The organism is Pseudomonas sp. B21-056, assembly GCF_026016325.1.
In the GTDB taxonomy this organism is placed as follows: domain Bacteria; phylum Pseudomonadota; class Gammaproteobacteria; order Pseudomonadales; family Pseudomonadaceae; genus Aquipseudomonas.
This window is the reverse complement of the sequence record NZ_CP087203.1, coordinates 3,443,278-3,673,963: the sequence shown is the minus strand read 5'-3', so window position 1 is coordinate 3,673,963 and position 230,686 is coordinate 3,443,278. Positions and strand designations below refer to the sequence as shown.

Annotated in this window: 197 protein-coding genes and 1 pseudogene (2 of these 198 running past the window's edge); 101 read left to right on the top strand and 97 right to left on the bottom strand. The window is 61.7% G+C overall.

From position 1 onward, the window contains the following. The 3 genes from LOY67_RS15485 to LOY67_RS15475 form a co-directional block, all read right to left on the bottom strand. On the bottom strand, nt 1–231 hold the 5' portion of the coding sequence (locus tag LOY67_RS15485; RefSeq protein ID WP_265063320.1) for a cupin domain-containing protein. The gene continues 174 nt to the left of window position 1, outside the view; 231 of the gene's 405 nt are visible here — the first part of the coding sequence; its start codon is at nt 229–231; the stop codon falls past the left edge of the window. A 308-nt stretch (nt 232–539) separates the two neighbouring features. Further along, nucleotides 540–833 carry an antibiotic biosynthesis monooxygenase family protein gene (locus LOY67_RS15480; protein ID WP_265063319.1) on the bottom strand — a complete coding sequence of 98 codons (294 nt, stop codon included), beginning with the start codon at nt 831–833 and terminating at the stop codon, nt 540–542. A 121-nt stretch (nt 834–954) separates the two neighbouring features. Then, entirely contained in the window at nt 955–2,388 is a 1,434-nt protein-coding gene (locus LOY67_RS15475) for a PLP-dependent aminotransferase family protein (RefSeq protein ID WP_265063318.1), read from the bottom strand. Nucleotides 2,389–2,592: 204 nt separating this feature from the next. Here LOY67_RS15475 and LOY67_RS15470 point away from each other — a divergent pair, with 204 nt between their 5' ends. After that, nucleotides 2,593–3,033 carry a carboxymuconolactone decarboxylase family protein gene (locus tag LOY67_RS15470; RefSeq protein ID WP_265063317.1) on the top strand — a complete coding sequence of 147 codons (441 nt, stop codon included), beginning with the start codon at nt 2,593–2,595 and terminating at the stop codon, nt 3,031–3,033. Between the two features lie 147 nt (nt 3,034–3,180). On the opposite strand, the gene LOY67_RS15465 is transcribed toward LOY67_RS15470, so the two are convergent. Beyond that, the gene (locus LOY67_RS15465; RefSeq protein ID WP_265063316.1) at nt 3,181–3,972 is read right to left on the bottom strand and encodes a transporter substrate-binding domain-containing protein; all 792 of its coding nucleotides are present in this window, start codon (nt 3,970–3,972) and stop codon (nt 3,181–3,183) included. A 75-nt stretch (nt 3,973–4,047) separates the two neighbouring features. Then, nucleotides 4,048–4,698: a TetR family transcriptional regulator gene (locus LOY67_RS15460; protein ID WP_265063315.1), complete on the bottom strand. Its 651-nt coding sequence runs from the start codon at nt 4,696–4,698 to the stop codon at nt 4,048–4,050. Nucleotides 4,699–4,828: 130 nt separating this feature from the next. Here LOY67_RS15460 and LOY67_RS15455 point away from each other — a divergent pair, with 130 nt between their 5' ends. After that, nucleotides 4,829–6,055 (top strand): arabinose transporter, encoded by a 1,227-nt coding sequence (locus LOY67_RS15455; RefSeq protein WP_265063314.1) that lies wholly within the window; start codon nt 4,829–4,831, stop codon nt 6,053–6,055. A 60-nt stretch (nt 6,056–6,115) separates the two neighbouring features. Further along, a complete protein-coding gene (locus tag LOY67_RS15450) occupies nt 6,116–6,982 on the top strand; it encodes an SDR family oxidoreductase (protein WP_265063313.1) in 867 nt (288 codons plus the stop codon). A 9-nt stretch (nt 6,983–6,991) separates the two neighbouring features. On the opposite strand, the gene LOY67_RS15445 is transcribed toward LOY67_RS15450, so the two are convergent. Both LOY67_RS15445 and LOY67_RS15440 read right to left on the bottom strand, forming a co-directional pair. Further along, nucleotides 6,992–7,624, bottom strand: coding sequence for a response regulator (locus LOY67_RS15445; protein WP_265063312.1), 633 nt, complete (start codon nt 7,622–7,624; stop codon nt 6,992–6,994). A 31-nt stretch (nt 7,625–7,655) separates the two neighbouring features. Continuing rightward, entirely contained in the window at nt 7,656–9,017 is a 1,362-nt protein-coding gene (locus tag LOY67_RS15440) for a cache domain-containing protein (protein WP_265063311.1), read from the bottom strand. A gap of 300 nt (nt 9,018–9,317) precedes the next feature. Here LOY67_RS15440 and LOY67_RS15435 point away from each other — a divergent pair, with 300 nt between their 5' ends. Both LOY67_RS15435 and LOY67_RS15430 read left to right on the top strand, forming a co-directional pair. Further along, nucleotides 9,318–11,378, top strand: coding sequence for a carbon starvation CstA family protein (locus LOY67_RS15435; protein ID WP_265063310.1), 2,061 nt, complete (start codon nt 9,318–9,320; stop codon nt 11,376–11,378). Between the two features lie 16 nt (nt 11,379–11,394). Then, complete coding sequence (locus LOY67_RS15430) at nt 11,395–11,592, top strand: YbdD/YjiX family protein (protein WP_003201656.1); 198 nt, start codon at nt 11,395–11,397, stop codon at nt 11,590–11,592. A 263-nt stretch (nt 11,593–11,855) separates the two neighbouring features. Here LOY67_RS15430 and LOY67_RS15425 read toward each other — a convergent pair whose 3' ends face one another. Further along, complete coding sequence (locus LOY67_RS15425; RefSeq protein ID WP_265063309.1) at nt 11,856–13,652, bottom strand: methyl-accepting chemotaxis protein; 1,797 nt, start codon at nt 13,650–13,652, stop codon at nt 11,856–11,858. 304 nt (nt 13,653–13,956) lie between these two features. Between LOY67_RS15425 and LOY67_RS15420 the strand changes: the two genes are divergently transcribed. Further along, nucleotides 13,957–16,080: a TonB-dependent siderophore receptor gene (locus LOY67_RS15420; RefSeq protein WP_265063308.1), complete on the top strand. Its 2,124-nt coding sequence runs from the start codon at nt 13,957–13,959 to the stop codon at nt 16,078–16,080. A 188-nt stretch (nt 16,081–16,268) separates the two neighbouring features. On the opposite strand, the gene LOY67_RS15415 is transcribed toward LOY67_RS15420, so the two are convergent. Next, a complete protein-coding gene (locus LOY67_RS15415) occupies nt 16,269–17,312 on the bottom strand; it encodes an LLM class flavin-dependent oxidoreductase (RefSeq protein WP_265063307.1) in 1,044 nt (347 codons plus the stop codon). Nucleotides 17,313–17,491: 179 nt separating this feature from the next. After that, nucleotides 17,492–17,977, bottom strand: a complete 486-nt coding sequence (locus tag LOY67_RS15410; protein ID WP_265063306.1) for a flavin reductase family protein — start codon at nt 17,975–17,977, stop codon at nt 17,492–17,494. Between the two features lie 319 nt (nt 17,978–18,296). Between LOY67_RS15410 and LOY67_RS15405 the strand changes: the two genes are divergently transcribed. Beyond that, nucleotides 18,297–19,703, top strand: a complete 1,407-nt coding sequence (locus LOY67_RS15405) for a purine-cytosine permease family protein (protein WP_265063305.1) — start codon at nt 18,297–18,299, stop codon at nt 19,701–19,703. Between the two features lie 697 nt (nt 19,704–20,400). Here LOY67_RS15405 and LOY67_RS15400 read toward each other — a convergent pair. The 5 genes from LOY67_RS15400 to ribBA all read right to left on the bottom strand — a co-directional run bounded on the left by LOY67_RS15400 (nt 20,401) and on the right by ribBA (nt 25,818). After that, nucleotides 20,401–21,552, bottom strand: a complete 1,152-nt coding sequence (locus LOY67_RS15400) for an ABC transporter ATP-binding protein (RefSeq protein WP_265063304.1) — start codon at nt 21,550–21,552, stop codon at nt 20,401–20,403. Between the two features lie 17 nt (nt 21,553–21,569). Next, complete coding sequence (locus tag LOY67_RS15395) at nt 21,570–22,379, bottom strand: ABC transporter permease (RefSeq protein WP_041022978.1); 810 nt, start codon at nt 22,377–22,379, stop codon at nt 21,570–21,572. Nucleotides 22,380–22,385: 6 nt separating this feature from the next. Then, complete coding sequence (locus LOY67_RS15390) at nt 22,386–23,324, bottom strand: ABC transporter permease (protein ID WP_413776132.1); 939 nt, start codon at nt 23,322–23,324, stop codon at nt 22,386–22,388. Continuing rightward, nucleotides 23,309–24,334 carry an ABC transporter substrate-binding protein gene (locus tag LOY67_RS15385; RefSeq protein ID WP_265063302.1) on the bottom strand — a complete coding sequence of 342 codons (1,026 nt, stop codon included), beginning with the start codon at nt 24,332–24,334 and terminating at the stop codon, nt 23,309–23,311. The genes LOY67_RS15390 and LOY67_RS15385 overlap by 16 nt, the downstream gene beginning before the upstream one ends. Nucleotides 24,335–24,708: 374 nt before the next feature. Further along, nucleotides 24,709–25,818: a bifunctional 3,4-dihydroxy-2-butanone-4-phosphate synthase/GTP cyclohydrolase II gene (gene ribBA / locus LOY67_RS15380; RefSeq protein WP_265063301.1), complete on the bottom strand. Its 1,110-nt coding sequence runs from the start codon at nt 25,816–25,818 to the stop codon at nt 24,709–24,711. Between the two features lie 83 nt (nt 25,819–25,901). On the opposite strand from ribBA, the gene LOY67_RS15375 reads away from it, so the two are divergent. Next, nucleotides 25,902–26,198 (top strand): DUF1330 domain-containing protein, encoded by a 297-nt coding sequence (locus tag LOY67_RS15375; protein WP_265063300.1) that lies wholly within the window; start codon nt 25,902–25,904, stop codon nt 26,196–26,198. 127 nt (nt 26,199–26,325) lie between these two features. Here the strand turns inward: LOY67_RS15375 and LOY67_RS15370 are convergent, their stop codons facing one another. From LOY67_RS15370 to LOY67_RS15335, 8 genes are all read right to left on the bottom strand, one after another. Continuing rightward, nucleotides 26,326–26,889 (bottom strand): NUDIX hydrolase, encoded by a 564-nt coding sequence (locus tag LOY67_RS15370; protein WP_265063299.1) that lies wholly within the window; start codon nt 26,887–26,889, stop codon nt 26,326–26,328. 1 nt (nt 26,890) lies between these two features. After that, nucleotides 26,891–27,643: a GntR family transcriptional regulator gene (locus tag LOY67_RS15365; RefSeq protein ID WP_265063298.1), complete on the bottom strand. Its 753-nt coding sequence runs from the start codon at nt 27,641–27,643 to the stop codon at nt 26,891–26,893. Nucleotides 27,644–27,724: 81 nt separating this feature from the next. Next, a complete protein-coding gene (locus LOY67_RS15360; RefSeq protein ID WP_265063297.1) occupies nt 27,725–28,114 on the bottom strand; it encodes a carboxymuconolactone decarboxylase family protein in 390 nt (129 codons plus the stop codon). A gap of 21 nt (nt 28,115–28,135) precedes the next feature. Further along, nucleotides 28,136–29,587, bottom strand: a complete 1,452-nt coding sequence (locus LOY67_RS15355) for an NAD-dependent succinate-semialdehyde dehydrogenase (protein WP_265063296.1) — start codon at nt 29,585–29,587, stop codon at nt 28,136–28,138. A gap of 197 nt (nt 29,588–29,784) precedes the next feature. Then, the gene (locus LOY67_RS15350; protein ID WP_041022987.1) at nt 29,785–30,270 is read right to left on the bottom strand and encodes a flavin reductase family protein; all 486 of its coding nucleotides are present in this window, start codon (nt 30,268–30,270) and stop codon (nt 29,785–29,787) included. 12 nt (nt 30,271–30,282) lie between these two features. Continuing rightward, nucleotides 30,283–31,764 carry an aldehyde dehydrogenase gene (locus LOY67_RS15345; RefSeq protein ID WP_265063295.1) on the bottom strand — a complete coding sequence of 494 codons (1,482 nt, stop codon included), beginning with the start codon at nt 31,762–31,764 and terminating at the stop codon, nt 30,283–30,285. Then, complete coding sequence (locus tag LOY67_RS15340; RefSeq protein WP_265063294.1) at nt 31,761–32,594, bottom strand: alpha/beta fold hydrolase; 834 nt, start codon at nt 32,592–32,594, stop codon at nt 31,761–31,763. Before LOY67_RS15340 ends, LOY67_RS15345 begins: the two co-directional genes overlap by 4 nt. 45 nt (nt 32,595–32,639) lie before the next feature. Beyond that, nucleotides 32,640–33,230, bottom strand: coding sequence for an amino acid synthesis family protein (locus tag LOY67_RS15335; RefSeq protein ID WP_041022990.1), 591 nt, complete (start codon nt 33,228–33,230; stop codon nt 32,640–32,642). A gap of 601 nt (nt 33,231–33,831) precedes the next feature. On the opposite strand from LOY67_RS15335, the gene LOY67_RS15330 reads away from it, so the two are divergent. Genes LOY67_RS15330 through LOY67_RS15320 form a run of 3 tightly spaced genes read left to right on the top strand, consistent with a single transcriptional unit; the run spans nt 33,832 to nt 36,989 of the window. Next, nucleotides 33,832–35,241 carry a circularly permuted type 2 ATP-grasp protein gene (locus LOY67_RS15330; RefSeq protein WP_265063293.1) on the top strand — a complete coding sequence of 470 codons (1,410 nt, stop codon included), beginning with the start codon at nt 33,832–33,834 and terminating at the stop codon, nt 35,239–35,241. Between the two features lie 3 nt (nt 35,242–35,244). Beyond that, complete coding sequence (locus LOY67_RS15325; RefSeq protein WP_265063292.1) at nt 35,245–36,195, top strand: alpha-E domain-containing protein; 951 nt, start codon at nt 35,245–35,247, stop codon at nt 36,193–36,195. Next, a complete protein-coding gene (locus LOY67_RS15320; protein ID WP_265063291.1) occupies nt 36,192–36,989 on the top strand; it encodes a transglutaminase family protein in 798 nt (265 codons plus the stop codon). The genes LOY67_RS15325 and LOY67_RS15320 overlap by 4 nt, the downstream gene beginning before the upstream one ends. A 137-nt stretch (nt 36,990–37,126) precedes the next feature. On the opposite strand, the gene LOY67_RS15315 is transcribed toward LOY67_RS15320, so the two are convergent. Beyond that, nucleotides 37,127–38,467, bottom strand: coding sequence for a diaminobutyrate--2-oxoglutarate transaminase family protein (locus tag LOY67_RS15315; RefSeq protein WP_265063290.1), 1,341 nt, complete (start codon nt 38,465–38,467; stop codon nt 37,127–37,129). A gap of 316 nt (nt 38,468–38,783) precedes the next feature. On the opposite strand from LOY67_RS15315, the gene LOY67_RS15310 reads away from it, so the two are divergent. The 3 genes from LOY67_RS15310 to LOY67_RS15300 are packed head-to-tail and all read left to right on the top strand — an operon-like array spanning nt 38,784 to nt 44,394. After that, nucleotides 38,784–40,214, top strand: coding sequence for an efflux transporter outer membrane subunit (locus tag LOY67_RS15310; protein WP_265063289.1), 1,431 nt, complete (start codon nt 38,784–38,786; stop codon nt 40,212–40,214). A gap of 8 nt (nt 40,215–40,222) precedes the next feature. Continuing rightward, entirely contained in the window at nt 40,223–41,317 is a 1,095-nt protein-coding gene (locus LOY67_RS15305; protein WP_413776218.1) for an efflux RND transporter periplasmic adaptor subunit, read from the top strand. After that, nucleotides 41,314–44,394 carry an efflux RND transporter permease subunit gene (locus LOY67_RS15300; protein WP_265063288.1) on the top strand — a complete coding sequence of 1,027 codons (3,081 nt, stop codon included), beginning with the start codon at nt 41,314–41,316 and terminating at the stop codon, nt 44,392–44,394. The genes LOY67_RS15305 and LOY67_RS15300 overlap by 4 nt, the downstream gene beginning before the upstream one ends. Before the next feature lie 56 nt (nt 44,395–44,450). On the opposite strand, the gene LOY67_RS15295 is transcribed toward LOY67_RS15300, so the two are convergent. Continuing rightward, nucleotides 44,451–45,317: a helix-turn-helix domain-containing protein gene (locus tag LOY67_RS15295; protein WP_265063287.1), complete on the bottom strand. Its 867-nt coding sequence runs from the start codon at nt 45,315–45,317 to the stop codon at nt 44,451–44,453. Between the two features lie 32 nt (nt 45,318–45,349). Next, complete coding sequence (locus LOY67_RS15290) at nt 45,350–46,123, bottom strand: acyl-homoserine-lactone synthase (protein ID WP_265063286.1); 774 nt, start codon at nt 46,121–46,123, stop codon at nt 45,350–45,352. Between the two features lie 588 nt (nt 46,124–46,711). On the opposite strand from LOY67_RS15290, the gene LOY67_RS15285 reads away from it, so the two are divergent. Beyond that, entirely contained in the window at nt 46,712–47,311 is a 600-nt protein-coding gene (locus LOY67_RS15285; RefSeq protein WP_265063285.1) for a LysE family translocator, read from the top strand. A gap of 95 nt (nt 47,312–47,406) precedes the next feature. Here LOY67_RS15285 and LOY67_RS15280 read toward each other — a convergent pair whose 3' ends face one another. Both LOY67_RS15280 and LOY67_RS15275 read right to left on the bottom strand, forming a co-directional pair. Continuing rightward, nucleotides 47,407–48,135, bottom strand: a complete 729-nt coding sequence (locus tag LOY67_RS15280; RefSeq protein WP_265063284.1) for a helix-turn-helix transcriptional regulator — start codon at nt 48,133–48,135, stop codon at nt 47,407–47,409. Nucleotides 48,136–48,486: 351 nt separating this feature from the next. After that, nucleotides 48,487–51,135: an excinuclease ABC subunit UvrA gene (locus LOY67_RS15275; protein WP_265063283.1), complete on the bottom strand. Its 2,649-nt coding sequence runs from the start codon at nt 51,133–51,135 to the stop codon at nt 48,487–48,489. Between the two features lie 168 nt (nt 51,136–51,303). Between LOY67_RS15275 and LOY67_RS15270 the strand changes: the two genes are divergently transcribed. After that, a complete protein-coding gene (locus LOY67_RS15270) occupies nt 51,304–52,782 on the top strand; it encodes a hypothetical protein (protein ID WP_320109989.1) in 1,479 nt (492 codons plus the stop codon). 67 nt (nt 52,783–52,849) lie between these two features. Here LOY67_RS15270 and LOY67_RS15265 read toward each other — a convergent pair whose 3' ends face one another. The 5 genes from LOY67_RS15265 to feaR all read right to left on the bottom strand — a co-directional run bounded on the left by LOY67_RS15265 (nt 52,850) and on the right by feaR (nt 60,800). Beyond that, nucleotides 52,850–54,589, bottom strand: coding sequence for a dipeptidase (locus LOY67_RS15265; RefSeq protein WP_265063281.1), 1,740 nt, complete (start codon nt 54,587–54,589; stop codon nt 52,850–52,852). Between the two features lie 338 nt (nt 54,590–54,927). Next, nucleotides 54,928–56,928, bottom strand: a complete 2,001-nt coding sequence (locus tag LOY67_RS15260; RefSeq protein WP_265063280.1) for a peptidase U32 family protein — start codon at nt 56,926–56,928, stop codon at nt 54,928–54,930. 118 nt (nt 56,929–57,046) lie between these two features. Continuing rightward, nucleotides 57,047–58,615 carry a sensor domain-containing diguanylate cyclase gene (locus LOY67_RS15255; RefSeq protein WP_265063279.1) on the bottom strand — a complete coding sequence of 523 codons (1,569 nt, stop codon included), beginning with the start codon at nt 58,613–58,615 and terminating at the stop codon, nt 57,047–57,049. Nucleotides 58,616–58,881: 266 nt separating this feature from the next. After that, nucleotides 58,882–59,697 carry a molybdenum cofactor biosynthesis F family protein gene (locus tag LOY67_RS15250; RefSeq protein ID WP_265063278.1) on the bottom strand — a complete coding sequence of 272 codons (816 nt, stop codon included), beginning with the start codon at nt 59,695–59,697 and terminating at the stop codon, nt 58,882–58,884. 131 nt (nt 59,698–59,828) lie between these two features. Then, a complete protein-coding gene (feaR, locus tag LOY67_RS15245) occupies nt 59,829–60,800 on the bottom strand; it encodes a transcriptional regulator FeaR (RefSeq protein ID WP_265063277.1) in 972 nt (323 codons plus the stop codon). A gap of 226 nt (nt 60,801–61,026) precedes the next feature. On the opposite strand from feaR, the gene LOY67_RS15240 reads away from it, so the two are divergent. The 3 genes from LOY67_RS15240 to LOY67_RS15230 all read left to right on the top strand — a co-directional run bounded on the left by LOY67_RS15240 (nt 61,027) and on the right by LOY67_RS15230 (nt 65,202). After that, nucleotides 61,027–62,463, top strand: coding sequence for an APC family permease (locus LOY67_RS15240; protein ID WP_265063276.1), 1,437 nt, complete (start codon nt 61,027–61,029; stop codon nt 62,461–62,463). Nucleotides 62,464–62,510: 47 nt separating this feature from the next. Next, nucleotides 62,511–63,812, top strand: a complete 1,302-nt coding sequence (locus tag LOY67_RS15235) for an NAD(P)/FAD-dependent oxidoreductase (RefSeq protein WP_265063275.1) — start codon at nt 62,511–62,513, stop codon at nt 63,810–63,812. 73 nt (nt 63,813–63,885) lie between these two features. Then, the gene (locus LOY67_RS15230; protein ID WP_265063274.1) at nt 63,886–65,202 is read left to right on the top strand and encodes a hypothetical protein; all 1,317 of its coding nucleotides are present in this window, start codon (nt 63,886–63,888) and stop codon (nt 65,200–65,202) included. 91 nt (nt 65,203–65,293) lie between these two features. Here the strand turns inward: LOY67_RS15230 and LOY67_RS15225 are convergent, their stop codons facing one another. The 4 genes from LOY67_RS15225 to LOY67_RS15210 all read right to left on the bottom strand — a co-directional run bounded on the left by LOY67_RS15225 (nt 65,294) and on the right by LOY67_RS15210 (nt 68,120). Continuing rightward, nucleotides 65,294–65,587: a TetR/AcrR family transcriptional regulator gene (locus LOY67_RS15225; RefSeq protein ID WP_413776131.1), complete on the bottom strand. Its 294-nt coding sequence runs from the start codon at nt 65,585–65,587 to the stop codon at nt 65,294–65,296. 168 nt (nt 65,588–65,755) lie between these two features. Continuing rightward, nucleotides 65,756–66,292, bottom strand: a complete 537-nt coding sequence (locus LOY67_RS15220) for a cupin domain-containing protein (RefSeq protein ID WP_265063273.1) — start codon at nt 66,290–66,292, stop codon at nt 65,756–65,758. A gap of 67 nt (nt 66,293–66,359) precedes the next feature. Continuing rightward, entirely contained in the window at nt 66,360–67,475 is a 1,116-nt protein-coding gene (locus LOY67_RS15215; RefSeq protein WP_265063272.1) for an alcohol dehydrogenase catalytic domain-containing protein, read from the bottom strand. Between the two features lie 63 nt (nt 67,476–67,538). Next, complete coding sequence (locus LOY67_RS15210; protein WP_265063271.1) at nt 67,539–68,120, bottom strand: amino acid synthesis family protein; 582 nt, start codon at nt 68,118–68,120, stop codon at nt 67,539–67,541. Between the two features lie 125 nt (nt 68,121–68,245). Between LOY67_RS15210 and LOY67_RS15205 the strand changes: the two genes are divergently transcribed. The 3 genes from LOY67_RS15205 (at nt 68,246) to LOY67_RS15195 (ending at nt 71,452) form a co-directional block, all read left to right on the top strand. Continuing rightward, entirely contained in the window at nt 68,246–69,097 is an 852-nt protein-coding gene (locus LOY67_RS15205; RefSeq protein WP_265063270.1) for a fumarylacetoacetate hydrolase family protein, read from the top strand. Nucleotides 69,098–69,137: 40 nt separating this feature from the next. After that, nucleotides 69,138–69,698, top strand: coding sequence for a VOC family protein (locus LOY67_RS15200; protein WP_265063269.1), 561 nt, complete (start codon nt 69,138–69,140; stop codon nt 69,696–69,698). Nucleotides 69,699–69,811: 113 nt separating this feature from the next. Further along, on the top strand, nt 69,812–71,452 hold the full coding sequence (locus tag LOY67_RS15195; protein ID WP_265063268.1) for a bifunctional 3-(3-hydroxy-phenyl)propionate/3-hydroxycinnamic acid hydroxylase: 1,641 nt from the start codon (nt 69,812–69,814) through the stop codon (nt 71,450–71,452). Nucleotides 71,453–71,529: 77 nt separating this feature from the next. Here the strand turns inward: LOY67_RS15195 and LOY67_RS15190 are convergent, their stop codons facing one another. Further along, nucleotides 71,530–72,216 carry a GntR family transcriptional regulator gene (locus LOY67_RS15190; protein WP_265063267.1) on the bottom strand — a complete coding sequence of 229 codons (687 nt, stop codon included), beginning with the start codon at nt 72,214–72,216 and terminating at the stop codon, nt 71,530–71,532. Between the two features lie 435 nt (nt 72,217–72,651). On the opposite strand from LOY67_RS15190, the gene LOY67_RS15185 reads away from it, so the two are divergent. The 5 genes from LOY67_RS15185 to LOY67_RS15165 all read left to right on the top strand — a co-directional run bounded on the left by LOY67_RS15185 (nt 72,652) and on the right by LOY67_RS15165 (nt 79,814). Further along, the gene (locus LOY67_RS15185) at nt 72,652–74,304 is read left to right on the top strand and encodes a DUF1302 domain-containing protein (RefSeq protein WP_265063266.1); all 1,653 of its coding nucleotides are present in this window, start codon (nt 72,652–72,654) and stop codon (nt 74,302–74,304) included. A 24-nt stretch (nt 74,305–74,328) separates the two neighbouring features. Next, a complete protein-coding gene (locus LOY67_RS15180; RefSeq protein ID WP_265063265.1) occupies nt 74,329–75,681 on the top strand; it encodes a DUF1329 domain-containing protein in 1,353 nt (450 codons plus the stop codon). 87 nt (nt 75,682–75,768) lie between these two features. Beyond that, nucleotides 75,769–76,863, top strand: a complete 1,095-nt coding sequence (locus LOY67_RS15175; protein WP_265063264.1) for a WD40/YVTN/BNR-like repeat-containing protein — start codon at nt 75,769–75,771, stop codon at nt 76,861–76,863. Then, nucleotides 76,860–79,262, top strand: coding sequence for an efflux RND transporter permease subunit (locus LOY67_RS15170; RefSeq protein ID WP_265063263.1), 2,403 nt, complete (start codon nt 76,860–76,862; stop codon nt 79,260–79,262). Before LOY67_RS15175 ends, LOY67_RS15170 begins: the two co-directional genes overlap by 4 nt. Next, the gene (locus tag LOY67_RS15165; protein ID WP_265063262.1) at nt 79,263–79,814 is read left to right on the top strand and encodes an NADPH-dependent FMN reductase; all 552 of its coding nucleotides are present in this window, start codon (nt 79,263–79,265) and stop codon (nt 79,812–79,814) included. It begins immediately after the preceding gene. Between the two features lie 15 nt (nt 79,815–79,829). Here LOY67_RS15165 and LOY67_RS15160 read toward each other — a convergent pair whose 3' ends face one another. Then, entirely contained in the window at nt 79,830–80,732 is a 903-nt protein-coding gene (locus tag LOY67_RS15160; RefSeq protein WP_265063261.1) for a sugar phosphate isomerase/epimerase family protein, read from the bottom strand. Between the two features lie 135 nt (nt 80,733–80,867). Between LOY67_RS15160 and LOY67_RS15155 the strand changes: the two genes are divergently transcribed. Together LOY67_RS15155 and LOY67_RS15150 are read left to right on the top strand one after the other, a co-directional pair. Beyond that, nucleotides 80,868–81,923, top strand: a complete 1,056-nt coding sequence (locus tag LOY67_RS15155) for a LacI family DNA-binding transcriptional regulator (RefSeq protein WP_265063260.1) — start codon at nt 80,868–80,870, stop codon at nt 81,921–81,923. Beyond that, nucleotides 81,916–82,953, top strand: coding sequence for a hypothetical protein (locus LOY67_RS15150; RefSeq protein WP_265063259.1), 1,038 nt, complete (start codon nt 81,916–81,918; stop codon nt 82,951–82,953). Before LOY67_RS15155 ends, LOY67_RS15150 begins: the two co-directional genes overlap by 8 nt. Nucleotides 82,954–83,043: 90 nt before the next feature. Here LOY67_RS15150 and LOY67_RS15145 read toward each other — a convergent pair whose 3' ends face one another. Continuing rightward, the gene (locus LOY67_RS15145) at nt 83,044–84,246 is read right to left on the bottom strand and encodes an NAD(P)/FAD-dependent oxidoreductase (RefSeq protein WP_265063258.1); all 1,203 of its coding nucleotides are present in this window, start codon (nt 84,244–84,246) and stop codon (nt 83,044–83,046) included. Nucleotides 84,247–84,734: 488 nt separating this feature from the next. On the opposite strand from LOY67_RS15145, the gene LOY67_RS15140 reads away from it, so the two are divergent. Beyond that, a protein-coding gene (locus tag LOY67_RS15140; protein WP_265063257.1) for an IS3 family transposase occupies nt 84,735–85,882 on the top strand; the annotation gives its coding sequence in 2 pieces (ribosomal slippage) (nt 84,735–84,990 and nt 84,990–85,882; 1,149 coding nt in all). Nucleotides 85,883–85,942: 60 nt separating this feature from the next. Here LOY67_RS15140 and LOY67_RS15135 read toward each other — a convergent pair. Together LOY67_RS15135 and LOY67_RS15130 are read right to left on the bottom strand one after the other, a co-directional pair. After that, nucleotides 85,943–86,320, bottom strand: coding sequence for a response regulator transcription factor (locus tag LOY67_RS15135; protein WP_265063256.1), 378 nt, complete (start codon nt 86,318–86,320; stop codon nt 85,943–85,945). 100 nt (nt 86,321–86,420) lie between these two features. Continuing rightward, nucleotides 86,421–87,071 carry a response regulator transcription factor gene (locus tag LOY67_RS15130; protein WP_265063255.1) on the bottom strand — a complete coding sequence of 217 codons (651 nt, stop codon included), beginning with the start codon at nt 87,069–87,071 and terminating at the stop codon, nt 86,421–86,423. Nucleotides 87,072–87,318: 247 nt separating this feature from the next. On the opposite strand from LOY67_RS15130, the gene LOY67_RS15125 reads away from it, so the two are divergent. Then, nucleotides 87,319–88,257, top strand: coding sequence for a LysR family transcriptional regulator (locus LOY67_RS15125; RefSeq protein ID WP_320109988.1), 939 nt, complete (start codon nt 87,319–87,321; stop codon nt 88,255–88,257). Here LOY67_RS15125 and LOY67_RS15120 read toward each other — a convergent pair. Next, nucleotides 88,233–89,177: a hypothetical protein gene (locus LOY67_RS15120; RefSeq protein ID WP_265063254.1), complete on the bottom strand. Its 945-nt coding sequence runs from the start codon at nt 89,175–89,177 to the stop codon at nt 88,233–88,235. The two genes, LOY67_RS15125 and LOY67_RS15120, sit on opposite strands and share 25 nt — an antisense overlap. Before the next feature lie 248 nt (nt 89,178–89,425). On the opposite strand from LOY67_RS15120, the gene LOY67_RS15115 reads away from it, so the two are divergent. From LOY67_RS15115 to LOY67_RS15095, 5 genes are all read left to right on the top strand, one after another. Further along, the gene (locus tag LOY67_RS15115) at nt 89,426–90,382 is read left to right on the top strand and encodes a helix-turn-helix domain-containing protein (RefSeq protein WP_265063253.1); all 957 of its coding nucleotides are present in this window, start codon (nt 89,426–89,428) and stop codon (nt 90,380–90,382) included. Nucleotides 90,383–90,453: 71 nt separating this feature from the next. Next, nucleotides 90,454–91,386 carry a transporter gene (locus LOY67_RS15110; RefSeq protein ID WP_265063252.1) on the top strand — a complete coding sequence of 311 codons (933 nt, stop codon included), beginning with the start codon at nt 90,454–90,456 and terminating at the stop codon, nt 91,384–91,386. Nucleotides 91,387–91,397: 11 nt separating this feature from the next. Beyond that, the gene (locus LOY67_RS15105) at nt 91,398–92,672 is read left to right on the top strand and encodes an MFS transporter (protein WP_265063251.1); all 1,275 of its coding nucleotides are present in this window, start codon (nt 91,398–91,400) and stop codon (nt 92,670–92,672) included. A 12-nt stretch (nt 92,673–92,684) separates the two neighbouring features. Next, entirely contained in the window at nt 92,685–94,139 is a 1,455-nt protein-coding gene (locus tag LOY67_RS15100; RefSeq protein ID WP_265063250.1) for an amidase, read from the top strand. A gap of 314 nt (nt 94,140–94,453) precedes the next feature. Next, nucleotides 94,454–95,500, top strand: coding sequence for a class I SAM-dependent methyltransferase (locus tag LOY67_RS15095; protein ID WP_265063249.1), 1,047 nt, complete (start codon nt 94,454–94,456; stop codon nt 95,498–95,500). A 48-nt stretch (nt 95,501–95,548) separates the two neighbouring features. On the opposite strand, the gene LOY67_RS15090 is transcribed toward LOY67_RS15095, so the two are convergent. Further along, on the bottom strand, nt 95,549–96,367 hold the full coding sequence (locus tag LOY67_RS15090; protein WP_265063248.1) for a helix-turn-helix domain-containing protein: 819 nt from the start codon (nt 96,365–96,367) through the stop codon (nt 95,549–95,551). 109 nt (nt 96,368–96,476) lie between these two features. Here LOY67_RS15090 and LOY67_RS15085 point away from each other — a divergent pair, with 109 nt between their 5' ends. The 3 genes from LOY67_RS15085 to LOY67_RS15075 all read left to right on the top strand — a co-directional run bounded on the left by LOY67_RS15085 (nt 96,477) and on the right by LOY67_RS15075 (nt 98,403). Then, the gene (locus LOY67_RS15085; RefSeq protein ID WP_265063247.1) at nt 96,477–96,791 is read left to right on the top strand and encodes a DUF2834 domain-containing protein; all 315 of its coding nucleotides are present in this window, start codon (nt 96,477–96,479) and stop codon (nt 96,789–96,791) included. Next, nucleotides 96,788–97,228, top strand: coding sequence for an MAPEG family protein (locus LOY67_RS15080; RefSeq protein WP_265063246.1), 441 nt, complete (start codon nt 96,788–96,790; stop codon nt 97,226–97,228). Before LOY67_RS15085 ends, LOY67_RS15080 begins: the two co-directional genes overlap by 4 nt. Nucleotides 97,229–97,302: 74 nt before the next feature. Further along, nucleotides 97,303–98,403 (top strand): alpha/beta hydrolase family protein, encoded by a 1,101-nt coding sequence (locus tag LOY67_RS15075; RefSeq protein WP_265063245.1) that lies wholly within the window; start codon nt 97,303–97,305, stop codon nt 98,401–98,403. Nucleotides 98,404–98,536: 133 nt separating this feature from the next. Here LOY67_RS15075 and LOY67_RS15070 read toward each other — a convergent pair whose 3' ends face one another. The 3 genes from LOY67_RS15070 to LOY67_RS15060 all read right to left on the bottom strand — a co-directional run bounded on the left by LOY67_RS15070 (nt 98,537) and on the right by LOY67_RS15060 (nt 103,531). Further along, nucleotides 98,537–101,110: an EAL domain-containing protein gene (locus LOY67_RS15070; protein WP_265063244.1), complete on the bottom strand. Its 2,574-nt coding sequence runs from the start codon at nt 101,108–101,110 to the stop codon at nt 98,537–98,539. 347 nt (nt 101,111–101,457) lie between these two features. Continuing rightward, nucleotides 101,458–102,780 (bottom strand): ATP-binding protein, encoded by a 1,323-nt coding sequence (locus LOY67_RS15065; RefSeq protein WP_265063243.1) that lies wholly within the window; start codon nt 102,778–102,780, stop codon nt 101,458–101,460. Nucleotides 102,781–102,790: 10 nt separating this feature from the next. Further along, entirely contained in the window at nt 102,791–103,531 is a 741-nt protein-coding gene (locus LOY67_RS15060) for a response regulator (RefSeq protein ID WP_024777760.1), read from the bottom strand. Nucleotides 103,532–103,761: 230 nt separating this feature from the next. Here LOY67_RS15060 and LOY67_RS15055 point away from each other — a divergent pair, with 230 nt between their 5' ends. The 3 genes from LOY67_RS15055 (at nt 103,762) to LOY67_RS15045 (ending at nt 105,884) form a co-directional block, all read left to right on the top strand. After that, the gene (locus tag LOY67_RS15055; RefSeq protein WP_265063242.1) at nt 103,762–104,025 is read left to right on the top strand and encodes a DUF2790 domain-containing protein; all 264 of its coding nucleotides are present in this window, start codon (nt 103,762–103,764) and stop codon (nt 104,023–104,025) included. A gap of 210 nt (nt 104,026–104,235) precedes the next feature. Further along, entirely contained in the window at nt 104,236–105,447 is a 1,212-nt protein-coding gene (locus LOY67_RS15050) for a cytochrome c biogenesis protein DipZ (protein ID WP_265063241.1), read from the top strand. Between the two features lie 119 nt (nt 105,448–105,566). Continuing rightward, the gene (locus LOY67_RS15045) at nt 105,567–105,884 is read left to right on the top strand and encodes a hypothetical protein (protein ID WP_265063240.1); all 318 of its coding nucleotides are present in this window, start codon (nt 105,567–105,569) and stop codon (nt 105,882–105,884) included. A 15-nt stretch (nt 105,885–105,899) separates the two neighbouring features. Here the strand turns inward: LOY67_RS15045 and LOY67_RS15040 are convergent, their stop codons facing one another. From LOY67_RS15040 to LOY67_RS14965, 16 genes are all read right to left on the bottom strand, one after another. Further along, nucleotides 105,900–106,457: a DinB family protein gene (locus LOY67_RS15040; protein WP_265063239.1), complete on the bottom strand. Its 558-nt coding sequence runs from the start codon at nt 106,455–106,457 to the stop codon at nt 105,900–105,902. Between the two features lie 173 nt (nt 106,458–106,630). Beyond that, on the bottom strand, nt 106,631–107,548 hold the full coding sequence (locus tag LOY67_RS15035) for a dihydrodipicolinate synthase family protein (RefSeq protein ID WP_265063238.1): 918 nt from the start codon (nt 107,546–107,548) through the stop codon (nt 106,631–106,633). Nucleotides 107,549–107,755: 207 nt separating this feature from the next. Further along, a complete protein-coding gene (locus tag LOY67_RS15030) occupies nt 107,756–108,784 on the bottom strand; it encodes a trans-3-hydroxy-L-proline dehydratase (protein ID WP_265063237.1) in 1,029 nt (342 codons plus the stop codon). 118 nt (nt 108,785–108,902) lie between these two features. Continuing rightward, nucleotides 108,903–109,625: an amino acid ABC transporter ATP-binding protein gene (locus LOY67_RS15025; protein ID WP_041024841.1), complete on the bottom strand. Its 723-nt coding sequence runs from the start codon at nt 109,623–109,625 to the stop codon at nt 108,903–108,905. Next, entirely contained in the window at nt 109,618–110,268 is a 651-nt protein-coding gene (locus LOY67_RS15020; protein WP_265063236.1) for an amino acid ABC transporter permease, read from the bottom strand. The genes LOY67_RS15025 and LOY67_RS15020 overlap by 8 nt, the downstream gene beginning before the upstream one ends. Before the next feature lie 9 nt (nt 110,269–110,277). Continuing rightward, nucleotides 110,278–110,943, bottom strand: a complete 666-nt coding sequence (locus LOY67_RS15015) for an amino acid ABC transporter permease (RefSeq protein ID WP_265063235.1) — start codon at nt 110,941–110,943, stop codon at nt 110,278–110,280. Further along, a complete protein-coding gene (locus tag LOY67_RS15010) occupies nt 110,936–112,714 on the bottom strand; it encodes an aconitase family protein (RefSeq protein WP_265063234.1) in 1,779 nt (592 codons plus the stop codon). Before LOY67_RS15010 ends, LOY67_RS15015 begins: the two co-directional genes overlap by 8 nt. A gap of 10 nt (nt 112,715–112,724) precedes the next feature. After that, nucleotides 112,725–113,543 (bottom strand): transporter substrate-binding domain-containing protein, encoded by an 819-nt coding sequence (locus LOY67_RS15005; RefSeq protein WP_265063233.1) that lies wholly within the window; start codon nt 113,541–113,543, stop codon nt 112,725–112,727. 230 nt (nt 113,544–113,773) lie between these two features. Next, nucleotides 113,774–114,523: an AraC family transcriptional regulator gene (locus tag LOY67_RS15000; protein WP_265063232.1), complete on the bottom strand. Its 750-nt coding sequence runs from the start codon at nt 114,521–114,523 to the stop codon at nt 113,774–113,776. Between the two features lie 175 nt (nt 114,524–114,698). Further along, a complete protein-coding gene (locus LOY67_RS14995) occupies nt 114,699–115,955 on the bottom strand; it encodes an FAD/NAD(P)-binding oxidoreductase (protein ID WP_265063231.1) in 1,257 nt (418 codons plus the stop codon). Continuing rightward, a complete protein-coding gene (locus tag LOY67_RS14990) occupies nt 115,952–116,188 on the bottom strand; it encodes a (2Fe-2S)-binding protein (RefSeq protein WP_265063230.1) in 237 nt (78 codons plus the stop codon). The genes LOY67_RS14995 and LOY67_RS14990 overlap by 4 nt, the downstream gene beginning before the upstream one ends. A gap of 175 nt (nt 116,189–116,363) precedes the next feature. Continuing rightward, nucleotides 116,364–117,482 (bottom strand): FAD-dependent oxidoreductase, encoded by a 1,119-nt coding sequence (locus tag LOY67_RS14985; protein WP_320109987.1) that lies wholly within the window; start codon nt 117,480–117,482, stop codon nt 116,364–116,366. Beyond that, a complete protein-coding gene (locus tag LOY67_RS14980; RefSeq protein WP_265063229.1) occupies nt 117,479–118,411 on the bottom strand; it encodes a 4-hydroxyproline epimerase in 933 nt (310 codons plus the stop codon). The genes LOY67_RS14985 and LOY67_RS14980 overlap by 4 nt, the downstream gene beginning before the upstream one ends. A 114-nt stretch (nt 118,412–118,525) precedes the next feature. After that, nucleotides 118,526–119,437, bottom strand: a complete 912-nt coding sequence (locus tag LOY67_RS14975; protein ID WP_265063228.1) for a hypothetical protein — start codon at nt 119,435–119,437, stop codon at nt 118,526–118,528. Nucleotides 119,438–119,577: 140 nt separating this feature from the next. Further along, nucleotides 119,578–120,249, bottom strand: a complete 672-nt coding sequence (locus tag LOY67_RS14970; protein ID WP_265063227.1) for a GntR family transcriptional regulator — start codon at nt 120,247–120,249, stop codon at nt 119,578–119,580. Between the two features lie 222 nt (nt 120,250–120,471). Continuing rightward, a complete protein-coding gene (locus LOY67_RS14965; RefSeq protein WP_265063226.1) occupies nt 120,472–121,638 on the bottom strand; it encodes an MFS transporter in 1,167 nt (388 codons plus the stop codon). Nucleotides 121,639–121,773: 135 nt separating this feature from the next. Between LOY67_RS14965 and LOY67_RS14960 the strand changes: the two genes are divergently transcribed. The 6 genes from LOY67_RS14960 (at nt 121,774) to LOY67_RS14935 (ending at nt 129,147) form a co-directional block, all read left to right on the top strand. After that, complete coding sequence (locus LOY67_RS14960; RefSeq protein ID WP_265063225.1) at nt 121,774–123,186, top strand: PLP-dependent aminotransferase family protein; 1,413 nt, start codon at nt 121,774–121,776, stop codon at nt 123,184–123,186. Nucleotides 123,187–123,514: 328 nt separating this feature from the next. Beyond that, complete coding sequence (locus LOY67_RS14955) at nt 123,515–123,793, top strand: hypothetical protein (RefSeq protein WP_144929348.1); 279 nt, start codon at nt 123,515–123,517, stop codon at nt 123,791–123,793. A gap of 518 nt (nt 123,794–124,311) precedes the next feature. Further along, nucleotides 124,312–125,085 (top strand): toll/interleukin-1 receptor domain-containing protein, encoded by a 774-nt coding sequence (locus tag LOY67_RS14950; protein WP_265063224.1) that lies wholly within the window; start codon nt 124,312–124,314, stop codon nt 125,083–125,085. 80 nt (nt 125,086–125,165) lie between these two features. Further along, complete coding sequence (locus LOY67_RS14945; RefSeq protein WP_265063223.1) at nt 125,166–126,005, top strand: abortive infection family protein; 840 nt, start codon at nt 125,166–125,168, stop codon at nt 126,003–126,005. A gap of 533 nt (nt 126,006–126,538) precedes the next feature. Then, nucleotides 126,539–126,721, top strand: a complete 183-nt coding sequence (locus tag LOY67_RS14940) for a hypothetical protein (RefSeq protein WP_265063222.1) — start codon at nt 126,539–126,541, stop codon at nt 126,719–126,721. A gap of 278 nt (nt 126,722–126,999) precedes the next feature. Beyond that, nucleotides 127,000–129,147 carry a TonB-dependent siderophore receptor gene (locus tag LOY67_RS14935; protein WP_265063221.1) on the top strand — a complete coding sequence of 716 codons (2,148 nt, stop codon included), beginning with the start codon at nt 127,000–127,002 and terminating at the stop codon, nt 129,145–129,147. Nucleotides 129,148–129,269: 122 nt separating this feature from the next. On the opposite strand, the gene LOY67_RS14930 is transcribed toward LOY67_RS14935, so the two are convergent. Beyond that, entirely contained in the window at nt 129,270–130,004 is a 735-nt protein-coding gene (locus tag LOY67_RS14930) for an SDR family NAD(P)-dependent oxidoreductase (protein WP_265063220.1), read from the bottom strand. Between the two features lie 503 nt (nt 130,005–130,507). Between LOY67_RS14930 and LOY67_RS28560 the strand changes: the two are divergent. After that, a pseudogene (locus tag LOY67_RS28560) lies at nt 130,508–131,629 on the top strand (HAMP domain-containing protein); the annotation flags it as partial. Further along, entirely contained in the window at nt 131,621–132,484 is an 864-nt protein-coding gene (locus LOY67_RS28555) for a methyl-accepting chemotaxis protein (protein WP_413776217.1), read from the top strand. The pseudogene LOY67_RS28560 and the gene LOY67_RS28555, both read left to right, overlap by 9 nt. A gap of 68 nt (nt 132,485–132,552) precedes the next feature. On the opposite strand, the gene LOY67_RS14920 is transcribed toward LOY67_RS28555, so the two are convergent. After that, complete coding sequence (locus tag LOY67_RS14920) at nt 132,553–132,759, bottom strand: tautomerase family protein (protein WP_003202537.1); 207 nt, start codon at nt 132,757–132,759, stop codon at nt 132,553–132,555. 129 nt (nt 132,760–132,888) lie between these two features. Between LOY67_RS14920 and LOY67_RS14915 the strand changes: the two genes are divergently transcribed. Further along, on the top strand, nt 132,889–133,812 hold the full coding sequence (locus LOY67_RS14915) for a LysR family transcriptional regulator (protein WP_265063218.1): 924 nt from the start codon (nt 132,889–132,891) through the stop codon (nt 133,810–133,812). A gap of 126 nt (nt 133,813–133,938) precedes the next feature. Here the strand turns inward: LOY67_RS14915 and LOY67_RS14910 are convergent, their stop codons facing one another. Next, a complete protein-coding gene (locus tag LOY67_RS14910; RefSeq protein WP_265063217.1) occupies nt 133,939–134,373 on the bottom strand; it encodes a nuclear transport factor 2 family protein in 435 nt (144 codons plus the stop codon). Between the two features lie 322 nt (nt 134,374–134,695). Beyond that, entirely contained in the window at nt 134,696–135,592 is an 897-nt protein-coding gene (locus LOY67_RS14905; protein ID WP_265063216.1) for a LysR substrate-binding domain-containing protein, read from the bottom strand. 128 nt (nt 135,593–135,720) lie between these two features. Here LOY67_RS14905 and LOY67_RS14900 point away from each other — a divergent pair, with 128 nt between their 5' ends. From LOY67_RS14900 to mqo, 4 genes are all read left to right on the top strand, one after another. Beyond that, complete coding sequence (locus LOY67_RS14900; protein WP_265067772.1) at nt 135,721–137,097, top strand: MFS transporter; 1,377 nt, start codon at nt 135,721–135,723, stop codon at nt 137,095–137,097. Then, on the top strand, nt 137,094–138,368 hold the full coding sequence (locus LOY67_RS14895) for a glucarate dehydratase family protein (RefSeq protein WP_265063215.1): 1,275 nt from the start codon (nt 137,094–137,096) through the stop codon (nt 138,366–138,368). The genes LOY67_RS14900 and LOY67_RS14895 overlap by 4 nt, the downstream gene beginning before the upstream one ends. Before the next feature lie 263 nt (nt 138,369–138,631). Continuing rightward, entirely contained in the window at nt 138,632–139,837 is a 1,206-nt protein-coding gene (locus tag LOY67_RS14890) for a DUF1624 domain-containing protein (protein WP_413776130.1), read from the top strand. Nucleotides 139,838–140,222: 385 nt separating this feature from the next. Beyond that, on the top strand, nt 140,223–141,866 hold the full coding sequence (gene mqo / locus LOY67_RS14885) for a malate dehydrogenase (quinone) (protein WP_265063214.1): 1,644 nt from the start codon (nt 140,223–140,225) through the stop codon (nt 141,864–141,866). Between the two features lie 252 nt (nt 141,867–142,118). On the opposite strand, the gene LOY67_RS14880 is transcribed toward mqo, so the two are convergent. Beyond that, nucleotides 142,119–142,970: a CAP domain-containing protein gene (locus tag LOY67_RS14880; protein ID WP_265063213.1), complete on the bottom strand. Its 852-nt coding sequence runs from the start codon at nt 142,968–142,970 to the stop codon at nt 142,119–142,121. 235 nt (nt 142,971–143,205) lie between these two features. Here LOY67_RS14880 and LOY67_RS14875 point away from each other — a divergent pair, with 235 nt between their 5' ends. Beyond that, nucleotides 143,206–143,370 carry a hypothetical protein gene (locus LOY67_RS14875; protein ID WP_265063212.1) on the top strand — a complete coding sequence of 55 codons (165 nt, stop codon included), beginning with the start codon at nt 143,206–143,208 and terminating at the stop codon, nt 143,368–143,370. A gap of 152 nt (nt 143,371–143,522) precedes the next feature. Here the strand turns inward: LOY67_RS14875 and mhpT are convergent, their stop codons facing one another. Next, entirely contained in the window at nt 143,523–144,734 is a 1,212-nt protein-coding gene (gene mhpT, locus LOY67_RS14870) for a 3-(3-hydroxy-phenyl)propionate transporter MhpT (RefSeq protein ID WP_265063211.1), read from the bottom strand. A gap of 308 nt (nt 144,735–145,042) precedes the next feature. Here mhpT and LOY67_RS14865 point away from each other — a divergent pair, with 308 nt between their 5' ends. Beyond that, a complete protein-coding gene (locus tag LOY67_RS14865; protein ID WP_265063210.1) occupies nt 145,043–146,347 on the top strand; it encodes an OprD family porin in 1,305 nt (434 codons plus the stop codon). A gap of 64 nt (nt 146,348–146,411) precedes the next feature. On the opposite strand, the gene LOY67_RS14860 is transcribed toward LOY67_RS14865, so the two are convergent. Then, on the bottom strand, nt 146,412–146,894 hold the full coding sequence (locus LOY67_RS14860; RefSeq protein ID WP_265063209.1) for a MarR family winged helix-turn-helix transcriptional regulator: 483 nt from the start codon (nt 146,892–146,894) through the stop codon (nt 146,412–146,414). 214 nt (nt 146,895–147,108) lie between these two features. Between LOY67_RS14860 and LOY67_RS14855 the strand changes: the two genes are divergently transcribed. The 3 genes from LOY67_RS14855 to LOY67_RS14845 all read left to right on the top strand — a co-directional run bounded on the left by LOY67_RS14855 (nt 147,109) and on the right by LOY67_RS14845 (nt 151,520). Next, complete coding sequence (locus tag LOY67_RS14855) at nt 147,109–147,939, top strand: p-hydroxycinnamoyl CoA hydratase/lyase (RefSeq protein ID WP_265063208.1); 831 nt, start codon at nt 147,109–147,111, stop codon at nt 147,937–147,939. A 108-nt stretch (nt 147,940–148,047) separates the two neighbouring features. Further along, on the top strand, nt 148,048–149,496 hold the full coding sequence (locus LOY67_RS14850; protein WP_265063207.1) for an aldehyde dehydrogenase: 1,449 nt from the start codon (nt 148,048–148,050) through the stop codon (nt 149,494–149,496). A gap of 146 nt (nt 149,497–149,642) precedes the next feature. After that, nucleotides 149,643–151,520 carry a feruloyl-CoA synthase gene (locus tag LOY67_RS14845; RefSeq protein WP_265063206.1) on the top strand — a complete coding sequence of 626 codons (1,878 nt, stop codon included), beginning with the start codon at nt 149,643–149,645 and terminating at the stop codon, nt 151,518–151,520. Nucleotides 151,521–151,676: 156 nt separating this feature from the next. Here the strand turns inward: LOY67_RS14845 and LOY67_RS14840 are convergent, their stop codons facing one another. Next, nucleotides 151,677–152,645, bottom strand: a complete 969-nt coding sequence (locus tag LOY67_RS14840; protein WP_265063205.1) for an IS110 family transposase — start codon at nt 152,643–152,645, stop codon at nt 151,677–151,679. Between the two features lie 473 nt (nt 152,646–153,118). Between LOY67_RS14840 and LOY67_RS14835 the strand changes: the two genes are divergently transcribed. Beyond that, a complete protein-coding gene (locus LOY67_RS14835) occupies nt 153,119–153,832 on the top strand; it encodes a GntR family transcriptional regulator (protein WP_265063204.1) in 714 nt (237 codons plus the stop codon). A 133-nt stretch (nt 153,833–153,965) separates the two neighbouring features. Here the strand turns inward: LOY67_RS14835 and LOY67_RS14830 are convergent, their stop codons facing one another. Next, nucleotides 153,966–154,916, bottom strand: coding sequence for a PDR/VanB family oxidoreductase (locus tag LOY67_RS14830; protein WP_265063203.1), 951 nt, complete (start codon nt 154,914–154,916; stop codon nt 153,966–153,968). Then, nucleotides 154,913–155,998, bottom strand: coding sequence for an aromatic ring-hydroxylating oxygenase subunit alpha (locus LOY67_RS14825; RefSeq protein WP_265063202.1), 1,086 nt, complete (start codon nt 155,996–155,998; stop codon nt 154,913–154,915). The genes LOY67_RS14830 and LOY67_RS14825 overlap by 4 nt, the downstream gene beginning before the upstream one ends. Before the next feature lie 215 nt (nt 155,999–156,213). On the opposite strand from LOY67_RS14825, the gene LOY67_RS14820 reads away from it, so the two are divergent. The 4 genes from LOY67_RS14820 to LOY67_RS14805 all read left to right on the top strand — a co-directional run bounded on the left by LOY67_RS14820 (nt 156,214) and on the right by LOY67_RS14805 (nt 163,632). Next, nucleotides 156,214–156,639, top strand: a complete 426-nt coding sequence (locus LOY67_RS14820; protein WP_265063201.1) for a GlcG/HbpS family heme-binding protein — start codon at nt 156,214–156,216, stop codon at nt 156,637–156,639. A 213-nt stretch (nt 156,640–156,852) separates the two neighbouring features. Further along, the gene (locus tag LOY67_RS14815; RefSeq protein ID WP_265063200.1) at nt 156,853–157,689 is read left to right on the top strand and encodes an AraC family transcriptional regulator; all 837 of its coding nucleotides are present in this window, start codon (nt 156,853–156,855) and stop codon (nt 157,687–157,689) included. A 53-nt stretch (nt 157,690–157,742) separates the two neighbouring features. Then, nucleotides 157,743–158,345 carry a LysE family translocator gene (locus LOY67_RS14810; RefSeq protein WP_265063199.1) on the top strand — a complete coding sequence of 201 codons (603 nt, stop codon included), beginning with the start codon at nt 157,743–157,745 and terminating at the stop codon, nt 158,343–158,345. 139 nt (nt 158,346–158,484) lie between these two features. Beyond that, nucleotides 158,485–163,632 carry a dermonecrotic toxin domain-containing protein gene (locus tag LOY67_RS14805; protein WP_265063198.1) on the top strand — a complete coding sequence of 1,716 codons (5,148 nt, stop codon included), beginning with the start codon at nt 158,485–158,487 and terminating at the stop codon, nt 163,630–163,632. On the opposite strand, the gene LOY67_RS14800 is transcribed toward LOY67_RS14805, so the two are convergent. Beyond that, nucleotides 163,577–164,557, bottom strand: coding sequence for a class I SAM-dependent methyltransferase (locus LOY67_RS14800; RefSeq protein WP_265063197.1), 981 nt, complete (start codon nt 164,555–164,557; stop codon nt 163,577–163,579). The two genes, LOY67_RS14805 and LOY67_RS14800, sit on opposite strands and share 56 nt — an antisense overlap. Nucleotides 164,558–164,764: 207 nt before the next feature. Further along, the gene (locus LOY67_RS14795) at nt 164,765–165,556 is read right to left on the bottom strand and encodes a murein L,D-transpeptidase catalytic domain family protein (protein ID WP_265063196.1); all 792 of its coding nucleotides are present in this window, start codon (nt 165,554–165,556) and stop codon (nt 164,765–164,767) included. A 66-nt stretch (nt 165,557–165,622) separates the two neighbouring features. Here LOY67_RS14795 and LOY67_RS14790 point away from each other — a divergent pair, with 66 nt between their 5' ends. The 4 genes from LOY67_RS14790 (at nt 165,623) to LOY67_RS14775 (ending at nt 171,348) form a co-directional block, all read left to right on the top strand. Beyond that, complete coding sequence (locus LOY67_RS14790; RefSeq protein WP_265063195.1) at nt 165,623–167,194, top strand: L,D-transpeptidase family protein; 1,572 nt, start codon at nt 165,623–165,625, stop codon at nt 167,192–167,194. 549 nt (nt 167,195–167,743) lie between these two features. Next, nucleotides 167,744–170,305 carry a nitrite reductase large subunit NirB gene (nirB, locus tag LOY67_RS14785; protein ID WP_265063194.1) on the top strand — a complete coding sequence of 854 codons (2,562 nt, stop codon included), beginning with the start codon at nt 167,744–167,746 and terminating at the stop codon, nt 170,303–170,305. After that, nucleotides 170,305–170,682, top strand: coding sequence for a nitrite reductase small subunit NirD (nirD, locus tag LOY67_RS14780; protein WP_265063193.1), 378 nt, complete (start codon nt 170,305–170,307; stop codon nt 170,680–170,682). The genes nirB and nirD overlap by 1 nt, the downstream gene beginning before the upstream one ends. A gap of 225 nt (nt 170,683–170,907) precedes the next feature. Next, nucleotides 170,908–171,348, top strand: coding sequence for a CBS domain-containing protein (locus LOY67_RS14775; protein WP_265063192.1), 441 nt, complete (start codon nt 170,908–170,910; stop codon nt 171,346–171,348). Nucleotides 171,349–171,525: 177 nt separating this feature from the next. Here the strand turns inward: LOY67_RS14775 and LOY67_RS14770 are convergent, their stop codons facing one another. From LOY67_RS14770 to LOY67_RS14755, 4 genes are read right to left on the bottom strand one after another with little or no spacing between them, the layout of a single operon-like run. Further along, nucleotides 171,526–171,987 (bottom strand): response regulator, encoded by a 462-nt coding sequence (locus LOY67_RS14770; RefSeq protein WP_265063191.1) that lies wholly within the window; start codon nt 171,985–171,987, stop codon nt 171,526–171,528. After that, on the bottom strand, nt 171,984–174,296 hold the full coding sequence (locus LOY67_RS14765) for an ATP-binding protein (protein ID WP_265063190.1): 2,313 nt from the start codon (nt 174,294–174,296) through the stop codon (nt 171,984–171,986). Before LOY67_RS14765 ends, LOY67_RS14770 begins: the two co-directional genes overlap by 4 nt. Further along, nucleotides 174,293–174,961 carry a response regulator gene (locus tag LOY67_RS14760; protein WP_265063189.1) on the bottom strand — a complete coding sequence of 223 codons (669 nt, stop codon included), beginning with the start codon at nt 174,959–174,961 and terminating at the stop codon, nt 174,293–174,295. The genes LOY67_RS14765 and LOY67_RS14760 overlap by 4 nt, the downstream gene beginning before the upstream one ends. Beyond that, complete coding sequence (locus LOY67_RS14755) at nt 174,958–176,142, bottom strand: sensor histidine kinase (protein ID WP_265063188.1); 1,185 nt, start codon at nt 176,140–176,142, stop codon at nt 174,958–174,960. The genes LOY67_RS14760 and LOY67_RS14755 overlap by 4 nt, the downstream gene beginning before the upstream one ends. Nucleotides 176,143–176,327: 185 nt before the next feature. On the opposite strand from LOY67_RS14755, the gene LOY67_RS14750 reads away from it, so the two are divergent. The 13 genes from LOY67_RS14750 to LOY67_RS14690 all read left to right on the top strand — a co-directional run bounded on the left by LOY67_RS14750 (nt 176,328) and on the right by LOY67_RS14690 (nt 193,355). Further along, the gene (locus LOY67_RS14750; RefSeq protein ID WP_265063187.1) at nt 176,328–176,849 is read left to right on the top strand and encodes an SgcJ/EcaC family oxidoreductase; all 522 of its coding nucleotides are present in this window, start codon (nt 176,328–176,330) and stop codon (nt 176,847–176,849) included. Nucleotides 176,850–177,193: 344 nt separating this feature from the next. Beyond that, entirely contained in the window at nt 177,194–177,703 is a 510-nt protein-coding gene (locus tag LOY67_RS14745) for a sigma-70 family RNA polymerase sigma factor (protein WP_265063186.1), read from the top strand. Further along, nucleotides 177,700–178,647, top strand: coding sequence for a FecR domain-containing protein (locus LOY67_RS14740; RefSeq protein ID WP_265063185.1), 948 nt, complete (start codon nt 177,700–177,702; stop codon nt 178,645–178,647). Before LOY67_RS14745 ends, LOY67_RS14740 begins: the two co-directional genes overlap by 4 nt. A gap of 67 nt (nt 178,648–178,714) precedes the next feature. Next, nucleotides 178,715–181,138 carry a TonB-dependent receptor gene (locus tag LOY67_RS14735; RefSeq protein WP_265063184.1) on the top strand — a complete coding sequence of 808 codons (2,424 nt, stop codon included), beginning with the start codon at nt 178,715–178,717 and terminating at the stop codon, nt 181,136–181,138. A 318-nt stretch (nt 181,139–181,456) separates the two neighbouring features. After that, a complete protein-coding gene (locus LOY67_RS14730; RefSeq protein ID WP_265063183.1) occupies nt 181,457–182,833 on the top strand; it encodes a diaminobutyrate--2-oxoglutarate transaminase in 1,377 nt (458 codons plus the stop codon). A gap of 171 nt (nt 182,834–183,004) precedes the next feature. After that, nucleotides 183,005–184,789, top strand: coding sequence for an IucA/IucC family protein (locus LOY67_RS14725; protein WP_265063182.1), 1,785 nt, complete (start codon nt 183,005–183,007; stop codon nt 184,787–184,789). Further along, complete coding sequence (locus LOY67_RS14720) at nt 184,782–185,993, top strand: type III PLP-dependent enzyme (protein WP_265063181.1); 1,212 nt, start codon at nt 184,782–184,784, stop codon at nt 185,991–185,993. Before LOY67_RS14725 ends, LOY67_RS14720 begins: the two co-directional genes overlap by 8 nt. Before the next feature lie 32 nt (nt 185,994–186,025). Next, nucleotides 186,026–187,396 (top strand): DHA2 family efflux MFS transporter permease subunit, encoded by a 1,371-nt coding sequence (locus LOY67_RS14715; RefSeq protein ID WP_265067770.1) that lies wholly within the window; start codon nt 186,026–186,028, stop codon nt 187,394–187,396. A gap of 16 nt (nt 187,397–187,412) precedes the next feature. Beyond that, complete coding sequence (locus LOY67_RS14710; protein ID WP_265063180.1) at nt 187,413–189,269, top strand: IucA/IucC family protein; 1,857 nt, start codon at nt 187,413–187,415, stop codon at nt 189,267–189,269. Beyond that, the gene (locus LOY67_RS14705; protein WP_265063179.1) at nt 189,263–190,045 is read left to right on the top strand and encodes an HpcH/HpaI aldolase family protein; all 783 of its coding nucleotides are present in this window, start codon (nt 189,263–189,265) and stop codon (nt 190,043–190,045) included. Before LOY67_RS14710 ends, LOY67_RS14705 begins: the two co-directional genes overlap by 7 nt. Further along, nucleotides 190,042–191,925 carry an IucA/IucC family protein gene (locus LOY67_RS14700; RefSeq protein WP_265063178.1) on the top strand — a complete coding sequence of 628 codons (1,884 nt, stop codon included), beginning with the start codon at nt 190,042–190,044 and terminating at the stop codon, nt 191,923–191,925. Before LOY67_RS14705 ends, LOY67_RS14700 begins: the two co-directional genes overlap by 4 nt. Nucleotides 191,926–191,929: 4 nt before the next feature. Then, a complete protein-coding gene (locus LOY67_RS14695; protein WP_265063177.1) occupies nt 191,930–192,751 on the top strand; it encodes an IucA/IucC family C-terminal-domain containing protein in 822 nt (273 codons plus the stop codon). Then, on the top strand, nt 192,744–193,355 hold the full coding sequence (locus tag LOY67_RS14690) for an RraA family protein (protein WP_265063176.1): 612 nt from the start codon (nt 192,744–192,746) through the stop codon (nt 193,353–193,355). Before LOY67_RS14695 ends, LOY67_RS14690 begins: the two co-directional genes overlap by 8 nt. Before the next feature lie 3 nt (nt 193,356–193,358). Here the strand turns inward: LOY67_RS14690 and LOY67_RS14685 are convergent, their stop codons facing one another. After that, nucleotides 193,359–193,760, bottom strand: a complete 402-nt coding sequence (locus LOY67_RS14685; protein ID WP_265063175.1) for a hypothetical protein — start codon at nt 193,758–193,760, stop codon at nt 193,359–193,361. Nucleotides 193,761–194,020: 260 nt separating this feature from the next. On the opposite strand from LOY67_RS14685, the gene LOY67_RS14680 reads away from it, so the two are divergent. Next, nucleotides 194,021–195,094 carry a M28 family peptidase gene (locus LOY67_RS14680; protein ID WP_265063174.1) on the top strand — a complete coding sequence of 358 codons (1,074 nt, stop codon included), beginning with the start codon at nt 194,021–194,023 and terminating at the stop codon, nt 195,092–195,094. A 410-nt stretch (nt 195,095–195,504) separates the two neighbouring features. Here LOY67_RS14680 and LOY67_RS14675 read toward each other — a convergent pair whose 3' ends face one another. After that, the gene (locus tag LOY67_RS14675; RefSeq protein ID WP_265063173.1) at nt 195,505–195,984 is read right to left on the bottom strand and encodes a nuclear transport factor 2 family protein; all 480 of its coding nucleotides are present in this window, start codon (nt 195,982–195,984) and stop codon (nt 195,505–195,507) included. Nucleotides 195,985–196,041: 57 nt separating this feature from the next. After that, on the bottom strand, nt 196,042–196,611 hold the full coding sequence (locus tag LOY67_RS14670) for a TetR/AcrR family transcriptional regulator (protein ID WP_265063172.1): 570 nt from the start codon (nt 196,609–196,611) through the stop codon (nt 196,042–196,044). Nucleotides 196,612–196,804: 193 nt separating this feature from the next. Here LOY67_RS14670 and pssA point away from each other — a divergent pair, with 193 nt between their 5' ends. The 11 genes from pssA to LOY67_RS14615 all read left to right on the top strand — a co-directional run bounded on the left by pssA (nt 196,805) and on the right by LOY67_RS14615 (nt 208,882). Continuing rightward, the gene (gene pssA, locus LOY67_RS14665; RefSeq protein ID WP_265063171.1) at nt 196,805–198,148 is read left to right on the top strand and encodes a CDP-diacylglycerol--serine O-phosphatidyltransferase; all 1,344 of its coding nucleotides are present in this window, start codon (nt 196,805–196,807) and stop codon (nt 198,146–198,148) included. Nucleotides 198,149–198,159: 11 nt separating this feature from the next. Next, nucleotides 198,160–199,176 (top strand): AraC family transcriptional regulator, encoded by a 1,017-nt coding sequence (locus LOY67_RS14660; protein WP_265063170.1) that lies wholly within the window; start codon nt 198,160–198,162, stop codon nt 199,174–199,176. A gap of 329 nt (nt 199,177–199,505) precedes the next feature. Then, nucleotides 199,506–200,477, top strand: a complete 972-nt coding sequence (locus LOY67_RS14655) for an NAD-dependent epimerase (RefSeq protein WP_265063169.1) — start codon at nt 199,506–199,508, stop codon at nt 200,475–200,477. Nucleotides 200,478–200,508: 31 nt separating this feature from the next. Continuing rightward, on the top strand, nt 200,509–201,252 hold the full coding sequence (locus tag LOY67_RS14650) for a glycosyltransferase family 2 protein (protein ID WP_265063168.1): 744 nt from the start codon (nt 200,509–200,511) through the stop codon (nt 201,250–201,252). 1 nt (nt 201,253) lies between these two features. Continuing rightward, nucleotides 201,254–201,547, top strand: coding sequence for a lipid-A-disaccharide synthase N-terminal domain-containing protein (locus LOY67_RS14645; protein ID WP_265063167.1), 294 nt, complete (start codon nt 201,254–201,256; stop codon nt 201,545–201,547). After that, the gene (locus LOY67_RS14640; RefSeq protein WP_265063166.1) at nt 201,510–203,072 is read left to right on the top strand and encodes an ArnT family glycosyltransferase; all 1,563 of its coding nucleotides are present in this window, start codon (nt 201,510–201,512) and stop codon (nt 203,070–203,072) included. Before LOY67_RS14645 ends, LOY67_RS14640 begins: the two co-directional genes overlap by 38 nt. A gap of 242 nt (nt 203,073–203,314) precedes the next feature. After that, nucleotides 203,315–204,979 carry an AMP-binding protein gene (locus LOY67_RS14635; RefSeq protein WP_265063165.1) on the top strand — a complete coding sequence of 555 codons (1,665 nt, stop codon included), beginning with the start codon at nt 203,315–203,317 and terminating at the stop codon, nt 204,977–204,979. Nucleotides 204,980–204,995: 16 nt separating this feature from the next. After that, a complete protein-coding gene (locus LOY67_RS14630) occupies nt 204,996–205,757 on the top strand; it encodes an SDR family NAD(P)-dependent oxidoreductase (protein ID WP_265063164.1) in 762 nt (253 codons plus the stop codon). A gap of 13 nt (nt 205,758–205,770) precedes the next feature. Continuing rightward, nucleotides 205,771–206,958 carry an acetyl-CoA C-acyltransferase gene (locus LOY67_RS14625; protein WP_265063163.1) on the top strand — a complete coding sequence of 396 codons (1,188 nt, stop codon included), beginning with the start codon at nt 205,771–205,773 and terminating at the stop codon, nt 206,956–206,958. Between the two features lie 9 nt (nt 206,959–206,967). Further along, entirely contained in the window at nt 206,968–208,095 is a 1,128-nt protein-coding gene (locus LOY67_RS14620) for an acyl-CoA dehydrogenase (RefSeq protein ID WP_265063162.1), read from the top strand. Nucleotides 208,096–208,108: 13 nt separating this feature from the next. Further along, nucleotides 208,109–208,882, top strand: coding sequence for an enoyl-CoA hydratase (locus LOY67_RS14615; RefSeq protein WP_024777310.1), 774 nt, complete (start codon nt 208,109–208,111; stop codon nt 208,880–208,882). A 326-nt stretch (nt 208,883–209,208) separates the two neighbouring features. Here LOY67_RS14615 and LOY67_RS14610 read toward each other — a convergent pair whose 3' ends face one another. The 9 genes from LOY67_RS14610 to LOY67_RS14570 form a co-directional block, all read right to left on the bottom strand. Then, nucleotides 209,209–210,492 carry an autotransporter outer membrane beta-barrel domain-containing protein gene (locus LOY67_RS14610; RefSeq protein WP_265063161.1) on the bottom strand — a complete coding sequence of 428 codons (1,284 nt, stop codon included), beginning with the start codon at nt 210,490–210,492 and terminating at the stop codon, nt 209,209–209,211. A 43-nt stretch (nt 210,493–210,535) separates the two neighbouring features. Continuing rightward, a complete protein-coding gene (locus tag LOY67_RS14605; RefSeq protein ID WP_265063160.1) occupies nt 210,536–211,282 on the bottom strand; it encodes a hypothetical protein in 747 nt (248 codons plus the stop codon). A gap of 58 nt (nt 211,283–211,340) precedes the next feature. Next, nucleotides 211,341–212,021 (bottom strand): C39 family peptidase, encoded by a 681-nt coding sequence (locus tag LOY67_RS14600; RefSeq protein WP_265063159.1) that lies wholly within the window; start codon nt 212,019–212,021, stop codon nt 211,341–211,343. A 66-nt stretch (nt 212,022–212,087) separates the two neighbouring features. After that, nucleotides 212,088–213,077, bottom strand: a complete 990-nt coding sequence (locus LOY67_RS14595; RefSeq protein WP_265063158.1) for a heme utilization protein — start codon at nt 213,075–213,077, stop codon at nt 212,088–212,090. A 63-nt stretch (nt 213,078–213,140) separates the two neighbouring features. Then, nucleotides 213,141–213,719: an adhesin gene (locus tag LOY67_RS14590; protein ID WP_265063157.1), complete on the bottom strand. Its 579-nt coding sequence runs from the start codon at nt 213,717–213,719 to the stop codon at nt 213,141–213,143. A 1-nt stretch (nt 213,720) separates the two neighbouring features. Beyond that, entirely contained in the window at nt 213,721–214,167 is a 447-nt protein-coding gene (locus LOY67_RS14585; RefSeq protein ID WP_265063156.1) for a hypothetical protein, read from the bottom strand. Between the two features lie 338 nt (nt 214,168–214,505). Continuing rightward, nucleotides 214,506–215,030: an AAA family ATPase gene (locus LOY67_RS14580; protein WP_265067769.1), complete on the bottom strand. Its 525-nt coding sequence runs from the start codon at nt 215,028–215,030 to the stop codon at nt 214,506–214,508. Then, nucleotides 215,027–215,590, bottom strand: a complete 564-nt coding sequence (gene pnuC, locus LOY67_RS14575) for a nicotinamide riboside transporter PnuC (protein ID WP_265063155.1) — start codon at nt 215,588–215,590, stop codon at nt 215,027–215,029. Before pnuC ends, LOY67_RS14580 begins: the two co-directional genes overlap by 4 nt. A gap of 350 nt (nt 215,591–215,940) precedes the next feature. After that, on the bottom strand, nt 215,941–217,575 hold the full coding sequence (locus LOY67_RS14570) for a methyl-accepting chemotaxis protein (RefSeq protein WP_265063154.1): 1,635 nt from the start codon (nt 217,573–217,575) through the stop codon (nt 215,941–215,943). 244 nt (nt 217,576–217,819) lie between these two features. Between LOY67_RS14570 and LOY67_RS14565 the strand changes: the two genes are divergently transcribed. Further along, complete coding sequence (locus tag LOY67_RS14565) at nt 217,820–218,650, top strand: undecaprenyl-diphosphate phosphatase (RefSeq protein ID WP_265063153.1); 831 nt, start codon at nt 217,820–217,822, stop codon at nt 218,648–218,650. After that, entirely contained in the window at nt 218,647–219,075 is a 429-nt protein-coding gene (locus LOY67_RS14560) for a DUF1294 domain-containing protein (RefSeq protein ID WP_265063152.1), read from the top strand. The genes LOY67_RS14565 and LOY67_RS14560 overlap by 4 nt, the downstream gene beginning before the upstream one ends. Nucleotides 219,076–219,078: 3 nt before the next feature. On the opposite strand, the gene LOY67_RS14555 is transcribed toward LOY67_RS14560, so the two are convergent. After that, nucleotides 219,079–219,432, bottom strand: a complete 354-nt coding sequence (locus LOY67_RS14555) for an MmcQ/YjbR family DNA-binding protein (RefSeq protein WP_265063151.1) — start codon at nt 219,430–219,432, stop codon at nt 219,079–219,081. Beyond that, nucleotides 219,429–220,337 carry a LysR substrate-binding domain-containing protein gene (locus tag LOY67_RS14550; protein WP_265063150.1) on the bottom strand — a complete coding sequence of 303 codons (909 nt, stop codon included), beginning with the start codon at nt 220,335–220,337 and terminating at the stop codon, nt 219,429–219,431. The genes LOY67_RS14555 and LOY67_RS14550 overlap by 4 nt, the downstream gene beginning before the upstream one ends. 127 nt (nt 220,338–220,464) lie before the next feature. On the opposite strand from LOY67_RS14550, the gene LOY67_RS14545 reads away from it, so the two are divergent. Together LOY67_RS14545 and LOY67_RS14540 are read left to right on the top strand one after the other, a co-directional pair. Further along, entirely contained in the window at nt 220,465–221,073 is a 609-nt protein-coding gene (locus LOY67_RS14545) for an FMN-dependent NADH-azoreductase (protein WP_265063149.1), read from the top strand. A 291-nt stretch (nt 221,074–221,364) separates the two neighbouring features. Beyond that, entirely contained in the window at nt 221,365–222,402 is a 1,038-nt protein-coding gene (locus tag LOY67_RS14540) for an alpha/beta hydrolase family protein (protein ID WP_265063148.1), read from the top strand. Here the strand turns inward: LOY67_RS14540 and LOY67_RS14535 are convergent. Both LOY67_RS14535 and LOY67_RS14530 read right to left on the bottom strand, forming a co-directional pair. Further along, the gene (locus LOY67_RS14535) at nt 222,396–223,589 is read right to left on the bottom strand and encodes an MFS transporter (protein WP_265063147.1); all 1,194 of its coding nucleotides are present in this window, start codon (nt 223,587–223,589) and stop codon (nt 222,396–222,398) included. The genes LOY67_RS14540 and LOY67_RS14535 overlap by 7 nt on opposite strands. Before the next feature lie 269 nt (nt 223,590–223,858). Next, nucleotides 223,859–225,445, bottom strand: coding sequence for an ABC-F family ATPase (locus LOY67_RS14530; RefSeq protein ID WP_265063146.1), 1,587 nt, complete (start codon nt 225,443–225,445; stop codon nt 223,859–223,861). A gap of 403 nt (nt 225,446–225,848) precedes the next feature. On the opposite strand from LOY67_RS14530, the gene lpxO reads away from it, so the two are divergent. Beyond that, nucleotides 225,849–226,748: a lipid A hydroxylase LpxO gene (gene lpxO / locus LOY67_RS14525; protein WP_265063145.1), complete on the top strand. Its 900-nt coding sequence runs from the start codon at nt 225,849–225,851 to the stop codon at nt 226,746–226,748. Nucleotides 226,749–226,765: 17 nt separating this feature from the next. Here the strand turns inward: lpxO and ligD are convergent, their stop codons facing one another. After that, nucleotides 226,766–228,730 (bottom strand): DNA ligase D, encoded by a 1,965-nt coding sequence (gene ligD, locus LOY67_RS14520; RefSeq protein ID WP_265063144.1) that lies wholly within the window; start codon nt 228,728–228,730, stop codon nt 226,766–226,768. 33 nt (nt 228,731–228,763) lie between these two features. Then, on the bottom strand, nt 228,764–229,654 hold the full coding sequence (locus LOY67_RS14515) for a Ku protein (protein ID WP_265063143.1): 891 nt from the start codon (nt 229,652–229,654) through the stop codon (nt 228,764–228,766). Nucleotides 229,655–229,902: 248 nt separating this feature from the next. On the opposite strand from LOY67_RS14515, the gene LOY67_RS14510 reads away from it, so the two are divergent. Together LOY67_RS14510 and LOY67_RS14505 are read left to right on the top strand one after the other, a co-directional pair. Beyond that, nucleotides 229,903–230,244 (top strand): hypothetical protein, encoded by a 342-nt coding sequence (locus LOY67_RS14510; protein ID WP_265063142.1) that lies wholly within the window; start codon nt 229,903–229,905, stop codon nt 230,242–230,244. A 33-nt stretch (nt 230,245–230,277) separates the two neighbouring features. Continuing rightward, nucleotides 230,278–230,686 carry the start of a PQQ-dependent sugar dehydrogenase gene (locus LOY67_RS14505; RefSeq protein ID WP_265063141.1) on the top strand. 740 nt of this gene lie beyond the right edge of the window, so only the first 409 of its 1,149 coding nucleotides appear in the window; the start codon lies at nt 230,278–230,280; its stop codon lies off the right edge, out of view.

Here is a 230,686-nt window from a genome sequence, read left to right as displayed (position 1 = left end):
GGTAATGGCGCCCTCGAGCACATAGGCCATGGCCGTGCCTTCGTGTTTGTGGGCGATGGACGACTGGCCTGGGGCGTAGTCGACGGTCAGCATCATGGCTTTTTTGCCCGGCAGGTTTTTCAGCATTTTCTCCTGCAACACCTGGACCTTCTCCGAAGGTGCGGCTTCGTGGGCGTAGACCTGGGCGAGGGGCAGCAGGCTGAGGGCGGCGATCAGGCAGAGGGTTTTCATGGCAATGGCCTTCGTGGGTTTTGAGTGGATCCGCGCGGTTGCGGCGATGGATCCACCCTATGCCCGATGGCGGGGTAAGCAAATGTCCAATCTTTCGGAAGGGGGGTAGACCAATTGGCCTACCAGAAATTGCAACTGACTGGACCGTAACCCTGTGGCGAGGGGATTTATCCCCGTTCGAGTGCGCAGCACTCGCCAAATTGGCGCCGTCACGAAGATCTTGGGGGCCACTGCGCAGCCCAGCGGGGCGGTGCGACGTTTCGCTAAATCCCCTCGCCACAGGGGGGGCGGCTCAGGAGTGCGGCAGTTCAGACAACCGGGAAACTATTGAAATCCACGCTTCGCGCCAGGCGGCTGTCGATCAGGCCGATAAAGCCCTGCACTTCGGGGCAGTTGAAGTGGGCTTGCATGGCCGCTTCCGATTGCCAGCGGGCGCTGACGGTCCAGCGGTCGCCGTCCACCGGGCAGCGGTCGACCCAGTAGGCGTCGCAACCGGGCTGCGTGCGCAGGGTTTCGACGATGTGCTGCAACTGTCGGCCCAGTGCTTCCGAGCGACCGGCGGCGGCTTGCACCTGTACGGTATTGATCACTTGGCGAGACATTGTTCAGGCTCCTGAATCAAGTCGGACGGAGGTGTTCACAATCAACGATACCCGTGCAGGATAGGCCTGCATGGGTCAGGCTCAAACAGCCAATGGGCGGATAAGCAGGCAGTCCAATCGGTCAGGCGACCTGCTGCAGGATGTCCCGCAGGCGATCCAGGGCGATGTCGATGTCGAGGATTTCGATGGCGCCGAAACCGAAAAACAGGCCCGGCCGCGGCGGTACTTCGTTGAAGAAACCATTGAGGCTGTACAGCCCGACCTCGACTTTTTTCGCCAGTTCGATCACCAGCGGCAGATCGATCGGTACTTTGCACAATACCGCCAGGTGAAAGCCGGCGGTGGTGGGCACGGCCTCGAACCAGGGCGACAGATCCCCGGCCATGCGCGCCAGGATCCGCTCGCGTCGTCCGGCGTACAGGGCGTGGCAGCGACGAATGTGCTTGAGCAGGCAGCCTTCGGCGATGAACTTGGCCAGTGCCCATTGGGGCAGGGTGGAGGTGTGCTGGTCGGTGAGGCGTTTGGCCAGGATCACCGCTTCGAGAATCGCCGGCGGGAGGATGGCGTAGCCGAGCCGCAACTCCGGCAGCAGGGTCTTGGAGAAGGTCCCGACGTACGCCACGACTCCACGCTCGTCCATGCTCTGCAACGAGTCGGCGGGCCGGCCTTCGTAGCGGAATTCGCTGTCGTAGTCGTCTTCAATGATGATCGCGCCGAGCTCATAGGCCCGCGCCAGCAGGGCCTCGCGACGGGCCTGGCTCAGCGGCATGCCCAAGGGGAACTGGTGGGAGGGGGTGACATAGATCAGTCGCGTGCCGTCCGGAATCAGGTCCACCCGCATGCCCTGGTCATCCACCGGCACTCCGGCCACCGTGGCGCCGTGGGAGCCGAACAGCAGTCGCGCCGGCGGATACCCCGGATCTTCCATCGCCACCAGGCTGCCGGGCCGGGTCAACACCCGTGAGATCAGGTCCAGGGCCTGTTGCGCACCGTTGCACACCACCACGTCGTCGTCCTGGCAATTGACCCCTCGGGAAAACGCAATGTGCCGGGCTATGGCATTGCGCAGCGCCGGCAGGCCACCGGGCTGGCTGTAGAAACCCTTGGCATTGGCGATCTGGCGCAAGGCGTGGGCGGTGCAACGACGCCAGTCGTCCAGGGGGAAATGGCCTTTTCCGGTGGCGCCGCCGATGAAGTCGTAGCGCAATGCGCTTTCGTGCGTCGGATGACGCAGCAGGTCCGGCATGTTGCGCCAGGCCTCGACGACATCGGCCCCGGCCAACTCCCGGTGGCTTTGTTTGCGCACGACTCTGGCCGGCCGCGCATTGACGTAGGTGCCCTTGCCGATGATGCCGGTGAGGAAGTTCTCGTAGGTCAATTGGGCGTAGGTGTCGGAAACGGTCTTGCGCGAAACGCCCAGCTGTTCGGCGAGCAGGCGGCTGGGTGGCAGTTGCGTACCGGCCGCCAGGCGACCGCTTTCGATGGCGCTGCGCAACTGTTGATACAACTGACTTGTCAGGTCCTTGCGGCCGTTGATGACGACATGAAGTTCCATACCCGCGGGCTCCTGGACAATCGCCTGGCGGCAGCGTCAAAGCGGCAAGATTACCTGCATTGTGCAACCGGATAGAAGTTGCGTGGAGAAAATCCCGCAGATTGGTCAGGCACGGGGTGGTCCTGGTTTTTTTCGAGCAATTGGACCTGTCGCCGATGGCCCCCAGGTTCTACCGTGACGGTATCACTCGCCACGGAGCTCGTCATGAGCCAGCGTCTGGATTACTACAATGCGTCCCCCGGGGCGATGAAAGCGATGTTTGGCCTGGAGGCGTTGACCAGCCGCCTGAGTATCGAGCCGGCGCTGTTGCACCTGATCAAGATCCGGGCCTCGCAACTCAACGGATGTGCCTTTTGCACCGACATGCATTCGGTGGATGCACGACGCCTGGGCGAGACCGAACGGCGTCTGTACGCAGTAGCCGTATGGCGCGACAGCGGTTTTTTTACCGCCCGCGAGCGGGCTGCCCTGGCCTGGACCGAAGCGGTGACGCTGTTGGCCCAGAGCCAGGTGCCGGACGATGTCTATACCCTGGCCCGTTCCTGCTTCAGCGAGGAGGAGTTGGTGGACCTGACGTTGGCGATCAGCACCATCAACAGTTGGAACCGGCTGGCGGTGAGTTTTCGCCAGAGCCCTAGTGATTGAGTCAGCCAGTAGTGCGGTGTCTGGTCGGCCGCTTCGCGAGCAGGCTCGCTCCCACAGGGTTTGGCGGCGTGCTCGGGGTGTGTGAGCGAGCACGATTCTGGGTGGGAGCGAGCCTGCTCGCGATGGCGGTGGGCGACTCGCGCTGAGTCACTGCGCCTCGGGAACCGCCAGCCACTGGCCGATGACTTTCTGGTAGCTGCCGTTCGCCTTGCTCAGGTGCAGCCACTGATCGACATACATCTTCCAGGTGGTGTCGTCCCGTGGCAGCAGGTAGGCCTTCTCGCCATATTGCAGGTACCGGGTCGGGTTGACGGCGCACAGGCCGGGCTTGAGTTTCTGCTGGTAGAGCGCCTCCGACGCATCGGTGATCATCACGTCGGCTTTCTTGTCCAGCAGTTCCTGGAAGATGGTCACGTTGTCGTGGAAACTGAGCTGGCCCTTGGGCACGAAGGCGCGCACAAAGGCTTCGTTGGTACCGCCGGCCGGTTCCACCAGGCGCACCGAAGGCTGGTTGATCTGCTCCAGGGTCTGGTAGCGCGACTGGTCTTCGCAACGGACCAGTGGAATCTTGCCATCCACGTCCAGGGTATTGCTGAAGTAGGCTTTCTTCTGGCGCTCGAGAGTCACCGAGATACCGCCCATGCCGATGTCGCATTTGTCGGCGATCATGTCCGGCATCAGGGTTTTCCAGGTGGTCTGTACCCATTGCACCTTGACGCCCAGGCTCGCGGCCAGGGAGCGCGCCATGTCCGTGTCGATGCCTTCGTATTCGCCGGTTTCAGTTTTGTAGGTGTAGGGCTTGTAGTCGCCGGTGGTGCAGACCTTCAGTTCGCCACGTTGCAGGACCTGGTCCAGATGCGAAGGCGCAGGCTCAGCCTGGACGCCCCAGGACAGTGCCAGCAGGCCGCAGAAGGTCATTGTGCTTGTTATGTTTTTCATCGGGCACGCGTCTCGCAAGGGAAGGGGACAGGACGGGGCAGTGTAGTAAAAGCCTTCGCGGGCTGTCACTGGCACTCATTGCGCAATCGCGAGGGGCCGTTGCCGGAGGCTCTCGATGTAGGCGCAGAACATGTCGGCCATGGCGCGGGCATAGTCTTCAATTTCCCCAGTCGAGCGTGGTGCCGCCGAAAATTGCTTACCCACCATACTGAGCGTCGTGATGATCAGGTCGCCCGCCAGGCTCCGGGCCTGTGACGAGGCGGCAGGCAGTACTTGCAGCATGAATGCGTCTATCGACTGCTGCACCGACATCCGTGCCTCCCTCGCCTCGGGGGCATCGCGGTAGAGCGGGGCGGCGTCGTTGAGGGCGACACGCATCTGCGCCTCGTCGCATTCGGACTGGATGAACGCCCTGACAAGGGTATGCAGCCGCTCGAAGGGTGGCTTCAGCTGGTCTTCAAGAATCTCGCGCAGCATGTCGCTGGTTTGCCGCCACTCATCACTTTGCAGCCGGAACAGGATAGCCGCCTTGTTCGGGAAGTACTGATACACCGACCCGACGCTGACACCGGCCCGTTCGGCCACCCTGGCCATGGTGAAGCGCGAGGCGCCCTGGGTCGCCAAAACCTGAACAGCAGCTTCCAGAACTGCCGCGACGAGCTCGGTGGAGCGCGCCTGCTTGGGCTGTTTGCGCGAGGAAATCTGTGGGCTTGGGCGTTCGGACATGAAGGCATGAACCTCTGGAGGGGAATGCGAATAGAAAACGCGACGGATTATTCGTATCTTGAATGCGACGAATTAATCACATTTTAGTCAGCTTCCTGGTTGCGTCGCATCCTTTTCTGCGGAGATGTCCATGACTCAAAAAAACATTCATCACGGTGCTGCGCCAGTACCCCCGGCTGCGCTTGATGGCAGCGTGGTCCTCAGGTTACTGCCGCTGACACTCACCGTGTTCATCGGTTTCCTGACGATAGGCCTGCAGCTACCGGTCTTGCCTTTGCATCTGCATGACACGCTGGGTATGGGCACGCTGGTCATTGGCCTGGTGGTCGGGGCGCAGTTCGCCGCGGCGTTGCTGTCACGGGCCTGGGCCGGCAACTTCGCGGACATGCGTGGCGGCAAGCGCGCGGTCATGGTCGGGCTGCTGATGGCGGCGGTTTCCGGGCTGGTTTACCTGGCTTCCCTGGCGTTCGTCGCTGAACCCATTCTGTCGACCTGGCTATTGCTGGCCGGCCGCGTCCTGCTGGCGCTGGGCGAGAGCCTGATCGTCACCGGCGCGTTGGGGTGGGGTATGGGGCTGGTTGGCGCCCGGCATGCCGGCAAGGTCATGGCCTGGAACGGGATTGCCATGTATGGCGCCTATGCGCTGGGCGCCCCGGTCGGTGTGGCACTGAACAGCGGTTGGGGCTTCACCGGCATCGCTGTCGCCGCGATGTTCATCCCGTTGCTGGCGCTGGCGATCGTCAGCGGTGTCCGGCCTGTTGCCCCCACGGCGACGCGGCGTACACCGTTCTACAAGGTGCTGGGAACCGTATGGGTTCCTGGCCTGGGATTGGCCTTGTGCAGTGTCGGCTTCGGCGTCCTCACTGCGTTCATCGCCTTGCTGTTCGCGGCACGGGATTGGGGCGATGCTTCCTTGGCCTTCTCGGCTTTCGGCCTGGCGTTCATCGGTGCTCGCATTCTCTTCGGCCATCTTCCAGACAAGCTTGGCGGAGCGCGTGTCGCCTTGGCCTGTGTGCTGATCGAGGCCGTCGGGCTGTTGTTGATCTGGGGTGCCGACAGTGCCGCCATCGCCTACCTGGGCGCGGCATTCACCGGTTTTGGTTATTCGCTTGCGTTCCCGGGCTTCGGCGTAGAGGCCGTGCGACGTGCCCCGGCGCAGAATCGTGGGCTGGCCATGGGCGCCTATGTCGCGTTTCTGGATATCTCCCTGGGTATCACCAGCCCGTTGGCCGGTGCGTTGGCCAGCGGCTGGGGCATCGGTGCGGTTTACCTGGGCGGGGCGGTGGCTGTCGCACTGTCCTTTCTCGTCGCGTTGAGGTTGCTGATGCAGGACGCGCAAGGAAAGCAGGTTGTTTGAGTTCAATCAGGACTTGCTTCGTATTGTCCTGAAAACCCGTTCTGATAAAGGAGTTTGAACATGCACGTATTCGTTACCGGGGCCACGGGTTGGGTCGGTTCCGCGGTGGTCCAGGAGCTGATCGAGGCCGGCCATCAGGTCACGGGGTTGGCCCGTTCCGATGACAAGGCCGCCGTGCTGGCCGCCACCGGCGCCAAGGTGGTACGCGCCACGCTGGAAGACCTCGACATCTTGCACAGGACGGCCTGTGCGGCGGATGCGGTGATTCATACCGCGTTCAATCATGACTTCTCGCGGTTTGCCGAGAATGCCGAGCAGGACCGTCGCGTCATCGAAACACTGGGTGGCGCGCTGGAAGGCTCGGACCGCCCGTTGCTGGTGACGGCCGGCCTGCTCGGGTTGACCCGGGGCGCGAGTGAGCTTGAGGTCGCCAGCCCAGCCTCGCCGCGCAAATCCGAAGTGGCGGCGCGGGCGCTGATCGAGCGCGGCGTGCGGGCCGCGACGGTGCGGCTTGCGCCTTCGGTGCACGGGCTCGGCGATCATGGGTTCATTCCGATCCTGATCCGCCTGGCCCGGGAGAAGGGTGTATCGGCCTATCCCCGTGAAGGCAATCATTGCTGGGCTGGCGTCCATCGGCTGGATGCTGCCCGGGTCTATCGGCTTGCGCTGGAGCAGGGTGTGACTCAGGCCGTCTACCACGCGGTCGCCGATGAAAGTGTGTCGTTCCAGGCCATCGCCAAGGCCATCGGTCGCGGCCTGGGTTTGCCGGTCGGGTTCCGGGAGCGCGAGCATTTTGGCTGGTTCGCTCATATGGCCAGTGCGGACATGGCGGCCTCCAGCGCGTACACCCGTGCCTTGCTGGGCTGGACACCGAACGGCCCGAGTCTGCTGGATGATCTTGAGCAACCGGGTTACTACGTGGGTTGAACAGGATGTCTAGCGCGAAATGATCCCGTGGTCGATCGCGTACTTCGCCAGGGCCGCGGGTTTGTCGATGTTGAGCTTGCGGCGGATGCTCAGGCGGTGGGTCTCGACGGTGCGCACGCTGATGTCCAGCTCGCGGGCCATCTCCTTGTTGTTCAGCCCCTGGACCATTTTGAGCAGTACCTGGCGCTCACGGGGTGTCAGTTCGTCATCGGTGCCGGGGTCGGTGGCGAGCCGCTGGGCGATCTCGGCGCTGTAGAAAGTGCCGCCGCTGATGATGGCTTCGATGGCGGCGATGATTTCCCGCGAGGGCGCGTTCTTGAGCACGTAGCCGCTGGCACCGGAGCGCACCGACTCGCTCACGTATTCATGATTGTCGTACATGCTCAGGACCAGGATCTTGAGGCTGGGGTACTGCTTGCCCAGCAGCCGGGTCAACTCGAGGCCGTTCATGTCCTTGAGGCCGATGTCCATCAGCAACAGGTCCGGCTGGCAGCGCCCGACCATCTCGATTGCCTGCGCGCCGTTCTCGGCCTCGCCCACCACGTCCAGTTGGGGCATGACGGACAGCAAGGCCCGGATGCCATCGCGGACCAGGGAGTGATCGTCAACCAGTGCGATGCGGATCGCAGGGGGCAGGTTCATCGGCAGGTGCTCTTGGTGTAGGGAGTGCGCATCAGCTTTCTGTCGTCGACAGGTCCATGGGTAACAGGACGTCCAGTTCGCTGCGCCCCGGCGTCGACGTCAGTTCCAGGCGCCCGCCGAAATGCTCGACCCGTTCGCGGATGTTACGCAGGCCGATGCCGGCATGGCCACGTTCGACCTGCGGGACGTTGAAGCCCATCCCGTCGTCCACCACCGTCAGGCGCAAGGATTGAGCAGAGCCGAACAAGGTGATGGCGACGCGTTTCGCCCCGGCGTGGCGTTCGATATTGGTCAGGGCTTCCTGGGCAATGCGGAACAGTGAGACCGGGGCGCCGTTCTCCAGCCGGCAATCGAATTCGTTGGTCCTGTAGGACACATCGAGCCCGCTGCGCTGTTCGAATTCGGCCGCGAGCTGGCCGATGGCGGCGGGCAGGCCCAGGGTGTCGAGCAGGGAAGAGCGCAGGTCGTGGGAGATGCTGCGGATTTCACCGATGGCTTCACCCAGTCGATCCGTCGCGTTCTTCAGGATGCCCAGGCCGTTTTCCTGGCCGTTTTCGAGCACATGACTGGCCAGCTCGAACTGGAATTTTATCGATACCAGCAACTGGCTGATGCCGTCGTGCAGTTCGCGGGACACTCGCGAGCGTTCTTCCTCCTGCAAGCTGACGATGCGCTGGTTCAGCCGCTGCAGTTTCTTGTCGGCCAGGCGATGTTCGCTCACGTTGAGGGTCATGCCGCCGGCGAAGACCAGCAGGACCGCCACCAGCGCGATGGCGGCAATGGCCTGCATGGTGGTGTGGATGCCATGGGCCACTTCATCGCGGGCCTGCTGCGTGGCGCGCTCGACATCTTCCAGGTAGATCCCGGTGCCGAGCATCCAGCCCCATCGATCCAGCATCACCACGTAGGCCAGTTTTTCGGTCACCTGGCCGGAGGACGGTTTGTTCCAGGCGTAGCGCTGGAAGCCTTCGCCGGTCTCGGCACTCTTGATCAAGGCCTGGATGACGGGCAGGCCGTGGGGGTCCTTCATGTCCCAGAGGTATTTGCCCACCAGTTCCGACTGGCGCGCGTGCATCAGGCTGCGGCCCTGGCGGTCATAGACGAAGAAATAGCCGTTGATGCCGAAGCTGAGCTTGCGCAGCTCTTCGAGCACCTGTTGTTGCGCGCGTTCGTCGCCAAGGCCGCCGTTGTACAGCGGAGCGATCAGGCTCTGCGCCATTTCGACGTAGTTTTTCAGCTCGGCGCGCTTGCTGGCCAGGATGCTGTCTTCGATCAGTTGCGCCTGTTGATCGCCCAACTGGCGGTTGAGCGAGATCACCAGCGCACAGATGACGGCGATCGCCAGGACCAGGGGCAGGATCCCGAGGGCGACGATTTTGTGTTTGAGCAGCATCGGTACTCCTGTCAGGGCCTGACGGGGGGAGGTGGATGGTCGGCATCATATGCCAAACATAAAACCTGTGGGAGCGAGCCTGCTCGCGATGACGGTGTGTCAGTCGACATTGTTGTTGACTGAGCCAATGCCATCGCGAGCAGGCTCGCTCCCACAGGGGGTAGTACGCAGTGTGCATCTACGTAGTACTACGGATTTATTTATTGACGACGTACAGGGATATTGGACCCGCTCCGAATAGCCGGGGCACACTATAAAAACAATCGCCGCAGTCCACTGGACCTCGGCAGGAGACACGCAATGACAACCCGTCTGGTTAAACACCTCGCCTGGTTTGCCGTGGCTGTTCTGGGAGCCTGTGCGTTGAGTGTCGTGGCCTTGCGCCGCGGCGAACCCATCAACGCCCTCTGGATCGTCGTCGCAGCCGTGGCCATCTACCTGGTCGCCTACCGCTACTACAGCCTCTTCATCGCCAACAACGTGATGCAACTCGATGCGCGCCGGGCCACCCCCGCCGTGCTCAACAACGATGGCCTGGACTTCGTCCCGACCAATAAACACATCCTCTTCGGTCACCACTTTGCCGCCATTGCCGGCGCGGGGCCGCTGGTCGGGCCGGTGCTGGCGGCGCAGATGGGCTACCTGCCCGGCACGCTCTGGCTGATCGCCGGCGTGGTGCTGGCCGGGGCCGTGCAGGACTTCATGATCCTGTTCCTGTCCACCCGCCGCAACGGCCGTTCCCTGGGCGACATGGTCCGTGAGGAAATGGGCCGCATTCCCGGCACCATCGCGCTGTTCGGCTGCTTCCTGATCATGATCATCATCCTCGCGGTGCTGGCGCTGATCGTGGTCAAGGCCCTGGCCGAGAGCCCGTGGGGGATCTTCACGGTGATGGCGACCATCCCGATCGCGATGTTCATGGGCATCTACATGCGCTACATCCGCCCGGGCCGCATCGGTGAAATCTCGCTGATCGGTGTGCTGTTGCTGCTCGGTTCGATCTGGCTGGGCGGGCAGATCGCCGCCGACCCGGTCTGGGCCAAGGCCTTCAGCTTCACCGGGATCCAGATCACCTGGATGCTGATCGGCTACGGCTTCGTCGCGGCGGTGCTGCCGGTGTGGCTGATCCTCGCCCCGCGGGACTACCTGTCGACGTTCCTCAAGATCGGCACCATCGTGGCCCTGGCGATCGGCATCCTGATCACCATGCCCGAGCTGAAAATGCCGGCGCTGACCCAGTTCACCAACGGCATGGGCCCGGTGTGGAAGGGCGGGCTGTTCCCGTTCCTGTTCATCACCATCGCCTGCGGCGCGGTCTCGGGTTTCCACGCGCTGATCTCCTCGGGCACCACGCCCAAGCTGCTGGATAACGAAACCAACGCCCGCTACATCGGCTACGGCGGCATGCTGATGGAGTCCTTCGTGGCGATCATGGCGATGGTCGCCGCTTCGGTGATCGAGCCGGGCGTGTACTTCGCCATGAACAGCCCGGCGGCGGTGGTCGGCGGTGACGTCGTGGCCGTGGCCCAGACCATCAGCGGCTGGGGCTTTGCCATCACCCCCGATGCGCTGCAGGCGGTCGCCCGGGACATCGGCGAAACCACCGTCCTGGCCCGTGCCGGCGGTGCACCGACCCTGGCGGTCGGTATCGCGCAGATCCTGCACTCGGTGCTGCCGGGTGAGAACACCATGGCGTTCTGGTACCACTTCGCGATCCTGTTCGAAGCGCTGTTCATCCTCACGGCGGTAGACGCCGGCACCCGTGCCGGGCGCTTCATGCTGCAGGACCTGCTGGGCTCGTTCGTGCCATCGCTCAAGCGCACCGAATCCTGGACCGCGAACCTGATCGCCACCGCCGGTTGCGTGGCGCTGTGGGGCTACCTGCTGTACCAGGGCGTGATCGATCCGCTGGGCGGCATCAACACCTTGTGGCCGCTGTTCGGCATCTCCAACCAGATGCTGGCCGGTATCGCCCTGATGCTCGCCACCGTGGTGCTGATCAAGATGAAGCGCCAGCGCTACATCTGGGTCACGCTGCTGCCGGCGGCCTGGCTGCTGATCTGCACCACCACGGCGGGCCTGATCAAGCTGTTCGACGCCAACCCGGCGATCGGCTTCCTGGCCCTGGCGCGCAAATACAACGAGGCCCTGGCGGCCGGCCAGGTCCTGGCCCCGGCCAAGAGCATCGAGCAGATGCAGCACGTGGTGTTCAACGCCTACACCAATGCGACGCTGACGGCGCTGTTCCTGTTTGTGGTGCTGAGCATCCTGTTCTACGCGCTCAAGGTCGGCGTCGCCGCCTGGGGCACGAAAGAGCGCACGGATAAAGAAGCGCCATTCCAGGCCCTGCCGGACGCCTGAAACGAGGATTGCAACGATGTTCAATGACTTGAGTCGCCTCGGTAAATACCTCGGTCAGGCCGCCCGCCTGATGGTCGGCATGCCCGACTACGACAACTACGTCGAGCACATGCAAACCAAACACCCGGACAAACCGCTGATGGACTACGAGGCGTTCTTCCGCGAACGCCAGGAGGCCCGTTACGGTGGCAAGGGTGGGCCGAAGTGCTGTTGAAGGCCTTGTAATACCCCCTGTGGGAGCGAGCTTGCTCGCGAATGCGGTGGCTCAGTCGATGAAGATGTCGACAGACCCACCGCTATCGCGAGCAGGCTCGCTCCCACATTGGTTTTTAGGTGGTCTCAAGATTCAGGTACGCCACAGCCCCCCTGTGGGAGCGAGCCTGCTCGCGATGACGGTTTGTCAGACAACATGATGCTGACTGACCCATTGCTATCGCGAGCAAGCTCGCTCCCACAATGCTACTTGCTGGCTCACTCTCACTCCGCCAACAACACCGCCGCATCGAACCCCACCCGCAAGTTGCCCCAATGACGGCCGTCGAAGAAGAACGGCACGTCGATCTCGGTCATGATTTCCCCGGTATCGCGCAGGTAGGTCTGGAGCAGGAAGCGCTGGACGTTGCCGGCTGCGCGCAGGCCGATCGGGTCGTTGAAGATCCGTTTGTTGCGGCACACCGGCAGGTCGACGGCGCGATCCCCCGTCGGTGGTTTCGAGACCCAGCTGTTGTTCACCGGGCAGTAGCCCTTGGAGTCGACGATGAACGAAACCTTGCCACCCGGCGTGCTGCGGGTGAGGGCGTCGCAGGCTTCCTGGCAGACCTGGGCAAAGCGTTCGGTGTAGCCGGTCATGTACTGCTTGGGATCGGTGCCGGGGACCAACTGGTAATTCTGCTCGAACAGGTTGAGGCCTTCGCGGTGCAGCGCTTCCAGGCGTACCTGGAGGGTGTCGCGGCACTGGCTGGCGCGGGTGATGGCGGCGTCCAGCTTGCCGTGGCCGAGCACGAACCGGCCCAACAGTGCCTGCACTTTTTCAGCGACACCGGACAGGTCACGGGTGGCCGTCGCCGAATGCTGCATGCGCTGGTCGATGGACTGGCTGTCGGCGTGGATCCGGGTGACCCGTTCGTTGATGCCGGTGTTGGCATCGGCGAACTGCTGGATGTGCCCGGCAATGTCGGCCAGTTTGCCGTGGGTGGATTCGAAGTCGACGATCATGCTCTCGAAGTGGCCGGAGGCGCGCTCCACGACTTTCTGGGTTTCCCGGGCGCTGTGGCTGATCTGGGTGGTCTGTTCATGGGTGGAACCGACTTCTTCGAGCATGGCGTCGATGTTGCGCGAGATGTCGTCGGTGGCCCGGCTGACGTTCTGTGCCAGGGTCCGCACCTCGTCGGCTACCACGGCGAAACCCCGCCCGCTCTCGCCGGCACGGGCGGCTTCGATGGCGGCGTTGAGGGCCAGCAGGTTGGTCTGGGCAGAGATCTGCTGGATCAACCCGACGATGGACTTGATGCTTGAGGAACGCTGGTTCAACGCACTCACCAGGGTGGCGAACTCGCTGAGGCTGCCGGAGATCTCGCCGATGTTGCCGGTTACTTCCAGCAATTCGGCATAGGAGTCGCGGGCCATGCTCAGGTTCTGCGCGGTGGTGCTGGAGATGCCCTGGGTCTGGCGCGAGACTTCTTCGATGCGGTCCACGGCGGAGTTGCTCTGCTCCATCACTTCCCTGGCGAAGCGTGCCTGGTGGGTGGCGCTGTCGCTGGAGTCGCTGATGTTCTTCAGCGAGCGCGCCGATTCGACGGCGATGTGCACGGTGAGCGCCTGGACGTTGCTGATGATTTCCCGCTGCTTGGCCAGGAACCGGTTGCAGGTGCCGGCCAGCACGCGGATTTCGTCGTGGGTCACCAACGGCAGGTCCCTGGAGAGATCGCCTTCGCCGTTGGCGATTTCTTCCAGTGCCCGGGTCATGGCCGTGACGGGGCGTACGATGAGGTGGCGAAAGTACCAGACCATGAAGCTGATCATGCACAGCGTCAGGAGGGCACCGAAGAGCAGGGCCTGGGTCAGGCTGTCGAGCCGACCCTCGATCTGCCCCAGCAGGGCGCTATCCAACTGTGCGTTGCGCAATTGCAACACTATGTCGGCGCGGGCGCTGAGGGCCACCCAGTACAGCAGCCCGCTGACGGCGACCAGCAGGAAAAGGCTCGAGAGTTTTTTTGTGAGCGTATCGAAAAACTGCGTTTCGATGGACTCGTACAAAGCCTTCAACGTCTGCATGCCATAGCTCCTGGGCAAAAAAATCTCTCAATGGAATACATTCGACCGAGAGAACCAAAGCTTTAGCGATTTAGGGCGTTTTGATATTACTTCGCTCGTTTGGTGTACAGAGGACTTGTGGGAGCGAGCCTGCTCGCGATGAGGGCCTCACCTCCAGACAGTCTGTGACTGATACACCGCTATCGCGAGCAGGCTCGCTCCCACAGGGGCTAGCCGTGGCAATAAGGTCCTGGAAAAGATTTACTGGGAATCATTCTCAAAGTATATTCGCTCGCATTAACGTCCCCTGTGTGAGTGCTGCGTCTTGAATCGTTCCACCCCTCCCGCTAATCGCAACGTCTTCATCAAGTGTGTATTGCCGACGTTGTCTTGCTGTTTCATCGCAAGCCCCCTGTGGGCCCAGGACGTACTCGAACTGCCCACCACGGACATCCAGGGCAGCCGCATCACTCAGGACGAAGGCTATATGGCGTCGCAAGCCAGCACGGCGAGCAAAAGCGATGTACCGATCAAGGAAGAGGCGCAATCGATCAATGTTGTGACCCAGCAGACGCTGGACGACTATCAGGTACGCTCGCTGGGCGATGCGATGAAGTTCGTCAGCGGCGTCAGCCAGGGCAATACCCTGGGCGGTTCGCGGGACTCGCTGATCAAGCGCGGCTTCGGCACCAACGACGACGGCTCGATCCTGCGCGACGGCGTGCGCTCGAACCTGGGGCACAACTTCAGCGCCACCACCGAGCGGGTCGAAGTGCTCAAGGGCCCGGCCTCGATGCTGTACGGCGCGCTGGAGCCTGGCGGCCTGATCAACGTCATCAGCAAAAAGCCTGAATACACCCAAAGCACTACGTTGAGCGGCTCGGCCTACAGCGAAGGCGGCGGCACGATGGCTGTGGACACCACCGGACCGCTGGGGGATACCGGGCTGGCGTATCGGTTGATTGCCGAGCGCAAGCACGAAGATTACTGGCGTAACTATGGGGTCAATGAAAGCACACTGGTTGCCCCATCCCTGGCTTGGACAGGTGAACGCGCGTCCTTGAACCTGAGCTACGAATACAACGAATATTCCAACCCGTTCGACCGTGGCACGGTGTTCACCAACGGGCATCCGGCCGACATCGATTATGACAAGCGCCTCGACGAGCCCTGGGCCAAGAGCGTAGGGATTCGCGAGACGGCGACGGCGCGTTTCGAGTATGAGTTGAGTGAGGCGTGGAAGACTCGCGTGACTTATGGCTGGAACAATGATCGGTACAGTCTTTCGATTGCGCAGCCGAGCCTGTCAAATGCCGGTAAGTTTCAGCGTGCCGCCAATGGTGCGCATTACGACGATGAAACGCGTTACGCCAGTTGGGATTTCATTGGTAAGCAGGAGCTATTCGGTCATCGCCATGATCTGCTGATCGGTGTCGATAATCAGGTGTCCGATCAATACCGTGGCAAGACCTACCGTGGCACTGCACAAGAAGGGTTCGATATCACCGCGCCGGTTTATGGTGGTCTGGCAGAGCCAAGCAAAATAAATGCTGCTCAAAGCAACCTGAGTAACAAACTGACCTCCAGTTCTGTTTACCTGAAGGACAACTGGCACCTGGATGATCGCTGGATTCTGGTGTTTGGCGGACGCTACCAGCATTACGACCAGTTCAGTGAAACGGGCATGATCAAGCGGGTGCCTGTTCGCGACGATAACGGCGATGCCTTTGTTCCGTTTTTGGGGCTGGTCTACAAAGCCGATGAAACCTTGTCGCTGTACGGAAATTACAGCCGTTCGTTCAAACCCAACGATACCGTCGATGACAACCTCAGCACTTTCAAGCCGGAGGAAGGGCGTAGTTACGAAGTCGGTGCCAAATATGATCCCTTGCCTGGGCTGAATATCAATCTCGCCTTGTTCGATATCGAAAAAAAGAATGTGGTGACCAACACCATAGTCGGTGGGAAAACCATTGCAGAAGCCGCCGGCAAAGTCGGCTCCCAAGGCCTGGAGCTCGACGTCACCGGACGTCTGGCCGAGCGCTGGGACCTGATCGGCACCTACGCCTACACCCATACAGAAATACTCGATGATCCCAAGAACGAAGGCCATCGCCTGTCGGACGCGCCCAAGCACACCGCCAGCCTGTACCTGTCCCACCACCTGAACGTACCCGCCGAATTCGGCGCCTGGCATGCTGGTGGTGGCGCTCGTTACGTCGGCGAGCGTGCCGCCAACAACGCCAACGACTTCTGGCTCAGCAGCTACACCGTCGCCGATGCCTTCTTGCGTTGGGAGTTGCCGGTGCTGGGGTACAAGACATCGCTGCAACTGAATGTGGACAACCTGTTCGACAAGCAGTACTACCCATCCTCTACGGGCAGCCAGTTGCAGGTCAACGTCGGCGAGCCGCGCACCGCACGCCTGAGCGCCAGCGTGACGTTCTGATCCTTGAAAACAAAAATGCCCGGACCTTCAAGCCCGGGCATTTTTTTGCTTCGTCTTTTTGCTTCAGGGCGCCATCGCGAGCAGGCTCGCTCCCACATTTGCTTGCAGGTGTGTACTCATTCTGTGTTCACCCTGATCCCCTGTGGGAGCGAGCCTGCTCGCGATAGCGGTCTGACTGGACGGCGCGATCAGCGAAACGCCGGCACCACGTGCTTGATGAACAGCTCCAGGGATTTCTTCTTCTCCGCGTGGGGCAGGCTGTTGTCGCACCAGAAGCTGAACTCGTCGACGCCCAGTTCCTGGTAGTACTTGATGCGCGGAATGATTTCTTCCGGGGTGCCGATCATGGCGGTCTTGTGCAGGCTCTCCAGTTCGAACTCTGGGCGACCGGCGAATTTTTCTTCCGGGCTTGGCGCCAGGAAGCCGTTGACTGGGGTTTCCTTGTTGCCGAACCAGGCATCGAAGGTGCGGTAGAACTTCGCGATTGCCTTGGCCCCGACTTTCCAGCCTTCGGGATTGTCGGTCGAGTGTACGTGGGTGTGGCGCAGCACCATCAACTGAGGACGTGGTACGCCAGGGTTGTTGTCCAGCGCGTTCTGGAACTTGTTCTTCAGGTCGAGGACTTCTTCGTCGCCCTTCATCAACGGCGTCACCATGACGTTACAGCCGTTGGCGACTGCAAAGTTGTGCGAGTCCGGGTCGCGAGCGGCGATCCACATCGGTGGGTTCGGCTTCTGGATCGGCTTGGGCACGCTGGTGGACGTCGGGAACTTCCAGATGTCGCCGTCATGGGCGTAGTCGCCTTGCCACAGCGCACGTATCGCCGGAACCATTTCCCGCAGGGCCTGGCCCCCGGAAGCCGCTGGCATGCCGCCGGCCATGCGGTCGAATTCGACCTGGTAAGCGCCACGGGCCAGGCCGACTTCCATGCGACCGTTGCTGATCACGTCCAGCAATGCGCATTCACCGGCCGCCCGCAGCGGGTGCCAGAACGGCGCGATGATGGTGCCGGCGCCCAAGTGGATGGTGGTGGTCTTGGCCGCCAGGTAGGCCAGCAGCGGCATCGGGCTTGGCGAGATGGTGTATTCCATGGCGTGGTGTTCACCGATCCAGACGGTGCTGAAACCACCGGCCTCGGCCATCAGGGTCAGCTCGGTCAAGTCTTCGAACAGCTGGCGGTGGCTGACGCTTTCGTCCCAACGTTCCATGTGTACGAACAGGGAAAATTTCATGACGCTTACCTCGGATCTTTTGTTGGCGGCCTGTCGATTGCGGGCCTGTTGCCTGGGACGAGCGCAGGGCTCCCGGGTGTTCTCGCCAGGCTGGGCGCGTCGTGGTTGCGGCGGCCTGGCTGATTGATTATTGGTATACCATAATACGGAATGTCTGCAAAATATTTCTGCCCGGGCCATCAAGCCGGAACGGGCAGGGCACCCATCTTGCCGTGGCAATACACCATCGGCCCGGCGCTCTGCTGGGGCACGATCAGGTTCTTTACCGCACCGACCATGATCGCGTGGTCACCGCCTTCATATTCGCGCCACAGTTCGCATTCGATCACCGCCGTGGCGTTGGCAAGGATCGGATTGCCCAGTTCGCTCATGGTCCATTCGATGCCTTGCGCCTTGTCTTTACCCTTGCGTGCGAACGCATAGGCTTCGCTCTGCTGGCCACCGGAAAGCACGTGAATGGCGAAGCGCTTGTTCTTGATCAGTACCGGATAGGAGTCGGAGCTGTAGTTGGGGCAGAACAACACCAGGGGCGGTTCCATGGACAGCGAGCTGAACGCGCTGGCAGTCAGGCCGACGATCTGGCCGTCGTCATCCAGCGTAGTGATCACGGTGACGCCGGACGGGAATGAACCCAGGACTTGTTTGTAGATGGCGGCGTCGATCATTGAACTGTCCTCGTGGTGTTGCACGGTTTTATAGGTTTGTAGGTCTGATGGTATACCGTAATACAATCATTGCAAGGGCTTTTTCGACGTTCCGATAAAACGTACAGGGGAGCGTTTGGGCCAATAAATACGGGGTTATCCCGGGAACCGCAGGCGGTTGATCGGGGCGAAATCGCAGATCAGATGGGCGTTCAGAAAGCGGTTCAGCCTTGTGAAAATGTTGGAATACCATAATATGGTGTTCATCTGAGTGGCGCCGTAGAGCGTCCCGGTTTGGCTTTGTACAAAGATAAGAACAGACAAACTCGAGTTCATGCACATGTCCCAGATGTCCCGGCAAGACCCGTTGATCGAGAATCACACCGTCGATTACGTCCCCCTCGCAGAGCGCCATGGCAAGGCCCGCGATCTGTTCACTTTATGGTTCAGCACCAACATTGCGCCGCTGCCCATCGTCACCGGCGCCATGGTGATCCAGGTGTTTCACCTCGATCTGTTCTGGGGGCTGCTGGCGATTGCCCTGGGGCATCTGGTCGGTGGATTGGTGATCGCCCTGGCGTCGGCCCAGGGACCCCGCATGGGGATCCCGCAAATGGTCCAGAGTCGTGGTCAGTTCGGGCGTTATGGCGCGCTGCTGATCGTGTTCTTCGCGGCGCTGATCTATGTCGGCTTCTTCATTTCCAACATCGTGCTGGCGGGTAAATCCATTGTCGGCATTGCACCATCGGTTCCGGCACCGGCCAGCATCCTGATCGGCGCCCTCAGCGCCACGGCCATCGGTGTGATCGGCTATCGCTTCATCCATACCCTCAACCGCATTGGTACCTGGGTGATGGGCAGCGCCTTGCTCGCCGGCTTCCTCTATATCTTTGCCCATGACCTGCCGGCGGACTTCTTCACCCGGGGCGGTTTCAATCTGTCCGGCTGGCTGGCCACGGTATCGCTGGGGATCATCTGGCAGATCAGCTTCTCGCCTTATGTCTCGGATTACTCGCGTTACCTGCCGGCGGATATCGGCATTGCCCGTCCATTCCTGGCCACTTACCTGGGTGCGACCCTGGGCACCATCCTGTCGTTTACCTTCGGTGCGGTAGCGGTGCTGGCGACCCCTGAAGGCACCGAGGCGATGGCTGCGGTGAAGCAGTCCACCGGCTGGCTGGGGCCGATCCTGATGGTGCTGTTCCTGCTCAATATCATCAGCCACAACGCCTTGAATCTGTATGGCGCGGTACTGTCGATCATCACCTCGATCCAGACCTTCGCCAGCCAGTGGACGCCGAGCATCAAGGTTCGGGTGGTGTTGTCGAGCGTGGTGCTGGCGGGCTGCTGTGTCGTGGCGCTGGGCGCTTCGGCGGACTTCATCGCGCAATTCATTGGCTTGATCCTGGCGTTGCTGCTGGTGTTGGTGCCGTGGGCGTCGATCAACCTGATCGATTTCTATGTAATCAAGCGTGGCCGGTACGACATTGCCTCGATCTTCCAGGCCGATGGTGGCGTTTACGGGCGTTTCAACCTGCATGCGATCGTGGCGTATTTCATCGGGATCATCGTGCAACTGCCGTTTGCCAATACTTCGCTGTATGTCGGGCCTTATGCCAACCTGATCGAAGGTGCGGACCTGTCGTGGCTGGTGGGATTGGTGGTGACTTGCCCGTTGTATTATTGCCTGGCGACCCGTGGGCAGGCTCAGCGGAGCATGGCGGCGCGGTTGGGTTATACCGACTGATTGAAGCACTGTTGATCGAATGCCCGGCTATTTGCCGGGCATTTTTGTTTGGGGCGCAGTCCTCTGAACCAGCGCTGGACCCTGTGGGAGCGAGCCTGCTCGCGAAGGCAGTGGCACATTCGGCATTGATGCAAGCTGATCCGCCGCCATCGCGAGCAGGCTCCACACAAGGGATTGTGGTGTGAATACAAATATCTGGAACACCTGAAGCTACTGTGGGAGCGAGCTTGCTCGCGAAGGCAGTGGCACATTCAGCATTGATGCAAGCTGATCCGCCGCCATCGCGAGCAGGCTCGCTCCCACAGGGGATTGTGGTGTGAATACAAATATCTGGAACACCTGAAGATACTGTGAGAGCGAGCCTGCTCGCGAAGGCAGTGGCACATTCAGCATTGATGCAAGCTGATCCGGCGCCATCGCGAGCAGGCTCGCTCCCACAGGGGATTGTGGTGTGAACAAAAATACCAGGAACACTCGGAGCTACTGTGGGAGCGAGCCTGCTCGCGATGGCGGCGGTAGATTCAGCACAGATGCAAGCTGACCCGGCGCCCTCGCGAGCAAGCTCGGCTCCCGCATAGCCGGGTTGGAAGCTATCCCACCCGATCACCAAACAAAAAAAGGCCGCCGCAACCCGACGTTGCGGCGACCTTGAGGGTGACATCTTTGAGACGGCCCACCGAAGTGGGCCAGTAGGGGATCAGTGTGCCCCGGCAGCCTTGTTCAAATCGCTTTCGGCCCATTCGGTGTACACGCAGGCATCCGCCGTGGCCCAGCGCACGCGCACCGGGTCGCCGGCCTTGAGCGGCATGCCGGCGGCGGAGAGGGCCTTGACGGTCATGGCGGTGCCGCCGGAGGTCACCACGCTGCAGGTCTGGCTTTCGCCGAGGAACAGTACTTCGACGACCTTGGCCGAGACTTCATTCCAGCCTGCCGCCAGGGGCTCTTGAGCGGCCTGTTCGGTGCTCAGGGCCAGGGCCTTTTCCGGGCGGACCATCAGCAGCACGTCCTGGTCGGTTTTCAGGCCGGCGGTCAGGCGGATCGACAGCGACTGGCCTTCGAATGTCGCCACTGCGTTGCCCTGGGCCTTGAGCTTGAGGAAGTTCGAGTTGCCGAGGAACGACGCGACAAAGGCATTCGGCGGGTTCTGGTAGAGGTCGTAGCCGGTGCCCAGGCCGACGATCTTGCCGTGGCTGAAAATCGCGATGCGCTGGGACAGGCGCATGGCTTCTTCCTGGTCGTGGGTCACGTAGACAATGGTGATGCCCAGGCGCCGATGCAACTGGCGCAGCTCATCCTGCAGGTCTTCACGGAGTTTCTTGTCTAGGGCGCCGAGGGGTTCGTCCATCAGCAGGATGCGTGGCTCGTAGACCAGCGCCCGGGCAATCGCCACGCGCTGTTGCTGGCCGCCGGAGAGTTGCGAAGGGCGGCGATGGGCGAACTGCTCCAGTTGCACCAGCTTGAGCATGGCATCGACCCGACGGTCACGCTCGGCCGGCGCCAGCTTGCGGATCGCCAGCGGGAAGGCAATGTTGTCGCGCACCGACAGATGCGGGAACAGAGAATAGCGCTGGAACACCATGCCGATGTCGCGCTTGTGCGGCGGGACGTTGACCAGGGATTTGCCGTCCACCAGGATCTCGCCGCTGCTGGGGGTTTCAAACCCGGCCAGCATCGACAACGTGGTGCTCTTGCCCGAGCCGCTGGAGCCGAGGAAGGTCAGGAACTCACCGTCCTGGATCTCCAGGGCGATATCGTCGACGGCGGCAAAGTCGCCGTAGTGTTTGTTCAGGCTGCGCAGGCTGACCAGGGTCTTGTTGTTCTGTTGTGCGGGGTCTTTGACGGCACTCATTGTGTTCTCCTAGGCGCTCAGGCGCTGATTTCATTGCGCCGGCGCAGGGCGGCGGCGATCACCATCACCAATACCGAGAGGCCGATCAGCAGCGTCGAAGCGACGGCGATCACAGGCGTCAGGTCCTGGCGCAGGGTGGTCCACATCTTTACAGGCAGGGTTTGCAGGGTCGGGCTGGCCATCATCACGCTCAGCACCACCTCGTCCCACGACACCAGGAACGCGAACAGGGCGCCGGCGATCATGCCCGGGCGGATGGCCGGGAAGGTGACCTTGAACACCGCTTGCAGGCGTGACGCGCCGCAGATCACGGCGGCGTCTTCGATGGACTGGTCGAACAGTTTCAACGAGTTGATGATCGAGATGATGGTGAACGGCAACGCGACAATGACGTGGCTGACCACGAATGCGAACATCGTGCCGGTGTAGCCAAGCTTGAGGAACAGCGCATACACCGCCACGGCGATGATCACCAGCGGCACGATCATCGGCAGGGTGAACAGGCCATAGAGCATTTCCCGTCCCGGAAACCGACCACGCACCAGGGCAAACGCGGTGGGCAGGCCCAGGGCCACGGCACAGATCGTGGTCAGTACCGCGACCTTGAGACTGGCCAGTGCGGCGCTCATCCAATCGGGGTTGGAAAAGAACTGGCCGTACCATTTGAACGTCCAGCCCGGTGGCGGGAAGACCAGCCACTGGGATGAGCCGAACGACAGCAGCACGATGAACACGATCGGCAGCAGCAGGAACAGCCCGATCAACCCGGTCGTGAAGTACAGACCGAAGCGCATGCGCCGGCTCATGGCATTGGGAGTCAGGAGCATGACGATTTACCTCGCGTTACTGGCGCCAACCGGGGATTCCGGCTGAAGCTTCAGGTAGAAGTAGAACAGCACCAGCGTGATGACGATCAGCAACGCGGCACCGGCGCTCGCCAGGCCCCAATTGAGGAACGACTGCACCTGCTGGATGATGAACTCGGGCAGCATCATGTTCTGCGCACCGCCGAGCAGCGCCGGGGTGACGTAGTAACCCAGGGACATCACGAACACCATCAGGCCACCGGAAAACAGCCCCGGCCGGCACAGCGGCAGGAATACCCGGAAGAAGTTGGTCCAGGGGCTGGCACCGCAGATGGAGCCGGCCTGCAGGATCATCGGGTCGATGGCCTGCATGGTCGCCTGCAACGGCAGGACGATGAATGGGATCATGATGTAGCTCATGCCGATCACCACGCCGGTGAGGTTGTGCACCATCTCCAGCGGCTGGTCGATGATCCCCAGGGCCATCAGTGCCTTGTTGATCACCCCGGAAGCCTGCAACAGCACGAGCCAGGAGTAGGTCCGGGCCAGCAGGCTGGTCCACATCGACAGCAACACGATGTTCAGGATCCAACGACCCCAGCCACGCGGCACCAGGGTGATGGCCCAGGCCAGGGGGAAGCCCAACAGCAGACTGAACAGCGTCACCAGGCCGGCCACCGAAAAGGTATTGAGCAGCACTCGGGTATAAGCCGAGTTGGCGAACAGTTGTTCGTAGTTACCCAACCCGGGAACCGGTTCCAACACGCCACGCAGCAACAGACCGATCAACGGCGCCAGGAAGAACAGGCCAAGGAACAGCAGGGCGGGGGCCAGGTTGCCGGCCCCGCGCCAGCGCTGGGACAGCGACGGGGTCGTCGCTGCCTTGGCGGTTGCCACACCGGCAGCGCCAGGGGCGCTCCCGGTGTGTTGGGTTGTCGTTGCCGACATTTTCATTTGACCAGCCATTCGTTCCACCGTGTCGCGATGTCCTGACCGTTCTTGGCCCAGTACGCGAAATCAAGCGTGATCTGATCCTTGGCGTAGGCGGTCGGCAGGTTGGGAGCGAGCACCGAATCCAGGCGCGCGACGCTATCGACGTTGACCGGCGCATAAGCGGTCAGGTTGGAGAAGTCGGCCTGGCCCTTGGCGCTGCTGGCGTTGGCCAGGAACTTCATGGCGGCGGCCTTGTTCTTCGAGCCCTTTGGCACGACCAGGATGTCGGCCATGACCAGGTTCTGTTTCCAGCTCACGCCCACTGGTGCGCCGTCCTGTTGCAGTGCGTAGATGCGACCGTTCCAGAACTGACCGAGGCTGGCTTCGCCGGACGCGAGCAGTTGCTGGGACTGGGCGCCGCCGCCCCACCAGACGATGTCTTTCTTGATGGTGTCGAGTTTCTTGAAGGCGCGATCCAGGTCCAGAGGGTAGAGCTTGTCCTGGGGAACGCCGTCGGCCAGCAGGGCCAGTTCAAGCACGCCTGGGCTCGGCCATTTGTACAGGGCGCGTTTGCCTGGGTAGGTCTTGGTGTCGAACAGCGCGGACCAGTCCTGGGGCTTGCCGGCACCGAGCTTGCCTTCGTTGTAGCCGAGCACGAACGAGAAGTAGAACGAGCCGACACCGTGGTCGGAAACGAAGCGTGGATCGATCTTGTCGCGCTTGATGACCGAGAAGTCCAGGGGTTCGAGCAGGCCTTCAGCGGCGGCGCGCAAGGCAAAGTCAGCCTCGACGTCAACCACGTCCCACTGCACGTTGCCGCTCTCGACCATGGCCTTGAGTTTGCCGTAGTCGGTCGGGCCATCCTGCACCACAGTGATGCCGCTGGCCTTGCTGAACGGGTCGGCCCAGGCCTGTTTCTGCGCATCCTGGGTAGTCCCACCCCAGCTGACGAAGTTGACGCTTTCGGCCGCCATCGTCGCCTGGCTGGCGACACCCAGCAAGCCAGCAAAAAGAACGGCTACTGCACTTTTCTTCAACACCATTTTCACGCCCTCATTGTTGTGTTTATTGAGCGGGCTTGTGTGTGCCCGCTTTATAGGGAGCTTAGGTCCTTCTGGCCTTACCGCGACCGCGCCAAGGGCTGAGTTTTTCTGTGCCATCCCTGCGGGGTGCACCTGGCTGAAGCGTTCGGTCTATGGAATATCATATTATGGTATTCCAAACTTTCTGCAAGCATTTTGCCGTACCGGCTATCCGTCTGGAGCAGATTTTTTTCCAGGATCTTTTTCAGGCGGCCACTCTCCCTGGGGGAGCGAGCCTGCTCGCGATGGCGGCCTGTCATTCGGCCTTGCAGTAACTGAGCCACCGCTATCGCGAGCAGGCTCGCTCCCACAGGGTGTTCCCGGCTAGCTGGGACTCAGCCGGTAAACGGAATGCTCTCCACCACTTCCAGGTCATACCCGGTCAAACCGGCGTATTTGAGCGGCGGCCCCAGGTGGCGCAACTTGCCGACGCCCAGGTCCTGGAGGATCTGCGCGCCGGTACCGACTTCTGAATAGATGCGCGATTGGGAGCGGCTGAACTGTCGGGGTGGCTGGGTGAGTTGCGGCACGCGTTCGAGCAGGGCCTGGGAGGATTCGTGGTTGGCCAGCACGACCACCACGCCGCAACCTTCTTCAGCGACCCGTTGCAGTGCCGCCCAGAGCGTCCAGTTGGACGGTCCGTTGTATTCGGCGCCCACCAGGTCCCGCAGCGGGTCGATGACGTGGACCCGCACCAGGGCCGGTTCTTCCCGGCGGATGTTGCCCATGACCATCGCCATGTGTACGCCGCCCTCGATGCGGTCTTCAAAGGTGAACAGCCGGAAGGTGCCGTGCACGGTGGGCAGTTCCCGTTCACCGATGCGTACCACGGTGTGTTCGGTGCTCAGGCGGTAGTGGATCAGGTCGGCAATGGTGCCGATCTTGATCCCGTGTTTGCGGGCGAACACTTCCAGGTCCGGGCGGCGGGCCATGGTGCCGTCGTCGTTCATCACTTCGACGATCACCGACGCGGGCGTGAAACCGGCCAGGCGCGCCAGGTCGCAGCCGGCTTCGGTATGCCCGGCACGGGTCAGGACGCCACCTTCGCGGGCGCGCAGCGGGAAGATATGCCCCGGCTGGACGATATCGCTGGGGCCGGCATCGGCGGCAACCGCGGCGGCCACGGTGCGCGCCCGGTCGGCGGCGGAGATGCCGGTGGTCACGCCGGTGGCGGCCTCGATGGACACGGTGAACGCGGTGCTGAACACGCTGCCATTGCTCGGCACCATCTGCTCGAGTCCCAGGCGCTGGCAGTGTTCGTCGGTCAAGGTCAGGCAGATCAGCCCGCGGGCTTCCCGGGCCATGAAGCTGATGGCCTGGGCGCTGCAACAATCGGCGGCCAGCAGCAGGTCGCCTTCGTTTTCCCGGTCTTCGTCGTCCACCAGCAACACCATCTTGCCCTGGCGGTAGTCTTCGATGATTTCTTGAATACTGTTAAAGGCCATGTAGGGCTCTCTTTGTCCGGATGGGATGCATGATGGAAACCGCTTGTGGTATACCATAATACAAATTAACCCGAGAGGTCACTATGAAGGCGTACTGGATTGCTCATGTGGATGTCACCGACTCCGACCAATATAGCCAATACACCCAACGGGCTCCGGCGGCGTTTGCCTTGTACGGTGGTCGGATGCTGGCGCGGGGGGGGCGTAGCGAGGCGATGGAGGGCAGGGCCACGCCGCAGCGCAGCGTGGTGATTGAATTTGATTCCTACGAGCAGGCGCTGGCCTGTTATCACTCGGAGCAGTATCAGGAGGCCAAGCGTCACCGCCAGGATGTGGCCCGGGCCGAGGTGATCATCGTCGAGGGGGTGCCGCCTCTGTAGGAGCTGTCGAGCGAAGCGAGGCTGCGATCTTTACCCTGGCAATTGCATCGCAAGCGAACGCCTAAAAGATCGCAGCCTCGCTTCGCTCGACAGCTCCTACACCGCACCTGCAGGCAGTGGGAAAGCGTCAGCGGATGAAATGGATCTTGCCGCTGTCGTCGTTGCCGATGTAGATGCCATACACCCCGGCCTGGCGTTCCTCGATGTAACGCTCGAGGATCTGCCGGATGGCCGGGTAGTAGATGCTGTCCCAGGGAATGTCTTCTGGCGCGAAGAACCGGCAGGCGAGGGTTTCCGGGCCGAACTGGCCGGTGATTTCCAGCGCGACGGCGCGGAAGATGATGTACACCTCGCTGATCTTCGGCACGCTGAAGATCGAGTAGGGCGAGACGATGTCGGCGCGTACGCCGGTTTCTTCCCAGACTTCCCGCAGCGCCGCCTGCTCGGTGGTCTCGTTGCCTTCCATGAAACCGGCCGGCAGGGTCCAGGTGCCGGGGCGTGGAGGAATGGCGCGCTGGCACAACAGGTATTTGCCGTCCTGCTCGATGATGCAGCCGGCAATGATCTTCGGGTTGACGTAGTGGATGTAGCCGCAGCCGCCACACATCAGCCGTTCATGGGTATCGCCCGCCGGCAGGCGTTGACTCAGGTCGCTGCCGCCACACTTTGGACAAAAGCTCGGGCTGAACATGTCAGTGTCCTATACGGGGTTCTTTCAAGGCGATGGGGGCGGTGATTTCAGGAATGTCGCCGGTCTCTTCCTGCTTACGCTTGAGGTACTCCAGCGCAACCTTGGCCGCGGCCCGTACGTGGTCCACCGAAGCCTGGTGGGCGGCCAGCGGATCGCCGCTTTTGATGGCCTCGACGATACGTTCCATTTCCTGGTTGCTGGCGCCGCGACGGTTTTCCTGGGACACCGAGGTGGCCCGCAGGTAGCTGATGCGCGCCTGCAACTGGCGCAACTGGGTGGCCGCCACATGGTTGCCGGAGCCTTCGAGCAGCACGTCGTAGAAACCCTGCACCGAATCCAGCACCTGTTGCAGCTCGCCGTCCTTGAGGGCCTCGCGGTTTTCCTTCAGGGCGTTTTCAAGGGCCTTGATGTCCCTGGCACTGGCGCGCAGGGTGAACAGTTGGACGATCAGCCCTTCGAGCACGCAACGCAGCTCATAGATGTCACCGGCATCGTCCAGGGTGATGATCGCTACCCGTGGGCCCTTGGCATCGGCGAATTCCACCAGGCCTTCGGACTCCAGGTGGCGCAAGGCTTCGCGTACCGACGTGCGGCTCACACCCAGGCGATCGCACAGATCGCGCTCGACCAGACGATCCCCCGGCAGGAGCTGGAAGTTCATGATGGCGCTTCGCAGTTTATCCAGCACGATCTCGCGCAGGGTAACGGGGTTGCGATTGACCTTGAAGCTGTCGTCGAGTGGCAGGCGTTTCATGGGCGTTGCTCTTTAGGTGGCTGTCCACACAAAAAGAGCACGTCGATCACCATCACGTGCTCTTTCCGGACACAGCCAAGGTTAACTGGAGGCCTCGGCATCGGCTTCAGCGAAGGCTTCACGGGCGAGCCGGAAACTGTCGACGGCCGCGGGTACACCGCAATAAATACCGACCTGAAGCAGGATTTCGCGTATTTGTTCACGACTCAGGCCATTGCGCAAGGCACCGCGCACATGCAGTTTGAGCTCGTGAGGCCGATTGAGGGCCGAAATCATGGCCAAGTTTATCATGCTGCGTTCCTTGAGCGACAAACCCTCGCGGCCCCAGACGTGACCCCAGCAGTATTCGGTGACCATTTCCTGCAACGGCCGGGTGAAGTCGTCGGCGTTTTCGATGGAGCGCTTCACATAGGCTTCGCCCAGCACCTGGGTGCGGATCTGCAAGCCTTTCGCGTATTTTTCGTTGCTCATTTTCCATGTCTCCCGTGGGGCTCAGAGCCCGCCCATCAGGGTGTATTTGAGTTCAAGGTAGTCCTCGATGCCGTATTTGGAGCCTTCGCGCCCCAGGCCCGAGGTCTTGACGCCGCCGAACGGGGCCACCTCGGTTGAGATCAGCCCTTCATTGATGCCGACCATGCCGTATTCCAGCGCCTCGCTCATGCGCCAGGCCCGGCCCAGGTCGCGGGTATAGCAATAGGCGGCGAGCCCGGAGTCGGTGTCGTTGGCCATCTCCACGGCCTGGGCCTCGCTGTCGAAGCGAAAGACCGCGGCCAGCGGCCCGAAGGTTTCTTCCCGGGCGACTTTCATCTGCGTCGTGACGCCGGCCAGCACCGTCGGCTGGAAGAACCCGTGACCCAAGGCATGGCGTTCGCCGCCGCAGAGCACCCGGGCACCGTGGGCGAGGGCGTCCTGGACGTGATCCTCGACCTTGGCGACGGCCCGTTCGTTGATCAGCGGACCCTGGCTGACGCCCGTCTCGAAACCGCTGCCGACTTTCAGTTGCGCTACGCGCTCGGACAGGCGTGCGACAAATGCATCATGAATGCCGTCCTGCACCAGGAAGCGATTGACGCAGACGCAGGTCTGCCCGGCATTGCGGAACTTGGCGATCAACGCACCTTCCACTGCGCGCTCCAGGTCAGCGTCGTCGAAGACGATGAAGGGGGCATTGCCGCCCAGTTCCAGCGAGACCTTCTTCAAGGTTGGCGCGCACTGGGCCATCAGCAGTTTGCCAATGGCCGTGGAGCCGGTGAACGACAGCTTGCGTACCAACGGACTGCTGGTCAGTTCGCCGCCGATGGCCACGGCGTCACCGGTAATCACGTTGAAGATCCCTGCTGGAATACCGGCCTGTTCCGCCAGGGCCGCCATGGCCAGGGCCGAGAACGGCGTTTCCGGCGCAGGCTTGACGATGCAGGGACAGCCGGCGGCCAGGGCAGGCCCGGCCTTGCGGGTGATCATCGCCGCCGGGAAGTTCCACGGGGTGATGGCTGCGACGACACCAATGGGCTCCTTGCTCACCACGATGCGGGCATCGCCCTTGTGGCTGGGGATGGTGTCGCCATAAATGCGTTTGGCTTCTTCGGCGAACCATTCGATGAAGCTGGCGGCGTAGAGGATCTCGCCCTTGGCTTCGGTCAGTGGCTTGCCTTGTTCGAGGGTGAGGATCTCTGCCAGTGCATCGGCGTTTTCAAGCATCAGCCCGTGCCAACGCTTGAGGATCTGGCTGCGCTCCTTGGCGAGCAGCCCGCGCCAGGCCGGCCAGGCTTTGTTGGCGGCGGCGATGGCCTGGCGGGCGTGTTCGGCGCCCAGGTTCGGCACCCGGCCGATCAACTCGCCATTGGCCGGGTTGAAGATTTCCTGGCAGGCGCCATCAGGTGCCTCCAGCCATTGGCCGTCGATGTAGGCTTGTTGGCGGAACAGTTGCGAGGCTGCTGGACTCATGCCGGCTCCTGAAATAAAGATAGAAAAGTCACTTCTGGCCCCCTGTGGCGAGGGGATTTATCCCCGCTGGGCCGCGGAGCAGCCCTAAGACCTGCCAGCTCGGTGTGTCAGGTTGAGCTTTTGGGGCCGCTTCGCGCCCCAGCGGGGATAAATCCCCTCGCCACAACGGTGTTCGGCTCAGGTTCTTCTTGCGCCGTTCAGCCCAGCGCGGGCAGGGCGCCCAGCTTGCCCTTGTGGTAGATCATCGGCGTAACCGGCTGCTCGGGCAGGATCAGGTGCTTCACCGCGCCGACGATGATCGCGTGATCGCCGCCGTCGTATTCGCGCCACAGTTCGCACTCGATGATCGCCGTGGCCTTGGCCAGGATCGGGTTGCCGAGGTCGCTCAGGTGCCAGTCGATGCCCTTGGCCTTGTCCTTGCCTTTACCGGCGAAGGCGTAGGCTTCGGCGGTCTGGTCGGCGGACAGCAGGTGAATCGCAAACTGCTTGCTGTCCCGCAGGATCGGATAGGTGTCGGAGGCGTAGTTGGGGCAGAACAACACCAGCGCCGGGTCGATCGACAGCGCGCTGAACGCACTGGCGGTGATGCCGACGATGTTCCCTTCAGGGTCCAGGGTGGTGACCACCGTGACGCCGGATGGGAACGAGCCCATGACTTCTTTGTAAATGCCGGGTTCGATCATGGCGGCAGTCTCCTAGCGCATCACGAAGGGGTCAGGCATCGGTGCCTGAGAGAGGTTGATCCACACCGTTTTCAGGTCGGTGTAGGCCAGCACCGAATCGATGCCGCTTTCACGTCCGTAGCCGCTGTTCTTGAAGCCACCGATAGGTGCCATGGCCGAGACGGCGCGGTAGGTGTTGACCCAGATGATGCCCGAACGCACGTCCCGGGCCAGGCGATGGGCGCGGCCGAGGTCGCGGGTCCAGATGCCGGCGGCGAGGCCGAACTGCGAGTCGTTGGCGATGGCCAGCGCTTCGGCTTCGTCCTTGAAGCGAATCACCGACGCCACAGGGCCGAAGACTTCTTCCTGCATGATCTTCATCGAATTGCGGTCGCATTCGAACAGGGTCGGCTCGTAGAACCAGCCGTCACCCAGGTTCTGCGGGCGCTTGCCACCGAGGCGCAGCCGCGCACCCTCGGCGATGGCATCGGCGACCAGGCCTTCGACCACGGCCAGTTGCTGGGCGGTGGCCATCGGGCCCATTTCGCTGCTGTCGTCTTGCGGGTTGCCGATGCGGATGCGCTTGGCGCGCTCTTCCAGGCGCGAGACGAATTCATCGTAGATCTCGTCCTGCACCAACAACCGTGAGCCGGACACGCAGCTCTGGCCCGACGCCGCATAGATCCCGGCAATCGCACCGTTGATGGCACTGTCGAGGTCGGCGTCGGCGAAAATGATGTTGGGCGACTTGCCCCCCAGCTCCAGGGACAACTTGGCGAAGTTCTCCGCGCTGCTGCGCACCACATGGCGAGCCGTGGCGGCGCCACCGGTGAAGGCGATCTTGCGTATCAGCGGATGACGGGTGAGGGCGGCGCCGGTACTCGGGCCATAACCGGTCACGACGTTGACCACGCCGGCTGGAAATCCGGCTTCCAGGGCCAGGCGAGCCAGCTCCAGGATGGTCGCCGAGGCGTGTTCGGACGGCTTGATCACGATGGTGTTGCCCGCCGCCAGTGCCGGGGCGAGCTTGATCGCGGTCAGGTACAGCGGGCTGTTCCAGGGAATGATCGCCGCCACCACGCCCATGGCTTCGTGCACGGTGTAGGCAAACATGTCCGGCTTGTCGAGGGGCAGGGTGCCGCCTTCGAGTTTGTCGGCCAGGCCCGCGGTGTAGTGGAAGAACTCCGGCAGATAGCCGACCTGGCCCCGGGTTTCGCGGATCAGCTTGCCGTTGTCGCGGCTTTCCAGCTGGGCCAGTTGTTCCTTGTTCTCGGCGATCAGGTCACCGAGACGGCGCAGCAACTTGCCCCGGGCGGTCGCGGTGAGGCCACGCCAGGCAGGGCTGTCGAACGCCGTTTGTGCCGCCTGGACGGCGCGTTCGACATCGGCTTCACCGGCATCGGGCAGTTCGGCCCAGGCCTGGGCCAGGGCCGGGTTCAGGCTTTCGAAGGTCTTGCCGGACAGGGCATCGACCCATTCACCGCCGATGCACATCTGGAAACGTGCGAGTGTCATGCAACGATCCCCTTTATTGGATTGGGTTGGGCGTACGCCTTGTCGAGAAATTCCAGCAGCAACTGGTTGACCAGGCGTGGCGATTCCACCGGCATCATATGCCGCTGCTCGGCGAGCACGGCAACGGCGGCACCGGGAATGCGCGCGGCCAGTTGTTCGGCCATTTCCGGGGTCGAGCCCGGGTCCAGCTCGCCGGTGGCGATCAGCGTGGGGGCCTGGATGCTGCCCAGGTCGTCGGCGCGGTACATGTCCTGGGTGGCGAACAGTTCATAGGTGGTCAGGTAGCCCTGGGGATCGTTCTTCGCCAGGGTCTGGCGCAGCGCGGCGATCTGTGCCGGGTTGGCGGCCTGGTATTCGCGGCTGAACCAGCGCGACAGTGCGGCTTCGGCGTTGGCATCCGGGCCATGCTCGGCGGCCTGGGCCGTCCGGGCGATGACCCCGGCGCGTTGCTCGGGGCTGCGGTTGAACACACTGTTGAGCACCACCAGGCTTTGCAGGCGCTGCGGGTAATGCAGGGCGAAGGCACGTGCCACCAAGCCGCCCATGGAAAAACCGATCACCGTGGCCTGAGGCAGTTGCAGGTGCTCGAGCAGTTCCAGCAACTGGTCGGCATAACCGAGCAGACCGGTGCCATTGGCGGGGCGTGGGCTGGCGCCATGGCCGAGCATGTCGTAGGCAATCACGCGGTACTTCGTGGCCAGGCCAACGACCTGGCCGCCCCACATTTCTTTGTTCAGGCCCACGCCGTGGATCAAGACCACGGGCTGGCCTTGGCCGGTCGCCAGGTAACTGGTGCCGGCCGGGGTGAGTTCAGCGGTGAGCCGAATCATGGAGCGCTCCTGCTTGCCTTTTCTTGTTGTGGGGGCCGGGCTGGATTACTGCGCCTTCTCGGCGGCCAGTTCTTCCAGATCGATGTAGCGGTTGCCGATGCGTGGATGCAGGCGACCGCCATCGGCGCAACCCAGCACCACGACGATTTCGTCGGCGCGCGGTGCGTCTTCGATCTGCATTTCCAGGGTGATGTAGTGCGAACGCAGGCCTTCGTCGTCCTTGTGCATCATCGGGATCTGGATCGAGGTGCCTGGGCCGCCGCGCTTGTTGGTGAAGCTCAGGTAGCTCTTGGCCTTGACCGCTTCGCGGTAGTGGTTACCGAAGCGCAGGGTATGGATCACGGCGGAAGCGTGCTCGATTTCGCCGTCGGCGCCGACGACTGCGGCCTTGCCGTAGGCTTCGATTTTTTCTGCGCCGCCGATGATGCCCACCAGGCGCTCGACCATCAATGCACCGAGATCGGAGCAGTTGGCACGGATTTCCGGCTTCAGGTCTTCAACGAAGCCACGACCCAGCCAAGGGTTCTTCATGACCACCGCCAGCCCGACCATGGTTACCGGCTTATCGGTGACCTTGCCACCTTCGATAAAGGTTTCTTCGACATAGCTGACGATCTTGCGAATTTCGAAACTCATGAGCTGCTCCGTAGACGGGGTGAAAGATGTCTGTGCGTATGATGGTATACCATAATACTGTGAGCGCAAGTCCCTCTGTTGAGTTTGTTCGCGGGGAGGCGACAGAAGGCCAGCTCCCAAGGGGCGTGCAAGACGTCGGGATGACGGCAGTGAGTATAAATTTCCCCATTTCAGGGCAGGTAATGGCTGTTACCCGTTTCGATGCACCGATTCGACTCGTTCCGCTACACGCTACAGCGCGCCGAACTAATCGTTTCAGCCTTTGAACAGCCTTTCAGTCGCCAGAATGAAAATAAATTTCGCTTTAGCGTACGTTCAGGCCGTTTTTTCCAGTTTGCGTGCGCATATTCCGTGGCTAGGCACAGCCTTTGCTATGGTTCCTGAGACAAAGTCATCGCACCGATGGCTTCGATAAAGCGGAGACATTCATTACGCAGATATAAACGGGGGCGCACGTCATCCAGACGCAAAGGCCACACCAGAGACGGATGTCTATCGAGGTGCTCAGAAAAAACAGGGCTCATTAACGCAAGGCAAGGCCGGACCATTGGAATGACGAAGTAATAAGAAATGCCGTGTAGAACGCGGCTGGGAGTTGGCTATGCCCCGAGCTTTTTTTGATGAAATGTACGACGCCAAGGGTGACTGCCGCCCGCATTACCAAGCCTTCGCACGCTGGCTGGCGGACACGCCGGTCGAACTGCTCGATCAGCGTCGACGCGAAGCCGACCTGCTGTTCCATCGAGCCGGGATCACCTTCACCCTGTACGGAGACGAGCAGGGCACCGAGCGGTTGATTCCCTTCGACATCATTCCCCGCAGCATCAAGGCCAGTGAGTGGCGGAAAGTCGAGCAGGGCTGCATCCAGCGGGTCCAGGCCCTGAACATGTTCCTGGCCGACATCTATCACGACCAGCACATCCTCAAGGAAGGCATCATTCCCGCCGAGCAGGTGCTGGCCAACGAGGGTTACCAGATTGCGATGCAGGGCCTGAACCTGCACCGGGGCATCTACGCCCACATTGCCGGCGTCGACCTGGTTCGCGACGGTGACGGCAGTTACTACGTGCTGGAAGACAACCTGCGTACGCCCAGCGGCGTGAGCTACATGCTCGAAGACCGCAAGATGATGATGCGCCTGTTCCCCGAGCTTTTCGCCGCCCAGCGCGTGGCCCCCATCGATCATTACCCGAACCTGCTGATCGACACCCTCAAGAGTTCGAGCCCGCTGGACAATCCCACCGCCGTGGTGCTGACCCCGGGTCGCTTCAACAGTGCCTATTTCGAGCATGCGTTCCTGGCTCGGGAAATGGGCGTGGAACTGGTGGAGGGTGCCGACCTGTTCGTGCGCGACGACCATGTCTACATGCGCACGACCGCCGGTCCCAAGCAGGTGGATGTGATCTACCGGCGTCTCGACGATGCCTACCTCGACCCATTGTCGTTCAACCCCGATTCGATGCTGGGCGTGCCGGGCCTGATCGCCGTCTACCGTGCCGGTAACGTGGTGCTGGCGAACGCGGTCGGCACCGGCGTCGCCGATGACAAGTCGATCTACCCTTATGTCGACGAGATGATCCGCTTCTACCTCACTGAAGAACCGATCCTGAAGAACGTGCCCACCTGGCAGTGCCGCAAGCCCGAGGAACTGTCCCATGTGCTGGCGAACCTGCCCGATCTGGTGGTCAAGGAAACCCAGGGCTCCGGCGGCTACGGCATGCTGGTGGGGCCGGCGGCCACCGCAGCGGAAATCGAAGACTTCCGTGCACGACTCAAGGCCCGTCCCGAAGCCTACATCGCCCAACCGACCCTGAGCCTGTCCACTTGCCCGACTTTTGTCGAAAGTGGCATCGCGCCGCGCCATATCGACCTGCGGCCGTTCGTGCTGTCGGGCAAGGAAACCCGCCTGGTGCCAGGTGGCCTGACCCGCGTGGCGCTTCGTGAAGGCTCGCTGGTGGTGAACTCGTCCCAGGGCGGCGGCACCAAGGACACTTGGGTAGTGGAGGATTAAGACATGCTTTCAAGAACCGCTTCGGACCTCTACTGGATGTCCCGCTACCTGGAGCGCGCCGAGAACCTGGCGCGCATGCTCGAAGTCAGTTACTCGCTGTCGCTGATGCCCCAGGCCGGGCGCAGCGACGGTCATGCCGAGCTGGCGATGTCGCTGCTGGCGGCCGGCACGCTGGACGACTACAACGCACGTTATGGCGAGCTGAACAGCGAACACATGCTGCATTTCTTCGCACTCGATGAAACCAACCCTGGCAGCATCTATAGCTGCCTGCGAGCAGCGCGGACCAATGCCCATGCGGTGCGCGGGCGGATCACCGCCGACATGTGGGAAAACATCAACGCCACTTGGCTGGAAATGCGCAACATCGCCAGCAATGGCCTGGGTCGCTACGGCATCAGCCATTTCTGCGAATGGGTCAAGGAGCGCTCGCACCTGTTCCGCGGCGCGACGTCGGGCACCATCATGCGCAACGATGCCTACAGTTTCATTCGCCTGGGAACCTTCATCGAGCGGGCGGACAACACCCTGCGTCTGCTGGATGCGCGCTACGAAATGTTCGGCGAGGAATCGGAAGAGGTCAGCGACAATTCGGCCCGCGGCTATTACCAGTGGAGCGCTTTGCTGCGGGCACTGTCGTCGTTCGAGGCCTTCAACGAGATCTACCGCAACGCGCCGAATGCCGAGCAAGTCTCGGAAATGTTGCTGCTGCGCGCCGATGTCCCGCGTTCGTTGCATGCCTGCATCGAGGAGCTGGACCAGATTCTCGCCGGCCTGCCAGGTCACAACGGCCGCCCGGCCCAGCGCCTGGCTGCGGAGTTGAATGCGCGCCTGCGTTATTCCGGGATCGACGAGATCCTGGCGTCGGGCCTGCACCTTTGGCTGACCGATCTCATCGACCAGATCCGTCACTTGGGCCAGACCGTTCACGAGTCCTATCTGGAGGTCGTATGAAACTGTCCATACGCCACGACACCACCTACCGTTACACCGACGATGTCTGCACCAGCATCCAGTTCCTGCGCCTGACCCCGAGGGACAGCCAGCGCCAGCGCGTCCTGCAATGGCATCTGGAATTACCCCGTCTGGTGCGCAGCCAGCTCGACCCCTATGGCAACATCCTGCATGTGATGACCATGGACGAGCCCCACGGCGCCTTGGTGCTGACCGCTTATGGCGAGGTGCAGATCCATCAGGCGGTGGAGATGGAACCGGACTCGCAGTCGCCGCTGCCGTTCCTGCGCAGCAGCCGCCTGACCCAGGCGGATGATGCGCTGAGCGCATTTGCCGTGGAGCAATGTGCGGGGCGACGCGATCGTGCAGCGCTGAGCGATCTGATGGAGGGACTCGCGACGCGCATGCCTTATAGCCCTGGCACGACCGCTGTCAGCAGCACGGCCGCCGAGGCGTTTGCCGGCGGTACGGGCGTCTGCCAGGACCATACCCACGCGTTCCTGGCCTGCGCGCGCAGCCTGGGCATTCCAGCGCGCTATGTCTCCGGCTATTTGTACACCGAAGATGAAACGCATCTGGCGAGCCATGCCTGGGCCGAAGCCTGGCTGGACAATGGCTGGTACAGCTTCGACGTGACCAACCGCCTGATCCGCCCCGACCGGCATCTGAAGCTGGCGGTCGGCCTGGACTACCTCGACGCCTGCCCGGTACGTGGCATGCGCCGGGGTGGTGGGGCAGAGCAGATGCAGGCGCGGGTGCAGGTGAACTCGATGGTGCAGGTGCAGCACCAATAGGCGAGAAATCGCTGAAGCTGAAGGCCTCATCGCGAGCAGGCTCGCTCCCACAATGGGACTGGTGTCGGGCACAAACCCGGCGTCCCCCCGAATCCCTTGTGGGAGTGAGCTTGCTCGCTCCCACAAGGTGTTGCTCCTCAGGCCGTTTCGCGTGCCACACGCGGGCGGGTTTCGGCGATTTTTCCAAGGGACTGTTCAAACCGGTCGAGGACCATGTCGACTTCGCTCTCGGTGATGGTCAGGGGCGGCAGGAACCTGAGTACCGCGCCGTGGCGCCCTCCGGTTTCCATCATCAGGCCATTGTCGAAGCAGTTGAGCTTGATGGCGTGTGCCAGGGCTCCGTCGGCCTGGCCGGCGCGTTGGGTGGCGGTCGGTTGGGTGATTTCCACGCCGATCATCAAGCCGCGACCACGGATGTCGCCGATGCAGGAAAACCGTTGCGCGATGTCCTGGAGGCCGTTCTTCAGCCGCTCGCCCATCCGCGCGGCATTGGCAACCAGGTTGTCTTTCCTGATCTGCCGCATGGTTGCAGCACCCGCCACCATCGCTATCTGATTGCCGCGGAACGTGCCCGCGTGCATGCCGCGGCCCCAGGTATCCAGATGCCTGGCATACACGATGACCGACAGGGGGTAGCCGCCGCCGATGGCTTTTGACAGCACCAGGATGTCGGGCACGATACCCGCGTGCTCAATGGCGAAGGTGTTGCCGGTACGACCCAGGCCGGTCTGGACTTCGTCGACGATCAGCAGGATGTCCTGCTCCAGGGTGATTTCCCGCAGAGCCCGCAGCCAGTTGGCCGAGGCCGGGATGCAGCCGCCTTCACCCTGCACGACCTCAACGATCACCGCCGCCGGTTTGGCTACGCCGCCTTCGGGGTCCGACAGTACGGTGCGGATGTAGTCGATGGACAACTGATCGGTATGTTCGCCATCGGTGCCGAACGGGCAGCGGAAGCGATAGGGGAACGGCAAGAAGTGTGTGCCCTGGGCAATGAGACCTTCGGCGCTCTTGGGCGACAGGTTGCCCATGGCGGACAAGGCCCCGGCAGTCATCCCGTGATAGCCGCCATGAAACGCCATCAGGGGCGAGCGCCGGGTGTAGTGGCGTGCCAGCTTGATGGCTGCTTCGACCGCATCCGAACCGCTGGGCCCGCAGAACAGAATCTTGCTGGTCTCGCGCATGCCTGCCGGCAGCATCGAGAACAGCTCCTGCACGAAGGCATGCTTGGCCGGTGTCGCCAGGTCGAGCGCCTGCTGCAGATGATCGCCGGCAAGAAAATCCATCACGGCGTCCCGGACTTGCGGCGGGTTGTGCCCCAAGGCCAGGGTGCCGGCATTCGACAGGCAATCGAGAAATTCCTGGCCGCTGGCGTCCTTGATCCGCATCCCCTTGCCGCTGACAAATAGCCGCTGGAAAGCCTGCGCATAGGTTCGCGCATTCGACTCGACATTTTCGAGGTAACTGAGTGCTTCCATGTTCGATCATCCGTTGGCTATGGAAAGGGAGGCGCAGGACCCTGTGGGAGCGAGCTTGCTCGCGATTGCGGTAGGGCAGCCGCATCGATGGTGCATGTACCGCCGCTATCGCGAGCAGGCTCGCTCCCACAGGGGGAGATATTCGCGGGTCCGGGGCATTTCAGCAGGCCTGCGCACTTCTCGCGAACTTTCTTGCCGGCACCTGTCCCCGTTTCCCACGCCAGACACAAAACCGCCCCCAGGGTTAAATAACCGAATCAAATCTGCCGCGTCCCTGAACGGTTCGTTCACTTTTGCCAGGCCTCCAAAAAAACCTATGCATGTCTTCAAGCCCCGGGAAAACCTACTGCTGGCGACACTGTGTGCGGTGGTCCTGAACGGCTGCGTATTAGGGCCGGATTATCGGACGCCGGTCGTCCCGGTCGCGACCCGGTGGCAAGCCCCCTTGCCCCATGGAGCGTCCGTGGCCGCCCTGGCTGACTGGTGGCAGCAGTTCGATGACCCGGCGTTGGCCGAGCTGCTGCGCCTGGCCGAAGCCGACAGCCCGTCGATGGACCAGGCGTGGGCCAATATCGCGCTGGCACGGGCGACCGCAGACAGCGATGCAGCCGATGCCATGCCCAGGGTCGATGGCCGGTTATCCAAAGGTCGTGGCGGCCAACAGACGGGACCCCAGCGCTTGGGTGGCTCGGGTTCTTCCGCCGCGCTGGACGCGGCGTGGGAGATCGACCTGTTCGGCAAGCTGCGGCGCAATAACGAAGCGGTCAGTTCACGTGTCGAGGCGCGGGTGGATGACTGGCATGACGCACGGGTTTCCCTGGCGGCACAGGTGGGCGACTACTACGTGCAATACCGCGGTTGCCAGAAACTGGTGCTGGCCTACAAGGACCAGGCCCAGTCGCAACAGGACACGGCGCGCATCACGCGGCAGTCGTTCGGTGCCGGCTTCACCTCGTCCGCCGACGCCGCCCTGGCCGATGCCAGTGCCGCCAGCAGCGCGGCAGCCCTGGTCCAGCAGCAGAGTGAATGCGCGGTGCTGCTCAAGAGTCTGGTGGCGCTGACCGGCGGCGATGAAGAGCGAGTGATCGGCGTGCTCGGCAAGACCCCGGCGCAATTGCCCGAACCTGCCGGGCTCAACGTGCAGCAGATCCCCGCCGACATGCTGCGCCAGCGCCCGGATGTCGCCTCCCGCGAACGGGAACTGGCGGCGGCGAATGCCGAGATCGGCGTAGCCCAGGCGGACCGGCTGCCGAGCCTGAGCCTGTCCGGCACCTTTTCGGTAGGCAACACGGTGGGGCAGCGCAACCGCTCCTGGTCGCTGGGCCCGGTGTTGACGGTGCCACTGCTTGACGGCGGCAAACGGCGCGCGGCGGTGGACGGTGCCAGGGCCTCTTACGACGCCGCCCTCGCGGTTTATCGCCAGACGCTGCGCACCAGTGTCATGGAAGTCGAACAGGCGCTGGTGCGCCTCGATGCGGCGCGGCGACGGGAGTCCGATGTCGAGCGTTCCACCGCCGGCTTTCGCGAGTCGTTCGAGGCCATCGACCGCAATTGGCAGGCTGGCAGCGTCAGTCTGCTGGATCGCGAAACCGCCCGCCGTCAGGCGCTGACGGCTGAAATCGAATTGATCACCTTGCAACAGGATCAGGTTCGCTACTGGATCGCCCTGTACAAGGCATTGGGCGGCGGATGGCAAGCCAGTCAACCGCTGGCTCGGCACCCGGCATCGAACGGAGAGGGCGTGTGAGAGCGACGTTGCGTAAAATCCTGCTGGCATTCGCCGTGCTCGGGGTCGTGGCAATCCTGATGACGCTGCGCCGTGGCGCTGAGCCGGTCGAGGCAGCGCCCAGTGTCAGTAGCTTGAGCGTGGAGGTGGTCCAGGCCCGGCTCCAGCTCTGGCCGCAACTGCTGTTCGCCAACGGCGCACTTGCACCCTGGCAGGAAGCGGTCATCAATGCCGAGACCAGTGGCCTGCGCATCGCCAGCCTCGAAGCCGACGTAGGCAGTCGGGTAAAGAAGGGGCAGTTGCTGGCGACGCTGGCCTCTGACACCGTGCTCGCCGAGGAAAGCAAACAGAAGGCGCTGGTCGCCCAGGCGGTGGCCAACCTGGAACAGGCCAGGTCCAACGACCGCCGTGCCCGTGTCGTCGGCCAGGGCGGTGCCTTGTCGGAGCAGCAGCGCGAAGACTATCGCATCAAGGTGGCGCTGGCCGAGGCCGACCTGGCCGGGGCTCGGGCGGAATTGCAAAGCACCCGCATCAGGTTGCGGCAGACGCGTATCGTGGCGGTGGACGATGGCATCGTCTCCGCGCGCACGGCGCTGCTCGGCAAAGTGCTGTCCGCCGGCGACGAGCTGTTTCGCCTGGTGCGCGACGGTCGCATCGAATGGCAGGCCGAACTGGACGCCCGCCAGTTGGCCCAGGTCCAGGCCGGTCAGGTTGCCCGATTGACGTTGCCTGGCGGCCAAAGCCTGGAAGGGCAGGTACGGTTGGTATCGCCCACATTGAGTACCAAGACCAGCCGGGCACTGGTGTACATCGCCCTGCCCACCGACAGCCCAGCCCAGGCCGGCATGTATGCCAGCGGCCAGATCGAACTGGCCCCCCGCGAAGCGCTTACGGTACCGGACACGGCGGTGATCCTGCGTGACGGGCGCTCCTATGTGTTCACCCTCAACGACGACCTGCATGTGGTCCAGCGACCAGTGGTGGTGGGCAGGCGCCTGCATCAGGCGGTAGAGATCCTGAGCGGCCTGGATGATCAGGCGGCCCGTATCGTGCGTGCCGGCGGCGCCTTCCTCAATGACGGCGCGAGCGTGACCCTCGTGCAGTCCCAGGTCGCCCAGCCATGAATATTTCAGCCTTGTCGATCCGCTACCCGGTCCCGGCGGTCATGTTGTTCATTCTGCTCACGCTCTTCGGCCTGTTGGGTTTTGGCAAGCTTGCCATCCAGGACTTCCCGGACATGGACTTGCCCGTGGTGGTGGTCAGCGCCTCGCTGGAGGGGGCGGCCCCCGAACAGCTGGAAACCGAGGTGGCGCGCAAGATCGAGGACAAGCTCACGTCCTTGCGCCTGCTCAAGCATGTGACCACGGTGATCACCGACGGCGCCGTCAGCATCAGCATCAGTTTCGACATCGACAAGGACGGCAACGAGGCGCTGAACGAAGTGCGCAATGCCGTCGACAGTGCCATGCCGCAGTTGCCGGCCAGCCTGGACACGCCCTCGGTGTCGCGGCTGACCACCAGCGCATCGCCGCTGCTGACCTACGTCATCGATTCCGACGCGTTGGACGAGGAAGCGTTGTCCTGGTTTGTCGATAATGAGTTGAGCAAACAGCTGTTGTCGGTGCTGGGCGTGGCTCTGATTTCGCGGATCGGCGGGGTTGATCGGGAAGTCCAGGTCAATCTCGATCCGGCCTTGATGGCCGGATTGGGTATCCGTGTCGCGGACGTCGCTGCGCAACTGCGGGCGATGCAGAAGGACAACTCCGGCGGCCAGGGCAACCTGGGCAGCGGCCAGCAGGCCGTGCGCACCCTGGGCGCCATCGACGATCCGGCTGCCCTCGGTGCCATCGATATTCCCAGCGGCGATGGGCGCCTGCTGGCGTTGAATCAACTGGCGGACATTCGCGACACCCACGCCGAGCGCAGCAGCCGGGCTTTTCGCGACGGCAAGCCGGTGATCGGTTTCCAGATCACCCGGTCTCTGGGGTTCTCCGACATCGGTGTGGCCAACGATGTGCGCCAGCGCATGACCGAGTTTGTGCAGCAGCATCCCAATGTGCACATCGACGAGGCCAGCGATACGGTCAAGGCCGTGCTCGCCAATTATCACGACTCGATGAACCTCTTGTACGAAGGTATGCTGCTGGCGGTGCTGGTGGTCTGGTGGTTTCTGCGGGACTGGCGCGCCACGTTGATCGTCGCCACGGCGTTGCCGTTGTCGATCATTCCCACCTTTGGCGTGATGTACCTGGCCGGGTTCACGCTCAACGCCGTCTCCCTGTTGGCCCTGGCCTTGGTCATCGGCGTGTTGGTGGACGATGCCATCGTCGAGATCGAGAACATTGCACGGCACTTGCGCATGGGCAAGACGCCGCTGCAGGCCGCCACCGAAGCCGCGGATGAAATCGGCCTGGCGGTGCTCGCCACGACGGCCACCCTGGTCGCGGTCTTCCTGCCCACGGCGTTCATGGGCGGGGTGGCTGGAAAACTGTTCCGCCAGTTTGGCGTGACCGCCTCGGTGGCGCTGCTGTTTTCATTATTGGTGGCGCGGGTACTGACCCCGATGCTGGCGGCCTATTTCCTCAAGGCAAAAAACGATACCGACCACGACGGCCCATTGATGACCCGCTATCTGGGCTGGATCCATGCCAGCCTGTCCCGGCGCAAAACCACGATGGTTCTGGCCAGCCTGTTTTTCATCGGTGCCCTGGCGCTGGTGCCGTTGTTGCCCACCAGTTTCCTGCCAGCCCAGGATGTTGGCCGCAGCCGGATCACCCTGGAGATGCCGCCCGGTACGACCCTGGAGCAAACCACCGCGATGGCGTTGCAGGCCAGCGAAAGGCTGAGTGCGATGCCGCAGGTCAGGCATGTGTTTATCTCCGTAGGGACGGCCAGCAGCTCGGGCGGGCCGGCCGACATAACCGGTGCCGGCGATGCCATCCTGACGGTCGATCTGGTGGATCGGGATCAGCGCGACCTCAAGCAGGTCCAAGTCGAAGCGCAGATGCGCGAGGCGCTGCGCACATTGCCCGGGGTACGTATCAATGTCGGGGGCGACGGCAGCGGTGAGAAACTCAATATCGTCCTGGCCAGCGACGACGGCGACCTGCTGGAGCGCACGGCCAGTGCCCTGGAACCGCAACTGCGTGAGTTGCACGGGATCGGTAATGTCACTTCCAGCAGCGCGCTGCAACGTCCGGAAATCCAGATGCGCCCGGACTTTGCCCGCGCGGCGGAGCTGGGCATCACCAGCCAGGAAATCGCCGATACCTTGCGCATGGCGACCTACGGCGAATACTCCTCGCAGTTGGGAAAAATCAATTTGTCCCAGCGCCAGGTGGATGTGCGGGTGCGCATGGATTCGCTGCTGCGCGATGATCTGCAGAGCATCAACCAGCTACGGGTCACGGGCCGCGACGGCCAGGTCGCGCTGTCCTCATTGGGGGACATCAGTATGGGCAGCGGGCCGGCGCAGATCAGCCGGCTCGATCGCTTGCGCAACATCACCCTGTCCATCGAACTCAACGGGCGCAATCTGGGTGAAGTCATGGCCGAGGCCAGCCAGTTACCGGCGATGCGCAATCTTCCACCTGAGGTAAAAAGGGTGGAGCAGGGCGAATTGCAACTGATGACTGAACTGTTCGGAAGCTTCAGCCTGGCCATGGCCATCGGGGTGTTCTGTATCTACTCGGTCCTGGTGCTGTTGTTTCACGATTTCCTGCAGCCGGCCACGATTCTTTCGGCGCTGCCACTCTCTCTGGGCGGTGCGCTGGTGGCCTTGTTGGTGTGCAATTTCAGCTTTTCCCTGCCTTCGGTCATCGGTTTGTTGATGTTGATGGGGATCGTGACCAAGAACTCCATTCTGTTGGTGGAGTACGCCATTATGGCTCGCCGCGATTATGGCCTGGGTCGATATGACGCGTTGGTAGACGCCTGCCACAAGCGTGCCCGTCCCATTCTGATGACCACCATCGCAATGGGCGCCGGCATGTTGCCAACTGCCCTGGGAATGGGTGAAGACCCCAGTTTCAGGCAACCGATGGCCGTGGTGGTCATGGGCGGCTTGCTGACTTCGACGCTGTTGAGCCTGTTGGTGGTGCCAGTGATTTTCACTTATGTCGACGATGTGCTGGAGTGGCTGAAGCGCTGCACGCGCCGGTCGACTGGAGAAATAATGGAGGGTGGGAATACGAGGGGGTAAATCATCCCCCAACACCCGCTCGATTGCGGTGACCGAGCAAAGGTTGGGGGGACGTTTTATACGGCTTGGCGAATAGCGGGAATACCGCTCCATTCGATGCCCGAGGGCGTGGCATCCATCGAGTGCATCCAGCGAATGAGCGAGCGGCGTCCGCCAATACCCATTTTTATCGCGGCACGTTTCAGATAACTTTCGACGGTGTTGACTTTAAGGTTGAGTTGCTCGGCAAGTTCAGGGGCCGTGCGTCCGGCCAGCAAACCTACACACACTTCGGTTTCACGGGAGGACAAGCTCAATCCGGACAAAGCCAGGCGATCGGCAAATCTCTGGCGTAATGCTTCCATCCCGCCGTTTTCCGGTCCCTCCAATTGGAGGCAAGCGTCTTGTCGATTGACCTCCGCTGGCACCAGGGCGGCAACATGTTCTTCGACCATGGGCAATAGAAGGCAGGAAAAATCTTTCAGCAGGGCGTGTTCCTGTGCGGTAAATCCTTTGGAAAAGGGTGAGCGGTATACGGAAAGGACATAGCGAATACCATTTTTACGAGTGGTCAGATGTAACTGACTGGTTGTGTCGTGGCAGAGGGGATTGTCCGATGGGGCCCGATTGAGCAGGCAGCGAGAAAAATTGGGGACCTTTTGCGGAGTCGAATCCTCGAAAAAAATGTCATCGGCCAGGAAAAAAGGCTTTGCGGTATGAGCATCCATGACTGCGTCGATGCAGGCGCTGTCCATGCCAACGCCGCCTATGCTGGATGTGCTGGGTTCAGAAACATGGCTCGAGCCTATCCTTTGCTCGGTAATATGCGTTGCATCGACCGGTAGTTCGGTGAGTATCAAGTCGTGCAACAAGCGGGGAAAGTTGCGGCTTCCAGTACTGGCAATCACTTTGCCAACATGCGGGAATAGTCGTTGTAGGTTCATCCTTTCTCCAATTTCATGCCAGAGTCTTGGTGTTATAGATGCAACTCAGTGTGCATTTGTTTTTTTGCTGGAATGTTTCGGCCGGTGGCGGTTCTGTCGATATCAAAGAGTTTATGGGATGTGTCTGACGAACGGTTGGCCGTAAGGAGTTGTTCGTAGGCGGTGATGGTCTGAATGGCGTTCTTTCTGAGCACTTCTTTATAAGCATCAGGCGTGCATGGCAGTGTGCCGTAAATGATGGTTTCTCCCTTTGAGCCCAGCGCTGTGTTGCGCCTGTCAATGGTCCAGCCGGAGCGTTTAAGAATTTTTTCCATCAGGGTGTCAACGACAATTTCATAGATGTCTATATTTTGCAGTTGTGCAAACTTTATCATTGACAGGAAAAGTGCCACCGTGCGAACGTCCATGTTGGCCAGGGTGAGTTCTCTTGCTGAAGATTTATCTGCCGAAAGTGCGAATCGGGTAGCTTCCCAACAGTAAGTTAAACCAGGCCTGATATTGTCGGTGGGGAGGATGAAGCTTAGAGCACCACTCATGAGCGTCGGTTTGCTGGACGGACGTAGTCGCACGCAACCGGTGACCCGTTCATTTTCGTGAGCATAAATATAGGTCGCGTCAGGATCGTCATATTCATCCCACTCGTAATCGGTGCCTTGATAACTTTCAATGTCCCACTTCTTTCTGTCGATGAACGCGGTTTTGCGAATGGCAAGTATCTGTTGCAGCGTTTGGGGCGGGATTTTCGAGTAAGATTCGATGCGGGTAGATACGCCGGAAAAATGATGAATACAGGATGAGTAGTTCATGAATGACGTTTCTTTGTTGTGGGTGGAGCTACTGTTAACTTTGCACTAAATCATTTCAACTGTCCTAAAGTACAGTGCGGGATGTTGTAGAGTGTATAGTCTAATTAGTTGCTGGCTCAGTGCGACGGATACTGTTCTGGAAGAGGATGGCGGGAGGGCGGTTTAGTACCGTCTAGAGTCCAAAAAAGTACCGGCTTGGAATAGCCGGTAGATGACGCTGACAAGCAAAAAGATGGCGTATCTGGGCGGTCAATGGGTGTGTATTTTTTGACGGCTGGCTTAAGCGCCGATAACGTACTGATAAACTGCGGGTCGAAAAATTGACACTCGGGAGCGAAGTAAGTAACCAAGCTGCAATAAAGGTATGGGAGCGTTTTTAAGTAGCAGGGTCGAGCCCATGCTGGAAGTTTAAACGGCTGTATGAGTAGTGAGCGAAGAGTTCGAGCCGACCAGCGCGACTTTAGTGTAACTGCTCTAAGTGTGAAAAATTGGTCTGATGTCATACAACTAAAAAGTTGATGTTGTGTAGGAAGACCTGTCCGAACCTGAAAAAATAGAGCCATCGTGGCTCCTGGCATGGATGACCTTATGTCTTATATCGCGCTTTCATTGATGACTGTCCTGTTGGTTCCGGGGCCGACCAATTCATTGCTGCTGCAAACCGGAATAAATAGAGGGCTGAATGCTCGCTCCATGAGGTTTGTCGTGGCGGAATGGCTGGCTTATGTCATTCAGATGACGATGTGGGGGGTGTCTATCGATCTTTTGATGACCGATCACTCCTGGGTGGTCATTGCGACCAAGATTTTTGCAGTGTGTTTTTTGTTTTATATTTCTTTGAAGCTGTGGTTCTCGGTAAAGGATCATCTGCCCGGCAGCTCAGTGGGTATCAATGTGCCTGACCTTTTTGTCGCGACATTGACCAATCCGAAAGGGTTGTTTTTCGTTTCCTTCGTTGCACCGACCGGAACGTTTTTGTCGTTGAACAACTACTTGTCATTCATGGCGCTGTTTACGGTCATTATATTTCCGGTCGGGTTGGTCTGGATCGCGGTCGGGGCATTCTGTGGGCGTAAACTCCACAGCATTGTTTCCGGCCGCTTCTTGAGTCGGGCCATTTCGTTGGTGATTGGTTTGTTCGCATGCGGCATGCTTTTCAATATCGCGTCGCAGGTGGTATTCGCCTGAATGTGCGCGCTTGCGCTAATGGCAAGTAGGGCGTCGGGTCTTGATAAGACCGTCGCCAGATGCCTGGGTTAGAGGGCGGGGTATAAGGAAGGGAATCAAACGAAGTTGAGCTGTACGGCTTTGATCATCGCTTGCTTGACATTGGTGCAATCCATTTTTTCGGTCATCTGCTTGGCGTGAAACTTTACCGTTCGTTCGGTGATGTTCATGATCAGGCCTATCTCCTTGTAGTTCTTCCCCAGCGCGAGCCAGCGCAGGAACTCACTCTCCCTGGGCGATAGTTTCAAATTGCTTTCAACGGCGGTTTCCATGGGTCGATATTGATTGGCGATGACGCTGAGGCTCTTGATGATGAACAGGTTCGCACGGATGATGGTGGGGAAGTCGGGATCATTCTCCTCGGAAGACAGGTGAAGGGAACCGAATGCTCGACCGGGCTCATGGATGGGAACGGTGTAGCCTTGTTTGATCCCGTAGGAGGCCGACTGGTCGAATATCTCGGCGTTGTTGTCGATTTCCTCCGGTATTTCATTCCAGAAAAAAGGCGTTGCGGTGATGGCCGTGTTCGCCATGACAGGATCTGCTTTGTAGAGTGAGTTCCTGCGGTAGGTGTCCACCCATTCGGAGGGGTAGTTGCTGTAGATGGCAATCCTGGAACTGTTGGACGGTGTGGGTTCCAGATGGACGTAGGCGAATTTTTCGATCCCCAGCTTGGAGAATATCCATCCGAGTACCTCGGTATATTCCTCTTCGCTTACGCCTGAGATGTTGTTCTCCACCTCTTGGATCAAATTGAACAGATGGCTTGAAATGGGCTTGAGCATAATGAACGAGCTCGAAAATTTGAATGTAAGACTTTGACGTAGCCAGGCTCTATACCTTTAGAGTCGTCAAATGGTGGTGGAAGTTTTTCAAGCCAACATCAACAACGACACACATGGCTCAGGGCTTTGCTCATCTCGGACCGCTTCAGAGGGTGATCATGCTGTTCCGGCACCCTGCGATGTTGCTGTTTCAAGCAGTGGATCGATGTCATTGTGCCTCCTGGCAAGTACTGCCTCATATCCAAGAACCGTGAGGCTGCAGTTAAACTACACGTACTGAAACGATTAACTGGAAAGCAGTATAGACAACCTTTCCGATACGGCCAGTGACATTGAAAAAAGCTTTAGCATTCAGGCGTGCAACACGCCTTTCAGGAACCCTGCGGTTCGACTCTGCACACACTCGGCCACCTGGCCGGGCGTCCCGCACACCACCACTTTCCCGCCCTGGGAACCCGCGCCCGGACCGATGTCGATGACCCAGTCGCTTTGCGCCACCACCCGCATGTCGTGCTCCACCACAACCACCGTGTGACCGTCATCCACCAGGCGATTCAACTGCACCAGCAGCCGATCCACATCCTGTGGATGCAAACCGTTGGTGGGTTCATCCAGCACATATAACGTAGCCCCTCGGGCCTTGCGTTGCAGTTCCGTTGCCAGCTTGATGCGCTGAGCCTCACCACCGGACAGCTCCGTGGCCGGTTGGCCCAGGCGCAGATAGCCTAATCCGATGTCCTGCAGGACCTGCAATGCCCGTCTTGGCGCCGCTTGCCCGGAAAACACCTCGAGCGCCTGGTTGACGGTCAGTTGCAACACTTGCGCGATGTTCAATCCCTGCCAGTTCACTGTCAGCGTCTGCGGGTTGTAGCGTGCGCCGTGGCAGGTCGGGCAGGGCGCATACACGCTGGGCATGAACAACAACTCGACACTGACGAAGCCTTCACCTTCGCAGGTTTCGCAGCGGCCTTTGGCGACGTTGAAAGAAAACCGCCCGGCATCGAATCCCAGTTCACGGGCCTGCTCTGTCGCGGCAAATAACTTGCGCACGTGGTCGAACAATCCGGTGTAGGTGGCGAGGTTGGAGCGCGGCGTGCGACCGATGGGTTTCTGGTCCACCCGGACCAGGCGCTTGACGGCGTCCAGCCCGGCGACGCGTCCGCCGCTGGCTTGTTCGGGTTCGTCTTCGAGGCTTGCCTCATCCGGTTCTGCGTCGTGGCTGGCCTGGCCCAGGTGAGCGCCCACTAGGTCCAACAGGGCCTGGCTGACCAGGCTGGATTTGCCGGAGCCGGAGATGCCGGTCACGGCAGTGAAGCAGCCGAGGGGAAAGGCCGTGCTCAGATTGTCGAGATTGTTGCGGGTGATACCTTCCAGGCGCAGCCAGTCGCCCGGCGTTCGAGGACTGCGTGCGGCAAGGGTCTGTTCGGCAAAGAGATAGGCGCGGGTTCGTGATTCCGGCACCTGGGCGAGACCGGCAGGTGGGCCACCGTAGAGAATCTGGCCACCCTGTTCACCTGCATCCGGGCCCACGTCGATGAGCCAGTCGGCGCGACGCATGGTGTCCAGGTCGTGTTCGACCACGAACACCGAATTGCCCGCGGCCTTGAGGCGTTGCAGCGCATCGAACAGGGCTTCGCTATCGGCAGGGTGCAGGCCGGCGGAAGGCTCGTCCAGTACGTAGATGACCCCGAACAATTGCGAGTTGAGCTGGGTCGCCAGGCGCAGGCGTTGCAGCTCGCCGGAGGACAGCGTCGGGGTGCTGCGCTCCAGGGCCAGGTAGCCCAGGCCGAGGTCGATCAGGGTAACGATCCGCTCCAGCAGTTCGGCAGCAATGCGCTGGGCGGCCAGGCGCTTTTCCAGGGACAGGTTGGGCGTATGGCGCGCGTCCGGCCCACCTGCGTGGGGGTTGTCGCCTCTGGCGGCCCGTTGTTCGCGAGCCTCTTTGGTCTGCCGGTGGGTGAGGACGTCGGCCGACTCTTCGGGCTGCTCCAGATAACCCGGGGCCGTGACGCCCTTGAGCACATCGGCCAGTTCCAGCAGGGACAGCTGCGACAGTTCGGCGATGTCCAGGCCGGCGAAGGTTACGGTCAGCGCCTCGCGCTTGAGGCGTTTACCCGCGCATTCGGGGCAGGCACTGGCGCGCATGTACTGCGCCACGCGTTTGCGCATCTGGGCGCTTTGCGAGTGCATGAACGTGTGCAGCAGGTAGCGCCGGGCACCACTGAAGGTGCCCTGGTAACTGGGTTCGAGTTTGCGTTTGAGAGCGCTGCGGGTCTGGGTCGGTGTGAGCCCGGCATACACGGGGACGGTGGGTGTTTCTTCGGTGAAGAGGATCCAGTCGCGCTGCTTTTTCGGCAGGTCGCGCCAGGGAATATCGACGTCATAGCCCAGGGTCACCAGGATGTCCCGCAGGTTCTGCCCCTGCCAGGCCATCGGCCAGGCCGCGACGGCACGCTCGCGGATGGTCAGCGAAGGGTCCGGCACCATGGAGTCCTCGGTCACTTCGTAGACCCGGCCCAGGCCATGGCATTGCGCACAGGCGCCCTGTGGCGTATTGGGCGAGAAGTCTTCGGCGTAGAGCATGGGCTGGTCGGCCGGGTAGCTGCCGGCCCGGGAGTAGAGCATGCGGATCAGGCTCGACAACGTGGTGACGCTGCCCACCGAAGATCGCGCACTGGGGGTACCGCGTTGCTGCTGCAACGCCACCGCCGGCGGCAGTCCTTCGATGCTGCCCACGTCCGGCACGCCCACCTGGTCGATCAGGCGCCGCGCATACGGCGCGACGGATTCGAAGTAGCGACGCTGGGCTTCGGCGTAGAGCGTGGAAAAGGCCAGCGACGACTTGCCGGACCCCGATACGCCGGTAAACACCACCAGGGCATCGCGCGGGATATCGACATCGATGTTCTTGAGGTTGTGCTCGCGGGCGCCACGCACCCGGACGAAACCGCTGCGTTCGGGTTGTGGGGGAGTGCTATCCAGGCTGGCGCGTGGGGGCATCGGGTGTTCCTTGTGGTTCAGTGCGCACCTGGCGGCCTCGGAATGCCACCTGAGTCACAGCAATGAAGAACATGCGACCGGGTTCCATCGTTTTGGTGCGATTAAAATTTACTACCGATGAAAGAAATGAGAAAAGCTTCTCAGTTTTCCCATGGATATGGACCTTTCATGCCTCGATCAAAGCTGTTCACTACCTTGTTTGTCGCAATTACTGTATGCGCAGGCCTTTGGTACATGTGGATGATTACCCGTGCCAAGCTGGAGTGGGGCGGCGCCAGCCCCGATCAGCAGCAGGTGGGGGCCGTGCAGGATACCCGGCAACGGGCTGCGACCCAGTATTGTACGGGGGTGGTGGCGACCCCGCAGGGCACCTGGCTGGTGGCACGCATGGAGGGGGAGGCCGGGCAGCTCGAAGCCGCTGCCGATAGCGTGGACCTGGATACGGTGGCGTATGGCAAGCGGGATGAAGATCTGGAGCCGGAAGGTTCCGGTACCTTTGCCGGCCTCCTATCCGGTGGTGGAAAGGAAACGTCTTTCATCTCCCGGCTGGACGCCCAGGGTCGATTCCAGCTCGTGGCCCATGTCAGCGCCGCGGCCTGCCTGGTTGCCAGCCCCGACGGGTCCAGTGTCTTCCTGCTCACCGGGCTCGACCGGCCTGAAGCCGCATCCCCCGATGGTGTCGGCCAGACGGTGGTGTTTCGCAGTGATGATCAAGGCAAGCGCTGGACCTGGCTGGCCAACGGTTGGTTTCCCGAAGCCGATCAGTTGGCCTGGAACCTCGAGCCCTATTTCCATGGCTCGGATGAGGTCTGGGCCTGGGGTAAGCCGAGCGGCGTTGACGAGGAGAGTGACGAAGACACCCCAGGGGCGATTTCCACCGGGGTTTACTACTCCGCCAACCGGGGTATGAACAGCACGCCGATCGTCGCGGCGGAGTCGCTGCTGGTGACCGCCGAGTATGTGCAGGTCAAGCGCCCCGACGTTACACAATGGCGCACCGGCGACGGTACCTATGGTGAGACGCGCACCCATGTCATCCAATTGGATGCGCAGCGGGCCTATATCTGGGTGTCCCAGCGTTTCTGGGGCAGCAACCCCGACGGCGAAGGCGACAATGTCGCTTTCAACGTCACGACCCGGGCCCAGTTGCAACGCAAGGCGGCGCTGTGGCAAGTGGTGGATGTGCAGCGTGACGACAGCCTGTTTATCGACGCGCTGGCGCACAACGACGCCGGGCGGGTGGTGGGTCTTATCGACCAGGGTGACCATGGGCAGGATGTTGTCGCCGAACTGGATACCAAGGCACTGAGCTGGCGTCCCTTGAGTGATCTTCCCAGCGTATTCGACCCGCTGGCATCGGATACCCGGCTGCGCGAGGGGAACTTCTATCTGGGGCAGAACAGCCTGTTGATCAACACCTCCAGCGAACACCGGCCACCGCGTTGGCTCTACTGGTGGTCCGACGCGAGCATTTCCGCGAATGGGGTGTTTTATTCCACGGATTGGGGGCACTCCTGGCAGCGTCTCGCCATCGACGGCTACCTGGGCATCCTCGGCTTCCAACCCAGCGAGGATCGGGTGATCTGGGCCAAAGGCAACGGGTATGACAATAACGATGGGGGTATCTATTCCTATGGTTTGCACTGAAACCTGAAGGAGTAACCAGAACTGTGGCGAGGCAGCAAGCTACCTTGCCACAGTGGATCGGGTGTACTCAGAGCTTCGGCATCTGCCCAATCCGCCCCATCATCTCGGTCACGATCTGCAGGTCCAGCATGAACTGCTCGACCGTCTTGAACTCGTTGTCGTTATGACCGGTGTACTTGACGTCGGGCATCGCCAGGCCGAATTGCACGCCGTTGGGCAGGTCGTGGACCGAAGTGGCGCCCGCGGAGGTGCCGTACTTGTGCTCCATGCCCAGGTTTTCGGTGGCCACGGCCTGCAGCGCCTTGACCCATTCACCTTCGGGGTTGCGGTACATCGGCTCGTCGATGGAATAGTCGAAAGCCACCGCTACGTGGGACTTCTTGCTCCAGGCCGCCAGCTTATCGGCAATGTCAGTCTTGAGCGCGTCGGTGGACTTGCCGACCGGCACCCGCAGGTTGACGGCGAGCTTGAAGGTCTTCTCATCCATGCCGACATAGGTCAGGGACGCGGTGAGCGGGCCCATGAAGGCATCGGAGAAGCCAATCCCCAATTGCTTGCCCAGGTAGTCCAGGCCCCAGTTGTCGGTGGCGTAGCGGGCAGCGTCGGTGATGTGGTTGTGCTTGAGTGCGACCTTGCCGTCGAGGCCGTTGATGAAGACCAGCATCCGCGCCACCGGGTTGACGCCTGACTCGGGCTCGGAAGAGTGAGCGGAAACGCCGGTAAAGGTCAGTTGGACGTCCTTGCCGACGACCTTGCTGGTGACTTCGAAGTTGCCGCCATTGTGCTTGGCATACTCGGTACCGGCCTTGAGCAGGCTGGCGGCCAGTTCGGCGGGTTTGTCAGTGACGAAGGTGGCAACCGATGTCGATGGAATCTGGTTGGTCGCCAGGCCGCCGGTCAGCGCCGTGATCTCGGCGCCCTTGCCCTGCGCGGGGCGACGGGCAAAGTTCGCCATGACCGTGCCGTAGCCTTTTTCGGCAATCACCACCGGATAGCCGCCATCCAGCGCCAGATTGTAGTTGGGCGTCGGGTTGTGCTCGAAGTAGTAGGGGATCGCGTCACCGGTGGTTTCCTCGGTGGTGTCCACCAGCAGCTTGAAATTCCGCGCCAGCGGCAGCTTCTCTTCCTTGATGATCTTCATGGCATAGAGCGCCACGACGATGCCGTTCTTGTCATCCTCGGTGCCCCGGCCGTACATGCGGTCGCCCACCAGGGTGACTTTGAACGGATCGAGCCGCGTGCCGTCCTTCAGCACCCAGTTTTCCGGCGTCACCGGCACCACATCGGCATGGGCGTGGATACCCACGACTTCGTCGCCACTGCCTTCCAGGGAAATCTCATAGACACGGTTGTCGATGTTGCGGAAGTTCAGGTTGAAGGCCTGGGCGAGGCTCTTGATCTTGTCGGCGATCTTGAGGAATTCGGGATTCTCGTGCTGGGCTACGCCGTCCTTGCGGAAGGTCGGGATCGCCACCAGTTCCTTCAGGGTTTTGGTGGCCGCGTTGCCGTACTTCACCCGTGCATAGATGCCCAGCAGGCGATGGATTTCATTCTGCTGTTCAGCCGATAAGGTCTTGTTGTCGAGAAAAGCACTGATGGCCGGGCCCAGGTCAGCGGTCTTGGCCAGGTCGCTCTTGGCCACGCTGCCGAGGAATTGCCTGAAGTCGGTGACCGACGTGTCAGCGAGGGTCTTGACCAGGGTCGCGCTCTGCTGCGCGGTGATATTGGCGAGTGCTGGCGCAGAGAACGTTGCGAAGCTGGACAGCAGCAGGGTGGTCACAGCCAGGTGCTTGAGCGAGAAGTCCATTACAGGGGGCATTCCTTTGCAGGGAGTTGGAGGAAGATGTTTCATTGGCGAAACAACTACGCAACCTAACATTGCAAGTGAACTGGCGGGGAGTCTATGCGGTGGATTTGTCGCACACTCAAGCAAAAACGGCGCAGAAATGAAAAACAAGGGTAGGCAGCCCATGTGGGAGCGAGCCTGCTCGCGATGACGTCGGCACATCCAACATCATCCCAAGCTGACCCACCGCTATCGCGAGCAGGCTCGCTCCCACAGGTCAGGTGGCGTATCCAAATGTCGCGTACATCCGAGAACCACTGTGGGAGCAAGCTCCCACACAAAGAGGGTGTAGCGGTGACTCAATGCGGTGCGCGGGGGATGGTCTTGAGCAGGTCTTCAGGGCTGATGTGACCGACCACTGACTGCGCCGTGCTGCCCGGCAACGGCAGGTCGAGGATGTGGCCCTTGATCTTGCCGACCACGTGCATTTCGCAGGGTTTGCAGTCGAACTTCAGCGTCAGCACTTCATCCCCATGGATGAGCTGCATCGGGGCGACCTTGGTGCGTACACCCGTCACGCCCTTGGCCTGCTTGGGGCAGAGGTTGAACGAGAAGCGCAGGCAGTGCTTGGTGATCATCACCGGCACTTCACCGGTTTCTTCGTGCGCCTCGAACGCTGCGTCGATCAGCTTGACGCCATGGCGATGATAGAAGTCCCGGGCCTTTTGGTTGTAGACGTTGGCCAGGAACGACAGGTGCGACTCCGGGTAGACCGGTGGCGGACTGGTCTCGGCCTTGCGGCCACCGCGAGGGTGAGCGGCTACGCGGGCGGCGGTCAGGGCTTCGATGGCTTCGCGGCGCAGCGCCTTGAGCTGCGAGTTGGGAATGAAGAACGCCTGGGGCGCATCTAGCTGGATGGCGGTGGCGTGGTATTCGGTGGTACCCAACTGACCGAGCAGGTCGTGCAATTGCTCCAGGGCCTGGTCCGGTTTGTTGGCCACGCCGAACGGTCCGTCCAGGCCGACGCTGGCGCTGATACCTTCTTCACTGGTGGCGGTCAGTTCCAGGCGCTCTTCGCGCAGGCGCGCGACCCAGGCCAGGCCGACACGGCGCTCGGATGAGGTCTTGAGCAGCGCTTGCTGCCAGTTATGGTCCAGGTTGCGGCTCAACGGATGGTTGGGGCGCAACTGGTACATGCCGGCCGGCATCTCATTGGGCTCGACCCGGTAGCGATAACGCTTCTGGCCGTCTTCTTCGAACTCGCCCTTGGGCTCGGCGATGTTGGCCCGGAAGCCCACCACTTCACGCTTGACCAGCACGTTGAGGCCATCGCCGTTGGACAGCGGGTCAAAGGTCACGACTTGCAGGTCGCGCTTGCCGACCTTTTCCACCACGCCCACCGGCACGCCGGTGAAGGTCGGTGAGTCGAAGGCGCCGATGTCGATCTTGCGCTCGCTGACGAAGTAGTCGGTGCTGCCCCGGTGGAAGGTCTTGTCCGGGTCGGGCACGAAGAAATGCGCGGTACGGCCGCTGGATGCACGGGCCAGGTCCGGACGGTCTTCGAGCACATCGTCCAGGCGCTGGCGGTAGTAGGCGGTGATGTTTTTCACATAGCCCATGTCCTTGTAGCGCCCTTCGATCTTGAACGAGCGCACACCGGCCTCCACCAGGGCGCGGATGTTGGCGCTCTGGTTGTTGTCTTTCATCGACAACAGGTGCTTTTCGTAGGCGACGACCCGACCCTGGTCGTCCTTGAGGGTGTAGGGCAGCCGACAGGCCTGGGAGCAGTCGCCGCGGTTGGCACTGCGACCGTTCTGGGCGTGGGAGATATTGCACTGGCCGGAGAACGCCACGCACAGCGCGCCGTGGATGAAGAATTCGATGGCAGCATCGGTTTCGTCGGCGATGGCGCGGATTTCCTGCAGGTTCAGCTCGCGGGCCAGCACCAGTTGCGAAAAACCGGCCTGATCGAGGAACCTGGCCCGGGCCAGGGTCCGGATATCGGTCTGGGTACTGGCGTGCAGCTCGATCGGCGGAATGTCCAGTTCCATCACCCCCAGGTCCTGGACGATCAACGCGTCGACACCCGCATCGTACAGCTGGTGGATCAACTGGCGGGCCGGCTCCAGCTCGTTGTCATGCAAAATGGTGTTGATCGTGGTGAACACCCGGGCGTGGTAACGATGGGCGAACTCCACCAGCCGGGCGATATCGGCCACCTCGTTGCAGGCGTTGTGACGCGCGCCGAAACTCGGGCCACCGATGTACACGGCGTCGGCGCCATGCAGGATGGCCTCGCGGGCGATGGTCACGTCGCGGGCAGGGCTGAGCAATTCCAGATGATGTTTGGGCAAGGACATGTGTTTTTTAGTCAGGCTGGTCACGGTCGAAGCGACCATTGTAGCCGCCAGGCGCCTCGCCGGCACCTGTGGACTTGGATTTGCACGTTCCGGACCGATGCGCGGCTGTCCGGGCAGATCAGCCCGACGTCGCGCTGGCGCTGCACCAGCGGTTTCGCCCGGTGTTCTTGGCCAGGTACAAAAAGGCGTCGGCGGCCTTGATCAGCATGGCGGGCGTCACGTCCATGGTGCCCGGCTGGCTGGTGGTGATGCCGGCGCTGGCCGTGACGATTCCCAACGGATGATCAGCGTGTTCGATGTCCAGCGCCCTGATGGCGTCGAGGATATCCTGCGCGATCTTGGTCGCACCCGTGCCGTCGGTATTGGGCAGCAGGACGGTGAACTCTTCGCCGCCGTACCTGACCGCCAGGTCCCCCGGCCGTTTGACCGCGTCCTGGATCGCACCGGCAATCCCACGCAGGCACTCATCCCCGGCGGCGTGGCCGTACTTGTCGTTGAAACGCTTGAAATAATCGACATCGAGCATGATCAGCGCCAGGGAAGAGCCCTGGCGCCTGGCCAAGCGCAGTTCATCGGCCAAGGCAAGGTCCAGCTTCCTGCGGTTGCCCAGCCCGGTCAGGCTGTCGGTCAGCGCCATGTCCCGCATGCTCTGGTGTGCATGACGGATCTGCTTTTCCATGGTCATCCGGTAGCGCAACTGGCTCAGCACGATGAGGCCGAAGCCGACGAGGGTGACGATCAGGAACACCAGCACGAAACCGGTCTTGAGCAGGTCACGCCGCCAGGGCGCGATGATGGACTCCCGGGACAGGCCGGCTTCGACCACCAACGGATAGGTGGTCAGGGCGCGGTAGCCATACAGGCGTTCGGTGTCGTCGATCACGGCCCGGGCTTCGGCGGTGCCCTGGTTCGAGGTCGGCAGGAAGTTCTTGAAGATCACGCTGTTGACCAGACTCTTGCCGATCACCGTCTCGACGAAGGGGCGCCGTACCAGAACGGTGCCGTTGCGCATGGCCAGGACCAGGGCGCCCTTGTCGTCGATCTTGAAATCACCGTAGTAGTCGACGAAATAACTGACCTTGATCGTTCCAAGCAGCACACCGGCGAACGAACCGTCGGGGTTGTTCAGGCGTCGGGAAATGGGAATGATCAGGTCGTTGGTGGAGCGGCTCCTGATGACCTCGCCGATGCGCACGTTTCGATCGGTGTGGGTGCGGTGATACTGGAAATAGTCACGGTCCGCGTTGTTGGCAGGTTCCGGAGTCGTTTCCTTGTCGGTGACCACCCATTGCCCATCGGGCCCGTAGATGAACAGCCCGTGCAGTTGCGGCATGATGGCGGATTGCTGCACCAGCAGTTTATGGATGCGCGCAATGTCGATGTTTTCGAGCCCGTCGCCTTCCACCCGCTCGCTGAGTGCCGCGGTGACCACGTCCACCTGGCGGATGGTGTCTTCGGCGTGCTGGGCCGTCGCCCGCGCCAGGTTCGTCACCGAATCGCGGGCGGCCGAAAACGCCGCACGGTAGTCACGCCATGTCCTCCAGCCTTCGACGGACAGAAAGGCTATCACCACCACCAGCATGAAACTGACGGTAAGCCTCAATGCCGCGCCTGGCCGCGCAGCCTGGGGGGAGAAGTCCTCGACGGGGATTTCGCTCCCTGGCTCCGGCCGTTTGCTTCCGAGCATCAACATTTCCTTTACGACTGTGTCTGCGCACCATGGATGCGCAGCCTATCTTATCCGAAATCAGCACGTTAGCTGACTTCGACGAGGCAGGTACAGCCTTCGATACATCCGACTGGGCAACAAGAGCAGTAAAGCCAGGGCGCGAAATGCCGAAGCGGGTATCGACGAAGGAAAATGTTGCAAGCAATCGTGCGGATTCAGAGCCTGTTGCCGGACGGCTACAGGTACGCCATTCAGCCAGGCGCCCCTGTAGCGTTGTCCGTCGATTACTGGAATGAGGCGGGGTATCGCGTTTCGTTCAGCAAGGTCGCTTTCGAGCCGAAGGTCAAGTGGATCAGTTTTGCCGGTTTCGGGTCCCAGCAAAAGAACCGGCCAATCGAGCGCATCCGGGCAAGGTCAACCACAACCACCGACTCTACGGGCATGACTGTTTCGGTCCAGAACAACACGTGGAGATCCTGCGCCACATCGAAGTAGGTGCAACGCTCGACATCCCCCATGCCTTTCTCTGCACCGTTCACACAGTGCCACGCCATGGTTTGCGCACCGAAATAGACGTGTTCGTACCAGTCATCGGCGCTGTAGCGGTACAGCACGCGCTTACCCACCAGGCTGGATGTCTGGAGAATGGGCGAACCGCCGGGCTTGCCATCGACTACGGCAGTCACGAAATCGGTACGCGTGCGTCTTTCATCCTTTTCATCGTAGAAGCCGGAAACCGCGGCCAGCACATCACCGGTCTCGAATTTCCAGACCAGCGTGGCTGACTCCTGATGCTCGGGCTTGAGGAATTCGACGAAGAAGATACCCGGACGTACTTCGACCGCTTCGTAGGTTTCCGTCTCAGAGGCGCCGGAGCCTTCGCCTTCAAGGATGGTCCAGGTCAACGTATGGTCATCGACGAAGTGATGCTCGATCAACCAGCCGTTGTCAAAGCGCAGATTGGCCTTTTGTCCGACGAGGGCAAGGGTGGCGGGGTATTTGTACTCATTGAAGCCCTCAGCCATTTCTTCCAGCGTCGGCCACTGGGCCCGGGGTACGAATGGCTGGTTCTTCAGTTCCTGTTCGATTTGATAGCTCACAACGCTTCCTCGATTCACGGACAGTGCCGATTGAAGGGTCATGCTAGAGGGCCGGTGCCTGGAAATCTTGGCGTGGGGTGCCATCGCTTGTGCAGGAGTGCCGGATTTCCCGCCATGCTCACTGGTGCCCGTCAGCCTTGCGCGACCGTTGCAGCGTTCTGGTAGCGATAGTCACGCGGGGACACTCCGAAGCGCGTCTTGAATGCCTTGGAGAAGTGGCTGACATCGTTGAATCCCCACGCATAGGCAATGGCGGTGATTTTCTCCTGCGGGGCTGCGCGAGCAATGGATTCGGCACAGCGTTGCAGCCGATGCTCGAGGATGTAGCGTCCGACGCTGGTGTCGTGCTGGGCAAACAGCCGGTGGAGGTTCCTGACCGAGGTGCCGATGGCCTTGGCCAGGCGTTCCGGCGAAAGCTCACTATCACGCAGGTATTGCTCGATCAGTACTTTTGCCTTGACGAGCTTTTGGGCCTGGACGCCGGGGTTTTCGCATTCGGGCGCGGTGCTGATACCGGGACGCAATAATGCCAGTAGGGCATCAAACAGGGCGAAGGCCTCTTCCGGTTGCAGCCGCGAGGAATCGAACAGGCGTTGTGTCAGCAGGCCAGCCATGCTGCCCAGGGTACTGGTGGCGCCCAAGGGCTGGTTGAACAACGGCTGCCGTTGGCCGAGGCGCTGCTGCAACGCATGTCGCGGGATGATCAGCGACATCTGGTCACTGAGGTCATCGAAGTAGAAGTCGCATGGCTGAGTGATATCCAGTAATACCAGGTCACCCGCGCCGAGCCTGGCCTGATTGTCGGCCTGGCACATTTTTGCCCTGCCGCCTACTTGCAGTACCAGATAGTAGAAGTCCTTGTCGTCGGCGCGAATGTCCTGACGGGCACGATGCAAATGCCGGCAATTGCTGATAATGCGCGAGCCGTCCAGGACGGGGTGACTGCCCGACAGGTTCTGCATGGCGCCGGTAAAACTCGTGGCGCCGGATCCAGTGGGTGGTTCTGCATGGAATGTGCCGCATTTTTCCGCGAGGTCGTGGTGCCAGGCTTCAAAGCCCTGGCGGCCCGTGTAAAACGGTTCTGTTTGCCCAGTGCTGTGCATCGCTACCTCACCTGCCGGCTGCTCGCCGGTCGTTTTTATTGTGGTATCGGCCGTTGGCAGCTTAAGCCGGCGTCATAAGCATTTAGTAATACGCCTGTTGAAAACGCAAGCATCGTCCCGCCCTTGGCATTGGCGGACATGTGCATGACATTCTCAACCATGTCCCTGTTCAGTGAAGGGGGCGTTAAATGGGCCATGCTTTTCTACTCGGCTGGAGCTTGTTCCCGTGGATACTCATAACAATACCGATGCCTCGGCATCCCACCTGCTAAAAACCTTGCGCTGGACAGATGCCTTCGCCTTGTCGATGGCCGTGTCAGGCTCGATTTTCGCCTCTTTCGGCTTCGCCCTCGGTGCCCTCGGACCGGTCGCGGCGTTGCTGCTCTGGGTCGGCTCCGCCGCCATCGGCGCCTGTCAGAACTGGATTTTCCTTGAAGTCAGCGCGATGTTCCCCGACAAACCCGGAGGCATCGCGATGATTGCCACCGAAGGCTGGCGCAAGCGCTGCGGGTGGGTCGGGCCGTTGGCGGCGTTCGGTTACTGGATGGGCTGGTCGGCCGTGCTGTCGATCATCGGCGTCAGCGCCGGGGCGCTGATACAGGCCCAGTGGTTTGCCGATCAGACCTGGAGCATTGATACCGGGCTATCGAGCATTGGCTTGCCACAGATGATCGGGGCGGTTCTGATCCTGATCTTCTGGCAGTTCAACCGCCGCGGGGTTCATCTGGCGGCGTCGGTTTCCAAATACATGGGGACATTGCTGCTGGTGCCGATCCTGGTCTTGGCGGTGGCTCCGCTGGTCGCCCATGACTGGAGCCTGGGACGATTCATCTCGGCCTGGCAGGTCCACAAACCCTTTGACTGGGAAACCCTGCGCACCACGTTGGTCTGGTTGTTCCTGATCAGTTGGAGCGCCTATGGCACCGAAATGTGCGCAGCCTTCGGCCCCGAGTACCGCAGTCAGCGGGACATGCGCCTGGCCCTGACCAGCTCGGGGCTTTACACCGTACTGGCCTTCGCGGCAGTGGCCTTGGGCCTTGGCGGTTTGGTGGACCCCCAGGCCGCCCTGGACAACCCCAGCGGTTTCTACATAGGCGCCTTTAATGCAGTACTCGGATCCGGCTGGAGCAGTTTCTTTGTCATCACTCTGCTGGTGGGCCTGTTCATGGCATTGAACGCAGCGCTGGCGGATGGCTCCCGGGCACTCTACGGCACAGCGCTGGAAGGCTTGACCATCAAGCAACTGGGAGTACTCAACAAGCATCAGGTGCCCGGGCGCTGCATGAGTGTGGCGGTGCTCCTGAACCTGGCGATGATCTTTTTCCTGTCCTCGCCCCTGGCCATCCTGGTGACGGCCAACATTGGCTACCTGGTCGCGATCTTTTTTGCACTCTCGGGGTTCCTCCTGCTGCGCAAGGACGCGCCGCAACACGCGCGTCCGGTACGCCTGGGGCGGTGCTGGACGCCCGTGGCCTGGTTGCTGAGCCTGTTTACCGCCGTTGTGGTCGTGGTAGGCGCGTTGTCAGCCGAACTGGCCGGGTACGGCGGTGTGAAGGAAGTGCTGATTGCCATCGCGGTACTCTTGGTTTCGCTGGTGCTCTACGCCTATCGGCGGCTGGTACAGGATCGTTCCTCCATGTCACCTCCGGTTTCCCAGCACTGAGCCCCGGCCAAGGGTTTTCAAACAATAAGAAAGCAAGAGGAACAACCATGCTGTCCGTTGAAACACCTACCACCTATTACACCGCCACTCGCAAGTACGATCTGAAATTTTCCGATCTGGAGCAGGACCTCGAAGCCGAAGTGGTCGTTATCGGTGGCGGCTTTTCCGGGATCAATACCGCGCTTGAGCTGGCCGAGCGTGGGGTGACGGACGTCGTGGTGCTGGAGTCCCGCTACCTGGGCTTTGGCGGTTCGGGGCGTAATGGCGGGCATGTCATGGCCGGCATCGGCCACGATCTGGAGAAAATCCGCAAGAGTGTCGGGGAGGAGGGGCTCCAGGCAATTTTCGAGATCAGCGACTTGGGGGCGTCCATCATCAAGCATCGTATCGAGCGTTATCAAATCGATGCGGACTTTCGCCATGGCTACGGCTACCTGGGTTTCAACCAGCGGCAAGGTAAGCTGCTGCAAGCCTGGGAAAAGGAATTCAAGCTGCTCAACCCGGACCATGAGATCGCGTACCTGGAAGGAGCCGAGGTCAGAAATATCGTCGGCTCCGATGTCTACAGCTGTGCCCTGAAGCATATGGGTAACGGGCATATCCATTCGTTGAACATGCTGCTCGGGGCGGCTCACGCGCTGGTGGGGCTGGGTGGGCGAATTTATGAAAACACCCCGGCGCTGGAGGTCACCTACGGCGAGACCATTACGATTCGCACCGCCAAAGGCTCGGTACGGGCGAAGAAGATCCTCTGGTCATGCGGTGCGTTTCTCGACCGCCTGGAGCCCGAGCTGCACAAGACGATGATCAGTACCTACGCCTTTCAGCTGGTGACCGAGCCGTTGCCCGTCGAGCTGATCGAGCAGATCAGCCCGATTCGTGGGGCCTTCAGTGATATCCGGCCGGTGATCGAGTACTACAGGGTCACCAACGAGAACCGCCTGTTGTTCGGTTCCGCCACGCGCTTGATCGAGCACATTCCGGGCGACCTCAAGGCCTGGAACCGCGCGCTGATGCTCAAGGTTTTTCCCTACCTTGCCCACGTCAAGATCGACCTAGCCTGGGGTGGCCCCATGGAGTGCAGTGCCAATCTCTTCCCGCAGATCGGCACTTTGCCAGGACGCGACAACGCTTATTTTGTCCAAGGCTATTCCGGCTTTGGCGTCACCCCCAGCCACGTGGTCAGTCACGTGATCGCCGATGGAATGACCCGTGGCTCGCGTCACTGGGATGTGATGAGTGCAATCCCCCGCGCGCGTATTCCCGGCAAGGAGCATTGGCGCAACCTGATCTGCACTCTTGGCAAGGCCAGTCATCAACTGGCGGGCTACCGCAACGGTCGCCGCTGATACCGCTTCATTCATGACCTGATCCGCTGCCTGACAGCGCCTTTTTTCTCCCTGATAAGCTGGAGTACGGCCGATGCTTGCCTGTAAAAAAACACTGGTTGCGTTTTCCCTCGGTTGCGTCTGCGTGCCTGCAATGGCCCAGCCGCTCTACAACGAAGACGGTACGCAAGTCGATGCACGTCTGTTGGCCCTGGCGGGTGCCTTCTATAGCCGCGAGAATTACTCACAATCAGGAACTCGTCGCGAAGGTTCCAGCCGCTGGCAGGAGGCGGCGTTGCAGTACGGTCTTGATGCACGCCATACCCTGGATGCCGGCTCGAAACTCTATGGGTCGCTGAACTGGGTCAGCAGCGCCACGTTCGGTGACGGTGACCCGGCCGGCTGGACCGCCGGGAGTGAGCGCACGACCAAAATCGAGGACGCCTATGCAGGCTGGCGCTCCGGTACGCTGTTCGATGCGCTGGGAGAGAACGGTGTGGATCTGTCGTTCGGTCGCCAGAACATCGTGATCGGTGACGGTTTCCTGGTCAGCGGCGACGCGCTGAACTTCGGCAAGGAGTTCGTGGGCGGCAAGGCCAACCGCGGCGGTGCGTACTACCTGAGCGCTCGCAAGGCCTTTGATCGTACTGCTGTACTGCGACTGGGTGGCCAAGAGGGATTGCGCAGTGACCTGATGTGGATCAAGTCCGATAACCCGGCACAATCGCGCCCGGAAATGGCGGTCGGCACGCTGGAGCATGTCAGCGAACTGGGCACTCTTGGCCTGACTTACCTGAAAGTCACTGACACCGACCAGACCCTGTCCGAACTATTGAATGCCAGGCGCAAGGGGATGCAGATTCACAGCGTGCGCGGCCAGGGGAACGCGGGTATCCCCGGGCTGTTCCTGGCCGGTGAGTACGCTTGGGAGCGCAAGGACGGGGCCCGGGAGAATGCCTGGTACCTTGAGGCCGGCTGGACCTTTGCCGACGTTGTCGGGACACCGTCGATCAACTACCGGTACAGCCGTTTTTCCGAGGGCTACGATCCTTTGTTCTATGGCAACGGACGGGCGCTTGGGACCTGGTTCCAGGGGGAGGTGGCGGCCAACTATGCCGGGCCGTTCAACAGCAACGCCGCCATTCAGCAGGTGGGGTTGAAGATATCCGCCGCTGAAGACATCAAGCTGGGAATGCTGCTTTATTCTTTCCGCACCCTGGACGACAGTCGTGTTCGGCTCGACGCCGACGAAGCGAACGTCTATGCCGAATGGGCGATCGACAAGCATTGGACTCTGATGCCATTGGCAGGTCTCTACAAGCCGAAGTACAGCGCAGCCGACGGTGGTGCACAGGTGGGCAACAGCCATACCAATCTCTATGGACAGGTATTGGTGGCCTGGTCGTTCTGAGGCATCGGTTTGTTGACGGGCAGGGCGGATCGAGTCGCAGATTGTGCAGCTATTGGACTGAAGCCATGGCAGCCAGATTCAAAACACTCGATCATTCGCGCCACCAGGTCAGCCCAGGCGTCATCGACGATGGGCTGCTCCGGTCGCCAGCCCGTCGAGGGGTCAGCTCGCGGACCAGCAGATGAAGTTCTTCGTAGAACTCGTCGATCAGGTCGAACAATAGCTGCTGCTTGCTGGGAAAGTAGTGATACAGCGAGGCCGGGGCGATACCAACGTGACGAGCCAGCTCGCGCATACCGACCTGGCCGAATCCCTTGCTGACGAAAAGCATCACGGCTTGCTCGCGGATTGCGTCGTACCCGCTGCGGTTCTCAGCGATAGACATGAAAGCCCCGACCGCTCTTTTTGCCCAGCAAACCGGCCGTGACGCTGGCCTGTTCCGGGGGCAGGGTGCCCTTGGCCACCTGTCGGTCCAGATTCTTGCGTCCCTGCACCGATAACTGCGATGTAATGCATGGTCATATTGGACCCTTGGAAATCCGCGAACGAGCGGTTAATCGCACTTCGCGCCGATCATCACAAACAGCGCACGGGCAATCCGGTCGCTTTTGTTACGCCAGGCATGCCGGGTTCCTTGCTGGATGACTACGTCGCCGGGCAGGATCCGTTTCTGTTCGCCATTGTCCAGTTCCAGCCAGAGTTCCCCCTCGAGGAGGATGCCGTAGTCGATGGTCGGGGTCGTGTGCATGCCCGGATGGTCGGGCTCGAAGCATTCGAACAGGCCGGGCAGGGCACCGCCCAGCTCTTCGAGCATCTGTGCGACATCGATGGGGTTCTGCATGACCGGGTCCGGCGGGAAGTCATAGATCGCCAGACTGGTTTCGCCCGGTCCAGGGACCAGCGGAGGGTATTCAAGGGTGGGATCTGTTTGCGTAGCCAACGATCCGATAGCCGTGCCGGTAGACCACAGATGCGCCATGGCATGGCCGGGAATCGACTCGAAGGCACGCGCGCGCGGTGCCGTTTCGTCGCTGATAAATACCGATTGGCCTGCACTGTCCAGCCCGGTGACAACTCTGCGAATCTTCATGACATTCCCTGAAATCGATGGGCGGGCATCACTGTGCCCGCCGTTGCGTGGACGGTTGCGATCAGCCTCAAGGGCAGATGACGTAGTTGCTGAAGCCACCGTTGCGATTTTCGATACCGGTAATCGCCTCGTTGACGGCTTCCAGGCTGAACGCGGTGTTCTCGAAGAAGGAAAGGTCCAGGGCGCCGGATTCCACCATGTCGGCCATGTCCTGCCCTTGTCCGGTGGTGAACCACGCGGAGCCGCTGATCTGGATGTCGTTGTCCATGATCCAGTGCAGATCGATGGGCACTTCGCCGGCAATCGCGCCGATGTTGATCAGGTGCCCACCGCGATGGATGGATTTGAGCGCTTGGGTCAGTGTCTCGTGTGGCGCCCCCGGGCCGAGGGCATCGATCACCACATCGACGCCTTCGCCCTGGGTGACTTCACTGACCCATTGCTGGGTGGGTGTCGTGCCCAGGGTATGGATTTCAATCCGGCCCGGGGCCGCGAGATCCTTCACGCGCTGGAACAGCTCCTGGTTCCTGGCGGTGCCGAGGATTTTCCGCACACCCATGGCCAGGGCAATGGCGACCGCTCCCAGGCCGAGTGTCCCGCTGATGCCGTTGATCAGGATGGTACTGCCCGGGCCGACATTGGCCTTGATCATCGCTTTGTAGGCGGTGCCCAGGTAGCCCAGTCGCGCGGCGGTCTCGAAGCTGAGGTTGTCGGGCAGTTTGACCAGGCTGTATTGCGGAGCCGGGATGTATTCGCACAGGCCGCCGTAGGGATAGTCTTCGAACATCCGCGGGCTTTTCGGGGTGAAACCGAAGTAACCATTGAAGGTGTAGGCGGAGCAGGCAATGGTGTTGCCCGCTCGGCAGGCCCGGCAGGAACCGCAGTGGCGTCCCGGATTGACATAGACCCGGTCACCGACCTTGAAGTCATACACCTGGGGACCGACTGCCTCGATGACTCCGGTAGGGTCCAGACCGAACGTGGCCGGTAATTTCGGCAGCGGATTGTGGGGGAACCACTTGACCCAGTTGGTCAGGATGTTATGCAGGTTCGGCACGATCCCGCAGGCCTTGATCTTGACCAGGACTTCGGTCGGACGAATCTGCGGGACGGGCAGGTGTTCGATGACCATGGGTTTGCCGCCTTCATACAGGCGTGCGGCGCGCATTGTGCTTGTCGTCATGATGTTCTCCGGCACTTGTCTTGTTTTTGTAGTGGAACGCAACCTCTTGTTGCTTCAGCCGCTCTAGCGCAAACCGTCCTCACCTTTTACATCCGCCGCCGCCAGGCCGCCCAGGCGTGCATGGATCCTGCCGCCGCTGGCCATGGCCAGGCCAAAGGCAATTTCGCCGCGACGAGGGCCATCCCACACGGTCATCTCGGCCACACCGAAATGGCTGCGCACATAAGCTGCCTGGATGTGCCCCAGCGGGATCATCACCCGGCAACCGGGGCCGCCGATGGTTTTACCCGCGGGAACGATGGCCTTCGGATTGCCCAGCGCTTCGCGCATGGCCCAGCCACCGGCCTCATGCCAGACCGCGCCATGCTCCAGCTCGCCGTCGTCGCCGACGATTGCGCCCTTGCCATACGCCTGCACGTTATCGACGCCTCCCAATGCATGGATCAGCCGTTCGGACAACTCGGCACCCAGGCCCCTCAATTGCTGCATGAACGGCAGCAGGTCCTCGACGTATCTGCCGGCATAGGGGTTGGCCACCACTGCAGTCGCGACTGCAATCCTCAGGGGTTGCGGGGAACGGGGACCACCCTCGTGGAAGACTTCTTCTATGTCCAGTTTGATCTTGCGAACCATCACCAGCGACATGCCTGACCTCCAGGAACCGTGAGCCTCAGTGGCTCGTTATTTTTTGAAGTGGTGTTTCGCATTATGCATTTAATGATGTATGGTGCAAGAACATTGTTTTTGTGCATAAAAACAGGAGGGGCAACATGAAGCTGATTTCGTACCGTAAAGAAGGAAAGGCTCACTTCGGCGTTCTGGTCGATGACGGCGTGGTCGAATTGACCCGCCGTTTCGAACAGGTGCCGGACCTCGCGTCTTTTCTGGCCGATCCGTCTTGTCTGGACCAGGCCCGGCAAGCGCTGGAAACCGCACAGGCTGACTACCCGTTTTCCAGCGTCCAGCTGGACGCGGTCATTCCCAACCCCGGCAAGGTCATCTGCGTTGGCATCAACTACGTCGCCCATGCCGAAGAAGCCGGCCGCAAGGTGGGTGAGTTCCCGGTGATTTTCCAGCGTTTCGCCGAGACCCTGCTTCCCCATGGCGAGGCGCTGGTCAGGCCCAGGGTGTCGGAGCAGTTCGACTTCGAAGCCGAACTGGCCGTGGTGATCGGCAAGGGTGGGGCGCATATCGATCCCGCCGATGCCATGGACCATGTCGCGGGTTACACCTGCTTCAACGACGCCAGCGTGCGCGACTGGCAGTTCCATACGCATCAGTACGGCATGGGCAAGACCTTCAGGAAAACCGGTGCGCTGGGTCCATGGCTGATTCCAGCGGCGCAGATTTCCGATTACCGTAGGCTGGTGGTGCGCGGTGTCCTCAACGGTGAACAACTGCAGGAAGGCAGCCTTTCAGAGCTGGCATTCGACATTCCGCATCTGATCGCCTACGTGTCGAAAGCCTTGCCATGGAACCCGGGGGACATTCTGGCAACGGGTACGCCAAGCGGTATCGGTTTCAAGCGAAAGCCACCGATTTTCCTCAAGCCCGGCGATGTATTCGAAGTGGTCATCACCGAGATCGGGACGCTATCGAACGGCGTGATTGACGAAGCCTGAGTGTTGCCCTCTACACAATCATAAAAACCGGAGGTTCCAGATGCCCGCATTACCGACTATCAACTTCACCCACACCGGCGTGTTTTGTGAAGACCTCGATCACATGGTCGATTTCTACTGCCGTACCCTGGGCTTCATCGTCAGCGACAAAGGCGTGGCGTCCACCGGGCACCGCCTGTTCTTCATGACGCAAAACCCTGAGGTGCATCATCAGGTGGTGCTGTTCGATGGCAAGCCCGTCGACCTGCCGTTCAACCCGATCAATCAGTTGTCGTTCCTGCTCAATTCGCTGGAGGATCTGCAAACCTACTACCGGTTCGCCAGGAACAGCGGCATCCAGGGGATTGGACAGGTCGACCATGGCAATGCCTGGTCCATCTATTTCAAGGACCCTGAAGGCAACCCGATCGAGATGTATGTCGACACGCCGTTCTATACCGCCCAGCCCTGCAAGGAGCCGCTCGATCTGGAGTTGCCCACCGAGGTCATCCTGGCCCAGACCGAGGCCATGTGCCTTCGTCGCCCGGGCTTCCAGACCCGTGAGCAATGGATGGCATCCATCCGGGCGAAAATCGAAGAGCAGCGGGTTCGCATCGCCTGATCAGGGCTGGGAACAGGACCGGCACCTGTTCCGTTCGCTGCAGATAAAGTCTGGTTGATGAACGCCTGCGTTGATCAACCGGCAATCGACAAGAACAAGAAGCGGAGTAGACGATGGACTACGATGTCATCATTGTTGGAATGGGGCCGGTGGGTGCGCTGTGCGCCAACCTGGCCGGCATGTGGGGGCTCCACGCCCTGGTGGTGGACAAGTCCGAGACGGTGTACGCCAACCCGCGGGCCATGGGGTTTGATCATGAGGTGATGCGTGTCCTGGGCAACATCGGCCTGGCGGATGACATCGCCGAATACGTCATGCCTTACCGTCCCTCGGAATACCGCACCACCGGTTCGCAGTTGATCAAGCGCATCGATGCCGCTCAACCGCCTTTTCCACTGGGTTGGGCGCCCAACTATGTCTTCTCGCAGCCTCCCGTAGAGCGGGCGCTCCGGGCCAGGATAGCCAGTTTCAAATCGGTCACCGTCGAGCTCGGCTCCGAAGTGCTGGCGGTGGACTCCAGCGAGTCCCATGCTGCGGTGCGCATCCGCGCCAAGGATGGCGTCGAGCGGAGCGTGACGGCGGCCCATGTACTGGCCTGCGACGGCGGGACCAGCCAGATCCGCAGCCGCCTGGGCTTGAAAATGGACGACCTGGCCTTCGACGAGCCGTGGCTGGTGGTCGATGTCATCCTCAATGAAGGCGCGGGCGAACACCTGCCTCAGACCAATGTGCAATTCTGCGAACTGGCCCGGCCGTGCACATTTGTGGTCGGTCCCGGTCGACATCGCCGCTGGGAGTTCATGATCAACCCGGATGAGCAGCCGTCGGAAATCTCCCAGCCGGACACCATCAGGAAACTGATCGCTCGCTGGTTGCCCGAGAGCGATTACCAACTCTGGCGAGCCTCGGCGTACCGCTTCCATGCCTTGATACTTGAACAGTGGCGGGCCGACCGGGTGTTCTTTCTCGGCGATGCGGCCCATATGACCCCGCCGTTCCTGGCGCAAGGCATGTGCCAGGGGATTCGTGACGCCTTGAACCTGGTCTGGAAACTGGCACTGGTCAAGGGCGGGCTGGCGGCCCCGGCGTTCCTGGACACCTACCAGACTGAACGTGTCCCCCATGTCCGCCAGACCACCCTGGCGGCCAAGGAATTTGGGGGTGTGATCTGTGAGCGTGACAAGGACCGGGCGGCGATACGGGATGCACGGTTGATCCAGCAGATGCAGGAGAACCCCGGCGGGATCATCCGTCAGTCGCTGATTCCGGGATTGACCGGAGGGTTTATCGGCCACGTCGCGCCGGCCGGCGAGTTGTTTGTGCAACCGATGGTTATCAACCATGCAGGCAAGCAGGCCTTGCTCGATGAGTTTACCGGTCAGTCGTTCCGCGTGGTCATTGCGCCGGGGTTCGATGCCAGCGCCTTGCTCCGCTGCCTGCGCAGCAGCCAGGCGCTCAAGGGGCTGCCGATTCATGTGGTGCGGCTGGTCGAACCAGGACAATCCGGGACGCGTACGGCCGATGATTACCAGGAAGTCGACGGCCTGTTGGCCCAATGGCTCGAGCGGCGCGGTTGCAATGTGGTGATCGTGCGACCGGACCACTACGTGTATGGCGGTGCGGTGACCGTGGCCTGGGCCATGGAACTGCTCGAAGGTATGGAACTGGCGCTTTGGGGCAGGCAGCCGGAACGGGCTTCAAAGCAACAGGGTGGCGACGAAACCATCAGGTTCGCCCAGGCGCTGAGCCAGTAAGAAAAAAGGCCCTTCGCTGCGCACTGTCCACGAAAGCAGTGCGCGGCGAAGGGCCTTTCCAGTAGCGCGTGACCGGTTTACTGAAGCGTGGCTTGCCGGCGCTCGATGGCCTCGACGATTCGTCCCAGGGTTTCCTGGATATGGTCGCGCAACAGGGTCACTGCTTTTTCACGATCGCGCCCCAACGCGGCTTCCATCAACTCCTGATGTTCATTGCCCTTGTGTCGCTGGGTGGTGCGCTGCTGGGCGGAAAAGCGTCGGTAGCGTTCGGCACGGTCGAACAACGAGTCGATCATCTTCAGCAGCAGCGGGGACGGGCAGGCTGCGAACAGCGCGAAGTGGAAAGCCTTGTGGCGTGCCGACCATTCGTCATCGAGCACCAGCACACCGCTGCCGAGTTTCTTCTCGATCAGGTTCAGGCGATGAAAAGCGCCCAGGACATCCGCTTCCCATTCATCGTCACCGTGCTGGATGGCATCACCCAGCGCCTCGCATTCCAGCAGGCAGCGCATGCGGGTGATGTCACGAAAGTCGCTGGCTGAAATAGGCGCGACCCTGAAACCTTTGTTATCGCTGGCTTCAACCACGCCATCCTGGGTCAGCCGATTGAGCGCTTCGCGAATCGGCGAGCTGCTGAGCCCGTAGGTCTTGGAAAGCTCAGCGACCTTGAGCTTCTCGCCTGGGGCCAGCTCACAGCAAACGATCGCTTTCTTCATCTTGGTCAACGCGACATCAATCAGCGGCGTGCCGGGGGAGAGGATCATGGTCGGAGTCATCCTGAAATTTGCACCAAACGGATTTTATGCGCAAAAACAAGTTTAGTGCAAAGGTTGCGTGTCGACCGATTTTTTCTCCTGGATCAATCAGGCAGCAAAGAACCCTGTGGGAGCGAGCCTGCTCGCGATAGCGGTGTGTCTGTTTGAGTAGATGTCAGGTGTGCCACCGCTTCGCGAGCAGGCTCGCTCCCACAGATGTTGTCCATGCCCTTTCCTTCATGCCCTGTGAAGCCGATGCAAATCCCGCGGCCGAATCCGCTTGACTTTGAATTTGTGCAGGATTAGTTTTTGTGCACAAAGTGTTTTTAAGTGTAGAAAAATATGTTTTGCGCATAATGATTGAGTGGAGTGGTACCTGCGTTATTCACGGCGAGCACCGTGGATGGATGACCTTTTACAAAAACAAGAAAACAGGAACATCTGATGAAAACAGCCAACCAGCGGTTCTGCCCGTTGCCGATGTCTGGCCTTGCCTGCGCCGTCGGCGCCACGGTAATGCTGAGCCTCTCAACGCAAGTCCATGCCTTCCAGATCGACACGGGTAATCCCGACCTTTCGGCGACCTGGGACAACACGATCAAATACAGTAACGCCTGGCGGGTGAACAAACTCGACCACAAGGTGGCCGCAGGGCCTGGAACCTCGAACAGCAACCCCAACCTGGACGATGGTGATCGCAATTTTGATCGCGGCCTCATCTCCAATCGCCTGGACATCCTGTCCGAGCTCGATATCAAGTACAAAGACGTCGGTGCACGCCTCAGCGCGGCGTCCTGGTACGACAGCGTCTACAACCAGCACAACGACAACGATTCGCCGGGTACCGCCAACTCCGTGAGTGTCGACCACGACGAGTTCACCAGCGACACCCGCCGGATTCACGGTCAGCGCACCGAAATCCTCGATGCCTTCGTCTATGGCGCCAGGGACATTGGCACCACCACGCTGTCCGGACGGCTCGGCCAGTTCACGCAGATCTACGGCGAAAGCCTGTTCTTCGGTGCCAACGGCATTGCCAACGCCCAGTCCACCGTCGACCTGGTCAAGCTGCAATCGGTACCCGGTTCGCAGTTCAAGGAAATCCTGATGCCCACCAAACAGGTGTCGGGCAACTGGCAGTTGAACGACACGGTGAGCGTTGGCGCCTACTACCAATTCGAATGGAACAAGACCCGTTTGCCCGCCGCAGGCAGCTATTTCAGCGGCGCGGATTTCGTTGGTGAAGGCGGGGAGCGCGTATTTTTCCCCACCGGCGAGTTGCATCATGGCAAGGATAAGGATGCCAGGGATTCCGGGCAGTTCGGTGCCCAGTTGAAGTTCGCCCTCGAAGACTGGGAGTTTGGTCTCTACGCCGCGAAGTATCACGAGAAGACCCCGGTGTTCTATTTCCGCCCGGCTGCGTTGGTACCCGGTGCGGACGATTCGTTCATCAACGTCTACCCCGAAGACATCAAGGTTTTCGGCGCGAGTTTCAGTACCCAGGTGGGTGAGAGCAACATCGCCGGTGAAACCTCGATCCGGCTCGATACGCCGTTGGCGGGCGTAGGCGGAACGATCATCACCGGGATGGATGCGGACAACGATTCCAACGCGGCGTACCCCATTGGCCGGTCGTGGCATGCCCAGGTGTCGATGATCAATGTCTATGGCGGCTCGGCGCTGTGGGACGGCGCGTCCCTGGTGGGCGAAGTGGCCTTCAACCGGCGGCTGAGTGTCACCAAAAATGCCGACCAGTTGGACCCCAACACCACTCGCGATGCGTTCGCCCTGCGTTTCACCTTTGAGCCGCAGTACTTCCAGGTCTTCCCTGGCATCGACGTGCAGACGCCGATCACTGTCGGCTACAACCCGTCCGGACGATCCTCCGTGACGCCCCAGGCGTTCGGCCCGGAACACGGCGGCGACCTGACGCTGGGCCTCAAGGCCGATTACAAGAAGCAGTGGTACGCCTCGCTGAGCTACACCAACTTTTTCGGTGAGGCCGGGCCGGTCATCAACTCCGCGAACTCATTCACCTATCAGCAAAACATGAAGGACCGGGACTTCGTGGCGTTCTCGATTCAGCGAACCTTTTAAGCAAAAAACAGGCGGGCCCTGATAATGACAAAAACAAAATTGCTGTTGCTGTCCACGCTGTCGATCTCCCTGTCCATCGGTACCGCATCGGCGGCGGTGAGCCCTGACGAGGCGGCGAAACTCAAGACCACCCTGACGCCCATGGGCGCCGAAAAAGCCGGGAATGCCGACGGCTCCATCCCGGCCTGGACCGGCGGTTTGACCAAGGACGTCGCCGGTGCCAAGTTCGGTGATGTACCGGCCGATCCGTTCCCAGGCGAAAAGCCGCTGTTGCAGATCACGGCAAAGAACGCTGCCCAATACGCGGACAAGCTGAGCGAGGGCACCAAGGCCCTGCTGGCCAAGTACCCCGATACCTTCCATCTCGATGTCTACCCGACCCACCGCAGCGCGGCGGCGCCGGACAGCGTCTATCAGAACACCTTCGCCAACGCCACTCGCTGCAAGACCACCAGCAATGGCTTGTCCGTCGAAGGTTGCTACGGCGGTATCCCGTTCCCGATACCGAAGACCGGCAACGAGGTGATCTGGAATTTCCTGCTGCGGGTCGAAGCCGAATCCATTCAGATGGGCTACTCCAACATCATTGGCAACAGCGACGGAACCCGGACGTTGGCCAGCCGAGGCGTGGAGAACTGGCAGTACCCGTATTACTACAAGGACGGTGCCGTGGATAAATGGTCGGGGGAGTATGCATTGTTGCGTTTCCTGACCAGCGAACCACCGTTCAAGGCCGGTGAGTCGCTGGTGACTCACGATGGCATCAACGCCGAGGAACCCCGGCAGGCCTGGCAGTACCTGGTGGGCCAGCGTCGCGTGCGCCGTGCGCCGACCGTCGGCTACGACACACCGGACTTCGTGGCGTCGGGGGCCAACTATTTCGATGAGGTACACGGTTTCATCGGTCACCCGGATCGTTACGACTGGAAACTGGTTGGCAAGAAAGAGCTGTACATCCCGTACAACGACAACAAGTTCCACGCCGAGAAACGCGACGACGTCTTCGTCGCCAACCACCTCAATCCGGACAAATTGCGCTGGGAACTGCACCGGGTCTGGGAGCTGGAAGCCACTGTTGCCCCGGGCAAGCGCCATGCGGTGCCCAAGCGTCGATTCTTCATTGACGAAGACAGCTGGACGATTGCCCTGGTGGATGGCTACGACGCCGAAGGCAAGTTGTGGCGGGTGTCCCAGGTGTTGCCGTTCGTGGTACCGACCATCCCCGCAGTGGTGGTCAAGCCGGTGGTCATCTACAACCTCCAGGCCAAGACCTACAGCGTGGTGCAGGGCCTGAACGGAGAAACCTACAGCGTTATTGCGCGCAAGCCGGAAAACTTCTTCACCGGCACGGCAGTGGCATCCGGATCGGTTCGCTGAGCCTCGCAGCAGCTTGCCAATACGTTTGTTTTTCTGGGAGCGGTGCCGGGTCGCCGCTTTCGTGAATGGCATCAACGAGGTCCAGATATGCGTACTTCATATACACGTCCCTTGACGGCATTCATTGCCGGTGCGTGGGTGGCGACGATGCTCTACGGCACGTCGGCCGTGGCGCAGACCAGTGGGTTGCCCGAGCAGCCGGCGATCCACAGTGCAATGGCCACGCAATCGGTCATGCTCAGCGTTGCCCGCGCAGGGCAGCGCCTGGTGGCGGTAGGCGAGCGCGGTTTCATTCTCGTCTCCGATGACAACGGTGGCCACTGGAAGCAGGTCGGTTCTCCGGTCAGCATGACACTGGTCAAGGTCCGCTTCATCGATGCCAATCTCGGTTGGGCGGTGGGGCATGCCGGCGCGGTCCTGCATAGCCGCGATGGCGGCCTGACGTGGGAGAAACAGCTCGACGGTGTCCAGGCAGCCCGGATAGAGCTGGACCAGACCTCCAGCGAAACCGGTGACGGCGCTGCGGAGCATCTGGAACAGGCCCGACAACTGGTGGAAGAGGGCCCGGACAAACCCTTTCTCGACGTACTGTTCCAGGACGCCCGTCATGGCTGGGTGGTGGGTGCTTATGGCCTGGCTTTTGTCACCCATGACGGCGGGGCCAGTTGGCAGTCGATCCGCTCCAGCCTCGACAACCCTTCCGGCCTGCATCTCTACAGCATTGAGCAGGCCGGGGCGGATGTCTTTATCGCCGGTGAGCAAGGGGTCCTGTTGCGCTCCAGCGATAAGGGCCAGACCTTCGAGCCGCTGACCTCACCCTATGAGGGCACCGTCTTCGGGCTGCAGGCCAGCGCGAAGCACTCGCTGCTGATGTTCGGCCTGCGGGGCAAGGCGTTTGAATCGACGGATCGCGGCGAGACCTGGCAGCGTCTCGACACCCTGGAGCCGGTGACACTGACCAGCGGCCTACGGCTGGAGGATGGTTCGGTTCTGTTGGCGGACGAATCGGGCAGGGTGCTGCGCTTTGCCGACGGCCATGACAAGGCGGTCACTGTGCCGATACCTCAACCGGGTTACTTCACCGGCATGGCGCAAGCAGCGAATGGTGAACTCATCATCAGCAGTTCGCGGGGCATGCTGTCGTCAGCTATCCAAGTGGAACCGTCGGAGCCACGACAATGAACAGCTTTACTCGCTCTGCCGAACATCAGCCCGATCTTGCATCGGCACCGTTCGACCCCGCTTCCGGCACCCTGGTCGAACGGATGTTGTTCAATCATCGCGGCATCGTCCTGGGCATCTGTGTGCTGCTCAGCCTGGTGTTCGGTTATCAGGCGCTGGGCCTGAAACTCAATGCTGCCTTCGAAAAAATGATCCCCACGGATCACCCCTATGTGCAGAACTACCTGAAGAATCGTGGCCAACTGGGGGAGGGTGGCAACACCCTGCGGATCGCGATCGAGGCCCGGCAAGGCGGTATTTTCGATGCCACCTACCTGGAGACGGTCAAGAAGATCAACGACGAGGTATTCCTGCTGCCGGGTGTCGATCGCTCCTATATGAAATCCCTGTGGACCCCGGCGACACGCTGGATCGGAGTGACCGAGGAAGGCTTCGACGGCGGGCCGGTGATTCCCGACGATTACGACGGCTCGGCCCGCAGCCTCGAGCAGGTGCGGCAGAACGTCGAAAGATCGGGTGAAGTCGGTCGGCTGGTGGCTGCCAATTTCAAGTCCAGCATCGTGCTGTTGCCGTTGCAGGAAAGTGCTTCGGAGGACGGCAAGCCTCTGGATTACAACGCACTGTCCAATCAGCTTGAACAGATCCGCGGCAAATACGAAACCGAGAACATCCGGATCCACATCACCGGTTTCGCCAAGGTCGTGGGCGACCTGATCGATGGCATGCGCCAGATGCAGCTGTTCTTCGCCGCGACGCTGGTGATCTGCGGGCTTGTGCTGTTCTGGTACACCCGCTGCGCACGCAGCACGGTGCTGGTGTTGTTGTGTTCGATCATTGCCGTGGTCTGGCTGCTGGGCTTGCTGCCCACCCTGGGGTTTGACCTGGACCCGTATTCGATCCTGGTCCCGTTCCTGGTGTTCGCCATTGGCTTGAGCCACGGCGCGCAGAAGATGAACGGCATCATGCAGGACATCGGACGCGGTGCGGACAAACGAGTTGCGGCACGTTTTACCTTCCGCCGGCTGTTCCTGACCGGGTTGATGGCGCTGGTCGCCGACGCGGTGGGGTTTGCGGTGCTGATGATCATCAAGATCCCGGTGATCCAGGACCTGGCCGTCACTGCAACCCTCGGTGTGCTGGCGCTGATCTTCACCAATCTGATTCTGTTGCCGATCCTGCTGTCGTACACCGGCGTCAGCAAGGTGGCGGCCCGGCGGGAAGCGGCCAATGAGCAGTTTTCCAGGCTGGAGGCCGGTCACGCCCGGCATCCGCTCTGGGCCTTCCTGGACCGTTTCACCGAGCGTAAATGGGCCGGTGGCGCGATCATCGTCGCGGTGCTGCTGGGGGCGGCGGGCTTTGCCATCAGCCTCCATGTCAAGATCGGCGACCTGAACCCCGGCGCGCCGGAGCTGCGTCCCGAGTCGCGCTACAACACCGACAACCGCTTCATGGTCAGCAACTTTTCCGCCAGCAGTGACAAGTATGTGGTGATGGTCAAAACGCCCCAGTACTACTGCGCCAACTACCAGACCCTGGTGTCGGTCGACGCATTGGAAGCGCAGCTCCAGCAATTGCCGGGGGTGGTGTCCACCACCTCCCTGGCAGCCCTCAGCAAGCAGGCTGCCGCCGGCATGAACGAAGGCAGCATGACCTGGTACGAGATACCGCGTAACCAGGGGCTGTTGAACGCGATCATCACCCGTGCGCCACGGGAACTGTTCAACCAGAACTGTGACCTGCTGACGGTGTATGTCTATCTCTCCGATCACAAGGCCGACACCCTGACCCGCGTGGTACAGGCCGTCGAGCAGTTCGCGGCGACCCATGACAGCGATCAGATCCAGTTCCTGAATGCGGCAGGTAATGCCGGGATCGAGGCCGCCACCAATATCGTCGTGAAGCGTTCGAACGTGCAGATGCTGTTCATGGTGTATGCGGCGGTCATTGCCCTTTGCTTCATCACGTTCAGGTCCTGGCGTGCCGTGGTGTGTACCGTGCTGCCGTTGATGCTGACGTCGGTGCTGTGTGAGGCCCTGATGGTCGGGCTCAACATCGGCGTCAAAGTCGCGACCCTGCCGGTGATTGCCTTGGGTGTGGGCATCGGCGTGGACTATGCGCTGTACATTCTGAGTGTGACACTCACACACCTGCGCAGCGGCGCCAGCCTGTCGAGCGCCTATTACCTGGCGCTGCTGTCGACCGGCAAGGTCGTGGTGATGACCGGGATCACCCTGGGCGTGGCCGTGACCACCTGGGTACTGTCGCCGATCAAATTCCAGGCCGACATGGGCATCCTGCTGGGCTTCATGTTCGTCTGGAACATGGTGGGGGCGCTGATCCTGGTACCCGCGCTGGCCCATTTCCTTCTCAAACCCAAACCGCAGACGGTGAGCCTCTAGATGACCTCGACGATCAATCTCCTCGGCCTGTCGGGCAGCCTGCGTCAGCAGTCGGCCCATACGGCGATCCTGAACACGGTGGCCGAACGGCTGGCCGGACCGGTTCGACTGACGCTTCATGGGCTGGAAAACATCCCGCCCTACAACGAGGACCACGACGGCGTGCACGCCCCAGCGGCGGTGGTCGGCCTGCGCGCGGCCGTGGCCCAGGCCGACGGAATCCTGATCGGTTCACCGGAATACAATCACGGGATGTCAGGCGTGCTGAAGAATGCTCTGGACTGGTTGTCGCGCCCGCACGGGAAGTCGGTCCTGACAGGGCGACCGGTATTGTGTTTCACCGCTTCGCCCGCGTTTACCGGCGGGGTACGGGCGCATCAGCAACTCAATGAAACGCTTTGGGCGATCCAGGCGGCGATGGTGACCTACCCGCAGATTGTCATCGGCGGGGTGGCCGCAAAGATAGCGCACGGGCGCCTGGTAGATACTGCCGCCTGCACGTTCCTGATGGACGGGGTCGGTGCGTTGATCGAGCAGGCGGGGCAGGCCTAGTGGCCTGTGTGGCCACTAGTAGAAGTACTTGTCGACGTAAGACTGGATTTCCTTGCGCATGAACCGACCGGATTCGTCCGCCCGTTCTTCCCAGCCGAACACGCAGGCGGTGACGATGCCGTCGAAGCCGGTCTTGGCCAGTTCACTGAAGAACAGGTCCCAGTCGATCTCGCCCTGATGCATGTCCATGTGCTGATGCACGGTGACTTTCGCCCCGGGCGGGTTGACGATGTAGCGCAGGCCCGACGAGGCCTTGTGGTTATAGGTGTCGGCAATGTGCACGTGGGCGATCATTGACCCTGCCTCGGCGATCATGGCTTTCATGTCGTCGCCGAAATAGAAGGTGTGCGGCGTGCAGTACAGAAACTTCACGTTGTCCGAGCCGATGGTCTTGAGCATGTCTAGGGCCGGGTGCAGGGTTTCGCACCAGTCCTCCGGGTGGGGTTCGACGTTCAGGGTGACCCCCTCGGCTTCGAGGATCGGCACCAGCTCTTCCATCGAACGCCACCAGGCCGCTTCGCTGGATTCATGGCTGTGCAGCCCGCCGCAGCAACTGACCTTGTGTCCGCGGTCGGGAGAAGGCCCGCGACCGAACTCCGAGTTCATCGTGGTGCAGCCCATCTCCACGGCGATGTGAATCGCCTCCTTCCAGTAGTTCACCGCCGCACGGCGCTCGTCTTCGTGAGGGCTGGCCCAGCGGTACATCGGCAGCAACGAGGCCAGTTGCAGATCGTGCTCGCGCAGGGCTTTCTTGAACTCGGCGATACGTTCCTTGTGGGCACGAGGACGCACCCACCAGGGCAGGAAGTCCTCGCGCGGTGACAGCTCCAGGTACTCGTAGCCGAGTTCGGCGGTCTTGCGGCATAGCTCGGGCAAACTCAGATGGCGGTGCATGTAGGGGTCGAGGGCGATTTTCATCTTTACTCCGGCGTTGTTGTTCTGGGGACAGGCCTTGCGTTCGAGCTGATGCTAGTGCGTAGCCGGGGAGGCGGCCATGGAAGGGTGGCTTAATCTGTCAAAACCTCTCATGATGCTGAAAGGAGGTGTCAAGACATGTCAGAACAGCCACGACGCAAATTGCGCCCGACCATGGCCGACGTCGCCCGTGAAGCCGGGGTCAGCCTGTCGACAGTGGACCGGGTGCTGAACCTGCGCGCCGATGTGCGGGCCGACACTGCCCAGCGCATTGCCGCGGCCGCCGCACGCTTGGGTTTCCACGCCAAGGGTGTTATCGAACAGCGGCTGCACACGGATCGTCCCACCTTGCGCCTGGGGTTCCTGTTGCAGAAAAGCGGTGTGCCTTTTTATCAAGGCCTGGCGCACGCGCTGTCGAATGCCGCCGCCACCTGCACGCGAGCGCGGATTCGTGTGGTCATTGGTTATCTGGATGACCTCGACCCGGTCACGGTGGCGCAGCGCATCCTGGCGTTGCGTGATCAGGTGGATGGCCTGGGGGTGGTGGCGGTGGACCATCCCAAGGTGCGAGATGCGGTTGCGCAGTTGCGCGAAGCCGATGTTGCGGTCGTGGCGCTGTTGTCCGCGTTATCCGGTACGACGGGTACAGGTTATGCGGGGCTCGACAATCGACTCGCGGGGCGCACGGCCGGCTGGTTCATCAGCCGTCTGGCCGATCGGCCCGGGACTGCGGCGGTGATGCTCAGCAGTCAACGTTTCCAATGCCAGGAGCTGCGTGAACTGAGCTTCCGTAGCTATCTGGCGGAGCATTCCAGCGAATGGGAGCTGCTCGCCTCGCGCCTGACCCTGGAAGACGATGAATTCGCTTACGGCAACACCCTCGATCTGCTCACGGCAGAACCTGATCTTGTCGGCCTGTACGTGGCGGGAGGCGGTATCGGCGGGATGTTGCGAGCCTTGCGTGACCTGAAGGATCGTCAACTTCGACTGCCGGTGGTGGTGTGCCATGAACTGACTCCGCTGACGCGCGACGCATTGAAGACCGGGCTGGTGCAGGCGGTGCTGTCTCATCCTGTCGTTACGCTGGCGGACCAGGCTGTCGATGCACTGGTCGAAGCGCTCACGGTATCTCCATCGGAGGCAGCGCTGAGCCGGGTGGTGTCGCTGCAGATTGACGTGCCGGAGAGTGTCTGAGCCAACGCTGCACATGGGCGAAGTGGAATTGCTCATGGAAAAGCGCCATCATTTCGCCTCTATTGGTATCAACGACAGGGATGACATGCAAATCGACAATCTGAAGCGCTTTCTCGATGCCGGGATGACGTTCTCCATAGGTGAGTCCACCACGCCCCACACCGCCAATGATTTCTGGCAGTGGGCTTTCTCCAATATGAATGTGCCCGTATTACGGGGCGTGCTGATCGAGTACCTGGTGGCAAAGAAGTTGATTGCCCACTGCGACGACATCGTCGGCGATACGGTACGGGCGCTGACCACCTATACCCCGCGCAAAGGCGACCTGACCCACAGCATTGAAAAACACTACAAGGTGCAGCCTCACGGCGATGTGTTCGATCTGCAGCTGACCTGGGGGGTGACCCTGGAAATCAAGAGCACGGCGTCACCGGACACCTGGCGACTGAACAAGACCTGTCGGTGGAACATCATCCACGACAAGAATCTCAAGGAGGCAGTATTTCCTGCCCAGTTCTACATTCTTGCGCAGATGGGGCCGGCGGTGAATTTCAGCGACAGTGCACTGGACCTGGGTGCCATTGTTTTCCATGTGCGTACCGGTGAGGAGCTGGATGCACTGGCCGCGGGGCAACAGTCAGTGGGATTCTCCAAATTCGTGGGCGCCGAAAACAAGCGCCGCAGTTGCAGCTATGACGAGTTGCCTGCCGTGCTGCTGGCGTTGCAGACGCAACGTCTGCTTCGTATCCGGAAGAAGCTGCGTCCGGACTGGAAGCTGGCCCCTCTGGAGCGCGGGGACAACAACTTCCTGCCGTTGGCTGTGGAGCAGGCTGGCCAGGTGGACGCGTGGTGGTATTGGCAGGTTGAGGTGGGCGGCAAATGGACCGCCGTGCCAATCGAGCCGATCCCGTCGCCCTGGTTGCCGGATGAGACGCCCGACTGGCGGGACTGGGAAGCGGCGGGTTTTGCTTTTGTTCCTGAGGTCGTGGCTTTGGTGGATGAGTCTGTCAGTCACCTCGGTGTTGGCTGACAAAAAACACCCGCCTAACCATCAATGGCGGGTGTCTGGGAAAGACCGGCTCAGAAAGGAGGGGATCTGGCCGGGACTAGAGAAGTGGAATCACGCCACCGGAATCGATGGGTCCGCCGATGCCAGGGCTGCTGCGCGGTCGGCGGCAGGCGGGTAGATCCAGATCGAGTTGATCTGGTTCTTGAGGCTCTTGGCTTCCTGGCCCACCAGTTTGAGCTGGCGATCCCAACCTTCGGTGTACACCGCGCCCCAGGCGCCCAGGTCCAGGCAGGTCACGTACTTGGGCTGGCTGTAGGGCATCGGTGTCACGCCCAGCAGGTCGGCGGCGACGTTGTTGCCGGCGTAGCGCCCCAGGGCGATGGCGTGCTGGCAGGACATCGCCGCATAGTTGCCCACGGTGTCGGTGGCGGCATAGGCCACGTCACCGGCGGCGAAGATGTGGTCCTGGCCCAATACCTTCAGATTGCCGTCGACGTGCAAGCGGCCCTGGCGATCGCGGGTGCCGGGTACGTGTTCGGTCAATGGGCTGGCGCGGAAACCCACGGTCCAGATCACGGTCTTCGACTCGATGCGCTGGCCGTCCGACAGAGTCAGGCCACCGGCGTCCACCGAATCGACCGAGGCGTTGAGGATCCATTCGATGCCCAGGTGAGCGGATGCTTCGATCAGGGAAGGGCGGATGCCTACGCCCAGGGAAGCACCGATCTCTGGTGCGCGGTCGACGACGATGACGCGGATATTGGCCTGTTCGCCCAGGGCGGCACGCAGGCGGGCGGGCATCTCGGTTGCGGTTTCGATCCCGGTAAAGCCACCGCCGGCCACCACTACGGTGTTGCGGGCTGGGCTGTCCGGCAGGTTGCCGAGGGACTTGATGTGAGCTTCGAGGCGGGTTGCCTGTTCGATTTCATCGACGTCGAAGGCATGTTCGACCACACCCTTGAAGTCAGCGCGCATCAATTGGCTGCCGGCGGCGAGCACCAAGCGATCATAGTTCAGCGTGCCATGGGCACCGGAGGCGTTGCGATAGCCCACTTGCTTGAGATCGGCATCGACGCTCTCGGCCGAGCCCTGCACGAAATTCACCCCGACCGCGTTGAACAGATCGTCCAGCGGGGCCTTCATCGTATGGACGTCCGGCTCGTAGAAACGCGGCCGGATCCGCAGTTCCGCCTGGGGCGCCAGGACAGTAATCTGCACATCGTTGCGATCATGCTGGTCTAACAGACGGGCCGCGCTCAAAGCGCTCCACAACCCGCCGAAACCTGCGCCAACTACCAGAATATGCTGTTTCATGATGTGCTCCCGAAGACAAAATCGATACGTTGAATTGTTCAGCTGTTTCAGCGTGACCGTGTCGCGAAGTACCCGAAAGTGCGTGGCTTCATGCATTCAGCTTCGGTTCGCTGTAGGAAATGGTATGCGTCGGCTCGGCGTCCGACACTTCTACATAAGGTCAGCGGGGACATGTCTGGGTATGAAGGATCTATACGAAGGTGTTAGAGCCACGGATGCACCGCATCCCTTGTGGGAGCGAGCCTGCTCGCGATGACGGCGGCACATCCAGCACCGATGCAAACTGACCCACCGAAATCGCGAGCAAGCTCGCTCCCACAGGGGGGTCACGCTTGACGCAGTGTTTGTGCACGACGCCGTACTTGTGGGAGCGAGCCTGCTCGCGATGACGGCGGCGCATCCAGCATCGATGCAAACTGACCCACTGAGCTGGTCTAATGGCCCCGGACACCTCAATGGGTGAAACTACACCCATTGAGGAATATTCCATGACTAAGAAATACAGAAAATTCGACGCCGAGTTCAAGCTGAAGGTCTGCAAGATGATTGTTGATCAAGGTCTGAGCGTGAACTCGGTTTGTACCGATTTAGGCCTGAGCGACACCGCCGTGCGCCGCTGGGTTCAGCAGTATCAAACCGAGCAGTCGGGCGGTACGGGGATTGGCAAACCATTGACCAGCGACCAGCAGCGTATTCGCCAGCTTGAACAGCAAGTCCGCGAACTGAAGACGGATAATGACATATTAAAAAAAGCTACGGCCTTCTTTGCCCGCGAGTTGAAGTGATCCACCAGTTGGTTCACCAAATTCAATGCAAGGCCTACCCGGTGGCGCGTATCTGCCGGGTGTTGCGGATCAGTCGTTCGGGGTTTTACGAAGCTCGTCAGAGGCGTTTGAAGCCAAAACCTGTGTGCTCGGTTGCCGCTCAGCTCAAGGCTGCCTTCGTGTCCAATGAACACTGTTATGGCAGTCGTCGTTTGGTGAAAGCGCTGCGTGACACTGGCGTCTCCGTTGGACGGAACAAGGTCCGCCGCCTGATGAAACAACAGGATTTGCGCCCGATCTGGAAGCGCAAGTTCGTTCATACCACTGACAGCAATCACAATTTTCCGGTGGCTGAGAACCTGCTCAATCGCCAGTTCAATCCCGAGCGCATCAACCAGTCGTGGGTCGCTGACATCACCTACATCCGTACCCGCAGCGGCTGGTTGTACCTGGCGGCCGTCATGGACCTGTACTCACGCAAAATCGTGGGCTGGGCCATGGCACCCCACATGCGGGCAGAGTTGGTATGCAGTGCGATGCAACTGGCCATCGCGCAGAGGCAACCTGAACCGGGCCTGATCGCACACTCGGATCGAGGCAGCCAGTATGCCGGTACGGATTACCAGGACTTGCTGACGCGACATGGAATGCGTTGCAGCATGAGTCGCAAGGGCAACTGCTGGGACAATGCGGTCATGGAGCGCTTCTTCTTGAATCTGAAGATGGAGCGTGTTTGGCGCAAGGATTACGCCAACCATGGCGAAGCGATCAAGGACATCACGGACTACATCGTGCGGTTCTACAACGGAAGGCGAATCCATTCATCCTTGGGCTATTTACCGCCCAATCAGTATGAGCGGCAAGCAGCCTGAAAAACACCGATTGAGGTGTCCGGAAAAAGTTGACCACCTCACTTTTCAGGATGGGTGGATTCAGTCAACCGGGCGATTGAGCACCGACTCGATGCTGGCGATCAGTTCCGCGCAGCGAAACGGCTTGGGGAAGAACGCCACCGGCTCTGCTGCGCCAGCCTTGACGCGGGGCATCGGGGCGCAATGGCCGGTGATGAAAATGACCGGGATGTGAATGCCTTGGGTGGCCAGTTCGTTATACATCTGGATGCCGCTCATGCCGGGCATCCTGATATCCGAGATCAGGCAGGCGGTCTGTTCGGGGCCGCTGGAGGCCAGGAAGTCCAACGCGTTGGCATAGGTTCGAACGGTATAGCCGCTGGAGCGTAAGAGACCATCCAATGCGACTCGAACGGACTCATCATCATCGACCACTGAAATAATTGCGGTATTGGACATTTAGGTACCGAAGGTGATGTCAGGTCGCCATAAAGGCCCCGTCTTCCCTGCAAGATACCTTGTCCTGTCACCCCGCCAAGTTATACCTGGGTATGAACCTTCAACCGGCGCGGTGCATCTCCAGCGCCTGGGCCATGCGCACCAGATCGGCGAACGAGCGCGCGCACATCTTGCGCATGGCCTGGCCTCGGTGAATCTTGACCGTGATTTCACTCAGGCCGATTTCCCCGGCGATCTGTTTGTTCATCAAGCCCGATACGGCCAGGGCCATCACCTGTTGTTCCCGGGCCGTCAAGGTGGCGTAGCAGTCCTGGAGCTCCTGACGGCTACGGTCGGACTCGCGGCGCAGCCGGTCGCGCTGGAGAGCGGTGGACACCGCATCGATCAGGTCCTGCTCCCGGAACGGTTTGCTCAGGAAGTCCACCGCCCCGGCTTTCATGGCCTTTACCGTCATGGCGATATCGCCATAGCCGGTCATGAACACGATCGGCAGGTTGATATTGGCCGTTGCCAGTTGCTCCTGGAAGTCCAGGCCGCTGGTACCCCGCAGTCGTACATCCAGCACCAGGCAACTGGGCTGGTCGGGACGAGGGTGTTGCATGAACTCCGCCACCGAGCCGAACAAGGCGACCTGTAGGCCAATGGAACGCAACAGGCTGCCGAGGGCTTCGCGCAGCGGTTGATCGTCGTCGACGATATAGACGAGCGGCTCGTCGTTGATGGCCTGGCAGGTGGAGTGGGTTGGCGTCATTGGGTTTCCGAAGCAAATCATGCAGATAGGACATAAACCCTGAAATTCTGCCACGGCCCTGAAGCGCTGCATACCGAAGTATCGGTGAGCTTGCCTAAAGGTTGAATGGATAGTCCCTAGGTACAACAGACAGCGGGCGGCTGCGGGCTTAACCTGCCGGCATACCGTCGCCGGTGCGTCTCGATGAAAGGGCCGGCGACGATTCTGTCCACTCTGACTCAATGGCCTGGCGCCTGGGACGGCTACTATGATGAACAGAAATGACCTGCGTCGTGCTGACATCAATCTGCTGGTTGTCTTCGAAACCCTGATGCATGAGCGAAATGTCAGTCGTGTCGGTGACAAGCTGTTTCTCGGTCAACCGACAATCAGCAGTGCACTGGCGCGCTTGCGACTGATGTTCGATGACCCCTTGTTCATCCGTTCGGGCCGCTTGATGGAGCCGACATCGCGGGCCCATGAGATATTTTCCAACCTGAGCCCGGCGCTGGATGGCATCGCCGCTGCCCTGAGCCGCTGCCAGGCGTTCGATCCGAGCACCAGTGAGGCGACCTTTCATATCGGACTGTCCGATGACGTTGAATACGCGTTGCTGCCGGACCTGTTGCGCCGCCTGCGGGTCGAGGCACCGGGCACGACTTTGGTGGTGCGCCGGGCTGATCAATGGCAAATGTCCCAGTTGCTGATCAGCGGGGAAATCACCCTCGGCATCAGCCATACCCTGGAGTTGCCGGCCAACGCCCGGCGCAAGGACTTGCGCCAGATTCGACCGATGCTGCTGCGGGCCGATTCGCAGCCCGGCGAACTGAGCCTGGACGAGTTCTGCTGTCGGCCCCACGCGGTGGTGTCGTCCATGGGCAATGTCATCGACGACTCGGATCGCGCCTTGAACCTGATCGGGCGCCAACGCCGGGTGGTGCTGACCGTGCCACAGTTCAGCGCCTTGCCCGTGTTGCTGGCCCACAGCGACATGATCGCCATCGTGCCGGACTATGTGGCCCAGGCAATGGCGATGGGCACTGGCCTGAGGGCCGAACCGGCACCGATCCGCCTGCCTGAGCACGCGTTGTCGATGGTCTGGGGCGGTGCTTCTCACAATGATCCGGGAGAGTGCTGGCTACGCTCCCGTTGCAGCGCGTTCGTGGTTGAGCACGCCGAGCATCAAGAGTCGAGGAAGGTCGCTTGAGCGTTGCGGGCTGGCTGATCCCCTTTCGGAGCGTATCCCTCGGGGTCGACGTGGGCTTGCGCCTTCGTCACCAGCCGCTGTACCCATCCGGCATCCTGCTCGTTGATCACGGCGTAGCGCTCCGGAGGGAAAAAGGTCCAGTGATGGGCGGCCTCGGCAAGGCGCTTGAGTTCATCGCCAGACAACCAGTACGACGTGTCGATCAAGGGAATCGGTGCGCCGTCGAAACGCCGGCCCAGTGGCAGGTTGGTGCCGGGGGCAAAGGCAATCGCCAGCTGCTCGCGTGGTTGAAGCAGCTTGCCCGGCGCAGGCGTTTGCCCAATCCGATCATAAGTGAAGTTGCCCGGGAACTGCTCCTTGAGCACCAGCCAGTGCCCCGCCTCGGTCTTGGCCAGGATCCACTGCGCTACACCGCTGTCTTGCACGTGCTCGATTTTATCGTTGACCCAGAGCATGAGGGTGTTGCAGTCCGGGTCATAGTCGTTGGACCACAGGCAGAAACCTGAGACCAGGGTATGGCGCTCAAGCTCGATCCGTCCTTGGTCCGGCAGGGACTGCCAGTAGCGTATGGTCGGGTCGTGTTTGTCCCGCAGGAAATTGCACAGCGCCCAGGCCGTCGTGGAAAGCAGCATCGGAACCACCAGCCAGCCAAGGGACTCACCGATGATGAGGTCCAGGTCCGGGCCGGGGACGAACAGCGTTCGATAGAGCAACACCCCCAGGAGTAATGCGATGGGCGGCAGCAGGGGGCCGAAGCACAGCGGCGCCATCAGCACCACGAGCCAGTCGAAACGGTGATGGGCCGCATAGACCCGGGCCCAGGCCAGCTCCTGGGCGAGCATTGGCGCCTGTTCCCGCGGGCCGATGGCTGGGTCAGGGGTCTGGAAACGCTTGAACTGTGTGTAGGGATCATTGCTCATGGACGAAATCATCTTCCTGAAGTCATCGTTGGGACGTCGCCGTGATCAACACAATCACAGATATCCGCGCAATCCCAAAGCCTCGTCACAACCCGGCGCTGTCTTGCATCCGGAGTTGCTCAGCAGGAGGGATCCATTCCCGGCCGATTATCCGTTTTCGGCACAATTGTCCGGTTTGCCTGGGAGGCGGAATGGAACTTGCCTGATCTTTGGTTCATAAGCCGAGGAAATCGATGAAGGTCGGGTCAATGAATAACAACAGCATCGCGGCACCGGTCAATCGGTTCCGTACCGGCGACATCGACGAGCATGCCCGCAACATGGGCGGTTGGCAGGTCAGTTACGACCAGTTGACCCCCGGACGCTTCGAAGGCGAGTTGATCGAGTTCCGTTCCGACTGGATGCAATTGGTGCGCGACCGCTCTAATCAGGCCATGACCAAGCGCGGGACGGCCTGGGAAGGGGCAATCACCTTCAGCATGCCACTGGTGGCGGACGGTCCGGTCGTTTGCTGCGGGCATCCGATCCTCGAACCCAGCTTGCTGGTGGCCCGTGGGCACAATTTGCCTGAACTGCGTACGCCCCAGCATCTTGATGTGCTGGGTGTCGCCATCGACGAGCAGGCGCTGGCCCATGTGTTGGAACGCCAGGGCAGTCGTTTTCGAATTACCGATCTTCCCAAGTGTTACCGCCTCGGCGACTCGACACTGCCGGCTGAGTTGGCGACATTGTTCGCTGAGTTGGAAAGCGACCAGAGGCGGAACTCACTGCTGGGGTACGAGTCGATCCGCCGTGGCCTGCGGGATACGGTGATGCTCCACCTGCTGGAACTGGTGGCTCCGGATGAGGCGCCGCCCCTCAGCCCCACGGCGCGCAAACGCATGGTCGACCGGGCCCGGGAGTACGCGCTGGCCCACGTCGACGAGCCGCTGTCGATCCTTGACCTGTGTAACCACATCGGCGCCAGCCGGCGCAAATTGCAGTATTGCTTCCAGGAAACCCTGGGCATCAACCCCGTGGCCTATTTACGGGCGTTGCGTCTCAATGCCGTGCGCCGTGAACTGCGCAGCGGCGATCAGGTCCAAGGGGTGCAGGAGGTGGCGGCGCGCTGGGGTTTCTGGCACCTGAGCCGGTTTTCCAGCGACTATCGGGTGCTGTTCGGCGAAACACCTTCGCAAACCCTGCGTCGCACGCATCTGTGCTGAAAACGGATAACGGCTGACGGCACCGGCTCCCTAGGATGACCCCACCACCATACGGTCGGAAGGGGCATTCGATGAATCAGAATAAGAAAACAAACGTCTTGCGCTTTACGTGGTTGACCCTGGGGATGCTCGGCCTCTGCGCCGGCGCCCATGGCACCGAAAATGGCGCACCGACCACGGCGGTCGGGGTCTATGACTTCGGTGCGGGCATGATGCCGCCGGCCACGCCCTTCGGGACCGTCGGCCTGCGCACGGCGTTTTACTCAGCCAATGTGCAGAAAGATCGCCACGGTAACTCCCAGGACAACAACTTCTCCCTGGACGTGCTGTCCATCGGCGTCGCCTACATGCGCATGACCGATTACACCGTGCTGGGCGCCAAGTATGGCTTCGGCACCGTGGTGCCATTCTTCAAGATGGACGCCTCGGTGCAGGTGCAGACACCCATCGGCCCGCTGGACCTTGAGGCCGATCCGTTTCGTCTGGCGGACGTCCAGTTCCTGCCGCTGATCCTGCAATGGACCCTGTCGCCGAATCTGTTCGTCAACACCCAGTTCCAGATCCAGGCACCCACCGGCGACTACGACAAGAATCGCCTGATTTCTCCAGGGCTCAACCACTGGACGTTCTCGCCGATCGTCAACGCCACCTACCTGTCCGACAGCGGCTTTGAGGTGTCCTCAAGCTTTGAAGTCGACGTGAATACCCGCAACAACGCCACCGACTACAAGAGCGGCGTCGAGTACCGCCACGAGTTCGCCGTGGGCCAGCACGTCGGGCCCTGGACCATGGGGGTGGGCGGCTACTACTACCGCCAGTTCACCGATGACGATGCGCCGGGACTGGAGAGCGGCAATCGCGCCCGGGTGATGGCTGTCGGGCCGGCGGTGAGTTACTTCAAGCCCGGCATTCCACCGGTCTGGCTGCACGTCTACAAGGAGTTCGACGCGCGTAACCGTGCCGAGGGCTACACCGCGGCATTGCGTATCTCTCAAAGTTTCTGAAGGGGCTCGCCATGAACCAATCAAGTTCCGTTTCAACGGCCGCGACCCCGTCGCGCCAGGCCGGTCGGCGTGAGGGCCTGGTGCTGATGCTGGGCAGCAGCCTGACCATCATGGGCTCGGTCATGGTTGCGCCGATCCTGCCTCGGTTGGGCGCCGAATTCGGCCCCGTCGAACCGCGTGCCGATCTGCTCGTGCCGCTGGCGGTCACCGGGCCGGCCCTGGCGATTGCCCTGTGCGCGCCCCTGGCCGGTTGGCTGGCCGATCGCGTTGGGCGCAAAGCGCTGCTGGTGCTTGCCACTTTGCTCTATGCCTTGCTCGGTGCGTTGCCGGCGCTGCTCGACAGCCTGCCTGCGATTGTCGGCACAAGGCTGCTGTTCGGCTGCACCGAAGCGGCGGTCATGACTTGCTGCGCCACCCTGATCGCCGACTATTGGCACGGCGAGGAGCGCTTGCGCTACGTCAACCGGCAGGTGGTGACCATCGGCCTGGTAGGCGCGCTGTTCTTCGTCGTGGGCGGGGCGCTCGGGGAGCACTCGTGGCGTTCACCGTTCTTGCTCTATCTCCTGCCGTTGCTGCTGGTACCGGCGATGGTGAAGGTGCTGTGGGAACCGCCGCTGGCGAGGCGCCAAGTGGTTCAGCAGCCGGTCGATGAGACCGGGCCGACCCGGGTCGCGGTGCGGCAGTTGGTGGTCGGCTACCTGATGATCCTGGGTGGCATGGTCCTGACGTTCGTCGTGCCGGTCCAGGCGCCGATGTTGCTGGTCAGCCTCGGCATCACGTCGAGCACGATGATCGGCCTGGCGGCGGGCTTGAGCCTGCTGGCGACCCTGGGTGGTTCGCTGATGTGGCCGTTGTTGCGGCGCCGCTTGGGTGTCGCCGGCTGCAACGCCTTGTTGCTGGGCCTGATAGGCCTGGGTCTATGGCTGCTGATGCGGGGGCAGAGCTACAACGCGGTGCTGGTGGCGGTCTTCATCCAGGGCCTGGGCTCCGGGTTGCTGGTGCCGAATGTGATGGCGCCGGTGATGAATGCCCTGACCGCCAGCACCCGTGGCCGGGGATTGGGCGGATTCACCTCGTTTCTCTACATCGGCCAGTTCGTCAGCCCGCTGGTGGTGGCCTCTGTGATTGCCTTCGCCGGGGACCTGCGCCACGCCATTCAATGGATGGCCTTCGCCGGCCTTGCCGCGGCATTGCTCTGGGTGATTGCCGGTCTGCGCACCCGAGGCCACGTCCACGCGAACGCTGTCGATTCAACGCGTCCGGCTCACGCCAATCGTCATGAATAAGGAATCTGAAGCATGAGTATGCAAGACATCCACCAGTTGATGGATCGCGAAGACGCCATGGGGCTGGCCGAGTGGGTCCGGCGTGGCGAGGTTCGGCCCGATGAATTGCTCGAGGTCGCCATCGAGCGCCTGGAACGGGTCGAGCCACAACTCAATGCCGTGGCCGAGCGCTTGTACGACTCGGCACGGCAAGCGGCGCAGACACCGCAAATGGGGCAGGGTCCGTTGGCCGGCGTACCAACGTTGATCAAGGACCTGTTTTCACCGGTCAACGGTGCGGCGATGACCAACGGCTCCCGCTCCCTGGGTCCCGCTCGAGCGGATTTCGAGGCGGAAGTCGTGACGCGTCTGCGGCGGGCAGGCTGCCAGTTGATGGGCACCAGCACGTCGCCGGAGTTCGGCACGTCGTACTCCACCGAATCCACGCGTTTCGGCGCCACGCGCAACCCGTGGAACACCGATTTCAGTGCCGGTGGCTCCAGCGGCGGCGCGGCGGCGTTGGTGGCGGCCCGGGTGGTGCCATTCGCCCATGGCAACGATGGTGGCGGTTCATTGCGAGTGCCGGCGTCCTGCTGCGGCGTATTCGGCCTCAAGCCCAGCCGTGGCCTGTTGCCGTCGGGGCCGATCGTGGGTGAAGGCTGGGCGGGGATGGGCACGCCCCATGCAATCACCTTGTCGGTGCGTGACAGCGCGGCGTTGTTGGATGCTACCGTCGGGATGGACCTCGGCGCGCCCTATGCAGCACCGGTGCAGGCGTTGCCTTACGTGACGGCAGTGCAGCGCGATCCGAAGCCGCTGCGCATCGCCCTGGTCGAGCAGCTCGGCCCCTGGCCGACGTCGCCGGAAAGCGTGCGAGCGGTGGGCGAGGCGGCACGGTTGTGCGAATCCCTGGGGCATCGTGTCGAGCCGGTGAGCCTGCCGGTGGTGTTGCCGGAATTTCTCGACCAGGTGTTCACCATCATCGGTGCAAGCACTCGCCACTACGTCGATCTGCTGGGCCAGATGCGCGGCTTCGCGGTCCAGGCCGAAGAACTGGAAGTGCGCACCCGGATCATCCTGCGGGACAAGGGCAACGTCAGCGGTGCCCAGTACGCGGCCGCCGTGGAGTGGATACATGCCCTGGGCCGGCAACTGGCGTTGTTCATGCAGGATTACGACCTGATCCTCACCCCGGTCCTGACCCGTGAGCCGGCACCGATTGGCGAGTTGGACATCCAGGATGTGTGCATGAGCCTCGACCAGTTGCTTGAGCGGTACCACAGCTACTCGCCGTTCACGGCGTTGTTCAATGCCAGTGGTCAGCCGGCGATGTCGGTGCCGTTGTCCTGGAGCACCCGGGGCCTGCCGATGGGGGCGCATTTTGCCGGACGCTTTGGCGAGGAGGGCACGTTGCTGGCCCTGGCCGCGCAACTGGAGCGGGCCCAGCCGTGGCGGGGGCGGGTGCCGGCGGTGAATGCGTGTTGGTGAACCTGGTTAAGTAGACGCAGCGCTTGCTCACGATGCCCGCCACCTCCAGGGGGCGGGCGTCGGAAAAAAACCAGGGTCCCGCAATCGCTGCCGAGTGTCGCGTCAGAAAACCTGAACGCTGCTCCAGGATTAGACTGAATATCCTGCGCAGATCGTTGCGCGGGTAGCCAGGCGGGCGCTCCCGCGTTTGCCAGGCGTTCCACACTCGGTGACGCAGCAACGCGCAGCCGTGTGTCAATCCATCCGACCACCGCAACAGTGTTCAGGTCCTGCATGCCCGTGTCGACGGTGGCCTTCGCACAGGAGGGTACGTAATGGACGAGGCAAAACTCAACGAGTTCATGGGCAAGCTGGTGTCCGATATGGGCGCCTCGGCAATGCTCGCCAATGTGATTCTTGGCGATGAGCTCGGGTTGTACAAAGCCATGGCGGATAGCCGGCCGGTCACCCCTCAGGAACTCGCGTCCAGGACAGGCTGCAATCCGCGACTGGTTCGGGAATGGCTCAGCGCTCACGCGGCATCCGGGTACATGGAACATCACGAGGGGCAGTTCGTCCTGCCTGAAGAACAGGCATTGGCGCTGGCCATCGAGGATTCACCGGTGTACGTGGCAGGCGGCGTCATGGTGGTCGCGTCGATGTTCCACGACAAGGACAAACTCGTGGCGGCCATGCGCGGAGATGGAGGACTGCCCTGGGGTGACCACCACCCCTGCATGTTCCACGGTACCGAACGCTTTTTCCGGCCCGGGTACAAGTCTTATCTGGTGTCGCAATGGTTGCCGGCGCTGGAAGGGGTCGTCGATAAGCTCACCGCTGGCGCCAAGGTGGCAGATATCGGCTGTGGGCACGGTGCTTCGACCATCGTCATGGCACAAGCCTTCCCAGCCTCGCGCTTTGTAGGGTTTGACTACCATGCACCCTCCATTACCGCGGCGACGCAACGTGCCGAAGAGGGTGGCGTCGCCGACCGCGTCAACTTTGCCCAAAATACCGCGAAGGACTTCCCGGGGGACGATTACGACCTGGTCTGCTACTTCGATTGCCTGCACGACATGGGCGACCCGGTCGGTGCCGCGCAGCATGCCTATCGGTCGCTGAAGGCAGACGGTACGGTGTTGCTTGTCGAGCCCTATGCCAAAGACACGCTGGACGAGAACATGACCCCCGTCGGACGACTGTTCTATGCCGCTTCCACCTTCATCTGTACACCGAACTCGCTGTCCCAGGAGGTAGGCTTGGGCTTGGGTGCACAGGCCGGGGAGGCGAGGTTACGGGAGGTATTCACCGAGGCGGGTTTCAAACACTTCCGTCGTGCAACGGAGACGCCTTTCAACCTGATCCTGGAGGCTCGCAAGTAAGCGTGCAGGGATGGGCCGTGTACGGGTTGAGGATCTGTGCACGGCCTTCTATTTTGTCTTCGCCGCCCACTCGTTGAACGCTGCTGACATGATTTCCCACGTTTCTCTGTCAGCCGGGATCAAGTGCTCGATGCGCAGTGACTCGACTGTGATGTCGAGCGGCATCCCGAACGTGGTAAAGGTGGACAGGAATTTCAGCTCGCCGTGTTCATGGCGCACCCGGGTCAACACCACAGGGGGGGGCGTCGTGTTCAATGGCAGGGGCTGAAAACCTGGCATTTCCCGCAGGAGGCGAGCCAGCTCTGGGTTGCTCACCGCTTCCCTGGCTGCACGTTGCCAGGCGATTGCGCGTATCTCGTTCGCATTGAGCAGATGATCTCCCAGGCCTCCGGGGCGCAGCAGGGTGTCCAGAAGGTTCAGGCCCGACTGGGTGTCTGCTTCGATGCCGAGCATGGCGAGCAGCAGGCCGGTGCTGGCATTGGCTGCGACGATATCCCAGTTGCTGGTGATGACGATGGCCGGGGCCGGATTGTTGGCCTGCAGGATGTGATCTACCGCGTCATGCACCATTTTCATCACGGGAGCGTCGGGGGCGGACGCAACGTAGCGGGGCGCAAAGCCTGCCGCGAGAAATACGTCATTGCAATGTTCCAGGGGAACGTCCAGTGCTGAAAGAAGGGCATGAAGAGTGCTGGGACTCGCCTTGGCGCGAGCCGTCTCCACACAACTGAGGTGACGCTGGGATACACCCGCGAGTAGTGCAAGCTCCAGTTGGCTAAGCCCCGCCTGGCGGCGTAGCCGGCGCAGTTGTTCTCCGGCGGATGTACAGGCAACCGGGCTTGTCGAATGGAAAGGTTTAGGGCTCATGCTTCGACTCTGACTGTCCTTGTGGGAAGCGTCTATGACCTGTCAGGTCATTGAGGCATGGGCGACTCTACCACTACGGTGAGGGAGATCATTCGCCAGGGAGAAGAAGATGAGGGCCAGTTGCTTCGCGTCAGTGGTATTAGTGACTTTCGTGGTTTATACCGGCTGGACGATGGCGATGGCTGACCAGTCGCTTATCGCCTTCGGCCTTCAGTTGATGTCTCGGCCCGATACAGCACAAGTCGTCATCGATCTCTATTTGATGGCTGCGCTGGCGTGTGTCTGGATGGTTAACGATACGCGCCTGCGCGGCGGCACGTTACTTGGCGTAATACCCTACCTGTTGATCACGGCAGTGTTCGTTTCTGTGGGGCCACTGCTGTATCTCGCGGTCAAGGGAATTGCGGGGAGGCACAGGGTATGAGCACCGTCATGTCTGCTTACGCCCTCTGTGTAGTGGCACTGTTCCTGAAGATGCTGCTGATCTCTTGTTATCAGGGTTACGTCCGTCTCCGTTTCAATGCATTCACAAATCAGGAAGACGCCGCTTTTTTCAAGCGATCAGCCCATGCCGAGGAACGGCCGGAAGTCATCCGGGCCATGGGGGCCTGGAGGAACGATCTGGAAAACATCCCGATGTTCATCGCGATGGGTGGGCTGGCTATCGCACTTGATGTACCCGGCGTCTTGACCTTTTGGCTGAGTGTACTGTTTACAATTGCCAGGTTCCTGCACACAGTCACCTACCTGGCAAGCTGGCAACCATGGAGAACGGTGAGTTACGGTATCGGCATTCTGTGCCTGATAGGGCTGGCCGGTATGGTTACGGTGAAGGTGTTGATGGGTTGCAACGCTCCATAGGCTTCGGGCTTATCAAGTGCCCAGCAGCGCGGAGCCATTTTCCACACTTTTTCTGATCAAGGAAGATAACAACATTGAAAGCAGCTTTAGGTGGCCTGTTTCTCACCTGCCTGACTGCCATCGCAGTCGCTGACGAAAGCCCTGTCGGCTTCTACGCTTCGACATTGCCGGACACGGATAATGACCGTGCGCTGGAGATGATTGTCTGGTACCCAAGTGCAACCACCGCGATCGCGCAGATGATCGCTGATGACGTGGTCTTTGTCGGTAATGCTGCCGTTCGTAACGCGCCGCCCATCGCTGGCGAGCATCCATTGGTGGTGCTTTCCCACGGATACAGGGGCAACTGGGGCAACCAGACCTGGCTTGCCAGTGCGTTGGCTCATCGGGGCTACATCGTTGCTGCGGTCAACCATCCCGGTACCACGACCCATGACCGTAGTCCTCAGGCAGCGGCGCAGTTATGGCAACGTCCGGCCGATCTGCGCCGGGTCATTGATGCGGTCACCACTCAACCTGAAAAGTTTGGCCTGGTCGCGAAGCGCCGAGTGGCTGTAGTGGGCCATTCCCTGGGGGGCTGGACGGCCCTGGAGATTGCGGGTGCTCGCTTTGACCCAGACCGCTTTGCCCAAGACTGCAAAGTCCATCCACAGTTGAGCAGCTGCACCGTTTACGGACAGATAAACCCCGTGAGGTCCCCAGAATCAAAGGCCGCGCTGGCCGCCGACTGGCGCGATGAACGCATCACTGCTGTGGTCACATTGGACCTGGGCCTTTCACGAGGCCTAACCGATGCAAGCCTTGCGGCGCTGCCGGTACCCACGCTGGTGATCGCTGCCGGTGTACCGTCCGACGATCTTCCCGCCCAGTTAGAGTCCGCCAACCTGGCGAAACGCCTGCCCGCTGTGTCCAGCCGTTACATCGAAATCAGCGACGCAAGCCATTTCAGCTTCCTGTCGATGTGCAAACCTGGCGCGCAAGCCTTGCTGGAAGAAGACGTACCCGGCGATGGCATCATTTGCCAGGACGGCGAAAATGGTCGTCCGCGCGAGGTGATCCAACAGCAGATTACGTCGCTGATTGCCGAGTTTCTCGCGCAACCACCAGGCAGCCAGGAGGCACACACCCACCTGCTGCCCGAATGGCAGTTGATCGAGGACGAGCGGGACGATTGAGTCTATAGATAGTCCCGAAGCCCTGTGGGAGCGAGCCTGCTCGCGATAGCGGTGGATCAGCTTGCGTGATGTTGGCTGGGCTGACGCTATCGCGAGCAAGCCCGCTCCCACATCTGGACTGTCTGGATAGGCTTCATAGCCACCGGGGCGTGGTGAAGAACGAGGCCATTTCCGAACGGGCCAGTGCCGAGCCGAAGTAGGGGCCCTGGACATGGTCGCAGGCCACGCTGCGCAGTTGTCTGAATTGCCGGGCGTTCTCGATGCCTTCGGCGGTGACCATCAGGCCCACGCTGCGGCTCAGCCGGATCATCGCCAGGACGCCTTCGTGATCATGCTCCAGGCCCAGTTGCGAGAGGATATTGCGATCGAAGCGGATGCCGTCGAACGGCTGGTTCAGGACTTCGCGCAGGGATGCGATGTTGGTGCCGAACTTGTCGATGTTGATCCGCACCCCCAGGCCCTTGAGGGCATGCAGGGTGTCGGCGACGGTCTTGTGGTCGACCAGCAGAATGCCCTCGGCCACTTCCAGGGTCAGTCGATGGGGGGCCAGGTCGCTCGCCTCTAGGGCTGTCTGCACTTGATTGAGCAAGAAGCTGCTGCCGAACCATTTCGGCGACACCGCGACGGAGACGTTGACCGGTGTCGGCCAGCTCGCCGCTTCCTCACAGACGTTGATCAGCATCCATGTCCCCAGCTCCTCCAACTGGCCTGACGCTTCGGCAACCGGAATGAAGTCGTCACCGCCCAGTTCACCCTTTTCAGGATGGTGCCAGAACGTCTGGGCTTCAAAGCCGTACAACTGCTCGGCGTTGACATCGAAGCGTGGCAGGTAACGCAGTTCCAACTGGTCCCGGTGCATGGCGTCGCGCAGTTGCTGTTCATAGCGTCGGCGATCACGGGCGACGTTACCCATCGCTTCCACGTAGACGCGCCAGGTGTTGCGACCGGCTGCCTTGGCCGCATACAAGGCAATGTCGGCCTGGCGCAACAGTTCATCGGCACGGCGGTCACCGGGTTGCGACCAGGCCACCCCAATGCTCACGCCCAGGTACAGGGTATTGCCGTCCAGGTGCATGGGGCGCTGCATGCAGTCGATCAGACGGCCACAGAGTTGATCGAGGTCGTGGGCATTGCCCGGTTCCGGCATGACGATGACAAACTCGTCGCCGCCCAGGCGGGCCACCAGGTCGGAGTCGCGCACGTTCTGTTGAAGGATATGGGCCACTTCCTTCAACACTTTGTCGCCCACGGCATGCCCAAGGGAGTCGTTGACCGGCTTGAAGCGGTCCATGTCCAGGTTCAACACCGCCAACGACACGCCGTTGGCCGGGTCCAGGTGCTCGCTGAGGCAATCGAACAGCCGGTTGCGGTTGGCCAGCCCGGTCAGCGGGTCGTGCAGGGACAGGTGCTTGATCTGGGCCAATGCCCGCAGTTCATCGGTGATATCGGTGGCGGTGCCGCGAAAACCCAGGGCGCCGGATTCAATGGCCCGGACCGAGAGTTTGCAGGTGCGTATGCGTTGATTGCGTGCGGTGTACTCGCACAACAGCGGGTTCGATGATGCGTTGTTGGCACCGCTGAGCAACCATTGGGCAATGGAAATCGAGCCGCCGTGGGGATGCAGCAGCCGGTGCAGGGGCTTGCCCAGCCACTCGGTGGGACTGAACCCGGTCACTTGTTCGAAGCGTTCCGACAGATAGGTCAATGTTCCGGCCGAATCGACCTCCCATAGCCAGTCGGAGGACACTTCGGCGATGTCGCGGAAGCGTTCTTCACTGCGCTCCAACGCCTTGCGGTGGGCCAGCAGGCTGTCGTACTGGTGTTCCTGGGCGCGAAGCATCATCAGCGCATGTCGCAACACCGCGAGGGCCAGGATCCCCAGGATCAGCAGCGCCAGCACCAGAAAGGGCAGCAGTGCCTTGCGCAGATCGTTGCCGGGAGTCGGCGGTCGCCATGCCAGGGCCTCGTGGATGTTGTCGCCAAGGGATAACTCGGCCGTGCCGTCCGGACCCGGCTTATGAGCGATGTAGGCATCGGGGAGGGCGAAGTTCCGGGCCAGGTTCTCCAGCGAGACCGGGTCGAGGACTTTCACGAACAGCATCACGCTCGGCGGTCCCGGGATCTCGCGCACGCTGTTGTCCGTGCCGGTGGTGATGGCCGACGCGGCGACGAACGCGGGTGCGCCCTCGTGATGCATCAACTTGACGATGACTTCGTCACGATTTTCCGCAGCGCCGGCAGTCTTTCTCAGGCCTTGCAGGTCCCCCGCCAGCCAGGTGCTGGCATCGGCCTCGCTCATTTCGCCATCGATCACCGAGTAAACCGTTTTGCCCTTGGGGGAGATGACGAACACGGCCTGGTAGCCGTAGAGCGAAGAGACGCTACTGCCGACGTTTTCCTGGTCGTAGGCCCATGCCTTATCCACCTTTACATGCAGATGCCGGTAGGCGTCACTCCACTTGGAGTAGTCGTTCAGGTCGCGACCGATGCCGGTGCGAATGCCGTCGATGGCCCTTTGGGCGAAAAACAGGCTCTGTTCCCGGGCGCGCTCGTCCTGGGCCCTGGTGATGTTGAGCAGCACGGCGATAGCCAGCGCGGACATGGCAAACAGCAGGAACATGATGGCCGGGAAGGTGCGTCGGGTGAAACTTCGGGTTGGCTTGCCCGGGGAAAAATCGGTGGAGTCGTTGCCTGCATCATCGGTCATAAACAAGTCATCAGCTAAACGCGAAATATCCCGCACGCCCCTGTATCGGCTGTCAGGCCAATTAACTTAAGTGACCTGACATCAGATAACTTGATAAAACGGTCAGGTATCGATGGCGCCCCACGATGACTGCCGCTAACGCGCCTAGGTGGCGGACCGCCCAACCCTGTGGGAGCGAGCTTGCTCGCGATGACGGCGGCACATTCAACATCCCTGCAAGCAGACCCACCGCTATCGCGAGCAGGCTCGCTCCCACAGGTTCCGGGGCGTCCACAAAGTAGTGAACACCACAAATCCCCTGTGGGAGCGAGCCTGCTCGCGATAGCGGTGGGTCGGTCAGGCTGGGGTCAGCGCCCGAGCGAGGCGTCGTGGCTCAGGCGCAGTTCGGCGCAGAGGCCGCCGCCTTCGCGGTTGCTCAGGGTCAGTGAGCCGCCCATGGCCATCGCCAGTTGCTGGGCGATGGCCAGTCCCAGCCCGGTGCCGCCGGTTTCACGGTTGCGCGAGCTTTCCACCCGGTAGAACGGCTTGAGCACTTCGGCCAGTTCCTGCTCGTTGATGCCGGGGCCGTGGTCAAGGACCTGGATCGCCAGTTGGCCGTTCGGGTTGGCCTGCACCTCGATCCGTGCCGCACCACCGAACTTCAACGCGTTGTCCACCAGGTTCACCAGCACCCGGCGCAGGGCATGGGGGCGGGTATCGATAACCGCAGCGTTCTTTCCGGACAGTTGCACATCCTGGCCAGTGTCCTGGTAGTCGAACACCAGGCTGTCGAGAAACGCGTCCAGGCTGATGCGGCAACTGGCCTCGGTGGCGCCGTGGATGCTGCGGGCATAGGCCACGCCTTCGCGCACCAGATGTTCCATTTCACCCAGGTCACTCCACAGCTTGTCCTTCTCGATGCCGTCATCCATGAATTCCGCGCGCAGCTTCATGCGGGTGATCGGCGTCTGCAGATCGTGGGAAATCGCCGCCAGCAACTGCATGCGCTCCTTGAGGTAGACAGCGATGCGGTCTTGCATGGCATTGAACGCCTTGGCGGCGTGGACCACTTCGGTCGGGCCTTTTTCATCCAGGCGCACGCTGTGGGCGTTCGGGTCGAGGGTTTCCACCGCCTGGGCCAAGCGGGTCAGCGGGCCGACGGCGATGCGCACGGCCAGCCAGGTACAGCCGATCAGCAGCGCGAACTGTCCCAGCAATACCACTGGCAGCCAGGGGGAGAGGGGCATCATGGCCGGGCGGACGTCGATGGTCAGCGGGCTGCCGTCCCTCAGGCGCAGGTGAGCCTGGTAATGCTTCTGCGGTCCCGGGATGTCGGTAAAGGTCAGGGCATAGGCCTGGCCGATGGCTTCCTCGATCGAACTCACCGAGATCGGCGCGTTGTCACGCTCCATCGGCTGACCGGGTTGACCTTCATTGAGCAGGTAACCGTAGTTGTGCCGGGTGAGCTGGGGCAGCCAGGCCGGGCGTTCGGCGGCAGGCAGGCGATCAAGGATGGCGACGGAAGTGGAGACATCGGTTTCCAGGTTGCCGAGCATGGTGGACTTGGCGGTCTGGTAGCGCTCGTAGTACTGGGCGCCGAACGACAAGCCCTGGGCCAGGATCAGGCCAATCAGGAAAATCAGCGACAGCCGCGAGGCGAGGGTGCGCGGCCAACGTAGCGGCAGGCTCATGTCGAGGCCCTCATGTCGAAGCCTCGAGAATTTCCACCGGCAAGGAGAAGACATAGCCTTCGCTGCGCACGGTCTTGATGTAGGCCGGCTCGCGGGCGTCATCCAACAGGCGCTGGCGCAGGCGGCTGACCAGCAGGTCGATGGAGCGATCGAACAGATCGGCGTCCCGGCCCTGGGTCAGGTTCAGCAGTTGGTCGCGATTGAGCACCCGCTGCGGATGGTCGAGGAACACCCGCAACAGCCGGTATTCCGCGCCGCTCAGGGCGACCATGGTGCCGTCGGTGTCCAGCAGGTGACGCGCCGTGGTGTCCAGGCGCCAGCGACCGAACGCCAGCAATCGACCGCTTTCGGTGACCACCAGGTTGGGCGGCAACATGCGGGTGCGTCGCAACACCGCGTTGATCCGTGCCAACAGCTCACGGGCAGCGAAGGGCTTGACCAGGTAATCGTCGGCACCCATTTCCAGGCCGATGATACGGTCGGTTTCGTCGTTGCGGGCGGTAAGCATCAGTACCGGCGTGGCCTTGTGCTTGCCGGCGCGCAGTTCCCGACACAGCACCAGGCCGTCATCGCCCGGCATCATCAGGTCCAGCACGATCAGGTCCACCGGGGTGGTTTCCAGAAAGGCGCGCATCTGCCGGCCATCGGCGACGACGGTGGTACGCAGGCCGTTCTTCTTCAGGTAGTTGCCCACCAGCTCCCTGATCTCGCGATCGTCATCCACTATCAGCACGTGATCGACATGATCCATGGTGTCCAGCCCTCTTGGCGTTTCGTTGTGAGCAGAATACAGGCGCCGGCGGGCCCGGCTCACGGTGGTTTGTATTGCAGTGTATCTGGCGCGCGACGGATACACAGCGATGCAAAAAGCCCCCTGGCTCGATACAGACGCGATACCTCAAGGGCATTCAATGGCTTCCAACGAGGCAACAACAGGCCTCGGCAGAAAACACACCCATTGAACGAACCGAGGACACCGCCATGAACACCAAAGCCATCTACGCCGCTTGCCTTTTCGCCGCGCTGAACATCTGCACCCTGTCGGCCCGGGCCGAAAGCAACGTCCAGGCACAGCCTTATGCCTACGGCACTCACCTGGATGTCAAGCAGGTGCTGTCGCTGACTGAAGACGCCGACCCGACCTGCGGAGTGGTGGACGCTCGCATGACCTACCTGGATTCAGCGGGCCACAAGCAGGCGTTGGACTACCGCAAGCTGTCTGACAATTGCCATGACGGAGACTGAATGTAAATAATTAGAAATGTTAAATAACCTACTGTAATTAAACACTTTATTCTGCGTAATCCGGACTCTGTAGGAGCTGTCGAGCAAAGCGAGGCTGCGATCTTTCCCCTGACACTTGAATCTCAAGCGAAAGATCAAAAGATCGCAGCCTCGCTTCGCTCGACAGCTCCTACGCAATCCAGTACGGCGCTGCGATATTTAGGTGATGCCATGCTTCTGATCGCTTTCCTGGGCGGGATCCTGACGATCCTCAGTCCCTGTATCCTCCCCGTGGTGCCGTTCCTGTTCGCCCGGGCCAATCGTTCATCCGGCTCGGTATTGCTGACGCTGCTGGGTATGGTCCTGACGTTCGCCCTGGTGGCGAGCCTGGCGGTGGTGAGTAGCGATTGGGTGCTGCGGGCCAGCAATGTCGGGCGGCAAGTCGCGCTGGTGGTGATGGTGCTGTTCGCGCTGTCGTTGATGTTCAGTCAGGTCGGTACCTGGCTGGCACGGCCGCTGGTGAGCCTGGGTAACCGGGTCGACGCCGGTGCCGGGAAGGTGGCCGGGCCGCTGGCGTCGGTATTGATCGGGGTCGCCACCGGCTTGCTCTGGGCGCCGTGTGCAGGGCCCATCCTCGGCGTGATCCTGACCGGCGCCATGTTGCAGGGTGCCAGTGCCGAAACCAGCCTGTTGCTGCTTGCCTACGGCCTGGGCAGTGCCTTGTCGCTGGGGACGCTGATCCTGGCCGGGCGCGGGCTGACCAGCCGCCTCAAACTGTCGCTGCCGATCACCACCTGGCTGCGCCGGGGCACCGGGGCCTTGGTGTTGCTGGCCGCCGTGGCGATTGGCAGCGGTGTCGACGATCGTCTGCTGGCAAGCGTGTCCTCCGCGCAGGCCGGGTCCTTGGAACAGGGCCTGCTGGAGAAAGTGCCCAAGGCCATCGATTTTCTGGTCGACAAGGCCAGCGCCAAACCCTTGCAAGACCTCGAGTCCCAGGGCGCCATGCCTTCGCTGGACGGCGCGGTGCAATGGCTGAACTCACCGCCGCTGAACAGCGAATCCCTGAAGGGCAAAGTGGTGCTGGTGGATTTCTGGACCTACGACTGCATCAACTGCCAGCACACGCTGCCCCATGTGAACGACTGGGCCAAGAAGTATGAGAAGGACGGGCTGCTGGTGATCGGCGTTCACACCCCGGAATACGGCTACGAGAAGATCATCGACAACGTGCGCCAGCAGGTTCGCAAGCTGGACATCAACTACCCGGTGGCGATCGACAACCAGTATGCGATCTGGCGCGCTTTCAACAACCAGTACTGGCCGGCGCATTACTTCATCGATGCCAAGGGGCAAGTGCGCTACAGCCATTTTGGTGAAGGTCGGTACGCCGAGCAGGAACAAGTGATTCAGCAACTGCTGCAGGAGGCCAAGGCGAGCCAGTAATCGCTGTGGCGAAGGGCCAGTCCAGTGCTGGCCCCCAGTCCGTTTTAAGGTTGTCAAACTTCTTTCATTTCAGAACGTTGGACGACAAACCTATGCGATTTTCTATGTGGGGCTTGGCCATGTGGGTCGTAGCGACATCGCTCCTGGCCTGTGTATCGCTCGAAGCCCAGGCCCGGGCGCTGACGCAAAACCAGCAGTCGGTATGTCGTTGGGGGTCAGACATCGCGGCAGGCGCGCAGGCCTCCAAGCTTTCCGGCGTCTCCCTGTACGGTGCCCGGAAAAAGTTACAAGTGCGCAAGTTTCCCCGGCCATGGATGCGCATGACCGCCCTGGGCATCACGGAACAGACCTACGACAGCGCCTCTCGCCTCAAGCCCGCCGCAGTCAAACAGACCTACTACGAACAGTGCGTGCGTCACGAGCTGGCGCGCCGATAGCCGACGCATGCCGGTTCAGTCGGGCAGATAGTCCCGCCAGACACGGCCTTCGTCGAGCTGCAGCTGCTGTTCTTCCGCTTGCCGAAACCGGCGGTCGCAGTCGAGGAAGAACTCATCGAGTTGTGGGGGCTCGATGTCGGTGTCGCTGAGCATGGTGTGGACCTGTCCCCGGTGATGGATCTGGTGCTCGAGCAAGTGAAGCAGCAACCGGTCGATCCGCTCGAGCACCACCATGCCGTCGGCGCGTACCAGCTCGACAGATCGGGCGAGGTCTTTCTCCCGTAGGGATTCGCAGAATGTTACCAGTCGCTGGTCAGTGCGGGTCTGGTTTTGCACCAGATCGGCAAAGGCCAGGGTTTCGGAGAAATCCTGGTGCTGACCGGCACGATCATCTTCAAGAGCCGTAAGGTAATAGCGATCCACTTCCAGGATATGGCACAGCGTGGCTTGTATGGACGGAAAGAAACCCGTGCGCCGCGTCAGGTACTCGTCCTCGCTCAACTGCGCGCAGGTGCCGAGCAGGCGGTGGTTGGCCCATTGATTGTTCAGGGCCTGGGCCAGGAAATAGTTCATGGAAAACCTCCCACAGGGGTTCATGTGCAGGCTGATAGTCCTCCATAACACCTCGGTCAGTGTGGGAGCGAGCCTGCTCGCGATGACGGTGGCATATCCAGCATAGCCGTTCCAGGCAGACCGCCATCGCGAGCAGGCTCGCTCCCACAGGGGGGCTTCATTTATATGGGTAGTCAGAGCCCCACATCCGGCAGCACCGGCCGATTCGCCAGGGCCTTGGCCATGATCTGCTCCACATACACCCGGTCTTCTTCCGGCAGGGCCAGGCGTGGTGGACGGGTGAGGGCGCTGCCGCGGCCGGCGATGGCTTCGCACAGTTTGATGCATTGCACCAGGTCGGCGCGGGCGTCGAGGTGCAGGATCGGCATCAGCCATTCGTAGATCGGCATCGCTTCGGCGAAACGCCCGTCGCGGGCCAGGCGGAAGATGGTTTCGCCTTCTTTCGGGAACACGTTGGACATCCCCGAAACCCAGCCCTCGGCACCCACGGCGAGGCTTTCCAGCACCACGTCGTCGAGGCCTGCGAACAGTACAAAGCGATCGCCCACTTCATTGCGCACGTCGATGAAGCGCCGGGTGTCGCCGGAGGAGTCCTTGAAGCACACCACGTTGTCGCAATCGGCCAGGGAGATCAGGATGTCCGGGGTTACGTCGTTCTTGTAGATCGGCGGGTTGTTGTAGACCATCAGCGGCACGTCGGCATGCCGGGCTACATAGCGGAAATGCTCGGCGGTTTCGAACGGCTTGGAGCCGTAGACCAGCGCCGGCATCAGCATCACGCCATCGACGCCGACCTTGCGCACGGCATTGGCGACCTTGGCCGCCTGCACGCTGGTGAATTCGGCCACGCCGCAGATCACCGGCACCCGGCCCCGGGAGGCGTCCACCGCGACCTCGGTCACGGCGATTTTCTCTTCGGCACTGAGGGAGGTGTTTTCCCCCACCGAACCACAGACCACCAGGCCCGAGACGCCATCACGAATGACGTTGGAAATGACCTCATGGGTTTTATCCAGGTTGATGGAAAAGTCAGCGTTGAATTGGGTGGTGACAGCGGGGAATACGCCGCTCCAGTTGATGCGTTTGCTCATGGGTTATCTCCGGTGGTTGATGGTTTGTGGCGAGGGGATTTATCCCCGCTGGCTGTGTAGGAGCTGTCGAGCGAAGCGAGGCTGCGATCTTTCCCTTGACACTTGAGTCCCAAGTGAAAGATCAAAAGATCGCAGGCTTCGCCAGCTCCTACAGAGCCCAGCGGGGATAAATCCCCTCACCACAAGGGGTCGATGTGAATTTGGGAGTCATGCGCCGGGCCACGTATCCGAAAGCCGATAGCCCTGCGGCCACGGATCGGCCGGATCCAGCAGCAGTTGATGGGTCCCGGTGATCCACGCCCGCCCGGCAATGCACGGATAGATTGCCGGGCGCCCGGCCACGTCGGTCAGCGAGTCGATGCGGCAATGGAATTCGGAGCCGATGATCGAGCGTCCGATGAACCGCTCGCCCACCTGCATCAACCCCTTGGCCTGCAGCACCGCCATGCGCGCCGAGCAACCGGTGCCGGTGGGGGAGCGGTCGATCTTGCCGGGCTGGATCACCACAGCGTTGGCGCCGGTGGCGATGCCTTCCTCAATGACGATGGGCGCAGCGATCTGGCAGAACGAGATATGCGACCAGTCTGGATTCAGCGGATGCTCGAAACCCAGTTGCTCATTGGCGGCCCGGGTGATTTTCAAGCCCACGGCCACCAGGTCGGCGGCCTCGTCCGGGCGGATGGCAAAGCCCAGGCGCTGGGCGTCGGCGATGACAAAACTGTCGCCACCATAGGCCGTGTCCACCTGCAGCGAGCCCAGGCCCTCGACCTCGATCCAGGCGTCGAGACGGTCGGCGAAGGACGGCACGTTCTTGATCTCCACCCGTTGCACCTTGCCGTCGCGGCAATCGGCGACGGCCTCGATCAACCCGCCAGGGGCTTCCAGCACCAGGCGGGTCTGGGGTTCGCTCATGGGCAGGATGCCGCTGTCCAGCAGCACGGTTGCCACGCACAGCGAGTTGGAGCCGGACATCGGCGGGGTGTCGGCCGGCTCCATGATGATCCAGGCCATGTGCGCCCGTGGGTCCTTGGCCGGCACCAGCAGGTTGACGTGGCGGAACACGCCGCCACGGGGTTCGTTAAGGACGAAGTTGCGCAGGGTCTCGTCCTGGGCGATCCAGCGCGACTGTTCCCACACCGTGGCGCCGGGGGGAGGGGCGACGCCGCCGACGATCACATCGCCGACTTCGCCTTCGGCGTGGCAGCTGACGATGTGGATTATTTTCGATGAGCGCATTGGGCTGTTCCTTGTGTTGTCTGTTCGGGCCTCATCGCGAGCAGGCTCGCTCCCACATGGGATTTGTGTTCAACACCGAACCCTGTGGGAGCGAGCCTGCTCGCGATAGGGCCATTGGCTATTTCACCGACTTGAGAAACGCCGCCGTCTCCCGCTGCATCGGGTTGCCGATCACCTGGTCCGGCGGCCCGATCTCATGGACCCGGCCATTGCAAAAGAACGCCACGCGGTCGGACACGTCCCGGGCGAAGCGGATCTCGTGGGTCACCAGCACCATGGTCATGCCGTCCTCGGCGAGCATGCGCATGGTGTCCAGTACCTCGCCCACCAGTTGCGGGTCCAGGGCCGAGGTGGCTTCGTCGAACAGCATGTAGTCCGGCGACATCGCCAGGGCCCGGGCGATGGCCATGCGCTGTTGCTGGCCGCCGGACAGCTTGTTCGGAAAGGCCTTGAGCTTGTCCCCCAGGCCCACGTGCTCTAGCTGTTTCACCGCCAGGGCCTCGGCATCCTGCTTGCTTTTACCCAGCACCTTGCGCGGCGCCAGCATCACGTTTTCCAGCACGGTCAGGTGCGGGAAGGCGTTCCATTGCTGGAAGACAATGCCGATCTTCTGCCGCAGGTGATTGAGATCGGTGGCGCGGTCATGGACCTCGACACCGTCGACGCGGATGCTGCCTTGCTGGATCGGCTCCAGGCCGTTGATGCACATCAGCAGGGTCGACTTGCCGGAACCCGAGCCACCGATGATCGACACCACTTCGCCCTTGTCCACGGTCAGGCTCACACCCTTGACCACTTCCAGGTCGCCGAAGGATTTGTGCACGTTCTCGATCTCAATCATTTTCCTGCCACCTTCTTTCCAGACGTGCGCCGAGGCGGGCAACCACCAGGCTCATGACGTAGTAAATGAGGCCTGCGATGCACAGCACCAGCAGGGGTTCCTGAATACGCGTAACGATGGTTTGCGAGGCGCGCAGCAGCTCGACGATGCCGATCCACATCACCAGGGCGGTGTCCTTCATCACGCCGAGCACCAGGTTCAGCCAGCCGGGAAATGCCACGCGCGTGGCAATCGGCAGGACGATGAAACGCAGGTCCTGCAGGTAGCTCAGGCCCAGGGAACGGCTGGCCCGCCGAGTGCTCAGGGGCACCGCCAACACACCGCCGCGGACGATCTCGGTGAAGTACGCGGCGGCGTAGACCCCGAGCACGATGCAACCGACGGCGAAGGCGCTGAGGTTCAGGCCGACGATGCTCTTGAGCGAATTGAACAGCACGAACTGGATCAGCAGCGGCACACTGCGAAACACATCCAGTAGCCAGGCCAGCGGCAGGCTGGCCCGGGGCAACAGCGCCCGGAGCAGGCCGAACAGCAACCCGGCCAGGGTGCCGAGCAGGATCGACCACACGGTCAGTTGCAGCGTGACCCAGGCTCCGTCGAGCAAGAACAACAGGTCGTTGACGGTAAGGCTTGTGGCAAACATGACCAGCCCTCAATAACGGAAAAGCCGCCAGGACAACAGCCGGGCGAGCCCGACGATCAGCTTGGCGATCAGGTAATACAGCACGGCCGCGAGGGCGAAGTATTCGAAGGTGCGGAACGTCTTGACGTTGTATTCCTGGGTCACCCCGGTGAGGTCGTTGTTCAGGCCGACCACCACGCCCAGGGATGTCATCAGCACTGCCCAGACCATCTGGTTGGTCAGCGGGTAGAACACGATGCGTAGCAGTTGCGGGACGATGATCATCCGATAGGCCTGGAACGCGCTCATGCCCAGGGAACGGGCAGCGCGCATCTGCGTGCCGGGCACGGCCTTGAGGCCACCGCGAAAGTTCTCTGCCAGGTAGCCGGCATTGTTGAAGGTGATCCCGGCCAGCAAGGCCAGCCAGGAACTGACGTGCAGCCCGAGGGAACCGAGGCCGAAGTAGAGGATGTAGATCTGGAACAGCGACGGCGTGTTGCGGGCGATGGATACCCAGCCATTGCCGATGCCGCGCAGCACGGGATGACGCGCCTGGCGCATCACCGTCAGCACCAGGGCGATCAGCACGCCGAAGATCATCGACAGTGCGGCGGTCTCGAACGTCACCCAGGCCCCGGCAAGCATGTCAGGCAAGGCGCGCAAGGCCGGGCGCCATTGGAAGCTGTAGTCAAACATGGAAGGGATTCCCCTGGCGGGTGGCAGGTTGCAGCCAGAGCGGCGGTTGGCCGCTGGCGGTGGCGATGCAGGCGGCGTCGACACAGGCCGCGAGGCTGGCAAAGTGCACCCCGCGCCCCACCAGGCCGGGTGCGTAATGGGCGTACTTGCCGGAGTTGGTCATCAGGGTGGTGGCCGCGGGCGGGATGACCGGTTCGCCGAGCATGCACCAGCAGGTATCGGTCACCAGCGTCGCGCCGAAGGCCTCGATGGCGTCCAGGTGACCTGCCTGGCGGGCCTGTTCCAGCACCGCACGGCCGCAGGTGATGGCCAGTACCACGTCCGGGTGCTTGCTCCGACCGGCGCAAAGAGCGGCCAGGGCGGCGAATTCGCTAAGGGAGAAATGCGGGTTGCCCAGGGAGACCACGTCTACCCGGTTGGTTCGGGCGCTGTTGAGCTCGCGCCAACTGGCAAGCAGGCCCGCGATATTCACCGTTTCCAGCGGTCGCGGACACTCCGCCTCCAGCACAGCGGCCGGGTCGAGGGCTTCCGGTGTGATCCCGGCGATATGGAACAACGGCGCGGCGCTGGTGGTGGCGAATGCGGCGCCGAAGGCTTTCAGGTCATCCAGGGTGGGTGCGGCGTGTTCCAGGCCGCGTATCAACGGAACACGCCGGCCCGTCAGGCTGCCGATGTGATAGCCCAGCAGCGGATAGAAACTGTCATCGACATCTTCCAATAACGGCACGTCGACGATCAGCCTGGCCTTGCGCGGGCCGTCCAGGTGACAACCGCTCGACGACGCCCGGCCGCACAGTGCGATGCAGATATCGAGGAAGTCCGGGTACTTTTGCGTGCGAGCCCCGAGCACACTGTTGGCGTAGACCACCGCGTTGGACTCGGCCCAGACGATCTGCTCGCCGGCTTTGGGCGCGGTGTCCAGCAGATACGGTGCGCAGGTGAAACTCAACTGCGCACCCATCGCCATGTAGGCATCGCCCAGGGCACTCGCCGGTTCACCCAGGCTCGGGTCGACGCCCAGCTCCCGCCAGCGGCGCTGGTCCACGGAAATGGAGTTGAGGGTGGTGGGCACGCGCACCTTCGCGCCCCATTGCACCAATTGCTCGGCAAAGCGCAGGCTGGCCGGGCCGGTGTAGATGCAACCGTCGATGTGGGCCTGGGTCACGTCCAGCAGTTGCGTGGCGCCCTGGATCTCGGCCATGCGCAAGACGATTTGCATCGCCACCTGGGCAGCCTTGCCGTGCTTGCCGTCGAGCAGTGTCCGATCCTGTTCGGTGAGCTTGACCATGGATGGTGTGGCTGGTTGCAAGGGCACGTCGGCCCCATCCCAGCGATCATTGGGGCGACGGCCGGACAAGGTCAGGCAATTGCCTTCGATGCGCACGAAACCCTGGCCGCGCAGCCCGTCGAAGGCCTCGCGACCGATCTGCACGACCGGCAACGAGCGCTGGAAAATCAACTGGGCCACCAGCACGCCGAGGGTCAGGATTTCATCTGCTTCGGCCAGCACCAGGGCGGCAGGTGCATGGCCGTTGCTGATCAACTCCATCAGGACGCTGCTGCCGGTGCACGAGCCGCGCCCACTGGGGATCGCCAGCACGCGCCCGGCCAGGCGCTCGCCGCTGAGCGGGTGATGGCGGTCGATGACTTCGCCGCTGGCCGGATCGACACCGCCCCAGAAGCTCAAGCCCACGTCGGCAAAGAGCAGGGCGCCCTGGGCGGCACCCTCCACCAGACTACGACCCACGACACGGATAGGCCTGCTTGGCATGCCCCGATCCTCAGTAATAGACCTGCGGGACAGTCAGGTTGGCCGGCGGAATATCGGTGCCGACCCATTTGACGAACAACTCTTTATAGCGACCGGTGCGTACCTGCTGGTTGACGAACAGGTTGAGGTAGTTGATCAGGCCGAACTCGTTGCGCTTGGCGCCGAGGGACACGTAGTCGATGACATAAGGCGCGTCACCGGCGATCTTCAGGTTCTTGTACTTGCCCGACTTGATGGTCGCGGCGGCCACGGTATTGGTCACCACCGTCGCGTCGATGTGCCCTTGGGCGACGGCCAGCAGCGTGTCGTTCTGCGACTGGTAGGCGCGGAAACTGCCGCTGCCCCAGTTCTTCTGGTCTTTCTCCAGCGCGATGGCTTCATAGGTGCCACTGGTGTTGCCCACGGCCTTGCCCTTGAGGTCGGCGAAGCTGTTGATGCCAGTGTTGTCGCGGGTCAGCACCACCATCTGGAAGGCGAAGTAGGGCACGGTCAGGCCGACGGTCTTGGCTCGCTCCAGGGTGTCGGAGGTGGATGCAACGATGACATCGGCGCGGCCGGAAATCAGCGCCGGGATCCGGTCCGGGAACGGTGTTTCCACCACTTCGGCATCTACCCCCAGGACTTTCGCCAGATCGTGGCAATAGTCCACGTCGAAGCCCGCCGGTTTGTTGCCTTCGTCACGAAAGCCCATGGGCGGGAAGTCCAGGGTCACGGCGCAGCGCAGCTTGCCGGAGCCGATGATGTCATCGAGCTTGTCGGCATAGGCGGGTGTGATGAGCAGAGGGGTCAGGACAACGCTTAACGCTACGGCCAGTGCAGGGTTCTTCATAAATGCCTCGCTGTCGAATAAATGCGGTGAGATATCGTATTGAGGATTTCGTATACGATATTAGATAAGCAATCGGCGTGCCTGCTCGAGCTATTTCTCGTTATGATCAGTAACTATTTGATATAAAAGGTAATAGACAGCCTTGAGCATTGCGCAATGCCAAGGACCGTTTCAGCAAGGTGTTACAGATGGGAGCAGTGGGTGTTCCGACGCCTTGTAAGGGAACAGGTTCAGTGCTGGCTTTCGCGATATTGGCTCGGCGACAGGCTGGTCAAGGCGCGGAACTGGCGACTGAACGCGCTGTGATCGGTGTAGCCGCAGCGCAGGGCGATTTCAGTGATCGGCAGGTCCTTGTCCAGCAACAGCCGCGAGGCTTCTTCCAGCCGTGCCTTGTGGATCATCTGCCGGGGCGTGAGCTGGAAGATGCGTTTGCAGTGCCGCTCCAGTTGCGCCACCGACAACCCGGCGATGGCGGTCAACTCGGCCAGGCTGATAGGGCGGGCGAAGTGCTTTTTGATATGGGCGTCCACCGCCGCCAGTTTCTGGAACGCCGGGTGGCTGGACTGGGGCAGTTGCAGATCCCGGGAGATGCCGGCCAGGCCGACGATCTGGTCATTGGGGTCATGCAGGGCGATTTTGTGGGTCAGGCACCACACCGGCTGATTGCCGTAATACAGGTGCAGTTCGAGCTGGTCGGCCAGCTCCCGACCGCTGGCCAGCACCCGTCGATCCTGTTCGGTGTACAGCGGGCCGAAACGCTCGGGGAACACCTGCTCGGCGGTGAGGCCAAGCAGATCGGCGCTGTGCTTGAAGCCACAGCGCCGGGCCAGGGTCTGGTTGACGAAGGCGTAGCGGGCCTGTTTGTCCTTGATGAAGAACACCACGTCCGCGAGGGTGTCGAGCAGCGGTGCGATGGATTGCAGGCTGTGGAGCAGGGTGTCCAGGTCGCAGGGGGGGATGGTGGTGAGCGAGGGGTACATGGGGCCGGCATCATCTGGGGTGGGGGCAAGGGTTGCGCAAGAGTAGCAGGAGAATGACCGGCCAATTGATGTGGGAGCGAGCCTGCTCGCGATAGCGGTGTGTCAGCAACCAATCTGTAACTGATATATCGCTATCGCGAGCAGGCTCGCTCCCACAAATGGACCGCTGTCTGGCTCAAGCGAGCGGGGTTTCTTCCAGGCTCAGCAGGGTTTCAATCCGCGCCGGACTGAACGGCGGGCGTGGGACGGGCGGGGTCCAGTCGAACAGATGCTCCAGGGCGGCGCCGCAGACCCGGCCCTGGCAGGCACCCATGCCGCAACGGCTGGCGAGCTTGGCTTCGCGCCAGTTCATGTGGCCGATCAGGTCGCCGTAGGGCACGTCTTCGCAGCGACAGACCAGGGTGTCGGCGCGGGCCAGGGACTTGAGCCGTACATCGAGGGTGAAGGCCTTGTTCAGCGTCCGGGCGAAACCCTGCCAGCGGTTCCGACGTGGCCATAAGCGTTGCGCGGCTGCGGTATCGCCGACCGCCGCGTGACCGGCAATTGCACCTTCCACCAGCGCCAGTTCGCTGCCACCGAAACCAGTGCATTCGCCCGCGGCGTAATGGTCGGGGCGGGTCGTCGCCTGCCAGGTGTCGACCGCGAGGGCATTGTCGGCAAGCTCGCAGCCCAGGGCCTGGCCGAGCTGGGTGTTGGGGATGAGCCCGAAACCACAGGCCAATCGATCACAGGCCAGTTCGACGACCTTGCCCTGTTGCAGCAGACGCACGCCTTCGAGCCGCTTCCGACCCAAGGCCTCCAGCACATGGCTGCCAGTGCGGTAATGCCGGTCGAACAGGCCGAAGGCTTGCAGGAACTTGCCCGGCCAGCGCGGCAATTGCGCGGCGAAACCGGCCACGGCGGTACGGTTGGCCTGCTCGGCAACCAGCAGCACGTCAGCGCCTTGGTGTTTGGCCGTGGCGGCGCTGGCCAGTAGCAGCGGTCCGCTCCCGGCGATTACCAAGCGTTCGCCCCGCACTGGCAGGCCACCCTTGATCAGCGCCTGCAAGCCGCCGGCGCCGGTGACGCCGGGCAGGGTCCAGCCGGGGAAGGGCAGCAGCAACTCCCGGGCGCCGGTGCAGAGGATCAGGCGCTCGTAGGTGATCTGCCAGCCGCGTTCGGCGTCCTCCACCAGCAGGGTCTTGTCGCCGGCCTGGGCGATAACCCGGGTGCCAGCATGGCAGTGCACATTGGCACAGGCCTGCAATTGCTCGCGCAAGCGGCGTGCCGCGGTGGGCAGGCTGGCCTGGGGGCCTTCGCGCCAGATCTGTCCCCCGGGCAACGGGTTGTCGTCCAGCAGCACGATACGCGCGCCGCTGCTCGCCGCCGCCAGGGCCGCGGCCATGCCGGCGGGGCCGGCGCCGATGATCAGCAGGTCAGTGGTTTCGTTCATGGTCGGGTCTGCACATGCATGCCGTCGCGGCACAAGGTCTGGCAGGCCAGGCGGCGCTGGCCGTCGATCGTCACCCGGCATTCCTGGCAGATGCCCATGCCGCACAGGGGCGCACGCCGTTGGCCGCTGACCGAGGTGCGACTGCAACCGTCCGCACCCAGGGCCAGGGCGGCGGCAACATTGGTGCCTTGAGTGACCGTCAGTGGGCGGCCATCCAGGAATAATTCAGGCATCTATCAGGCTCCGTATGAAACTGTGGCGAGGGGATTTATCCCCGCTGGGCTGCGGAGCAGCCCCCAAAAACCGCAACCATCAGCTACCTGACACACCGCAGCGGCTGAACTTGGGGCTGCTGCGCAGCCCAGCGGGGCGGTGCGACGTTTCGCTGAATCCCCTCGCCACAGGGATTTAGCTGACATACACAGGCTCCCCCAGAAAACGCTCCGGCAGATAGGCTTGAGGGGCCAACGGCGAGGTTTCGTTGAACAGCTGCGCCACCAGTAAATCAGCCGTCGCAGGCGCGGTGGTGACCCCCAGTCCTTCATGCCCCACCGCCAGCCACAGGCCCTTGCGTTGCGGATGCTGCCCCACCAGCGGCAGGCCGTCGGGGCTGGCGGCGCGGAAGCCGGTCCAGGCGCGGATGCCGTTGAGTTGTGCCAGCCCCGGCAGGTAGTCGACGGCGCGCTTGAGCATTTTCGCCAGCATCCAGCCTTCCACTTGCGGGTCGACGGTGCCGAACTGCCGCGAGGCGCCGATGAACAATTGCCCGGTAGGGCGCGGCTGGATATTGCACGCCACCGACGGGCCGCTGGCGTTGTGGGCACTGGTGACATAACCCAGTTCAACCAGGGTGTGGGTGACGGTGGCAGGGTAGCGATCGGTGATCAGCAGGTGGCCTTTCTTCGGCTCGATCGGCAATTCCGGGCACAGTTCGGTGGCCTGGATGCCGTTGGCAAGAATCACCGCCTCGGCCCGCAACCAGCGCCCGTCGTCCAGACGAACCCGCGAGCCGTCCACTTCGGCGACCAGCGCCCGTTGCTGGCGGATGTGCGGCCCGTCCAGCATCCAGCGGGCCGCAGCGGGGGCGTAGAGGATGCCGTCGCCCTTGATCAGCAGGCCACCTTCCAGGCCTTCGCGCAGCTCGGGCTCGCGTTGACGCAGGGCGCCGCGCCCGATCAGTTCACAGGCTTCTCCGTGGGCCAGCAGATTCAGGTACTTGCTGTTGGCTACCGCCATCTCCTCCGGATTGGCCGCCAGCCACAGGGTGCCGTTGTTGCGCCAGCCACAGCCTTCGGGAAGAGCCGGAGCCAGCTCGCGCCAGCGCTGCAAGGAATATTGGCTGAGGGCCAGTTCCGCCGGGTTGTCGTCCAGTACCAGCAAGTGCCCCATGCCGGCCGCCGTGGCGCCATGCCAGCCGGCGTCGAGCACCAACACCTTCAAGCCACGCTGGGACAATGCCCGGGCGCAGGCCGCACCGATGATGCCGGCACCGATGATGATCACGTCGGCGATCAGCCCCTCGGTCACAGGCGAATGCCCCAGGCGAACGGGTCATCCGCTTCGATGATCAGCGTGGCCTCGGCGCTGACATAGGCGCGGCCGCGAATGGTCGGCACGATGCGCTCGCCCGCCTGTTCATAGGAGCCTTCGAACTCGCTGCCGATGACACTGGCCTGGCGCCAGATCTGACCGGGTTGCAGCTTACCGTCCGCAGCCAGGCACGCCAGCTTGGCACTGGTGCCGGTGCCGCAAGGGGAGCGGTCGTAGGCCTTGCCGGGACAGAGCACGAAGTTGCGGCTGTCGGCCTGCGGGTCGTCAGCGAACAGTTCGATGTGGTCGATCAGCCCACCGTCCTCGCCACGAAAGCCCTGCTGCTCCAGCGCTTGCTGCACGGCGTAGGTGTAGGTGGTCAATGCGTCGAGGTTGTCGCTCGCCACCCGCTGGCCGTGGTCGGCGATCAGGAAAAACCAGTTGCCGCCCCAGGCCACGTCGCCCTCCACCGGGCCGATACCGGGCACTTCCAGGCGCAGCGCCTTGCGCCAGCGATAGGCCGGCACGTTGCGCACGCTGACCGAACGGTCCTCATGCAAGGTGGCCTGTACGGTGCCCACCGGGGTTTCGATGCTGTGCACACCCGGGCCGATCCGCCCCAGGTGCGCCAACGAGGCCACCAGGCCGATGGTGCCGTGGCCGCACATGCCCAGGTAGCCGCTGTTATTGAAGAAGATCACCCCGGCGCAGGCACTCGGGTCCACCGGTTCACAGAGCAGCGCGCCCACCAGCACATCGCTGCCCCGCGGCTCCAGCACGCAGGCCGCGCGCCAGGCGTCATGCTGCGAGGCCAGGCGCTGCCTGCGTTCGGCCATGCTGCCCTGGCCAAGGTCGGGAAAACCGTCGGTGACCAGTCGGGTCGGTTCGCCGCCGGTGTGGGAATCGATCACAGTGATGCGCTTCATGGGGCCACGTCCGTTCAGATAAGTGACGGCAAGCGTGGCCCGCGACAGGGGGTGGCGGCTTGATGGTTTTATCTGCCGGTCATGACGAAATCGGCACAGTGCAGGTATCGCTAATCAGTCGGAAGCGTTTCTCCACTGCCACTCGATGTGATCGGTATTGATGCCCAAGGCCTCGAACTTTTCCGCCACGTAGCGCAGGCAGGCACCGCCGTCGGGACGGTAATGCCCGGAGGCATCATTGACCATGGCAATGACATGGTCCATGCGGTGTTCCCTGATCCGGAATTCCCCGGCGCACATGACGGGCCTGCCGCTGCCGAGTTGGCTGTGCCTTATATAATTGGCCCGATCAGCGTGTTCCCAGCGTTTATAGATGATGGAGTTTTCCGGGGTATAGACCCAGGTGTAGCTATCGGACTGGTCGTTGGGAGAGAGTATTTCGCTGGTTTGCGACTTCAATTGATTGCCGATCAGCTTGCCATCCCACATCCCCACCAGCTGACCCACGCCGTCGATTTTCGACGGGTCATAGCAACGCCAATGCATGAGATCGCCGATGAAGGGCATCCACCTGATCGGGTAGGTCTGGGCGTTGAGATCGATCGAGCGATGGTCGGCGTTCAGCCAATCGGAAAAATGCACATGGCCCGACCATACGGCCAGCAAGTGCGAGGATGAATTCCTGAGCCAACTGCGCACTCGCTTGAATGAAAGGTTGGTATAGATGTCATTGGCCTTGATCAGTACGGATTCCAGCTCCCAGTCATCAGAGGCTATCGGGTGGGCTTCGGGCCTCTGGTAGAAGGTCAGTCCGTCGATTTCGGACAATGAGATCCGCGGGCGGCCGAACAGCCGCGCAATGTCGATTTCCACCGTGATGGTTTGCCCGACTCGCGGGGCTTCGCAAAATAATTGCATCTGACTGAGAGGGCCCATGGACACATAAAGGGTGTCGTCGGTGCCGGCCCAATGTTGATCGGTGATCGAGGCTGTCACAGTCAGGCTGTCTACAATGGTGTCGGTCATGATTAAAGGTGCGTTCTGTCTCTGATTAAGAAGTCACCGATTCTGGAGCCGTGTTGCAGGGGCCTGGTGGTACATATGTATATGCGCAAAAAAAATGCCGGGGCGATCATCGCCCCGGCATTGTCGTTCAACGGCCCGCTTCAACGGCTGGAAGGCAGGAACTCGAACAGCGTCTTGCAGACCCCGGCGATGTGCTCGTCCAGCAGTTTCACCGCCCGTTCGACATCGCCGGCACGGCAGGCATCGAGGATTTCCCTATGCTCGTGATCGGCGCGCTCCTTGCCGGCCGACAGGCTCATCTGCATGCGCAGATAACGCTCCAGTTTGTCGTGGACCGAACGGATCAGGCCGACCAGAAAGGGCCGTTGTGCCGGTTCGTAGAGGCAGGCGTGCAATTGCCAGTTGAGTTCGGCCCAACGCCCGACGTCATCCTCACCGATGAACTCGCGGCAGATGGCCTCGGCGCGCGCGAAGGTGTCTTCGGTCATGTTGGGAATCGCCAGGCGCAGCACCTTGTCCTCCAGCAACATCCGCACTTCGAACATCTGCGCCAGCTCCACCTCGGACATCCGCGTGACCATCGCCCCGCGATTACGCTGGAACATCACCAGCCCCTCGGCCTCCAGCCGCTTGAGCGCTTCGCGCACGGGGATCTTGCTGACGTTGAACTGACGGGCGATGTCGTCCTGGCGAATCGGCTCGTCCTCGGCAAAATGCCCGGCCACGATGGCCTCGCGCAGGTGTCGGGTGATGATTTCCGAAGTGGAAGGGGTGTTGCCCAGGTCGGGCAGGTTGAACTTGGATAAAGTCACGGCGGCAGGTCGGTTGCTGAGTTGGGGATATGGTATACGACTTGGTGGCGGTGGTGTCGAGGTGTCCTGGCTCCGGTAAACAGACGAAACCTGTGGCGAGGGGATTTATCCCCGCTGGGGCGCGAAGCGGCCCTAAAATCAGGCAGTTCGGGTGCCAATTTGATCCAGGGGCCGCTTCGCAGCCCAGCGGGGATAAATCCCCTCGCCACAAGGGGGTTGTGTTCAGCCGTGGGACAGGCGGGTGACATACGCCTCTGTCCGAACGATGACCCATCCTGTCACCAACGCACCCAGCGACAACGCCAGCCCAAACAGGACCAACGCCACATCGGCGCCGAATCGGTCAGCCAGTAGGCCTGTGACCACCACCGGAATGCTGAAGCCGATATACGCGAACAGGAAGAACCCGGCACTGACCCGGGCTTTTTCCGCACCGGCCAATGCAGTGATCGCCGATAACCCGCCCAGGTACAGAAAACCGTAGCAGGCGCTGCTGGCTCCCAGCGCCCCAAGCAGCACCGCGATCAGCGAACCGCTGCTCGCGCCCCAGGCCAGCAGTGCATAGCTCAAGGGCAGCACCAGCAAACCAAACCCAGTGGCCCGGGCCGGTTGCAGGCGGCGCACCCAAGGCTGGAACAACAACCCGCAACTGATCACGGTGAAGGTCGACAGGCCCGACCATTGCTGCAGGTCGTGGCGTGCCAGCACCGAGGGCAGTATCGCGATGACCAGGCCTGATGTTGCCCAGGCCAGCAGCATGGAAAAGCCGTAGGGCAGGCTGCCAGCGGGGAACAGCGGCAGGCGCAGCATCGGTCCATGGCGCGTTCTGGCGGCAGGGTCCGGTAGCCTGGAAACCACGATGATCGCGATGCCGGCCAGGAGCAGTTGCAGCCAGAAACTGCCGGGCACCACGCTGTGGTGGACGAACAGGAAAAGACTGGTCAGTGCCGCCCCCAGGCCGAAGCCCAGGGATGTACTGGCGGTGATCCGATTGGCGGCAGAGCGGGTGTCGCCGCCGGCCATGAGTTCGCTCATGTAGGCGGTCGATGTCGCCGAGGCCAGGCCCGTGCCCACGCCCATCATCAGTCGCGCCAGGCCGAGGGCGAACAGGTTCGGCCAGATTGAAGTGATGACGGTTGCCAGCATCGACAAACACAACGCCAGCAATATCAGCGGCCGGCGGCCCACCCGGTCGGCCAGCCCGCCGAAGGCCAGCAGCACCGGCAACACCCCCAGCACATAACAGGAGAACGCCACCGCCGTGGCACCGGCCCCGTAGCCGGAGGCCTGAGCGTAGGTGGTGTACAACGGTGCCTGCAGGTTGACCGCGAGGGTGATCAGGCAAAGACCGAAAGCCAGTCCCCATGAATGTCGATGCTGTGCGTTCAAGCGTGTTCCCCGGGAGTCGTTGAGTAAGCGTCTCTGGACTATCACCGCCGGGCCCCACAGGAACAAGAAACAGGCCGAGGGATTTTGTGATTAACTGTTCGCTCGAAATCTGGAAACACTTCAAGGGCGCCCAGCATGGACCTGAACATCGATCGCAATGCCGCCGAGCCCATGACCCGGCAACTGATGAGTCAGCTCGTGGGCTGGATCAGCAGCCACCACATCCGCCCCGGTGCCCGAATGCCTTCCATCCGGCAATTGGCTCAGGAAAATGCCGTCAGCCTATCGTGTGTGATCAAGGCCTATGACCAACTGGTCGCCAGCGGAGTATTGGAGTCCCGGCATGGATCGGGTTTCTTTGTCGCCCAACAGGTGTCCCGGTCCAAGGAACCGGGTGCTGAAACGGGTGAGGGGGCGTGGACGCTGTTCGACAACGAGTCCACGCAGCTCAAGCTTGGCTGCGGCTGGCTGCCCGACACCTGGCGCGACGACACCGATCTGGGCCAGGCCATCCGCCAGGTGGTGCGCAGCGACAGCCATGCACTGTTCAACTACAGCACGCCGCTGGGCTCCGTTCCTCTACGCCAGCACATCCAGAAACGCCTGGGCCTGATCGACATACACGCCGATCTTGCGCAGATCCTCACCACCCAAGGCGCCAGCCATGGCCTCGACCTGCTGGTGCGCACGCTCCTCAAGCCCGGTGACCTGGTCCTGGTGGAAAGCCCTGGCTACTACAATCTGTTCAATCTGCTGAAGCTGCACGGGGTCAGGACCCTGGCAGTGCCGAGAGGCCCCCAAGGCCCGGACATCGACAGCCTGGAGCGCCTGCTCGGGCAGCACAAGCCGAGCTATTTCTTCATCAACAGCATGTACCAGAACCCCACCGGCACCAGCCTGGCGCCGAGTGTCGCGTATCGTCTGCTGCAACTGGCCAACCAACACGATTTTCGCCTCATCGAAGACGACATCTACGCCGACTTCCAGAACGGGCCGACCTCCCGCCTGGCGACCCTCGATGGTTTGGACCGGGTGATCTACCTGGCGAGTTTTTCCAAGACACTGTCCAGTTCGCTGCGCATCGGCTATGTCGTCGCCCAACCTGACATCATCAACCGGCTGGCCGAGGTCAAGATGGTGACCGGCATAGGCTGCTCGCTGTTGGCGGAAAATGTCGTGGCGACACTGCTCGCCAATGGCGCTTATCGCAAGTTGCTCCAACGCCTGCGCCAGCGTTTGAACAAGCAGATGGCAAGCACGCTCCGTCAGCTTGACCAGGCGCATTGGGAGGTCTTCGCCGAACCCAGCGGAGGCCTGTTCGTGTGGGCCAGGCCCCGGCATGTGGAGAGTGAACGGGTCCAGCGGATCGCCCGTGAAGCGCAGGTCCAGCTCTCTCAAGGCGCCAGTTTCATGCCGGCAAGGGAGACATGCGATTGGCTGCGGCTGAACGTGGCTTTCGTCCAGGATATTCGGGCGCAGACGTTTTTCCGGCGGATCGAAGAGGCGTCGCTGGCGGGGCGGGCGGAACATAGGAATGAAGCTGTTTGAGAGTTGGTCGGAATCTCGGACGTTTCCCGCAGGCTGTGACGTCTTTCGCTGACTGTACGGTGATGGGGTTCGCCGCTAAATTCTGTTCGTCGCTACCGATGTAGCGACCGGATGTGGAAGTCCGTTCTCTAGCTAAAGGCGCTAAGCGTCCATGAGCTGATGTTGACCGCTTTTTGTGTCAACATCGCCGCGTTATGGCAGCTTTGCGCGGGGCACTTTAGGGTGCGCCGGGTTCCTTTAGCCCCGGTCTTCCACACCTGCGTACGGCTGCCACCTTCATGTGGAAGTGAGGTTGGTGGTTAATTGAACTGCTAAAGGAGCTTCACCCATGAATCGTTACATGCCCATCACTGGGATCGAAAACAACTACCACGCTCTATTGATCGACACCGAGGCGCCGCTGGATGTGTTGCACGATACGGCGGCTTATCGAATCGCCGCAGTGACACAACTATTGGAAAATCTGGCCATGCGCTCGGAGATCAGCAGCGATGCAGTGATCCTGCATGACTTTGCCGAAGTACTGGCCATTCCCTTGCGCGATGGGTGCGATCTGCTTGATGTCATTGGTCGCCGATTGCATGCGATGGCCTCTGACTTGGAATAGTACCGATCAGTTAAGTCATGACTCTGTGCGAGCTTGCTCGCGATGGTCGTCAGGCGATGTAAATATCGGCCGGGGGCCCTCGTCGCGAGCAGGCTCGCACAAAATATGTGCGATAGAAGGGGCTGAAATTTATTTCTAATCAATTGGTTATCGCTGTTTTTCCAGGGGTGTTAGGAGAAAATAGGACTTTCCCTTTAGTTGATATGTCGTCGGATGCCGCTTGTCCCAGAATGGCTTCAAGTTTTCCGAGAGGCTAGCATACGGAGCCGTTTTGCTGACGGCTCAGGAAATTTACTTTCTGGCATTAATCGTGGCTATGTGCTATCCATTTAGGATTCCCTTTCTGTCGAGCTTAAAAAATGAAAGATGCTACGGGCAAACTGTATGTTTATTCTCGACATAAACGTATTGCTTGCTCTCTATAGGTTTCTAGGCCCAATCTGAGATGTATGCTAAACCTGTAGGTGGATTGAAGTAAGAAGACATGGTTTGGAGAGTAATTTAATGGAGGCTAGACGATGAGTAAGGTGTTCCTAAGCCATAATCATGCAGACAAGCCATTTACAAGACGTCTTGCGAGTGATCTTCGCCAAGCTGGACATTCAGTCTGGATAGATGAAGCTGAAATAAATATCGGTGACTCTTTGATAGGGAAAATTCGTGAGGGTCTTGATGAAGTAGATTTCGTGGTAGCGGTTCTAAGCGAACACTCTATTGGTAGTGTTTGGGTCCAAAGAGAGTTGGAGATCGCGTCCAACCGAGAAATCGAAGAGCGTAGGGTGGTTGTCCTCCCATTGTTGGTGCAAAAAGTTGCGTTGCCGGGTTTTCTTAAAGGGAAGTTTTATGCTGACTTCACGGACCCCACTTCTTACAAGCGCATGTTTGAGCTTCTACTTCGATCCCTTGGCCCGGCAACGCCTCTTGACAGACCCGCTGACGCTGAAATGGAAGCGCTTAGGCATGAATTATCTGTCATGAAGGATGCCTTAGAGGATCTTTCTAAACAGAATAAAGCTCATCAGCATTTTTCACTGATGCACAAGAGCGCTCGTTTAGCTGAAGCTGTTGACCGTGCTAATCAAAAATTTCCCAGTCACGCGCCGATCAATAATACCTATGCTTTTGAGGTTGGTAATACAGTGGTAACACTGGATTATCTGCTTTGGGGTATTGGTAAGGCCATGAGGACAGGAGCTCACGTTCTGGATGCGCTGCTTTCAATGCACAACAAGTGGCAAGAGGCTCACTGTATGATCGAAGCATATGACGATCTATTAGCCAGTTATGACTAGTTGATCAGAACAAATAGCCATACCCTTTACACAGTTAATGATAGTTCAGAGCCCTTACCTTCTGGTCGAGACGCTAGTATATGAATACGCTTCCAGTTCCCGCATATGTCCTTGCTGTAATCGCTGATACGGTATCTGAGACTGAGACTCACGCAAGCTTGGATAGCCTTTTTATGTACGCTGAGGCTCCCGGCGACCCGCCCGATGGAAGTAAAGCTGTGAAGGCTCTTGAGTGGCTCAGGCGAATCAACAAAGAGAGTGGAGACCGGGCGCTTTCGATCATTGGGCGAATCGTTGAGAAATATTTAGAAGCTCCTGAGCCCAATGCGGCCCTTTGGCAACCCGAAGCAGCCATTGAGGCGCAGAAGGCTAGAGTAAGTAGGATCAAGGAAGCATTGGCCCGTGCTGGACTCTCATATAGCTCTGGTGGGGTTCTTACTCATGGCCAAGGCATCGCAACGAAATCACTGGCAGAATTGGTTAAGGCCCGGAGCTTAGAGGTCATTGATTTTGAATTTGATCGAGCACTGAAGAATGTCACGGCAAGCCCAAGAGAAGCCGTCTCTGCTGCGTGCAATATACTAGAAACCATTTTCAAAATTTATATTGAGGAACACTCGCATCTTTCAATGCCAGCCAAGCAAGATCTTCAGGCGGTATGGAAGGTCGTTAAAACTGATTTGGGCCTTGATGCTTCAATTGTAGAGGAGCGAGATCTCCAGGAGATTATTAGCGGACTCATGGCTACAGTGAACGGGATCGGTGCCCTGCGTACTCACGGGAGTTCGGCCCATGGTCCCGGAAAGCGTCCTTATAGGCTGAAACCTAGACACGCTCGGTTAGCCGTGCACGCAGCGCATACCATCGCTGCGTTCATTCTTGAAACCTGGGACGAACGAGTCTCAAAGGTCGCTAGCTGATTCTATTTTCATTTACGCGCGAGCAATTGAGGAAAGGATATGAGCTGGAAGCGGGTCGTACTTGGTGTAGTAGTCGCGTCTTTATTGGTTAGCTGTGGTACTAAAACAGTTTCCACTGCGTTAGCTGCCAAACCGGGTGTCGTCACCGGGACAGGGGGGGACGGTTATCCAATCGTTAAGTCCATTACGTTTAAGCGTCCAGTTGCGGAAGTCTCACGTGTTCTTTCCTGTATGCAAGCTGAGGTTGACGGCCTATCTGGCAGTCCAGTAGCGATTGATGGTGTGGCCAAGGCGAGTGGAAAAGTGTACGCACCTCTTCAGTTCAGTAATTACGTTGCATTTGCAATGTCTGTGCGTGGAAGCGAATATCGCTTTGAGCGTCTGACGAACGCAGGGATAAATGGTCCAGCTTTTGAGCTAATGGCATCAGCTTATGGGACCCCCGAGAATGCTTACACTGCTCTCGAAACAATAGCTAACCGTGTAAGTGATTGTGCTGCGAATCCCAGTGCGGTGAATTAAAGGAAACCCCTATGGTTGGACTTATTGTTGCCGCCAGCGCGGGATTGCTCCAACTGCCGGTTCGTTACTGGCCTAAGCTGCTGTTTCCTAAATTGTCACATATCATGGGCTGGATAAATGTGTATGAGTCAGCGTGGCAGCAGCAGATGGGGAATTTCTACACCGGCGACCACACTATATTTTCCGTGGTGTAGGAGAGTGCCCAATCTAATCATGAAGCAGATCACTACTGGAGAGGGTGAATGCTTAGGTGTATGGGACAAAAATGGGGCAAACCGTATGCCATTCCATGCCAGACGTTTTTCCGTTGGATAGAAGAGGAATCGCTCGTACTCAGCGGAGGCTGACCGCATGCAGTAGAGAAAGAGTTAATAGGAATGCATATCAAACAGGAATGAGTTGCTGTATCGTTCGCGACACATTCTTGTCGGCCGTCCGGAGACGGTCGGTGTTTTTCCATTAGGGTTGTGCGATGCGTCGGATTCTCGTTTCACTGTGTGTGCTTCAGGCTTATTCCGTTTCCACTTGGGCAGATGAGCCCACTGCCCCGGACCGGGCGCCGTTGGAGTTGCAGGCCACGGACATCGTGGGGCTTTCGGATAGTGAAACCGCGCAGGGCCCCGTCCACGGCTATCACGCCACCCGTTCGGCCAGCGCCACGCGCACCGACACTGCCATTCATGAAACCCCGCAATCCATCAGCGTGGTGTCCCGCGACGTGGTGGAAGACCTCGGTGCCACGCGTTTGCAGGATGCCCTCGATTATGCGGGCGGGGTGGGGCGGGCCAACAACTTCGGCGGCCAGGGCCTGACCACGTTCACGGTGCGCGGCTTCACCACCGGGGAGTTCTACCGCAACGGTTTCCCGATCAACCGTGGCTACCCGAACATGCCCGACGCCAACACCATTGAGCGGCTTGAAGTGTTGCGTGGCCCGGCGACCATGCTGTACGGCCGTGGCGATCCGGGCGGCACATTCAATGTGGTGTCCAAGCAACCGCTGGCCGAACGCACGGTGACCCTGGGCAGCCAGCTCAACGACCAGGGCATGCGTCGCGGCACGCTGGATGCGTCCGGGCCGTTGGATGACGAGGGGCGTCTGGCCTATCGGCTGAACGTGATAGGCGAGGGCGGCGACACCTTCCGTGACCACGTCGAGACCGAGCGTTACGGCGTCGCACCGGTGGTGTCCTGGCAGGTCAACGACACCACTCGCCTCACGTTCGAAGGCGATTTCATGCGCAACAACCACCCGCTGGACCGTGGCCTGACGCATTATGCCGGTCAACGTGGCACGGCCTCCCGCGATACCTTCTTCGGCGAGAAAGACGCCGGCAAACTGCACAATGACAACAACATGCTGCAGGTGCGTTTCGAGCACATGCTCAACGACGACTGGACCCTGGCCGGCGGTACCCAGTGGCTCGACGGCACCTTGCAGGGCAACGCGGTGGAAGGCAACGGCATCGCGGCCGACGGGCGTACCCTGGGTCGTAACTTCAGTTACCGCAAACTGGAATGGACCGACCGCGACACGCAGCTCAACCTCACCGGGCATTTCTCAACCGGCGGGTTCGAACACACGCTGTTGACCGGGATCGAGTATGAGGATTACCAGTACCAATCCATCATCCAGCGTTCCGCCGCCGGGACTGGCGCCTACCCGATCGACATCTTCAATCCGGTGTATGGCCAGCCCCGCCCGGCACTGACCCGTACGCCTACCGATGATCAGGAAAACCTCAAGACGTTCGGCGTGTTCGTCCAGGATCAGGTGGCGGTCACCGAGCGTTTGAAGCTGTTGGCGGGCGCGCGTTTCGAGCGCTTTGAGCATGAGTACGAAACGTTTGTCCCGCAGGATCCACCTGGCAGCAGGAACTGGAACGTAACCGACAGCGCCGTAACCCCGCGCCTGGGCGTGACCTACGATCTGACCGATACGGTGGCCGTCTACGCCAATACCGCCCGTTCTTTCAAACCCAACACCGGTGCCAGCCGTGAGGGACAAGGAAACGGCTTCAAGCCGGAGAAGGGCAAGTCCTATGAAATGGGTATCAAATGGGAAGCGCTGGATCGTCAGTTGAGTGTCGATGCCGCCATCTACCAGATCGAAAAACGCAACGTGCTCACCGCTGATCCCGTGGATTCGACTTTCAGTGTGGCGGCAGGCGAAGTGCGCAGCCGTGGGTTCGACCTGAACGTGGCGGGCAACCTGACGCCGGAATGGCGCATGATCGGCGGCTACGCTTATGTCGATGCCGAGGTGACCAAGGACATCAGCATCCCCAGCGGCACCCGTCTGCTGAACGTGCCGAAGAACACCTTCAGCCTGTTGAACGTCTACGAATTCCAGGACGGCGGCCTCAAGGGTCTGGGCCTGGGGGTAGGGACCAAGTACGTGGATGAGCGGGCCGGCCAGACCGCGGCGAATGCGTTCTCGATGGACAGCTACACAGTCGTCGACCTGCTCGGCTACTACAAGGTCAACGAACGGATCCGCCTGAACCTGGACCTGAAGAACCTGTTCGACGCCGACTACGAGGAAGGCGCCTTCGGCAACGTCTACGCCTACCCGGGCGCACCGCGAACCGTACAGGCAGGCATTTCCTATACCCTCTAAAGCAAGTGCAATCCCTGTGGGAGCGAGCTTGCTCGCGATGGCGCTGGGTCAGGCAACGAAGTTCCCGACTGGTAGGGCCTCATCGCGAGCAAGCTCGCTCCCACAGGGAAACAATGGGGCTTCTACCACTTGCCCGTGCTCATCCCGCCATCCACCGGCAGTACCGCGCCGGTCGTAAAATCGGCACCGGCCAGATACAGCACGGCCTCGGCGATTTCCCCGATGCTGCCTACACGGCCGGCCGGGGCCAGGTTGTTGAGGAATTCGCGGTGCGCCGGGTCATGCATCGGCGTGTCGATGATGCCGGGCGCGACGGCGTTGACCTTGATGTTGTACGGCGACAGTTCAAGGGCCAGGGCACGGGTCATCTGGTTGACACCACCCTTGATCAACACCGGCAGCGCTGCCGGCACCTGGATATTCGGTTGCAGGGCCACTGCGGCGGAAATGTTGATGATGAAGCCTTGCCGGCGACTGATCATGTGCGCGGCAGCCGCCTGGCTGGCGTAGACCAGTCCCTTGAGGTTGGTGTCCAGCAACGACTCCAGGTCCTGAGGGCTGTATTCGACGAAGGGTTTGGGCAGGAAGAACCCGGCGTTGTTCACCAGCCCGTCAACCGCGCCGAATGCTTCGATGGCCTTGGCGACGAGGTTGGTCGAGGTCGCAGGGTCGGCGATATCGCCGGCCATGCCGATGAAACGTGCCGAGTGACCGAGCTGGCCGGCGGTATCCTCCAGGCCCGCGCGGGAACGGGCATTGCCGACCACGTTGTAACCCCGATCCAGAAACGCCTTGACCAGACCCAGACCGATGCCGCTCGAGGCGCCGGTGATGATGACGGTTTTGTTGAGACTCATGATTTTTGACTCCTGATCACGTTGGGTGAAAACCGCTGCGCCGGTGTGGGCGTTGGTTGAGATCAGGGTATTGATGCGCTTGGGTTTGATAAACGGGGGATCTGGTACTTGAGTTGATACTTGATGTAATCAATCCTTTACTTAGCGCCAATCCCTGTGGGAGCGAGCCTGCTCGCGATGGCGTCGGGCCAGTCAGCATCAATGTTGGATGCACGACCGCTATCGCGAGCAGGCTCGCTCCCACATTTGATCTGCGTCAGATCAGATATCAGCAACGCCCCCCATCCACTGTAGGCAAAGTCCTCGACCTGCTGAATCTTGCGCTTCAGATGGTCCAGCAATCCGGTCTTGGTTTTCTGAAAATTCTGCTCGAACGTTTCAGTCGGATGCAGGTACCAAGGTTGTTATTGACATGTATTTTTGTTGTACATAGTCTGTATACAGAATGAATTCACATAAAATCATTGCCTGCGCTACGACCTCATCTGCCATAAAAATAACCAATGATTGGGGAGAGAACCGCCATGTTCGGGCCGGTGTTGTACCTGATGAACCGCGCACGTTACGTGCAGAAGTTCAGCATTATCTTTGTGGTGTTCATGGTGCCGTTCGCTTGGTTGTCGTTCGAGCGACTCAGCGCCTTGAATGCCGAACTGGCCAGCACCCGGTCGCAACTACAGGGCATCGCGGCGCTTGAGCAGTCCATGCCAGTGTATCGGCTGTCTCTCGAGTTATTGGGCATTAAGCTCACGGCTAAAGCCGCGAAAAGTCCAGAGCTGACCCAGGCGCTCAATGATAAACAGCAGGCACTGGACCAAGCCCGCCAAACCTTGAATATCTGGTTAGAGCAGGCGCATCTGCCTTTGGTGACTCAGGAGGCGGCCAGCGGTGTTGTTCAGGCAGATAAATCGGTTAGCTCGTCGTATAACGAAGTGTTGGCTGATCAAGAGAGTTATCCGGCGGCAATGAAGCGTATCGCGTGGGCGACTTTTCTGAGCTTGGATCGTGAGGCTGAGGTCAATCGTGCCATTGACCTATTTTTCAGCAGTTCCCTCCCTCTGTATCAAGTGATTGGGCAAAGCCGAGCCTACGCCGGATATATCGCCGCTTATGGCTATCTGGAAACCGTTTCACGACCGGGTGTAATGAGCCAGTTGGCCAGCCTTGAGGGTTTTACCCGGCTTACGGATCAGCCACTGATGAGTGAAGCCGCGTTGGGTGCGGCTGAAATGTACAAGACCCAGACCCTGGACAAATACAGGCAAAGTACTCAGTTCGATGAGGAGTCGACCGGGTTATGGCTGCAGCGCATGCAGGCATTCGATCCCATGCTGCAAACGCTCGACACCGCAACTGGGCAGTTACTGGCAGGCGTATCCAGCCGCTTGAAGGAGCGGGCGGCTTACGACAAGCAGCGCTTGATTGTCTGGTTGGCGATTCTATTGTCGGTGGTGGCAATTATCGTTTATCTGTTTGCCGGTTTTTATCTATCGGTACGCACCAGTATTGGCAGTATTACCGAGGCCACGTGCCGGTTTGCCGAGGGCGATCTTGGCCATCGCATCGGCGCTCAATCGCGTGATGAACTGGGCGGCTTGGCCACCGCATTCGAGAGCATGCGCGAGCGAATCCGTGAGCTGATTGGCGAGGTAGCACGCTTTTCAGCCGCCACCGAAAGCAAGGCGCTTAATGTCAGCGAAGCTGCCTCGCGCTCCCGGCAAGGCGTTGTTCAGCAATCGATGGAGCTTGAGCTGATCACCACCTCGATGACCGAGTTGGTCGGCAGCGTGCACGAAATCAGCCGCAGTTCTCACCTGACCTCCGACTTTGCCGCGCTTGCCAGCGACAAATGCCGAGATGGCGGCATGCAGGTCGAGCGTGTGGTGCAAGGCATTGATCTGTTGTTCTCCGAAATGCAGCGCTCCATCTCTGCCATTAGTGCAGTCGAGCGTGAAAGTCTGGAAATCACCCGCGCGGTGAGCATGATCCGCAGTGTGTCAGAACAGACCAATCTGCTTGCACTCAATGCCGCTATTGAAGCGGCGCGTGCCGGCGAGCAGGGCAGGGGTTTTGCTGTGGTCGCCGACGAAGTGCGTAGCTTGGCCACGCACTCCCAAGGTTTGACCGGCGAGATTCACGCGACCATCGAGCGTCTGCGTCAGGAGGTCGATAACGCCGTGCAGCGTATGCAGGCCACCCACGCCAGCGCGGGGAACGTGATGAGCGAAGTGCGCCTGGCGGCGGGAGCCTTTGAGGAAATCACCCGTGGTATGGGCGAGATCGTTCAGCACAACGTGCAGATTGCCACGGCCGCCGAGCAGCAGACCAGTGTGGTCGAAAGTGTCGAACGTAACACCCGGCAGATCCGCACGCTCAGTGCCTCCACGGCTGATTCTGCCGGGCACATGGTAATGGCCAGCAACGAAGTTGCCGAGTCCTCACGCGAGCTAAATCGGCTGGTTGGTGCGTTCAGGATGTAGCCCTTCATCTCAAATGGCCCGGCTGTGCAAGACATCGGCGTTCAGCCGGGCTCGATAAAACCAGAATCTCACTCCTTGGGAAGACTTCGGTACTGCGTCGTCGTCATCCCCGCATAACCCCAGTTATCCGTATCAACTTCCTCGATCACGATGTGGGTCAAGTGCGGGTCCTTGCCCAGTACACGCTGGAGGGTTTCGGTGATTTCCGAGATCACTTGGGCTTTCTGTTCGCGGGTGACGCCGTCGCGGGTGATACGCACATTGACGAAAGGCATGTTGCACTCCTGCTGGTTGAGAGAAGGTGCGCAGGCGATTCCCTGCGCAACCGAGGCCACTGTATTTATACGCCACGGGCTGATAAACAGGTATCTGGCATCTTCAGTTGATACACGGTGTAACGAGTCATGAAGCGACATTTCGAAGACTTGCAGTTGGGCAGCATAGAACTGTTTTGCCTGGCGGCCGAGGCGGGCAGCTTCACGGCGGCGGCCCAGGTGGCGGGGGTTACCCCGGCGGCGGTGAGCCGTTCGATTTTTCGCCTGGAGGAACGCCTGGGTTCGCGCCTGTTCGTGCGCACCACCCGCAGCATCCGCCTGACCGATGCCGGCAGGACCTATTTCGAGCAGTGCCGACAGGCGTTGACGCAACTGGTGGAGGCACAACAGGAAGTGATGGGCGCGCAATCGGTGCCGTCCGGGCAACTGCGCATCAGCTTGCCCACCACCTACGGTCATCACCGGATCCTGCCGTTGCTGCCGGCCTTCCGTGCGCTGTACCCGCAAGTCAGCGTGGACGTGCACCTGAGCAATCGAAACATCGACTTCGTCGCCGAGGGCTATGACCTGGCGATTCGGGTCCGAGCCCAACCGGACTCTTCCCTGATCGCCCGGTTGCTGGAAGACGCGAAGCTGGTGGTGGTCGCGGCGCCGGACTATCTGCACAAGGCCGGCACGCCGCGCACCCTCGAAGAGCTGGACGATCACCAATGCATTCAGTTCGAATTGCCTAGCAGCGGCCGACGAATTTCCTGGCTGTTCAATGTCGACGGCAAGGAGCGTGAGGTGTTCGGCCAGGGCAATTATTGCTGTTCGGACGACGTGCTGGGCGGGGTGACGCTGGCCAAGCATGGTGCAGGGTTGTTCCAGACCTACCGGTTCATCGTCGAACGGGAACTGGCGGACGGGCAACTGGTGGAAGTGCTGCAGCCTTTCAGTGGCCGCTCACGTCCCTTTACCTTGCTCTATCCCCATGGCCGCTACATGCCCCAGCGGGTCCGCGCCTTCGTCGATTTCCTGTTGCAGCATCGGGAGCAGTGGGCTGGCATCTGAGCAGATGTCCCGGAGAGAGAGCCCCTGTGGGAGCGAGCCTGCTCGCGATAGCAGTCGTTCAGCTTGCAGAAAGGTTCACTGGACCGACGCCATCGCGAGCAGGCTCGCTCCCACAGGGTGGGGCGATTAGAACTTGAACGCCTGCCGCCCAATCAGCAGCCACTTGCCGTTCTTCTGCTTCTGCCAGACCTGGAAGGCCTCGATTTCAGTCGGCACGATGTCGGTGCCCTTGATCGCCTGGGCCGAGAAGTGGTTGCGCACCAGGGCGGTGTCACCGGACAGGGTGATTTTCTGATTCTTCATTTCCAGGGTTTTGAACGCGCTCTTGCCGGTTTCGATGTCGGCGATAAAGGCTTGCTTGTCCTGGATATTGCCGCCGGAGTGGCCGTAGGTGAGGTTCTCGGCGGCCAGTGCCTGGAGCTGGGGGATGTCCTTGTGCAGCATGGCCTGGGTCAAGTGGTCGACGGCCTGGGCCACGTCTTGCTCGGCCGAAGCAGCGGCTGTCGCTGCGTAACCGCTGAACAGGCACAAGAAGCTCATGACCAATGTCGCTTTTTTCATGGGGTGTTTCCTTGTTGTTGTAGGTATGAGGAATGAGTGCTTCCAAATGCACTCATCTGTCATCGTACAACTACTTTGGTGGTGACGGGAACAGCTGAGTGGCGGCATCGCCACTGAAATTCGCCGAGAGCCGATAATGTGGCGAGGGGATTTAGCGAAACGTCGCACCGCCCCGCTGGGCTGCGAAGCGGCCCTAAAACCTGACAACTCGGTATGCAAGAAAGATATAGGGCCTGCTTCGCAGGCCAACGGGGCGGTGCGACGTTTCGCTAAATCCCCTCGCCACAAATGTACTCGACAAGCTTACTCCGAAGACATCGGATCACAGTCCCTCGCGAACCGCCCCGCGAATCCCCTCCAGCAACATGGTGAACGCCGGGTTGTCATTGTCCTCGCGCCACACCAGGTGCAACTCGCTCTGGACCCCTTCGCCCAGATCGATCTCCCGGAACACCACCTGCTTGAACACCACGCTGGTGGCACAACGCGGCACCAGCGCCAGGCCCATGCCGGCGTTGACCAGCGCCAGGATGGTCAACGACGACCCCAGCCATTGCACGAATTGCGGCGCGACCCGGGCCGAGCGGAGCATGCCGGTCAGCAGTTCGTTGAACGGTGGATAGGCGGTATGGGAATACATCAGGAACGGCTGGCCATCGAGGTCCTGGACGCTGACGGATTCGGCACGAGCCAATGGATGACCGGTAGGCACCGCCAGGACAAAGGGCTCGCGCACCAGGCATTCGGTGGCATAGCCGGTTTCCAGCAGCGGCGAGCGAACGATGCCCAGGTCGATGCGCCGGGCTCGCAGGGCTTCGTGCTGCTGGTAGGTGTTCATCTCAGACAGGACGATTTTCACCTGGGGTTGTTTCAGCCGCGCTTCGGCGATGACTTTGGGCAGGAACTCGTACACAGCGCTGCCGACGAAGCTGATGGTGACCGAGCCGATGTCACCCTGGGCGAAGCGCCGGGCGGCCACGGCGGCTTGTTGCGCCTGTTCCAGCAGGTTCTGCGCTTCGATGAAAAAAGCCCGGCCGGCGGCGGTGAGGGCAACGCTGCGGGTGCTGCGGGTGAACAGTTCAACGCCCAGGTGATGCTCCAGCAATTGAATCTGCCGGCTCAAGGGTGGCTGGGTCATGTTCAACCGTTCGGCGGCGCGGCGGAAATTGAGCTCCGTCGCCACGGTGGTAAAGCAGCGCAGTTGGGCCAGTTCAAACATTGATTCAATCCAGGTATCAATCAAGTGCCAAGTTAGATTAGACGGGAACAATGCACGCCGTCCATCATCAAGCCGTTCCCCACAAAAACAATGATTGGGAGGCTCCCTTGAATAACGTATCGGACTCCATGCGTGACAGCACCCTGGCGCGCGCCGCGGCCAAGGTCAAACGGCATGTACTGCCCCTGGTGGTGGTGATGTTCATCGTCAACTACATCGACCGGGTCAACATCGGCTTCGTGCGCAGCCACCTGGAAACCGACCTGGGCATCGGTGCCGCCGCCTATGGGCTCGGCGCCGGGCTGTTCTTCGTCGGCTATGCGCTGTTCGAAGTGCCGTCCAACATGCTGCTGCAGCGCTACGGCGCCCGCGCCTGGCTGACGCGGATCATGTTCACCTGGGGCGCGGCGGCGATGGCCATGGCCTTCGTGCGCGGCGAAACCAGTTTCTATGTGCTGCGCTTCATTCTCGGCGCGGCGGAGGCGGGGTTCTTTCCCGGCATCATCTACTACTTCACCCAATGGTTGCCGGCCAACGAACGCGGCAAGGCGATGGCGATCTTCCTCAGCGGCTCAGCCATCGCCTCGGTGATTTCCGGGCCGGTGTCCGGCGCCCTGTTGCACGTCAGCGGCATGGGCCTGCATGGCTGGCAGTGGATGTTCCTGATCGAAGGGTTTGCCTCCATCGTGCTGTGCGGGTTTGTCTGGTTCTGGCTGCAATCGCACCCCAACCAGGCGAAATGGCTGACCGCCGAAGAGAAAGCCGTGCTGACCGCCACCATCGCCGAGGAACAACGGGCCCGTGAAGCCGCCCAGGTGGTCAAGCCGTCGATATTCAAGCTGCTCGCCGACCGGCAGATCGCGTTGTTCTGTTTCATCTATTTCTCCATCGCCCTGACGATCTACGGCGCGACGTTCTGGCTGCCGAGCATGATCAGGAAAATGGGCAGCCTGGGGGATTTCCAGGTCGGTTTGCTCAATTCCATCCCATGGATCATTTCCATCGTGGCGATGTATGGCTTCGCGGCCCTGGCCGGCAAATGGAAATTCCAGCAGGCGTGGGTGGCGGTGACGCTGATGATCGCGGCGTTCGGGATGTTCATGTCCACCACCGGCGGGCCAGTCTTCGCCTTCGTCGCCATCTGTTTTGCGGCCATCGGTTTCAAGGCCGCGTCGGCGCTGTTCTGGCCGATTCCCCAGAGTTACCTGGACGCCCGCGTCGCAGCGGCGGTGATTGCCTTGATCAATTCCATCGGCAACCTCGGCGGTTTTGTCGCGCCGACGGCGTTCGGCTTCCTCGAGCAGACCACCGGCTCCATCGAGGGCGGCTTGTACGGCCTGGCGATAACCTCGCTGGTCGCCGCCGTGGTGATCTTCTTCGCCCGCACCTCGCCGGGGCGTGACACGCCCAATTCCTTGTCCGGCAAGCGCGAAACCGTCGCGCAGGCCAAACCACCGGAAAACACTCAAGCCCTGAACCCTGGCCCATCGGGAGCCGCTGTATGAAGATCAAACGCGTCACCGTCACCCCCATTGCCTTTCGCGATCCGCCTTTGCTCAACGCCAGCGGCATCCATGAGCCGTTTGCGCTGCGCTCGATCATCGAGATCGAGAGCGACAATGGCTACATCGGTCTGGGCGAGAGCTACGGCGATGCGCCGGCCCTGGCGATCCAGCAGCAATTGCAGGACAAATTGATCGGCCTGGACCCGTTCAACCTCAACCAGTTGCGGGCCATCGTCCAGGCCACGGTTGCCGCCCAGCGGCCCGCCAGTGTCGCCGGCGCCGAATTGGCGCCGGGCTCCCATGCGAGCAAGGCTGTGAGCAATGCGTATTCGGCATTCGAAGTGGCCTGCCTGGATCTGCAAGCCCACCACCTCAACGTGCCGCTGGTGGATCTGCTGGGAGGGGCGATTCGCGATGAAATTCCGTTCAGCGCGTACCTGTTTTTCAAGTATGCCGAGCACATCGATTCGCCGTATCCGCCGGACAGTTGGGGCGAGGCCCTCAACGAACAGCAGATCGTCGCCCAGGCCCGGCGCATGATCACCGACTACGGTTTCAAGAGCATCAAGCTCAAGGCCGGCGCACTGGAGCCTGCGCATGAAGTGGCGTGCATCAAGGCACTGAAACAGGCGTTCCCCGGCTACCCGCTACGCATCGACCCGAATGCCAACTGGTCGCTGGAGACGTCCATTCGCATGGCCGAATTGCTCGGCGATGACCTGCAGTATTACGAGGACCCGACGCCGGGGTTGGAGGGCATGTCCGAGCTGCACAAGCGCACCGGACTGCCGTTGGCAACCAACATGGTGGTTACCGATTTCGACGAGTTCCGCCGCAGCGTGGCGCTGAACAGCGTGCAGATTGTGTTGGCCGACCACCATTACTGGGGCGGCCTGCGGGACACCCAGGCGCTGGCGAAAATGTGCGACACCTTTGGCCTCGGGGTGTCGATGCATTCGAACTCGCACTTGGGCATCAGCCTCATGGCCATGGCCCATGTGGCGGCGGCGGTGCCGAACCTCGACTATGCCTGCGACACCCACTACCCGTGGCAGGAGCCGGATGAAGAGGTGATCAAGGGCGGCAAGCTGCCGATTGTCGATGGCTGCGTGAAGATCACCCGGGCACCGGGGCTCGGGCTGGAACTGGACCGGGATCAACTGGGCATGCTGCATGAACAGTTCCTGCGTTGCGGCATTCGCCAGCGCGACGATGTGCGGCAGATGCAGCGTTACCGGCCGGAGTGGAAGACCGTCAAGCCGAGGTTCTGAGTGGAGGGGAAGGGGCCTGCTGCACAGGCCAGCGGCAAACCCTGTGGGAGCGAGCCAGCTCGCGATGAGGGTGGCCCATTCGACAGGGATGCAAGCTGACATACCGCTATCGCGAGCAGGCTCGCTCCCACAAGGTTTTGCGCTGACTCCAGGGTGATGGGCCTGCTCTCGAAGGTGATTTGTGTTATGTTATCCGATCTCGTTTGGCAGGGATTCTCATCCTTGCCTTGCACGGACCGACGACTTTCACCCCGAGTATTGCCATGATCTCATCCCCAAGCGTGACGAGCCCGCCCGGCGTCATCGCTCCTGCACTTGCGACCCATGCAACAACCACCCCTATGCGAATGCTCGCCATCGATGCTTTGCGGGGTTTCGTCATGTTGCTGATGCTGGTGGATCATGTTCGCGAGACGTTCCTGCTGCATCGGCAGGTCAGTGACCCCATCGATGCACTGAGCGTGACGCCGGACCTGTATTTCACCCGTCTGCTCAGCACCCTCTGCGCGCCTGTATTCATCTTCCTCACCGGTTTATCGGCCTGGCTCTACAGCCAGAAACACAGCGCCGGCGAAACCTCGCTGTTTCTGCTCAAGCGCGGCCTGTTCCTGGTCCTGCTGGAAATCACCTTTGTCTGTTTTGCCTGGAACGCCGAGTTTCCGCCCAAGACCCTGTGGCTGCAGGTGATCTGGTGCATCGGCATCTGCATGATCGTGCTGGCCGCGCTGCTGCACATCAAGCGCAGTTGGCTGGTCGTCCTGGGGATTGCCATTGTTGCCGGTCATAACCTGCTGGACGGTGTAGTGCTGGGGCCTGAGTCCCCGTTCTTTGTGCCATGGTCGATTCTTCATCAGAGGGCGTTTATCGACATTACCGAGTTCACCCGGGCCCGCACCACTTATCCGGTGCTGCCGTGGATCGGCGTGATTCTGCTGGGCTGGGCCAGCGGCCCCTGGTTTGGTAAGGACATGGAGCCTACTGTGCGATTACGTCGACTGCTCCAGGTCGGCATAGGCTTGCTGGTGGCCTTCGTGTTCATTCGCTACCTGAATGTGTACGGTGACAAACCCTGGGTACAGACCGGCGACGGGCTGCGCACGCTCATGAGTTTCATGAGCGCGAAGAAGTACCCACCCTCGTTGATGTTCCTGATGCCGACCCTGGGGTTAGGGCTGATCCTGCTGGCACTCTTCGAGAAAGCCCAGCAGCGCTGGACGATTGCGCAGTTGGCGATCTACGGTGGTGCCCCGATGTTTTTCTACCTGCTGCATCTTTACGTGCTGAAGATCATGTACCTCGTCGCGGTCGCCATCTGGGGTACCAACCAGGGGACCTATTTCGGCTTCGATCATCTGCCGATGGTGTGGTTGTGGAGCGTGATGCTGGGCGTGGCGCTGTACTTCCCGACGCGCTGGTTTGCCGATCTGAAACAACGTCGCTGGGACATCGCGCTCCTCAAATATTTCTGAGGCCTGCAGGGTGCCGAGACCGCCTGCTGGGTGGCGCTCTGCGCCATCAAAACGCCGCCATTTGGTCGGCGTTTTCGCCCCGAATGTAAAAAGAGGCTTCGGTCTGGTTATTTCATTATGTAAACTCCCCCCGCTGCGACAATCGGGCACGGCCACGCCAGCCCCGATCAAGACCGTTTTGCAGTGTCCCTCACCCAGCTGAAGCCAAGACCTACAAGAAGTCAGTGCCGGAGAGACATAAACGAGGCCGCTGTATTGCGCGGCCCCTGTAGGTCCATCCTCCAGTCCATTCGAACCAGTCACGCTGGCGTTGCCGGCCATGGGCGTGGTCTATCCTTGAACAGGACCGGAGGGCGGAAATGGCGTTCATCCTAGGGATACACACATGTTGAAGAAAACACACACGGCGCTGCTGGGCCTGGCGATGGCGATGGGTCTTGCGACCACGCACGCCGCCGAGGCAAAAAAAGTGGACGTCCTGCTCATTGGTGGGGGCATCATGAGCTCGACACTCGGCGTCTGGCTCAATGAGCTGGAGCCGGGCTGGACCATGGAAATGGTCGAGCGCCTGGACGGTGTTGCCGAAGAGAGCTCCAACGGCTGGAACAACGCCGGTACCGGCCACTCCGCGCTGGCCGAACTGAACTACACGCCGGAAGACAAGAACGGCAAGGTCGACATCTCCAAGGCCATCGAGATCAACGAAGCCTTCCAGATCTCCCGTCAGTTCTGGTCCTGGCAGGTCAAGAACGGCGTACTGAAGAACCCGCGCTCGTTCATCAACTCCACACCGCACATGAGCTTCCTGTGGGGCGACGACAACATTGCCTTCCTGAAGAAGCGCTACGAAGCCCTTCAGGCCAGCCCGTTGTTCGCCGGCATGCAGTACTCCGAAGATCCCGCGCAGATCAGCAAATGGGTTCCGCTGATGATGCAAGGGCGTGATCCGAGCCAGAAAGTCGCGGCCACCTGGAGCCCGCTGGGTACTGACGTGAACTTCGGCGAAATCACTCGCCAATTCGCCGCTTACCTGCAAACCAAGCCGAACTTCTCGCTGAAGCTGTCCAGCGAAGTGGAAGACATCACCCGCAACGAAGACGGCACCTGGCGCGTTTCCTACAAGAACCTGAAGGACGGTACCGAAACCGAGACCGACGCCAAGTTCGTGTTCATTGGCGCCGGCGGCGGTGCCTTGCACCTGCTGCAGAAGTCCGACATCCCGGAAGCCCGTGAATACGCCGGTTTCCCGGTGGGAGGTTCGTTCCTGGTGACCGAAAACCCGACCGTCGCCCAACTGCACCTGGCGAAGGCCTACGGCAAGGCTTCGGTTGGCGCACCGCCGATGTCGGTTCCGCACCTGGACACCCGCGTGCTCGATGGCAAGCGCGTGATCCTGTTTGGCCCGTTCGCAACCTTCTCCACCAAGTTCCTGAAGAACGGTTCGTACTTCGACCTGCTGACCAGCACCACGACCCACAACGTCTGGCCGATGACCAAGGTCGGTATCGAACAGTACCCACTGGTCGAGTACCTGGCCGGCCAGTTGATGCTGTCGGATGAAGATCGTTTCAACGCGCTGAAGGAATACTTCCCGGAAGCCAAGCAGGAAGACTGGCGCCTGTGGCAGGCCGGCCAGCGCGTGCAGATCATCAAGCGTGACGAAGAGAAGGGCGGTGTCCTGAAACTCGGCACCGAAGTGGTCGCCGCACAGGACGGCAGCATCGCCGGCCTGCTGGGTGCCTCGCCAGGCGCCTCGACCGCTGCGCCGATCATGTTGACCGTGCTGGAGAAGGTCTTCAAGGACAAGGTCGCGAGCCCGGCCTGGCAGGAAAAACTGCACCAGATCGTGCCAAGCTACGGCACCAAGCTCAACGACAGTCCTGAGCGCGTGGCTCAGGAGTGGGCTTACACCAGCGAAGTCCTGCAACTGGACACTCCGCCGGTCATCGGCAAGCCAGGCACCCCTGCGGCACCGGCCAAGCCGGCAGCCAAAAGCGACGGCAACCCGGCGGCCGACATGGCGCTGTAAACCGGATCCTGTCTGGTGATGCACAAGAACGCCGCTCATTGAGCGGCGTTTTTTTGATTGCACTAAAGACCTGAGGCCAACCGGAGCCCTGTGGGAGCGAGCCTGCTCGCGATGACGGCGGCACATTCAGCATCTCTGTCGGCTGGACCATCGCTATCGCGAGCAGGCTCACTCCCACATTCGACCTGCAGTGGATCAGGAGTTTGCAAGCAACCGGGGCTCCTGTGGATGCCCCGGTGGTTCAGTCAACGGTCACTGCGTACCGAACATCGCCGTCCAATAGATTCCTGCATCGCTCTTCGGGTCCACGGCATAACCGGCACCCAGTTCGTGGAACTGCGGGTTCATCAGGTTGGCGCAATGCCCAGGGCTCGCCAGCCAACCGTCCACCACCTTCAGGGCGGTGTCCTGCCCGGCGGCGATGTTCTCGCCGATCAACTGGCCAAGGTAGCCGGCCAGCTCGGCGCGGTCGCCCGGCATACGGCCGTCGCGGTCCTTGTGGTCGAAGAAGTTGTTGTTGGCCATGGCCCGGGTGTGCGTCTCGGCGGCGAGGGCCAGGGTGGCGTTCCAGGAAAGTGCCGTGGTCGCCGCGAAAGCCTCGCTCCCGCACCGACGGGGCTGGGCACGGGCGCTATTGATCAGCTTCAGCAGCTTCTGGCCTTCGGCTTGCCAGTCTGCCAGGCGAGCCGACAACAGGGGCCGCGCCAGCACGATGCGCCATTCGCGGTCCAGGCGGCTGACGCCGATGTCGACGAATTGGGGGTCCAGCACCACTTGGCAGAAGCTTTCCTGCACGGCTTTCATCGCCGATTGCGCGTCGCGCGGCCCGGACAGACTGATTGCCTGCACGTTGACCATTGGATAAGCCGCGCGTGCCAGCGCTTGCTGCAGATCGCCAATGCCGTTGGCCGACAGGATCAGCCGCGAGTCCATCGCCAGCGGCGGCAGCTCCAGGGAGGCCTGGCCCGAGCAGCTTTGGGACTGGCTGCGATAAAGGTTGATGGATTCGACCAGTTGCGTCTCTTCGGTAGCCACGGCGCCGACGGTGAACGCCAGCCCCAGCGACAGCATGGCCAGGCGCAGGATGGATGAAATGGCACGCATGTAAATCTCCCTTGAGCGGACGGCGCCTATGATGCGCAATTTTTGCCCCGCTGGGGCAACGGTATTCACGCTCTTTTGAAGCCCCAGGACAGTACCGTCTGGTACCGTTTGGGACAATCCTCATGTAGTGGGATCAGTTTTCTGCCAAATAGGTCCACGATTGTCGTTTCAAAGCCATAAAATCCGGAAGTATCGCCCGGCGCCAGGGGGGGCCTCGAAGGTTGCGGAGCCCGTCATGTTGAAAGTGATCGAGCGACAAGGCAGCGCATCGCTGCGCCAGCGGATGGAGGAGGCCGGGTGCGCCTTTGAATTCATCGTCCTCGCCCCCGACGCCGGACACTCAGCGTGCTGGCGGCCAGTACCACGGATTGAACAGTCGCGAGCCCTGGAGGAGCTGTAGAACGGGATATGTGAGTGTGAAATAACCTGTGGCGAGGGAGCTTGCTCCCGTTGGGCTGCGAAGCAGACCCAAAAAAGAAGGGCCGCTTCGCGCCCCTGCGGGAGCAAGCTGCCTCGCCACAAAAACACCTGCGCCACGAAAGATTGAGGCAATCAACGCGCTGCGTGCACCCCACCCACCGGCACCGAACGAACCATCACGCTGATCGCCGCCAATGCCGCGATCAGCAAACCCGGCGACGTCGCCAGCAATACCCCCGTGGTTCCCGCCCCGGCAGCCAGGATCTGTCCGGCAGCCAGGGGGCCTGCGACCGAACCCAGCCGGCCGATGGCAACCGCCGCGCCGACGCCGGTGGCACGCACGGCCGTTGGATAAGAGGGCGGCGCCAAGGCGTAGAGCACCAGCTGGGCCGCCATGACAAACAGCCCGGCGCAGAACCCGGCGATGGCCATTGGTACGATGCCGACCGACAAGCCGACCCCGGCCAGGGCGCTCAACAACCCGGCATAGACGAACAGCACCACCTTGATGCCATTGCAGCGGTCCAGCAACAAGCCGCCGAGCAACGAGCCGAGGGTCCCGCCGATGTTGAACAGCATCTGTACCAGCCCGGCCTGGGGCTTGCTGAAGCCCTGTTCCAGCAGCAACGACGGCAGCCAATTGAGCAGCATGTACATGACCGTCAGGGTGAAGAAATAACTCATCCAGAGCGCGAGGGTCGTGCGGCTTCGACCGTCACCGAACAGTGCCTGGCCCGTCGAGGCACGCGCCTCTGCGCCGACATCCCGGGCCTGGCGAAAGGCGCTGGACTCCGGCAGCCACAGCAGCATCAGCGGCACCACCAGCAATGGCGCCAGGCCGCCGATGAAGAACGTGATTTGCCAATGTTCACCAAACAGCATCGCGACCACGGCCGCCAACGCACCTCCCAATGGCACGCCCGCGTACATCACGCTGATGGCCGTGCCCCGTCGCTGTTCGCCCACGGCCTCGGCGCACAGGGCGATGAGGTTGGGCAGGGCGGCGCCAAGACCCAGGCCCGTCATGAATCGCACCAGCAGCAGGCTGGCGTATTGCTCGACATAAGCGGTACTGAGGGAAAACACACCGAACAGCAGTACGGCGCCGACAAGGATCTTCTTGCGGCCGATGCGATCCGCGATCCAGCCGCCGAAGAAGGCCCCGGGCAGCAGCCCGATGATTCCCGCGCTGAACACCCAGCCCATCATTTTCGGGTCCAGCACAAAGGTCTGCCGCAGGCCGGCAGCAGCGGTACCGGCCGATTGCAGGTCGAAACCCTCGATCAACGCAACGATGAAACACAAGGCAATGGTCAGCGTCGCACGACGCGCCGGATGATTCATGACAAGTCCTCTTATTGTTTTTGTCAGGGCCCGGCTTTCAGCCAGCCGGAAAGCGCCACTCAGATTAACAAACATAACTAAAAAATGAATGGTGTCGAGCGGTGGCGGTTTCTAGCGAATATCACTAATAAAAACAGTGTGTTGAGGGTTAATCGCAAAAGAATCGAAAAAACGGTTAATGATATTAATGTTCGATTATCGGTCATTGCGGATTGACGAGGAGGGGCTCGGTTTCCATTCTCCTGCCCGGTGTCCTCCTCCAACCGTTGGGGACCGCTAAAAAACAACAATAAAAAGGACTTTCGAACATGCCGAACCTTGTCCGGGGGGCTTGTGCAGCAGCCCCAGCTACACGTCTCGCCCATCTGCTGGCCCTGGGGCTGAGCCTGTCCTCGACCACGGCGTTGGCCGCGGGCTTCATCGATGACAGCCACGGCACCCTGACCCTGCGCAACTACTACATGGACCGCGATTACAAGGACGACGGCGCCAAGACGGCAGCCAGGGAATGGGCCCAGGGGGCGATCATGAACGTGGAATCAGGCTTCACTCCTGGAGCCCTAGGTTTCGGCGTCGACGCCCGGGGACTGCTGGGAATCAAGCTCGACTCTTCGCCCGATCGCAGCGGTACCGAACTGCTGCCGGTGTCCAGCAGCGACAAGCGCGCGGCGGACGAGTATTCACGCCTGGCCCTGACCGGCAAGCTGCGCTTCGGCAAGACCCTGATAAAGACCGGCGATGTATCGATCTTCTTGCCGTTCGCGTTCGCCAGCCCGTCACGGTTGCTGCCGCAGACCTTCCGCGGCACGACCCTCAGTTCCAAGGACATCGAGGGGTTGACGCTGAACGCTGGCTACATCGATCGCATCAACCGACGCGACTCCACCGACTACCAGCCGATGAGCATCGCCTCACCCAATCGCCGCTTCGACGGCGCGGCCACTTCATCGCACATGGCGTATGCCGGCGGCGATTACCAGGTCAACAAGGAACTCAGCCTGCGCGCCTATCACGCCGAAGTGGCGGACCTGTATCAACAGGACACCCTGGCGTTGCTGCATAACCTGTCCCTGGGTGACGGCGTACTGACCACCGACCTGCGCAGCTTCTTCAGTCGTGAAGACGGCGCCGCCAAGGCCGGCAAGGTGGACAACCGCAATGTCTCGGCGCTGGTCGGCTATCGCTGGGGCGGCCATCGGGTCAGCCTGGGCTACATGCACGCCAGCGGCGATACCGCCACGCCTTATGTGTCCGGCACCGAGTTGATGGGCTTGAGCGAGATGACCATGAGTTCGGATTTCCTCAATGCCCGGGAGCGCACCTGGCAGGCGATCCATGACTACGACTTCGCGGCGGTCGGCGTGCCCGGTTTGAGAACGCGCCTGCGCTATGTGCGCGGTGACCACATCGACCTGGCCGCCCTCGGCGCCGATGACCGCAAGGAGCGTGAATTCCAGATGGAGCTGGGGTATGTGATCCAGAGCGGTCCGCTCAAGGACGTCGGGTTGCTGGCGCGCAAGTCGATCTACCGCAATGACTTTCCGGGCAGTGCGGCGTTTCGCGACGAGAACCAGACGCGGTTTCTGGTGACGTACAGCGTACCCATTTGGTGAAGGATGGGCGTGACCAAGGCTCTTGTGGCGAGGGGATAAATCCCCTCGCCACAAAAGCATTCTGTTACTGATAGACCTTCTTCAACAACCGCAACAATTCTTCCCGCTCCGCACCCGAGAGGGTCGCCGTGGAGTCGAGGTCGCTCTGGACGGCGATCTGCTTGAGTTCCTTGAGCAGGGTTTCGCCGCTCTTGCTCAGGAATATCCCATAGGAGCGCTTGTCCGGTTTGCAGCGTACCCGCACGGCCAGCGCCCGGCTTTCCAGCTTGTTCAGCAGCGGCACCACTTGCGGCGGTTCGATCGCCAGGGCCTTGGCCAGGTCGGCCTGCATCAAGCCGGGGTTCTGGTCGATGATTGCCAGCGCCGAGAACTGGGCCGGCCGCAGATCATGAACGGCCAGTTGGCCGATGAGGTTCTGGAACAGTTTCAGTTGGGCGCGACGCAGGGCGTAACCGATCAGGTCATCCAGCGCAGAGTCCAGCGGCGCCGGTGCGTCGCCGTCAGTCACGATCCCGGCGGGTTCGGCAAGCTTGGAAGACTTGGCCATCGAAAAAAGCATCCTCAAGGTGAATTATTAACAAGGCTATCCAGTTTGCCGGGGTTATGCCGCGATGGCTACGGTCGCTCACACATTCATTGATTGAAAGCTTTATTTTCTGCAAATGAGGAATTCAGATAAAACGGTTAATAGTTAATTGACATAACTAGTTTTGCGGTTTAGCTTCTGTTCATCTTCAGCCAAGAACAAGAGAGCACGTGTCATGAGCAATTACGAAGGTCGCTGGAAAACGGTCAAGGTCGACGTCGAGGAAGGTATCGCCTGGGTCACCCTCAATCGCCCGGAAAAACGCAATGCCATGAGCCCGACCCTCAACCGCGAGATGGTCGACGTGCTGGAAACCCTGGAGCAGGACCCGGCCGCTGGCGTACTCGTGCTGACTGGCGCCGGTGATGCCTGGACCGCTGGCATGGACCTCAAGGAATATTTCCGCGAAGTGGATGCCGGGCCGGAAATCCTCCAGGAAAAAATCCGTCGCGAAGCCTCGCAATGGCAGTGGAAACTGCTGCGCATGTACGCCAAGCCGACCATCGCCATGGTCAACGGCTGGTGCTTCGGTGGCGGTTTCAGCCCGCTGGTGGCGTGCGACCTGGCGATCTGCGCCGACGAAGCCACGTTCGGCCTGTCGGAAATCAACTGGGGCATCCCGCCCGGCAACCTCGTCAGCAAGGCCATGGCCGATACCGTGGGGCATCGCCAGTCGCTGTACTACATCATGACCGGCAAGACCTTCGGTGGGCAGAAAGCCGCCGAGATGGGCCTGGTCAACGAAAGCGTGCCCCTGGCGCAACTGCGTGACGTCACGGTAGAGCTGGCGCGTAACCTGCTGGAGAAGAACCCGGTGGTACTGCGGGCCGCCAAGCATGGGTTCAAGCGCTGCCGCGAACTGACCTGGGAGCAGAACGAGGATTACCTGTACGCCAAACTCGACCAGTCGCGCCTGCTGGACAAAGAAGGCGGTCGCGAGCAGGGCATGAAGCAGTTCCTCGACGACAAGAGCATCAAGCCGGGCCTGCAAGCCTACAAGCGCTGAGACGAAGGCGCAGCGGGCGGCTCGAAAGCGCGCCCGCAGGCTGTTCGCCCAAAGCCCCTGACGCTACTGTGAATGTGTTCCCGATAAAGACAATAAAGAGGAATCACCATGCTGGACGTGCCCCTGTTGATCGGCGGCCAGTCGTGCCCCGCCCGTGACGGTCGGACTTTCGAGCGTTGCAATCCGGTGACTGGAGAAGTGGTGTCCCGCGTGGCCGCAGCCACGGTGGAAGACGCCGACGCGGCCGTGGCCGCCGCGCAAGCTGCGTTTCCTGCCTGGGCCGCGCTGGCCCCCAACGAACGGCGCACCCGTCTGCTGCGGGCGGCCGAGCAGTTGCAGGCCCGCAGCGGTGAATTCATTGCTGCCGCCGGCGAAACCGGCGCCATGGCCAACTGGTATGGCTTCAATGTGCATCTGGCGGCGAACATGCTGCGCGAAGCCGCTGCCATGACCACCCAGATCAACGGCGAAATCATTCCTTCGGACGTGCCCGGCAGCTTTGCCATGGCCCTGCGTCAGCCCTGCGGTGTGGTGCTGGGGATTGCGCCGTGGAACGCCCCGGTGATTCTTGCCACCCGCGCAATCGCCATGCCCCTGGCCTGCGGCAACACCGTGGTGCTCAAGGCGTCGGAGATCAGCCCGGCGGTGCACCGGTTGATCGGCCAAGTGCTGCAGGATGCCGGCCTGGGCGATGGCGTGGTCAACGTCATCTGCAACGCGCCGGCGGACGCTGCGGTGATCGTCGAACGGTTGATCGCCAACCCGGCGGTGCGCCGTGTCAACTTCACCGGCTCGACCCACGTCGGGCGTATCGTGGGCGAGCTGTCGGCACGTCACCTCAAGCCTGCGCTGTTGGAACTGGGCGGCAAGGCGCCATTCCTGGTACTGGCCGACGCCGACCTGGACGCCGCGGTGGAAGCGGCGGCCTTCGGGGCGTATTTCAACCAGGGGCAGATCTGCATGTCCACCGAGCGGTTGATTGTGGACGCGAGCGTGGCCGACGCCTTCGTTTCCCGATTGAAGGCGAAGATCGCCACGTTGCGTGCCGGTGATCCAGCCAGCGGTGATTCGGTGCTGGGCTCGCTGGTCGACGTCAGTGCCGGCCAACGCATCAAGGCCATGATCGACGACGCCCTGGCCAAAGGCGCTACGCTGGTAGCGGGCGGTCAGTTGGAGGGCAGCATCCTGCAACCGACCCTGCTCGATGGGGTGACGCCGGACATGCGCCTGTACCGGGAGGAGTCCTTTGGGCCGGTGGCAGTGTTGCTGCGCGGGAGCGGCGACGAAGAATTGCTGCGCCTGGCCAACGACTCCGAGTTCGGCCTGTCGGCGGCCATTTTCAGTCGCGACACCAGCCGGGCATTGGCCCTGGCCCAACGGATCGAGTCGGGCATCTGCCATATCAACGGTCCGACCGTGCACGACGAGGCGCAGATGCCTTTCGGCGGGGTCAAGTCCAGCGGTTACGGCAGCTTTGGCGGCAAGGCGTCCATCGAGCATTTCACCCAGTTGCGTTGGGTGACCTTGCAGAACGGTCCCCGGCATTACCCGATCTGATATCCATTGCATGGCGGGCGGCTGAGTCTCAAAAAGAACGTCGCCCCGGTGCAGGCCAGACATAACAATAACAAGGTCGCAGCCCGACGCTGCCACGTTCCGCTCGCATCGCGCGACCCGAGCGTGCCTTGGTGGAGGAAATGTACGTGAGTTCCGAGTTCAGATCGTCCTCCCAACCCGGCCCTGGGCGTTATCGCCAGGTGTCGATTGGTCACCCCGCGGTTGAGGTCAGTGAGGAGCAGGGCATCCTGCACATGCGCTCCCTGGAAGCCCTGGCGCCGTTGCCGACGCGCTTGCTCGATCGTTTGGTGCATTGGGCCGACGTGCGCCCGCAACAGACCTTTATCGCCGCCCGCCAGAACGGCGGTGACTGGCGTCGGGTCAGCTATGCCGAGATGCTCGACAGCGTCCGCGCCATTGCCCAGGGCCTGCTGGCTTATGGGTTGTCTGCCGACAAACCCCTGGCTCTGCTGTCGGGCAATGACATCGAACACCTGCAGATGGCCCTCGGCGCAATGTACGCCGGCATTCCCTATTGCCCGGTGTCGCCGGCCTATTCCTTGTTGTCCCAGGATTTTGCCAAGCTGCGGCATGTCTGCGACCTGTTGCAGCCGGGGCTGGTGTTCGTCAGCAAGGCCGCGCCGTTCGAGCGTGCGGTCAATGCGGTGTTGCCGGCGAATGTGCCGTTGATCACCGTGGATGGCGAGATGGCGGGTCGCTCCAGGGCAAGCTTTGCCAGCCTGTTGGCACAACCGGGCGGTGCCGAGGCTGAACGGGCCTTTGCCGCCACCGGCCCTGACAGCATCGCCAAGTTCCTCTTCACCTCAGGTTCCACCAAACTGCCCAAGGCAGTGATCACCACCCAACGCATGCTCTGTGCCAACCAGCAGATGCTGTTGCAGACCTTTCCGGTGTTCGGCGAAGCACCGCCGGTGCTGGTGGACTGGTTGCCGTGGAACCACACCTTTGGTGGCAGTCATAACGTCGGCATCGTGTTGTACAACGGCGGTACGTTCTACCTGGACGACGGCAAACCCACCGCCCAGGGCTTCGCCGAAACCTTGCGCAACCTCAAGGAGATTTCGCCGACCGCTTACCTGACCGTGCCCAAGGGCTGGGAAGAACTGGTCAGTGCCCTGGAGCAGGATGGCGAGTTACGCGAACGTTTCTTCGAGCGCGTCAGCCTGTTTTTCTTTGCCGCCGCGGGCCTGTCGCAGAGCACCTGGGACCGGCTCGACAAAGTGGCCGAGCAGCATTGCGGCGAACGGATCCGCATGATGGCCGGGCTGGGCATGACCGAAGCGTCTCCGTCCTGCACCTTTACCACCGGGCCGTTGTCCATGGCCGGCTACATCGGCCTGCCGGCGCCAGGCTGCGAAGTGCGACTGGTGCCGGTGGACGGCAAGTTCGAAGGGCGCTTCCGCGGGCCACACATCATGCCCGGCTATTGGCGCTCGCCACAGCAGACGGCCGAGGTGTTCGACGAGCACGGTTTCTACTGCTCGGGCGATGCGATCAAGCTGGCCGATTCGGCTGATCCGCAGTTGGGGCTGATGTTCGACGGGCGAATTGCCGAGGATTTCAAGCTGTCCTCCGGCGTGTTCGTCAGCGTCGGGCCGCTGCGCAACCGTGCGGTGCTGGAGGGCACGCCCTACGTCCAGGACCTGGTGGTGACCGCGCCGGATCGCGAATGCCTGGGGGCCCTGGTGTTCCCGCGGCTTCCGGAATGCCGACGTCTGTCGGGCCTGCCCGCAGACACCAGTGATGCCCAGGTGCTCGCCAGCGCGCCGGTACGCCAATGGTTCGCCGACTGGCTGCAACGCCTCAACCAGGGCGCCAGTGGCAACGCCAGCCGGGTCGAGTGGATCGCACTGCTCGATGAACCGGCGTCCATTGATCGCGGCGAAATCACCGACAAGGGCTCCATCAACCAGCGGACGGTGTTGCAATGGCGAGCGGCGAAAGTCGAGGCGCTGTATCGCGGCGAGGATGAGTCGATCCTGCGGGCAACTCTCGTCCGTTAAACACCCAACCCTGTGGGAGCGAGCCTGCTCGCGATGACGGTCTATCAGTCGACGCTGCAGTGGCTGACCCACCGCAATCGCGAGCAGGCTCGCTCCCACACTGGTTCTTCAGTGGACACACATTCTGCGTCTGGCACCAATCCCCTGTGGGAGATTCTATGGTGCATGACTAGCCTTCAAATGCCTTTCTGGCAGGTATTCGCTCTGATTCTGCAGCAGAGCGAATACTACGCGGGCAAGCTTGCGCGACAGCGCCACCATGGCCTGAGTTGTACTTAGTCCCCGTGCCAGCAACGCCTCATAGAACCCCTTCCATCGCTCCGTGCGCCTTGCCGACATCGCTGCGTTGTGCAGCAGTCGGCGAGCTTCTGGATCACCTCGTTTGGTCAAGCAGCGGCGACCCTGTTTTCGCCCTGATTGCGATATGCGCAGGTCCAGCCCCAGAAAAGCGATGAAGGCATCGGCATTTTTGAAATCCCCCCGCTGAAACGAGGTGAGCAACCGGGCGCCGGTCAACAGGCCAATGCCTTCAACTTTCATGCAGCGCTTGAGCTGACCCAGCAAGCCTGCGTCCTTCAGCTCATCCTGGATCTTTTTTTCGACCAGGGTTTCCAGCCGTTGCATCGCGCCTATCTGGCGTTTGAACGCGGCTTTGAGTAACGGCTCGTTCGCCCAGCTTTGGCTCAGACTGACACGGGCCTGGACCACAGCCGCACGGCGCCGGAAAAGGCTTACGAGCCGGCGATACAAGGGCGATGGCGGGTTCCAGGGATGCAGTTCCTGGCCTTCGTTCTTCAGGTAACGGGCCAACAGGCGAGCATCCAGTGCATCGGTTTTGGCGCGCACGTTCACGCCTTTGCGGTAGTGACTAAGCTCATAGCCACCGACCATGTAGATCACGCAGCCGGCCTTGTGAGCCAGATCGGCGAACTCCAGGTGATAGATATTGGTGGCCTCAATGGCAATATCCACCTGCATGGACAAGGCCTTGAGCCACTTCTTAATCGCAGTTTTGTTATTGGGGACTATCTCAAGCTGATCGGTTTCGGCGTGATACATCACCAACTCATCCTTGGCGACATCCACACCTACAATCGGCTTGACGAGGGGAACCGGCATTGCCATTGAAAACTCTCCGGGCTAAGGTTTGAACACTTGAAGGGTTCACCCAGAGACGCAGGCTTGTTCCTATCGTCGGTCTAGGCCAGATGCATTCTTTATCGGCGCTTGGGTGTGAAAGGAGGAGGGGTAAAATCTCCCACGGTCTGTACTGCGGCTAACAGTCAGAAGCGAACCTTGTCCCTCCTCCTCCCTTCAAGTCCTACCATACAAGCGAGCCTGCTCGCGATAGCGGTCTATCAGTCGACGCTGCAGTGGCTGGACCCATCGCCATCGCGAGCAAGCTCGCTCCCACACTGGTTCTTCAGTGGACACATTCTGCGTCTGGTACCAATCCGCTGTGGGAGCGAGCCTGCTCGCGATAGCGGTCTATCAGTCGACGCTGCAGTGGCTGGACCCACCGCCATCGCGAGCAGGCTCGCTCCCACAGGGTTTTGCTTTTACTATGGCGGCTGTCTTTTTCCCTGGAAGTGCCCCGGATGAGTAAGCCCGGCCAAACGGTGCTGGTTGCGTTGCGCAGGATGATCGCCTCTGGCGAGTTGGCGGCCGGCGAGCGGTTGATGGAGATTCCCACGGCGGAACGGTTCGGTGTTTCGCGGATGCCGGTGCGCATGGCATTCAGGACCCTGGAACAGGAAGGGTTGCTGGTGCGCTTCGGCGGGCGCGGGTTCCAGGTGCGTTCGGTCAGCGCCGAGGACATTGCCGGTGCAGTGGAGGTGCGCGGTGTGCTGGAAGGCCTGGCGGCACGCCAGACCGCTGAGCGTGGCCTGGATGCAGAGGCTCGGGCCACCCTCGAACATTGCCTGGTGCAGGGCGATGAACTGTTTGCCAAGGGCTACGTGACCGAGGAAGACCTGGAGGTCTATCACGACCTCAACATGCGTTTTCACCAGGTGATCGTCGAAGGCAGCCACAACCCGGCGATTGCCGATGCGCTGGCCCGCAACGATCATCTGCCGTTCGCCTCAGTCACCGCCCTGGCGGTGGATCGGCAGAACATGGCCGGCGAGTTCCGGCGCTTCAACTATGCCCACATGCAGCACCACTCGGTGTTCGACGCGCTGATCCATCGCCAGGGCGCACGGGCCGAGGCGATCATGCGCGAGCATGCCAACGCTACCTTGCGCTACGCCGAGGTGTTCGGCTCGACCTTGGCGGATGAGCGAATGACGGTGATCTTGCGCTCCGAGTGAATATCCATTGTGGGAGCGAGCCTGGTGGGAGCGAGCCTGCTCGCGATGGCGGTGTGTCAGCGAAAGACCTGTAACTGATACAACGCCATCGCGAGCAGGCTCGCTCCCACAGGGTTCTTGTGTTGTTCAGAGATTAGAGATCCAACACCAGCACCGGCGTCTTCGACCTGGAGCAGCACGGTGTGAACTGGTCGTTGCAGGCCTGTTCGGCCTCGGTCAGGAACATGTCGCGGTGTTCCGGCACGCCTTCCAGCACGCGGGTCAGGCAGGTGCCGCAGACGCCTTGTTCGCAGGAGATCGGAATCTCGATGCCATGGCTTTCCAGCACCTGCACCACGCTGCGGTCCTTGGGCACTTCGAACACCTGGCCGCTGCTGGCCAGCTTCACCGAAAAACTGCCATCGGCGCGGGTGTCGGTGGGGGCGGCGGCGAAGTATTCGCGGTGCAGGCAGGCGTCCTGCCAGCCCTGGGCCCTGGCAGTGTCCAGCACATGCTGCATGAAACCGCCCGGGCCGCACACATAGAGGTGCACGTCTTCGCTGGGCGCCGCCAGTACCCGGGCGGTATCCAGTGCGGTTTCGGGCGCTTCATCGAAATGCAGGAACACCCGGTCGGCATACGGTGCCTGGCGCAGGCGCTCGACGAAGGCGGCCCGCTCCAGCGACCTGGCGCAGTAATGCAGTTCGAACGCCGCGCCAGTCTGCGCAAGGTGCTCGGCCATGGCCAGGATCGGCGTAATGCCGATGCCTCCGGCAAACAGCAAATGGCGTCGGGCTTGTGTGGCGAGGGGAAACAGGTTGCGCGGTTCGCTGATGAGCAACCGTGCGCCGGGCTGGATCTGCTCATGCAGGCTGCTTGAACCGCCACGCGACGCCGGATCCTTGAGCACGCCGATCAGGTAGCGGTGCCGTTCCTCGGGGTGGTTGCACAGCGAATACTGACGAATCACTCCACCCGGCAAATGCACATCGATATGGGCACCGGCCGTGAACGCCGGCAGGGGTTGGCCATCGACACGGGTCAGCTCGTAGCTGCAGATGTCCAGGGCTTCGTTATGTCGCGCCGCGACCTGGACTTCGATCATGACCGTTGCTCCGCAGGTTGTGGCTGATGGGTGCTGGCAATCAACCCGGCCTGGGGTTCGCGCTCACGGGCAAGCCAGCGCTCCAGCACCCGGCGTGACTGCACGCCACCGGCATCGATGTTGAGCTTGAGCAGATTGCGTTGCGGATGGTCCAGCAGGTTGCGCTGCTGGCGCTCGAGCATTTCCAGGTCTTCGCTGAAAATCTTGCCCTGGCCCTCGCGAATGGTCGCGGTCAGGGCTTCGTCCTGGGGCTGGAAATGCCGGGCCATGCCCCAGAAATACCAGATGGACGTTTCGGTTTCCGGGGTAATGAAATCCACCACGATGCTCGATGCCTTGAACTGCGGCGCGGCGTGATAGCCGCCATTGCCGGCATGGGCCACGCCGACTTCGATCATCACATGGCTGGGCGGGGTGAAGCGGCAGATCTGCCAGCGGTCCACCGGCACGTCGTCGGCCAGGTTGTTGCCGCGCAGGGCCATGCGCCAGAAGGGTGGGGCCATGATGTTTTCCATGTGCCGGGCGGTGATCACCTCGTCGCCTTCGACCGTGGTCACCGGTGGCGCCTCGTCGATCTCCTTCTGGCCGATGCTGGAGGCATGCACGTAGGTTTCGTGGGTCAGGTCCATCAGGTTGTCGATCATCAGGCGGTAGTCGCACTGGATGTGGAACAGGCCGCCGCCGTAGGCCCATTCTTGGTTCTCTGCCCATTCCAGAGGATGGATCAGCGCCGGGTCGGCCAATGCCTGGTCGCCGGGCCAGACCCAGATGAAGCCGTGGCGTTCCTGCACGGCGAAGGTCTTGTTGCAGGGAAATCCGCGAACCCGTTGCCCCGGCATCTCGACCGTCTTGCCGTCGCTCCCCATCACCAGGCCGTGATAGCCGCACACCAGGTTGCCGTTTTCGACGTAGCCCAGGGAGAGCGGGGCGCCACGGTGGGGGCAGAAGTCCTCGACGGCAGCGACCTTGCCTTCATGCCCACGGTAAAAAACCATTTTCTCGCCGCAGATCTGGCGACCCAGTGGCTTCTCGGCGATTTCATCGGGGGTGCAGGCAACGTACCAGGCATTCTTGGGATACATGACGGGTCTCCAGGCTGATTTTGTTTTTCTATGGATCCATTAAGTCTCTTAACTAGTTTTGTTGTCAATGAATTATTGATGAGCTGCTTGGTATTTCATTTTTAATGGATCCACTGATGCTGTCGCACGAGGGCAGGATTTCGAACGGGTTGGCTCAAACTGTCGTGAAGGACATACTGCGGCACGGGCTTTTTCATGGCACCTCGGAGGGATTGATGAAAACCAAGGCAGTACTTACCGAACAAGACGTCGCGCAGTTGCTGGTGGCAGCCAAGGAGCTGGCGCACCAGCGTCAATGGGCCGTGTCGGTCTGCGTGGTGGACGATGGCGGCCATCCCCTTGGTCTGTTGCGGCTGGACGGTGCTTCGCCGCTATCGGCCTACATCGCCAGCGAGAAAGCCCGCACCGCGGCCATGGGCCGGCGTGACAGCAAGTTTTTCGAAGACATGATCAACGGCGGTCGCTACGCCTTCCTCAGTGCGCCACATCTGCATGGCATGCTCGAAGGCGGTTTGAGCATTCGCCACGATGGACAGTGCATCGGTGCCATCGGCGTGTCCGGTGTCAAGTCCGAGCAGGATGCCGAACTGGCGCGACTGGCGCTGGAGGCGGTGTTGCCGGCCCTGGTTCCTGATCCTTGACCGGGGAGGAGGGCATTCAATGTGGGAGCGAGCCTGCTCGCGATAGCGGTCTATCAGTCGACACTGTAGTGACTGATAGACCGCTATCGCGAGCAGGCTCGCTCCCACAAGGATCTGTGAAGGGCCTGCAGAATTTTGCTGCACAAATCTTCCAGACCGTCCTCACCTTGAGCAGTTAACCTGCCCACGCGGACAAATCAGACAGGGCAACCCATGACCTCGCGCAACTGGATCGATCTCAAGCAGGACGCCACGTCCGGTATCGAGACCGTGCGCGCGCATTTTGAAGGGCATGCCTACGATCCCCATTGGCATGACGCGTACCTGGTCGGCGTGACCGAGGAGGGCGTGCAGCAGTTTCATTGTCGCCGCCAGCAGCACAACAGCACGCCGGGCAAGGTCTTCCTGCTGGAGCCCGGCGAACTCCACGACGGGCATGCCCCCCAGGTCGGCGGTTTCACCTATCGCACTTTGTACCTCGAGCCCCACTGGCTGGAGCGTGAGCTGCGTTCGTTGTTCGACGTCGCCCCTGAGAACGGGCAGTTGGGATTCGCCGCCACCCTGGCCGATGATGCGCGGTTGGCGAACGCCACGGCCCTGGCGTTCCAGAGCCTGCACGACCAGGAAATCCGCATTGTCCGCCAGACGGCACTCGACACCTTGTTGGCCAACCTGACCCAACACCTGCACTGGCGGGCCCGGATCAACCCCGATCCGCGCCTGCCATTGGTTGCGCAGCAGGCCCGTGATTATCTGCACAGTCACCTGAACGAAGACATTGGCCTGGATGACCTGGCGCGGATCACCGGTGTCGATCGGTTCCGCCTGACCCGTGCGTTCAAGGCAGCGTTCGGCCTGGCACCCCACGCCTATCTGATCCAATTGCGACTGGCCCGGGCGCGACGGTTGCTGGCGCGTGGCGAGAGTGCCGCGGTGGTGGCTGCATCGCTCGGCTTTTCCGATCAGAGCCACTTGGGCCGCTGGTTCCAGCGCGCCTATCGGATGAGCCCGGCGGACTACCGCAAACGCTGCTCAAACGTTCCAGACTAAGGGCGGCCGCCTGGGGATGATCAAGTGACGATCATCTATCGAGACGTTGCTCCATGGACCAGTTACTGCCATTTGCCCTGTTCGCGTTTGTCGCCTCCATCACGCCGGGCCCGACCAATATCCTGGTGTTGAGCCATAGCTCGCGCTTTGGCCTGCCGACTACATTTCCGATCATCCTGGGGGCCTGTGCCGCGGCGGCTTTGCTGGTGTTGCTGGTCGGCACAGGGCTGGGGGATGTACTGGCCCGCCACGCCACGATTCAGACGGCACTGTCCTGGGCCGGCATCGCCTGGCTGAGCTGGATGGCCTGGCAGATTTTCAGCGCGCCGGCCCAGGCCATCGACCCCGATCAGCCTGTTGAGGGCCCGAGGCTCGGCCTGGCTGGAGCGGCCGGTTTGCAGTTGGTGAACCCGAAGACCTGGATGATGGCGCTGGCGGTGGTCAGCGTGTTTGCCGGCGCCGAAGCCGACCGCACCGTGCGGGTGCTGTGGCTGTCCCTGGCGTTTTTTGCGATCTCGATCCCGTGCATGACCGTCTGGGCGTACCTGGGCCTCGGCGCTGCCAGGTTCTGCCGTTCCGCTGTGGCGATGGGGCGGTTCAACCGGAGTATGGCGGTGTTGCTGCTGGCGTCGGCGTGGTTGACGTTGCTGGTGTGAGGGCGGCTACGGACCCGCAACCCCTTGCAACGGTTGCACGGTTTCAAAAGACCGGCATTTCTTGGAGCATCGGGCTCGCGCCGGTTGAGCGCAGGTTACATCCCGAATTCCCAATCGCCCCCAAGGATGGAGGTCCACCATGTCTACCCTCGATACCCATGTCGAGTTCATCAAGGCCAGGCTGCCTTCCTGGCTGACGCGGGCCACACGGCCCCAGCAGGAACGCTTCAAGGTACTGACCCGGCAACTGCAGCGCGACAGCGACGCACTCAATGCGTTGCTCACCGATCTGCCGGCGCCTTATACATTCACCCTCGATCGGCTCAAGGCGCAGCCGCAGTTGCAGGGCTGGAACCAGGTGAATGGCGGCGGTAGCGTCGCGGATGCAATACGCCGGGCACGGGTCAGGCGTGGCCCTTCCGTCATCGATCCCTCACTGTCGGTGGTCGAAGCCGCCATGGGCAATTATCCCCCCGCCGACGCCGGCGCCGGAGGGGACTTCGACAAGAAGGGCGAGCTGTTCATCCAGGGCAGGCGGGGAGAGTTCTACCGAGGCGATACGCCATCGTCTACCGCGCCACTGGCCATGAGCCCAGCCAGTTTCGCCAGCCTCTGTCGGCACATGGATGTCGGTGGGGCTTATCAACGGTTGCTCGAGCGCAAGCTGCCTCGCATCACCCGCGAAGTCCCTGGCGTGGCCAAGGCCCACATGGCGTATGCACGCAGTCTGTTGGTGCATGATGCCTACGAAGCGAAGCTGGCTGGGCGTCTGGATAACACCGGCGAGCGGCTGCTGGCCTACGTTGGCGTCCATCTCGAAGAGCCATCCGTGGCGCCGCTGGCGTGTGAGGTCAAGACGCTGGAGTTGCTGTCCGTGCCGTTGTTCGGCGTTCGGGTGTACTGGGGGCTGGCGGGCGATGCCAAGGGGGTTCGCCCGGTGGTCCTGCACATGCCCCACGATACAGTGGCACCGCTCAAGCAGTTTCCGAGCCTGCAGGCGTTGTCGGCAGAGTTGACCGAACGGGTCCGTAAACGCAGTTATCGCCAAGGCCTGGCGCAATATTTTCCGTTGCGCCTGCAGGCCCGCCTGGGGACGGCTCTGCACGATCAGGTGGAGTGGACGGTCGCGGACAACCTCAATCTCTTCCAGGAAATCTACGCGCGCATCACCGATTGGCGCGAGGGCGAGCGGGGTGAGGGCGGTAATCACCGGCGCATTAGAATCCCTGTTCCCAAGGTGGCTTGGGGCCTGAATGACCTGCGCGAGAATCATTGGCACGGCGCCTACCATGAATGGCGTGGACATGCGCTGGCCAATGCCTCGGCGCTGATGGTTCCGACCCGGGATCAGGACTGGCGGGCACTGCTGGCTCGCATCGAATACTGGGAAAGCCTGGTCGAGCGTTCGCTGATGATTGCCGCGACCCTTTTCCCGTTCTGCACGCCCATCGGCATGGGCGCTGCGGTGGTGGGTGGCGTGCGCCTGGTGTATGAAATATTCGAAGGTATCCAGGCATTCAACGAAGGCCACGCGCAGGAAGGTATCGAGCATATTTTCAATGTGTTGTTCGGGATCGCTCAAGGCGCTTACCTGGGCTTTGTCGGCTCCGCCATCGAGCCCATGCCCGTGGCGGATGGCACTACCCGCCTGTGGAATGGCGACGTTCGCCCCTTCGAAGCCCGGCGCTTGCCACCCGTGGCGGCCGAGCAGGACGCCTGGGGTGTCTGGCGCACACCAGATGAGGCGTGGGTGCGGATCGAGGAGCGCTACTTCGAAGTACAAGGTACACGGGACAATATGAGCTTGCGTTTGCCTTCCGGGCACAAAGGCGTTACGCCGCCGATGCAATGGAATCGCACCCGTGGCTGGCAGTGGGCACATCGCAACCCGTTGCAGCGCGGCAATCTGGAGCTGTTGCGCACGTTCGCCGAGACGCCTGCCGAACTGGACAACCCTACGCTCCTTGCCGTGCAGCGTCAGGTCGGTATCAGCGAAGCGCATTTGCGCTACCTGCAAGTAGAGGCGCGGCCAATGCCGGCCATCTTGGCCGATGCCCTGGACGAAGCACGGAACTGGCAAGCGGTGCAGCACACGATCGAGCGCCTGCGCCGTGGCGAAGCCGCGCAGGGGCTGCATTTTCGCATCGTCCAGACCCTCGCGGAGCTACCGGGCTGGCCGGAGGACATGACGCTGCGCTACCACGATGGCGTGAGGCTTTACCCCGTGGGCGACGCGGCCGACACACGCTCGATCCTGTTGAGCCAGGCGGACCTTGTGCACGACACCTGGGCCGCTCGGATCCTGGATGGCCTGAGGGTGGATGAACAGACCGCGCTGCTGGGCCAGAACAGTCTCGGCTTGCGCCCGCTGGAGCGCAGTCGCCTGTTGGGCGGGCGTTGGGCCGCGGGCCTGGAGCGCGATGCCAGGCGGGTGACCATGGCCATGGCCCGGTCAACCAGGCTCGATCCATTGGCTGCTCCCCTGACCCGAGCGTTCCCCGGCTTGCCTGAATCCATCGCCAACGAGCTTGTCCGTGGGGTTTCAGGTAAAGATCGACAGCGTTTGCTTGAAGGCCGGGTGCCGGAGAACCTCGGCAAGCGAAGTGCCGAGGCCCTGCGAGAGTTGCGCCTGAGCCGTGCCCTGCGTGCCCTGGAGCGTGGCGAAAGCAGTGTCGATCGGGATCGCATTGTCATGAGTCTGCTGGCCAATATGCCCCGGCTACGCGGTCGGGTGCGCGTGCGCCTGTGGTTGCGCGAGCTGCCGGAGCCACTTGAGCTGGGAGATTCCGGGCCGATCAAAGTCGTCCGCCAGGAAGGTGAAAGGTATCGCCCCTTTGACGAAACCGGCGAAGAACTGGCGGGTGCCTTGAGCCTGGAGGACGCGCTGCTGAGGGCCATGCCAGACGACGCCCGCAGCGCGCTGGGCTTGAACATCTGGGAGGCGGACAAGCTGCGCAACCAATTGTTGGTACAGGCCCTGGACGACCGGCAGGCCCTGCGTCCCTACCTGTCGATGCGCAGCCTGGGCAGCATCGGGTCGCGTCCGCAATGGCTGAACGGACACCTCGTCTATCCCCTCAGCGGCCGTGGTCGGCTTGCGCTGGAGAACTGGCTCTTCAGCCTCGATGAGCGTCTGGAGCGGCTATTCCCCGCTCACGCGGGGGAAGCCCTCACACGCATGCGGCTGCGCCTGACGAGGCAGGCCGAACGCCAGGGCATTGGCCTGGTAGATATGCTCTACCGGCTGGAGAGCGAATGGGCCACCCTGGATGAAGGGTTGCATCAATGGGTGGACCACGAAGGTTTTCACCATCCTGTCGAGCAGACCCTGGACCGGGAGGCGCTGCTTGGGCAACGGCGTGCCGTCGCGAGGGAACTCCGCCGGGCCTGGCAGCGCACACCTGATCCGGGCAGGGAGGGCAGCGAACAAGTGTTACGGTTGGACAGTATCGACATCGGCCGGCTGCCGCCTGTCACCGTTCGTTTCGAGCATATCGAATCGGTGATCCTGACCCACATGGGCCTGGTCGAGGACCCTTCGGACTTCCTGCGAATGTTCCCCGGCATCGATATGTTGAACCTGCAGGGCAATCATCTCACCGCCGTCCCCGTAGCCGTGGCTGAGTTGCGGGCGTTGGTGGACCTGTCACTGGGCCGCAATCCGTTGCACCTGGACGCGAATGTATTCACCCCTCTGCTTGGCAACGGCACGCCTATCCCGTTATGGACCTTGAACCTGTCAGGGATCAGCAGCGGCGCCGAGGCGGGCACCAGCGCCGAAGTGATCGCGGCCATCAACAGCTTGTCCACCTTGCCCTCCCTGCATGAAGTCATCTGGTCCGACAATGTGAACTTCACACCCGAGCAGTTGCAGGCTCTGACCACCGCGTTGCCGGGCTTGCGCGCGCTGAATCTGGAGCGCTGTGGCCTGCGCCTGGACGAAGAAGGCAGCGCATTCCTGCGAACAGCCACGCAATTACAGGAGCTGCGCCTGAGGGAAAACAACTGCCGGGACCTGCCCGAATTGCCGGAGCTGGCGAACCTGATGGAACTGGAACTGGCCAGGACCGGGCTCGATCGGGTGCCCCCATTGGTCTTGTCAGTGCTGACCAGTCAATCCGACGCGCCGCTGTCCGATATGTTTGTCGTCGATCTCAGGGGCAACCGCATCACCAATATCCAGGATGACCTGATCCCTGCGCTGGGCCGCGTATCGGACCAGGACACGCTGGGGATCTGGCTTGACGACAATCCGCTGCCCAGTGCCCAGATCGATGCCATTCGTGCATTGATGCCCGAGGTTTTTCACTACAGCGTCGACGAGTGGCTGTACACCTCTCCTTCGCTGCAGAGGGCATTGGAAGTCGCCCGGGATGATCCCGGGATGCGCAGTTTCATCGACTGGTTCTCTGCCAGTATCCGCGACGCTGATGCTCGTTTACCTACCGGTCTGGCTTTCGAGGAGCGACAGAGGGCTGCCACCGTGTTGCAGCACTATATCGGCTATCAAGACGTGCATGGACGCCTGCCGACGCTGCTGACGGATTTCGATCAGCAACTGAGGCAACTGCGTGGGCGCGTGAATGCGCGGAGCCTGGACAGGCAGCCACCCGACCTCGCCGAGCTGGAGTTGCACTTCACCATGTTCGAGTCGGTCATGCGTGCGCGACTGGCCCGGAACAGCCCGCCGTTTGCGCTGTTCATGGCTGACCAGCACACCTACTGGGAACATGCGCTGCAGGAGCGCTATCCCGATCTCTTGCAGCGCCATATACATATGACCCGGGAGGCGTTCATCGACTGGCTCTGCGAAGCCCAGGACACCTTCAACAGCAACGATCAGACCCCTCGCATGGGCGAAATGACCTGGCGACCCTACCTGGGCCTGATGTCCCATGAGTGGTCTGAAGGACTGGCGCTCTGGGAGACGGTGGATGAGGATCTGGTGGACGCCTTCAGCGGGCCCGTGGATCCGTCCCGATGGCCCCAGGTCATGCTGGATAACCTGAAGCAGCCGGACGCCGACTTGCCCAGTGCCTGGGAGTCTGTCACGGAAGGTGAGCGGCTCGTCTGGCGCCGCGTCGGGCTCGAGGCCGTGGCGGATGTGGATTGGACTTCAGGCCAGCCTGTGACCCTCACCGAGGATCAGCTGCGCCGCACCATGGCCATCTACCGCTCGGTCAAGAGCCGGGAGATCGAGGCGTTGGTGCGTCGGGTGACCACGGGCCTGGTCACTCCCTGGTGGCCGGATCTACCGCTTTCCTGGTGGCCGGAGTCACCGCTGTGAAGACCAGCGCCTTCAGGCCGCACTGACTGTCGACATCAGGAAATTCCGGCGGGTTGGCCAGGCGTTGCTTGAACGCCAAGCCAGGCGCCTCACGGGTGACGCCATCGATGAGAAAGTCCGGGCCGGTGGCCGGGTCGTTGCTGCAGGCCAGCACCGTGCCGTCGGCGGTCAACAATTCCGGCAACCGACGCAGCACCCGTTGGTAGTCCTTGGTCAGCAGGAAACTGCCTTTCTGGAAGGTCGGCGGATCGATGATCACCAAGTCATACGGTCCGCCGTTGATCACCTTGCCCCAGGACTTGAACAGGTCGTGGCCGAGAAAACTCACCTGGCTCAGGTCATGGCCGTTCAAGCGATGGTTGTCGCGGCCCCGGCTCAGGGCCGCGCGGGACATGTCCAGATTGACCACGTGCTGTGCACCACCGGCGATGGCCGCTACCGAGAAACCGCAGGTGTAGGCGAACAGGTTCAGCACACGCTTGCCGGCGGCATTGGCCCGGACCCAGTCGCGGCCGTAGCGCATGTCGAGGAACAGGCCGTTGTTCTGCTTCTTGCCCAGGTCGATCCGGTAACGCAGGCCACCTTCGGTCAGGGTCCATTCATCGATGGGTTCGCCCACCAGCCATTGGGTGAGGCTCTGTGCAAGATAACGATGCTGCACGGCCAGGGTATGAGCCTTGCTGTGCTGCCAGGCCGGCGCCGCAGTGATGGCGAGCAGGGTCGACAGCAAGTCGTCCAACTGCCCAGGCGCAGGCTCCTTGAACAAGGACACCAGCACCACACCCTGGAGCCAGTCGACGGTGACCTGCTCCAACCCCGGCCAGCAGCGCCCGCGACCATGAAACAGACGACGGGTTTCCTCAGGCACGGACGCCAGGGCGGTCAGTAAATGAGTCTGCAGGGTTTGAAGGGCTTCAGGGTTCATCAGGCAACGCCGGCGATTCGAAAGGCCGGCATTTTAACCACCCGCTGATCAGGCGCAATCCTTGTGGCGAGGGGATTTATCCCCGTTGGGCTGCGTAGCAGCCCTCAATCACCAACTCGGTGTGTCAGACATACTGAGTCCACAGCAATGGGGCTGCTACGCAGCCCAACGGGGATGAATCCCCTCGCCACAGGTTTATCGCTGTGTTCAGCCACCACTGGTAGCCAGAATACTCGCCACCTGCTGCGGCTGGCAGTTGAGATAGGCCGAACGCTTGAGCCAGCCCGGGTCCGGGTACCAGGAAAACATGAATTGCCCGCCCTTGAGCTTGTCGATCACCTGGCGCGCTACCTGGGGGCGCACGGCAGGGCAACCCTGGCTACGGCCGATACGGCCCTGGCGCAGGCTCCACAACGGGTTCACATAGTCGGCGGCGTGGATCACGATGGCGCGATCACGGGCCTGGTCATTGAAGCCGGGCTCCAGGCCATCCATGCGCAACGAATAGCCATGGGTGCCCTGGTAGCTTTCCTGCGTGCGGAACAGCCCCAGGCTGGACTGGTAGCTGCCCAGGCGATTGGAGAATTGCGTGGCGAAGTTCTCCCCGGATTTCTGCCCATGGGCCACCAGGTCGCGCAGTACCAGCTTCTTTTGCCGCAGGTCGAAGATCCACAGGCGCCGGGCCGTGGACGGTTGCGAGTAGTCGATCACGGCCAGGTGACGGGCCTGGCGGGCTCCGTTGGCGACCGCGCATTGCATGGCGCTCAAGGCACTTTTCAGTGCCAGGGGATTGAGTTCCGGCGCGGCGTGGGCGAGGCTGTTGTAAAGCGATTGAGCATTTGCCTGCTGGGCCAGCGCCGGCGCACAGAACGCACCCAGGGCTGCTATGGCCAGGCAGAGCCGGCGAATGAATGTCAGCGAGGATGAAAAGAATCCACGCGGGTCTACAGGCTGATGTGTGTTTGCGGCATCCCGTCCGTAACTGTTCGTTTGCATCATGATGGCGGGTCGTACCTGTCGCAAAGTCAACCGTCAACGAGACGGCCATGGATTGGAGTAAAGCAGTTGTTCAAAAAGCCCGTATGTTACTTGAGCCTTTTATTGCTCGCTTCGCCATTGGTCGCGACGGCCGGTGACGTTTCGTTCGGTGATCCGGCACCGGTACAGGCCACGCTGGCACAGTTATCGGTGGCTTGCCCGGCGCTGGCGGCGGGTGTCGACTTTCCGACGATGTTGAGCTTGCAGGCGTTCTACCAGCAAAACGCCGGCCAGGAAGTCTGGTCGGACGACGAACGGTTGCCGGCCTTGCGGGTCCAGTTGCAGCAACTGGCCGATGACGGCCTGGACCCGGCCCGCTACAGCTTGCCGGCCGAAGGTACGGCCCCGAGCCCGGCCTGTGCCGACATCGCCATCAGTCAACGCTACCTGCAAGCCTTGCATGAACTGCGTTTCGGCTACTTGTCCCAGGACCGCCTGGAGCCGGTGTGGAAGGCCAGTCCGCAGCCCCAGGACCGCCAGGCGCTGATCCTGGCGATTGCCGGGCCGGGTCTGAACAACCTGGCCTCAGCCTTTGAACAAGCCCGGCCGAGCCTGGAGCTATATCGCAACCTGCGTGTGCTGTATGCCCAGCAGCGGCAGCAGCCTTTGTCCGAATGGCAACCGGTGCCCGGGGGGCCCCTGTTGCAACCGGACAAACAGGACGCCCGGGTACCGGCCCTGGCGCGACGGCTGTTCAGCGAAGGCTACCTGAGTGCACCGCCCGCCGAGGGCGATGAGCATTACAGCCCCAGCGTGGTGGAGGCGATGAAGAGTTTTCAGCTCCGGCATTCGCTGCAAGCTGACGGTGTGGTGGGGCCGTGGACCGTCACCGAATTGAATGTCAGCCCGGCCATGCGCCGCGAACAGTTGCGGCTCAATCTGGAACGCATGCGCTGGCTGGCCCAGGACCTGGAGCCTGACAGCGTGCTCGTCAACGTGGCAGCGGCCCAACTGACGGTGTACCAGGGCGGCGCGCCGGTCTGGCAGACCCGGACCCAGGTGGGCCGTGCGGAGCGGGAAACGCCATTGCTCAAATCCCGGGTAACGCGTCTGACCCTCAACCCCACCTGGACCATCCCCCCGACCATTCTCAAAGAAGACAAACTGCCGGAGATCCGCCGCGACCCCGAGTTCCTCAGTCGCCAGAACCTGAAGATCATCGACCGCGATGGCCTGCCGCTGCTGGCGGAGGACATCGATTGGGATCATCCGGGCGATCTGATGCTGCGCCAGGATGCCGGGCCGAAGAACCCGCTGGGCAAGCTGGTGATCCGTTTCCCCAACCCGTTCTCCGTGTACCTGCACGACACGCCCAGCCAGGCGTTGTTCAGCAAAGGACCGCGGGCGTTCAGCTCGGGGTGTGTGCGGATCGAGCAGGTGATGCACCTGCGGGACCTGCTGGTGACCCCGGCCGAACGCCTGCGCACCGATACCCTGCTGGCCGATGGGCAGACCCATGAGTTCAGGCTGACCAGGCCCATGCCGATCCTGTTGGGCTACTGGACGGTACAGGCAGACAGCCAGGGCCAGGCGGTGTACATCCCGGACGTTTATGGGCGGGATACGAAGCTGGCGGCTGCCCGCGGCCGAGCACTCTGAGCCAGGCTGACCACCGCCATCGCGAGCTGGCTCGCTCCCACATTGGATTCATGGCGGACGCAGCTTCTGTGTTCGTCACAAGACCCTGTGGGAGCGAGCCTGCTCGCGATGAGGCCGGCCAATCCACCGCAGCAACGATTGATCCCCCCGCAAGAAGCACTGCACTTTTATGAAGCCGGCAGCATCGGATCGCACCATGGGAAGGCAGTTGCCCCGGTGCCACAGACTCTGAATTTCCCCGGTGACTGAACGGCCGTCTTCGCGGGCAAGCCCGCTCCCACAGGGGTAGAGCTGGTTCGAGCCTCTGGGATTTAAGGGTTGGCACGCTCGCTGCAAGAGGGCTCTCAGGCCCACCGTGAACACAATCGAGTGGGCAGCCCCGTCGGTCAACGAAGATCGAGCGCCAGCAGGCCGGGGGATAACGGTAGATCGGGGCGCAGTCGCCGGGTCGATACCGCACAGAACAGGCAAAGACGCCTGGAACCGCAAGGTTTCAGGCGTCTTTTTTTTGCTTTCAAAACCGTGATGGGCTTTTGTCGGGTGCTTTCTATGAATTCCAACGTTGCTTCCCTGAACAAGCTGCAAACGCTGATTGTGATCGGCAATGGCATGGTCGGCCATCACTGCGTCGAACAACTGATCGAGCGCGGTGCTCTCAACCATTACCACCTGCATGTGTTCAGCGAAGAGCCGATGCGCGCCTATGACCGCGTGCACCTGTCCGAGTACTTCTCCGGCCGTGACGCCGAGTCCCTGGCTCTCGGCGAAGCTTCGTTGTACCAGACCCCAGGTGTCACGCTGCACTTGGGCGTGCCGGTGCTGGAGATCGATCGCCAGGCCCGTCAGGTCGTTACCGGCCAGGAGCGGATCAGCTACGACAAGCTGGTGCTCGCCACCGGTTCCTACCCGTTCGTGCCTTCCATCGAAGGCGCCGAAGGCGACTCCCGCCTGGTCTATCGCACCCTGGAAGACCTGGACGCGATTCGCGCTGCCGCGAACAATGCCCGTCGTGGCGTGGTAGTCGGCGGTGGCCTGCTGGGCCTGGAAGCGGCCAATGCCCTCAAGAGCCTGGGCCTGGAAGCCCACGTGGTGGAATTCGCCCCACGGCTGATGCCGGTGCAACTGGACGAGCAGGGCGGCCTGGCCCTCAAGGCGCGTATCGAAAAACTCGGCGTCGGCGTGCATCTGTCCAAAGGCACCCAATCCATCAGCGCCGGTGAGCACTACCGCTATCGAATGAACTTCGGCAACGACGATTTCCTCGAAACCGACCTGATCGTGTTCTCCGCCGGTATCCGCGCCCAGGATGCCCTGGCCCGGCAGAGCGATCTGCAGATCGGTCCGCGCGGCGGCGTGGTCATCGATGACCAATGCCTGAGCAGCGACCCGGACATCTACGCCATCGGTGAATGCGCGGCCTGGAACGGCAGCATCTTCGGTCTGGTCGCACCGGGTTACCAGATGGCCCGCAGCGTCGCGGCACAACTGAGCGGTGAAAGCGGTGATGCCTTTACCGGTGCCGACATGTCCACCAAGCTCAAGTTGCTCGGTGTCGACGTCGGCTCCATCGGCGACGCCCACGGCAACACGCCGGGCTCGCGCAGCTTCCAGTTCATCGACGGAACCAGCGCCAGCTACCGGCGCCTGGTGGTGGACGCCGACGGCAAGCGCGTGATCGGCGCGGTGCTGGTGGGCGACAACAGTTACTACGACACCTTGCTGCAATACATGCAGAACGGCATCGCCTTGCCCAAGGATGCCGCCAGCCTGATCCTGCCCACTTCCGAAGGCGCGCCGACCCTGGGCCCGGCTGCGCTGCCCGCAGCGGCGACCATCTGTTCCTGCCACAACGTCACCAAAGGCTCGATCTGCTCGGCCATCGACGGTGGTTGCACGGATCTGGGTCAACTCAAGTGCGACACCAAGGCCGGTACCGGTTGTGGTGGTTGCGCCGCGCTGGTCAAGCAGGTGTTCGAACATGAGCTGGTCGCCCGTGGCGTCAGCGTCGACAAGAGCCTGTGCGAACACTTCGCCTACACCCGTCAGGAGCTGTACGCCCTGGTGCGGGTGGAAGGGATCATCAGCTTTGACGAACTGCTGGCCAAGCACGGTCGCGGGCACACCGGTTGCGACCTGTGCAAACCGGCGGTGGGGTCGATCCTGGCGTCGTGCTGGAACCAGCCGATCATGGATCCGTCCCTGGTGGCGTTGCAGGACACCAACGACACCTTCATGGCGAACATGCAGAAGAACGGCACTTATTCGGTGGTGCCGCGTATCGCCGGTGGGGAAATCACCGCCGACAAACTGATCGCCATCGGCGTGGTGGCGAAGAAATACGACCTCTACACCAAGATCACCGGCGGCCAGCGCATCGACCTGTTCGGCGCCCAACTGCACCAGTTGCCGGACATCTGGGCCGAGCTGATCGAGGCCGGTTTCGAAACGGGCCATGCCTACGGCAAGTCGACCCGTACGGTGAAGTCCTGCGTCGGCAGCACTTGGTGCCGTTACGGCGTTCAGGACAGCGTGCAAATGGCCCTGACCCTCGAGGATCGCTACAAGGGCCTGCGTTCGCCCCACAAGCTCAAGTTCGCGGTATCCGGTTGCACCCGCGAATGCGCCGAGGCCCAGAGCAAGGACGTCGGCGTGATTGCCACGGAGAAGGGCTGGAACCTTTATGTCGCCGGCAACGGTGGCATGCGTCCACGTCACGCCGAGCTGTTCGCCACCGACCTGGATGACGAAACCCTGATCCGCTACATCGACCGCTTCCTGATGTTCTACATCCGCACCGCCGACAAGTTGCAGCGCACCTCGGTCTGGCGTGAAAGCCTCGAGGGCGGCCTGGACTACCTCAAGGACGTGATCATCGACGACAGCCTGGGCCTGGGGGCCGAACTCGAAGCCCAGATGCAACTGGTGGTCGACCGCTATGAATGCGAATGGGCCAACGCCCTCAAGGATCCGGACAAACTCAAGCGTTTCCGCACCTTCGTCAACGACAAGCGCGGCGACCCGGATGTTCATTTCGTCCGCGAGCGCGGCCAGCGCCGGCCGGTTCACGCCGGCGAACTTCACCTGATTCCCGTTACCGAGGAGGTGCTCTGATGAGCCAGTCAAACGTCGTTCGTATCCCTACCGCCGAGGCCCAGGTGCAATGGCGCGCCCTGTGCAGTCGCGAGGACCTGGTGGCCAATTCCGGCGTGGTCGCCTGGCACGATGGCAGTCAGGTTGCGCTGTTGTACCTGCCTGAACAGCAGGACAAGCCGCTGTACGCCATCGACAATCGCGACCCCAAGTCGGGTGCGAATGTCATCGGCCGCGGCCTGTTGGGCAGCATCAAGGGTGAACTGGTGATTGCCTCGCCGATGTACAAACAGCATTTCCGCCTGGAAGACGGGCACTGTCTGGAATACCCGGAACAGCGCCTGCGGGTGTGGCCGGTGCGGTTGAATGGGGATGTGGTGGAGATTGGTGAGGATTGATTGCGCCTCGTCGGGAACACTGCTTTTGTGGCGAGGGGATTTATCCCCGCTGGGCTGCGCAGCAGCCCCAAATATTCTTGCCACTGCGGTGTATCAATCGGAATGCAGGGGGCTGCTTCGCAGCCCAGCGGGGCGGTGCGACGTTTCGCTAAATCCCCTCGCCACAGGGATTGTGTCTGAATCGAATTTTGCTGTTTGCCCTTTATTTGAAGTTGGGGATCGACAATGAAAACCGCCGCTCAACTGGTGAAACTCAAGAGTGTGCAGAACCAGCAGGTCCATAGCATTGCACCCGACCAGACAGTGCTCGAAGCGCTGCGGATCATGGCCGAGAAGAACGTCGGTGCGCTGCCGGTGATCGAGGATGGCCAGGTGGTGGGTGTATTCAGCGAGCGGGACTATGCGCGCAAGCTGGTGCTTCAGGGGCGCTCCTCGGTGGGCACGGCGGTACGCACCATCATGAGCGCGCCAGTGATCACCGCCGACAGCCAGCAGAGCGTCGAACGCTGCATGGAAGTCATGACCGACAGCCATCTGCGGCACTTGCCGGTGCTGGATAACGGGCAGTTGATCGGCCTGCTGTCGATTGGCGACCTGGTGAAGCAGGCGATTGTCGAGCAGGCGGATCTGATCCGGCAGTTGGAGCATTACATTCGCGGGCATTGATGCCAAGTTCGATATCCAGGATCGAATACTGTGGCGAGGGGATTTATCCCCGCTGGGCTGCAAAGCAGCCCCAAGACCTGCAACCTCGATTTATCTGTTACACCGAGCTGCCAGGCTGTAGGGCTGCTTTGCAGCCCAGCGGGGATAAATCCCCTCGCCACAAGTAATATTCAATTCTCAATCGGCAGCTGGTCGATGCTGGCGCAACAACTCGATCTGCTGGGCAGGAATCAACTCGCGCAACGCCTTGTAGAGCGCCCGGGTTTCCAGCAGGTTCCAGATGCGCAGCATGGTTTCCAGCGCATCGAGGGGTTTGCTGATGAAATCCCGGGCGCCGAGGGCCAGGGCTCGCAGGCGGGTATCCCGGGTGGCGTCGGCGGTCAGCACCAGGATCGGCAGGTAATCGTTGGCCGGGATGCGCCGGTTGAGTTGCTCCAGCACGGCGAAACCGTCGAACGCCGGCATGTGCAGGTCGAGGATGACCAGGTCCGGTTCGAAGCTGTTGAACAAGTCCAGGGTGCGCAGGGGCTCGGTGCTGCTCAGCACGTTGTGCAACCCTTCGCGGGCCAGCAGTTGTTCCATCAGGTCCAGGTTGGGGCGCTGGTCGTCGATGATCAGGATGCGCAAATCGCGATTCATGCGGGCTCCGGTAAATAACGTTCAAGGTGGGCCAGGAAGGCCTGGATATGAATGGGCTTGGTCAGGATCGCCGTGGCGCCGGCATCCTGCAGGGCCCGATGGGTCAAGTCGCTGGCGTCGGCCGTGATCATCAGCACCGGAGTGGACGCAGTGGCCGGGGACTGGCGCAAGCGGCGCAAGACCTCCAGCCCCTCCAGGTCCGGCAAGGTTACATCCAGCAGGATCAGTTGCGGCGCATGCTGCCGCGCCAGGTCCAGGCCCATCTGGCCCTGCATGCTCGACAACAGCTGGATTCCGGGACGGCGCTGCATCAGGGTTTCGATCAACGCCAGGCTCGACAGGTTGTCCTCGATGCACAACACCCTGCCGTGGTATTCAACGGGCGGGCGGGTGACCGTCAGGGCCGCGATGGGCGGCAACTGCGTGGCGACGACCTGGGCGCCCGGCAATTGCAAGGTGAAACAGCAACCCTGACCGGGCACGCTGCGAACCAGAAGATTGCCCTGCATCATCTCCAGCAGGCTCTTGCTCAAGGACAGCCCGAGGCCGGTGCCTTCCACTTGGGGATCGGCGCCCAGGCGTTCGAACGGCTTGAACAACTGGTCCAACTGCTCCGGGGCAATGCCGCGTCCGGTATCGCTGACGGCAATGTCCACCCGGTTGTCCACGACAGCCACTTCAATGCGCACTTCACCACCGGGCCGGTTGTACTTGATGGCGTTGGACAACAGGTTGAGCAGCACCTGGACCAGGCGCTGACGGTCGGCCAGCACGCCGCTGCCGTCGGGCAGTGGCGATAGCTCGACCAGGCGAATGCCGGCGTCGGCAGCCATGGGTGAAACCAGCGTCAGGGCTTCGTGCAACACCGTCGCCAGGGCGATCGGCTCGATGTTCAGCGGCAGGCGGCCAGCCTCGATCCGGGCAATGTCCAGCACCTCGTTGATCAACGCCAGCAGGTGCTGCCCAGCGCGCAGGATGTGGCTGACGTGGGGACGCTGGCCGGCCGTGGAGTCCATGTCCAGCAGTTGCGCGAAGCCGAGGATGGCATTCAATGGCGTGCGCAGTTCGTGGCTCATGCGCGAGAGAAACTCGCTCTTGGCCCGGCTGGCGCTTTCCGCTTCTTCGCGGGCGGTGCCCAGGGCGATCTCGGCGGCCCGTCGGTCAGTGATGTCGCGGGTGATCTTGGAGAAACCGCGCAGGGCGCCGGTGCTGTCGTATTGGGCGGTGATGACCACGCTGGCCCAGAAGCGGCTGCCGTCCTTGCGACAACGCCAGCCTTCTTCCATGTAATGGCCGTCGCGGGTGGCTTCGCGCAGGGCCATCTCCGGGTGCGCTGGGCATTCTTCTGCCAGGTAGAACAGGGAAAAATGCCGGCCGATGATTTCCTGCTCGGTGTAGCCCTTGATCCGCTCGGCGCCGGCATTCCAGGTGATCACATAACCCTTGGCGTCCAGGGCGAAGATCCCGTAGTCCCTCACGCCATCGATGATCAGCCGCAGGCGTTCCTCGTTGTCGCGCAGCGCCCGCTCGCGTTCGGCCAGCAACTGTCCGGCTTCCACCAGGCGGGTGCCCAGCTGGCCGATTTCATCCTGCTCCGGCGGTTGTGGCAGCAAGGGTTGGCCCAGTGCCAGGCGCTGGGCGTTGCCTTGTACCTGCTGCACCCGGGCGACAATGCCCTTGGACAGGAACAACACCGCGACAATCGCGCCGAACAGCCCGCATAACGCCGCCAGCAGGGTGGCGAGCAGCAGGCGCATGCGGATGTCCGAGGCGGCGGCACTGCGCTCGGCGAGCAGGGCATCTTCGCGGATGCGCATGGCGCTGATCTGTTCGCGCAATATGTCCAGCACTTGCTTGTTTTCGATCAGGAACGCGGTGATCGCCTCCGGGTTGTCGAACTCGCCGCTGCGCAATTCGACCAGTCCACCGATTTTTTCTTCGATCAGCGGAGTGATGGTCTGCAGGTGTTCGCGCACCCTGGCGTCGCGGATGTCGTGGTCCAGGCGTTGCAACGCCGCCTCGATCAAGGGCGTGGCCTGTTCATAGCCAGGCAGGAAATCCTCGCGCCGGGTCAACAGGTAGCCGCGCACGCTGGCTGCCGCCTCGGCCAGCAGGGTATGCACCGTCTGGATATCGCCCTGGACGCGCAGTACCCGACGAACATCTTCTTCGGCCCGGGCGGTCTGGCGCTCGGTGATGTAGATGAGCACCAGGGACAGCAATAGCACCACCAGCGGCAGGGAAATCACCACCAATGCCTTGCCCCGTAGCGGCAGGTCGGCCCAGCGGCGGGCCGCCAGGTACCTCATGGCCATTGTCCGGCGGGTTGCGCCACCAGTCCCAGGGCGATACCGCGCACGGCGGCCTGGGTCCGGTCGGCGGCGCCCAGCTTGCCGATGACCCGCTCCACGTGGGCCTTGGCGGTGCCGGGGGCGATGCCGAGTTTTTCGCCGATTTCACGATTACTGAAGCCGCTCGCCACCAAGCCCAGCACTTGGCGTTCCCGCGCGGTCAGGGCTTGGAGCGGCGACGCGCCGCTGGCGCTACGTTCGGTCATGCGCCGCAACAGGCGCGCACTGACTGAACTGTTCAACGCTTCCTCGCCCCGGGCGACCCGTTTGAGGGCGTCCAGCACCTCATCCCGGCTGGCATCCTTGAGCAGATAGCCTACGGCTCCTGCACTGATGGCTGCCTCCAGGTGATCGGTGCTGTCGTCCATAGTGAAGATCATCACTTTGATGCCCGGTTGGCGCTTTTGCAGGATGCGCGCCGCGCCCAGGCCGTTGAGAACCGGCATGCGGATGTCGAGAATGGCGATGTCCGGTTGCAACCGCTCGCACAGATCCAGGGCCTCCTGGCCGTCGCGGGCCTGACCGACGACCTCGAACCCTGGGGTGCCGGCCAGCAGGGCGATGAAGCCGGCGCGGGTGACTTCGTGATCATCGGCCAGCAGCAGCCGTAAAGGTGGGGTCATGGGTGTGCTCCGTGGATGGGCAACGGCACGCTGGCCAGCAATCGGGTGCCGTCGCCGGGCTGGCTGGAACAAGTCAGCTGGCCTCCCAGCAGGAGTGCTCGCTCCTGCATGGCAGCCAGGCCCAGATGGCGGGTGCCGTTGGTTTCGATGGGTTGCTCCAGGGCAAAGCCACGACCGTTGTCCTCGACCCGCAGGGAGGCCTGGCCGTCGCTGATCAAAAGCCCCAGGCAGGCGTGGCTGGCCCGGGCGTGCTTGAGGATATTGTTGATGCCTTCCTGGGCAATACGGAACAGGGCGATTTCGGTACTGCCCGGCAGGCGCTCGGGACTGTGTTCGACCCAGTCCACCGTCAGGCCGGCGTCGCGCAGGCGATCAGCTTCCTTGTCGACCGCTTTGTACAGGCCGAAATCGTCCAGCACATGGGGACGCAGGCCGCCGATCAACTGCCGACCTTCACCGACACAGCCCTGGGCCAACGCCAGGATGGTCTGCAATTCGTTCGCCAGGTCTGGCGGCAACACCGGGCAGCGACCGGCAAATCCCTGCAAGCGCTGGTGCAGGCCGGCCAGGTTTTGCGCCAGGCCGTCATGCAGGTCATAAGCCACGCGCTTGCGTTCGTCCTCCTGGGCAGTGAACAACCGGTGGACCAGCTCGGACATGGTGCGCTCGCGGGCCTGGAGCGCTTCGAGCAGCCGATGGTTCTCCAGGTGCGCAGCCAGCAGGGTCGTCAGCAGTTGCAGGGACTCGATGTCTTCGTTGTCCGGCGCACTGATGACCACGCTGTTGCCCAGCAACAGTACGCCGAACACCGTCCCGTCGGCGGCTCGCAGCGGCACACGGAGGACCTGGGGCAGGGCGCTGCCGGGGTATTCGAGCCACTGCGGGCCGGGAGAGGGCGATTGAGCGAGGCTGGCGAGCCAATCGAGTCGTTCGCCACTGCCATGGCTGGCGAGGGCGCTTGCCGGGTGATCCGGCGCCCATTCCAGCAGCAAGCCATGGTCCATGGCGACGAACGCACAGGCCCTCTGCACGACGCGCTGGCGCATTTGCGCCAAGGGCAACCGGGTCAGTTCATGGCCGGTCCCCAACAACAGGCCCAGGCGCGCGGCGCGGCTTTGTGACTGACGATACTGACTGCGGATGGCCAGGGCGCTGCCGGGGTCATGGGGTGGGCTTTGCATGGGGGCTCCAGCGTGAAAGGGACCGGTCCGGTCGCGATGCCGTCATTAGACCGTGTCATCGGCGCCGGGCCTATCTGCCGATCGGCATAGTCGATTGGCTCCGGTTGGCCGATGGCGGCGGCTGCCGCGACCGGCAAAGTGGGGTCATTGAAACCGACGCTATTAATACCGAAAGGAGCGCTACGATGAAAATGAAAACCCTGGCCCTTGCCACTTTTTTTGTACTGACCACGCCTTTTGTCCATGCTGCCGATGCCACGCCTTTCGTGTATCGCACCGTGGCCGAACAACCCAAGAACGTGAATGATCGGGAGATCGCTGCGCTGTTCGACCAGTGGAACAAGACACTGCAGACCGGCAGTGCCACCGCGATGAGCAGCCTCTATGCGCCGGATGCGGTCCTGCAACCGACTCTTTCCAACAAGGTGCGTACCACGCCGGCACAGATCCAGGACTATTTCGAGCACTTCCTGGCGGGTAAGCCGGTCGGGAAGATCAACTACCGGGAAATCCGCCACCTGGGTCCCGATGCGGCAATGGACAGTGGCGTCTACACCTTCACCCTGACCAATGCCGATGGCAGCAAGAAGGACGTCCAGGCGCGCTACACCTACCTCTATGAGCGCCTGAACGGGCAGTGGAAGATCATCAACCACCACTCTTCGGCCATGCCGGAAGTGCCGAAAGCCCTGCACGCCAGCCACTGATACCCTCGCTACCCGGGCGCCCTTGATCTCAAGGGCGCTTTTTTTTCGTGGGAGCGAGCCCTGCTCGCGACAGCGCCCGACCAGTCACCATAAATGCAAGCTGAGCCACCGCCATCGCGAGCAGGCTCGCTCCCACATTGTTCCCGGCGAACCCACTTTCTGCGTCTGACCGCCAATCCCCTGTGGGAGCGAGCCTGCTCGCGATAGCGGTGGGTCAGCTTGCATCGCACCCCCTCAGTTTCCCCCCTTTTACACATCTCGCTGCATAAAGCACTTGGATTAGCTCGCGAACATTAATTAGAATCAGTCTCATTTAAGACATTCCATGCCCAGGGCTTCTTGACATGTTTGATGCAGCTACGCCGACGGAGCACTCCCTTCATGCGTTGTACCGTGATCATGGCGGTTGGCTGGAAGGCTGGTTGAGACGGCGCATGGGCAATGCCTGGGATGCGGCGGACCTGCGCCAGGATACCTTCCTGCGGGTCCTGTCCAGTGCCCAGCCCCTGGCGGACCTGCACGAACCCCGTGCCTACCTGCTCACGGTCGGCAAGCGGCTGCTGAGCAATTTCTATACCCGGCGCAACCTGGAACAGGCTTACCTCGATGCCCTGGCAAGTCTGCCCGAAGAGTGCGTACCGTCCCCGGAGCAACGCTGGCTGCTGCTCGAAACCCTGCAAGCCCTGGACGAATTGCTCGATGGCCTGCCGCCCCAGGTGCGGCGGGCTTTTTTGTGGAGTCAGCTCGAAGGCCTCGGCTACCGGGAAATTGCCGAGCGCATGCAGGTGTCCGAACGCACCGTCAAGCGCTACATGGCCCAGGCCTATGAGCATTGCCTGCTGGTGGACTTTTGATTCGCCCGGCGCCGTCGTCCGAGGCTCGGGACGTCGCCCGGGCGGCTGCCCGCTGGCTGACCATGATGGAGTTCGGCGGCAACGAGTTCGACGCCGCCGCCCTGCAACGCTGGCGCGACAGCAGCGCCCATCATGAGGCGGCCTGGCAAAAGGCCCAGCGCCTGCGCCAGCGCTTCGCCGGGGTGCCGCCTTCGTTGGGCATGGCAACCCTGGATCGTCCGGCCTTGCCCCGGCGTGCCGTACTCAAGCGCGCACTGAGCGTCGCCGCGTTGGTTCCGACGGCCTGGATGCTGGGCCGCGAGTTGCCCCTGGAAGCCTGGCACGCCGATCTGCACACCGCCATCGGTGAACAGCGGCGTTGGTCGCTGGTGGATGGCAGCCTTTTGCAACTGAACACCGACAGCGCCGTGAACCTGGACCTCAAGGCCCGGCGCCTGGTGCTGGTGCAAGGCGAAATGGCGCTGAAGGTCAGCGGCGTCACGCCATTGGCCGTCCAGGCTCCCTACGGGCTGATTACCGTCAGTCGCGGCGAAGTCTGCGTGCGCTTGGACGAGCGAGGCTGTCGGGTCTCGGTGGTCAGCGGCTCGGCACACCTGCAACCGTTGCACGGGCCCGTGCTGCAACTGGACGAGGGCCAGCAGGTCAGCCTTCACGCCGCAGGCGCCGGGCCGGTGACCCGCCTCGACCTGACGCAACCGGGTTGGCGTGATGGGGTGCTGGTGGCGCAGAACCAGCCGCTGGGGGACTTTCTCCGCGAGCTGGGTCGCTATCGCCCGGGTGTTCTGCGCTGGGACGACGCCCTGGAGTCGCTCCGGGTGACCGGCAGTTTCCGCCTGGAAAACACCGATAAAATCCTCGCTTTGCTCTCGGCCAGCCTGCCATTGGATGTGCAGATGCGCACCCGTTATTGGGTCACCCTGACGCTCCGCAAAAATATTGCCTGATGCCTGTCCCCTTTTTTTGTCTCGCTTGTCATTCAAGGCAAGTGAACAAAAACGAGAGCGCCTTCCAATGTCCGCAGTAGTACCTTTGCGTTTACGCCCGGCCCTTGCCGGCTGGCGTCCGCTGTTGAACCTGAGTCTCATGCTGAGCCTGAGTGCCAGCCCGTTCTTCATCTCATCCAGCCACGCCGAAGAAGCGGCCCGGCGCAGTTACCAGGTGCCGGCCGGCAGCCTGAGCGCGGCATTGACCCGCTTCGCCGGGCTGGCAGGTGTCAACCTGTCGGTGGATCCGGCCCTGGTGAGCGGTCGCAACAGCGCCGGGCTCTCGGGCGAATATGGCGTGGAGGAGGGCTTTGCCCGGTTGCTGCAGGGCTCCGGCCTGCAACTGCAACCGGTGGGCGAACAGGCCTACATCCTGGCCCCGGCGCCGGAAGGTGGCAGCGTGCAACTGGCGCCCACCTCGATTCTTGGCGCCGCCGGTTCGGAGGAGGGCGAGGTGTATGCCGGCGGTCAGGTCGCCCGGCGTGGTTCCCAGGGCTTGCTGGGCTCGCGAGACTTCATGGAAACGCCGTTCAGCATGACCACCTACACCAGCGAGACGGTCAAGAACCAGCAGGCCCGGACCCTGGGCGACCTGGTCAACAGCGACCCTTCGGTGCGTGCGACCAACCCGGCGGGTGGGCGGTACGAGCAGTTCACCATTCGCGGTTTCAGCCTGTTCAACAGCGATGTTGCCTACAACGGCCTCTACGGCATCCTGCCGACCTATACGATCGACATGGAAATGGCCGAGCGCGTCGACATCCTCAAGGGACCGAGCCAGCTCATCAACGGTATTTCACCGCGGGGCAGCGTAGGGGGCGGGATCAACGTGGTGCCCAAGCGCGCCACCGACAAGCCCATCACCTCGTTCACCGGTAGCTACGCGTCCAACAACCAGCTCGGCGGCGCCGTGGATGTCGGTCGACGCTTTGGCGAGGACAACCAGTTCGGCATTCGTTTCAACGGCGTGAAGCAGTCTGGCGATACCGAATGGGATCACCAGAGCGTGGACCGCGAGATGGCCGTGGTTGGCCTGGACTTCCGTGGTGAGCGCCTGCGTGTCTCCACGGACATCGGCCACACCGAGCGCGATACCGATGCGCCGCAGGAGCGCGTGCAGGTCGGTGCCAATGCACAGGTTCCCCATGCCAGTGATGTGCGCAACAACTATGCCCAGCCCTGGAGCAAGGCACGCACCAAGGACACCTTCGGCATGGTGAACGCCGAGTACGATGTCAGTGACTCGACCATGCTGTACGGCGGTGTCGGTGCGCGTGAAAGTCATCATGACTTCCTCCGGCATAACGTTTCGATCACCAATGACGCTGGCGATTTCACCGTTTCTCCCCGGGACTTCACCCGGGACGAAAGCGTCCGTACAGCCAATGCCGGTGTGCGCAACTGGTTTCATACGGGGCCGGTAAGCCACGAGGTCAACCTGGCCGCCAGTTATTTCTACATGGACTTCACCAACGGCGGCGCCCGCTACGCCAACGGCTTCAGCAACCTGTATGACCCGGTGGAAACCACGACGCCAAGTACCCCTACACGCAAGGATGACAAGGTCTACACCGAGAACCACTTCAGCGGCGTTGCGTTATCCGACACCCTGGGGTTCTTCGATGACCGTTTGCTGCTGACCCTCGGCGCCCGCTGGCAACGGGTGGAAGTGGACGACTGGACTGCGGGTGTCAAAGGTGCAACTGCCTATGACGAGGAAAAAGTCTCGCCATCGGGCGGCGTCCTGTTCAAGGCCACCGACAAGCTGTCTCTGTATGCCAACTACATGGAAGGCCTGAGCCAGGGCAAGATCGCGCCGTCGACCTCGATCAACGAGGATGAGATTTTCCCGCCGTTCATCAGCCGTCAGGTCGAGGTGGGGGCCAAGTACGACGCCGGTCCGTTCGCCTTGACTGCCGCTCTGTTCCGGATCAAGCAGCCGGCCTACGCGACCGACGCCACCACACGGGTCTTCGGCCCCAACGGCAAGCGCGAAAATACCGGTGTGGAACTGAGCGTGTTCGGTGAGCCCCTCAAAGGTACCCGCCTGCTCGGTGGCGTGATGTACATCGACAGCGAGCTGACCAACACCACCGGTGGCACTTACGATGGCAACCGTGCGCCAGCCACGCCGAAATACAACGTCAACCTGGGCGCCGAGTGGGATGTGCCTACAGTGCAAGGCCTGACCCTGACCAGTCGCGGCATCTATTCCAGTTCGCAGTACCTGGACCAGTCCAACGACAAGGAAATCGATTCCTGGGTCCGTTTCGACGTAGGTGCACGCTACGGCTTCAAGGTCGATGAAAAGAACATCACCCTGCGCGCCAACATCGAGAACGTGGCCAACAAGAACTACTGGGCCTCGGCCGGCGCCTCGGATGACAGCGAGCCGGGCCTGACCCTGTCGACCCCGCGCACCTACCTTCTGTCGGCTACCGTGGATTTCTAAGCTGCTCTACAGCTCCAGGGAGGGAGCGTTTTCAAACTGTCATATATCGTTTTGATACAACTTGATATTAATCTGCAATTAACTGAGGCATACAGTTCGATATAAAAACTGATTCACACTGACTTTTAGCGCTGATATCAAAGCGCCTTGTTCGATATATCCATCCCAATATCTCCAATTCATTTCGGAGAAACTTTCCTGCGCGTCATTTATAAAAATCCGACTCCGCGAAATTCCAATTTATTTGAAATTAAATATTGCACTCATCAGCGAATGAGAATAATTTGCATGTCGGGACTTAATCAGGGTTGATTACTCATGTTGAATGAAAGCGCTGTACGCATCGATTCTTTGCAAAAGGACAATGCACATTATCTGAGCCGCCAGGGCCGGTTCGAATCCAATGTTCGCAGTTACCCGCGCAAGTTGCCTCTGGCAATCGCCAAGGCCCATGGTGTATGGGTAACGGATGTGGAGGGCAAGGTCTACCTCGATTGCCTGGCAGGGGCCGGCACCCTGGCGTTGGGCCACAACTCTCCAGACATCATGGCGAGCATCGATCGGTTCATGTCCTCGGGCATGCCGATGCACACCTTGGACCTCACTACGCCACAGAAGGATGCTTTCAGCGAAAAGCTCTTGAGCCTGCTGCCGGGCCAGGGACGCGACTATTGCCTGCAATTCTGCGGGCCGTCCGGAGCGGACGCGGTGGAGGCGGCGCTCAAGCTGGCCAAGACGTTCACCGGACGCAGCAGCATCATCAGCTTCAGCGGTGGCTATCACGGCATGACCCATGGTGCGTTGTCGGTGACAGGCAACACCGGGCCGAAAGATGCCGTGGCGTCCTTGATGCCGGGCGTGCAGTTCATGCCATACCCCCATGAATACCGCTGCCCGCTGGGCATTGGCGGCGAAGCCGGGATCGAAGCGCTGGGCTATTACTTCACCCAGTTCATCGAGGATGTGGAAAGCGGCGTCTCACTGCCCGCCGCGGTGATCCTCGAGGCGGTGCAGGGCGAGGGCGGTGTCAATTGTGCGCCACCGCAATGGTTGCGCCGCATCCGCGAGGTCACCCAGCGGCACGGTATCCTGCTGATCATCGATGAAGTTCAGGCGGGCTTTGGCCGCACCGGCAAGATGTTTGCCTTCGAGCACGCCGGCATCGAGCCGGACATCATTGTCATGTCCAAGGCGGTCGGTGGCGGGTTGCCGCTGGCCGTGCTGGGCCTCAAGCGTGAGTTCGATGCCTGGCAGCCGGGCGCCCACACCGGGACGTTCCGCGGCAACCAGATGGCCATGGCCACGGGCCTGGCGACGCTCAACGCCTTGCAGCAACAGGACCTGCCGGCCCAGGCTGAGCGTCGTGGCGCCTGGCTCAAGGCGCGACTGGTGGAGCTGCAGCAACGTTATCCGGCCCTCGGTCAGGTACGTGGCCGCGGGTTGATGCTGGGCATCGAGATCGTCGACGAGCGCCAGGCCCCTGATCACCTGAACAGCTATCCGGGCGACCCCACCTTGGCCGTGGCCATCCAGAAACATTGCTTCGACCACGGGCTGTTGCTGGAGCGAGGGGGAAGGCAGGGCAATGTAATCCGGTTGTTGCCGCCGTTGATCATCGACGACCAGCAATGTGCCCTGGCAGTGGAACGATTTGAACAAGCGTTGCAGGCTGCACTCTTGCAAGAACGCGGTTAAACAACTGTCCGTTATATACCTGGCGATATAAGTCATATCCGCCACTTGCTAAACAGCGCTAAACAATTTTCCCGAAGTTGGGGAGGCGGGCACCTATTGTCTTGTCGCTGAACACAAACGTATTGCCCAGACATGAAGTCATCCGTAACCCGCAGGTTACGAGGAGCAACTATGCAATATCCCGATCGTACTGCTTTATCCCACCGCGTCAGCGAATTGGCCAGCACCCGCGCCTTGCTCAATTGTTTGATCAAGGAGTTCGCGTTGCCGGAAAACTGCCTGGATTATCACTGGCCCCAGGATATGCGCGGCATTGCACCCGGGAGTTATCTGGAAGGGCTGCAATCGAAGGGGATTCCCCTGACGATCAGCCTGCCCAACGGCCAACAGTTCTTCGTGCTGGTGGATCGTTGCGACCGTCTCGGCAGCCATCGCTACCTGTCCGATGTGTATGCGCGTCAGGGCGATACGTCGTGGAGCAACCTGCCGTTCCCCGAGTTCGTCGCGCAACTGCTCGGTGCCTGTGAGCACATGACCCGCGCCAGCAACGGTGAGTTGCTCGAACAGGTGCTGCAAAGCCAGTCCCTGACCGCCGCCATCGTCGCCCACAACATCGACGGTGCGGGTCCGGCGCCGCTGAGCAACTACCTGGCCAGCGAGCAAGGCCTGTGGTTTGGTCATCCCAATCATCCGGCGCCCAAGGCGCGGCTCTGGCCGGCCCATCTGGCCCAGGAAACCTATGCGCCGGAGTTCCAGGCGCGCACGGCACTGCACCTGTTCGAGGTCCCTCGCGAAGGGCTGCGGATCTCCGCCAACGGGCTGACCGAAGAACAAGTGCTGGCCGGGTTCGCCGACCAGAGTCGTGCACGGCCGGGCCGGGCGATCATCTGCCTGCACCCGGTCCAGGCGCAGCTGTTCGTGCAGGATCGGCGGGTGCAACAGCAACTGGAACTGGGCGAACTGCGGGACCTGGGCACCACCGGTGCGCTGGCCAGCCCGACGGCCTCCATGCGCACCTGGTACATCGAAGGGCATGACTATTTCATCAAGGGATCGTTGAACGTGCGCATCACCAACTGCGTGCGCAAGAACGCCTGGTATGAGCTGGAAAGCACTTTGATCATCGACCAGTTGTTCCAGCGCTTGCAGCAGACCCAGCCGCAAACCCTCGGTGGCCTGTCCACCGTGGCCGAGCCGGGTTCGTTGAGCTGGGCGCCCAGGCATGCGAGCGAAGTCGACAGCCACTGGTTCCGCGAGCAGACCGGCGCGATCCTGCGGGAGAACTTCTGCCGTCGCGGCGGCGCCGATGTCAGCGTCATGGCCGGTACGCTGTTCGCCCGGGACATTCACTCCCAACCACTGGTCCATGAGTTCCTGCAAGGCTTCAATGGCCGGGCACTCGACGACGGGCAACTGCTCGACTGGTTCGACCGCTACCAGGCGTTGTTGCTGCGTCCGGTGCTGGCGCTGTTCTTCAACCACGGCGTCGTGATGGAACCGCACCTGCAGAACAGCGTGCTGATCCACGACGACGGCCAGCCTCAGCAACTGCTGTTGCGGGACTTCGAAGGGGTCAAGCTGACCGAAGAGCTGGGTATGTCCGGGATCGCCGTCGGCCTGCATCCCCGCGTGCGTCAGTCGATGACCTATAGCCGCGAACAGGGCTGGAGTCGCATCAGTTACTGCTTGCTGATCAATAACCTGTCCGAAGCGGTGCTGGCCCTGAGCTGGGAACGTCCGCACCTGGCGCCGTTGATGTGGGAGCGGGTGGAGCGACAACTGCGCAGCATCCGCGAGGAACTGGTACGGCCGGCACCGGAACTGGATGCGCTGATCGCGGGCGATTCGATTCCCTGCAAGACCAATCTCAAGGTGCGTCTGGCCGCCAAGGCTGATCGTCAGGCCGGTTACGTCAACCTGCGTTCGCCTTGGGGCGAGGAGGTGCGTTATGCGTGACCTGCCCGAAACGGTAATGGCCGCCATCGATGCCGCCCGACGCAACAGCGAAGACCCGCTGGCCCTGTTTGTCTATGACCTCGAGGCGCTGACCCGTCACGTCAGTGAGGTGATGGCCGCGCTGCCCGCCGGCGTGGAGCTGTACTACGCGATCAAGGCCAACAGCGAAGCGCCGATGCTCGCGGCCCTGGCGCCGCTGGTCAGCGGTTTCGAGATTTCCTCGGGCGGCGAGATCGAGCGGGTCGTGGCGTGTCCGACGCGCAAGCCCTACGTGTTTTCCGGCCCGGGCAAACTCGATTCGGACCTGCGTGCGGCCCTGGAGAACCGGGTCGAGGCGATTCACGTGGAAAGCCTCAATGAAATCGACCGCCTGCAACGTCTTGCGCAACAGGCGGGCCGGGTGCAGCCGGTGTTCATCCGCATCAACCCGCAGTTGCCATCGACCCTGTCGAGCAAACTGGCGATGGCCGGCACCGCAACGCCTTTCGGCATCGACGAAGTCGAGCTGCCGGAAGCCGTGCGGCGGGTGCAGGCGTTCAGTCACCTGAGCCTCAAGGGCTTCCATGTGCACGCCATGTCCCACCAGAACTCGGTGGAACGTCACGAGCAGTTGCTGGATTTCTACCTGCACCGCTGGACCGAATGGAAGGCACTGGCGACCGGCGATGAGCAACCGACCCACTTGAACGTCGGCGGCGGCATCGGCGTCGATTACCTGAGTGGGCAGCGCTTCGATTGGCAGCGGCTGTGCCGGCATCTGGGCAAGTCCCTGGCCTCCCATGAGCAGCCGCCGGTGGTGCGTTTCGAGCCGGGGCGCTTCATCAGTGCATTCTGTGGCTATTACGTGATCGAAGTGCTGGACACCAAGACCAGCCACGGCGAGCACTTCCTGGTCTGTCGCGGCGGAACCCACCAGTTCCGTCTGCCGGCGGCCCAGAGTCACGATCACCCGGTCATTCACCTGCCACGTCGGCGCAAGCCGCAGCCGGATACCGCGCAGACCTGGACCGTGGTCGGCCAGTTGTGCACGCCCAAGGATGTCTTGAGCCGCGGCCGTCAGTTGCAAGGGGCCGAGGTGGGTGATCTGTTGGTGCTGCCCATGGCCGGCGCCTATGGCTACAACATCTCCCACGCGGACTTCCTCTGCCACCCGCGTCCGCTGCAACAGTTCGTCAGTGCCACCACGTCGGGAGCGCTGTTGTGAAGGTGTCGCGTCACTGGGTGGTGCTCAACGTGATGTTGGGCACGCTCACGGTCAGCCTCAACAACAGCTCGCTCAATCCGGCGCTGCCGGCGTTCATGGAGGCGTTTGCCATCGGTCCGCTGATGGCGACCTGGATCGTTGCGGGCTTCATGACCGCCATGGGCATGACCATGCCGCTGACCAGCTTCCTGAGCCAGCGCCTGGGCCGCAAGCGCTTGTACCTGTGGGGCGTGGCGTTGTTCATCGGCGGTTCGCTGATGGGCGCCGTCGCTGACTCGATCGCGCTGGTGATCGCGGCGCGAGTGGTTCAGGGGATCGCCAGCGGGCTGATGATCCCGTTGTCCCTGGCGATCATTTTTTCGGTGTATGCCAAGGATGAGCGGGGGCGGGTGACGGGACTGTGGAGTGCCGTGGTCATGCTCGCCCCGGCAGTGGGGCCGCTGTGCGGAAGTCTGCTGCTGGAGTGGTTCAGTTGGCGCTCGCTGTTCCTGATGAACGTACCCATCGGGTTGCTGGCGCTGATCCTCGGCTTGGGTGTATTGCCGGCCTCCGAACCGCCGGAGCGCAAGCGGTTCGATTTCGCCGGGTATCTGCTGATCGCCTCGGGCATTGGCTTGCTGATGGTCGCCACCAGTCGCCTGCACCACGCCGACGGCCTGCTGGATCCGCTCAACCTGGCGATGCTGACGGCGGGCGTGCTGTGTCTGATCGCCTTCGTGCGCGTTGAGCTGAGCCGTTCGGAGCCGCTGCTCAACCTGCGGATCTTCAACCTGCGCGGCTACCGCCTGAGCGTGATCATTGCCGTGGTGCAATCGGTGGGCATGTTCGAGTGCCTGGTGCTGGTGCCGCTGCTGGTGCAGATGGTGCTGGGCTACAGCGCGATCTGGACCGGGTTGGCGTTGCTGTGTACCGCCGGGTTCGCCAGCCTGTTCGGCCAGATGGGCGGCAAGCTGCTCGACCGGCACGGGCCTCGGGCCGTGGTGTCGGTGGGCATGCTGCTGACCGGTGCGTCGACCCTGGCCCTGGGCATGCTCACGTCCCAGGCCACCATCACCACGGTGTTCGTTTTGATGATGGTGCGCGGTGCCGGGCTGGGGCTGTCCTACATGCCGGTGACCACCGCCGGGCTCAATGCCTTGCCGGAGCCGATGGTCACCCAGGGCGCGGCGATGAACAACATTTCCCGGCGCCTGGTGTCCTCGCTGGCCATCGTCATCGCTTCGCTCTGGCTGGAAATGCGCCTGGGGGCCGAAGTCGGTTCCGCACTGCAAACCTCGGGCGCCATCAGCGAAGTATTCATCGCCACCGGCGTGCTGATCCTGCTGGCCTTGCCCTGTGCCTGGCGCTTCCCCGTGCCGGAACGGGCGGCCGAAGCGCCGTCCGTGGCCCTCGAACAACGTTAATTGATAAGGAATTCCCATGACGATTTTTGAACAAGCCCCACAGTCCACCGCTCCAGGCGCCTGGCTGGCGGACACCGATGCCGCTGTCCGGGTCAAAGTCCAACAGCGGGTGGTCGGTCAACTGCTGCAAACCCTGCTGTACGAAGACGTGCTGGCGTACCAGTGCGAGCCGCTTGCGAACGGTCGGTATCGTTTCATCGTGCAAGGCACCGATGCCGCGCAACAACCGGTGCAATACCTCTGCAACGGCTTGCGCAGCAGCAGTTTCGAGCTGATCCGCCTGGATCACGCCAGCCTTGAGCGAGTCGACGCCACGGGACAATCCCGGGCGCCGGACCTGCACCAGGCCCTGGCCGAACTGCTCGGCGAGTTCGAGGGCAGCGCTCACCTGCCGCGCTTCATCCAGGAACTGGAGCAGACCCAGCTCAAGGATCTGCAATCGCGCAGCCAGGGCTACCGTGCGCCGCGTGCAGCCCATCGGCTGGACATGGACGCGCTGGAACAGCACTTCATGGACGCCCACAGCTACCACCCGTGCTACAAGTCGCGGATCGGTTTCACCCTGCATGACAACACCCGCTTTGGGCCGGAGTTCGCCACGCCCATCGCCATCGTCTGGCTGGCCGTGGCCAAATCCTGCGGGGCGATGAACCATTCCAGCAAGATGGATTTCGACGCGTTCATCCGCCAGGAAGCGGGGGAGACGCGCCTGCAACAGCTGGCCGCGACCGTCGAAAGCCGTGGTCAATCGCCGGATGATTTCTGGCTGACTCCGGTCCATCCGTGGCAGTGGGAAAACACCATTGTCCCGACGTTCTACCCTGAACTGCTCCGTGGCGAGCTGATCTACCTGGGCACCTCGCAGGATCAGTACAAGGCCCAGCAATCGATCCGCACCCTGGCCAACGCCAGCGCTCCCGAGCGCCCGTATGTGAAGCTGGCGATGAGCATGACCAACACCTCCAGCACGCGTATTCTGGCGCGGCACACGGTGATGAACGGCCCGATCATCACCGACTGGCTGCAACAACTGATCGCCACCGACAGCACTGCCCGCGCCCTGGACTTCGTCATCCTCGGCGAGGTGGCCGGGGTCAGCTTCAGCTACGACCACCTGCCGGCCTCCCGTGCGCCTCAAGCCTACGGCACCCTCGGCGCCATCTGGCGGGAAAGCATTCACGGCTATCTCAAGGCCGATGAACAAGCGGTGCCGTTCAATGGCCTGAGCCACGTGGAAAACCGCTACGGCCAGGGCGAGCAGTTGCCGTTCATCGATGCCTGGATTGCCCAGTACGGTTTGCAGGCCTGGACTCAGCGGCTGCTGGAAGTCACGGTGCCGCCGATCATCCACATGCTCTACGCCGAAGGCATCGGCATGGAGTCCCACGGCCAGAACATCGTGCTGATTACCCGGGACGGTTGGCCGCAACGCATCGCCCTCAAGGACTTCCATGATGGCGTGCGGTACTCCCCGGCGCACCTGGCGCGGCCGCAGCTGTGCCCGACCCTGGTGCCGTTGCCCGCCAGCCATGCAAAGCTGAACCGCAACTCATTCATCATTACCGATGACGTCAATGCGGTGCGGGATTTCTCCTGTGACTGTTTCTTCTTCATCTGCCTGGCGGAAATGGCGATCTTCCTGCGCCAGCACTATCAGCTCGATGAAACCCGCTTCTGGCAGATGACTGCCGACGTCATCACCGCTTACCAGGCTGCGCACCCGCAACACCGCGAGCGCTTCGGGCTGTTCGACGTGTTCGCACCGTCCTATGAAGTGGAAGAACTGACCAAGCGTCGCCTGCTGGGTGACGGCGAGCGGCGCTTCAAGTCGGTGCCCAATCCGCTGCACGCCTTCCGGCCGCAGACATGCTGAGAACCAATCAACTCAAGCTCAAGCTCGGCGCGGGGCAGGCCGCCTACGGCCTGATCAGTTCGATTCCGTCGGCCATGGCGATCGAGCTGATCGCCGAGGCAGGCTATGACTTCGTGATCATCGACATGGAGCACGTGCTGATCAACCCGGAAACCGTGGAGCACATGATCCGCATCGCCGAAGCCTACGCCATTACGCCCTTGGTACGGGTCGCGGACCTGAATCCGAAAACCCTGCTGCGCCTGCTCGACGGCGGCGCCCAGGGCATCGTGTTGCCGATGATCGAAAGCCCGGAGCAACTGGCCGATGCGATTGCCGCGTGCAAGTACCACCCGTTGGGGCGGCGCAGCCTGAATGCCGGGCGCCCCGGTTCGTTTGGCAAACACAGCCTTGCCGAGTACGTGGGACTGGCCAACGAGCAGGTCATGGTGGTGGCGATGATCGAAAGCGCCGAAGGCGTACGGCGTGCAGCGGACATCGCAGCGGTGCCCGGCCTGGACATGATCCTCGAAGGCGCGGCGGACCTGTCCCAGTCCCTCGGCACGCCCTGGCAGATCAACACGCCGCCGGTGCAACAGGCACTGCTGGACACCTGGCAGGCCGCCCGCGAGGCTGGCATTCCGTACTGCGCCATTCCCCGTCAACCCGACGACCACGCCCGCTGGCGTGCCCGAGGGGTGAACACCTTTGTACTGGGCGACGAGCGCGGCATCGCGTTCCGCGCCCTCCAGGGCCGCTTGGCCACACTTTCTTCACAAGGACATGAATCAAGATGACTAGCCTGACCTCACAAGCCCTGGCCCAAGCCGCCGATATCGTCATGCAGGACCTGGTGGACTGCCTGTTGGCCGAACACTTCTTCGGCAGCGAGACATTGTCCCTGGTCAGCATCGGCGCCTGGCAGCAGGCCCATCCGAAAGCCCCGGTGCTCGCCGGGTTGACCGCGCAGCAACGCATCTGGGATTGGTGCTACGACCCGACCGAGCAGCGCTTCATCAGCATTGCCCTGCGTGCGGGCATCACCCAACAGTGGGAAAAAGTGCCGGGCACACCGGTGCTGGCGCGCCAGGAGGAGCAATGGACCGTGCTCGCGCCGGAGGACTTCATCAAGCGGGTGTTCGCCTCGATGGCCGAGCGCTTCAAGGACAACGATAAAGGCCTGGCGCTGTTTCTCGATGTGCTGCACACCAGCGTGAAGCAGACGGCGTTGTCCCTGTCCCACGCGGTCGATGAGCGTGAACTGCTGGCCCAGGATCCGGCGACGTTCTTCCGCACCATGGAGCAGTGGGCCTCGCTGCGCGATCGTCCCTATCACCCGTTAGCAAAAGCCAAGCAAGGGCTCGACGATGAGGAGTACCTGCGTTACCAGGCCGAATTCGCTCGCCCGGTGGCCTTGAACTGGGTCGCGGTGGACCGCACGCTTCTGCAATGCGGTGAAGGCGTGGGGGACCTGGCGCAGTGTTATCCGGCACGCTATTTGTTGCCTGAACCTCTGCAGGCCCGGCTCGCCGGGGAAATGCAGGCCCACGGCCTGGCCGACAGCCACATCGCCTTGCCGGTCCATCCGTGGCAGTGGGAACACGTACTCGATAAACAGTTGGGTGAGGCATTCGCCAAGGGCGATTGCCGGCGCCTGAGCTTCAATGAGGGCGATTTCTTCGCCACCTCGTCGCTGCGCTCCATGACGCCGTGCTTCGACAGCGCCGATTACCTCAAGCTGCCGATGGCCATCCATTCCCTGGGTGCGTCGCGCTACCTGCCGGCAGTGAAAATGATCAACGGCGGCCTGAGTGAAGCCTTGCTCCACGAGGTGCTGGACAAAGACGCGACCCTGCGCCAGTCGCTGCACCTGTGCGACGAGGGCAAGTGGTGGGCGTTCATGCCACCCGAGGCCACGCTGTTCGACGAGGCGCCACGGCACCTGTCGGCCATGGTCCGCGGGTACCCGAGCGCGCTGCTCAACGACGCCGACACCCGCCTGCTGCCGATGGCCGCCCTGGGCACGCCGCTGCTGGGCAGCAACCGTCACTTCTTCGATGACTGGATGCAGTACCGCAACCTGCCGGCCGACGCCGAGTCGGTCATGACCCTGTTCCGCGAACTGGCCCGCAGCTTCTTCGACATCAACCTGCGCATGTTCCGCCTCGGCATGCTGGGGGAAGTCCACGGCCAGAACGCGGTGCTGGTGTGGAAGGACGGCCATGCCGAAGGCCTGCTGCTGCGCGACCACGACTCGCTGCGGATCTTCGTGCCGTGGCTGGAGCGCAACGGCATGGCAGACCCGGTGTACCGGATCAAGAAAGGCCACGCCAACACGCTGTATCACGAGCGTCCGGAAGACCTGCTGTTCTGGCTGCAGACCCTGGGCATCCAGGTCAACATGCGCGCGATCATGGACACCCTGGCGCAGGTCTATTCGATGCCGGTGAGCGGTTTGTGGCAGACCCTGCGGGACGTGCTGGACGAATTGATCGAGACCATCGACTTCGACGCCGAGGCCCGGGCGATGATCAAGGCGCAACTGTTCGAAGCGCCGAACTGGCCGCAGAAGCTGTTGCTCACGCCGATGATCGAACGGGCCGGTGGGCCGGGCAGCATGCCGTTCGGCAAGGGCGAGGTGGTCAACCCGTTCCGCCGGCTGTCGCTGGAGGCCTGAAGGCATGGCGGTCACTCGCGTGCTGGGGGTTGAGCCGGCATTCGCCGACGGGGCCTGCCGGTTCACGGCCGGCGAATGGGCGGTGCTCAGCGGCCCCTTGCGGCTGAAACCGGCAGGGGAGCGCGATTCGTCGCGTTCCCTGGCGGCCCATGAACTGTTGAATGGCGGCGTGTGCCTGCGGCTGCTGGACGAGTTGACGCCGATTCTCGGCTCGCCGTCCCGGGCAATCACCGCCTCGCTGTTGAGCAAGCGGATTTCGTTCCTCACCACCAACGCCTGTCTGTATGCGCTGTCGGCGTGTGACAAGGGGCTGCCGATGTCCCTGGACAACTGCATCATCGAATACGCTCACGACGAGGGCCTCTGGACCTCGTCGATGCCGCTGCTGGACCTCGAGCCGCAGGCCTATGCCGCCGGTGGCCGAGAGGCCTGGCGCGAAAGACTGGTCGGCAGCCTGTTCGCCGGGCTGCTCAAGCCTTTGTGGGACCTGTTCGCCCAGGTCAGCGGCATCTCCCGGCGCATCCTCTGGGAAAACACCGCGGTGCGGGTCTATTCGCTGTATGAAAAACGCATGGACAGCCTGCAGGATCCGTCCATGCGCCAGCGCATCGATGCTGACTTTGACTGGTTGCTGAACCAGGCCGATCCCGGGTTGTTCGGCCTGGATTACAACCCGCTGCGGCATTTTCGCCGCGCGCCCATGCCCCTTGCCAACGGCGGTTGCCGTCGGCTGCGGCGGACCTGCTGTTTCTATTACCAGGCCAGCAACCCGGTCGAATACTGTTCGGCCTGCCCGTTGCTGCGAAAGAGAACACGACATGAATGATTCAATCGCACCAGCGGACGTCACTGATTCGCTGCTGGCACAGTACCGGGGTATCGCTTCGTCCACCCTGGGGCATTTCACCGACAGCGGTTACCTGCGGGGCATCCGCCCGCTGTTCGATAACCTGCGCATGCTCGGCAAGGTGGTCACGGTCAGGCTGTTCACGCCTGACGGTAGTGTCTTGCGCGAAGCCTTGCTGCTGAGCGAGCCAGGAGATGTGCTGGTGGTGGAATGCGTGGGGGATCCCGATTGTGCCTGCTGGGGAGAGCTGCGCACCCTGGCCGGGCTGATCAAAGGCCTGGCCGGTGTCGTGGTGTGCGGCGCGGTGACCGACGTGGCTGCCTTGCGGACCCATCGCCTGCCGGTGTTCAGTCGCGGTGTCAGCGCTTTCACCACCCGCAGCCTTGGGCTTGGCGGCGAAGTCAATCAGCCGATCCGGGTGTCGGGTGTCACCGTGCATCCGGGTGATATTGCCATTGGTGATGACGACGGTGTATTCATCCTCGGGGTGCGACAGGCCAGCGATCTGCTGCCCAAGCTGCTGGCGAAAGAGCAGGCGGATCAGCTTAAGAGAGCCGAGTTCCTGCAACGGATCCAGCGCTGAACGTCAGGCGTCGCGAAACAGGTCGTGAGCATCCAGCAGGCGCCAGGCGATTTCCGGACGTCTTTCCAGGCCGCGGCGAATGGCGGCCGGGATCGACTGGCGAATCTTGCGACAGAGGCCGGGTTGCGCCTGGAACTCGATGGCGATACCGCGCATGGTCCGGACTTCGTTGTAGCCCGGCTCGATGGTCAGGCGGATGCCCAGGTTTTCGTAGAGCCGCTGCTGCAACCGTTCAAGTTCGGCCAGGTCCTGGATGTTTTCCAGCCGTTCGAGCAGGCGCTTTTCTTCCTGGCGATTCAGGCAAAGGATGCGCAGGTCGCTGCCCGCCGTTTCCAGCAAGGCATCACGCCCGCAATCGCAGACGCCAGGCGGGCAGGGGGGACGGATCGGAATCGACGCGGTCATGAGCTCCACAGGTCTGGGGTACGACGAAGCCGCCCTTGAGTCCGTCGGCGGCCCAGGCAATGTGATGCCTGGCGATAGTGGGGTCAACCCTGTCATATGGCCGTCGGTCTGTCACCTGGCATGGCCCGCTCGTCTGCTTATCCGTCGATCCGATCAAATTTTTCCAGGCAGGCACCCTCAAGAAAGACAGGCACGTTGCGGTCCGCTCCGTCATCGCTATGACGACGGCCCTCGTGACAAGCATAAGGAGAGTCCGATCGATGCAAGCGAACCTGTCTACATTACCGTTGCTGGAAGAATTGCTGATGGCCCGCGGACCGGGCGGGCAGGAAGACGAAGTCCGGCAAATCTGCCTACGGGAGCTGGAGCCCCATTGCGACAAGACCTGGGGCGACCCGGCCGGCAACGTGATCGGGCTGATCCAGGGAGCGGCCAGCGGTAGCGCCACCCAAGCACCGGTCCGGGTCATGGCGCATCTGGATGAAATCGCCATGCTGGTCAAACGCGTCGAACCCGATGGCACGTTGCGGGTGGTGGCCTTGGGGGGCGCCAACCCGATCAACTTTGGCGTGTGCCCCGTGGACATCCTCGGCGACCGGGATTTCATTCCTGGCGTCTTGTCGTTCGGGTCGATGCACTGCACGGCGCAAACCCATCAGGGCGCGGATGTCCTGTCCGGGAATGTGCATTGGGAGGACGTCCATGTGATTACCCGCTGTTCACGGGAACAATTGCACAAGCATGGCGTGCGCCCCGGTACGCGGGTGGTGTTGAGCCAGCACTGGCGCCGACCGTTTCGGGTGGGCGACGCCATTGCCGCACACTTTCTCGACGACCGTGCACCGATGGTCGCGACCCTGCAGGCCGCCGCACTGTTGGCCGAGCGCCGGGCGGAACTGGCCGGTGAGGTGTATTTCGTGTTCACCACCCAGGAAGAAGAATCCAATGCCGGGGCGCTGTATGCCGCAGCTCACCTGCCGGGCGAGGTGACCGTTGCCGTCGAGGTCGGGCCGGTGGTGCAGGAGTATGGAACCCGGTTGAGCGTCAACCCGATCATCAACACGGGAGATGAAAAAGGCTGCTACAGCCGCAAGGTCGTCGACCAGCTCTACCGCGCCGGCAAAAGCATCGACCTGGAGCCGCAATTCGCACTGCTGGTGGACTTCGCCAGTGATGCCAGTGCGGTCATGGGCAGCGGGGTGTCGGCCATGGGAGGCTGCATCGCGATACCCACCGAGAACACCCATGGGTTCGAGCTGATCCTGGAGGGCAGCATTGAAGCCTGCGCGGGGACATTGCTGGAGTTCCTGCTCAATCGGGCCGAGGGTGAGTAGCGCTAAAGCCCCTGTGATCGCTGACCCCCTGTGGGAGCGAGCCTGCTCGCGATGACGGCGGCACATTCAACACTGAAGCAAGCAAGTCCACCGCTATCGCGAGCAGGCTCCCACATTGGGGCCAAGGTGCTGGCAGAAGCTGTGTCCACCATCGACCCCCTGTGGGAGCGAGCCTGCTCGCGATGACGGCGGCACATTCAACACTGAAGCAAGCAAGTCCACCGCTATCGCGAGCAGGCTCCCACATTGGGGCCAAGGTGCTGGCAGAAGCTGTGTCCACCATCGACCCCCTGTGGGAGCGAGCCTGCTCGCGATGGCGGCGGCACATTCAACACTGAAGCAAGCAGGTCCACCGCTATCGCGAGCAGGCTCGCTCCCACATTGGGTCAAGGGCTTGGCGGGTGGTGTGTCTACAACCCCAACTCGGACAACCCAGGATGATCATCCGGCCGGCGCCCCAGCGGCCAATGGTATTTGCGTTCGCTTTCCTTGATCGGCAGGTCGTTGATGCAGGCGTAGCGGTTGGACATCAGGCCTTGTTCGTCGAATTCCCAGTTCTCATTGCCGTAGGAGCGGAACCAGTTGCCCGAATCATCGTGCCATTCATAGGCATAGCGCACGGCGATGCGGTTGTCGGTGAACGCCCAGAGTTCCTTGATCAGCCGGTAATCCAGCTCCTTGGCCCATTTGCGGGTCAGGAACGCCTTGGCTTCTTCGCGGTTATGGACGAACTCGGCGCGGTTGCGCCATTGGGTGTCCAGGGTATAGGCCAGGGACACTCGCTGTGGGTCACGGGAGTTCCAGCCATCTTCGGCCAGGCGAACTTTTTCGATAGCCGTTTCACGGGTGAAAGGCGGCAAGGGTGGGCGAACTTCAGCAGGGGACGACATGGCAATTCTCCAGCGAGTGATGAATTAAGTTTCACGACGTTCAACGGGGCAGGCGTTTTACTTCTTTTCAACCAACAACACATTCAACATGTCCTGGGCATGGTCGGCGGCACTGTGATCACCCATGATCAGTGCGACGGTAATGGCACCCTCGATCAGGATCAGTAACTGCCGGGCCAGGGCATCGGGATTTTCGACCCCTTGTTCAGTGCACAACCGGGTGACGTAATCGAGCAGCTTCTGTTTATGCAATTTCGCCAATTGGCGGACCGGGTCCTGTGGGTCTCCGGTTTCACCACTGGTGTTGATGAACGCACAGCCGCGAAAGCCGTCGCTGTCAAACCAGCCCTTGAGCACGGTGAACAGGTGATAGAGCCGGGCGGCCGGGGTAGGGGCTTTGTCGACCTCGGTGCTGAACCAGTGCATCCAGCGCTCGTCCCGGCGCTTGAGGGCGGCCAGGATCAGGTCGTCCTTGTTGGCGAAATAGCGGTAGACGCTTTTCCTGGAGACGCCGGCGGTTTTCACCAGCAGATCCATGCCGGTGGCTGCAATGCCACTTTTATAGATCAGCTTTTCGGCGACATCGAGGATGATGTCTCGGGTGTCGTTGCTTATGATTTCGTTCATGGCGTGAACAGTAGAACGATCGTTCTCCTTGGTCAAATGTTTTTCCTGTAACTGCACTTTCGGGTGCTCAGCTTCCTGGCGATGGTGTCCCCGGCATCGTCATCGCCAACAAGCTGTACTCCCACAGAGTCCCAAACCCATCCGCCATGGTGTAAGCTCAGCGGCTCTTCGGAATCGACCTTTTGCGAGCCCTATGCCGTCGCTTTTCAAACGCTCCCTGCTGCCCAAGCTGCGCAGCTTTGCACTGACCGCTGACGCCGTGACCATCCTCGATGGCGCCGCCGAGTTCCGCCGTTGCCTGCTGGAGAAAATCGCCCAGGCCACCCAGCGCATCTATATCGTCGCCCTGTATCTGCAACAGGACGAAGCCGGCCAGGAAATCCTCGATGCCTTGCATGCCGCCAAAGCGGCGCGTCCGGAACTGGATGTGGTCGTGGTGGTGGACTGGCTGCGGGCCCAGCGCGGGCTGATCGGCGCCAAGAAGCAGCCGGGCAACTCGGCGTGGTACCAGGAGCAGACGCGCCTCCACGCCAGCGAAGTGCCGATCTACGGGGTGCCGGTGCAGACCCGCGAGCTGTTCGGCGTGCTGCACCTCAAAGGCTTCGTGATCGACGACTGTGTGCTCTACAGCGGCGCAAGCCTGAACAACGTCTACCTGCACAAGTTCGACAAGTATCGTTACGACCGCTATCACCTGCTGCAGAACACCGCGTTGGCCGATTCGATGCATCACCTGGTGCAACACGGGCTGGTCACCTCCAAGGCCGTGCATCGCCTGGACCTGCCGAACCTGCCCAGCACCCGCAGTTTGCGCAAGGACATTGGCGACCTGCGCAGCCGGCTCAAGTACGCGGCCTATGACACCACGGCCGGTAGCCTCGACAAGACTGGCCTGTCGGTGAGCCCGTTGCTGGGCGTCGGCAAGAACAACCCGCTGAGCCGGGCGATCGGCGAACTGATCGCCAGCAGCCGCCGGCAACTGACCATTTGCACGCCGTACTTCAACCTGCCCCTGGCGGTGACCCGGGAGCTCAACCGCGCCCTGGCCCGTGGGGTCAGGATCGATATCATCGTCGGCGACAAGACCGCCAACGACTTCTTCATCCCGCCGAGCGAACCGTTCAAGATCATCGCGGCGCTGCCTTACCTGTATGAAATCAGCCTGCGTCGCTTCGCCAAGCGGCATCAGCGCTACATCGACAGCGGCCAGTTGAACCTGCACTTGTGGCGTGACGGCGACAACAGCTATCACCTCAAGGGCATGTGGGTGGACGAGCGCTACACCTTGCTGACCGGCAACAACCTCAACCCGCGGGCTTTCCGCCTGGACCTGGAGAACGCCCTGCTGCTGGACGACCCCAAGGGTGAGTTGCTGGAACCCCGCCAGGCCGAGCTCGAGCAGATCTACCGGCACACCCGCCGGATCGAACGCTACCTGGACCTGGAAGCGCTGCCGGACTACCCGGCGGCGGTGGCCAAGTTCCTGAAGCGGGTCAGTCGGGTGCGCATCGAGCGGCTGCTTTACCGGATCCTGTGAACACCGGTGCCATGGCCGAAAAAGACACCATCTCCATCCAGTTGGTGCGTGAGGCGCTGCTGCAAAGCTGCGCCCCAGGCCCGGCAACCGATGAGGTGTTGAGCAAGGTCGGCATCGACCCCGCGTGGTTCGACAACCCCGAGGCGCGGGTGCCGGCGGCGGCCTATGCGCGGCTGTGGCGCTTGCTCGCAAGACGCCTGGACGATGAGTTTTTCGGCATGGACCCGCGCAAGCTCAAGTCCGGCAGCCTGGCCTTCCTGTGCCAGTGCGCCATGGCCCAGCCAACGCTGGCGGCCGGGCTGACGGCGGGGCTGGGGTTCCTGTCGCTGATGCTTGAACAGTTACCGGCCCAGTGGGTCCGCCAGCAGAGCCTGGCAGAGATCGTCCTGCTGGAAGACGATCAGGCACCACGGCGGGCCTTTACCTACTTCACCTATTGGATGATCGTCCATGGCGTGGCCTGCTGGCTGGCAGGACGGCGCATTCCCATCCTGTCCGTCGAACTGCGCTGCGCGGCGCCGGATTTCTGCGACGACTACCGGGTGATGTTCTCCCAGAACCTGCGCTTCGACCGGCCGCGCACCCGGATGATCTTCGCCGCCGAGCACCTGGACCTGCCCATCCGCCGCAGTGCCGAGGAACTCAAGCGTTTCCTCGCCCGGGCACCGGCCAATATCCTGGTCAAATACCGCGACCCGCAAAGCCTTGCCAGCCGGATCCGCCAGGACCTGCGCCAGTTGCCTGCCGAACAATGGCCGGAAACCGAAGCCCTGGCCCAGCGGTTGTGTGTGTCGGCGTCGACCCTGCGCCGGCGCCTGGCGGAGGAAGGGCAGACCTACCAGGGGCTCAAGGACAGCGTGCGCAAGGAGCTGGCCATCACCTGGCTCGCCGAACCCTCCATCAGCTTCGTCGAGATCGCGTCGCGCCTGGGCTTTGCCGATGCCAGCTCGTTCTACAAGGCGTTCCGCAAGTGGTCCGGGTCCAATCCGGGGCATTATCGCAGCCTGATTCTCAACGATCCCAACTGAGCACAACGGCGGTGATGAGATTGATCCACGTTGGACGATGTAGGAGCTGCCGAGTGCAACGAGGCTGCGATCTTGCCCCAGACAATTGAGTCGCGAGCGAAAGGTCAAAATCAAAAGATCGCAGGCTTCGCCAGCTCCTACAATAAGCGCCGTTAGCGGTTTGCCTCCTCACAAATCTGTCATTTCTCTTTGATATAAGCCTTCAGGTACAGAAAAACAGGCCATCAGACAGAGTAGTGTATGGAAGTGACCGTTGTGGGTAGCCATTGTGTCAGTTTGCGGGCGGTGTCCTGCGGTGTGTTGGCTGGCTCTGCGCCAGGGCTGACGCGATGAGGATATTGGTCACCGGCGCCGCCGGTTTCATCGGTTTCCATACCGTCAAGCGCTTATGCAGCGATGGCCACCAGGTGATTGGCGTCGATAACCTCAACAGCTACTACAGCGTCGAGTTGAAACAGGCCCGGCTTGCACAGTTGGACGGGTACTCCAACTTTCAGTTCCAGTGGCTCGACGTGGCCGACAAGCAGGCGCTGCAGGATCTGTTTGCCGAACACGCTTTCAAACACGTCGTTCATCTCGCCGCCCAGGCGGGTGTGCGTTATTCCATCGACCATCCGGACACCTATGCCCAGAGCAATCTGGTGGGATTCCTCAACATCCTCGAAGCCTGCCGTGCCCATGAGCCGGCGCACCTGATCTATGCATCGAGCAGCTCGGTGTATGGGTTGAACGACCATCTGCCGTATGCCACGACCGACCCGGTCGATCGGCCCATGTCGTTCTATGCCGCGACCAAGCGGGCCAACGAGTTGATGGCGCATTCCTACGCCCATCTCTACGGCATCCCCACCACCGGCCTGCGCTTTTTTACCGTGTATGGGCCGTGGGGCCGACCCGACATGGCGCTGTTCAAGTTCACTGACGCCATCTTGAACGGCCGCGCCATCGATGTGTACAACGACGGCGCGATGTCTCGGGATTTCACCTACATCGACGACATCGTCGAAGGCCTGGTGCGTTTGATACCACGCCCGCCTACCGATGAGCGCGGCGCGCCGAACAAGGTCTACAACATTGGACGTGGTTCGCCGGTGCAGCTTCTGCACTTTGTCGAATGCATCGAAGAAGCGACAGGCATCCGCGCCATCAAGAACCTCTTGCCGTTGCAGTCAGGCGACGTGGTCAACACCTGGGCGGATACCCGTGACCTGGAAGAACGGGTGGATTTTCGTCCGCAGGTTCCGGTGTCCAGCGGCGTACGGTCGTTTGTCGATTGGTACCGCGACTATTACCGCGTTTAAGCGCGCAATCTCGAATGTCTATAGGAACGTCATGCACGAAAGCCCTTATGTATCGGTCTTGATCCCGGCGAAGAACGAAGCAGGCAACCTCATTCCATTGTTGGAGGAGGTGCGTGCAGCACTGGTCAACGAGGCCTTTGAAGTGATCGTGGTGGACGATGGCAGCACCGATGCCACCGCGGCCGAACTGCGCACACTGCAAGGCCAGGGTTACCCTCAATTGCGGGTGCTCAGCCATGCCCGTTCCCTGGGGCAGAGTACTTCCATTCACCACGCCGCTGTGGTCGCACGTGGGCACTGGTTGGCGACCCTGGACGGCGATGGCCAGAACGACCCGGCCGATTTGCCGAAAATGCTCGAGCTGGTGCGCGGTTCGGAGGGCAAACCCGCGGGCGTCAAGCTGGTGGCGGGGCATCGGGTGAACCGTCGGGACACGGCGAGCAAGCGCTGGGCTTCGCGATTTGCCAACAAGCTGCGGGCCAGTCTGCTGAAAGACCAGACCCCGGACACCGGTTGCGGCATCAAACTGATCGAGCGCGAGGCGTTTCTGCGCTTGCCATACTTCGATCACATGCACCGCTTCATCCCGGCCCTGATCCGCCGTCACAATGGTCGGATGCTGGTTCAGCCGGTCAACCACCGTGAGCGTGGGGCAGGGGTGTCCAACTATGGAAACCTGGACCGTGCCCTGGTGGGCATCGTCGATCTGTTGGGGGTGTGGTGGTTGATAAAACGCACCCGCCTGGACGTCAACGCACAAGAAAGCGAGGCCTGACATGGGCAGGGAATCGATGTGGCTGGCCGTGGGTTTCATGGGCCAGTTGGTCTTTACCGGGCGCTTTGCCCTGCAGTGGCTCTACAGTGAATACAAGAAGCGCAGCATGATCCCGGTGGGGTTCTGGTACCTGAGCATTGCCGGCAGTGCGTTGCTGCTGGCGTACGCCATTTATCGTGAAGACCCGGTCTTCATCCTCGGCCAGTCCTTCGGCTTCATCGTGTACCTGCGCAACCTGCAATTGATCGCCAGGCAGCATGAACACAAAGGCCTCGAGCTGGACAAAAGGGGCTGAAACGGTGCGGATACGATTGTCTTCCCCTCGGCTGGAATTGCTGGGTTTTGCGCTACTGGCGTTGGTCATGGTGGGGGCCGGGCTCGGCTGGCGGCAACCGCTGAATGTCGATGAAGAACGCTTCCTCGGTGTCGCCCTGGAAATGCTCCAGAACGGCTCATGGTTCATTCCCCATCGAGCCGGGGAAATCTACGCGGACAAGCCACCCCTGTTCATGTGGACCGTGGCGCTGTTCGTGCAACTGACCCAACTGCCAAAAGTCGCCCTGTACTTGCCTGCGCTGTTGGCCGGCAGCGTGACCACGGCTTGCTTGTATGACCTGGGCCGGCGCTTGTGGGGGCGGCGTATCGGTGTGATTGCCGCGCTGCTGTTCCTGGCGACCTACCAGACCTACAGCATCCTGCGCACCGGGCAGATCGATGGTTTTCTCGCGCTCTGGACCATCCTTGGCATCTATGGCCTGTGCCGGCACCTGCTGCTCGGCCCGGACTGGCGCTGGTACTACGTGGCTTGCGCGGCGATGGGGTTTGGCGTCATCAGCAAGGGGGTGGGTTTTCTGCCGGTGTTGATGCTGATTCCATATGCCTATGCGGTGCGCAAGGGTTGGAAAGGCGTGACGCCGATGCCCGGTAAAGCCGGCGCCTGGTGGCTGGGGCTGCTGGTGGCGCTGGCTGCCATTGCAGTGTGGCTGGGCCCGCTGTTGTTGATCGTGGCGCAAGGCAGCGCCGACAGCCTGGCCTATACCCAGGAAATCCTGTTCAAGCAAACGGCGGGGCGCTATGCCAATGCGTGGGAGCATCGCGAACCCTTCTGGTACTTCTTCGTCCAGGTGATTCCGAAGTACTGGTTACCGATTTTCTTCATGCTGCCCTGGCTGGTGCCGGCCTGGCGCAGGCAATTGCTCAAGCACGATGGTCGGGTGCTGGTATTGCTCGGCTGGGTGGTGCTGGTGTTGCTGTTCTTCAGCCTGAGCAGCGGCAAGCGCAAGCTGTATATCTTTCCGGCATTGCCTGGGTTGATTCTGCTGGTGGCACCGCTGGTTCCGTGGATGTTGCGCCGCTGGTTCAGCCGGCGTCCGCGGGGCAGGACGGTGTTCGCGGTGCTGACGGTGGTGTGGCTGTGCGCCTGGTTCGTGCGTGGCTTCATCGAGCCCCACAAGGAGGGCGTCAACCCCCACGAAACCCTCATGGCTGACGTGGCGCGATTGAGCAACAACGCCGAGCTGGTGCTGGTCGGTTGGCGTGAGGGGCACTGGTTGTTCGCCCGGCAACCCATCGTGCATTTCGGCTTTTATGGCAAGCAGTCCCTGGAACAGTCCGCGCTCTGGCTTCGCAGTCACCCGCAGGCCTATGCGCTGGTGCCTGCGCGGGATCTGGCGCGTTGTTACAACCCGCAAAAGGCCCATAGTGTCGGTGAAACTTCCAGGGCCGAGTGGTTCCTGGTGGGGGCCGATGCGGATAACCAGCGCTGCCAGCCTCCGGCGCCTGGGAAGGTCTATTCATTCGCTTGGAAACAGCCTTTGTAGCGACTGGGAAATTGCTATCGCGAGCAGGCTCGCTCCCACAAGGGTTTTGCGTCCAACACAAATCCCCTGTGGGAGCGAGCCTGCTCGCGATAGGGTCACAACTGGCAACCCATCCCCCAAACCATGGCCAAACCAGTCAAGCAACTTGAGGGCTTTGACCATTGCCGCCTGACCCCGTCGGCGCGAGTATTCCCCTGTTCACGGTTCCCCCAACCAATAAAAAGTACAGAGGGATTTTGGTCATGCGCGATTACTCGTCCGCCACATCGCAGTTCGATTACCAGCACACCGTCAATGCCGCACTGCACGGTTCGCTCGAGGCGCTGAACGCCTGCGTCGAATGTTGCGACCAGCATGCGTTGCCGGGGCGCATCGCGTTGTTCTGGGAGGGCCGTGACGGCAGCGACGCGACCTGGACCTACCGTGACCTGCAGGACCACGCCGCGCGTTTCGCCAATTTCCTGCTGACCCAGGGCGTGGGCAAGGGCGACAAGGTTGCCGGCCTGCTGCCTCGCACTGCGGAGCTGCTGATCGTGGTGCTCGCCACCTGGCGCATCGGGGCGGTGTATCAGCCGTTGTTCACTGCGTTCGGCCCCAAGGCCATCGAGCACCGTCTCGGTGGATCTGGCGCACGCATCGTCGTCACCGACGCAGTCAATCGGCCCAAGCTCAACGAAGTGACCGGTTGTCCCACCGTGGTCACCGTCGGCGGCGAAAAAGGCCGGGGGATCGTTCGGGGCGACTACAGTTTCTGGGCTGAAGTGGCGAACCATTCCAATCAATGCGAACCGGTGATGCTCACCGGCGAGGACCCCTTCCTGCTGATGTTCACCTCCGGCACCACCGGGCCGGCCAAGGCGTTGTCCATACCGCTCAAGGCCATCGTCGCCTTCCAGAGCTACACCCGGGACGCCGTGGACCTGAGGCCCGAAGACGCGTTCTGGAATCTTGCCGATCCGGGCTGGGCCTACGGCGTCTACTTCGGCGTGACTGGCCCGTTGGCGATGGGACATCCCATCACGTTCTACGATGGTCCGTTTACCCTGGAAAGCACCTGCCGGGTCATCAACAAGTACGGCATCACCAACCTCACGGGTTCGCCCACGGCTTATCGCCTGCTGATTGCCGGCGGCGAGCAGTTCGCCCGGTCGATCAAGGGCCGGCTGCGCATCGTCAGCAGTGCCGGCGAGCCGCTGAACCCGGAAGTGATCCGCTGGTTCGCCGATAACCTGGACGTGGTGATCCATGACCATTACGGCCAGACCGAACTGGGCATGGTGCTGTGCAACCACCATGGGCTGACGCATCCGGTGCACCTGGGCGCGGCCGGTTTCGCCTCGCCAGGCCACCGGATCGTGGTGCTGGATGAAAACCATCAGGAACTGGGCGTCGGCCAGCCGGGGATTCTCGCCGTCGACCGTAGCCAGTCACCCATGTGCTGGTTCGCCGGCTACCAGGGCGGGCCGACCAAATCCTTCGTCGGCAATTATTACCTGAGCGGTGACACCGTTGAGCTGAACCCGGACGGCAGCATCAGTTTCGTCGGCCGCAGTGACGACGTGATCACCACCTCGGGCTATCGCGTCGGTCCCTTCGACGTGGAAAGCGCCCTGATTGAACACCCGGCGGTGGTCGAAGCGGCGGTGATCGGCAAACCCGACCCGGAGCGGACCGAACTGGTGAAGGCCTTCGTCGTGCTCAGCGCCCAGTACCGCGCCGCGCCGGAGCTGGCCGAAGAGTTGCGCCAACATGTGCGCAAGCGCCTCGCCGCCCATGCCTATCCCCGTGAAATCGAATTTGTCAGCGACTTGCCGAAAACCCCAAGCGGCAAAGTACAGCGCTTTATCTTGCGCAACCAGGAAGTCGCCAAAGCCCAAGAAGCGGCGGCGCAGAACGTTTCAGCTTGAATCCAAGGAAACCATGATGCAGATCGACAACAAGATTTTCCTCGTCAGCGGCGGTGCGTCCGGCCTCGGTGCGGCCACTGGCGAGCTGCTGGTCAAGGCCGGCGCCAAGGTGATGCTGGTGGACCTCAATGCCGAAGCCGTGGCCGCCCAGGCACAGAAGCTCGGCTGCCAGAGCGTAGTGGCGGACATCAGCAACGAGGCGGCGGCCGAAGCGGCGGTCAAGGCTACGGTCGAGGCCTTCGGTGGCCTCAATGGCCTGGTGAACTGCGCCGGCATCGTGCGTGGCGAGAAGATCCTCGGCAAGAACGGTCCCCATGGGCTCGCCAGTTTCAGCCAGGTGATCAACGTCAACCTGATCGGCAGTTTCAATCTGCTGCGCCTGGCCGCTGCGGCCATTGCCGAAACCGAGGCCGATGCCGACGGCGAGCGCGGCGTGATCATCAACACCGCGTCGGTGGCAGCGTTCGACGGGCAGATCGGCCAAGCGGCCTATGCGGCGTCCAAGGGCGCGATCGCCAGCCTGACCCTGCCGGCCGCCCGGGAACTGGCGCGTTTCGGGATCCGCGTGATGACCATCGCGCCAGGTATTTTCGAAACGCCGATGATGGCCGGCATGACCCCGGAGGTCCGCGATTCCCTGGCCGCCGGCGTACCGTTCCCGCCGCGCCTGGGCAAACCGGCCGAGTACGCGGCGCTGGTCAGGCATATCATTGAGAACAGCATGCTCAACGGCGAGGTGATCCGTCTCGACGGTGCCTTGCGTATGGCCGCCAAATAGGAAGGGAACAGTCATGTCCAACGATCCGATTGTCATCGTCAGCGCCGTCCGCACCCCCATGGGCGGTTTCCAGGGCGAACTCAAGAGCCTCAGTGCCCCGCAACTGGGCGCCGCCGCGATCAAGGCCGCCGTGGAGCGCGCCGGTATTGCCCCGAATTCCGTAGAAGAAGTGCTGTTCGGCTGCGTGCTCGCCGCCGGCCAGGGCCAGGCCCCGGCGCGGCAAGCGGCGCTGGGGGCCGGGCTCGACAAGTCGACCCGCTGCACCACCCTGAACAAGATGTGCGGCTCGGGCATGGAAGCGGCGATTCTCGCCCATGACATGCTCGTTGCCGGCAGCGCCGAGGTGGTGGTGGCCGGCGGCATGGAAAGCATGTCCAACGCCCCGTATCTGCTCGATCGCGCCCGCAGCGGCTTGCGCATGGGCCACGGCAAGGTCCTGGACCACATGTTCCTCGACGGCCTGGAAGATGCCTACGACAGGGGTCGCCTGATGGGCACCTTCGCCGAGGATTGCGCCGAAGCCAACGGTTTCAGCCGTGAAGCCCAGGACGCCTTCGCCATTGCCTCCACCACCCGCGCCCAGCAGGCGATCAAGGACGGCAGTTTCGATGCCGAGATCGTGCCGCTGCAGGTCATGGTCGGCAAGGAACAGGTCACGGTGAGCCATGACGAACAGCCGCCCAAGGCGCGGATCGACAAGATCGCGTCCCTCAAGCCGGCGTTCCGCGAGGGCGGTACGGTGACGGCGGCCAACGCCAGCTCGATTTCCGATGGCGCCGCGGCGCTGGTGCTGATGCGCCAGAGCCAGGCCACCCAGCGGGGTTTGAAGCCCCTGGCGGTGATTCACGGCCACGCGGCGTTTGCCGATACCCCGAGCCTGTTCCCTACCGCACCGATTGGCGCGGTGAAGAAGCTGATGCAAAAGACCGGCTGGGCGCTGGACGAAGTCGATCTGTTCGAAGTCAACGAAGCGTTTGCCGTGGTAGGGCTGGTGACCATGGGCAAGTTGGAGATTCCCCACGACAAGGTCAACATCCACGGCGGCGCCTGTGCGCTGGGCCATCCGATTGGTGCATCGGGGGCGCGGATCCTGGTGACGCTGCTCTCCGCCCTGCGCCAGAAAGGCCTCAAGCGCGGTGTCGCGGCGATTTGCATCGGCGGCGGTGAAGCCACGGCCATGGCCGTTGAATGCCTGTATTAAGGAACCATCATGCTCCCGACTGAAGAACAGACACAGATCAGCGACGTGGCCCGGCAGTTTGCCCAGGAACGCTTGAAACCGTTCGCTGCCGAGTGGGACCGCGAGCACCGCTTCCCCAGGGAAGCCATCGCTGAGATGGCCGAGCTGGGTTTCTTCGGCATGCTCGTGCCGGAGCAGTGGGGCGGTTGCGACACCGGCTATCTGACCTATGCCATGGCCCTGGAAGAAATCGCCGCCGGCGACGGGGCGTGCTCGACCATCATGAGCGTGCACAACTCGGTGGGCTGCGTGCCGATCCTCAAGTTTGGCAGCGATGAGCAGAAGGCCCGGTTCCTCACGCCCCTGGCCAGCGGTGCGATGCTCGGCGCCTTCGCCCTGACCGAGCCCCAGGCTGGTTCCGACGCCAGCAGCCTCAAGACCCGGGCGCGACTGGACGGTGATCATTACGTGCTCAACGGTAGCAAGCAGTTCATCACCTCGGGGCAGAACGCCGGGGTGGTGATCGTGTTCGCGGTGACCGATCCGGGTGCGGGCAAGCGTGGCATCAGCGCGTTCATCGTGCCCACCGACTCACCGGGCTACAGCGTGGCACGGGTCGAGGACAAACTCGGCCAGCATGCTTCCGACACCTGCCAGATTCTGTTCGAGGATGTGAAGGTGCCGGTCGCCAATCGACTGGGGGAGGAGGGTGAAGGCTACAGGATCGCCCTGGCGAACCTGGAAGGCGGACGGGTCGGCATCGCCGCGCAATCGGTCGGCATGGCGCGGGCGGCTTTCGAGGCGGCCCGGGACTATGCCCGCGAACGCCAGAGCTTCGGCAAGCCGATCATCGAGCACCAGGCCGTGGCGTTCCGCCTGGCGGACATGGCGACCCAGATCGCCGTAGCGCGGCAGATGGTGCATTACGCCGCCGCGCTGCGGGATAACGGTCAGCCTGCATTGGTGGAGGCGTCCATGGCCAAGTTGTTCGCCTCGGAAATGGCCGAAAAAGTCTGCTCCATGGCATTGCAAACCCTGGGCGGATACGGTTATCTCAACGACTTCCCGCTGGAGCGCATCTACCGCGACGTGCGGGTCTGCCAGATCTACGAAGGCACCAGCGACATTCAGCGCATGGTCATTTCGCGCAATCTTTGAACAGGAGTCCTGCATGAGCTACGAAACGATTTTGTTGGAAATCAAGGACCGTGTCGGCCTGATCACCCTCAACCGTCCTCAGGCGTTGAACGCCTTGAACGCGCAGATCGTCAGCGAGTTGAACCACGCGCTGGACAGCCTGGAAGCGGACCCGAAGATCGGCTGCATCGTGCTGACCGGCTCGAAGAAAGCCTTCGCCGCCGGGGCCGATATCAAGGAAATGGCCGAGCTGACCTATCCGCAGATCTACCTCGACGACCTGTTCAGCGACAGCGACCGCGTGGCCAACCGCCGCAAGCCGATCATCGCGGCGGTGAACGGCTTCGCCCTGGGTGGCGGCTGTGAGCTGGCCTTGATGTGCGACTTCATCCTGGCCGGCGACAACGCCAAGTTCGGCCAGCCGGAAATCAACCTCGGCGTGCTGCCGGGCATGGGCGGCACCCAACGGCTGACCCGGGCGGTGGGCAAGGCCAAGGCCATGGAAATGTGCCTGACCGGGCGTTTCATCGATGCGGTGGAAGCGGAACGCTGCGGCATCGTGGCGCGGATCGTACCGGCCGATGAGTTGCTGGACGACGCCCTGAAGACCGCGGCGCTGATTGCTTCCAAGTCGGTGCCGATCAGCATGATGGTCAAGGAAAGCGTCAACCGTGCGTTTGAAGTGAGCCTGTCTGAGGGGGTGCGTTTCGAACGGCGCGTGTTCCATGCGGCGTTCGCGACCCAGGATCAGAAAGAAGGCATGGCGGCCTTCGTGGCCAAGCGGCCGGCGGAGTTCCAGGACAAGTAAGCGGCGCCCTCACTGACGCCATCGCGAGCAGGCTCGCTCCCACATGGGATCCGGGGTGAACGCAGCATCTGCATACACCCCCAAACCCTGTGGGAGCGAGCCTGCTCGCGAAGGCGTCGGCACTGTCAACATCCTCGCAAGCTGACCCACCGCCATCGCGAGCAGGCTCGCTCCCACAAGGGTTCCAGGGAGATCACAGAATCTGTGGTTGCCAGCACAACCTGTGGGAGCGAGCCTGCTCGCGATGACGGCAGCACAGTCAACATCTCTGTAACTGATCCACCGTTATCGCGAGCAAGCTCGCTCCCACAGGGGCCCGCCCTGCGCTAGAAGTAATACGGAAACTTGAGGCTGAAGCTGAAGTCCGGTGCATCGTCGGTCAGCCCGATGGACAGGTTGGGCACGATGGTCAGGTTGTCGGAAGCGGCGATGGTCATGCCGATGTTGAAGTAGCCGGCATTGGCGTCACTGGACACCACCGACTCCCAATCCCCGCCATCCTGCTTGAGCTTGCTTTTCTTCTGGATCAGGTCGGATACCGAGAACGACATGCTCATCTTCTCGTTCAAGGCAAAGGCAACGCCAGCGCCGATCTGGAAGCTGTCGCCGATCCGCACCTTGCCCGGGACCTTCTGGTTGACGGTGGAGCTGATGTCGTCGAACGATTCTTCGAAGTTATGGGTGTAGGCCAGGGTGCCGAACAGCACGGCCGGGTCGAAGGTCTTGACCAGGGAGAGTCCGGGGGTGATCGACCAGACGCCGTTGCCGGTGGGCAGATCGTCAGGTACGAACAGGTTGGTGTTGCTCTGGGACTGGCGCAGTTTGATACCGAATGGATCCTTGCCGGTTGGGGCCTTGACGCGCAGGGTCACCACCGCATCGGGAGTGTTGACCGATTCGTCCATGAACTTGTAGGCAATGCCGAAATTGACATCGCCGATGGTAGGGTCGCGGGTAACGGTTTCTTCGCTGGTGACCCCGGCCGCCCCGTTGTTGGCGCCGCCGGATTGGTACGTGGATTCGCGGTAGACCACCGGCACATTGAGGTCGAACTGCCAGCGATTGTCGAAGTTGTAGCGCCCGGTGAGGTCCAGCGTCCAGGTGTCGGCCTTGATCCGGTCCAGGTTGATGTTGCCCAGGAAAATCGAATCCAGGGCCAGGAAACCGTTGAGGATCAACTGCCGGGTATCGTAGCGCGAATAGGTCACGCCGGTTTCGAAGCTGAATTTGCCGCCACCGAAGAAGCCGCTGGCTTCGTCATAGAGATTGGAGACGCTCTGGGCCGGTTGTGAGTCGTCGGCCAGGGATTGCCCGTAGCCGCTGCCGCCAGCCGTTGTCGCGCCGCTGCCGGCCACGCTCTGGTTGCCTTTCATGTCGGCCGGGGATTTGACCAGGCGCTTGGTCGGCGGAGCGGCGGGCTGGTCCTCTACCTGGCGAACCCGTTGCTCGAGTACCGCCAGGGCCTTTTGTTGGACTTCGTATCGTTGCTTGAGCTCAAGCAACTCCTGCTTCAATGCCTCAATGTCCGCATCCGGTGCTGCTTGCAGCAGGGTCGCGGGGAACAATGTGCTCAGACACATTACAGTGCGCAACGATACGGATCGATACATGAATGCCGCCCCTATTTGCCCAGTGGTCGAAAAGCAGCGTAGTTCAATACCCGAGGTTGCGCAGGCCGCGCAGTTGGGTCAGGTTGCAGTCCAGTGCCCCGGCACTGGGACCGTTGTTGTTCAGCACGACGTTGAGCTGGGTCATGTTGTTGACCAGGTTGCTGTTGCCCAGCAGGCGGGTGTTCTGCAGCAGGCCGCCCTGGGCCACTTGCTGCAGGGCGTTGCCCTGGTTGTGGCTGGCCTGGATCGCCATCTGCACGCCGCTGCCGGTCGCTGTTACCGCGACACTGCCGGCGGCGTTGCTGCCGCTGATGGTCTGGCCACTGCTCAACAGTTGGCCTTGGGAGGGCAGGAGGGCGGGGGCCTGGTTGCTTTCTTTTACGTTGATGCTGACGTTGTTGTAGGCGGTATTGCCATCGCCCGCAGCGCGTACGCTCTGGGTCACGCCCTGGCTCGTCCCAAGACCCGCACCACCGGTAATGTTGCCGCTGCCCTGTTCCGGAGCGCTGCCGTTGCCGGTCTGCTTGATGGTGGAGACGTAGAATTCGGGTTTGATGGTGGAGGCCTGGATCTGCATGGTACTGGTGGCGCCGATCAGGTCGCCGCTGGCGTTGCGCCAGGTACTGCTCATGACGATGCCGAAGCTGATGATTCGTCCGGGCATGACATAACGGCCACGCAGCTCGGCGAGCTCCTGGTCCTTGACTTCGATGGGTTTGAATCCGGCATGGGCGAAGCCCGATGCGGTCGCGGCCAGGCAGGCCAGCGACAGCCAGTGTGCAGTTTTCATGTACCGCTCCCGGAGCATCCAGCTCCTTTTGTATTTATCCTTGGCAGTTGGCCGGCGATTAAAAGAAGTCGCTCTGTATGAAGCCGAAATCCATCAGTTCCGCATCCTTGACCGGGTTGAACCCGTCAAGCTTGTTGCGTGCCGTCAACGGTTGCGGAGGGTTGCGCAGGGCGTTGGTCTTGTCATAGCCGGGACCGACGATGGCAAAGACGATGCCGTTCCAGCCTTTGACAAAATCGTCGTGGGCGTAGCGTTTGTGGCCCAGCACCGGGTCGCCGATGTAGACCCATTGCTTGTCGGCCCGCTGCAACACCACGAAGTGCTTGTAGCCACGTATTTCCATCAGGACCACCACCGGTATCGTCACGGCTTCGAGCTTTTCCGGCGGGATCCGGTAGCCTCGGGCGCGCATGCCGATGCCTTCCACGTAGCGTTTCATGTCCAGCATGGAAAACCCCTGGGTACGCACGAGGTTCTGGTCGGCATTGACCAGCATGCCCTTGATGACATGCTCTTCATCGACATCAAGCCAATAGGCCTGGCGCAGCACCGTAGCCAGTGCAGCGGCGCCGCAGCTGAAATCGGTTTTCTGCTCGACGATGTCGCTGAACTTGCGCTCGCGCACGCTTTGTACCGGTTTGTAGACCAGCATGCCGCCGGGCAGGGCGGCGACCGGCATTTGCGCGGCTTCAGTGACGCAAGCCAGGCAAAGCAGCAGTGAGAGGGCAGTCGCACGCATGATCGATACGCCTTATGGAAACCCTGAAAAAGAAGCCCCGTTGCCGGGGCCCCATTTCACACGTAGTTACATGCAGGCTTTGCAGCCAGCAGCGATGGACAGCGAGTTGCTCTGTTGGTTGCCCACGCCCGCCGACACGTTGGCGCCGCCGTTGCCGGAGAAGCCGTTCATGGAGTTGCTCATGGTGGCGTTGTTGATCACAGGGTTTTTCCAGCCATCGCGGGTCAACACCTGCTGGGTGTTGCTGCCGGCCAGCTCGAAAGTGCCCACGGCGGTGAACTTGAACTTGTCGTCATCGTGACCACCGCCATAACCGCCGCCTTTGTTGTCCCAGCCGCCATGGTTGTCGCCTTCGGAAGTACCGCTGCCTTTGGCCTTGAACGTGCCAGAGGCTTCATAGGTGCTGGTGAGGGTGTCGGTTTTGTAGGTCCGCACGCCTTTGTTGTCCACCGACAGGCCGGTGGAGGTCTGGTCGGCTGCGGCAGAGGCTGTTGCGATACGGCCTCCGGAGACGGCGATGGCCAGGTTGTTTTTCTGTTGGTTGAAGTTGCCGGCGGTCACGTTGATGCCGATGTTGCCGGAGCCATTGTTGCCTGCGTTGGTAAGCGAGGCGTTGTTCTGGGTCGAGTTGTTCTTGACGTAGTTGTTGTTATTGACCTGCGTGGCGCTGGACATGGCGACAGCCGAGCCGAAGATGAAGCTTTCATCTGCAGTGGCCAGGGCCGCGGCGTTGTCCTGCTGGTTGCCGTCGCCGCCAGCGACGTTGGCGCCCATGTTGCCGTTGCTGCCATTGAGCGAGTCCTTGGCTTCAGCGGTGTTTTTGGTGGCCTGGTTGGTCACTACGTTACCGTCGCTGTTCTGCTCATCCAGCACCGTGGCCGCAGCTCCGGCAGTAATGGAGAGCTGTTCCTGCCAGGTAGGTCCTTTCGGACCATGGTCGCCATGTCCGTGACCTCCGTGACCGTGATTGTTATCGTTGCCACCGGCCTGTGCGGCCATTGCCATGACAGCGGCGAGAGCGAAAACCAATGGTTTGAGTGCCATTGTAGGTTTCATGGTGTTTCTCCTTGCTTGTCGTTGGTTAAGTGTCAGTACTTTCTTATGGGTCTACTGCCCGGGTCAGTCGGCGACCCGGATGCTCAGGGTGTTAGCCATTCGGTTCCCCACCCCGGCACTCTGGTTCACCTGGATGACCCCACGGCTGCCGGTGAAGGCCTGGTCGCTGGTGACGACCTGGCGACTGCCGGTAGGGGTGCCAGTTGCTCCTGAGTTCGGTAACAACGCCACGTTCTGTTGGGAAAGCGCGCTGTCGTCAATGCTCTGCGGCTGGGCGCTGATGCCTATCCGCATGACATTGGCCATCTGGTTGTTGGCCCCGGCGGACTGGTTGACGCCCAGCACGCCGTTGCCGTTGGTGAATGAGCTGCCGCCGATGCGGGCGGTTGCGTTCATGGAAGGATCGGCGGGAGTGTCCAGCCGCTGGCGCACGATGGTGGTGGCCTGTGCCTCGGTGCCGATGGCGATGGCCCGGGTGTTGGTTTGCTGGGTCCGGTCGCCTGCCGCCTGGTTGACGTTGAGGTTGCCGGTATATCGGCTGCCGGAATCCTGCAGGTTGGCGCTACTGACTACCGCCACGCCTGGGTCGGCGAGTACAGTGGATGAGCCGAGCAGGGCAAGCAGAATCAGCGTCGCTCTCATGTCATTGACCTCCCGCCAGTCGACCCAGTGGGGCCAGGCCGGTACTCAGCGAGCGGTTGATGGTGCCGGAGATTGCGCCACCGCTGCCGCCACCATGGCCGGCGCTCATGCCGGGCATGCCGTTGGGGTTGGTCACGACGTTCAGGCCTTGCACGCCGGTATTGGTATTGATGGTGTTGCGGATCGACGAGCCGCTGGCGACGCTGGCAAATTCGCCATCGCTCAGTTCGGTGCTGGTGGCCGCCTGGTTGATTCGATCGGACGGGTTGGCATTGACGGTGGTCGGGTAGGGGTCCTTGCCGCCGTTGCGCCCGATATGGACCGGCTGTACATCACGGTTGAGGACGATGACGCCGTTGCCTTCGGCCTGCACCGGCAGGCTGTGCGTCGCGCCGGCGGCGCAGCCGATCAACAGCAGGGCGGTCAAACACTTATCGAAAGTCCCCACGGCATCGATTCCTTCTTCGGTGGGCTGGCTCTGGTCCAGCGTTGCGAAGAGGGACAGCAGATGTCGTGCCGGGTTTTGAAAAGTCTTTTAATTCAATGGGTTGATCGTCGTGGCCAAACGACTGAGACGGGACCTGTTTCATGACTGAGACAACACCCATGAGGGTCAATAGGCCATCTGCTGTCCGGTGGCTCTGGATCCAGGCTTTTGGAGGGGTGTTTCAGCAACTTGACAGTTGGAATGACAAATCGGTGAAACAGCTTTGGATCCGGGGTTGACGCGGTGGGGATGTTTCAAGAAAGGAACAGGATGGCACTATGCCGCCCAGCCAAGGGCAGTCAGGCCTGGAGCAGTTGGGCCACGGCTGCGAATACCTGGGCCTGGCGCTGTGCCCAGTCGCCTTCGATCACCTGGAAAGGTTGCTGATGCCGAATCAGCCAGTCTTCGATGGCGGCGAAGAATTGCAGGCGTTGCGCCAGGTCAGGCTGGCAGCGCAGGCCGTCGCCGGTCCATTCGACCTGCTCGGGGCTCAGCAGCAGATGCAGGTCGTAATGGCGCGCCAGCAAGGCCGGCTCCAGCCAGCTTGGGCAGTCGCCGAACAGCGTCTGGCTCCAGAGGATATTGCTCAACAGATGGGTGTCGAGGATCAGCAGTGCCGGTTGTCGGGCCCGGGCTGCGTCTTCCCAGGCCAACTGGCCGCTCGCGATATCGGTGATGTCGTCCAGGCAGGTGTCGCGGGGGTGCTGTTCCATGAAGTGGCGGACGTATTCATCCACCCGCAAACCACCGAAGTGTTCCTGCAACTGTGCTGCCAGCCAGCTCTTGCCGGCGGACTCGGGGCCGGTCAGCACCACCACCTTCATGCGCGCAGGGCCGGGTCGGCGCGCCATTCCCGCCAGCCCTGCACAGCCAGCAGGGTGAACAGGGCGTAGAGCGCGGCGGTCAGGTACAGGTCCTTGTAGATGAACAGGCCGACGAAGATCACGTCGAGGGCGATCCACAAGGGCCAGCATTGCACGCGCTTCTGCGCCATCCACCACTGGGCCACGAGGCTGAAGCCGGTGAGCGCTGCGTCGAGCCAGGGTTGGGCGGCGTCGGTCCAGTGCGCCATGGCAGCGCCGAGCAGCAGGCTGCCCGCCGCCCCGACGGCCAGGCCACGCAGCATCGAAGGCCCGCCCAGGCGGGTGACCTGGCGTCCGTCATGCTGCTGTCCGGCACGGGTCCATTGCCACCAGCCGTACAGTTGCAGCGCGGCGTAGACCACCTGCAAGAGCATGTCCGAGTACAGCTTCACGTCGTAGAAAATCCAGCTGTACAGCAGCACCATGACCAAGCCGATCGGCCAGCACCAGGGGTTCTGCTTGACGGTCAACCAGACAGCGATCACGCCGAGGGCTGCGGCAAACAGTTCAAGCCCGGACATGGCGGTTCCTTGGGGGAATGGAAAAGGGAGGCGATTGTAAACGTTATGGCGGGGACAGCTCCAACATCAATGTTGGATGTGCCGGCATTATCGCGAGCAGGCTCGCTCCCACAAGGGTTCCGGGTTGATCGCAAGACCTGTGGTCGCCAGCAGGACCCTGTGGGAACGAGCTTGCTCGCGAAGGCGGTGTATCTGTCACAGTGATGCTGACTGTACCGCCGTCTTCGCGGGCAAGCCCGGCTCCCACAAGGGATCCGGGTTGATCGCAAGATCGGTGGTCGCCAGCAGCCCCCTGTGGGAGCGAGCCTGCTCGCGATGGCGGTGGGTCAGCTTGCACCCATGCTGGATGCTTAAACCCGGAACTGCTTGAGCAGGCTGTTCAGCTGTTCGCTCAACGCCTTGAGGCGTGTGCTTGCCAGGCTCGACTGTTCCGCCGCCAGGGCGGTGCTGTGGGACAGGCCGGCGGCCTGGGTGACGTTCTGGTTGATGTCCTCTACCACGTGGGCCTGTTGCAGGGTGGCGCTGGCGATGGAGGCGTTCAGGCTGTTGAGATTGCGCAGGGCCTGGCCGATGGCGTTGAGGCTGGCGCCCGCCAGGCCGGCCTGTTCGATGGTCAGTTGCGAGGCGCGGCTGCTGTCGCTGATGACTTTCACGGCGGCTTCGGAGTGGGTTTGCAGGCGTTCGATCATCCCCTGGATCTCGGCAGTGGACTTCTGCGTGCGCTGGGCCAGCAACCTCACCTCATCGGCCACCACCGCGAAGCCCCGGCCTTGTTCCCCGGCGCGAGCGGCTTCGATTGCGGCGTTGAGAGCCAACAGGTTGGTCTGCTCGGCAATGGAGCGGATCACCTCCAGGACGCTGCCAATCTGGGTGCTTTCGCTGGCCAGGGTACGAATCACTTCCACGGCCTGGTCGATGGTCTGGGAAAGACGGTCGATCTGCTGCAAGCTGCCGTCGATGTTGACCTGGCCCTGCTGGGCCTGGGACTCGGCGTCGCGCATTTCACTGGCAGCGTGCTCGGCGTTCTTGGCCACGTCCTGCACGCCATAGGTCACTTCGTTGATCGCCGTGGCCACCAGCTCCATCTGTTGCGATTGCTGTTGGCTGCGTTCCTGGGCCTGGGCGGCGTCGCTGCCCAGTTCGTTGGACGATTGCCCCAGCGCGCTGGCCGAAGCCTGCAACTGGCTCACCACGCCGCGCAGCTTGGTGGTAAACGCGTTGAAGTGTTGCGCCAGTTGGGTGACTTCATCCTGGCCATGGGTGTCGAGGGTGCGGGTCAGGTCGCTTTCACCGCTGGCAATGTTGGCCATGGCATTCACCGTTTCCTGCAGGGGGCGCACGATGCTGCGTACGATCAGGGTCAACAGCAGGCTCATGATCAATGCGATCGACAGGCCGATCAGCGAGGCCTTGATCAGTTGGGCCTGGAACTCGGCCTGCACGTCATCCACATACACGCCCGAACCGATGATCCAGCCCCAGGGCTCGAACAGTTTGACGTAGGAGGTCTTCCCGACCGGTGCCTCGGCGCCCGGTTTCGGCCAGAGATAATCCACCATCCCGGCGCCCTTGGCCTTGGCGATGGTGACCATCTCGTTGAACAGCGCGAAACCGTTCGGGTCGCGGATCGCCGAGAGGTTCTGGCCTTCGAGCTTCGGGTTGGTGGGGTGCATGACCATGACCGGTGTCAGGTCATTGATCCAGAAATAGTCAGTCTCGTTGTAGCGCAGGCCACGCACGGCGCTGAGGGCCTGTTTCTGCGCGGCTTCGCGGGTCAGGGTGCCGGCGGCTTCCAGACCCTGGTAATAGCTCAGCACGCCACTGGCGGTCTGGACCACATGTTGGGTTTTCTGCACCTTGGCCTGGTAGAGATCGCTGTGGATCTGCTTCAGCATCAAGGCACCCAACGTGAACACCATCAAGATGGCCACGACGAGGATGAGCCACAAGCGTCGGCTGATCGACACATTGCGCAAGCTATTCATACGCTGTCACTCCAGTTTCTTGTTCTTGTCATCCACGGCCGGTGGATCGCTCCTGGGCAACGCGGCGGCGTTTTCAGGGCTTGTCTGATAGGATTTCGGCCTCGCAACGCAAAACCTGAGCCTGCCTTTGATTTTTCATTGGTTTTTTGGGGAAGGGCGCAGTTATCGTGCACCCGCTGCTCGTACTTGCATGACACTTGAATATCGATGAGACCCTGCCTGACAGGGTTTTTTTGGGGGATGAATGGATTTGTGGACTGCCTTTCAGGCACTGATTCTTGGCATTGTAGAAGGCCTGACGGAATTCCTGCCGATTTCCAGCACGGGGCACCAGATCGTTGTGGCCGACCTGCTTGAATTCGGCGGGGAACGGGCGATGGCGTTCAACATCATCATTCAGCTGGGGGCGATCCTGGCGGTGGTCTGGGAGTTCCGGCGCAAGATCTTCGACGTGGTGCTGGGTTTGCCCACCCAGCCAGGTGCCCGACGGTTTACCGCCAACCTGCTGATAGCCTTCCTGCCCGCCGTGGTCCTGGGGGTGCTGTTTGCCGATCTGATCCACCGATACCTGTTCAACGCGGTCACGGTCGCCGCCGCGCTGGTGGTGGGTGGTTTCATCATGCTGTGGGCCGAGAAGCGCCAGCATGAGGTGCACGCCGAAACGGTGGACGAAATCACCTGGAAAGATGCACTCAAGGTCGGCCTGGCCCAGTGCCTGGCGATGATTCCCGGCACCTCCCGTTCCGGCTCGACCATCATCGGCGGCTTGCTGTTCGGCCTGTCGCGCAAGACCGCAACCGAGTTTTCGTTCTTCCTGGCCATGCCGACCATGGTCGGCGCGGCGGTCTACTCGGGCTACAAGTACCGCGCACTCTTCGTTCCGGCGGATTTCCCGGTGTTCGCCATCGGCTTCGTCACCGCGTTCATCTTCGCCATGATCGCGGTCAAGGGCCTGCTGCGGTTTATCGCCAGCCACAGCTACGCGGTGTTCGCCTGGTACCGGATCGCGTTCGGCCTGTTGATCCTGGCGACCTGGCAATTCGGTTGGGTGGACTGGACGACCGCCCAGCCATGAAGGATTCGGGCACCCGCAGACACGCAGCCCGCGACACCGGGGGAGCAGTACAGAACCTTAGGCTCAAGTTGATCGTGTTTGCGCTGCTGTGCACGCTACCGCTGATGGGCTCGCTGCTGCTCGGGCTGCAGGAGGCGTCATGGGTGCCGTTGACGGCCTATGGGCTCGTCAGTGTCGTGGCGTTCCTGCTCTACTGGACCGACAAGCGCAAGGCCCGGGCCGACGCCTGGCGCACCCCCGAGAATGTGTTGCACGCCGTGGAGCTGGCCGGCGGCTGGCCCGGGGCGTTGCTGGCCCAGCAGGTGTTCAGGCACAAGACCCGCAAGGTGTCGTTTCAGGTGGTGTTCTGGTTCATCGTGCTGCTGCACCAGGTGTTCTGGGTCGACCAGTTGTTCCTGGGCAGTCATCTGCTGGCGTGGGCGTGAATGTCACGGCAATAACAAACCGACCTGCGTGCGCTTGGGCAACTTGCTGACGACCAATTGGTGGGAGCGTTGCAGCAGGCCATGCAGTTCTTCGGCACCCAACGGGTAGGGCGTGTGCATGATGATCCACTGGGCCCGCGCCAGGTACGGGGCAGGGTGGATGCCCGGTCGGTCGCAATGCCCCAGGAACAGGTCCTTGTCGACCTTGAACGCCAATGAGTCGCTGCGCAGGCCCTGCAGGGCGAACATCTTGTTCCCGGCGATGGAAAACACCCGCACGCCGCCCCATTTGTAATCTTCCCTGGCGCCAGGCAAGCCCAGGCAAAACCGCGCGACATCCTCTTCGCTCAAACTCATAACGTCCTTTCTCCGCAAAGGTTGAAGGCTTCCACCAGATGGTCGAGCCATGCGCGTACCGCCGGCAACATGCCCCGTCGATGGGGATAGACCGCCTGCAGCCAGCCATCGGGCAGCGACCATCCCGGCAACAATTCCACCAGTGTGCCGTCCCTCAACTCCTGCTCGCAATACATGCTCGGTAATAAGGTAAAGCCCAGGCCGGCGAGGACGCAGGCGCGCCGCACAATGAAATCGTCAATGCCCAGGCGCGCTTCCAGGGCCAGTTCGGCAATCTGCCCGTCGGTGCTGTGCAGGCGCAGATGCACCAGACGATCGCTCTCAATTGCCCCGAGCACCGGGAGTTGCTTGAGGTCCTCGGGGGTTTCGATCCGCCGTCCTTCGACGAACGCCGGGCTGGCAACCATGATCAAGCGTGCCTGACGCAAGCGGCGCGTCATCAGCAGCGGGTCTTCATCGCCCAGGTCACGCACACGCAGCGCTACGTCTATGCCCTCGCTCACCAGGTCGACACGGCGATTGACCAGGATCATCTCCAGTTGGACCTGAGGGTATTTCTCCAGGAAATCGGCTACCACCCCGGCCAGGATCTCGTGGGCCAGCCCCACCGGACTTGAAACCCGTAACCGGCCACGCGGCGCGCTGGACATGCTCGCCACCGCTTCGTCGGCCATTTCCGCCTCCAGCAACATGGCCTGGCAATGGCGCAGGTAACGTTCGCCCACGGCTGTCAGTTTCAATTGGCGGGTGGTGCGTTGCAGTAGGCGGGCGTCGAGGCGCTCTTCCAGTTCGGCAATACGCCGGGACAGCCGCGACTTTGGGATGCCAAGGGTTCGCCCGGCTGCCGCAAAGCCGCCGGCTTCGACGACTTTGGCGAAATAGTAGAGATCGTTGAGGTCTTGCATGTCCGGCTCGATTGTCCTGTCAGTGGGACGAACTATCGCATTATTGCCGGCTAATCGACCATTGGTTTCATCGGTAGGATGCTCCTATTCGATCGCCCGGTAGCGATCCTCATTGGAGAGCACTCATATGAAACTTCTGCACATCGATTCGAGCATCCTCGGCGACAACTCCGCGTCCCGCCAGTTGAGCCGTGACGTGGTCGAGGCCTGGAAGGCCGCCGAACCGGACGTGGTCGTGACCTACCGCGACCTGGCCGCCGATGCGATCAGTCATTTTTCCGCACTGACGCTGGTGGCCGCCGGTACCAGCGCTGAATTGCGCGATGCGGCGCTGCAGCACGAAGCCGACCTCAGCGCCGCGACGATGGCCGAGTTCCTCGCGGCGGATGCGGTAGTGATCGCCGCCCCAATGTACAACTTCACCATCCCGACCCAGCTCAAGGCCTGGATCGACCGCATTGCCGTGGCCGGCCAGACGTTCCGCTACACCGAAGCCGGTTATGAAGGCCTGTGCGGCGGCAAGAAGCTGGTGATCGTATCCACGGCAGGCGGCCTGCATGCCGGTAAGCCAAGTGGCGTGGCCCACGAGGATTACCTGCAGCACATGTTCAGCTTCCTCGGCATTACCGACATCGAAGTCGTCCGCGCCGAAGGCCTGGCCTATGGTGATGACATGCGCAACAAAGCCATGAGCGACGCCAAGGCGCAGATCGGCGAACAGTTCGCCGCCGCGTAAGGCTCACACAGGTCCATCAGACTCTGAAATCCCTGTGGGAGCGAGCCTGCTCGCGATAGCAATGGATCGGTCACTTCAATGCTGGCTGACCCACCGCTATCGCGAGCAGGCTCGCTCCCACATTGGTTTTTGGGTGGTGCTGAGATTTGCATCACCGTCATTGCGCATTAATGAATATCGAAACCTTCCTGAAACGCTGTATTCTGCTCATCGGGCTTATGGCGCAGGTCATGCAAGTCCAGGCAGCGAGCGACGGGGCCTTCCTGTCCGCTGGTGAAGGTGGATGATTCGATGATACGTCTTGGTGCAGGGTTCCTGCTTTGTCTGCTCGGCAGCCTGGTTACGGTGCAGGCCGCACCGGCGTTGCACCCTCATTGGAGTGCCGGCTTTCATGAGCTGAGCTTTCTCGATCCGCTGGATCAGCAGCCGATGCACGCCATCGCGTTCTATCCGTCTATCGCCAGGGAGCAGACCAGCCAACTGGGCGGCTATCAGATCGACGCTGCGCCGGACGCGCAGATTGCCATCGGCCGCTTTCCAATGTTGATGCTGTCCCACGGCAACACGGGTACGCCGCTGGCCCTGCACGACCTCGCCACGTCACTGGCACGCAAGGGGTTTGTGGTGGTCGCGGTGATCCATCCTGGGGACAATGCCCAGGACCATAGCCGGCTGGGTACCCTGAGCAACCTCTACGGGCGGCCGCTCCAGATTTCCGAAGCCATTACCGCAACGCTGAACGACCCGATGCTGTCACCGTTCGTCAATGCCGGGCAGGTGGGGGTGATCGGCTATTCGGCCGGTGGGGAAACCGCACTGATCCTGTCCGGTGCCACGCCGGATCTCAATCGCCTGCGCCGTTATTGCCAGGAGCGGCCGGACGACCGTGACGCTTGCAACACCCAGGGCGAGCTGATTGCCGACCGCGACGATCTGCAACCGATGGCTGACCCCAGGGTCCGGGCATTGCTGTTGATGGCGCCGTTGAGCCTGAAGTTCGGTCGCCATACCTTGGCCGACGTGCATGTGCCGGTGCTGCTGTACAGCGGCGATGGCGACAAACTGGTGGCCTTTGACAAGAATGCCGCCGCCCTGGCCCGCAAGCTGCCCACCGCACCGGATTTCAAGACCCTGGCCGGGGCAGGGCACTTTGTTTTCCTGGCGCCGTGCACCGAAGAACAGATTGCCGCAATGCCGGCGCTGTGCACCGACGCCGATGGTGTCGACCGCAAGGACATCCACCGCACCATGATTTCCGAGGCGGGGCGGTTCTTCAGCCAGGCCCTGGGCAAGCCGTCCCGGGCCGGTATGCGCACGGCCGATCAGTAACCGGTGTTTTCAGCGCGGCGACGTAGCAACAGGGTCAGTCCCAGTCCGCTGATCGACAGCAACGCGGCACAGAAAAAGATCGACGAATAGCCCAGGTTCAGCGTCACTGCCCCCATCAATGGCCCGGCAATCGCCAGGGCCAGGTCGAAGAACACGGCATAGGCGCTCAGCCCCGCGCCACGGCTGGTGTTCGGCACTTGCTTGATCGCTTCCACGCCGAGCGCCGGATACACCAGCGACAGCCCGAAACCGGCCAGCCCAGCACCTACCAATGCGAGCGCGGGGGAAGGCGCCAGCCAGAGCAACACCAGCCCCAGGGTTTCGATGCTCATGCACGCGATGGCCGAGTTGAAGCCACCGAAGCGGGCGATGCTGGAAATGAACAGCAAGCGCGAAAGAATGAAGCAGATGCCGAATACCGTCAGGCACCACGCCGCGCCAACCCAGCCCCGGCTGACATAAAACAGGGTAATGAACGTGGTGAGCGTGCCGTAGCCGATCGAGGCGAGGCTCAGGCTGGCCCCGTACGGCGCAATGCGCCCGAACACGGCCCGGAAGGGCAGGCGTTCGCCACGCACCACCGGCACCGAAGGCTTGTTGCGGATTAGCAGTAACGCCGCGCCGGCCAACAGTGACAGCGCGATTCCCAGGCTACTGAAGCCCAGGTCACCGACCATCACCACCCCCAGCGGGGCGCCGATGGCAATGGCGCCGTAGGAGGCAATGCCGTTCCAGGAGATCGAACGGGCGGTGTGCTCCACGCCAACCTGGCCCATGCACCAACTGATGGTGCCCACGCCAATCAAGCCCTGGGCCACGCCGAGCAACAAGCGACCGGCAATCAGGATCACCAGGCTCGGCAGCGGCAGGCTTTGCAACAAGGTGGAAATCAGCGTCAGCACACCGCTGAGCACAATGCCCGACAACCCGTAGACGATCGCCCGCTTGGTCCCGACGCTGTCCGATACCCGCCCGGCCATGGGGCGGCTGAGCAGCGTCGCCAGATACTGTGAACCAATGGTCAGCCCGGCCACCACCGCACTGAAGCCCAGTTGCTCATGAACATACCCCGGCAACACGGCAATCGGCAGGCCGATGCAGAGAAAGGCGATGAAGGTGTAGAAAACGATGGAGACGATCTGCAGGGTGATCGACATTGAACTGGGGGTGGCTTGCGGCGTAGACATGAGGCTCGTTCGCGGGCGGCGGCAGGAGAGCTTCATCATGGCCCGAGGTGGGGATAAAAGAAAGCTGGCTAACTAAGTGTGCGGATGAAGGTCACCGCAAATCCCCTGTGGGAGCGAGCCTGCTCGCGATAGCGGTGGATCAGATGATGAAGAGGTGACTGGCAGGGCCCCATCGCGAGCAGGCTCGCTCCCACCGGGTTTTGTGCAGACTGAAATGAAAAAGCCCTGTCACATCGGACAGGGCTTTTCACTTGCAGCTTGAGGCTGACTTAGAACATCACACCCTGACTGCGCAGGTAGTCATCATAAGTGCCGCTGAAGTCGACCACACCGTCCGCGCTCAGCTCGATGATGCGGGTGGCCAGGGACGACACGAACTCACGGTCGTGGCTGACGAAGATCAGCGTGCCCGGGTAGTTTTCCAACGCCAGGTTCAGCGCTTCGATGGATTCCATGTCCAGGTGGTTGGTCGGTTCGTCCATCACCAGTACGTTCGGTTTCTGCAGGATCAGCTTGCCGAAGAGCATGCGGCCCTGTTCACCACCGGAGATGACCTTGACCGACTTGAGGATCTCGTCGTTGGAAAACAGCATGCGGCCCAGGGTGCCGCGGATCATCTGTTCGCCTTGGGTCCACTGGCCCATCCAGTCGAACAGGTTGACATCGTCGGCGAAGTCATGGGCATGGTCCTGGGCGTAGTAGCCCAGTTCCGCGCTTTCGGTCCACTTCACGGTGCCGGCGTCCGGCGCCAGTTCGCCCATCAGGGTGCGCAGCAGGGTGGTCTTGCCGATACCGTTGGGGCCGATGATTGCCACGCGTTCGCCGGCTTCGACGGTGAAGCTGAAGTTCTTGAACAGGGTCTTGCCATCGAAGCCCTTGGACATGCGCTCGATGGTCACCGCCTGGCGGTGCAGTTTCTTGGTCTGTTCGAAACGGATGAACGGGCTCACGCGGCTCGATGGCTTGACCTCGGCGAGCTGGATCTTGTCGATCTGCTTGGCGCGGGAGGTGGCCTGCTTGGCTTTCGAGGCGTTGGCCGAGAAGCGGCTGACGAAGGTCTGCAGCTCGGCGATCTGGGCTTTCTTCTTGGCGTTGTCCGACAGCAACTGCTCGCGGGACTGGGTCGCGGCGATCATGTATTCGTCGTAGTTGCCCGGGAACAGGCGCAGCTCGCCGTAGTCCAGGTCGGCCATGTGGGTGCAGACGCTGTTCAGGAAGTGCCGGTCGTGGGAAATGATGATCATGGTGCTGTTACGCGCCGTGAGGATGTTTTCCAGCCAGCGGATGGTGTTGATGTCCAGGTGGTTGGTCGGTTCGTCGAGCAACAGCACTTCCGGATCGGAGAACAGCGCCTGGGCGAGCAGTACCCGCAGTTTCCAGCCTGGCGCGACTTCGGTCATCGGGCCGAAATGCTGTTCCAGTGGAATACCCAGGCCTAGCAACAGCTCGCCAGCACGGGATTCGGCGGTGTAGCCGTCCATCTCGGCAAACTCGGTTTCCAGTTCGGCCACGGCCATGCCGTCTTCTTCGGTCATCTCCGGCAGCGAGTAGATGCGATCGCGCTCGGCCTTGACCTTCCACAGCTCTTCGTGACCCATGATCACGGTGTCGATTACAGTGAATTGCTCGTAGGCGAACTGGTCCTGGCGCAGTTTACCCAGGCGCACGTTCGGCTCGAGCATGACCTGGCCACCGGACGGCTCGAGGTCGTCGCCGAGGATTTTCATGAAGGTCGACTTGCCGCAACCGTTGGCACCGATCAGGCCGTAGCGGTTGCCCGCGCCGAATTTGACAGAGACGTTTTCGAACAGCGGCTTGGCGCCGAACTGCATCGTGATGTTAGCTGTAGAGATCAAAGGTTTATCCTGCGGAACATTCAGAGTAGCTAAGGGTGCGGCAGTACCTGTTCAGTACCTGTCTGCGCCGATCCGTAACCGCGCAAAGGCAGAGCGGTTGCAGGCGCAAGGGTCCATCCGGCATAAGAGGACAGCAGCATTACGAAGCGCCGAACCCGAGTGGATGTGCGCGAAACCGGGTCACGGTGTCGGGCAAAAGGGGGGCGCACGATATTTGGCGGCGATTGTACTGATCTGGCCGCGTTAACGATAGGGTCTCGCCCGGGCAAGACAGTTTTTCACAAATGAGGTTAACTTTCAGTTACAACCTGTGGCTAAAATGCCACCATCTTTAGATGGCATCCCTTCTGCCGCTTGGTTGGCCAGGGGACGCAACCCGTTCACTCCAGTGCGTGACGACCCTGTGAAACTCATCATCGCCGCGATCTACCTCTTGTCCATCGGCTATGTGCACCTGCGCGGACATGTGCGGCACAAGCTCGGACGCCAGCTAAGCGACCACTCGTCCTTCCTGGCGCCTGTCAATTGCCTGCTTTACCTGTGTTCGAAGCTGCCCAACAAACCCTTCCTGAGCCCCGTCGATTTCCCGGACCTGAGCCCTTTACAGGCTCATTGGGAAGAAATCCGTGCAGAGGGCCGGAGCCTGTTGCAGGCGGGGGAGATCAAGCGTTCGAATCAATACGACGACGTTGGTTTCAATTCTTTCTTCAAGACCGGCTGGAAGCGCTTCTACCTGAAGTGGTACGGCGACAGCCATCCCTCGGCCATGAAGCTGTGTCCGCGCACCACCGAACTGGTGCAGGACATCGGGTCGATCAAGGCGGCGATGTTCGCCGAGCTGCCGCCAGGTTCCAGACTGGTTCGACACCGCGATCCGTATGCCGGCTCCTATCGGTATCACCTGGGCCTGGAAACCCCCAACGATGCCGGTTGTTATATCAATGTCGATGGTGAGCCATACCATTGGCGCGACGGCGAGGCGGTGGTCTTCGACGAAACCTTCATCCATTACGCCGAGAACACCACCGCCCACAACCGCATCATTTTGTTTTGCGATGTGGAGCGGCCGATGCGGTTCGGTTGGGCAACCGCGTTCAATCGCTGGTTCAGCCGCACCGTGATGGCCGCTGCCGGGGCGCCGAACGATGCCGGCGACAAGACCGGCGGGTTGAACCGGGCGTTCTCCAGGCTCTACAGGATTCGCTTGCAGGGCAAGGCGCTGAAAAAGCGCAACCGAAAGCTGTATTACCTGCAGAAGTGGGCGTTCTTTGGCGGCCTGCTGGCGGTGTTCATCTGGATCTGACTCCTACCGGGTGTTGCTCATTCCGCGGGCTTTTCTGCGTCGAGTTGTTCCCACATCCTGGCGGTGATCCGTTGGCGATGGCTGTAGCCTTCCCACGGATCGGCCCCCAGGCTCCTGGCCCGCTCAAGGGCTGTCTGGATATCCCATTGCTGGGCGTTGCGCAGCCCATCGAGTTCGGCCCTGGCGACCGGAACCGATACCGGCAGGCCGGGCCGGGCGCGTACTGAGTAGGCCGCAACCGTGCTGGCGCCCCGGGCGTTGCGCAAGTAATCGACGAAGATTTTCCCGACCCGGTTCTTGGGCCCCATGGTCGCGGTGATCCGTTTCGGCATCTGGCGGGTCATGAACTGTGAGATAGCTTTCGCGAAAGCCTTGGTAGCGTCCCAGCTTTCGCCGCGCGCCAGCGGCACGATGATGTGCATGCCTTTGCCGCCGCTGGTCTTGAGGAACGCCTGCAAGCCCAGCTCGTCGAGCACCGACAGGGTCAGGCGAGTGGCCTCGAGCATGGCACTCCAGGGCAGCGACGGATCGGGGTCCAGGTCGAGGACGAACAGGTCCGGCGTCTCGATCCGGTCGCGGGTGGCGGTCCAGGTGTGCAGTTCCACCGTACCCATCTGCGCTGCGCTGACGAGCGCCTGGAGGCTGTCGATTTCCATCAGGGCGGCATGGCCAGGGTCGAGTCCCGGCTCCAGCTGCCTGATGTGGGGAATCTCCAGGCGATCGGCGTGTTTCTGAAAGAACTGCTCCTCACTGATCCCGTCCGGTGCCCGCAGCAGCGCGACGGGGCGTTGTTTCAAGTGGGGCAGGAGCCACGGCGCGATGTCTGCGTAGTATTGCGCCAGCTCGATCTTTTGCACGCCACTGACGCTGTCGATGACGCGCTCGGGATGGGTGATCTTCACGCCGGCGACTTCTACCTCCCGGTGCTTGCCGCCGCGCTTGGCGTCAAGTGTCTGGGTTTTCATCGGCAAGGGATGTTCGCGGACAATTTTGTCCGCCGGCATATCGTCGAGCATTTCCACGAAAGCCGCCTGCCGTACAAGGCCGCTGGCGGTCCATTCAGTGAACTCGATCTCACAGACCTGGTCAGGCTCGACCCACTGCACGCCGCGCCTCTGTGTTGCGTTGAGCGGTTTGGCCAGGGGCGAAGTATCGCGCTCCTGTGCGCAGAGTCGTTCGTGCAGCCGTTGGACTTCATCTTGGCTGAGCCCACTGCTGACCCGGCCGGCATACACCAGGCCCGAAGGGTCGTTGACTGCGAGCAGCAAGGCGCCGAAGCCGCTGCGTGCGCCTTGTGGACGAGTGAACCCGACAATCACGAAGGCCTGGCGCAGCCGGCACTTCAGATTGACCCAGTCGCTGCTGCGCCGTGACACATAAGGGCTGCCCTGGCGCTTGCCGACGACCCGGTCCAGGGAGAGGGCGCTGGCGCTTTCCAGGATCTCATCCTCGCTGGCGGAAAAGGCTTCGGAGAAGCGCAATCGCTTGCCGCCGTGATGCCTGAGGACTTTTTTCAACGCCGCGCGCCGTTCTTCCACCGGCTTCTGTCGCAGGTCCTCGCCATTGAGAAACGGAGCGTCGAACAGCACGTAGATCATGTCCACGGTGCGGCCGATCTCGAAGGCGTCCCGCAGCGCGCCCATGTCGGCCTGGCCGCTGTCGTCGAGCAGAACCAGGTCGCCGTCCAGCCAGCTGTCCCCCAGGTTCATCTCGGCCAAGGCTTCGGCGTGCAGTTTGAGGCGCTCGGTCCAGTCCTGATGATCGCGGCTGAACAAGCGGACTTCGCCGTTCTCGATGCGGGTCAGCAGCCGATAGCCATCGAATTTGACTTCATAGCGCCATTCTCCCGTGGGGGGTTGCTCCACGGGTGTTGCCAGTTGCGGCAACAGCCGTTCCGGGAGGCGCTCTTTGCGACCCCGTTGGGGGCGGCTGTTCACGGTTTTTTCGGATGTACGGGCAGATTCACGATCGGCCTTGGCCATGACAGGTTCCCTTGTATCGCTGACGTCCGTGGTTTAGCCCCGGGAAGCCTTGGTGGCTTTTTTGGCAGGAGCAGGTTTGCTGGCCTTCGCAGGTTTTGCGGCGGTTTTTGCGGCGGGTTTGTCGGCCGTCTTGCCCTTGCTGCCCAGGCTGCGCTTGAGCAGCTCGGTGAGGTCGATGACGTCGGCGGTCTTGCGCTGTTCTTCGCCCGGGTCGGTTTCCACCGCTTCGAGCCGGCCTTCGTTGGCCTTCTTCTCCACCAGCTCCATGATCTGCTCCTGGAAACTGTCCCGATAGTCCTGGGGCTCCCAGTCGGCGCTCATGTCTTGCACCAGGCGCTTGGCCATTTCCAGCTCGCCTTTGACCAGGTTCGGTTTGGTCACCTCGTCACCCAGCTCCAGGATGTCCAGCCCGCGCACTTCTGCCGGCCAGCGCAGCATCACCAGCACCAGGGCCGACTCCAGGGGCATCAGCGCTGCCAGGTGTTGACGGGTATGCAACACGACGTGGGCCAGGGCCACCTTGTTGGTCTTGACCAGGGTTTCGCGAAGCAAGGCATAGACTTTGCCGCCACGCTTGTCCGGGGCGAGGAAGTACGGCGTGTCGATGTTTTGCAGCGGGATTTTCTCGCTGTCGACGAAGGAAAAGATATCGATGGTCTGGGTGGACTTGGGGTGGGCTGAGCGGATTTCCTCCTCGCTGAGCAACACGTACTGGCCTTTCTGGTACTCGACACCCTTGACGATGTCTTCCTTGGTCACCTCCTTGCCCGTGACCTTGTTGACCCGCTTGTAGCCCACCGGGTCCATGCTGCGCTTGTCCAGCCAGTCAAAATCCACACCTTGGGACGACGTCGCCGACACCAATGCCACGGGAATGTGGACCAGCCCGAAACTGATTGCGCCTTTCCATATTGCCCGTGCCATGGTGCCGTTTCCTTGCCGGTGAAGGGTTCTCTCTGGTGACCTTCGGGCCTTGGAAAAAGTTTCCATCGGGCGCCGGCTGGCGGTGTGTCAGTCAACATAGCCATCGCGAGCAGGCTCGCTTCCACAGGATTGTTCGCAGAGATGCCTCGTTACATCTTCAGCCGGACATTTTGCTTAACAACGACGAACCAGCGCGGTAGCGTGTTTTCGATATGCCTGAGCGATTTCCGCGAAGCTGGGAGGTACCGATGAACAGGCTGCTACTTGCCATCACCACGCTATTGCTGACCACCGCCGTCCAGGCCGCGACAGCGGGCCAGGGCGCCGTGGTCGTGGCCCAGAACCTGCCGGGCAACAACAACCCCTATAACAACCCGATACGCCGGGCCAATCCCAACAGCATGCAGGGAACCCAGCCCAACGTACCGACGATCAACCGCTACCCGACGGTGCCGGTGCCCCGTCCGCCGACCCTGGAAAACGGCGGTATCGGCAATGGCTATCCGCGTTCGGGGCCACCGGCGGGTTCGCCCAGGCCCACCATCGAATCCGGTACGCCACCCAGGAACACAAACAACGGCAATCGCTAGTCGTCTTGTCCCTCATCACAGAAGGAAGTGTGCATGTTGCGTAAAACACTCCAGGCTGCGCTTTGCGCCAGCGCTGTCCTGACCCTTGCCGCGCCGGTCTGGGCCGCGCAAACCCAGGTATTGAAGAGCGAGGAGGGCACGCTGGAGGTGACCACCGTGGTCAGGGGGCTGGAACACCCCTGGTCCGTGGCGTTCCTGCCGGAGCAGCGGGGCATGCTGGTGACGGAGCGACCGGGCAGTTTGCGCCTGGTGAGCCCCGACGGCCGGTTATCGGCGCCGTTGAGCGGCGTCCCCGAGGTATGGGCCACCGGCCAGGGCGGCTTGCTGGATGTGGCATTGTCACCGGACTTCAAGCAGGACCGCACCGTATACCTGTCCTACGCCGAGGCCGGTAAGGATGGCAAGGCCGGTACTGCTGTGGGTCGCGGACAGCTCTCGGAAG

Excerpts from the sequence above, each read along its gene's own strand:
- LOY67_RS14555 (WP_265063151.1), bottom strand. The coding sequence starts at position 219,432 with ATGAGTTTGAGCGAAGAGGATGTCGCGCGGTTTTGCCTGGGCTTGCCT.
- LOY67_RS14550 (WP_265063150.1), bottom strand. The coding sequence starts at position 220,337 with ATGCAAGACCTCAACGATCTCTACTATTTCGCCAAAGTCGTCGAAGCC.
- LOY67_RS15040 (WP_265063239.1), bottom strand. The coding sequence starts at position 106,457 with ATGAACTATTTCCTGGCCCAGGCCCTGAACAATCAATGGGCCAACCAC.
- mqo (WP_265063214.1), top strand. The coding sequence starts at position 140,223 with ATGTTGAAGAAAACACACACGGCGCTGCTGGGCCTGGCGATGGCGATG.
- LOY67_RS14980 (WP_265063229.1), bottom strand. The coding sequence starts at position 118,411 with ATGAAGCGCATCACTGTGATCGATTCCCACACCGGCGGCGAACCGACC.
- LOY67_RS15355 (WP_265063296.1), bottom strand. The coding sequence starts at position 29,587 with ATGAGTCCAGCAGCCTCGCAACTGTTCCGCCAACAAGCCTACATCGAC.
- LOY67_RS15155 (WP_265063260.1), top strand. The coding sequence starts at position 80,868 with ATGTCAGAACAGCCACGACGCAAATTGCGCCCGACCATGGCCGACGTC.
- LOY67_RS15095 (WP_265063249.1), top strand. The coding sequence starts at position 94,454 with ATGGACGAGGCAAAACTCAACGAGTTCATGGGCAAGCTGGTGTCCGAT.
- LOY67_RS15425 (WP_265063309.1), bottom strand. The coding sequence starts at position 13,652 with ATGCAGACGTTGAAGGCTTTGTACGAGTCCATCGAAACGCAGTTTTTC.
- LOY67_RS15045 (WP_265063240.1), top strand. The coding sequence starts at position 105,567 with ATGTGGGTCGTAGCGACATCGCTCCTGGCCTGTGTATCGCTCGAAGCC.
- LOY67_RS14795 (WP_265063196.1), bottom strand. The coding sequence starts at position 165,556 with ATGATGCAAACGAACAGTTACGGACGGGATGCCGCAAACACACATCAG.
- LOY67_RS15220 (WP_265063273.1), bottom strand. The coding sequence starts at position 66,292 with ATGAAGATTCGCAGAGTTGTCACCGGGCTGGACAGTGCAGGCCAATCG.
- LOY67_RS15105 (WP_265063251.1), top strand. The coding sequence starts at position 91,398 with ATGAACCAATCAAGTTCCGTTTCAACGGCCGCGACCCCGTCGCGCCAG.
- LOY67_RS15225 (WP_413776131.1), bottom strand. The coding sequence starts at position 65,587 with ATGTCTATCGCTGAGAACCGCAGCGGGTACGACGCAATCCGCGAGCAA.
- LOY67_RS14510 (WP_265063142.1), top strand. The coding sequence starts at position 229,903 with ATGAACAGGCTGCTACTTGCCATCACCACGCTATTGCTGACCACCGCC.
- LOY67_RS14895 (WP_265063215.1), top strand. The coding sequence starts at position 137,094 with ATGAAGATCAAACGCGTCACCGTCACCCCCATTGCCTTTCGCGATCCG.
- LOY67_RS14850 (WP_265063207.1), top strand. The coding sequence starts at position 148,048 with ATGCTGGACGTGCCCCTGTTGATCGGCGGCCAGTCGTGCCCCGCCCGT.
- LOY67_RS14695 (WP_265063177.1), top strand. The coding sequence starts at position 191,930 with ATGGCGGTCACTCGCGTGCTGGGGGTTGAGCCGGCATTCGCCGACGGG.
- feaR (WP_265063277.1), bottom strand. The coding sequence starts at position 60,800 with ATGCACAGCACTGGGCAAACAGAACCGTTTTACACGGGCCGCCAGGGC.
- LOY67_RS14660 (WP_265063170.1), top strand. The coding sequence starts at position 198,160 with ATGGCCGAAAAAGACACCATCTCCATCCAGTTGGTGCGTGAGGCGCTG.
- LOY67_RS15465 (WP_265063316.1), bottom strand. The coding sequence starts at position 3,972 with ATGAAAAACATAACAAGCACAATGACCTTCTGCGGCCTGCTGGCACTG.
- LOY67_RS14865 (WP_265063210.1), top strand. The coding sequence starts at position 145,043 with ATGCCGAACCTTGTCCGGGGGGCTTGTGCAGCAGCCCCAGCTACACGT.
- LOY67_RS15370 (WP_265063299.1), bottom strand. The coding sequence starts at position 26,889 with ATGTTCAGCCCGAGCTTTTGTCCAAAGTGTGGCGGCAGCGACCTGAGT.
- LOY67_RS15090 (WP_265063248.1), bottom strand. The coding sequence starts at position 96,367 with ATGAGCCCTAAACCTTTCCATTCGACAAGCCCGGTTGCCTGTACATCC.
- LOY67_RS15080 (WP_265063246.1), top strand. The coding sequence starts at position 96,788 with ATGAGCACCGTCATGTCTGCTTACGCCCTCTGTGTAGTGGCACTGTTC.
- LOY67_RS15180 (WP_265063265.1), top strand. The coding sequence starts at position 74,329 with ATGACAAAAACAAAATTGCTGTTGCTGTCCACGCTGTCGATCTCCCTG.
- LOY67_RS15415 (WP_265063307.1), bottom strand. The coding sequence starts at position 17,312 with ATGAAATTTTCCCTGTTCGTACACATGGAACGTTGGGACGAAAGCGTC.
- LOY67_RS15170 (WP_265063263.1), top strand. The coding sequence starts at position 76,860 with ATGAACAGCTTTACTCGCTCTGCCGAACATCAGCCCGATCTTGCATCG.
- LOY67_RS15285 (WP_265063285.1), top strand. The coding sequence starts at position 46,712 with ATGTCTTATATCGCGCTTTCATTGATGACTGTCCTGTTGGTTCCGGGG.
- LOY67_RS15295 (WP_265063287.1), bottom strand. The coding sequence starts at position 45,317 with ATGAACCTACAACGACTATTCCCGCATGTTGGCAAAGTGATTGCCAGT.
- LOY67_RS15015 (WP_265063235.1), bottom strand. The coding sequence starts at position 110,943 with ATGTTTGACTACAGCTTCCAATGGCGCCCGGCCTTGCGCGCCTTGCCT.
- LOY67_RS15000 (WP_265063232.1), bottom strand. The coding sequence starts at position 114,523 with ATGTACCCCTCGCTCACCACCATCCCCCCCTGCGACCTGGACACCCTG.
- LOY67_RS14835 (WP_265063204.1), top strand. The coding sequence starts at position 153,119 with ATGAGTAAGCCCGGCCAAACGGTGCTGGTTGCGTTGCGCAGGATGATC.
- LOY67_RS14955 (WP_144929348.1), top strand. The coding sequence starts at position 123,515 with ATGAATCGTTACATGCCCATCACTGGGATCGAAAACAACTACCACGCT.
- LOY67_RS14700 (WP_265063178.1), top strand. The coding sequence starts at position 190,042 with ATGACTAGCCTGACCTCACAAGCCCTGGCCCAAGCCGCCGATATCGTC.
- LOY67_RS15085 (WP_265063247.1), top strand. The coding sequence starts at position 96,477 with ATGAGGGCCAGTTGCTTCGCGTCAGTGGTATTAGTGACTTTCGTGGTT.
- LOY67_RS14680 (WP_265063174.1), top strand. The coding sequence starts at position 194,021 with ATGCAAGCGAACCTGTCTACATTACCGTTGCTGGAAGAATTGCTGATG.
- LOY67_RS14770 (WP_265063191.1), bottom strand. The coding sequence starts at position 171,987 with ATGAATCGCGATTTGCGCATCCTGATCATCGACGACCAGCGCCCCAAC.
- pssA (WP_265063171.1), top strand. The coding sequence starts at position 196,805 with ATGCCGTCGCTTTTCAAACGCTCCCTGCTGCCCAAGCTGCGCAGCTTT.
- LOY67_RS14775 (WP_265063192.1), top strand. The coding sequence starts at position 170,908 with ATGAAAACCGCCGCTCAACTGGTGAAACTCAAGAGTGTGCAGAACCAG.
- LOY67_RS14715 (WP_265067770.1), top strand. The coding sequence starts at position 186,026 with ATGTTGGGCACGCTCACGGTCAGCCTCAACAACAGCTCGCTCAATCCG.
- LOY67_RS14570 (WP_265063154.1), bottom strand. The coding sequence starts at position 217,575 with ATGAATAGCTTGCGCAATGTGTCGATCAGCCGACGCTTGTGGCTCATC.
- LOY67_RS14545 (WP_265063149.1), top strand. The coding sequence starts at position 220,465 with ATGAAACTTCTGCACATCGATTCGAGCATCCTCGGCGACAACTCCGCG.
- LOY67_RS15405 (WP_265063305.1), top strand. The coding sequence starts at position 18,297 with ATGTCCCAGATGTCCCGGCAAGACCCGTTGATCGAGAATCACACCGTC.
- LOY67_RS14620 (WP_265063162.1), top strand. The coding sequence starts at position 206,968 with ATGCTCCCGACTGAAGAACAGACACAGATCAGCGACGTGGCCCGGCAG.
- LOY67_RS14935 (WP_265063221.1), top strand. The coding sequence starts at position 127,000 with ATGCGTCGGATTCTCGTTTCACTGTGTGTGCTTCAGGCTTATTCCGTT.
- LOY67_RS14875 (WP_265063212.1), top strand. The coding sequence starts at position 143,206 with ATGTTGAAAGTGATCGAGCGACAAGGCAGCGCATCGCTGCGCCAGCGG.
- LOY67_RS15340 (WP_265063294.1), bottom strand. The coding sequence starts at position 32,594 with ATGATTCGGCTCACCGCTGAACTCACCCCGGCCGGCACCAGTTACCTG.
- LOY67_RS14755 (WP_265063188.1), bottom strand. The coding sequence starts at position 176,142 with ATGCAAAGCCCACCCCATGACCCCGGCAGCGCCCTGGCCATCCGCAGT.
- LOY67_RS15175 (WP_265063264.1), top strand. The coding sequence starts at position 75,769 with ATGCGTACTTCATATACACGTCCCTTGACGGCATTCATTGCCGGTGCG.
- LOY67_RS14760 (WP_265063189.1), bottom strand. The coding sequence starts at position 174,961 with ATGACCCCACCTTTACGGCTGCTGCTGGCCGATGATCACGAAGTCACC.
- LOY67_RS15400 (WP_265063304.1), bottom strand. The coding sequence starts at position 21,552 with ATGAGTGCCGTCAAAGACCCCGCACAACAGAACAACAAGACCCTGGTC.
- LOY67_RS15445 (WP_265063312.1), bottom strand. The coding sequence starts at position 7,624 with ATGAACCTGCCCCCTGCGATCCGCATCGCACTGGTTGACGATCACTCC.
- LOY67_RS14515 (WP_265063143.1), bottom strand. The coding sequence starts at position 229,654 with ATGGCACGGGCAATATGGAAAGGCGCAATCAGTTTCGGGCTGGTCCAC.
- LOY67_RS15325 (WP_265063292.1), top strand. The coding sequence starts at position 35,245 with ATGCTTTCAAGAACCGCTTCGGACCTCTACTGGATGTCCCGCTACCTG.
- LOY67_RS14640 (WP_265063166.1), top strand. The coding sequence starts at position 201,510 with ATGAACACAAAGGCCTCGAGCTGGACAAAAGGGGCTGAAACGGTGCGG.
- LOY67_RS15185 (WP_265063266.1), top strand. The coding sequence starts at position 72,652 with ATGAAAACAGCCAACCAGCGGTTCTGCCCGTTGCCGATGTCTGGCCTT.
- LOY67_RS15100 (WP_265063250.1), top strand. The coding sequence starts at position 92,685 with ATGAGTATGCAAGACATCCACCAGTTGATGGATCGCGAAGACGCCATG.
- LOY67_RS15345 (WP_265063295.1), bottom strand. The coding sequence starts at position 31,764 with ATGACACTCGCACGTTTCCAGATGTGCATCGGCGGTGAATGGGTCGAT.
- LOY67_RS14805 (WP_265063198.1), top strand. The coding sequence starts at position 158,485 with ATGTCTACCCTCGATACCCATGTCGAGTTCATCAAGGCCAGGCTGCCT.
- LOY67_RS14580 (WP_265067769.1), bottom strand. The coding sequence starts at position 215,030 with ATGAAGGTGGTGGTGCTGACCGGCCCCGAGTCCGCCGGCAAGAGCTGG.
- LOY67_RS14920 (WP_003202537.1), bottom strand. The coding sequence starts at position 132,759 with ATGCCTTTCGTCAATGTGCGTATCACCCGCGACGGCGTCACCCGCGAA.
- LOY67_RS14705 (WP_265063179.1), top strand. The coding sequence starts at position 189,263 with ATGCTGAGAACCAATCAACTCAAGCTCAAGCTCGGCGCGGGGCAGGCC.
- LOY67_RS15290 (WP_265063286.1), bottom strand. The coding sequence starts at position 46,123 with ATGAACTACTCATCCTGTATTCATCATTTTTCCGGCGTATCTACCCGC.
- LOY67_RS15230 (WP_265063274.1), top strand. The coding sequence starts at position 63,886 with ATGCTTGCCTGTAAAAAAACACTGGTTGCGTTTTCCCTCGGTTGCGTC.
- LOY67_RS14890 (WP_413776130.1), top strand. The coding sequence starts at position 138,632 with ATGATCTCATCCCCAAGCGTGACGAGCCCGCCCGGCGTCATCGCTCCT.
- LOY67_RS15310 (WP_265063289.1), top strand. The coding sequence starts at position 38,784 with ATGCATGTCTTCAAGCCCCGGGAAAACCTACTGCTGGCGACACTGTGT.
- LOY67_RS15460 (WP_265063315.1), bottom strand. The coding sequence starts at position 4,698 with ATGTCCGAACGCCCAAGCCCACAGATTTCCTCGCGCAAACAGCCCAAG.
- LOY67_RS15110 (WP_265063252.1), top strand. The coding sequence starts at position 90,454 with ATGAATCAGAATAAGAAAACAAACGTCTTGCGCTTTACGTGGTTGACC.
- LOY67_RS15455 (WP_265063314.1), top strand. The coding sequence starts at position 4,829 with ATGACTCAAAAAAACATTCATCACGGTGCTGCGCCAGTACCCCCGGCT.
- LOY67_RS14855 (WP_265063208.1), top strand. The coding sequence starts at position 147,109 with ATGAGCAATTACGAAGGTCGCTGGAAAACGGTCAAGGTCGACGTCGAG.
- LOY67_RS14625 (WP_265063163.1), top strand. The coding sequence starts at position 205,771 with ATGTCCAACGATCCGATTGTCATCGTCAGCGCCGTCCGCACCCCCATG.
- LOY67_RS15335 (WP_041022990.1), bottom strand. The coding sequence starts at position 33,230 with ATGAGTTTCGAAATTCGCAAGATCGTCAGCTATGTCGAAGAAACCTTT.
- LOY67_RS14960 (WP_265063225.1), top strand. The coding sequence starts at position 121,774 with ATGGACCTGAACATCGATCGCAATGCCGCCGAGCCCATGACCCGGCAA.
- LOY67_RS14750 (WP_265063187.1), top strand. The coding sequence starts at position 176,328 with ATGAAAATGAAAACCCTGGCCCTTGCCACTTTTTTTGTACTGACCACG.
- LOY67_RS14810 (WP_265063199.1), top strand. The coding sequence starts at position 157,743 with ATGGACCAGTTACTGCCATTTGCCCTGTTCGCGTTTGTCGCCTCCATC.
- LOY67_RS15165 (WP_265063262.1), top strand. The coding sequence starts at position 79,263 with ATGACCTCGACGATCAATCTCCTCGGCCTGTCGGGCAGCCTGCGTCAG.
- LOY67_RS14825 (WP_265063202.1), bottom strand. The coding sequence starts at position 155,998 with ATGTATCCCAAGAATGCCTGGTACGTTGCCTGCACCCCCGATGAAATC.
- LOY67_RS15315 (WP_265063290.1), bottom strand. The coding sequence starts at position 38,467 with ATGGAAGCACTCAGTTACCTCGAAAATGTCGAGTCGAATGCGCGAACC.
- LOY67_RS15065 (WP_265063243.1), bottom strand. The coding sequence starts at position 102,780 with ATGAGCCTGCCGCTACGTTGGCCGCGCACCCTCGCCTCGCGGCTGTCG.
- LOY67_RS15145 (WP_265063258.1), bottom strand. The coding sequence starts at position 84,246 with ATGAAACAGCATATTCTGGTAGTTGGCGCAGGTTTCGGCGGGTTGTGG.
- LOY67_RS14975 (WP_265063228.1), bottom strand. The coding sequence starts at position 119,437 with ATGACCGACACCATTGTAGACAGCCTGACTGTGACAGCCTCGATCACC.
- LOY67_RS14615 (WP_024777310.1), top strand. The coding sequence starts at position 208,109 with ATGAGCTACGAAACGATTTTGTTGGAAATCAAGGACCGTGTCGGCCTG.
- LOY67_RS15025 (WP_041024841.1), bottom strand. The coding sequence starts at position 109,625 with ATGATTGAGATCGAGAACGTGCACAAATCCTTCGGCGACCTGGAAGTG.
- LOY67_RS15375 (WP_265063300.1), top strand. The coding sequence starts at position 25,902 with ATGAAGGCGTACTGGATTGCTCATGTGGATGTCACCGACTCCGACCAA.
- nirB (WP_265063194.1), top strand. The coding sequence starts at position 167,744 with ATGAATTCCAACGTTGCTTCCCTGAACAAGCTGCAAACGCTGATTGTG.
- LOY67_RS15320 (WP_265063291.1), top strand. The coding sequence starts at position 36,192 with ATGAAACTGTCCATACGCCACGACACCACCTACCGTTACACCGACGAT.
- LOY67_RS14910 (WP_265063217.1), bottom strand. The coding sequence starts at position 134,373 with ATGAAAAAAGCGACATTGGTCATGAGCTTCTTGTGCCTGTTCAGCGGT.
- LOY67_RS14635 (WP_265063165.1), top strand. The coding sequence starts at position 203,315 with ATGCGCGATTACTCGTCCGCCACATCGCAGTTCGATTACCAGCACACC.
- LOY67_RS14725 (WP_265063182.1), top strand. The coding sequence starts at position 183,005 with ATGCAATATCCCGATCGTACTGCTTTATCCCACCGCGTCAGCGAATTG.
- LOY67_RS14735 (WP_265063184.1), top strand. The coding sequence starts at position 178,715 with ATGTCCGCAGTAGTACCTTTGCGTTTACGCCCGGCCCTTGCCGGCTGG.
- LOY67_RS15030 (WP_265063237.1), bottom strand. The coding sequence starts at position 108,784 with ATGCGCTCATCGAAAATAATCCACATCGTCAGCTGCCACGCCGAAGGC.
- LOY67_RS15300 (WP_265063288.1), top strand. The coding sequence starts at position 41,314 with ATGAATATTTCAGCCTTGTCGATCCGCTACCCGGTCCCGGCGGTCATG.
- LOY67_RS14900 (WP_265067772.1), top strand. The coding sequence starts at position 135,721 with ATGCGTGACAGCACCCTGGCGCGCGCCGCGGCCAAGGTCAAACGGCAT.
- LOY67_RS15440 (WP_265063311.1), bottom strand. The coding sequence starts at position 9,017 with ATGCTGCTCAAACACAAAATCGTCGCCCTCGGGATCCTGCCCCTGGTC.
- LOY67_RS15070 (WP_265063244.1), bottom strand. The coding sequence starts at position 101,110 with ATGACCGATGATGCAGGCAACGACTCCACCGATTTTTCCCCGGGCAAG.
- LOY67_RS15360 (WP_265063297.1), bottom strand. The coding sequence starts at position 28,114 with ATGAGCAACGAAAAATACGCGAAAGGCTTGCAGATCCGCACCCAGGTG.
- LOY67_RS15160 (WP_265063261.1), bottom strand. The coding sequence starts at position 80,732 with ATGAAAATCGCCCTCGACCCCTACATGCACCGCCATCTGAGTTTGCCC.
- LOY67_RS14800 (WP_265063197.1), bottom strand. The coding sequence starts at position 164,557 with ATGAACCCTGAAGCCCTTCAAACCCTGCAGACTCATTTACTGACCGCC.
- LOY67_RS15190 (WP_265063267.1), bottom strand. The coding sequence starts at position 72,216 with ATGATCCTCTCCCCCGGCACGCCGCTGATTGATGTCGCGTTGACCAAG.
- LOY67_RS15215 (WP_265063272.1), bottom strand. The coding sequence starts at position 67,475 with ATGACGACAAGCACAATGCGCGCCGCACGCCTGTATGAAGGCGGCAAA.
- LOY67_RS15480 (WP_265063319.1), bottom strand. The coding sequence starts at position 833 with ATGTCTCGCCAAGTGATCAATACCGTACAGGTGCAAGCCGCCGCCGGT.
- LOY67_RS14940 (WP_265063222.1), top strand. The coding sequence starts at position 126,539 with ATGGTTGGACTTATTGTTGCCGCCAGCGCGGGATTGCTCCAACTGCCG.
- LOY67_RS14600 (WP_265063159.1), bottom strand. The coding sequence starts at position 212,021 with ATGCGTGCGACTGCCCTCTCACTGCTGCTTTGCCTGGCTTGCGTCACT.
- LOY67_RS15475 (WP_265063318.1), bottom strand. The coding sequence starts at position 2,388 with ATGGAACTTCATGTCGTCATCAACGGCCGCAAGGACCTGACAAGTCAG.
- LOY67_RS14830 (WP_265063203.1), bottom strand. The coding sequence starts at position 154,916 with ATGATCGAAGTCCAGGTCGCGGCGCGACATAACGAAGCCCTGGACATC.
- LOY67_RS15135 (WP_265063256.1), bottom strand. The coding sequence starts at position 86,320 with ATGTCCAATACCGCAATTATTTCAGTGGTCGATGATGATGAGTCCGTT.
- LOY67_RS14535 (WP_265063147.1), bottom strand. The coding sequence starts at position 223,589 with ATGTCTACGCCGCAAGCCACCCCCAGTTCAATGTCGATCACCCTGCAG.
- LOY67_RS15365 (WP_265063298.1), bottom strand. The coding sequence starts at position 27,643 with ATGAAACGCCTGCCACTCGACGACAGCTTCAAGGTCAATCGCAACCCC.
- LOY67_RS15430 (WP_003201656.1), top strand. The coding sequence starts at position 11,395 with ATGTTCAATGACTTGAGTCGCCTCGGTAAATACCTCGGTCAGGCCGCC.
- LOY67_RS15270 (WP_320109989.1), top strand. The coding sequence starts at position 51,304 with ATGCCTCGATCAAAGCTGTTCACTACCTTGTTTGTCGCAATTACTGTA.
- LOY67_RS15060 (WP_024777760.1), bottom strand. The coding sequence starts at position 103,531 with ATGGATCATGTCGATCACGTGCTGATAGTGGATGACGATCGCGAGATC.
- LOY67_RS14690 (WP_265063176.1), top strand. The coding sequence starts at position 192,744 with ATGAATGATTCAATCGCACCAGCGGACGTCACTGATTCGCTGCTGGCA.
- LOY67_RS15035 (WP_265063238.1), bottom strand. The coding sequence starts at position 107,548 with ATGAGCAAACGCATCAACTGGAGCGGCGTATTCCCCGCTGTCACCACC.
- LOY67_RS15010 (WP_265063234.1), bottom strand. The coding sequence starts at position 112,714 with ATGCCAAGCAGGCCTATCCGTGTCGTGGGTCGTAGTCTGGTGGAGGGT.
- LOY67_RS15235 (WP_265063275.1), top strand. The coding sequence starts at position 62,511 with ATGCTGTCCGTTGAAACACCTACCACCTATTACACCGCCACTCGCAAG.
- LOY67_RS14710 (WP_265063180.1), top strand. The coding sequence starts at position 187,413 with ATGACGATTTTTGAACAAGCCCCACAGTCCACCGCTCCAGGCGCCTGG.
- LOY67_RS14745 (WP_265063186.1), top strand. The coding sequence starts at position 177,194 with ATGTTTGATGCAGCTACGCCGACGGAGCACTCCCTTCATGCGTTGTAC.
- pnuC (WP_265063155.1), bottom strand. The coding sequence starts at position 215,590 with ATGTCCGGGCTTGAACTGTTTGCCGCAGCCCTCGGCGTGATCGCTGTC.
- LOY67_RS14765 (WP_265063190.1), bottom strand. The coding sequence starts at position 174,296 with ATGAGGTACCTGGCGGCCCGCCGCTGGGCCGACCTGCCGCTACGGGGC.
- LOY67_RS14655 (WP_265063169.1), top strand. The coding sequence starts at position 199,506 with ATGAGGATATTGGTCACCGGCGCCGCCGGTTTCATCGGTTTCCATACC.
- LOY67_RS14820 (WP_265063201.1), top strand. The coding sequence starts at position 156,214 with ATGAAAACCAAGGCAGTACTTACCGAACAAGACGTCGCGCAGTTGCTG.
- LOY67_RS15275 (WP_265063283.1), bottom strand. The coding sequence starts at position 51,135 with ATGCCCCCACGCGCCAGCCTGGATAGCACTCCCCCACAACCCGAACGC.
- LOY67_RS15005 (WP_265063233.1), bottom strand. The coding sequence starts at position 113,543 with ATGAAGAACCCTGCACTGGCCGTAGCGTTAAGCGTTGTCCTGACCCCT.
- LOY67_RS15055 (WP_265063242.1), top strand. The coding sequence starts at position 103,762 with ATGAACACCAAAGCCATCTACGCCGCTTGCCTTTTCGCCGCGCTGAAC.
- LOY67_RS15410 (WP_265063306.1), bottom strand. The coding sequence starts at position 17,977 with ATGATCGACGCCGCCATCTACAAACAAGTCCTGGGTTCATTCCCGTCC.
- LOY67_RS14730 (WP_265063183.1), top strand. The coding sequence starts at position 181,457 with ATGTTGAATGAAAGCGCTGTACGCATCGATTCTTTGCAAAAGGACAAT.
- LOY67_RS14630 (WP_265063164.1), top strand. The coding sequence starts at position 204,996 with ATGCAGATCGACAACAAGATTTTCCTCGTCAGCGGCGGTGCGTCCGGC.
- LOY67_RS15280 (WP_265063284.1), bottom strand. The coding sequence starts at position 48,135 with ATGCTCAAGCCCATTTCAAGCCATCTGTTCAATTTGATCCAAGAGGTG.
- mhpT (WP_265063211.1), bottom strand. The coding sequence starts at position 144,734 with ATGAATCATCCGGCGCGTCGTGCGACGCTGACCATTGCCTTGTGTTTC.
- LOY67_RS14565 (WP_265063153.1), top strand. The coding sequence starts at position 217,820 with ATGGATTTGTGGACTGCCTTTCAGGCACTGATTCTTGGCATTGTAGAA.
- LOY67_RS15265 (WP_265063281.1), bottom strand. The coding sequence starts at position 54,589 with ATGGACTTCTCGCTCAAGCACCTGGCTGTGACCACCCTGCTGCTGTCC.
- LOY67_RS28555 (WP_413776217.1), top strand. The coding sequence starts at position 131,621 with ATGCGCGAGCGAATCCGTGAGCTGATTGGCGAGGTAGCACGCTTTTCA.
- LOY67_RS15050 (WP_265063241.1), top strand. The coding sequence starts at position 104,236 with ATGCTTCTGATCGCTTTCCTGGGCGGGATCCTGACGATCCTCAGTCCC.
- LOY67_RS14945 (WP_265063223.1), top strand. The coding sequence starts at position 125,166 with ATGAATACGCTTCCAGTTCCCGCATATGTCCTTGCTGTAATCGCTGAT.
- LOY67_RS14605 (WP_265063160.1), bottom strand. The coding sequence starts at position 211,282 with ATGAAAACTGCACACTGGCTGTCGCTGGCCTGCCTGGCCGCGACCGCA.
- ligD (WP_265063144.1), bottom strand. The coding sequence starts at position 228,730 with ATGGCCAAGGCCGATCGTGAATCTGCCCGTACATCCGAAAAAACCGTG.
- LOY67_RS15120 (WP_265063254.1), bottom strand. The coding sequence starts at position 89,177 with ATGAGCAATGATCCCTACACACAGTTCAAGCGTTTCCAGACCCCTGAC.
- LOY67_RS15450 (WP_265063313.1), top strand. The coding sequence starts at position 6,116 with ATGCACGTATTCGTTACCGGGGCCACGGGTTGGGTCGGTTCCGCGGTG.
- LOY67_RS15020 (WP_265063236.1), bottom strand. The coding sequence starts at position 110,268 with ATGTTTGCCACAAGCCTTACCGTCAACGACCTGTTGTTCTTGCTCGAC.
- LOY67_RS14905 (WP_265063216.1), bottom strand. The coding sequence starts at position 135,592 with ATGTTTGAACTGGCCCAACTGCGCTGCTTTACCACCGTGGCGACGGAG.
- LOY67_RS14990 (WP_265063230.1), bottom strand. The coding sequence starts at position 116,188 with ATGCCTGAATTATTCCTGGATGGCCGCCCACTGACGGTCACTCAAGGC.
- LOY67_RS15125 (WP_320109988.1), top strand. The coding sequence starts at position 87,319 with ATGATGAACAGAAATGACCTGCGTCGTGCTGACATCAATCTGCTGGTT.
- LOY67_RS14595 (WP_265063158.1), bottom strand. The coding sequence starts at position 213,077 with ATGAAACCTACAATGGCACTCAAACCATTGGTTTTCGCTCTCGCCGCT.
- LOY67_RS14645 (WP_265063167.1), top strand. The coding sequence starts at position 201,254 with ATGGGCAGGGAATCGATGTGGCTGGCCGTGGGTTTCATGGGCCAGTTG.
- LOY67_RS14840 (WP_265063205.1), bottom strand. The coding sequence starts at position 152,645 with ATGGCAATGCCGGTTCCCCTCGTCAAGCCGATTGTAGGTGTGGATGTC.
- LOY67_RS15260 (WP_265063280.1), bottom strand. The coding sequence starts at position 56,928 with ATGTCCTTGCCCAAACATCATCTGGAATTGCTCAGCCCTGCCCGCGAC.
- LOY67_RS14590 (WP_265063157.1), bottom strand. The coding sequence starts at position 213,719 with ATGAGAGCGACGCTGATTCTGCTTGCCCTGCTCGGCTCATCCACTGTA.
- LOY67_RS15200 (WP_265063269.1), top strand. The coding sequence starts at position 69,138 with ATGCCCGCATTACCGACTATCAACTTCACCCACACCGGCGTGTTTTGT.
- LOY67_RS14815 (WP_265063200.1), top strand. The coding sequence starts at position 156,853 with ATGACCTCGCGCAACTGGATCGATCTCAAGCAGGACGCCACGTCCGGT.
- LOY67_RS15205 (WP_265063270.1), top strand. The coding sequence starts at position 68,246 with ATGAAGCTGATTTCGTACCGTAAAGAAGGAAAGGCTCACTTCGGCGTT.
- LOY67_RS15395 (WP_041022978.1), bottom strand. The coding sequence starts at position 22,379 with ATGCTCCTGACTCCCAATGCCATGAGCCGGCGCATGCGCTTCGGTCTG.
- LOY67_RS14670 (WP_265063172.1), bottom strand. The coding sequence starts at position 196,611 with ATGAACGAAATCATAAGCAACGACACCCGAGACATCATCCTCGATGTC.
- LOY67_RS14720 (WP_265063181.1), top strand. The coding sequence starts at position 184,782 with ATGCGTGACCTGCCCGAAACGGTAATGGCCGCCATCGATGCCGCCCGA.
- LOY67_RS14540 (WP_265063148.1), top strand. The coding sequence starts at position 221,365 with ATGATACGTCTTGGTGCAGGGTTCCTGCTTTGTCTGCTCGGCAGCCTG.
- ribBA (WP_265063301.1), bottom strand. The coding sequence starts at position 25,818 with ATGGCCTTTAACAGTATTCAAGAAATCATCGAAGACTACCGCCAGGGC.
- LOY67_RS15130 (WP_265063255.1), bottom strand. The coding sequence starts at position 87,071 with ATGACGCCAACCCACTCCACCTGCCAGGCCATCAACGACGAGCCGCTC.
- LOY67_RS15435 (WP_265063310.1), top strand. The coding sequence starts at position 9,318 with ATGACAACCCGTCTGGTTAAACACCTCGCCTGGTTTGCCGTGGCTGTT.
- LOY67_RS15350 (WP_041022987.1), bottom strand. The coding sequence starts at position 30,270 with ATGATCGAACCCGGCATTTACAAAGAAGTCATGGGCTCGTTCCCATCC.
- LOY67_RS15255 (WP_265063279.1), bottom strand. The coding sequence starts at position 58,615 with ATGCTCGGAAGCAAACGGCCGGAGCCAGGGAGCGAAATCCCCGTCGAG.
- LOY67_RS14860 (WP_265063209.1), bottom strand. The coding sequence starts at position 146,894 with ATGGCCAAGTCTTCCAAGCTTGCCGAACCCGCCGGGATCGTGACTGAC.
- LOY67_RS15115 (WP_265063253.1), top strand. The coding sequence starts at position 89,426 with ATGAATAACAACAGCATCGCGGCACCGGTCAATCGGTTCCGTACCGGC.
- LOY67_RS14560 (WP_265063152.1), top strand. The coding sequence starts at position 218,647 with ATGAAGGATTCGGGCACCCGCAGACACGCAGCCCGCGACACCGGGGGA.
- LOY67_RS14675 (WP_265063173.1), bottom strand. The coding sequence starts at position 195,984 with ATGTCGTCCCCTGCTGAAGTTCGCCCACCCTTGCCGCCTTTCACCCGT.
- LOY67_RS14950 (WP_265063224.1), top strand. The coding sequence starts at position 124,312 with ATGAGTAAGGTGTTCCTAAGCCATAATCATGCAGACAAGCCATTTACA.
- LOY67_RS14610 (WP_265063161.1), bottom strand. The coding sequence starts at position 210,492 with ATGTATCGATCCGTATCGTTGCGCACTGTAATGTGTCTGAGCACATTG.
- LOY67_RS15385 (WP_265063302.1), bottom strand. The coding sequence starts at position 24,334 with ATGGTGTTGAAGAAAAGTGCAGTAGCCGTTCTTTTTGCTGGCTTGCTG.
- LOY67_RS14650 (WP_265063168.1), top strand. The coding sequence starts at position 200,509 with ATGCACGAAAGCCCTTATGTATCGGTCTTGATCCCGGCGAAGAACGAA.
- LOY67_RS15390 (WP_413776132.1), bottom strand. The coding sequence starts at position 23,324 with ATGGCTGGTCAAATGAAAATGTCGGCAACGACAACCCAACACACCGGG.
- LOY67_RS14685 (WP_265063175.1), bottom strand. The coding sequence starts at position 193,760 with ATGACCGCGTCGATTCCGATCCGTCCCCCCTGCCCGCCTGGCGTCTGC.
- LOY67_RS14915 (WP_265063218.1), top strand. The coding sequence starts at position 132,889 with ATGAAGCGACATTTCGAAGACTTGCAGTTGGGCAGCATAGAACTGTTT.
- LOY67_RS15195 (WP_265063268.1), top strand. The coding sequence starts at position 69,812 with ATGGACTACGATGTCATCATTGTTGGAATGGGGCCGGTGGGTGCGCTG.
- LOY67_RS14995 (WP_265063231.1), bottom strand. The coding sequence starts at position 115,955 with ATGAACGAAACCACTGACCTGCTGATCATCGGCGCCGGCCCCGCCGGC.
- LOY67_RS14930 (WP_265063220.1), bottom strand. The coding sequence starts at position 130,004 with ATGAGTCTCAACAAAACCGTCATCATCACCGGCGCCTCGAGCGGCATC.
- LOY67_RS14880 (WP_265063213.1), bottom strand. The coding sequence starts at position 142,970 with ATGCGTGCCATTTCATCCATCCTGCGCCTGGCCATGCTGTCGCTGGGG.
- LOY67_RS15210 (WP_265063271.1), bottom strand. The coding sequence starts at position 68,120 with ATGTCGCTGGTGATGGTTCGCAAGATCAAACTGGACATAGAAGAAGTC.
- LOY67_RS15330 (WP_265063293.1), top strand. The coding sequence starts at position 33,832 with ATGCCCCGAGCTTTTTTTGATGAAATGTACGACGCCAAGGGTGACTGC.
- LOY67_RS15470 (WP_265063317.1), top strand. The coding sequence starts at position 2,593 with ATGAGCCAGCGTCTGGATTACTACAATGCGTCCCCCGGGGCGATGAAA.
- nirD (WP_265063193.1), top strand. The coding sequence starts at position 170,305 with ATGAGCCAGTCAAACGTCGTTCGTATCCCTACCGCCGAGGCCCAGGTG.